This window comes from Hyphomicrobium sp. LHD-15 (assembly GCF_031157355.1).
GTDB lineage: Bacteria > Pseudomonadota > Alphaproteobacteria > Rhizobiales > Hyphomicrobiaceae > Hyphomicrobium_C.
Map to the genome: position 1 here is coordinate 112718 of NZ_JAVIFT010000002.1, position 226413 is coordinate 339130.

A 226413-nucleotide genomic window follows, 5' to 3' on the forward strand; every position below is an offset into this window, starting at 1 on the left:
GGGTTTCCGCGGGCGCCGCGCTGTTCATCCTCTATGCGATGTACCTCGTGTTCTTCGTAGCGCCGCCCGACTATCAGCAGGGCGAGACCGTCAAGATCATGTACATCCACGTGCCGTCGGCGTGGCTCGCGCTGATGAGCTATTCGCTGATCGCGCTGTCGAGCTTCGGACTTCTGGTTTTCCGCCATCCACTGGCCGACGTGTCAGCCAAAGCCGCCGCGCCGCTCGGCGCCGCGTTCACGCTTTGCGCGCTGATTACGGGATCGCTGTGGGGCAAGCCGATGTGGGGCACCTATTGGGTGTGGGACGCGCGTCTCACCTCGGTGCTGATCCTGTTTTTCCTCTATCTCGGGCTGATCGCGCTGCGTTCGTCGCTCGAGGACGAGGCGCTCGCCGGCAAGCTCACCGCCGTGCTCGCGCTGGTCGGCGTCGCGATCCTTCCCATCATCAAATTCTCGGTCGACTGGTGGAACACGCTGCACCAGCCTTCGACCGGCTTTACATCCTCGGTCGACCCGAGCATGCGCACGCCACTCCTGCTTTCCGCGATCGGCTTCACGCTGTTGTTCTTCGCGCTGCATCTCAAGGCGATGCAGAACGAGATTCTGAGACGGCGGGTCAAGTCGCTGCGCCTTGCCGAGGTCGAGCGCGGCGAGCGGACCTTCGCCGAGCGGGCGGGGGGCTAGCGCCATGGATCTCGGACCGCACGCGGCTTTCATCTGGGCGTCTTACGGGACGTTTGCTCTCATCATCGGCGCGATCATCGGCTGGACCCTGTTCGATGGCTGGCGGCAAACCAAGGCCTTGTCGGATGCCGACAGGCGCGGCCTCAAGCGGCGTTCCGCCAGCGCCGATACCAGAGACTGAGCAGCTATGACCCTTGATCCGAATGCCAGCGGTGCCGCAACCGCTTCTGCCAGCAAGCGACGGGGCTGGGTCGCGGTTCCGCTCGCTCTCTTTCTTCTCATGGTCGGACTTTTCGCGTTCGGGCTGACCGGCGATCCCACGAAATTGCCTTCCGCGCTGATCGGGCGGGCGGTGCCGCAGACGGATTTTCCCGCGCTCGAAGGGCTCATCTCGAACGGCCAGCCGGCACCCGGTTTCCATGCCGCCGATCTCGCCAAGGGCCGCGTTTCCGTCGTCAATTTCTGGGCGTCGTGGTGCGCACCGTGCATCGAGGAGCATCCGCTGCTCATCGCCCTCAAGGAACGTACGGGCGTCGATATCTACGGCGTCAACTACAAGGATCAGGCAGAAGCGGGCCGCCGCTTCCTCGGCCGCTACGGCAATCCGTTCACGGCGGTCGGAACCGACCAGGCCGGCCGCAACGCCATCGAGTGGGGCGTTTACGGAATGCCGGAAACCTTCGTGATCAACGGCGAAGGCAAGATCGCCTACAAGCACGTCGGCCCGATCTCGGAGGAGAGCCTCGAGCGGCAGCTTATGCCGGCGATCGAGAAGGCGCGGGGCGGAAGCAAGCCCTAGAGCTTGCCCCCTCTAGCTCGTCCGTTCAGAGCGGGAAGAACTCGCCGCGCGAATGGTTCAGAACGCTCAGCGTGCCCGAAGCGATTTCGAAATAGGCGCCGTGCAGCGACAGGCGGCCCTTGTCTTCCTCGTTCTTCACGAAGGGGAAGGTCCGAAGGTTCCTGATGGAGTTCTTGATGCCCTCCAGCTCGAGCATCTTCAGCTTCTCGGCCTGAGGCGCCATCTGGTGAGCCGACAGCACGCGCAGGCGCGCGTCGTCCAGCATCGACATCCAGCGCGAGATGAACATGGCCTCGGTCTGGATGGCAGCGCTCTGGTCGAGAGCCGCCTTGACGCCGCCGCAGCTGGAATGACCCATGATGATGATGTGCTTCACGCGCAGGTTCATGACGGCGAACTCGATCGCCGTCGACACGCCGTGATACTTGCCGCCCGTCTCATAGGGCGGAACGAGATTGGCGACGTTGCGGACCACGAACATCTCGCCCGGCATGGCGGTGAAGATCGTTTCTGGATCGACGCGGCTGTCGCAGCACGAGATGAGCATCACCTCCGGGCTCTGCCCGTAGGTGGCTAGCTCTTCATACTGATCGGCATTGGGAACGAAATGGCGATGCTTGAAGCGGCGGAAGCGATCGACGAGTTTTTCCGGGAAGCTTGACATGCGGTTTCGCCCAAAAAGGATGGTCTGAAAATCTGAAGCGGCCGACCACGAAGCAGGCCGCCAGCCCCGTGTTTTATCCTAAGCGCGATCCGGCGCGAGTATGCAATCGTCGCACCCTCACCTCACAAAAAAGACAGCAACCTCTGACCACCCGCAGTGGTTACATGGAAGCATTATAGATTTCTTCCAGTTGCGAGCAGGCAAACCAAAAGATATCGTCGCCGCACTAAGAAATCAGGGCCCAGTAGAATAACAATCGGCCCAAGATGGGGGGACGCCGGCCGGAACCCCGGTCTGGCGCATAATCTATATGGAAACCAAGGTTTCGACTTCGTCGTACGGACGCGACTTGCTCGCCTCCGTCGTGGTGTTTCTGGTGGCTTTGCCGTTGTGCATGGGCATTGCCATCGCATCCGGCCTGCCGCCTACGGCGGGCATCATCACCGGAATCATCGGCGGCATCGTCGTCGGTTTTCTGGCCGGCTCGCCTCTCCAGGTCAGCGGCCCCGCCGCCGGTCTTACCGTCTTGGTGCTTCAACTCGTACAGCAGCACGGACCCGAGATGCTGGGCGTGATCGTGCTGTTCGCCGGCCTCCTGCAGCTGGCCGCCGGCGTCTTCAAGCTTGGCCAATGGTTTCGCGCCGTCTCGCCGGCAGTGATCCACGGAATGCTGGTCGGCATCGGCGTGCTCATTCTCGCCTCCCAGTTCCACGTGATGCTCGACCAGAAGCCGATCGGAACCGGCATCGAGAACCTCGCCGGAATCCCCGGGGCGATCTGGAGCGCGATCAGCACTGGCGACAAGCATTTTACGGCGGGGCTGGTCGGAGTGCTGACGGTCGCGACCATCTTCGGCTGGGGAAGCTACGCGCCGAAATCCATCAAGATCATTCCCGCGCCCCTCGTCGGCGTCCTCGTCGGCATGATCGCCGCGGCCGTTCTGCATCTCGACATCAACTACGTGAACGTGCCGGACAACATCTGGTCCGTCACGATCTTCCCGACGCCGGAACGCCTCTTGCGGATCTTCGAGCCCGCCATCCTGATCGGCGCGATTTCGATCGCGTTCATCGCGAGTGCCGAAACGCTGCTCTGTGCGACGGCCGTCGACCAGATGCATAGCGGCCCGCGCACCAAATACGACAGGGAGCTTTCGGCCCAAGGCGTCGGCAACGCGATCTGCGGCGTGCTCGGCGTGCTGCCGATGACCGGCGTCATCGTGCGTTCGAGCGCCAACGTCGAAGCCGGCGCCGTCAGCCGCAACTCCGCGATCTTCCACGGCGTCTGGCTGCTCGTGTTTGCCAGCCTCTTGCCGTTCACCCTGCGCTACGTGCCGGTCTCGGCGCTGGCCGGCGTGCTGGTCTTCACCGGCTACAAGCTCGCCTATCCGAAGATCGTGCCCGCGCTTTTGAAGTTCGGCCAGGGCGAGGTGATCATCTTCGCCGTCACGGTGGCGACGATCGTGCTCACCGATCTCCTGAAGGGCGTCGTGCTCGGCCTCGTGCTGTCGCTGTTCAAGCTGCTTTATGCATTCTCGCACCTGGTGATCCGCAAGGTCGAGAACACGCAGGACAACCGCGTGGATCTGCATCTCACCGGCTCGGCAACCTTCATCCGGCTGCCGACGCTGGCTTCCACGCTCGAAGGGCTGAAGCCCAACGCGCATGTCCACGTGCATGTCGACGAGCTCGACTACATCGATCACGCCTGCATCGATCTTTTGACGAGCTGGGATCGGCAACACAAGGCCAGCGGAGGATCGCTCGAGATCGAGTGGGAGAACCTCACCCAGAAATACAAGAACCGCACGGCGGCGACCTTCCGCGCGGCTCACGAAGCCGCCCGCAACGGATCCTGACGAAACACGAAGCAGACGTAAAACGCGCGCCGGACCCATCCGGCGCGCGTTTTTTTGTTCCAAATTCGTTAGCTCAGCGCCCCGACAGGAAGGGCGCGGGCCGGGCGTATTTCAGGATCAGATATCCGACGAGCGCTGCCACGACCGAGCCCGAGAGCACGCCGATGCGGATGTCGGCCGCTTTCTCCGGCCCCGGGAAGGCGAGCATTCCGATAAACAGGCTCATGGTGAAGCCGATACCCGCCAGGACGGCGACGCCGAATACCTGCGTCCATGAACTCCCCTCGGGCCGCGACCCTGCGCCTAAAGCGATCGCAAGCCAGGTGAAGGAAAAGACACCGACGGTTTTGCCGACGAGCAAGCCCAGAGCGATGCCGAGCGGAATCGGGCTCATCAGCTTGTCGAGCGTCAGGCCTGCAAGCGAAACGCCGGCGTTGGCGAACGCGAACGCGGGCAGGACGCCGAAGTTGACCCAGGGATGCAGGCTCTCCTGAAGCTTCGACGCAAGCGACTCGGACTTCGACAGCCGCCCTTCGCCGGCGAGCGGCGTCAACGGAATGGCAAACGCCGTGACCACGCCCGCGAGCGTGGCGTGTACGCCCGACTTCAGCACGCAGAGCCATACGAAAATACCGACCAGCACATAGGCGGCGGTGCGCGTCACGCCACGGCTATTCAGAACGGCGAGCGCCAAAACACCGACGGCGGCGAGCGAGAGCGCCGTCAACGACAGGCCCGAGGTGTAGAAGATCGCGATGATCAGGATCGCGCCGAGGTCGTCGATGATAGCAAGCGCTAAAAGGAAGATCTTGAGCGAGGGCGGAATGCGGGAGCCGACCAGCGCCAGCACGCCGACGGCAAAGGCGATATCGGTCGCCGTCGGAATCGCCCAGCCGGCAAGGGCTGACGGGTCCTCGCGGTTGATGGCGTAATAAATGAGCGCCGGCACGATCATGCCGCCCAGCGCCCCGATCGCGGGCAACGCCGCCTGCTTCAGCGTCGAAAGCTCGCCTTCGATCAACTCGCGCTTGATCTCGAGACCAACGTGGAAAAAGAAGATGGCCATCAGGCCGTCGTTGATCCAGTGCAGGAGGTTCTTGTCGATCTCCAGCGCGCCGACGCGGATCGTCACCGGGGTATCGAGGAGCGCGCCGTAAAGTGTGGCCAACGCCGAATTGGCGAGCACGAGAGCCAGCACCGCCGCGAACAACAGCATGATGCCGCCGGACGCTTCGTGATGAACGAATTCCAGCGCGCCGCGCAGTTTTCTGACCATCTCGACCCCTTCGTCTTTCCGGTGCCTGCTTCTGTGGCGCATCCCGGATGGACGGTCAACTTAGCCCAGCGGCGAGATTTTCGACGTTCAACGGCGGCGCCCCGTGCCACGGTGAAAGGCCAGAGAGATCCAGCTCGTCCGAGCCGCGACTTCGTTCGATCACAGCCTTGACGCCTGCTGCCGCCGAAGCCGCGCAGGCCAGCGGACCAGAGGACGCCTTCAACGTCTCAGCGACGAACAAGGCCGTCAGGAGATCGCCGGTGCCATGGGGCACGTCGGTTTCGACCGGCACGGCGCAGACGCCGGCCTCATCGGGCGTAACAACGACGTTGCCCAGGCGGTTGCCCCGAAGCGGCACCGAGCTCGTCAGGACGACGGGCACGGGAAGCGCCCGCGCGGCAGAGGCCACATCGTCTAGCGTCTCGACGGTACGGCCCGATAGAAAGCCCAATTCGAACAGGTTCGGCTTGATGTGGGTGGCCTTGGGCATCAGACGATCGCGAACCGCTTCGGCGACGGCCTTCGGGACGTAAAGCCCTTCCAAGCGATCTCCCAGCACGGGGTCGCAGACGATCAGCGCGTCGGAGCGAAGCGTGCGCACGCGGTCGATCAGCGCTTCCGTCAGCCCCACGTGCTCGGGGCTTGGAAAGAAGCCTGTCAGCACGGCGCTCACCTGGCTCAGCCAGCCGTTTTTGTCCAAGGCATCGAACATGGCAGAGAAGGTGTCGACGGACACCGGTCCGCCGCCCGTGTGGCGATGGCCGAGATGGTTGGAGAGCAGGACGGTCGGGCAGGCGATCACCTCGTGCCCCATCCTTTCCAAGGCCGGCACCACCGCCCGCAGACCGACCGAGCCGCGCGCAACGAACGACGAAATTGCAATGATGGTTGCCATCTCTCTCCTCGCGCGCCCTCGCTGCAGCGGCATCCACTTCGGGTTGTTGTGATAGCCGGGATCGGCGCCTTAACCAGAGAAATCCTACCAACTGAACGTTAGTCGCGCTTGTCGGGTCGTTGCTTTGCATTACTGTTGCAATGCAGCATAATCAAAATTCATAAAGGCTCGCCCCATGGCTTTGATCCGACCCCGACGCAGCGTCCTCTATATGCCCGGCGCCAACGAGCGCGCGCTGGAGAAAGCCAGGTCGCTGCCTGCGGATTCGCTCATCCTGGACCTCGAGGATTCGGTCGCGCCCGACGCCAAGGCGGACGCGCGCCAGAAAGTGGTCGAGGCGGTCAGGGAAGGCGGCTACGGCCGGCGCGAGATCGTCATTCGCCCGAACGCGCTCGAAACGGCTTGGGGCACCGCCGACATCCTGGCCGCGGCCTCGGCAGCGCCGGACGCGATCCTGGTGCCCAAGGTCCAGCATCCGGGCGACATCATCAGCGCCGCCAAAATCCTGAAATCCGTCAACGCGCCGGAAAAGACCAAGCTCTGGGCGATGATGGAGACGCCGCACGCGATCCTTCACGCCGCCGACATCGCCGCGGTCGGCGCGGACCCTGAAAACCGGCTCGTCTGCCTCGTGATGGGCACCAACGACCTTCTGAAGGAGAGCCGGGCGCGCGCGCTCCACGACCGGTTCGCGGTGGTGCCGTGGCTCGCGCTCGCCGTCGTCGCGGCGCGCGGATACGGGCTCGACATCATCGACGGCGTCTACAACGATTTCCGGGACGAACCTGGGTTTCGCAACGAGTGCGAGCAGGGGCGCACGCTCGGCATGGACGGCAAGACGCTGATCCACCCGTCCCAGGTCGCACCCTGCAACGAGATTTTCTCGCCGTCCGACGAAGAGGTTGCGTGGTCGAAGACGATCATCCGGGCCTTCGACGAGCCGGAGAACGCCAACAAGGGCGTCATCACGGTAAACGGCAAGATGGTCGAGCGCCTTCACCTTGTACAAGCCAAGCGGACGGTGGCGATCGCCAACTCGGTGAAGGAGATCGAGGACTGGTTCTAGGGCAAGGCTTCGGCTTCCCGCCCGCAGCCCGGCGCGAAATGGCGCACTCGCGCTAAGCCGCCAAAAATGGCATAGGACGGCCCTGGGCTGAACTGGGAGACCGACGAGACCGATGACCAAGACCAATCCCGGCAATTTCTTCGAAGACTATCGCGTCGGACAAATCCTGAACCACGCCACGCCGCGCACACTGAACGAAGGCGACGTCGGGATCTATCAGAGCCTCTACGGCCCGCGCTTTGCGGTTCAATCATCGGATGAATTCGCCCGCGCGATCGGCTACCCGCGCTCTCCGGTCGATGACCTGCTGCTGTTCCACGTGGTGTTCGGCAAGACCGTGCCCGACATCTCGCTCAACGCCATTGCCAACCTCGGCTATGCAGACGGGCGCTTCCTGAAGCCCGCCTATCCCGGCGATACGCTCACCACCGTCTCGGAGGTCATCGGCCTCAAGGAGAATTCCAACCGCGAGACCGGCACCGTCTACGTCCGCTCGACGGGCCGCAATCAGCGCGGCGAGGTCGTGCTCGAATACATTCGCTGGGTCATGGTGCGGAAGCGCGACAAGAACGCGCCGGCGCCGGAAGCCGTCGTGCCGAAGCTGCCCGACCGCGTCGATCCCAAGGACATCGGTGGCGCAGTGCCGCCGCTCGACACCAAGGCCTACAACTTCGACCTCGCCGGTGCGCCCTATCGCTGGGGTGATTACGAGGTTGGCGAGCGGATCGACCACGTCGACGGCATGACACTGGAAGAAGCCGAGCACCAGATCGCGACCCGCCTCTACCAGAACACGGCCAAGGTTCATTTCAACCAACACACGGAATCGAAAGGCCGTTTCGGCAAGCGCATCGTCTATGGCGGCGTCACCATCTCGCTCGCCCGCGCGCTGTCGTTCAACGGCATGAACAACGCTTTCCATATCGCCGCGATCAACGGCGGGCGGCATGTGGCCCCCCTGTTCGCGGGCGACACCGTCTATTCTTGGTCGGAAGTTCTGGAAAAGGCAGAGCTTCCGGGCCGCACGGACGTCGGCGCGCTCAGGACACGGCTCATCGCCGTCAAGAACCAGGATGCGAGCAGCTTCCCGTTCAAGAAAGAAAGCGGCGAGTATGCCGATGGCGTGATCCTCGATCTCGACATCTGGGTGCTCCTGCCGCGCTGATCTGCTTCTGTGTCGCCCCCGACCTTCGTCGGGGGCGGTTTTCTTGCGAGGCCCTGCGCAAGAGTGCGGAAACTCCAGGTAACCGGTGCGCAGGCCAGAAAGACTGAGCCGAAGGCTCTTACCTGAGTCTGCAAATCATGATTGGAGTCCGCCGCTTGCGACGGCGACACGCACCATTTGGCGAATTGCCCCGTCTGTTGCAGCGCGCTAATAATCATTTCAGGCCATCATTTCGTCAGAGTTTCCAATCCTGGCGGATGAGATCGGCTCTCGAGCTGAACTTTCGCGTTTTGTGTCCGCAAGGGGCCGCCTCGGCCTTCATGCACCCGGCCCCCGCGAGGGCCGTTCCATTGTGCAGCTAGGAATTTCGTTGGCGCATTTTCTTCGAAGACCCGGTCTTCAGCCCGGCCTGCTCCGGAGATTGGCCGCGTCGGAAAATGCTCTCGGGGGAATGAGAAAGAATGGCTGACGCCAAAGCCAAGCGGGGAGGTGAAGCGGCTCGTCCGCTGTCGCCGCACCTGCAGATCTACAGCCCGTTGATCAACATGGTGATGTCGATCCTGCATCGCATCACCGGGGCCGCGCTTTACTTCGGCACGCTGATCGTGGCGTGGGTGCTGGTCGCCGCGGCCAGCGGGCCGGCTCATTTCGACTTCGCCACCCAAGTGCTCGCGAGCTGGCCGGGCCAGATCGTTCTGTTCGGATACACCTGGGCACTGCTGCACCATCTCGTCGGCGGCATCCGCCATTTCATCTGGGATACGGGCCGCGGGTTCGATCTCGCCACCATCGACCTCCTGTCGTGGGGTTCGGCGGCGGTTTCTGCGGCCGCGACCATCCTGATCTGGGGCTATGTGCTTCTCTGCACCGGGAGCGTCGCGCCATGAGCATGCGTACCCCCCTCAAGGACGTGCGTCGGCTCGGCTCTGCCAAGGAAGGCGCAGATCATTTCTGGACCCAGCGCACGACAGGCGCCGCCAATCTGGTGCTCTCGATTTTCGCGATCGCGCTCGCCGTCAACCTGATCGGCGCCGATCACGCCACGTTCAAGGCGACCATCGCCAATCCGCTGGTCGGGCTGCCGCTGCTGCTGTTCATCGTTTCGGCCGCGATCCATATGCGGCTCGGCATGCAAGTCATCATCGAAGACTACGTGCACGGCGAGGGCGCAAAAATCGTTCTCCTGATGCTCAATACGTTCTTCGCAATCGCCATCGCGGCGGCGAGCGCGTTCTCCATTCTCAAGCTCTCCCTCGGAGGCTAACGACACGATGGCTGCCAAGACCAACGGGAAAGATCCGGCCTCTTCGCTCGGCGCGCCTGCCATCAACGGTCGCGCCTATCCGACGCAAGATCACACCTACGACGTCATCGTCGTAGGCGCGGGCGGCGCCGGATTGCGGGCAACGCTCGGAGCCGCCGAAGCCGGTCTCAAGACCGCCTGCATCACCAAGGTATTTCCCACGCGTTCGCATACGGTCGCGGCGCAAGGTGGCGTCGCCGCCTCGCTCGGCAACATGGGCCCCGACAATTGGCGCTGGCACATGTACGACACCGTCAAGGGCTCCGACTGGCTCGGCGACCAGGACGCCATCGAATATCTCTGCCGGCATGCGCCGGACGCGGTGTACGAACTCGAGCACTACGGCGTACCGTTCTCGCGCACCGAAGACGGCAAGATCTACCAGCGTCCGTTCGGCGGCATGACCACCGAGTTCGGCGAAGGCCCACCGGCGCAGCGCACGTGCGCGGCCGCCGACCGCACGGGCCACGCGATGCTGCATACGCTCTACGGCCAGTCGCTCCGCCACTCGGCCGAGTTCTTCGTCGAATATTTCGCGCTCGACCTGCTGATGGACGAAGAGGGCGCTTGCCGCGGCGTGATCGCGCTCTCGATGGAAGACGGCAAGATCCACCGCTTCCGCGCCAAGCGCACGATCCTCGCGACCGGCGGCTATGGCCGCGCCTATTTCTCCTGCACGTCCGCACACACCTGCACCGGCGACGGCAATGCCATGGTGCTGCGCGCAGGTCTTCCGCTGCAGGACATGGAGTTCGTGCAGTTCCACCCGACCGGCATCTACGGCGCGGGCGTTCTGATCACCGAAGGCGCGCGCGGCGAGGGCGGTTATCTCACCAACAGCCAGGGCGAGCGCTTCATGGAGCGCTATGCGCCCCATGCCAAGGATCTCGCTTCACGTGACGTGGTCTCGCGCTCGATGACGATCGAGATTCGTGAAGGGCGCGGCGTCGGCTCCGAGAAGGATCACATCTTCCTTCACCTCGACCATCTCGATCCCAAGATCCTGGCCGAGCGCCTGCCCGGCATCACGGAAAGCGCAAAGGTGTTCGCAGGCGTGGATCTCACGCGCCAGCCGATCCCGGTGATTCCGACCGTGCACTACAACATGGGCGGCATCCCGACCAACTATCACGGCGAGGTGCTGACGCTTCGCGGCGGCAACCCGGACACGATCGTTCCGGGCCTGATGGCGATCGGCGAAGCGGCCTGCGTCTCGGTGCATGGCGCGAACCGTCTCGGTTCCAACTCGCTGATTGATCTCGTGGTGTTCGGACGCGCCGCAGCGTTGCGTTGTGCTGCTTCGATCGAAAAGGGCGCCTCGCAACCTGATTTCGTCAAGGGCGCCACCGAAGCCGCACTCGCTCGTCTCGATCGCTATCGTTACGCCAAGGGCAGCCAGCCGACGTCCGCGCTGCGCCTTCGCATGCAGAAGGTCATGCAGGCCAACTGCGCCGTGTTCCGCGACGGCCCGGTGCTCAAGGAGGGCGTGCAGAAGATCTTCGAAATCTGGAAGTCCACGCAGGACATCGGCGTGACCGACCGCTCGCTGATCTGGAACTCGGACCTCATCGAAACGCTCGAATACGATAACCTGATCGCGCAGGCTGCGGTGACGGTGGTCGGGGCCGAGAACCGCAAGGAAAGCCGCGGTGCACACGCACGCGAGGATTACCCGAACCGCGACGACGCGAACTGGATGCAGCATACGCTCGCGTTCGCCGACTACGCAAAGCAGTCCGTCAAGCTTGATTTCCGGCCGGTGCATACGCACACGCTGACAAACGAGATCAAGTACATCGAGCCCAAGGCGCGCGTTTACTGAGGCTCGCGCGAGCCGTTATTGCGGGCACACAAGACTTGCGGCACGCGTTTCTGCGCCTCACCCTCTCCCTACTTGGGGGAGAGGGAAAACGCCGCCCCGTTCTCGCCAGACTGGCGTGCTCAAAAGCCTTCGCGCACAGAAATTCAGCACTTGCCATAGGCCGGCCTCGCGTAAATGGTACGGCCTAACCGGCGGCGCATCGCCAAAACAGGGCACGCAGAGCATTGGCTAAACCTCCCGTCCAAACAGCGCCAGAAGACGTCGACTCGCGGATCGCGCCGGATCCGTTTGCCGCTGTCCTGCCCGCCATTGCCGCGCTCGGCACGATCGCCTCGATCGCCACCATCAATTGGGCCGCTCGGGAGCGGACGGCCGACAGGATGCGTCCCAAGCGCAAGGCGGTGACAGCGCTGCGCGAGCTCGAAACCTGCTGCCTTCACCTCACCGAGATCTTCCGCCGCTTTCAGCGCAATCCGAAGCTTTTCTCAGGCGAAGGCGCACAGGGAGCTTCGCCACTGAAGTTCGGCGTGCATGGGCCGCGCGTCTCTCCGGATTCGGCGAAGCTCTACCAGCAGGCGATCAACGACGTGGCGTCGATGCTGGTGCTCGCCTCGCAGAGCGCTTTCGAGGTGATGTGCGCCATCGAGGATGGGACGGTGGAGGCGCCCGAGACTATCTTCTTCGGCTTCGGCGAATGCCAGGATCTGCTCAACAAGCTGATCCAGAACCGGGCGACGCTGAAGGCTTCGGTCGATACCGGCACAGACGTGGCCGAGCGGCTCACCTCGCTCGTGCGCGAACTCAAGAAATACCGGACCGACTAGGGGTCGATGGGTGTCTGAATGCCGGCCTCCGCCGGTATGACGAAGCCCCGCGCAGCGATTGCCGAAATCAAGTGCGGGCGCTGCCGAGTTCGTCGAACAGGATCGAGAACGTCGAGCCCTTGCCGACCACGCTCGAAATCCGAAGCTCGCCGCGGTGGCGGATCACGATGTGCTTTACGATCGCAAGTCCCAAGCCGGTGCCGCCCTTATCGCGGCTGGCGGACGCGTTGGCGCGATAGAACCGCTCGGTCAGGCGCGGCAAATGCTCGGGCGCAATACCGGGACCATCGTCGGCAACCGCGACGAGCACACGCGGGGACGGCGGTGAGCCGTCGAGCACGCGCGAGACGGCGATCTCGACGCGCCCTCCTTCGCGACCATACTTGATGGCGTTGTGGACGAGGTTCTGCAGAACCTGCACGATCTCGTCGCGGTCGGCGCGAATACGCACCGGTCCGTCGCTTTTGGTGACGATGACTTTGACCTTCGACGCGGCCGCGAGCGGCTCGAGCGCCTGGGCCACGTAGGCCGCAACCTCGTTGAGATCGAGGATGCCCCGCGGCGGCAAGTGCACGCGCATTTCAACCCGGCTCAACGACAGGAGATCGTCGATGAGGCGCGTCATGCGATTGGCCTGGCTCGACATGATGCCGAGGAAACGCGCGCGCGCCTCGGGATCATCACGGGCCGGGCCCTGCAACGTTTCGACAAAGCCGCGGAGAGACGCCAGCGGCGTGCGCAGCTCATGGCTGGCGTTAGCGATGAAGTCTGCGCGCATCTGAGCGAGCTTGTCCTGCTCGCTCAAATCGCGGAACGAAATCAAAAGCAGCGGCAGGTTCCGCCGGCCTTCGCGCCCGCCGAGACGGGAAACGGTCGCGGAGATGCGCCGCTCGACGGGGACGCGCTCGAACAGATCGACGACGACGGGCTCGTTCGAGAGCGCACCCCTCTCGGCCGCTTCGTTCAGCTCCGGGTTGCGCGAGACGTGGCTCAACGGTTGGCCGGGACGGACCTTCGGGAAAAGCTCCTGGAACAGCGCGTTGAAATGCATGACATTCAAATTCTGGTCGAGTGCGACAACCGCATCGGGTATGGCATCGAGAAGCGGCCGCCAGCTCGCCGCAGCCTCCTTGTCGAGGTTGCCGGGACCGGTGAAGCGCCCTTGGGACTTCGACGACGTGAAATCATCATCGCTCTCGGAATCGGACGGCTCCTGCCCCATGATGACCATCGCCATCGCGACAAGCGCCACGGACGCAAGCGTCCAAGACAACCCGCCGAACACGGCCAGGGCCCAAAAGATCAGTGCCACCAGCACAAGAGGACGCGCGCGGCGACGCAGGCGGTGCAACACCGCGCGTGCCTCCGCGCCGACTTGGGTAAGCCCATATCTCACTGCTGACAAAGATCGGGCCAGCATCCGGGTATCCGTCATAGGATCCCATAATGCCTCGATCCGCGTCGTGCTCTCAACCCTCACGGCGCACCGCGCATGCTGGTTCGATCGGCATGGTTGTCAAAATGGGGGCTCCTCAGGGTCGGCGATCCTCAACTCGCCCGCCTGATAAACAACACTTGTGTGACAGTTCATCCGGGCCCCAAGACCCGAAACCACAACGCAAAGGCGAAACATGGCTAAAGGGAAAAACGGAAAGAGCGAAAAAGCCGCTCAGAAGGCCGGCCCCGGCACGGGGTTCGATCTCGACGACCCCACGTTTCCCGCCGAACTCGAGGAGCGTGCGCTGAAATCGGGCGGCTATCCCTACGACGACAAGCTGAAGCGCAAGGTCTACGAGGAGCAGCTGCAGGTGCTGCAACTCGAGCTCATCAAGTTGCAGGCTCATATCGAACAGGCCGGGGAGCGGCTGGTCGTCGTATTCGAAGGCCGGGATACCTCCGGTAAGGGCGGCTGCATCGCGCGAATTCTCGAGCGCATCAATCCACGCCACTCGCGTTCGGTGGCGCTTTCGAAGCCTACCGACGCCGAGCGCGGCCAGTGGTATTTTCAGCGTTACATCAGCCACTTGCCAACCAAGGGCGACATCGTTCTGTTCGACCGCTCGTGGTACAATCGGGCTGGTGTCGAGAGGGTGATGGGGTTCTGCAGCGAGGACGAGGTGGCGCGCTTTCTGCGCGACGCGCCGGAGTTCGAGGCGCTGCTCGTGCGCGACAACATCCGCTTCTTCAAGATCTACCTGACGGTGGGGCGTGAAATGCAGCTCAAGCGCTTCCATGAGCGTCGGCACGATCCCTTCAAACAGTGGAAGGTCACCGAGATCGACATCGCGGCCATCGGCAAATACGACGACTACTCGCGCGCAGAAGCAGACATGCTGCGATTCACGCATACCGCCGTCAGCCCGTGGACCGTGATCAACGCCAACGACCAGCGGCGCGCCCGGCTGGAAGCCATGCGGGTGATCCTCGGCGCCCTCGACTACGAGGGCAAGGATCGCGCGGCGATCGGCGAACCCGATCCCAAAATCACGCAGACAGGCGCGGATTACCTCGCCGCGCTCAACGGCAAGTCCTGAACATCCAGGGGTCCTGCGCCGGAGATCCGACGCAGGATCCACTCTGGATTCACGTGAAAACCTGCCGTCTTTACGGCAGTCGGCAGCCCGACGTCAGGAAGCCGTACAACCAAGCCGTCACCGCGCCAAAGCCGATGGCCGGCAAAGCAATCTGGCGGATCTGTTCGATGTCGTTGCCGTAGAATGGCTGCTGGCCGTTGAGGAGCGGAACGATGAGAAGCCCGCCCAGGATCGCCGGTCCGAACAGGCCCAGAATCGCGCCGCGCACCGTCATCGAGCCTTCCGGCACGCCGCCCAGGATGATTGCGAAAATCGCACCCCAAAGACCACCCCAGGCCGCGTCGACGGCAATCTGCGGCAGGCCGCTGTAAGCCGACGGCTCCATCGACCACGGAATGCGCGTCGTAAGTCCCGAATTGTTGAGCCAAAGAACGATCAGCTCGTGCACGGTGACGACGGCAATCGCGCCGGCAATGATACCAAGCACCAGAGTTTTGACCGAAGTTCCCTTCATGGTGTTGCTCCCCTTTCCCAATTTTGTGGGTTTTCCGCCCGTTTTTTAGTCAGTATTGATCGGAACGAGGGGGTTGCCAAGGATTTCGCGCGCTTCACTCCTCTATCCTTCTGCGAGCTGTTGTCTAGTTATTCAACTTTTGGTTGCATAACGGATAGCGGTATTGGAATGCCGTGGAGGGGGGATGCCGTATATCCGTGTCGAAAGACTGCCGGTGCAGGTGCTCGGGCTCGGGCTTCTCGGCTTCGACCATCTGCAAATCGTCTTCCGGAGCGATTTCGGGACCGGCAGCACGACCCGCCAGGACGACTGGTTCGTGATCGAGGGAATTCGCGAGCCGAGCGAGATGGGCACCCGACTGGCGGTGGAAGGCTGGCACGGTGGCACGACGCTGTCAGATGCCAACGGCGGCCTGATGGGGCAAGCCCTCACCGCCCGGATCGGCGCTGCGGAGAGCCGAGGCGACCGGGACATCGCGGACGGAGGCGAGGCGGTGATGCTTTGGGCGACGCTCGCTTCCTATGCAGCCGACATCGAGGCGCAGAAGTTTCCGTACATTGCCGCCGCACTTCCCGGATCGACGTTGCCCACGCTCAATTCGTCGTCGCTCGTGGCGTCGCTGTTGCATCACGCGGGCGTCGACATCGATGCGGCAATGCCCTCCGGCTTGCGCTTCTCGCCGGGCACCACAACACTGCTAGGCACGTCGCAGGACGACGATCTCCGCACGGGTAATGGCTTCGTCTCGCTTCTCGCAGGGGATGGCGACGACGTGCTTTCCGGCAGCGACAATCGCATTGAAAAGCTCTACGGCGGGCGCGGCAACGACACCTTTCGGTGGTCGGGTGGGGACAATATTCTACACGGCGGGCAGCCAGGACTCGCCTACGCCGACGACGGTATTGATACGGTCGACTACACCGGCGCGGGAGCGATCGCGATCGAAGCGCTGCCAGCCGGCGAGCCCCACGTACATGCTGACTTCATCGTCACCCATCGTTTCGGGCGGGATCGCCTGTTCTCGATCGAGGAAATCATCTGGGACGCAACCAGCGATCGCGTGGTTTTGGGTGAGGGCGTCGGCCTTGCGTCGCCGCCCCGCGTCAACTCCCGGAGCGGAGATGCGGCAGAGCGCGGCGGCGAGCAGGCGGGTGGCCTCGAGATTTTGTCCGATCCGGTTCTCGAGCAACACGACGCGGTGCAGGGTTATGAAAACGCGGAGGATGCATTCGCCCTCGACATGATCGACGCGGCGCTGCTTTCACTCGATCCGCTCGACGATCCGCTTTCGGCTTTCGACGGCGCGCTTCTGTTTACAGTTCCGGAGCTGCATACTGCCGGGTAGTGCGGGATTTCTTCTGCGATGAGACCAAGGCGTCATGCTTCAGAGACAGCTCCCCCGATGACGCGCCTGCGATGCGCGCTGTTTTTTCTTGTTGTGTGCCTGGGCCTGTCATCGACGGCAGCGGATGCGTCCGAGACCTGCGCGCCGGAAAGCGGAAACGCCTATGAAGTGGTTCGCGTGCTCGATAGCGAGACGCTGCTTCTCGACAGTGGACGCGAGGTTCGCCTGATCGGCGCGCTGGCACCCAAACCCGACACGCTGCTCACCGCGGCCGAGGACTGGCCGCCTGCGCGCGAAGCGGCTCAGGCGCTCGAAGCTCTCGTGCTCCATCGCACGGTTTCATTGCGCTACGACGGGCGGCGGCGCGACCGCTATGGACGCGAGCTTGCCCAGCTCTATGTCGCGGGTCCGAACGGGACGGAGTGGGTGCAGCGGGCGCTCGTCAGTGCCGGTCACGCACGCGCCTATGCGCTGGCGGGAAACACGTCGTGCCTCAAGGAGCTGGTTGCGGCCGAGGCAGACGCGCGAGTTGCGCGTCGTGGGATTTGGAGCCGGGAGAGCTTTCGCGTGCGCGAGGCCGCGGACCCGAAAGCGTTGTTGCAGCTCACCGGCCGGTTCGTTCTCGTCGAAGGACGCGTTACGAGCGTCGCACGCGTGCAGAAGACCACGTACCTCAATTTCGGGACCGACTGGCGCAGCGACTTCACGGCCAGCATTGCGAATACGATCGCCGATCGCGGCAAAGGCGGCGCGGTGCAGCTCAGCGCACTTGCCGGGCAGGAGATCCGCGTGCGCGGATGGATCGAACGGCGCAACGGTCCGATGATCGTGCTCACGTCCCTCGACGAGATCGAGGTGATCGGACCTCGTGCCGAGGTGCCCAGCGTTTCCAACTCCTCGTCGCAGCCGGATACGAAAACGCCCCGCTGAAGGTCAGCGGGGCGTTGAGATTTTTCGAGGGTTCGAACGCCCAATCGCTTAGGCGGCCTTCACCTCGGCGTCGGCGCCTTCGGCCAGGCGGCGGCCACGCGCGCTCTTCGAGAGCACGTCGGTGATGCGCTGAACGGCGCCACGCTCGTCGAGCTTTTCGACGGCCGCGATCTCGCGAGCCATACGATCGAGCGCGTCCTCGTAGAGCTGACGCTCGGAGTAGGACTGCTCGGGCTGAGCCTCGGAGCGATAAAGATCGCGCACGACCTCGGCGATGGAAATCAGATCACCGGAGTTGATCTTGGCGACGTACTCCTGCGCGCGGCGGCTCCACATGGTGCGCTTCACGCGGGCGCGGCCCTTCAGCGTCTCCATGGCCTTCTTGACGATGGCGTCATCGGCGAGCTTGCGCATGCCGACGCTCTCGAGCTTGCCGGTGGGAACGCGCAGCGTCAGCTTCTCCTTGTCGAAGGTGATGACGAAGAGCTCGAGCGACATGCCGGCGATTTCCTGCTCCTCGATGCCGACGATGCGGCCGACGCCGTGAGCGGGGTAAACGATGAACTCGTTGGTCTTGAAGCCGTGGCGCTGGCTAACCGACTTCTTCTGGGCCGCAAGGATCTGCTGAGCAGCGGCAGCCTTCTGGGCGATGTCCTTAGGCGAGACGGGGGGCTGAACCGGAGCGGTGAGCTTCTGGCCACCAGTCTTGGCGAGCGCGGCAGCGGCGCGGGCCGGCGTGACAGCAGCCTGAACCGGGCGAGCGGCGACAGCGGCCGGAGCGGCAGCCTTGGCAGCCACGACACCCTTGGCCGGAGCCGGTGCGGGAGCAGCCTGAGACGGAGCGACGGCTGCAGCCTTCAATGCGGGTTTCTTACCTGCGTTGGCTGCGACTGCCGCTTTCTTCATCTCGGGTCCTTTCACAATCGTTTTCGTTACAGGGGACTTGGTGACAGCAGTCTTGACAGCGGCCGGCTTCTTGGCATGAGTTGACGCAGCAGCGTTCGCGGACTTCTTCGCGCCAGCTTTGACGGTAGCGGACTTGGTCTGGGAGGGCCGAGCAGCGGTCTTGGACACAGAAGGCTTGGATGTCCGAGCCTTCGCGTGTGCTTTGTTCTTCTGAGCCATAGGCTTCGTCTCACTCTCTCGTAATCACAATCCTCGGCCCCGGGTGGGTCGAGGTATAACTCTCGCAGTGGGCCTTTCGGACTCGCTGGCCGGGGGCGTAGGCCAGTTTGTCGCGTAGTCACACACAATCCCGGCCCGCCGGCACGTCACCTTTGCCGCCGCTCCAGGACCTCCCCACAATGTCGGGTTGCCAAACCGATATAGCTACCCCGTCTCCTGTTTTCGGACCTTAAGTCACAGTAATCAGGAGCCTTTCGACGACATGTGCGCAACAATCCATCACGAAGAGCGTACGCTTCCGTGACAAGTGCTGCGTTGAGCCGTTTATGTTCCTGTTCGGTTCTGTTTTGTCCGAGGATATACTTGTAACACAAATTTCACGAAAATTGAAGCGCGATAAGGAATATAGGTGATCCCGGGCTTAAAGAACTTGCTTAAGTTTCCAAATTGGTGCAACGCACGCGTTTGCACGCCAACCTGAACTGACACAGTCTAAGGGTCAGTCGCCCGATCCAGGTTCGGAAGAAAAATATTTCTCAAACTTGTCTTTTTCATCCCGATACTGCTCGGCCTCAGACATCGGGGGCTTTTTCGAAGTAATATTGGGCCATTTGTCTGCGAAATCGCGATTGACCTCGAGCCACCGCTCCAGGCCGGGCTCGGTGTCAGGTTTGATGGCATCCACCGGGCATTCGGGCTCGCAGACGCCGCAATCGATGCACTCGTCGGGGTGGATCACCAACATATTCTCACCCTCGTAGAAGCAATCGACGGGGCAAACCTCAACGCAATCCGTGTATTTGCATTTGATGCACTTGTCGTTGACGACGTAGGTCATATCGGCGTTGCCTGGATTTTCGCGGTGAGGGTTGAGGGTTTGCCAAATGCGCGCCTGCATAGCAAGCCCCGCAACGTCACAGTACTTAAGCCGAGGGACTGCCCTCAGCTCCGCCCCTTGAGGTCGTCGATCCGGCGGCGGTCCCGCTTGGTCGGCCGCCCGGAACCTGGAATACGTCCGGCCCAGGCTGCCGGATCTGTGGGGCTACCCACCGTCTCGCCGCCAGGAGACGACGGCGCCGATCGCGGCGTCAGATCCTCATAGAGCCGCTGAGCCTCGCTGGCCGGCCCGCGACGCTCGCCCAGCTCCACCACCTTGAGCACCCGGACGGTACGGTTCAACCGGGAGGTGATGACGTCGCCGACCTTCAAGGCGTGGCTCGGCTTGTCGGCCTTCACGCTGTTGACCCTGATCTTGCCGTCCGTCACCGCGGTCGCGGCCAGGGTGCGGGATTTGGCGACGCGCGCGAACCATAGCCACTTGTCGAGCCGCTGAGACGACGCGGCCGACGCTTCGGACGCGGCCTCCTTCGTCATGTGGAGTTCTTTTCTCGGGCCTGCTTTGCCAACACGTCACGCAAGGCACCGAGAGACGCGAACGGAGAATCCGGATCGACCGCGCCCTTCTTGCCCGGCGGCGGACTTGCCGAGCGCATGGCGGGCGCCTGGCGCTCCTCGTGGCGTCGGCGGTGGTCGTCGCCTCCGCGCCGCTCATCGCGACGGCGTTCCCCGCCGCCGCCACCACCTTCGCGGTGACGTTGCTGCGGCCTCTGACGATTGCGGTCCTGCTCGCGCGGCGGACGATCGCCGCGACCCCGTTCGTGATCGCGATGGTGGCGCTGCTGAGGCTGTGCGTTTGCCGCTGCGGCCTCTGCGGGTGCCTCGGCAGTGGTCACGCTGCCATCGGCCGTAACGGATGCGGGCGCGGTGGGAGCGGATCCCTGGGCGCCGCCATGATGGGGTGCACCGCCGCGGCGACGCCGTCCCTGATTTCGATTGTCCTCGCGGCCTTGCCCATCGCGGCGGTTTTCGTCGCGTCGTGCGGGGCGGTGATCCTCGTGGCGATGACGACGCGGGCGCCAGATGTCGATCACGATAGTCTCGACGGTCGCAGCAGCGACGGCTTGGTCCGGCTCGGGCGTGGGCTCAGAGACCGCTTCAGCCGACGGTGTCGCTTCAGCGACGGGTGCGGGCTCAGCAGATGCGGCTGTCTCGGCCGTAGCAGCCGGTTCGATCGCTTCGCTGCTCTCCGGTGCCGCGGCCTCAGCCGCTGTCTCAGTGGCGGTGGCCGGTTCGTCGGACGGCGCGGTCGCGACCTTGGCCGGCTCTGCGGGCTTCGGAACGGTCTTGCGGTCGAGACGGAAGCCGAGCGCCTTCAGCACGTTCGACAGCTCGTCCGGCGAGCATCCGAGGATCGACATCATCTCCGGCGTGACAACGAATCCGCCGTCGCCCGTCGAGCCCTTCGGCGGAGTCGTCGCGTTATCAGGTGAAGCGCGGTAGGCGAGCAGCGGGCGGATCAGATCGGCAAGCCGCTCCAGGATATCGAGGCGCACGGCGCGCGGGCCGCAGACGTGAAAACCGTAGGCTCGATACAGCGCCTCCGGCGTCGTCTCCTGCACCGCGGCCGACGTCAGCCCAGCGCGCGGCAACTCCGGGAGGTTGTCGATGCTGGTTCCGTGGGCCGACGCATGCTTCAGCGCCCAAAGCGTCACCGCAAGCTCGGCTGGAGCCGGCTTCAGGAGCGCGGGGAAGTAGATGTTGAAGGCGCCGAAGCGGACGCCGTACTTGCGAAGCTGCGAGCGCGCTTCCTGATCGAGGTGCTTCATATCCTCGGCGATCAGCTCGCGCTTCAGCATGCCGAAGCTTTCGGTCAGGCGGAAAGCGATGCCACGCGCCAGACCGGTCAGATCCTCGGCCTTCGCAATATCGACCAGCGGCTTCAAGCGCTCGGCAATCAGCTCGTCGCGCCAGGCTTCGAGACGTGCCTGCACCTTTTCGCGATCGGGACCGGCGAGATGCTCGTCGGCGAGCAGGCTCACTTGCGGCTTGAGCGGATCTTCAGCCGGCTCGAGCGCCGCGATCTCCTCGTCGCGCCATAGCACGCGACCGTTGCGGCTGACCTTGAAGGCATCGGCCTTGGCCGCCGCGACACGGCGTGCGCGCATGCCAAGCTCACGCGAGAGTACCTGGGCGGCGGCGCTGCGCGCAGCCTTGCCGTGAATGCCCTCGGCTTGCGTCTCGGGCGAAAAGCGGAAGCCCTTGAGGCTGCCAACGTAATGGTTTTCCACGCGGATCGCGCCGTCCTCTCCAATCTCAGCCGTCAATTCCTCCTTGTCGCGGAGGCCCTTCATCAGTGCACTGGTGCGGCGATCCACGAAACGCTGCGTCAGACATTCGTGCAGCGCGTCGGAAAGGCTGTCCTCGATGGCGCGGGTGCGGCCCTGCCAATGGGCGGGATCCTTGAGCCAGTCCGCGCGGTTGGCGACGAAGGTCCAGGTGCGGATGTGCGCGATGCGGTTCGCGAGAGTATCGATGTCGCCGTCAGTACGATCGGCGAAGGCAACCTGCTTGGCGAACCAGTCCTCCGGCACACGGCCTTCGGGGCTCATCAAGTATCCGTAGAGGGTGCCGATCAGCTCGGCGTGGTTCTGCGAGGAGATCTTGCGATAGTCGGGAACCTGGCAGACTTCCCAGAGACGCTGAACCGCAGCCGGGCTCGAGGCAAACGCTGCAATCTCGCGATCATTTGCCAGCGACTCGAGTGCGAGAACGTCATCGGCCATGCGCGCACGCGCCAAGCGCTGCTCGTTCGGCAACTCGCGCAGGCTATCGCGCAGCCGATCGAGAGACGCGAAATCGAGGCGACGGTTGCGCCACTGAAGCACGCGCACGTTGTCGAAGTTGTGGGTTTCGAGACGCTCGATCAGATCGGCGTCGAACGGCTCGCAGTTTCCGGTGACACCGAAGGTGCCGTCGTTCATGTGGCGACCGGCGCGGCCGGCGATCTGACCGATCTCGCCCGCCGTCAGGTTGCGAAAGTTCTGGCCGTCGAACTTGCGATTGGCGGAAAACGCAACGTGATCGACGTCGAGATTGAGACCCATGCCAACGGCATCGGTGGCGACGAGAAAATCAACGTCGCCTGATTGATAGAGCGCGACCTGCGCGTTGCGCGTGCGCGGAGAGAGTGCGCCGAGCACGACGGCGGTGCCGCCGCGCTGGCGACGGATCAACTCGGCAATCGCATAGACCTCGTTGGCCGAGAATGCGACGACGGCCGAGCGGCCGGGCAGGCGCGTGATCTTCTTCTCGCCGGCATAGGTGAGGCGCGAGAGGCGGGGACGCGAAATGAAGTTTGCGCCGGGGATCAGATCCTGGATCGCCTCGCGCATGGTCTGGGCGCCGAGCAGCAATGTTTCCTTGCGGCCGCGTGCATGCAGCAGGCGATCGGTGAAGACATGACCGCGCTCGGGATCGCCCGCGAGCTGGATCTCATCGATGGCGAGAAAATCCACATCGACGTCGCGCGGCATGGCCTCGACGGTCGAGACCCAGAAGCGCGCGCGCTCGGGCCGGATTTTTTCCTCGCCGGTAATCAGCGCGACCTTGTCGGCGCCGATGCGGGCCGCGATCTTGTCATAGACCTCGCGTGCCAGAAGCCGCAGCGGCAAGCCGATCATACCGCTCTCGTGACCGAGCATGCGCTCGATCGCGAGATGCGTTTTACCGGTGTTGGTGGGGCCAAGAACCGCGGTTACATTTCGTATGCGCGTTTCCAGTTCGCTGGCCATACGCGAGATCTCCTTTGGAAGAGCCCCTTGGCATTGCATTGGAGGGGTTTGAGATCAAGCTTTTCGTTTCGGCGACCAAGCACCGCAGCCTTGCGAAAATTTCAGACCGGCCGGGAGACCTTCGCGCTTGCCCCTGGGCCAGTCTTGCCCAATCGAGGCGGCCAAAATTTGATCAGGGCTCCCGGCGATGTGCCGGAAGCCCTGATCGATCGTTCCTGACGGATAGTTTGGAGACGTTCTGAATCAGTCGGCGGAAGCGACCTGGCCGCGATCCGGAAGCTCGATGTTTACGCGCTCGAGGTTGATGCGGGCTTGGCCGGCCGCGGTCGGGACGGTGACCGACTGGGGCAGCATCAGCTTGGCCTGGGGCACGAGGCGGAACATGATTTCAATGTCGTTCGTGCTGGCAAGGTCGCGGGTTTCCGGGGTCGGGCGATAGCCGGCGATCGGCGTATATTTAACGCGGCAGACAACCGCGATTTCGCCGCGCATACCCTCGACGGGTTCCTTGCGCGCAAAGCGCAAGTCGATGTCGAACCTCTGCTTGCCGTCGAAAATCGAAACCTTGCGGCCGCAGGGGGTCGGCGCGTCGCTATGAGTCAACATAAGGATGGCGCTCAGGGGATCGAGGGCATCCTTCAGGTGGGCGCGCGTCAGCGGCACCGTATCGGCGGCATCGGCCATCACGGGCATCACCGTCAGGCGATCGACACCTTCCTTACCGAAGCCCATGGCGACCGAGCCGTTGCGAACCGTGCTTTCGTAATCAAAGCGGAAGTCGCCGGGCTGGGGGTTCTTGGCCTTTACCGTGCCTGACGAGTGCGTGACGCCACGCCAGCGGAAGACGCCGAGAAGGGCCGAAATCTGGACATCGGTATCGAGCGTGTAGGTCGTGCGCCCGACATTGGATTTGAAGCTGAATGTGCCGAGATCGAACCCGTTGAGGGTGATCTTGTAGCTGGCGTCGACCTTAAGAGGTGACACGCCGGCCGGCGTAGGGGCGGCGGTTGCCAATGGCGACACCCATGGCGACAGGGACGCAAAGGCGGCAAGAGCTGCCAAACCAAGACCCAAAACGCATGCACGCACACGACGAGACTGTACCTGGTACATGATCACACTCACCACCCGCGTCCCGCCCGAACTCGCGGCGAAATTGGGGTACTATGGGGTTACAACGACACTTCCTAGCGACAGATTGTGCTCCCTAAGCCTTAACAATTCGCTCAAGCTTGCGCCGGTCTGAGACGGGTTCTGCCCACATAATCCCCAGGCCTTCTCTTCCGTTCCCGTCGCATTTGCGGCCGAGTGTGGTTTGTTCTACCTCCTCCGGTCAGACCCTCCCTCAGACGGCCCCGCTTGACGCGCGGAAGGCGGCTCGCGTATAGAAGGCGCCAACTGTCCCGCCGATAGAGATCTGCGGGGCTATTTTCATTGATTTTCCCCGTGATTTCGGGTCCGCCAATGGGGCGGGCGGTCGAACGTGGGGCTCGAAGGACGCAAGGAATTCAAAATGACCAGGCGCTGTGAGTTGACGGGCAAGCTTCCGCTTTCGGGCAATAACAGAAGCCACGCCGAGAACGCGACGCGTCGCAAGTTCCGCCCGAACCTCGTGAACGTCTCGCTGATCAGCGAGACGCTGGGCCGCCAGTTCAAGCTGCGTATCACTGCGCATGCGCTGAAGACGGTCGAGCATCGCGGCGGCCTCGACGCTTTCCTCGCCAAGGCCAAGACCGACGAGCTTTCGGCCGAGTGCCAGAAGCTCAAGCGCGAGATCGCGAAGGCCAAGGCCGAGAAGGCTGCTACCGCGGCCGCTTAAGCTGATCCGCACCTCAGGGTGCGACGCTTTTCAGATTTCATGCGCCCGCCGGGAGACCGGCGCGGCGCATATTTCGTTTGAAGTCGCGGATATGTCCTCAAAACCGAGGGGGCGCTCCAATGCGTACGCTGGCGATCCTGCTCTCGACCCTGTTGGCCGCGGCGGCCGGATGCTGGATTCTGCTGCCGGGTCACCTCACGATCGACATCCCCGTCGCGAAGCATAAAGGCGGCGGCGACTTCTGGTGGGAAACGCACGAGACCACGCTCACCTATGCCGACGAAGCCGGCGCGAAGTTCGTGCGGCGGCAAGTCGGCACGGCGTATCCGGACACGCAGGGCTGGGCGACGGCAGACGAGGCCATGACCTATTTCTCAGATTGGCTCACGAAAGCCGGATGGGATGTATTCGGCCCAGCTCAAGATCTGCCGATCCTGCCTGAAAGCCGGCTGCTCCCGCGCGAGCAAGTCCGCTGCTTCCATCGTTCCGACGATCGCGGGCCGCGCGCCGACGCGGTGTGCGTCGCGATCTGGCCGATCGCGAGCGCCAGCGTGCGCGGGTTTCATGTGGTGCTGACGACGGCGCGGTCGTCGCTCATCCAGAAGCTGCTTGCCGATTGACCAACAGTGGCCGTCAGGCCGTTGCCAATAGGTCCTGGAGATCGAGCGCGCCCGTCGTCATGTTGAGCGCACCATCGGGCCTGCGCGGCCATTCCTGCTGCGGCCGATCCCAGTAAAGCTCGATGCCGTTGCCATCCGGATCATTGAGGTAGATCGCCTGGCTGACGCCATGATCGCTGGCGCCATCGAGATCGATACCCGCGGCCAGCACGCGTCGCAGCGCATCGGCCAACGCGGCGCGCGTCGGGTAAAGGATCGCGACGTGGTAGAGACCGGTCGAGCCACGGGGCGGCGGTTGTCCGCCCCGGCTCTCCCAGGTATTGAGGCCGATGTGATGGTGATAGCCGCCGGCCGAAACGAACGCGGCCTGCGATCCGTATCGCTGCGTCACCTCGAAGCCCAGAACGTCGCGATAGAAGCCGAGCGCGCGGTCGAGATCGGCGACTTTCAGATGGACGTGCCCGATGCGCGTATCGGGATCGATCGGCGTCGTGGTGGTCGTCATCAGTGTGCTCCTGCAAGGGCCGCCGACAAAAGGCTGTCTTTGTTGGCGACCAGAAACTGCTGCAGCGTTTCGGGCTTCTGTCCGGTGAGTTTTTCGACCGCGTCCGACACTCCTGCGAACAACCCGAGCCTGGTGGTCGTATCGAACGACACAAAGGCGAGCGCCAGGAACTCTGGAAGCCCGGCAGCGACCAGGCCCTTGGTCAGATCCGCATCGGAGAGCTGGACCAGCTCGATCGGCTTGCCAAGCCCCTCGCTCACGGTCGCTGCAATCTCGGCCGTCGTCAACGCGGCCGGGCCGGTGATGTCGTAGGTGGCGTTGGCATTCGACGCTGCGGCGAGCGCATAAGCCGCGGCGCGGGCGCAGTCTTCGCGCGAGACGTTGGCGATGCGGCCGTCCCCGGCCGAGGTGAACCACTTCCCGGTCGCCAGCACCGAAGGAAGCGAGAAGGCCAGGTTGTCGAAGTAAAGGGCGTTTCTCAGGATCGTCCAGCCGAGGCCGCTCGCGGCAAGGGCCTCTTCGGTGCCGGCGTGATCCGGCGCAAAAGGAACCGGAATCTCATCGGCCTTCGGGATCGACGTGTAGACGACGTGCCGAACACCAGCCGACTTTGCCGCCGCGATCGCAGCACGGTGCTGGGCGAGGCGGGCACCCGGGCGGTCCAGCGTGTCCGTCGAGATCAGCAGTAGCCGCTGGACCCCTTTGAACGCAGCTCCGAGCGAGGCCGGATCGTCGAAATCTCCCTGCCGCACGTCCACGCCTCGCGCGGTAAGATCCGCAAGCTTTGCGGGGGTTCGGGTCACGGCGACGATACGCGAAGGCGCGACGCGCACGGTGTCGAGCAAGTGGGCGAGCACGCGACGCCCGAGCTGGCCGGATGCTCCGGTGACAAGCAAAAGGCCGGCGTCCTGAGTTTCGTTTGACATGTTGTTCTCCTAAGAGAGGTTGTCTCTAAATGAGACCACGTCTAGGATAGAGCCTGCATCTCCGTAAAGACGGCAGTATTTTGGGAGATAGGCACGGCGAAGGAACCACCCATGGGCGACGACAACCAGAACCCCGCTTCAGAGGTCATGGCGCAGATCCGGGCTAACGACGGCGCGGGGCTGGCCAATTGCCCGGTGCGCGGCGTGCTCGATCGCATCGGCGACAAGTGGAGCACGCTGATCATCATGGTGCTCGGCGAACGGCCTTACCGGTTCGGTGAGCTGCGACGCGCCATTCCCGACATTTCGCAAAGGATGCTGACGCAGACGCTGCGCGATCTGCAACGCGACGGCATCCTCAGCCGTCATGTTTTCCCGACGAACCCGCCGAGCGTCGAATACCGCGTCACGCCGCTCGGCAGCTCGCTGATCGGCCCGCTCGCAGAGCTGATGACATGGGCGGAGACGCATTTCGCGGAGATCCGCGCGGCACGCGAGACATTCGATCGCGACGGAGTAGCGCCTGCGGACGCGGCCGAGGTGGCCAAGCCGGGAGCCGCGACGGCCTAGGTCATGACCTAGGCTGCTCTCGTCAGATCACGATCGTGGTTCTCAACTGACCAAGCTCCGTCGTCATGCGGGTGGTCACGGCCTCGCCCCTGTCGGCCAGGCTGGTCATTTCCTGCGCAACCACGCCGAAGCCGGCGCCGTGCTCCATTGCACGGGCGGCTTCGATCCGCGCGTTGAGGGCGAGGAGACGCAATGTCTTCAACGTGGTGCGAATGTCGTCGGCGGCGATGTCGACCTTGTTGAGCGCGATCGCGCCGCCCGCAAGGCGCTCGGCGAGGCGAGACAAGGCACCGGCCTCGAGAATGATGCCGTCGAGAAAGGCAGGGGCGTTGGTCTCGGGATCGATCGCAGACGAAGCGCCGCCGGTCTCGTGAACGTAGAGCACGCGGCCATCGCGGTGATGAATACGGTAGCTCACCTGCCAGTTTCCGCCGCGTGCCAGCGCTTCCCCGACCGCGGTATCAACCTTCGGCAGATCCTCCTTGAGGATCAACGACGCAAAGCCGGTGCGATCCCGGATGAAGGAGTCGCGATCGTAGCCGGTCAAACGCGAAAAGCCTTCCGACAGCCACAGCATCGCGTAGTCGTTACTGTTCTGACCGCGATACATGAACCCATCGATGCGCACACCGATGCTCTTCAGAAAGTCGTCGGCGGAAAATGCCCCTGCGTGTTCCGTCATCTCTCAGCCCGCTCCGAAATCGTCCGGGACCGCACTACGGTCCGGATTGAAAAGGGTTCTCTTATTTGAGCCGATTCGTGAACGGAAAGCGCGGGGCGGATTGCTCCCGAGCCATCATTTTCATGCCCGGGGTTTCATCAGCTGGACAGCTTTTGAGCAGGCGGGAACGTGAGAACCTGTTCGATGCAGCGATCAAAACCCACTGCGAGGCAGCGGCTCCGGGCCCGACAATTTGGGCATGGCGAGATGGGCCGCGCCATGCCCGTGCTTTACTGCTTCCGCGTCAGCGCGAAAGGAGCCTGACCACGAAGATCACAATGATGGCGCCGATGGTCGCGTTGATAATGTCGCCCAATATTCCGCCGCCGATATAGATGCCGATCCTTGGCAGCAGCCAACCCGCAACGACGGCACCGACGATACCGAGAACGATATCCCCGATCAGGCCGTAACCGCTGCCGCCTTTCATGATCTGGCCAGCCAGCCAGCCCGCGATGGCTCCGATAATGAGCCAAATGATGATGCCTTCCAAAGCCATATGTGTCCCCTCTGGTTTTTGCGGACGCAAGACAGGCGCTTTAGTCGCTCAATCATCTCTGCCTGCCTGAGCATTGAAGCGCGCAGTGCAGACCCAACGAACGTACTTGAGTTCGCAAACTCCCGAAACACCACTGCTGTGCGGTTGCACAATAGGAGAGCGGCGCGCTGTTTCGGCCGGTTGTAGAGGCGGCCCCGTCCTGGTGACGAGTTGTCTATTCCCATTGAAAAGGCGCATGAGCGGAACCGGAAAAGGGATTCCCCCATCGGGATTTTCCGTATTCGGACGACACACGCTCTGCACAAGGCTGATGGACGATTCTCGCCGCCATTCAAGCTCGAATGACGGGGCAACGCTCAATGATGATCACTCCGAGATACATCGCAAACATACACCGCACGCGACTGTTGATGTCGCTCTCCGCGGCGGCTCTCGCTGCGGGGTCCCTGGTTTTCATGGCGCCCGACGGCGCCGCGCAGGGGGCAGGAGGCCCACCCGCACCATCGGTGGTCGTCGAGACGGTGCAGTTCACCGACCTCAAAGGTGCGACGACTTTCTCCGGGCGGATCGAGGCAGTCGACAAGATCGAGCTTCGTACGCGCGTCTCGGGCCTGATCACCAAGCGCGACTTCCGCGAGGGCGGCGAGGTGACAAAGGGGCAGTTGCTGTTCGAGATCGATCGCCGGCCGTACGAGATCGCGCTGGCGCAGGCCGAAGCCAATCTCGCAAGCTCGCAGGCCGCATTGGAAGATGCGACGGACGCCTACAAGCGTACACAAGAGCTGGTGACCCGGCAGGTTTCGTCCGGCGCCTCGCTGAGCTCGGTCAAATCGCAGCTTGCACAAGCAAATGCCAAGGTCGCCTACGACCAGGCGCAAGTGCAGCAGGCCAAACTCAATCTCGAATACACGCAGATCCGGGCTGAGATCTCGGGGCGCATCGGACGCGCGGCTCATGCGGTTGGCGACTACGTGAATGAAGCGAGCACGCCGCTCGCCACGCTGATCTCGCAGGAAACCGTCTACGCGACCTTCTCGGTGCCCCGTCCCGATCTCGCCAATCTCGTGAAGGGCAAGGACGGCGCTTACCAGGCCGACGTGGAACTGCGCTTCGGAGACGGAGAACTCTATTCGCACGCCGGCAAGATCGCGTTCGTCGACGTCGAGGCGAACTCCGCCACCAACACCGTCATCGTGCGGGCGGAGGTTCCCAATCCCGATCGGGCGTTGCTGCCGCAAGAACTCATCGACGCCACGATCGTCGATTCCCACGCGACGAAGACGCTGGTGGTTTCTCAATCCGCACTGCTGCTCGATCAGCTCGGAAGCTATGTGCTGACCGTGGACGATAGCAACAAGGTCGCGATCCGCCGGTTCGAGACGGGCAGCTATCGCGGCTCGTTCGTCACCGTGAAATCCGGTCTTGCCGAAGGCGACCGCGTCATCATCAGCGGCCATCTCAAGGCACAGCCGGGCATGGTCGTCGATCCGCAGTCCGCTCCGATCGAAGTCAGCAACTCTTCGGGTAACCCCACGCCATGATCTTCAACGTCTTCATCGATCGGCCGCGGCTTGCGATGGTGATCTCGATCATCATCACGCTCGCAGGCCTCATGTCGGCGGTCGGCATTCCGGTCGCCCAGTATCCGAACATCGCCGCGCCGACCGTGCATGTCGGCGCGACGTATCCCGGCGCCGACGCGGCCACGATCAGCACGGCCATCGCGCAGCCGATCGAGAACGCCGTCAACGGCGTGCCGGGCATGCGCTACATGCAGTCGACGTCGACCAACGACGGCGGCTATTCGCTCACGATCACGTTCGATCAGGGCATCGATGCCGACACTGCCTCGATGAACGTGTCGAACCGCGTCAACATGGTGCTGGGACGGCTGCCGCAGGAGGTCCGCAACACCGGCCTCACGGTGGGAGCCGGTTCCTCCGATCTGCTTCAGATCATGTCGTTCTACTCCGACAATCCCGAGCACGATCAGCTGTTCCTCAGCACCTTCGTCACGCTCAACATCCTCGACGACTTGAAGCGCGTTCCCGGCGTCGGCGAGGCCGCCGTGATGGGCTCGCAGGACTATGCCATGAGGATCTGGCTCGATCCTCAAAAGCTGATCAACTATGGCCTCTCGGCCAATGACGTCGCCCAGGCGGTGCAGGCGCAGAACGTGCAGGCTCCGGCCGGTCGCATCGGCGCGGCGCCCATCGTGTCGGACGATCAGCGTCTCGAACTTGCGATTTCCTCCACGGGCCTTCTGTCGACGCCCGAGGAATTCGGCAACATCGTGTTGCGCAGCCACGAGAATGGTTCGACGACACGGCTCCGGGATGTCGCGCGGGTCGAGGTCAGGGCGTCCTCCTACAGCGCGAGCTCGCAGTTCGACGGAAAGCCTGCTGCTCCCGTTGCCATCAATCTCGCATCCGGCGCCAATGCGGTCAGTGTCGCGGACGCGGTTGCGCAGAAGCTCGAGGACTTGAAACCCCGCCTTCCCGAAGGCGTGAAATTCGCGTTCATCTACGATACGTCGGACTTCGTCTCGGCGATGATCGACCGGGCTATTGAAACGCTGTTCGAAGCGTTCGTACTCGTCGCGATCGTCGTCTACGTGTTTCTCGGTCGGCTCAGGCCGTCGCTGATTCCGCTGATCGCCGTTCCCGTTTCGATCATCGGCGCGTTCCTCATACTGGTGCCGCTCGGCTACTCGGCGAACACGATCTCGCTGCTCGCTCTCGTCCTTGCCATCGGCATCGTCGTCGACGACTCGATCATCGTGGTCGAGAACGTCGAGCGCGAGATGGAGGAGAACCCGGGCCTTTCCGCAGCAGATGCCACGCGCAAAGCCATGGGCCAGATCATCGGGCCGATCGTGGCCGTGACGCTGGTTCTGCTGTCCGTGTTCGTGCCCGTCGCGTTCCTGCCCGGCAGCACCGGCATCCTGTTCCAGCAGTTCGCCGCGACGATCTCGGCCGCGATGGTGTTCTCGGCCATCAACGCCTTGACACTGACACCGGCGCTCTGCGCGCTTCTGCTCAAGCCGCGCAGCGAGGACCACAAGCCCAACGCGGTCCAGGCATTCATCGAGAAATCGGTCGATCGCTATGCGGGCGTCATCGAAAAGATCGCAGGCCGGTCGGTCGCGGGTCTCGTTTCGGTGGCGATCCTCGGCTTGTTTGCCGGATACATCTTCTGGGACACGCCGAAGGGCTTCCTGCCGCAAGAAGACAAGGGCTACCTGCTCGTCGTTTCGACGCTTCCGCCGGCCGCTTCTCTCAACCGCACGGAAGCGGCGGTGGCGAAGGTCATCGAGATCGTGAAGAAGGATCCGGCCGTCGAAAGCACGCTGTCGATCAACGGTCTCGACTTTCTGACCGGCGGTTCGGCATCGAATTCCGGCATCATGTTCGTGCGGCTCAAGCCCTACGAGGAGCGCCGAGATCCATCGCTACAAGCCGACGATACGGCGATGCGGCTGTTCATGGCTCTGTCGACGCTTTCGGAGGGAACCTTCGTCGCGCTCAACCCGCCTTCGCTTCCGGGCGCAGGCTCGGTCGGCGGCTTCGAGTACATCCTCGAAGGCCTCGAAGGGAAAACCCCTGCAGATCTTGCCGCTGCTGCACGCGCACTCAGCGTTGCCGCTCTACAGAAGCCGGAGTTGACGCAGGTGTTCTCGGCCGCTGAAGCGCAGGTGCCGCAGATCAAGCTCGAGATCGATCGCGAACGGGCGCGTCTGCTCGGGCTCGAAGTCGGCGACATCTATAGCGAGCTGCAGTCGACGCTCGGCGGCCGCTACATCGCCGACTTCAGCAAGTTCGGCCGGACGTGGACCGTGCAGTTGCAGGCCGATGCACCGCACCGCTCGAACCTCGACGATCTCTCGCGTATCAGCGTAAAGAACCGCGAGGGCAAGATGGTGCCGCTGTCGTTGGTTGCGAAGGCGACATTGGGCGTCGGACCAAGTTCGCTCTCGCGCTACAACAACTATCCGTCGGTGACGGTGCGCGGATCGGCGGCTCCGAACATCGGTGACAGCCGCGCGCTCGAAGCGATGGAAGAGCTTTCGGCCGAAACGCTCCCGCCTGGCTTCAAGTTCGAGTGGACCGGGCAGGCGCTGGAGGAAAAACTGTCTGCCGCACAGACACCCTTGGTCATTACGCTCGCGCTTCTGTTCGCGTTCTTCCTGCTGGTCGGTCTTTACGAGAGCTGGTCGATGCCGCTGGTGGCGCTGCTGCCTGTCGTCGTCGCGGTGCTTGGTGCCATGCTCGGGCTGTTCGTTACGCAATCGAGCCTGCTGATCTATAGCGAGATCGGCATCATCGTGCTGATCGCGCTCGCGGCGAAGAACTCGATCCTGATGACGCAGTTCTTCATCGACCAGCGGCAAGCCGGGAAGTCCATCGTCGAGGCCGCAGTCGCAGGTGCGCGGCAGCGCATCCGCCCCGTCATGATGACGAGCGTCGCGTTCATCGCGGCGCTGGTGCCGCTCCTCGTTGCCAAGGGGCCGGGAGAGGCCAGCATGTATGCGGTGGCGCTGCCGGTGTTCGCGGGCATGCTGCTCGCGTCCATCGTCGGGGTGTTCTTCATTCCGGTGATGTACGTCGCGGTCCAGCGGGTGAGGGAGCGCTTCCGGCCAGCCGCCGGCAAGGCGGAGCAGCCGCCCGATGAGGCGCTGATCGCCGGCGAATGAAAAAAGGGGCGCCCAATCGAACGGGCGCCCTTGCTTTTCACGCTTTATAAATTGCATCAGCATTCGTCTTTATTTTATTGAATCTCCATGGAAATTAATTTCCCATAAACCGAATAAGATTGGAATTCCCCCATATGCAGGTGAATCGCGCGCGGCTGCGTGCGCGCCCTTGGGGAAGACAATGGAAAACAACAAATCGACGGCCTATGCGTTCATGATCATGCTCGCCGGCCTTGCCGTGATCGGCCACTACGGCCGCGCGTCCGCCGAGGTCGCCCCGCCGAGCGCGTACGAAAGCGTTATGCCGGGCCAAGCGCCGATGCAGCGCGCACCTGGATACGGCCCGCAATACGGCCTGATCCAGACCGCCGTCGTCGGCGTTGCGCAGATGGACGGCAACGGTGGTTTCGGTCGCCCAGCCGCAATGCCGGTGTTCCAGATCATCCAGCTGCAGCCCGCCACTGCGCCGGCCCAGGCAAGCTACGAAGCTCCGCACGGCGCCCCGCAGGCTCCCGTTGCATCTGCCGAGCCTTCCGTCCCGCAGGGCATGACCGTCACGCCTCCGGCCGCTCAGATGGCTGGCGCGCTGTGCGACATCAAAGGTATCCGCGTGCTGACCCAAAACGCTGAGTCCTGCGCGATGGCAGGCGGTCAGACCGCAGCGCAGTGACCTCTGCTTTCGCGCTCTGATTGTCTCTATTAGGATGATTTTCACTACTCCGCGGCACAACTCGTTGCGGAGCCAAGGGTGAGGGGTTGGTCGCGTCCCTAGGTTCCATCGTCATGGCCCGTGTCGTGGACGCGGTGCTTGTTCTGGAACGAGGGGATAGACCCGTGACATTTGTAAAGCTCACCATCCGATCGACGGCTGCAGCTCTCGCGCTGGCCGGCGCGGCTCTCGCTACTCCTGCCGCTGCCACCATTTCGACGCCGTTCGGCGGCGTCAGCGTCGGCGGCTTCGGAATCTCGACGCCCTTCGGCGGCGTCTCCACGCCGTTCTTCGGAATTGGCAACGGCGGCCCTGGCGCCGGCGGTTACTACACCGGCTTCGGCATTGGCGGCCCTGGCTACTTCGGGATTGACGGCGGCGCGCCCAAGTATTCCGACGTCAACCGCGCCGGCTTTGGGCTGCCTTGCGGCTTCATCGGTCCTTGCGCTCCCAGCCCGTTCGGATTCGGCCTCAACAGCGCGCAGAACGTCGGCATCTCGACACCGTTCGGTGGTGTCAACGTGGGCGGCTTCGGCTTCGGGGCTATGCCGGCCTGGGGACTCAGTGAGGAGCAGGCGCTGCGCATCTCGACGCCGTGGGGTGGCGCGTATGGCCCGGGCTTCGGTTTTAATGCCGGGCCGTTTAGCGGCAACTTCGGCGGCTGGGGTCTCAACAGCGCGCAGAACGTCGGCATCTCTACGCCGTTCGGCGGCTTCTACGGCCCCGGCTTCGGTTTTAATGCCGGGCCGTTCAGCGGCAACTTCGGCGGCTGGGGTCTCAACAGTGCGCAGAACGTCGGCCTGACGACAGGCCAGTGGGGACCGAGCTACGGCATCTCGACGCCGTTCGGCGGCATCAACGCCGGTGGCTTCGGTTTCGGCGGACAGCCGCAGATCATGCCGATCTACATGCCTTATCCGTACTGAGGATCGCTCTCGGCCAAAGGCCGAAAGCAAGTGCTCATAGGAGGGCCGTGCGCATCCGCGCGCGGCCTTTTTCGTTTCTCACGCTGCGTTATCCGAGGCGCAACTCATGCAGGCGCCAACGCCCACCGGAACGAGTCCGTATTGATACGTACAATTCGAGATTGTCAGCGTTAGGAGGATATTTACCAGTCCCCGGCACAAAGTGTTGCGGAGCCGAGGAAGAGTTCGTGGTCGCGTACCTGGGTTCGTTAAGTCATAGCTCGCGTCATCGACGCGGAGCGCTCTGGAACGAGGGATAGACCAGTGACATCCGTTAAGATCTACGTGCAGTCGGCAGCAGCAGCTCTCGCGCTCGCCGGCGCCGCTCTCATCACGCCCGCCTCTGCCACCATCCGCACGCCCGCTGGCACCATCTCGACGCCGCTCTTCGGCATCAGCGGCCAGCAGGACTTCAGCGTCCGGACGCCATGGGGTGGCGTTTCACTTCCCGGCTTCGGCATCTCGACCCCGTTCGGTGGCGTTTCGACCCCCTTCTTCGGTCTCGGTAACGGCGGCCCCGGCGCCGGCGGTTACTACACCGGCCTGGGCCTGGGCGATCAGCAGGCTCTTTCGATCAGCACGCCGTTCGGCGGCTTCTCGGGTCCTGGCTTCGGCTTCGGCGCATCCGTCAATTTCGGCCTCGGCGGCCCCGGCTTCCCGCCGGGCGTGGTTCCCTTCTTCGGCCTCAATGGCCATCAGAACCTCGGCATCTCCACCCCGTGGGGCGGTATCTCCGGTCCCGGCTTCGGCATCTCGACGCCGTGGGGCGGCTTCTCCGGTCCCGGTTTCGGTTTTAATGCCGGGCCGTTCAGCGGCAACTTCGGCGGCTGGGGTCTCAACGGCGCACAGAACGTCGGCATCTCGACGCCGTGGGGCGGCATCTCCGGTCCCGGCTTCGGAATTTCGTCCCCGTGGGGCGGCGTCTCGACTCCGTTCTTCGGCTTGAACGGACAGCCTGGTCAGCCGCAGATCATCCCCGTCATGGTTCCGGTTCCGGTTCCGATGCAGGGTGGCCCGGCCCAGGGCGGCGCTCAGCCGGTCCAGTGCATGATCAACGCCGTGCCGGCGCTGACCAAGAGCGTGGATGATTGCGAGAAGGCCGGCGGCGACGTTCCGGCGACCCGCACCTCCGCCGTCCAGGAAGCCAAGAAGTAAGATCTACGTGAGGTGCCGGTTCGAACGAGCCGGCACCTCTCTCTTCCGCCCCATCGCACCCAATCACATTCCCAAAGCATCTCTCCTCGTTCATGGCGCGCATGCCGCACGCCCTGAGCCCAGCCAGCGATTCCGACGTTCGATGCGCTCGATATCGAGCAAGCGCAGGCGCCGTAGGTTCCAGGAATAGGAAAATGAGCATGTCTGTCATTCGTTCTGTCGTCACAGCGCTTGGCGCCGCGTGCGTCATTGCGCTCGCCATGGCCCCTGCCGTGCTCGCCGCGCCCAAGAAAACGCATCTCCTGGCCATGGGCGGTTGCCCGCCCTGGAAAGTCATCGAAGGCGATCCGGAGGCAACCCGCCAAATGAAGGAATCCTGCCAGAACGACGTCAATGCGATCGTGGCAGGGTTCAAGAAGGCGCTCGCGCTGGACGACGCAAACATCATGACGCGTGTCGACGAACAGGCGACGGCTCAAGGCGTTCGGAAAGCGTTTGTGGAGCTGGATGAACGCGAGAAGAGCGGCGACCGCGTCATCATCTACATGAACTTCCACGGCGGAAACATCGACGCAAACTACAACGGCTACGACATCGAAGACGAAGTGCTTGCGATGTACACGGCGGTGGAGCCGAAAGACTTCCGGCAAGCTACCATCAACGGCGACTGGCTGACGATGAAAGCCGTGCGCGATCTCACCAACGAGATCGAAGCCGAAGAAATCGTGCTCATCTTCGAGGTTTGCGAAGTTGCGGCCGGTTACAAGAACTTCCGGTACAATTTCAGCCGGCGCAATCAGCGCGACTGGAAGGGCCGCGAAGCCGTCATCTTCACCTCGCGCGGCGATCAGGCTGCGACCTTCAACGAGGACGGCACGCTGGCGCTGTTCACCGAACTCTTTTCAAAAGGGCTTGAGACGGCAAAGAGCGGCAACTTGCGCGACATCTTCGAGCAGGCCGCAATCGACACGCATCGCTCGCGGCGCGCAACCTGCATGAAGGAAGAAAACCTCGAGAACCTGTTCGACAATCGCTGGGTCTACCTCGACGCCTGCACGCAGCTTCCCTCGGCGTTCGATCCCTATGGTCTGCTCGACGACATCCATGTGGGCGGCGACACCATCGCCTCGCGCTGGCACGACCTCAAGGATCGCAAGCCGCCGCAGAAAACTCCGGCGCGCGAAGAAGATCCGTTCGCTTGGGCAAAGGACTACATGGGCGGGCAGACGAGCGGAGCCGTCAACGCCGCTCCCCCGATGCAGATGCCGACCATGCAGCCCGCGGGCCCGTACTACCCCTACTGAGGTTCGGAAACGAACGAAACGAAAGGGGCCGCGCGCAACTGCTCGCGGCCCTCATGCTTTCCGCTCAATCTTTCAGCATTGGTGCAGCTTGCGGGTGCGCGCGGCACGATGCGCAGCTCAAGGGATGGGTTTCACGACGCAATCGTAGCGGGCCTGCAACAGGCGGCGTTCTGTTTTCGCGCTTCGCCGCCGCTTGCCAAGGTCTCGCCCGAATGTACTCGTGTGGTCGGAGTGGGGCCGGTCTTCGCGCGAACAACTGCCACGTATGTGGGAGTCTCCTTTTTGCGGGGTAGGGAGACTGCAAGTATCAATGTGCGGAGAGGCGCTTCCTCTTCCACACGCGCGTTTTCCGGCCCCATCTTCTTATCCGAGCCGATGTCTCTCAAACCGCACGGCTCGTGTGCTCGCATCCTGGAAACAAACCCACGCTGGAAAACAGCCGCGTATCGATCGTCGTTGCTTTATCTATGCCGGAGTAGGCGCCCACTTCGCTGCCGGGACACTTACTGCTCTGCGCGTTGTCGAGATCCATCGCGCGATCGGTCGTTCCATGTACCGATACGAGAGCCACCCTATAACGGGCATAGCTATCAGCATTGCGGCGACCGTTGCCAATCCCGGTACTGGGATCTCGGCCATGATGAGACCGTAAACAATCGGCCAGTGCCACAGATACGTAGAATAGCTTGCGTCGCCCATCGCTACGAGCGGCCGCGGCGCTTTCCACTTCGGCTCAAGCGAAATCATACCGGCGACGAGTATAGCGGCAGGGAAGCCCAGGTAGTAAGGGCGCAGCCCCGCCTTAGCCCATGTATCGCCCATCATCAGGTATGTACCGATGAGCAGCCCTGCAACGCCAATCGCAACGGTCGCGCCCGCCGGCACTTTCCATCCTCTATCGAAGTAGAGGTAAACGACAATCCCAAACAGGAAGTCGAGTACTACGGGGAACAGGATTATGCCGTAGTTGAAGCCTGTCAGTTGGGCCCACACGAGGATGATGCCGTATGTGAGCGCGAAACTGCCGAGTGCCAAGCGAAGAAACTTCGGTGGAGTGATCAAGATAAGGGCTGCGATGAGAGCATAGAACCAAACTTCAAACCGCAACGTCCATGCGACCGAGACAATCGGGTTGTCGCCGGACAGCGTTATGACTTCCCAAAGAGAGAACGGCTTTCCCCAGGAGATCGAGCCGGTGATGTAGAAGGCCAACGGTATCGATGCCGCGAGCACGATCCAGTACAGGGGGAATATTCTGGCCACACGGTTGAATCCGAAGTCTGCTGCACCGAGCAGTCTACCGTTGCGCCCGGATGCTGCGACAGCCGACTTTGAAATGACGTAGCCCGAGATCACGAAAAACAGATCTACTCCGGTAAATCCGGCCGCGAAGGCATACTGGCTTATTTCTGGAAGCCACATGCCCCATTGCGTCGTCGCGTGACACAGCACCACGAGCATGGCTGCTATGCCACGGAGCATCTGAATGTTTTTTGACATCGCTGGCCCCCTCAACAGGGGTAGGTGAGTCGGCCGCGATCACGCAAAACAATCCTTGGTCTGACTATTGTTCAGGATGTGGAAAAGCACATCTCTGAATTTAGACCTTCGAGAGCTCCGCGAGTTGCGCACGCGCTCAGCGGACGTCACGCATCGTCACGACCACGCTGCCGACCTTGCGTTCTGAATCGACGCGGGCATGGGCCTCCGAGATCCGGTCGAACGCAAAGCGGCTGTCGATGACGGGTTTGTAAGCGCCTGTCTCGCACAGTCTCTTTAGCTCGATGATATCCTCGGCCCGCTCCGGCGCAGGACCGCCGGCCACCTTTAATCCGCTCGTCATGGATTGGAACGGCGCCTTGAGCAGGTCGCCAAGCTCGCCGACCGCCAACAACAACCGGCCATTCTTGTTGAGTGCATTTCGGCAGCGCACGAAGGACACGTTCCCGACCGTGTCGAGAATGATGTCCCAACGCGTGCCACTTCTCGCAAAGTCCGCCGCCTTGTAGTCGATCACCGCATCCGCGCCGAGCGCGCGGGCGAGATTTGCATTGGCGGCCGAGCAAACGCCGGTGACATGCGCCCCGAAATGCCGGGCCAACTGCACGGCCGCCGAGCCGACCGCGCCGGACGCACCGTTGACCAGAACGCGTTCGCCCCGCTGCACCTTGCCGACGTCGCGCAGAAAATGAAGCGCCGTTGTGGCGCCGAACGAGATCGCGGCTGCCTCCTCGAACGTGACACCGACTGGTACCAACGCCATTACGCCGTCCTCGGGCATGGCCTTGAGTTCCGCATGGCATCCCATCCCCGCGCCGCTGAATGCGAACACCTGATCGCCCGGGCGATATCGCGTGACATTGGCGCCAACCGCCTCGACGACGCCTGAGAGCTCCGTGCCGAGGATCTGATTGCGCGGCCCGGTCAAGCCAAGGAACACGCGTGCCAACAGCGAGAACCCTGAGGGGAACCTCGCACCGCGCACGCGCGCATCGCCCGAAGAAACGGTGGTCGCGACGACACGGATGAGCACTTCGTCCGGTTTCGCGACGGGATCAGGAACGTCGAGAAGTTGCACCACATCCGGCCCGCCGTAGGCCTTGCAGACGGCTGCTTTCATGCTGCGTCCTCGCGATCATCCATCGTCGAGCGCCTGTCTGATCGAGCATCAGGGCGGCAGTTAGGCTGGTGGGAATTGGGAGCAGCGGCCAAGCACCCGCACGCCGATGTGTTGGTCTGGTTGTGGCCCTAAGCTGACCGACGACGAATTTCGCGCGCGCCGCCGCTATTGGTCGAACAGCAGACTTTGATCTCAACTTTCGCTCAGAACAAAATTTTCATGATGATACTGCGGCCCAAAGGGCCGATTGGCGCACCCGACAGGATTCGAACCTGTGACCTCTGCCTTCGGAGGGCAGCACTCTATCCAGCTGAGCTACGGGTGCAGTCCAAAATCCGGCGCCGCGGGGGCCGGGACGCACCTGATAGCGCATTCCGCGACCAGGGGCAAACGGCCTTCTCGGCCGTCCGTCATGAATTGACGGGGTACGGCCGCAAGCAGGGGCTGACCACGCTGCTTCATCCCCCTATATTGCCGGCCCATGAGCGAAAATTCCTCCAAATCCCCGCGCACCGCCCAGTGTTCCGTCCCTGACGGCGACCCGGTTCCGATCGTCAAGGGCAGCCACGTCTATCTCGTGGACGGCTCCGGCTACATTTTCCGGGCGTTTCACGCGCTTCCGCCCCTGACTCGCCCCTCGGACGGGCTGCCGGTTGGCGCCGTGCACGGCTTCGCAGCCATGCTCTGGAAGCTGCTGGTCGAGACCAAGGCGGCCGATGCACCGACGCACCTCGCGGTCATCTTCGATGCCTCGGAGAAGACCTTCCGCAACGAAATCTACAAGGACTACAAGGCTCATCGCCCGCCCGCGCCGGAGGAGCTGGTGCCGCAGTTCCCGCTGATCCGGGACGCCGTGCGCGCCTTCAACGTGGCCTGCATCGAGCAGCTCGGATTCGAGGCCGACGACCTGATCGCCACCTACGCGAAACAAGTGGTCGAAGCCGGCGGCGATGTGACCATCGTCTCGTCCGACAAGGATTTGATGCAGCTGGTACGTCCCGGTGTCGTCATGTGGGACGGCATGAAGAACAAGAAGATCGGCCGCGACGAGGTGTTCGAAAAGTTCGGCGTGGCACCGGAGAAAGTTGTCGATGTGCAGGCGCTCGCCGGCGATTCCACCGACAACGTGCCGGGCGTTCCGGGCATCGGCGTCAAGACTGCGGCGGAGCTGATCACCGAGTACGGCGATCTCGACTCGCTGCTCGCGGGGGCCGGTGCGATCAAGCAGCCGAAGCGGCGCGAAAAGCTGATCGAATTCGCCGAGCAGGCGCGCATCTCGCGCGAGCTGGTGCGGCTCAAGGACGATGTTCCGGTGACGGTACCCGTCGACCAGACCGGCGTGCAGGATCCGAAGGCCGACACGTTGCTCGGCTTCCTGCGGCACATGGAGTTTTCAACGCTGACCAAGCGGATCAGCGACAAGCTCGGCGTTGACGCGCCTTCGACCTCAGCCAGCCCGGCGAACTCAGCTGATACGGGTGGCGTGCGGACGCCGCCAAGCTTCGCCGGCTCCTCCTCACAAGGAGCGAGTGAAGGGACGAGAGACGCGCACGGTCCCGGCACACCGGCGGCGGGTGCCGCGATCCGTTCGGCCAAGATCGCCAAGGAACCTTTCGATCGCGCCGCTTATGAAACCGTCGTCACGCTCGACCGGCTCGCATGGTGGATCGCCGCCGCGCGCGAAGCTGGACGCTTCGCATTCGACACCGAGACCACGTCACTCGATTGCATGACATGCGATCTGGTCGGGTTCTCGCTCGCCGTTGCGCCGGGCAAGGCGTGCTATGTGCCCGTCGGCCATCGGGCCGCGGCGGGCGGCTTCGATTTCGGCGACGGCGATGGCGTCACGCAGGCCCCGCTCCGCGACTCCCTCGCGCTGATGAAGCCGCTGCTCGAAGATGCCGGCGTGCTCAAGATCGGGCAGAACATCAAGTTCGACTGCCGCGTGATGCGCCGCTACGGCATCGACGTTACGGCCATCGACGACACGCTGCTGATTTCCTACGTACTCGACGCCGGACGCGGCGGGCATGGCATGGACGATCTCGCGCAACGCCATCTCGGCCATACCTGCATCTCGTTCGACAAGGTGCTGGAGCTGGCGCCCGGCAAGAAGGGCGAGAAGAACTTCGCGCAGGTTCCGATCGAGAAGGCGGCCGAATACGCGGCGGAAGATGCCGACGTGACGCTGCGGCTTTGGCACAAGCTCAAGCCCCGGCTTGCGGCTGAGCGTCTTGCGACCGTGTATGAAACACTGGAGCGTCCGCTGGTCCCGGTGATCGCGGGCATGGAGCACGCGGGCATTCTGGTGGACCGCAGCGTGCTGTCGCGGCTCTCGTCCACGTTCGCGCAGTCACTCGCGCGGCTCGAGGAGGAAATCAACGGGCTCGTCGGGCACAAGTTCAATCTCGGCTCGCCCAAACAGCTCGGCGAACTCCTGTTCGACCGGCTGCAACTCCCGGGCGGCAAGCGAACAAAAAGCGGGCAGTGGGAAACGCGGGCCGGACTGCTCGACGACCTGGCTGCCAACGAAGATGTGCCGGAAGACGCGCGCGGGCTCATCAACAAGATGCTCGAATGGCGCCAGCTCTCGAAGCTGCGCTCGACCTATACAGACGCGCTGCCGGTGTTTATCCACGGCGAGACGGGGCGCATTCACACGAGCTACGCGATGGCCTCGACGACGACGGGCCGGCTCGCCTCGTCCGATCCGAACCTGCAGAACATTCCCGTCCGCACCAAGGAAGGGCGCGAGATCCGCACCGCGTTCATCGCGGACAAGGGCAACACGCTGGTCTCGGCGGATTACTCGCAGATCGAGCTGCGCGTGCTCGCGCACATCGCGGACATTCCGCAGTTGAAGCGCGCGTTCGCGGAGGGGCTCGACATTCACGCGATGACGGCGTCCGAGATGTTCGGCGTGCCGGTGAAGGACATGCCCGCAGAAGTGCGGCGGCGCGCGAAGGCAATCAACTTCGGCATCATCTATGGGATCTCGGCGTTCGGGCTCGCCAACCAGCTTGGCATCTCACGCGAGGAAGCCGGGCTCTACATCAAAACGTATTTCGAGCGCTTCCCCGGCATCCGCGATTACATGGACGCCACCAAGAAGCGCGTGCACGAAACCGGCTTCGTCGAGACGATCTTCGGGCGGCGCATTCACTATCCGGAAGTGAACACCAAGAACCCGTCGATGCGCGGCTTCCTCGAGCGCGCCGCGATCAACGCGCCGATCCAGGGCAGTGCGGCCGACGTGATCCGGCGCGCAATGGTGCGGATGGGACCAGCGCTCGCGGACGCCAAGCTCGAAACCGCGCGCATGCTGCTGCAGGTGCATGACGAACTGGTGTTCGAAGTTTCGGAGCGGGAAGCGGACAAGCTGATCCAGGTTGCGAAGCGCGTGATGGAAGGCGCCGCCGCACCGGCCGTGCATTTCAGCGTGCCGATCCAGGTGGACGCGAAAGCGGCGGCGAACTGGGAAGCCGCGCATTAATCGACGACTCAGCTATCATTTCCCCCTTGGAATGAGGCTGACTGCAATGCAGGAAATTCTTGGTTCACGATTCGCGTCGATCAATGGAATTTGGCTTCCAGCCAATCAGGCAATCGTTGAAACGCGGAGGAGCGTCGTATCTTTGCACTCAGTTACGAGTGATGAGAACTGGCCCACACGAAATCTAGGAACTGCTTTTCTTTATCAAACATCGGGAAGACGCTTCTGCGTCTTCACTCGACATCAGATACGAGACGTTCAAAGTCCCCATCACCTCTGCATTCATCTATCGTCGAATAGATCTCGATTGTTTGCAGCGTGTCGTTTCCTCAAATGCGGCGGTACGCGCGAAGAGGACGATCTTTGCGTCCTCGAAATGCCGCTTCTGCCTCCTGAATATGGGCATGACACACCGTTGTGGTTCCAAGATCAGGGCGCTTCTACACAGCGAGATGTGTGTGAGAAATTCTTCACAGTAGGCTACCCTTCCAAGCTGACGGAGCTTTCTGGAGAGTACAAGTGTGAAGGTGTTGCACTGTCTCAAGTCTTGGTATGGGCGGATTCCTTGAGGTTGGCTCCGGAGCAGTTGCCAATGTTGAGTATTTCTCCCGGGCTGGTGATGGTTCCGAGATGTGGTGGCGACTACGACGGCTTTAGCGGTGCGCCAGTATTTGGCCTGAGTGCCCGTGAACGGGTTATCCGGTTTCTGGGCATTGTAGTCAGAGGGGGGCGAGATAGGCTGTTCTTTATTCCAACGCCACACATAGACCACATCTGCGGGGCGGCCTTACAAGAAGTGGGCCTTGCCGCAGCATAAGCAGAATTGATCACTGTGATTTGCCATATCGGGCGGCAAGCCTATGGTGCATTCCTACTGCGTTGTCGCAGGCCCTTCGAGGATCTGGATCAGGCGGTCCTTGATGGTCTGCTGGCGGGTTTCGCTTTCGATCTTCTTCGACGTGAGATCGGTCACATAGAACACGTCGACGGCCTTCTCGCCGAAGGTCGTGATGTGGGCCGACGTGATGTCGAGATAGAGATCTGACAAAGCGTTCGTCAGTTCGTGCAAAAGGCCGGTGCGGTCGCGGCCCGTCACTTCGATCACCGTGTAGGCATCGGACAACGTGTTGTTGATGTAGACCTCCGGCGGCACCTTGAACGCCTCGACGCGCGCAGGCGTGGGGCGGCGCTTCTCCAGCAACTGGCGCACCCAGGTGTCGCCACGCAGCAAGCGCTCGATGGTTTCCTCGATGCGCTTTGCGCGGCGCAGCTCATCCTCGTCCTCGCCAAGCTCGCGAGCCAAGAGGAACGTGTCGAGCGCATAGCCGTCGCGCGTGGTCGTCACGTGTGCGCCGACGATGTTGGCGCCGTTTGCCGCGCAAGCGCCCGCGAGAAGAGACAGCAAACGCGGATGGTTCGGCGCGAACACCGTCAGCTCGGTGACGGCGCGGAAGGCATCCGTCTGTTGGCCGGCGGCAAACGTCTTGCCCTCCCGCTCGGCCTCGCGCAACAGGCGCGCATGATAAACGCGCCGGGTGGGCTCGGTACGAAGCCAATAGTCCGGATAGTGGCGGTTGATGAAGTGATCGACCTCCTCGGACGGCCAATCGTTCAACGCGGTGCGCAGCTCGGCCTGGGCTTCCGCAACCATCGTGCTGCGCGGGATCTGGGTATGGCCGCCCGAAAGCAACGGCTCGGTTTCGTAATAGAGATTGCGCAACAGCTGGCCTTTCCAGCCGTTCCAGACGCCAGGGCCAACGGCGCGGATATCCGCCACCGATAGCAAAAGAAGCAGCTTCAAGCGTTCCGGGCTCTGCACGATGTCGGCAAAATCGCGGACTGTTTTCGGATCGGAGATGTCGCGGCTCTGCGCGACGTTGCTCATCGTCAGGTGCTGCTCGATCAGCCACACCACCGTGTCTGTCTCGGCGGCAGTGAGCCCGAGGCGTGGACACAGCTTGCGCGCGATGCGGGCGCCGACGATCGAGTGATCCTCGACGCGTCCTTTGCCGATGTCGTGCAGGAAGCAGGCGACGAACAGAACGAGGCGGTTCTGGATGGTCTTGATCAGCTCGGTCGAAAGCGGAAGCTCGCCCGCCGCGCCGCCGCGCTCGATGTCGGTCAGCATGCCGACGGTGCGCAGCAGATGCTCGTCGACAGTGTAGTGATGATACATATTGAACTGCATCATCGCGACGACGCGGCCGAACTCCGGAATGAAGCGGCCGAGGACGCCCGCTTCGTTCATGCGCCTCAGCGTCGCTTCGGGGCTGGCATGGCCGGTCAACAGCTTCAGGAAGATGCGGTTGGCTTCGGGGTCGTTGCGTAGTTTGTCGTCGATCAGCGGATAGGAACGGCGCAGCTCGCGAATGGCGTTGGGGTGCAAGAACGTGCTGGTGTTCTCGGCCTGCGCGAAATAGCGGATGAGGTTCACCGGATCGCGCCGGAAGACCTCGGCATCGGCAATGTTCATGCGGCCGTTGTCGATGCGGAAATCGGTTTTTTCGCGCACCTGGCGGCGGAGCTTCCAGGTCAGAGGATTGCGGAGCGCATCGAAAACCGGCGTGCTCTTCAGCTGCTGCATCTCGAGGGCGGCGCAGAGAATGGTGGTGAGATCACCAACTTCCTTCGCGACCAGGAAGTAGTGCTTCATGAAGCGCTCGACAGCGCGCAGTCCGCTTTTGTCCTTGTAGCCGAGACGATCGGCCAGCATGGGCTGGATCTCGAAGCTCAGAAGCTCCTCGGCGCGGCCGGTGTAGAAATGCAGGTAGCAGCGCACCGTCCATAGGAAGTCTTCGCACTTGCGGAAGGTCGCAACCTCGCGTGCGGTGAAGATGCCCTTCTCGACACTCTCCCTGCCGACATCGTGGCCGAGCAGATACTTCGAAAGCCAATGCAGCGTATGGAGATCGCGCAGGCCGCCCTTGCCGTCCTTGATATTGGGCTCGACCTTGTAGCGGCTTTCGCCGGCGCGGCGATGGCGCTCCGAGCGTTCGGCGAGCTTGGCCTCGATGAAAGCGCGCTCCGATCCCTTGATCACGTCGGTGCGGAAGCGCCGCTCGAGCTCGCCGAACAGCTTCTCGTCGCCCTGGATCAGCCACATGTCGAGCAGCGACGTGCGGATCGTCGTGTCGGAGTTGGCGAGCTTGATGCACTGATCAACGGTGCGCGTCGCGTGGCCGACCTTGAAGCCGAGATCCCACAGCAGATAGAGCATGTATTCGGCAACGCTCTCGCCCCATGGCGTCTGCTTGTAAGGCAGCAGGAACAGAAGATCGATGTCGGAGCCCGGCGCCAGCAGCTCGCGGCCGTAGCCTCCCGTCGCGACGATGGCCATGCGCTCAGCGTCGGAGGGATTGGTGGCGCGATACACGTGCGCAGCGGTGTAATCGTAGATCAGCCGGACCAGCTCGTCCTGGAAGCGGGCGAGGCCCAGCGCGCAACGGCGTCCGTTGCCATCGGATTCGAGCTGAAGGCGCGCGGTGCCGCGGGCTGCTTTCACCAGCAGCTTGAGGCGATCGAGGATCGCGGGGCGTGCCTCGGCGGCGCTGCCGTGCGTATTGAAGAGCGCGGTCAGCGTGTGCCGCAGCTCCTGCGTATCGAAATAGGGGGCAGGCGGTAAACTGTGTGAACTCATTTCTGTGGCTCGTCTGCCCGTATTTGTTTGAGGCGGTATAGCGCATCGAGCGCTGCTTTCGGCGACAACTCGTCGGGATTGAGGGCGTCCAACGCCGCATTGAGCGCGGCGTTCCCAGCACGTTGCGGTTCGCTGGCGGGCCGCGCGGCGGCAAAGAGGGGTAGATCGTCCAAGGGGCCGCTCTGGCCTCGGCGGCGGTCGGACTTTTCAAGCAGAGCCAGAACCTCGCGGGCGCGCGCAATGACGGGCGCGGGCAGGCCGGCGAGCTTGGCGACCTGAATGCCGTAGGAGCGATCGGCTGCACCCGCCTTCACGCGATGCAGAAAGACGATGTCGTCCTGCCATTCCTTGACGTCCATCGTCACGTTGGCGACGGCGGCGAGGCGCCCGGCAAGGGCGGTCAGCTCATGATAGTGCGTCGCGAACAGCACGCGGGCGCGGGTCTGCTCATGAAGAAATTCAACCGCGGCCCACGCGATCGAGAGGCCGTCGAAGGTGGCGGTGCCGCGCCCGATCTCGTCGAGGATGATCAGCGAGCGCGCGGTGGCTTGATTGAGGATCGCGGCCGTCTCGACCATCTCGACCATGAACGTAGAGCGACCGCGCGCGAGATCGTCGGCGGCACCGACGCGGCTGAAGACGCGATCGACGATGCCGATGTGCGCCTCGGCCGCGGGAACAAACGATCCCATCTGGGCGAGGATCGCGATCAGCGCGTTCTGGCGCAGGAAGGTGGACTTGCCGGCCATGTTCGGCCCGGTGACGAGCCAGATGCGGGCATCGGGCACGTCATCGGTGCCCTGGCCGGCTTCGCCCTCCGAGCGGCCGAGGCAGCAATCGTTGGCGACGAACGGCCCGCCCCGCGCGTTCTTCAACGCCTGTTCGACGACGGGATGGCGACCGCCCTGGATTTCGAACGCAGGGCCGTCATCAATGCGCGGGCGAACGTAGCGCTCGTTGTGGGCGAGGTGCGCGAGCGCGGTCGTATGATCCAGCTCGGCGAGGGCCGCCGCGATATCGGTCAGGGTGCGCTCTTCGCTCGCGACGGCGGAGGCCAGCTCACTGAAGATCTCTTGCTCGATCGCGAGCGCGCGATCGGCCGCGGACGCGATACGGCCTTCGATGTCCGAAAGCTCAAGCGTCGTGAAACGAACGGCGTTGGCCATAGTCTGGCGGTGACGGAACGTGTCGGACAGCGGCAGCTCGGTCAGCGGCTTGGCGTTGGCCTGCGTCACCTCGATGAAATAGCCGAGGATGTTGTTGTGGCGAATCTTCAGCGTCTTGACGCCGGACAGCTCGATGTAACGCGCTTCCAGCTCCGCCATCACGCGGCGGCTGTCGTCGCGCAGCTTCTGGGCTTCGTCGAGACTCGCGCGGAACCCAGCGCGCACAAACCCGCCGTCGCGTTTGAGATGGGGTGGCTCATCGACGAGCGCGGCCGACAGCAGCGCCAGCAAGTCCGCGCCTTTTCCGTCGATCCGCTGCAACAGCCGCGCGATGTCGTCCGGGAAACCCACCGCGCGGGCTTTGGCGCCGAGGAGCGTTGCCGCCGCGTGTGCTGCCTCCAGACCCTGGGCAATGCCGACAAGATCGCGTGGACCGCCGCGCCCGAATGCGAGGCGCGAGACGGCGCGCGCGAGATCCGGTGCGCCCTTCAATGCGGCCCGCAGCATTTCGCGCAGGCGCTCATCCTCGACAAAAAAGGCAACCGCATCGAGACGGGCTTCGATGGCGCGCGCATCCGATAGCGGGGCTGCGAGGCGTGCGGCGAGTTCGCGGGCGCCCGCTCCCGTCACCGTGCAATCGATGGCATCGAGAAGGCTGCCGGCCTTCTCGCCCGACGTGGAGCGTACGAGCTCGAGGCTCGAGCGGCTCGCCGCATCGATGATGAGCGTGGCGCCGGCCCCCATGCGCCGCGGCGCACGCACGACTGGCTTCTTGCCGATCTGGGTCAGATCCACATAGCGCAGCAACGCGCCGATGGCGGCCAGCTCGGGGCGCGAAAAGCCGCCGAACGCGCCGAGATCGGCAACGCCGAGGCGGGCTTTCAGCTCCCGCTCTCCGGACAGGCTGTCGAAGGATGCCGCCGGGACCGGCGTCGCGGCCGCTCCCGCACGGCCAATCCACGCCTTCAAATCCGCTTCGGCCAGCAGCGCATCACCCGCTAAGACCTCACCCGGTGCCAGCCGAACCAGCTCGCCCGGAAGATCGCGGCCATTGGTCTCGCCGACCTCGAACTCGCCGGTCGAAATATCGAGAGAGGCGATCGCGACGGTGGCCTCGGTTCCGAGGAGCGGGCCTTCCGCAGGACCGGGCGCGCGGAACAGGGCGGTCAGATAGTTGCGTGAGCGGGCATCGAGAAGCGTCTCTTCGGTCAGCGTTCCCGGTGTGACGAGCCGCACGACGTCGCGACGGACGACGGACTTCGAGCCGCGCTTCTTGGCTTCCGCCGGATCTTCCAGCTGCTCGCAGACGGCTACGCGGAAGCCGCGACGGATCAGGCGCTGCAGATACTCGTCGGCGCGGTGGATCGGGACCCCGCACATCGGGATGTCCTGGCCGAGGTGCTTGCCGCGCTTGGTCAGGACGATGCCGAGGGCCTGGGATGCCACGACCGCGTCGTCGAAGAACAGCTCGTAGAAGTCGCCCATCCGGTACCAGAGGATGCTGTCCGGGTTGGCGGCCTTGATCTCCAAGAATTGCGCCATCGAGGGGGTGGCTTCACCCGGCGCGAACGCCTGGACCGAAGCCGGCTCCGCCTGCGCGGGCTGCAGCTCATCGGCCGCTGGCGCCGGAGCGCTGTCCGGAAGGTCGGCCGCAGCTTCCTCCCCGGAAATCACCTCTTCCCGCCGATGTCGCCTTTGCCCCGCCATTCCGACGTCGCCAATCCTAAAACGTCATTGTCCGGCCAAACGGATAGCCGGTTGACGACAGGATTGGAAACCCCACACGGGGCGGGCTCGGGAATTTAATGGGGAAGCGTGTCCGCCTGACCGGCGCTCGGGGCGGGACTTTCCCGCCCGAAGCGACGTTGGCCCGCCTAAAGTGCCTTAAACTTCAGCGGCGATGCGGCTTTTCAGCTCGTCCGGGGCACCGAAGTGGTCGAAATAGCGCGGGTCGATGTTCTCGACCGGCAGCACGATCAGAACGTCGGTCGTGCCGAACTGGCGATCGATGACCGCGCCGTCGCCGACGAAGGCGCCGAGGCGCAAATATCCCTTGATCAGCGGGGGCAGGGCCTTCAACGCCTGCTTGGTGTCGATCTTCTCGCGCGGGATGCGGTCCATCGGCACATAGAGCCGGTCGTGGGCGCGGCAGCGCCACTCGGGCGGGGCGAGGGCATGGTGATGCAGGAAGCTCAGCGCCATCGCATGGGCCTCGGGGTCGGTGCCCTCGAAGCTTGCACAGCCGATCATCACGTCGACCTTATGCTCGCGGATGTAGGTCCAGAGCCCGTGCCAGAGCAGCTCCACGGAGCGCTTGTTGCGGTAGGGCTGCAGCACGCACGAGCGGCCAAGCTCCATGAAGCGGTAGCGCGGCGAGCGCGCGGCGATCAGCGGCGCGATGTCGTATTCGCTTGCCGTGTAGAAGCCGAGCGAGCGTTGCGCGACCTCCTGGCGGAGCACGCGGTAGGTTCCGACCACATGCGGCTTGCGGCTGCGGGTCCAACCGTCGCTAAAGGCGGTGTCGGTGCTGCGATCTTCGACAAGGAGGTGATCGCAGATGGCATCGTAAGGGTCCTGATCGAGGCGGCGCATTCCTGCGATCCCGGTCGGCGTTGCCGACATTTCCTCGTAGAACACCTCGAAGCGCAGCCGCTGGGCGCGCAGAATATCCTTACGGCCCTGCGCAAGGCGAACGACCAGGTTTCCGATGCGGCCGTAAACCTTGATGGGCGTCTTGCGAACGAACGGCAGCGCCGACGAGCGCGCCTTTTCGTTGAGAGCCCTGAGCGCCAGAAGACCGCGGGGCGCGGCCGTGAGAAGTGGGTTGTCCTGCCAACGTCCGGCAATGCGCTTCGTAATCGTCCGCATTCTTGCCTGTCGTGCGGTGGTCATGGGAATTCCGTCCAAGAACAAAGAGCCGCCGGGGTTGCCGACGGAGGGCACTCAATCACGAATCGGAGACAATTTTGCGACGGTTTCGCCGGTCAACCGGGCGGAGTCGTGCCGGACGTAGCGGTACTTGGGGCCGCCGGCTCATCCAGCGATCTCGCCGCTTCGACCGTCATCAGCGGCACGCCGTGGCGGATCGGGAAGGCCAGATTGGCCTTGGCGCTGATCAGCTCGCGGGCCGCGCGATCGTAGGTGAGGGGCCCTTTGGTGACCGGGCAAACCAGCAGCTCGAGCAGCTTCGGATCAGGCTCTTCGCTCGTCGTCTGGCGGGGGGTGTCTTCGGTCATGGAGGCCTCTACTGGATCGTGCCGCCGGAGCCGCCGCGCATGGCCCGGTCCATCTCGGCCAACGCAACCAGCACCTCGGCGCGCGTCTTGAGATCGCGTGCTTCGAGCAGCGCCTGCTTTTCTTCCGGTCCATAGGGAGACATCACGCACAGCGCGTTGATCAGAAATTCGCTCGGTGCGCGCTCGACCACCGACCAATCGGTCTTGAGATTGTGATCGGAGAGATAGGTGCGGAGCGTTTCGAGCAGGCCTGCGCGATCGATCTGCTCCTCGCCGAGACCGCGGGTCAGATCTCCGGCAAAGCGATCGTAGCTCACGGTCGCGGCGCGGTAGGCTTTTCCGGTTTCGGCTTCGCCCACGATCTCGAACCGCGTCACGCCGGTGACCGCGATCGCGAGGCGTCCGTCGTCCAGCTCCTGGTAGCTCGTCACGCGGCCCGCTCCGCCGACGCGGCGCAGCTCGATGTTTTTGCCGGCCGGGCTTTCCTCCGACGACGATCCCGCCGGTTGCACCATGCCGAGCATGCGCGGGCCGCTCATCACGTCCTCGATCATTTCGAGATAGCGCGGCTCGAAAATGCTGAGTGGCAGCGTCGATCCGGGCAGCAAGATGGCTCCGCGCAACGGAAACAGCGGAAGGCGCGACGGCAAGTCCGCAGGGCGACGGTATTTGTCGGCAAATGCCACGAAAGGCTCCTCACCTTCGATGAAACCGATGATTCAAGCTTGGTTCAGCGGAACAGGATCGACGAAAGACGGCGGCGGCCATCCAACGTGCTCTCGTCTTTCGGGCCCCAGGCATCGAACAGCTGGACGAGCTGCTTGCGGGCGGCCTCCTCGTTCCAATTGCGATCGCGACGCACGAGTTCCAAAAGATGATCGAGCGCCTCCTCCTTCTTGCCACGCGCGGCGAGCGCGACGGCAAGATCGAACCGCGTCTGGTGGTCGGCCGGGTCGGCCGCAAGGCGCTGCTCGAGCTCGGCGCTGTTGTCGGACTTGTCCGCAAGCTTTGCCAGATCGAGCGCGGCCCGCGCGCTTTGCACCGGCGCACTCGACAGCTTGTCGGGTGGCACGAGGCCCAGCGTCTGCTCGGCCCGTTCCACATCGCCGCTCTTCAAGTAGCAGCGAGCGAGACCAGCGATGGCTTGAACGTTCTCCGGGTCGGCTTGCAGGATCGCGGCGAAGGCTTCGGCGGCTCCCTGCAGATCGCCGGCCTCGAGGGCGGCTTCCGCGGCCTCGATGACGGCGGCGAGATCGGCTTCCTCGTCGGCGCCGAGCAAACGCTCGATGAACTGGCGCACGGCACTTTCGGGCTGCGCACCCATGAAGCCGTCGAGCGGGCGGCCGTCACGGAAGGCATAGACAGTCGGCAACGACTGGATGCGAAGCTGACCGGCAATCGCCGGATGCTCGTCGGTGTTGATTTTGACGAGCCGGACCTTGCCGTTGTAGCTCTTCACCACCTTCTCGATGATCGGCGTGAGCTGCTTGCAGGGGCCGCACCAGGCCGCCCAGAAATCGACCAGCACGAGGGCCTGCCGGGACGCCTCGATGACGTCCTTGCTGAAGCTCGCGGACGTGCCATCCTTGATGATGTCGCCTGCCGCTGCGGCGTTTCCGGGCTTCAGTGCTCCCAAATCCATTCCTTCGCTCCTCGCAATCCCGTGTCAGCCGCTCGATTCGCCCGCTCGGCGCCGCCAGTCCAAATATGGTAAGCACCCTCGCAAGTTGCGAGCCTGCTTCGTCCCTGTTCGGAGCGAACTCAACCGCAATCGGGCCTTCGGCGCAATGCGGAACACCGCGAATGGGGCAAGTCCCCGCGTCCCATCTGCCCAAAATAGGCCCTCGGAGGCCAATCGACGGAAGACGCTTGCAAAGGCGCTGCGGTTGGGCAATAAGACCGGGCGCGTCGCTTCGCGGCGCGCATTACCCTATTTCCGGACGCGGGCGTAGCTCAGGGGTAGAGCATCACGTTGCCAACGTGAGGGTCGTGAGTTCGAATCTCATCGCCCGCTCCAATTCTTCAAAAATCTCAGAACTAAAAAGCCTGCCTGGCTTGAGGTCGGCGACGCAACCTGACGCGTCAGCCGACGGGGGCCGAGATCGGTCCGTCCGGCGTGCCCGGCTGGGGGATCGCCGGCGGCTTCGACGGCTGCGAGGTGGTTCCGCTCGGCAGCCCCATGCGGGTCAGCAGCTCCTCGCAGAGCTGACGCAGCGACTTTCCGGTCTCGCCCGGGTACTTCGCAAAGTATGAGCGATCGGGCGCATGGAAGCGCGCGGCCTCCTGCAGCGCCACGGCGCGCGGTACCACCTGGTTGAAACAACGGTTGTCCGGATTGGTCAGAAGCCAGTTGTGGTAGTCTTCCTCGGTCGGCGAATTCAGATCCTTCATGTTGATCAGAACGCCCATGTTCTCGGCGAAGCCCATCTCCGGATTGAGCGTCTTGAAGCGGCGAAACACTTCGAGCCCGCACACCGAGACATAGTCTGCTTTCGTCGGCGAGATGTGATAGTCGGCCTCGCGCAGCCAGCTTTCCGTCAGAACGGACAAGCCGGGCGGGCAATCGATGAAAATGATGTCGAACACCTTGCGCGCTTCGTTGAGCAACGCGCCGATCACCGCCCGCAGGCGGGCATGCAGGCTTTCCTTCGACACCTCGCGCTCGAACAGCGTGAGCTGCATATCGCTCGGGATCAGAAACACGCTTCTCGCGTCATCGACGTCCGAAACGTTGCGGACAATGAAACGAAGCCAATCGGCCGGCTGATCCTGCAGCACGCGCGCGACCAGAAAGTCGACCATCGTCAGCCCGTTCTGCTGCAGACGATGCAGATTGGGAATCGTCATCAGCATGCTTGAGACGGAAGCCTGGGAGTCGCTGTCGATCACCAGCACGTTCTTGCCGTGATAGGCCGACAAGGTTTCGGCCAATGCCAACACGAGCGTGGACTTGCCCACGCCACCCTTCGTGTTCATCACAGCGATCGTATTGCGCATGACGATGTGAGGCCTCCCCTGCCTCAAGTGGTCGTCGACATTCCCCTGACCCATGTGCGTCGGGAATGTGGCGGTCTCGCGAAGCTGCGCGGTTTTTCTCTGTCGCACCCCCGGGCAAGGCCAGCGCGACAGCACACGCTGTGATCCCAAACGCGGGGCGCAGCCGTCAAGCGGAGATCGCTGGTGCCAACGTGAATGACGCTGCTACCAGCCATATCCGGCATATGTGCCGGTGCGGACCCAGGCCGTGCCGCCGCGGCGGACCAGAACGCGAGCCCGTTCGCGCGCGACGACGGGCGGATAGTCCATCACAACGCGGCGAGCAGGCTTCACCGCAACGACGCGCTCGCGCACGCCGTAGACAGGTGGCGTGACGACGCGCACGCGCCGACCGGGCGCAACGAACACCTCGCGCGGAACCACCTTCACCTCGGCGGGAACCGGAACCTTGCAACGGCGCTCGCCGTACGGGCCATAGGTCGTTTCCCAGCGATATCCAGCGGGACGCACGACGATTTCCTGAAACACGGTGCGCGTGACCGGCGGTGTCATCTCGTAGCCGACGCGGCGCGGCTCGATCAGCACCCGTTCCGGCCGGACAACGACGGTGGGCTCGGTCTCGACAACCTCGCGATAGCCGGGGCGCACGACCACCTGCCGGTCGACCGTTTCATAAACATCCGGCAGCCGCACCTTGTCGTAGCATTCACCGCCACGACAGGCCCAAGCGGGCGCAGCCATGGATGTCATGGAAAGAACGGCGGCGAGGGCCGCGAGACGGCAGGTGGACATCGGGAAGGGCTCCAGGGCAGGTGCGCCTATTCTAGCGCTTGCCGGCTCGCTCCGGTTTTGGGAAGCCCGCGGTTGGTTAAGTTCAACATCCTCAAACCTCAGCAGTTTTAATCAGTTTGAAGCGATCGTTTCACAGCAGTCGATTTCCTGCCGACGCGCAAAGTGCTAAACCCTCGTCGTGATCCTGTACGTTCACCCCCTACGAGGTTCCCTGCCATGACCCCCGCCCTTGCCTCCCGCGCCATCCGGCCGCTTCATTTGCTGGCACTCGCCCTCGCAGCGCTGTCGCTCGGCGGCTGCGGCGTCAACAACATCCCCACCTACGAGCAGAGCGCGAAGGCCGCCTGGTCCGAGGTGTTGAACCAGTACAAGCGGCGCAGCGATCTCATTCCGAACCTCGTCGAAAGCGTGAAAGGTTTCGCCGAGCAGGAGCGCAAGGTGCTGACGGACGTCACCGAGGCGCGCGCCAAGGCGGTCAGCGTTCAGGTGCCGGCGGACATCCTGACCAATCCGGACGCGATGAAGCAATTCCAGGACGCTCAGAACACGCTCGGCGGTGCGCTGCGCCAGCTGCTCGCGGTCGTCGAGCGCTATCCGGATATCAAGTCCGGCCAGAACTTCCTGGCTTTGCAGAGCCAGATCGAAGGCACCGAGAACCGTATCTCGATCGCGCGGCGCGACTACATCCAGGCCGTGCGACAGTACAATACGGAGATCACGACGTTCCCGGGCCGCCTGTGGAAGTCGTTCCTCTATCCGTCGGCCGCCGTGATGGCGACGTTCGATATCCCGGCGGAAGAGCAGAAAGCACCTAAGGTCGATTTCGGCACGAGCAAGTGATCTTCAGGACTGACCGGCATTCGATTGCGCAAATCGCGGCGGCTTTCTCAGCGATCGCCGTCGCGATTTTTCTTGCGTGCGCGGCTGCCAACGCGGCACCGACATTCCCGCAGCTCACGGGGCAGATCGTCGACGACGCAGGGTTGCTCACACCCGAAGATCGCAGCGCCATCGAAAGCGAGCTCAAGTCGCTCGAGGAGAAGTCGACCGACCAGCTCGTCGTCGTGACGGTGCCCTCGCTCCAAGGCTACGAAATCGAGGAGTACGGCTATCAGCTCGGCCGTCACTGGGGCATCGGCCAGAAGGGCAAGGACAATGGCGTCCTGCTGATCGTCGCACCCAACGAGCGCAAGGTCCGCATCGAGGTGGGACGCGGGCTTGAGCCGCTCGTGACCGACCTGATGAGCAAGATCATCATCGAGAACGCGATCCTGCCAGAGTTCCGCAAAGGCAACTTCAGCGCGGGCATTCGTGCCGGCGTGCGCGACGTCAAGGATACGCTGCTCGGCGATGCCGAGGAGGTGAAGGCGCGGGCGCGCGGCCTCGATAAAGGCGACGGCCCCGACTGGATCGCGCTGCTTTTGATCGCGTTCTGGGTCGGGATTTTCATCTACATCATCTACGTGCAAACGCGATACGCCGCGCAGGCGCCGCAAACGCTCGGGCGCGACCAGCGCCGCCGGGCAAATCGCGGGCGCAACGGTGGGCTCGTGGTGTTTCCCCCGGGCGGCGGGTCCGACAGCTGGGGCGGTGGCGGTTGGTCCGGTGGCGGAGGCGGGGGCTGGTCCGGTGGCGGTGGCGATTTCGGCGGCGGCGGCGGATCGGGAAGCTGGTAATCTTGCGGAAGCACTCTAAGGACAACGCCATGGGACTGTTTTCAGACTCCGAAGAGCACCGCATCGCGGAAGCCATCACGCGCGCCGAACAAGCGACATCCGGCGAGATCGTCGCTGTGGTCGCGTCCGAGAGCAGCACGTATCTCTACGCGCCGTTCCTGTGGGCTTCGGTGGTCGCGCTTCTGGTGCCGTGGCCGCTGATCCTCTGGACCTGGTGGCCGGCGGCCTGGATCTATCTCGCGCAAGTCGCCGCGTTCGGCCTCGTGCTGGCAGCGACGCTGCCGCGGCCAGTCCGCTACTGGCTGGTGCCGCGGCGGATCAAGCGGCTGCGCGCGCACCGGCGGGCGATGGAGCAGTTCGTTTCGCAGAACCTGCATACGACCGAGGGGCGCACCGGCGTGCTGATTTTCATCTCCGTCGCCGAGCGGCACGCCGAGATCGTCGCGGACTCGGGGATCGAAGCGCGCGTTCCAAAGGGAACCTGGCAGGAGATCGTCGAACGGCTCACCACAGCGTTCGGCGCCAAGCAACACACCGAAGGCTTCATCGCAGCGATCGGCGAAGTCGGCGGGCATCTTGCCACGCATTTTCCGCCGGGATCGTGTGAAGCCAACGTGCTGCCCGATCACCTCATCGTGCTCGACGCAAGCTGACCCTGAAAACGCGATGGGCTGTTACGCGCCTAGCGTCAGCACGATCTTGCCGGCGGCTTCGCGACGGTCGAGCACGCCAATGGCTTCGCGGATTTCAGCCAGCGGATAGGTCGCCTGAATACGCGGGTCGAGTTTCCCGTCCGCAACCCAGCCCAGCACCTCGATCATGTTGGTGCGATGACGCTCCGGATTGCGGCGTACGGCTTCGCCCCAGAACACGCCGACAGCATCCGCGCCCTTGAGCAGCAGGAGATTGAGCGGAAGCTTCGGGATATCTCCCGCGGCAAAGCCGACGACCAGGAAGCGACCTTCCCAAGCGAGCGCCCGCACGGCCGGCTCGGCATACTTGCCGCCGACGCAATCGTAGACGACATCGACGCCGCGCCCGTCGGTCAGATCCTTCAGCGCTTGCTTCAGATCGACCGCGTCGTAGTTCACGACTTCGTCGGCGCCGAGCGATTTGCAGATCGCAAGCTTCTCGTCGGATGAACCGGCCGCGATGACGCGCGCGCCAAGAAGCTTCGCGACCTCGACGGCAGCCTGGCCTGCACCCCCGGTGGCCCCCAGGATGGCGACGGTCTCGCCCGGCTTCACGTGGCCGCGATCCTTCAAACCATGAATGGCGGTGCCGAAGGTGACGCTGACGGCCGAGGCCACCGCATCCGAGACGCCATCCGGGATCGGGATCAGGCCCTCGGCGGCAATCGCAATCTTTTCCCGGGCGCCGCCGTAGCCGACCGCAGCCGCGACACGATCGCCGACCTTAACCCCCGCGACGCCGGTGCCGAGGCTTTCCACCACGCCCGCAATTTCGCCCGACGGCGAAAACGGGAGCGCGGGCTTGGTTTGGTATTTGCCGCGTGTAATCAACGTGTCGAAGAAGTTGAGCGCAGCCGCCTGCACGCGCACGACAACTTCGCCCGGCCCGGCCACCGGATCCGCAATCTCCTCGACCACTACGGCCTCGGGACCGTCGAGGGTCTTGCAAAGGGCCGCCTTCATGTGTGACCTCCCGGTACGAAATTCCTGAGTTCTCCTAACCGGAGACTTGTTTCCATGCGAGCCCCTTCATGACCTCACCAGCCTGGCCCCCCAAATCCCGCGGCTATTTCGCAATCGGTGCCGAAAGATCGTCCAAGGCCTTGAATCTCGGGAACCTGATGCGATCGGCGCATGCCTTCGGCGCCAGCTTCACCTTTACCATCGGCGCTCAATACCAGGCCCTCGAAGCGCGCGCCGATACGTCCAAGGGGCATTGGCACCTGCCCCACTACAACTGGATCACCCCGGACGAGATGGTGCTGCCCAAAGGCTGCAAGCTCGTCGGGATTGAGCTTCTGGACGAAGCCGTTGCGTTGCCGAGCTTCCGTCATCCGCTACAAGCCGCCTATGTGCTCGGGCCGGAACGGGGATCGCTTTCGGACGCGTTGCTCGAACGTTGCGACTTCACCGTCAAGATCCCGACGAGCTTTTGCGTCAACGTCGCAATGGCGGGCGCAATCGTCATGTACGATCGCGTCAAAAGTCTCGCTCCGTTTGCGGAGCGGCCGATTTCGGAGGGCGGCCCGGCCAATACCTCAGGATCGGTTCGTGCGGATGGCCACCGTAAAGGCCGGACGGGCGGGTGACAGAGGGGCGCCCCGCCTCGTATAAGAAAGGCCAGATTCGCCGGAGTAGAGGGGCTCGCGATCTTCGCATGACATCATTCCGCATGATTCCATTCGTTCGATTTGGTGCTCGATCCGGCCCGCTTGCTCTCGCTGGTGTGCTGTTGCTCGGAAGCGCGCCTCTCGCCGCGCAAACGACAGAGCAGGCCGCACTCGAAACCGGCAAGTTCGGCAACTGGATCGTTCATCAGAATGCCGGCGAAGGCCCGAAGATCTGCTTCGCCGCAGCGCAGCCAACGATCAAGGAACCGGCGGGCGCCAATCGCGCCAAGGTGGTGTTCTATGTTTCCGCTTGGCCGAAAGAGGGCGTCAAGTCGGAGGTCTCGGTCAAGCTCGGCTACAAGGCCAAACCCGACACTCCGATCTCCGTAGCGGTCGGAGACGAGGCTTTCCAGCTGTTCGGGCAGGACGATCGCGCCTATGTCGCGGACGCCACCGAAGAGCTGAAGTTGATCGAAGCCATGAAGAAGGGCTCGAAGCTCGTGGTGCAGGCAACCTCGACGCGCGGCACCCAAACCACCGACACCTACTCTCTGAGCGGGCTCGGGCAAGCGCTCCAAGCTGTCGCGACCGCCTGCCCGTAAGGTTCTGGCTAGGCCCAGGCCCCTAGCTAGCGAACGCGGCCGGGGTTGCGGAGCTGAATGTAAATCGCGCCTTCGCCGCCGTGCGAGATCGCGGCCGTCGTGTAGCTGACGACGATGGTGCGCAGCTCAGGCTCGGCCAGCCAGACCGGAACATTCCGCCTTAAAATGCCGCGCTCCGGCGTGCTGTAGCCGACATCCTCGTCCTCTCGCGGGCGCCGCGGACCGCCCTTGCCGGTGATGACGAGAACCCAGCGCAAACCCTTGCCGAACGACGAATGCAGAAAGCGCCTCAGCGCCATGTGCGCCTCGTGCTGGCGCATGCCGTGAAGATCGATGCGGGCTTCGATCTCGACCTGGCCTTGGCGTAGGCGCCGCGCGGCCTTGCGGTCGAAGTCGGCGAGCGCGGGAGGCGCGACGGAGGGGATCGGCGGCGGCACAGCGGGATGGGCTGCTTTTTTGCTTCCGTGCCCGGCCGGCGCGTGGGTCTCGGATTTCTTTCCGGCGGATGCTTTTGCAGTGAACGGCGGCACCGCGTCCGGATCGAACTCCGCCGTATCGGCGACGTGCCGTTGCTTCTTGCCCTTGATCGGCTCGAGGGTCTCGGCCGTGTGCTCCCAAAGAGCCTCGTCCTCTTTCGAGAGATGGCGCCGGCGCGAAGGAGGCGTCGGCTTCTTCATGGCGCACTCTGCTCACGCGGCAGCAGCACGAAAAATCTGCCGGCATGCTTGGTCGTGCCCGCCAGCTGGCCGGCCTCGTCGCCGGATCCAAAATAGATGTCGCCCCGCTCGGGGCCGCGGATCGCCGAGCCGACATCTTGCGCGATCATCAACCGCGCGAAGCTCTCTCCCGTGGCCCAAGGTTCGAGCGTCGGCGCGCTCACGTAGATCGGCGTTCCGATGGCGTGATAGGCGGTGTCGACGGCGAGGCTGCGTCCGCTCGAGAGCGGGATTTCGAGCGCGCCAAGTGGGCCGTCGTCCTCGTTCTCGATCTCGCGGAAGAAAATGAAGGAGCGGTTCTCCTGCATGACGCGGCGGCCGCGCTCCGGATCGGCCGCGAGCCAGATCTTGAGCGCGTCGAGCGTCATGTCGTTGGCGGCAAACAGGCCGGCGTCGATCAGGTAACGGCCGATCGACGTGTAGGGATGTCCGTTCTTGCCGTCATAGGTAATGCGGATCGTTTCGCCATCCGGGAAGCGGATGCGGCCCGAGCCCTGGATGTGCATGAAGAACGTGTCGACCGGGTCAGCCAGCCAGAGCAGTTCCAGGCCCTGGCCTTCGAGTGCGCCGCCCTCGATTTCGGCGCGTGTCGCGTAGGGTTCAGTTCCCAGCGCGGTTTTGCGGGCGTGCGTCAAGCCATCGGCCAACGCACCGCGCTCGGCTTCGCCGACGAGGTTCACGAGGTCCGGAGGGCGCCGATAGACCGGAAAGCGGAACTCGGCGGTCGATGTGCGCGAACCCGCAAGCACCGGCTCGTAGTACCCGGTGAGAAGCCCTTCCGCGCCCTGGTGGACGACGCGATGCGGCGTGAAGGTGGCCTCGAAGAATTCCCTAGCGGCATTTGCCGTCGAAATCGCAGCTGCGCGTTCAGCGGCGGATTGCGCCGCCGCGACGAGAGCATTACTTGCTACCCTGGTTTTGCCGGACGCAGAGCTTGCGGCCAGCTCAATTGCCCGCGCCGAACGGATAAAGGCTCTGAAGGACGCGAGGTGATCGTTCTCGGCCCAGCCGGGGAGGTCCGAAAACGGCACGGGTTCGAAAGTCAGCTCAGGCTTTGCCAACTCAGATGATGGGGCTCCAAGCGGCATGGCACGCAGTTCGCTGTCACGTCGTTCCGGGGGATGGCGGGCTTAGTTCGGCGCCTGGGTGCCGACCAGCTTCCAGTTGAGATTCCGGCGGGCCTCCTTGGAGGAGATGTCGCGCGAGAACGTCCAGATGTCGGTGACGTCCTTGATACGGGTGTCGTCGCCGTCGACCACGTTGCCGGCCTTGTCGCGGGTCGCGCTGATCAGCTGGCTCACGAAGCGCACGGTAATGCTCGCGATACCCTTGGAGCTCACCTCGGCTTCCAGGATATCGGCCTTGTTGATGCCGACGAAGCTCTGGTCGATGACCTGGCCGCGCTGCTCGCGCTCGGCGATGGCCCGGCTGAAGCTATCCAGCACATCCGCGCTTAAGAGGTCGCGCAGCGTGCGGCGGTTGCCTTCGGCAAAGGCGGTCACGATCATTTCATAGGCCTGGCGGGCACCGCGCAGGAACTGGTCCGGATCAAAGCGGGTGTCGAGCTTCAGGATATCCATGAGCCGTGTCGCGAGAGCGGTGTCTTCTCCGGCGAACGATTTGATCTTGGCCTCGACCTCGGCAACCGACACGCCGGTTTCGGCGGGTTCGACATCGCGGTCGCGCCGGGGCAGCGCCACAACCTTGTCCGACGCCTGAGAGGGGGTCGCAGTGCGCTGGGCGCTTGCTTCGCGGCGGCGCTTCTCGATGCGCTCGTCGTCGTCGCCAGTCTTACGGCCGAGAACGCTCCTGAGCTTCAGGATCGCGATGATCGCGACGATGAGAGACAGAAGCGTCAGAAGATTGATTTCGCCATTCATTATCGGCAGCTTCCCGGCATGGCCCACTCGAACGGGGCGGATGCCCTGATGTAAGGTCGCGATTGAAATTCGTCCAGGCACAGCTTCTCTCTGCCGGGCTTGCCACGGCAGGAAGCGCGCTGATCATGTCCTTCAACTTAGGCCACAAAGTGGGAGAAGCCAATATTCTTGCGGGGCCGGCCGCACGAAGACCCCAACTTCGGGACATTGGGCGATTGCGACGGCGCCTTCACCATGATAGCCACCTTGCCGTCCTTCCAACCTCGCCCCGGACAGATCCGCCGACCGGCCGGCCGCCGAGGTCTCTCCCGCAACGACAATCGAGAGCTTTCCAAGATGGCAGACAAGAACAAGCCCAGCCCCGAAGACACGGACGGCGAGGCGCTGGGGGCGCAAAAGCCGATCGAAGCTCAGGTGGTCGCGCAGTTCATCAAGGATCTGTCGTTCGAGAACCCGAGCGTCGGCAAACTGCTCGAAGGCCCGAGCGATACGCCGAACATCAAGCTCGAGATCAATGTCGGCGCCAAGCGCCTGCAACCGGAGCTGTTCGAGAGCGCCATCGACTTCAAGGCCGTCGCATCCAGCAAGGACGGCACGATCTACGACCTCGAGATCGTCTATGCCGGGTTGTTCCGTTTGAAAAACATTCCAGAGCAGGCGCTTGAGCCGTTCCTGCTGATCAATTGCCCGACGCTGATCTTCCCGTTCCTGCGGCGCATCGTGGCCGACATCACGCGGGAAGGCGGGTTCCCGCCGCTGCTGCTCGACCCGATCGACTTCGCTCAGCTGTTCGTGCGCCGCAAGCAGGAGCTGGCGTCGGTTTCCGGCAAGCCGAACTAAGAATTCAATTTGTTCCCTCGGGTGCGAAGAAGCGCTTCCAAAGCGCCTTCGGCCCGAGCGTTTCGACAAAAGCGCGGTGAGCAGCGACCATATCCGCCGTCAGCCTCGGCTCCAGCGGAACTGGTCGCGGACCTCTCGTCGCGACGCTGCCGGCCCGCTGGTCGCGTCCGCCACGCGATCGCTCGGTTTGCAGGACGAGACTGGCCTGCCGCTCGCCCAACAGCTCCACATACACGTCCGCCAGCAGGATCGAGTCCATCAAGGCGCCGTGCTTGATGCGCTTCGAGTTATCGATGCCGTAGCGTTTGCAAAGGGCGTCGAGGCTGTTGGGGCCGGCTGGATGCTTGCGGCGCGCGAGCTGCAGCGTGTCGACGACCCGGCTCATGGCGATGGCCGGATGCTTCAGACGCTCGAGCTCCATGTTCAAGAAGCCGACGTCGAAGGTCGCGTTATGAATGACGAGCGTGTCGCCGGCGATGAACTTCAAGAAGTCGTCCGCCACGCTAGAAAACAGCGGCTTGTCGAGCAAAAATTGCGTCGAGAGACCATGCACGGCCTCGGCTTCAGCCGGAACGTTTCGCTCGGGATTGATGAAGCGGTGAAATTCGTTCCCGGTCGGGATTCGATTGACCAGCTCGACGCAGCCGATTTCGATCAACCGGTCGCCCTTGCGGGGATCGAGGCCGGTGGTTTCGGTATCGAGGACGATCTCGCGCAGCATCGAACAGCCTTCGGTTGGCGCCTGTCATTGCTATGAATGGGTGACGCTGGACAAGACGAACGCTTGGGAAACTTCCGTCGAAGGGAGGCTAAGCTTTTGCTCTAGGTGTGTCGCCAATGACGCGCATAGGCGTGGGCAGGCCGCTTCCCCAACTCGGCGAGGATAGCATCGACCTGGGCAATGGTGTCGGTGAACTCCCCCCCGGTATCCACAACGAAATCGGCCTTCGCCCGCTTTTCGGCATCGACCATCTGACGCGCCAGCAACGCGTCGAGGCGGGCTTCCGTCATACCGGGCCGCTCCAAAACGCGGGCGCGCTGTTGATCGGCGGGCGCCGACACCACGACGACCACATCGACCTGCGCATCAAGTCCGGCTTCGAGCAGAAGTGGAATTTCGAGCACGGCCGCACGATCTCCGCGCCGGCTTGCGCCTTCAAGGAACTGGATTTCGCCGTCGCGCACCATTGGGTGGACGATGCGCTCCAGCGTCCGGAACTTCGCGGCATCGGTGCCGAGCACCGCAGCGAGGCGAGGCCTGTCGACCTTTCCGTCTGCGGTGGTTCCGGGAAAGGCGGCCTCGATCAGGGGAACGGCTTCACCCGCATAGAGCCGATGCACCTCCTGATCGGCGTCGAAAACCGCAAGCCCGCGCGCGCGGAGTAAGTTCGCGATCGTCGATTTGCCCATGCCGATCGATCCGGTGAGGCCAATGATCAGCATTACGCGGCCTCGATGTCGGCGGCGATGCGATCGTAAAGTTCATCCGTTACCTCGGGGCGAACTCCGAACCATTTCTCAAAACCCGGCACGGCCTGATGCAACAACATGCCGAGACCATCGACCGTGCGCAAACCGTGGCGGCGTGCCTCGCGGATCAGCCCGGTTTCGAGCGGCACATAGACGATGTCGGACACGATGCTATCGGGGTGGAAGTCGGTGAAATCCATGTCGAGCGAGCCCGCACCCTTGAGTCCGACGGAGGTCGTGTTGACCAGAACGGCTGCTTCGGTCGAGGCGCGGGATCGCTGCTCCCACGGGAGAACCTTGACGCGGGGTCCGAAGTCGCGCGCGATCGCTTCGGCGCGCTCGGTCGAACGATTGAAAATGCGAACCTCGGCAACGCCGGCTTCCAGAAACCCATAAACGATGGCGCGCGCCGCACCGCCGGCGCCGAGAATCGAAACCGGCGCGTCGCGGCGGTCCCAGCCTTCGGCTTCGAGGGCGAGGTAGCTCATGTAGCCATAGGTATCTGTGTTGGCCGCGCAGAGCCGGCCGTTTTCGAGCCAAAGCGTATTGGCGGCGCCAACTGCGGTCGCGGACGGCGCACGTTCTACAGCGGCCCGGAACGCGGCTTCCTTATGCGGGATGGTGACGTTGCATCCGGCGAGGCCCTCGGCGCCCAGCGCCGCGAGAAACGCACTAATCTCGTCCGGCGGCACAGCGCGCTTCGTATAGGTGCCGGCAATTTTGTAGTGCTCAAGCCAATATCCATGGATTGCCGGCGAGCGCGAATGCTCGATTGGCCAGCCGATGACGCACGCATTCTTTGAGGGAGCCTGGTTCATGAGACAAGCACCTCGCGGCGGCGGAGTTCGGCGAGAAGCGGCAGAAGCGGCAGGCCCAGAATCGTGCTGTGGTCGCCTTCGACGGTTTCGAACAGCTGAATGGCCGGCCCCTCGATCTGGTAGGCGCCGACCGAGGTCAGCACCACCGGGCCCACCTGTTCGAGATAACGATCAAGCGCCGCATCGCTGAAGTTCCGCAGGGTCAGACGGGCGGTCTCGACGCCGCGCCAAACAACGGTTCCGCCTTGGGCCAGAGCCGTTGCCGAGTGCAATGCATGGGATTTACCGCGCAGCGCGCCGAGGCAGGCACGGGCTTCCGCCATATCCTTTGCCTTTTCGAACAGGCGGCCCTCGAACGACAGCACCTGGTCTGCGCCGATGACGAGGGCATCCGCCTGTTCGGCGCTGACGGACCTGGCCTTTTCCTCGGCCAGGACCAAGGCGATCGATTCATGTGAAACAGAAGGCTCGCCAGTGAGCAGGCGATCACGGATGGCCGCTTCGTCGACATCCGCCGCGTGGATTTCCACGGCAACGCCCGCTGCTTCGAGCAACGCGCGGCGCGTCTTGCTGCCGGAAGCGAGCACCAGTCTCGTCGCGTCAGACGCCATGACTTGACCCCGGGCCAGATCCCGTACCCGGCCCCGCTCCGGCCGCCGCTTCTTCCGGCTCCCCTTCGCCTTCGCCGGCTTTCGAATCGGCCATCAGACGAATGATCGTTGCGGCGGTTTCCTCGACCGACCGGCGCGTGACATCGATGACCGGCCAACCGTGCTTGGCGCAGAGCTTGCGCGTATAGGTGATCTCGGCCGCAATCCGGCTTCTGTCGACGTAATCCTCGAGGTCGCGGTCGCCGATCAGCAGGGCCCGGTTGCGGCGAATCTCCGCAATACGGTCCGGGCTTGCGATCAGGCAGACGACGAAAGCGGAATGATTGCTGGCGATCTCTTCCGGGAACGGCAGCGACGGCACGAGCGGCACATTGGCTGTCTTGTAGCCGCGCTGGGCGAGATAAATGCTGGTCGGCGTTTTGGACGTCCGCGAGATGCCGAGCAGAATGATGTCGGCCTCGTTCAGATCCGTAGGCAGACGGCCATCATCGTGCGCCATTGTGAAATTCAGCGCGTCGATGCGGCGGAAGTAGTCTGCGTCGAGAACATGCTGGCCGGCGACCGTCGGGGTCTGCGGCGCACCTAGATACGATTCGAACACCTGCATGATCGGCTGAAGCACCGCGAGGCACGGTACCTTAAGCTCTTTGCAGCGCTGTTCGAGCTCCGCGATCAGGGTCAGGTTGACGATCGTATAAAGCACGATGCCCGGCGCCTGCTCGATCTCCTGCAGCACACGCTTCAACTGCCGCGCATTCCGCACCAACGGGTGGACATGCTCGATCGGGCGGATCTGCGCATACTGCACCGCCGCCGCCTTAGCGATCGTGGTCAGTGTTTCGCCGGTCGAATCCGAGACGAGATGGAGATGGAAGTAGCTCGGCTGGCTGTTGGCCATCTGTGGATCAAGAGCCTTCTTGTTCGGGATGCGGGAGGTCGGTCCCGGAGGGGGTGTGCAAGACGGGCGAGTTATCCACCGGGATACCCCGATTACGCCCGATGTGAAGTGTTTTTCTCAAGCGGAAGCCGTCCCTGTTGATTGACGATCTCTCAACGGTCTCTTGCGGACAATCAACATGGTTTCCCCAGATCCAAGGCAAACCGAACGCGACACAAGTGGTTGACTCTCATGGCCTCGGCCGGGCCTAGTGGCGCGCGCTGCACAGGGACGCAAGCAGTAGCGTCGTGCGTTCTTCAGAGGGTAAAAGGCGCGGGAAAAGCGTGGGACAGGACCGACATCCCCGAAACTCACGGCCCTAATAACAATAATAACAACTAGAAGACTCTTAGTATTTATTGAAGGGAAGGTTATGGCCGAGAGTGCGGAGCGCAAACCGACAGCGACTGCCAAGCGGCGGTTTCTCGAACCGTTCAGGGGGGAGGCGCTCGACGTTCCCCCGATCTGGCTGATGCGCCAGGCTGGCCGCTATCTGCCGGAGTACCGCGCGACGCGGGCGGACGCGGGTGATTTTCTCACGCTTTGCTACACGCCGAAGCTCGCCGCCGAAGTAACCCTGCAGCCGATCCGGCGCTATGGGTTCGATGCTGCGATCCTGTTTTCGGATATCCTGGTCGTGCCGGATGCGCTGGGGCAAACGGTGCGGTTCGTCGAGGGAGAGGGACCGCGGCTCGATCCGATCCGGGCTGTCGGGGATCTCGGCCAGCTCGATCCGGCGAAGACGGCCACGAAATTCGGTCTCGTTTCGGAAACGGTTGCCCGGTTGCGGCAGGATCTGCCGGCGGAAACGGCGCTGATCGGTTTCTGCGGCGCGCCGTGGACGGTCGCGACCTACATGGTTCAGGGGCAAGGCTCGGCGGATCAGGCGGAAGCGCGGCTGTGGGCTTATCGCGATCCGGACGGCTTCGAGAAGCTGATCGACGTTCTGGTCGAGACGTCGATTGATTATCTCGATCAGCAGGTTAAGGCGGGGGCGGATTGCCTCCAGATTTTCGATACCTGGGCCGGATCGTTGCCGGACGACGAATTCGATCGCTGGGTGGTATCACCGACGCGGACCATCCGGGAGGCGATCCGGGATCTGCATCCGGATGTTCCGGTGATCGGGTTTCCGCGCGGGGCCGGTGCGGCCGCGGTCTGGTACGTGTCGGAGACGGGCGTCAACGGCATCGGCTGTGATACGGCGACCCCGCCGTTCGTCATGAGCGAGGCCTTCGACGACGAGGACGTGGTGGTTCAGGGCAATCTCGATCCGCTGTTGCTGGTTGCGGGCGGCAGCCACCTCGACGAGCGTGTGGATGAGATCCTCGATCTGATGCGCGGCAAAAGATTCATATTCAACCTGGGGCATGGAATCGTGCCACAAACGCCGCCGGAGAACGTGGCGCGGCTGGTCGAGCGGGTTCGCTCGAAGGGCTAAATTTAAAGCGGATCAAATGGTTGCTGTTTCTTGGCCTGATCAAAAGCGCGACCGTCGCGGATTTTCGCCGCTGAGCGAGGTGTTCGGCGCTGCGGGCAGGCTCGGGGTGGTCCGTGGTTGAGGTGCGCTCGGAAGCGTCGCCCGCCGTGCGGGCCGGGATCGCACTGGTCGTCACGGGCATTGCGTGCCTTGGCGCGATGGTGCTTTTCGGGGCTGCGGCCTATCCGTGGCTCAAGGCCGTCCATGTGATCGCGGTCATTTCGTGGATGGCCGGGATGCTCTACCTGCCGCGGCTTTTTATCTATCACTGCGACGCCCGGCCGGGCTCGGAGATGAGCGAAACGTTCAAGGTCATGGAACGGCGCCTGCTCAGGATCATCATCAATCCGGCGATGATCGTGACGTGGGTGATCGGGCTCTGGCTCGCCTGGCAGGGGGGGTATTTTACCGCTGGCTGGTTTCACGCCAAGTTGGCGCTGGTGCTGGGACTTTCCGGCGTGCACGGGTTCTTTTCGGCGTCGGTGCGGCGTTTTGGCGAGGATCGCAACACGATCTCCGCCCGGCATTGGCGGATGTGGAACGAAGCGCCGACCGTGCTGATGATCGGCATCGTCATTCTCGTGATCGTGAAACCGTTTTAGGGTTGCCGCGTTTGCGCAGAGACGCTTCCTCTCATCGAATTCGTTTGCTATAAGGGGATTAGATCGAATCGGCTCCTGGCCTCTCCGGCCAGTGAGTTGGCAATACAGCGCCTTGCGCTGTCGCCAAACGGTACGGCTTTCCCAGCCACATACCCCTCATATTCCCCACCCCAGGCCCGGCACATTTTCCCCTCCCACCCTATCTGCCGTGGCCGTCATGGAGCGGTTTCATGACCGAAATGAAGCTCGAGGACCTCAAGCTTAAGTCCCCCACCGAGCTATTGAGCTTTGCCGAAGAAGTCGGCGTCGAGAATGCCAGCACGATGCGCAAGCAGGAGCTGATGTTCGCGACGTTGAAGCAGCTTGCGGCCAAGGACATCGAAATTACCGGCGTCGGCGTCGTCGAAGTGCTGCAGGACGGCTTCGGCTTCCTGCGCTCGCCGGACGCGAACTATCTGCCGGGCCCGGACGATATCTATATCTCGCCCTCGCAGATCCGCCGTTTTGCTCTTCGGACCGGTGATACGGTCGAGGGACAGATCAGAAGCCCGAAGGAAGGTGAGCGTTACTTCGCTCTTCTCAAGGTCAACCGGATCAACTTCGAGGACCCCGAGAAGGTCAAGCACAAGATCCACTTCGACAACTTGACGCCACTCTATCCTACCTCGTGGCTCAAGATGGAAATCGAAGATCCAACCATCAGAGATCTTTCGGCGCGCGTGATCGATATCGTCGTGCCGCTCGGCAAAGGCCAGCGCGCCCTGATCGTCGCGCCGCCGCGCACCGGTAAGACGGTGCTGCTCCAGAACATCGCCCACTCGATCACGGCCAATCATCCCGAGTGCTATCTGATCGTGCTGCTCATCGACGAGCGTCCGGAAGAAGTCACGGACATGCAGCGGTCGGTGAAGGGTGAGGTCATCTCGTCCACCTTCGACGAGCCGGCTTCGCGTCACGTCCAGGTTTCCGAGATGGTCATCGAAAAGGCCAAGCGGCTGGTCGAGCACAAGCGCGACGTCGTTATCCTGCTCGACAGCATCACGCGCCTCGGCCGCGCCTATAACACCGTGGTTCCTTCTTCCGGCAAGGTGCTGACGGGCGGTGTCGACTCGAACGCACTGCAGCGTCCGAAGCGCTTCTTCGGTGCAGCCCGCAACATCGAAGAAGGTGGTTCGCTGACGATCATCGCGACCGCCCTGATCGATACCGGCAGCCGCATGGACGAAGTCATCTTCGAAGAGTTCAAGGGCACCGGTAACTCGGAAATCATTCTCGACCGCAAGGTCTCCGACAAGCGCGTGTTCCCGTCGATCGACGTTGCGCGCTCCGGTACCCGCAAGGAAGATCTCTTGGTGCCGAAGGATCAGCTCAAGAAGGTCTACGTGCTGCGGCGCATTCTCAACCCGATGGGTACGATGGATGCCATCGAGTTCCTCATCGACAAGCTGCGCTCGACCAAGACCAACGGCGAGTTCTTCCAGTCGATGAATACCTGACGCGTACTTTGCATTGTCGGCCTAAACAAAAACGCGCCGGATCCTTCGATCCGGCGCGTTTCTCGTTTGTGGCGTCCGTATAGAGCGCTTCGTGATCAGGCGATCAGTGCGTGGGAGGCTTCTCTCACCTTTTGCGTCGAAACGTTGGCGCTCTGGGCCGACGACGAGATGCGGCGCATGTTCTCCGAGATCTCGTGCACGCCCTGGGATGCGGTCTGCATATTGGACGAGATATCCTGGGTTACGGCGCCTTGTTCCTCGACCGCTGCGGCAATGCCTTGCGAGATGTCGTTGATGGTTTCGATGATGCCGGTGATGTCCTTGATGGCTGCCACCGCGTCGTAAGTTCCGCTTTGGACCGTCGCGATCTGGTTCGAGATCTCGGCGGTGGCTCTCGCGGTTTGATTGGCGAGCGCTTTGACCTCCTGGGCGACGACCGCGAAGCCCTTGCCGGCATCGCCGGCGCGCGCGGCTTCGATGGTGGCGTTGAGGGCCAGCAGGTTGGTCTGGGAAGCAATGGTGTTGATCAGCTCCACCACCTGGCCGATGCGATCGGTTGCGGTCGAGAGCCCGGTAACGACGTCGTTGGCGCGGGTGCTCTGCTTTACGGCGCGGTTGGAGATCTGTGAGGCTTCATTGACGCGCCGGCTGATTTCCTGAACCGACGCAACGAGCTCTTCAGCGGCGGAAGCGACTGCCTGGACGTTGGTGGCGGTCTGGAACGAGGAGTTTTCAGCCGATTGCGCGTCCTGGGACGTGCGCTGGATCGCGGTGGTGATTTCCGAAAGGTCAGAATCGATCTGGACGAGCGTTTTGTCCTTTTGCTGCCGGTCGTGGACCATCTTGGTGATGTCCGTGCAGAACTTGACAACCTTGTAGGGCTGGCCGGACGGGGAGAAAATCGGATTGTAGGTGGCCTGCAGCCAGACTTCCTTGCCACCTTTTCCGACGCGCTTGTATTCGGCGGCCTGGAACTCCCCGCGATTGAGAGCTGCCCAGAACTGTTGGTAGGCCGGGGAGTGGCGTTCGCTTTCCGTCACGAACATCCGGTGATGTTTGCCCTTGATCTCGTCGAAGGTGTAGCCGGTGGCGGCGAGAAAATTGGAGTTGGCGGTGATGACGGTGCCGTCGAGGTTGAATTGAATGACTGCCTGGCTCTTGTCGATTGCCGACAGCTGGCCTTCGTAGTCGGCGGTGCGCAGCTTTCTTGCGGTCACGTCGGTGCAGAATTTCACGACCTTGAATGGCTTGCCGTTCGAACCGATGATCGGGTTGTAGGTGGCTTGCAGCCAGACTTCCTTGCCGCCTTTGCCGATGCGCTTGTATTCGGCGGCCTGGAACTCCCCGCGATTGAGAGCTGCCCAAAACTGTTGGTAGGCCGCGCTATCGCGCTCGTTTTCCGTCACGAACATTCGGTGGTGCTGGCCCTTGATCTCGTCCAGCTTGTAGCCCGTTGCGGCCAGGAAGTTAGCGTTGGCCTTGAGAACTCTCCCGTCCATATCGAACTCGATGACAGCCTGAGACCGATCGATGGCGGAAAGTTGAGCATCGAGATCTGACGATTTTGCCGAAAACATGAGGGCTCCATTGCTTCTTATTGAGCACAGCTGGGCATTCCCTGGGCGCAGCGCGCTGGGGTGGGGAATTCATTGCGTTTGGGGAAATGACTTCACTCTATTGAACGGAGAAATATCATTCATATGATGAATGAATTATTACTCGGAGCGCTCTAGACGAAACTAGACGCGCCCATTTCCGGCATTTCTGATCTAAATCATCTATTTCGTCAGTACTCTGTTTCATCACGCAAACGAGTACTTCGGTATCGCAAGTAAAAGGGCCGCCAAACGGCGACCCTCTTGCAGCGAAGTCAATGGTTTGATTGTGCGGTCCGCGTCCGCTATTCGGCGGCGTCGTGGATGGCGCGGGCCTTGGCCGCCGCCGTCGGCGATTGGGCCGGCTTGCGACTCAGATCCTGCACACCCTGGCCAGGCTTGTAGCGCCACGGCAGGGTGACTTGCTCAAGGTAGCCTTTCGGGAACTGCGGGATCTCGTCGATCCCCATGTCGCCGGCTGTGATCGGACGCGGCGGCTCGGGATGGAACGTGCCGAGCATGCGGTCCCAGATATTGAAGAACAGGCCGAAGTTGCAGTCGCCTTCGGTGCCCCAGTTGACGTGGTGCAGGTGGTGGATCTGTCCGATCGCAAGGTGATTGCGCAGCGGTCCCAAGGCATAGGCCACATTCGAGTGCTGCACGATGAGCTGAATAGAAATCACGAAACCGAGCAGAAGAGCGACTTGCATCGGCATGCCGGCGATCGCCAATGGTCCGGTTGCCAGGATCATGTCGATGGCTTGGTGGAGGGGATGGCGTACGAGGCCGTTAAAGCCGTACAGCCGGTCGACGCCGTGATGGACCGCATGCAGGCGCCAAAGCATCGGAAAGCGGTGGCTCAGGTAGTGAAGGTACATCAGGCCGAAATCGGCGAGAACAACGGCCAAGGCCAACTGGCCAAGCACGGGCCAATCGCGGGGCCAGATGCCGGCATTAAGGCCGCCGGAGAACAGCCACCCGAGCAGCGGAATCGCGAGCACGCCGTTCGCGCTTTGAATTTCGTAGACCAGAACGTGGATGAGGTTGGTTTTGTCGTCGCCGTGCGGGTCATTCCATTCGGCGTACCAGGGCAACACGCGCTCGGCGAAGAACGCGGTGCTGAAAGCAACGATCAATAGCGCGACGATAGTGGCGGCGATCGCGATGTGCGACTGGAAGGTCGTTACGGCGTAATAAGCCGCGCCGTTCAATCCGATCAGCATGAAAGGTAGATAGCCGAAGCGGACCGCGTTGCGCAGAAGTCCCGACGTCATGAACACCTCGATCTTGAAACTTTCGATGTTTTCATACGCTTGGAGCACCTAGTGATGCTTGTGTGAAGTCTAGCTTTGGTAAACTCGGATTTCACAGCATTTTTTATTACTTCGTCGGTAAGGAAGCTTGATCTCACTCAACGACGCGGAAATTGGAGACAAGGCGCCGCAGCTCCGCTGCAACCGTGACGGGCAGGGCGCACTGAGGACCGAGGCAGGCGTATACCGCTGATTTTCCGTCGACTGTCGATTTTCCACGCACCGCCGGCGGACCTGCCTCGTCTACGCGTCCGTTAACTTGTATCTCCACGGCTCCCGGCACCGAAAGTCCGTGCAGCACACTTTGCAAATCAGTTTCATGTTCGTCCTTACCCCTTACTAGTACAAGGAGTTGCGGCGACAAGAGATCTATTGCCGCGGACAGAAGTCCGGTGTGCCCTGCGAGATTGCGGGCAATATCTCCCGAGAAAGCCCGCATAATTTCTTCAGCGCGTTGGGCGTAACGCGCGTCTCCGCTGAGGGTTCCCAGAACGCAGAGGTTGGACATCATCGTTGCGTTCGCCGACGGGGTGGCGTCGTCGTGCGCGGACTTCAAGCGCACGATCACGTCGCGGGTGTCGTCGGCCGCCGTGAAGTAACCGCCTGATGACGATCCCGCCCAGTAGTGTGCATCGAGCACGCTCTCCCAGGTGACGGCCTGGTTCAGGTACGCGATTTCACCGGTCGCCTGATAGAGACGGAGGGCTGCCCAGATCATGTTCGCGTAATCGGTGGCGGTGCCGGGTGAGTGACCGGTGCCATTACGTACCGAGTGAATGAGCCGACCGGAGACGGTCATCTTTTGCTCGACGAAGGTGAAGGCTCGACGTGCCATCGTCACCCAGGATGCATGATCGAACACGCTGCCTGCACGGGCGAGCGCTCCGATCATCAACCCGTTCCAATCGGCGAGCACCTTGTCGTCCCAGCCGGGGCGGACGCGTCTGGCGCGTGCTTTCAGCAGCTTGGCCCTGAGCCCTGCAAGGCGGGTTTCGTCCTCGGCAGGCGGGAGACCGTCCCACTTGAGCCGGTTCAGAATGGTGTGGCCTTCCCAGTTTCCGTCTGGGCTCACGTCGTAAGCCGCGTTGAAGAAGGCCGCGTCCTCCGCGCCGAGGACGGAGGCGATTTCACCCGCAGTCCAGACGTAGAACTTGCCTTCCTCGCCTTCGGAATCCGCATCGAGCGCAGAGGCAAAGCCCCCGCCATCCACGATCATCTCGCGGGCGAGCCAGTCGACGGTTTCGGCAACGCGGGCCTTGAGCAGCGGGCTTTGCGTTTCGCGGAACACTTCCGTCATGAGGTCGATCAACAGCGCGTTGTCGTAGAGCATCTTCTCGAAGTGGGGGACGAGCCAAAGCTCGTCGACCGAGTAGCGTGCGAATCCGCCGCCGAGGTGATCGTAGATGCCGCCTTGCGCGATCCGCTCGAGGGTTTTGATGACGGCCGTCTTGGCCGGCTCGTTGCGGTAGCGGATGGCGCCGCGCCACAGGAGCCAGAAGAAGCTCCATTGCGGAAACTTGGGTGCACCGGTGATCCCGCCGTGAATGGGATCGATCACCTGCGCCAAGCGCTGGGTGACCTCGTGCAGTATTTGATCCGTCACCGCCGGGCCGTCGCCGTCACCCGGTTTCGGCGTGATCGCGTCGACGAGGGCTTCGGCGTTGCCCGTCACCTTGTCAGGCTCGTTGCGATAGATGTCGGAGATCTTGAGCAGCACGTCGGCGAAGCCCGGGCGTCCGTACATCGGGTGCTTCGGAAAATAGGTGCCGCCCCAGAACGGGCGCGCATCGCTGTCGAGGAACATCGTCAACGGCCACCCGCCCTGCTGGCCGAGGCGGTGAAGGGCGCTCATATAGATGGCGTCGATATCGGGCCGCTCCTCGCGGTCGACCTTGATGTTCACGAAGTGATCGTTCATCACGCCTGCCGTCACCTCGTCCTCGAAGCTCTCGTGCGCCATCACGTGGCACCAGTGGCAGGCGGAATAGCCGACCGAGAGAAGGATCGGCTTGCCAGTACGCTTGGCTTCGGCCAGCGCTTCGGGTCCCCAGGCCCACCAGTGGACAGGGTTGTCGGCGTGTTGGAGAAGATAGGGGCTGCTCTCTTCGGCAAGGCGGTTGCGGGTCATGGCTCAGGTCCTCATGCTCGCGGTCTCGTTTCTTTGTCAGCTCCCGCTGCGCGAAGATGTTCCGATTCAACATTCGTGGTTCCGAGTCTAGTCATGGCCCATCCCCCAGAGCCAACCATTTTCGCGCTGGCGAGCGCGCCCGGACGGGCGGGCGTTGCGGTGGTGCGCGTCTCGGGCGAGGGCGCCAGCCGGGTGATCGACTACATGGCGGGGCCAAGGCCGGATCCGCGCCGGGCCGTCGGCCGGTTCATCCGTCACCCCGAGAGCGGGGAGAAGATCGACCGGGGCGTGGTGCTCTGGTTTCCGAAACCGGCGAGCTTCACCGGCGAGGATGTCGTCGAGCTTCACCTGCATGGCGGACGCGCGGTGGTGCAGGCGGTGCTTTCGGCGCTCACCCTGATGCCGGGGCTGCGCATGGCGGAGCCTGGCGAGTTCGCGCGGCGGGCGTTCGAAGCCGGCAAGATCGATCTCGCGGAAGTGGAGGGCCTCGCGGATCTTATCGATGCGGAGACGGAAGGGCAGCGGCGACAGGCGCTGGCGCAGGCGTCGGGTGTGCTGTCGGATCTCTATGACGGATGGCGCGCGAGCCTCGTCGAAGCGCTGGGCCTGATCGAAGCGGGCATCGATTTCGCCGATGAAGGCGATATCGGTCTCAAGACCTTCACCGATGCGCGATCGATCATCCAGGTGCTGGTGTGCGCGGTGACCCATCACCTCGAAGACGGTCATCGCGGCGAGATCCTGCGCGAGGGGTTTCGGGTAGCGCTCGTCGGTCCGCCGAACGCAGGCAAGTCGAGCCTGCTCAATGCGCTCGCGCGACGTGACGTTGCCATCGTCTCGGCCGAGGCCGGAACTACACGCGACGTGGTGGAAGCGCGGCTGGATCTCGGCGGGCTCCCTGTGATCGTGTCGGATACGGCTGGGTTCCGCGAGACGGAAGGCGCCATCGAACGCGAAGGTATGCGGCGCAGCCAGGCTACGGCGGAGGCGGCGGATCTGGTGCTGTGGCTTACCGATGCGACCGAGCCGCAGACGGTGCTGCCGGCCGAACTCGCGCCGCTCGCGGATCGGACGCTCCTGGTGATGAACAAGACCGATCTTCTGCCGGGCGGAGACGCACCGGTGCTTCCGGACGATATCGTTCCCTTGTCGGTGGAGACGGGGGCGGGGCTGGGTGACCTCATCAAGCGGCTTACGGTGATCGCTTCCGAGCGGATCGGTCACCACGGGGAACCCGCTCTCACGCAGGTCCGTCACCGGCGGCTGGTGGAAGCGTGCCGTGATGGTCTCGAGGCGTTTCTCTCGGGACCGACGGATGAGGTGGAGCTGCGCGCCGAGGATCTACGCGGGGCGGCGGATGCGCTCGGCCGCATCACCGGCCGGGTGGACGTGGAAGACGTGCTCGATCACATCTTCGGCCGCTTCTGCATCGGGAAGTAGCTTTCGGGTGTGCAGGACCGGCACGGGATGTTTCACGTGAATCCGTTTCGGGGTGGTCCGAGGCATCACGTGTTTCACGTGAATCGATTGAGCGGTTGCCGGGAGACCGGCCCGTAGACGATAGTTCGCCATGGATTTCGCTTGCAGTGCAGGTTGAACGTCATGGCTTCCGCGACAACGCCCGTTCTGTTTCCGACGCTCGGCGATGCGCGATGGGCCTACACAAATCTCGCGGCCGAGGCGAGGAGCGATCCGGAGGTTTCCGATCTCTCACCCAATCCGCTCAACGACCCCGACTTCTGCCGGAGGTGGGTGGAGGCCGATGCCCGGCGCAAAGGGGTCGATTTCACGTATGGGGGATACATGGAGCCCCGCGATCATCTTTGGCGTGGGCACTACCATCATCCTGATCTGATGCGTCACACGGCGGTGGATTACAATGTCCCGGCAGGCACCCCGGTGACGGCTCCGGCGAAGGGCAGGGTCCTCTGGGTCGTGCGCGATCCGTCGTTTGGCGGCTGGGGCGGGTGTGTCTTCATCGCGCTCGCCAACCCCTACCTGGGTGCAGACTACTACCTGATGGCGCATCTCGCGCACGCAGGCCTTCCGTCAGCCGGTGACATTCTTCCGCGCGGAAGCCAGCTGGGTTTCATCGGAGAGCCGCACGAGAATGGCGTCTGGTTTCCGCATCTGCATCTGCAGTGCTTCGACCAGACGATCTATGATCGATATGCGCCGACTCTCGACGACATGGACGGCTACGGGCCGAACCAAGAAGTGATCAATTCACATATGCCCGATCCGACCGCATTGGGTGCGGGGCTGCATCGGTAGTTTCCAATGCTTCGGTATGAAATGTTTCACGTGAATCCAGCTTCGGAGATGTCCGCGAGACGCGTTTGCTTCGTTCGTCGCGTACGCTCGAAGTGGCACACCCCGTTTCATGTGAATCCATTTCAGGTACGGGTTTTCGCATCGGCGACGTTCAGCCGGGCTTTCTGGCCCACGCGCCGAAAACCATCTCCCATATGCACGTCCGGTTCGTTTCGTGCCGCTCCGCGCTCAGCCTGGCGTCAAGTGTTTCGACGTCAATCTCTTCAGCCGTCGCGACATCGGCGGCACCAATGCGCCCAAGCATCGCGCGGACGATCGCTGCAATGGGATGCGACTGGTCCGGCGTCAGGATCGTCGCTTCAGCGCGTACGTGCTCGACCTCGAAGCCCGCACGCACCAATGCCGGAGCGAGGTGCAGGCCCATGTGAATATCGGCCCCCTCGCGCTCAACCGTATCCCATATCCAGCGACTGACGCGTTCGTGGAGCGGCATCTCCGGCGCGCAGATCGGCATCGAGGTGGAGTCGTGCTCTTGGAGTACGATGAGACCTCCAGGCTTCAAGACATCGGTAACGTGCATCAAGGCTGCGACAGCATCGGGTTGATACATGAGAACGCGCCGCCCGATTACGGCATCGAAAGCGCCAAGTTCGGTCGGAAGCGAGCTCAGGTCGGCTCGCTCGAAGCTGACGTTCGCCAAGCCGAGATTGGAAACGCGTGCGCGGCCGGCTTCAAGTGGTGCCTGCTCACGATCGATGCCGACTACCTGTCCTCTCATGCCGACAAGCTGCGCGGCGAGTATGCTCACGTCACCGCGCCCGCAGCCTATGTCCAATACGCGCATGCCTTCTTGGAGACCTGCGTCGAGCAATAGCCGACGGGTCTGGTCTTCAGCGCGATCCTTCATCAAGTCTTTCTTTTGAGTGTCTGTCCTACGGAGGGCGTCGGCATAAAATGTTTCACGTGAATCGAGTTTAAGAAGCTATTTGGCATCCGTTGTTTCACGTGAATCCGAAATGGAGGGACATCGGCGCTTTGAGCTAGCGTTATTGTTTGCTTCAATTGGCAATGGATTTTGGGTCTCTTTGTTTCACGTGAATCCTCCAGCCGCATCGATCGCGGCGCCGGGTCAACCGGCACGAGATGTTTCACGTGAATCAGCTGTGTCGCATCGGGATTCAAGCGCAATCACCCTGTTCGATGACGTGCCTGGATCCCGGCCTGCGCCGGGATGGCGTCTAATTGTGGGTGTTTAGGCGGCGTTAGCGCGCAACGAGGCTCGCGGCGATTTCGGCGTTCGACGCGAACGACGACAGCAGGGGTTCGGACATTTCCGGCGCGGGTTCCGGCGCGCGCGCGACCTGGTTCTTCGGCTGGCACCGGTCCTTTGCCATGGCGAGCAGATATTCGTTTCTCTGAGAAAGTGCCCTGCTTTCTTTGCCGGCGGCATCCTGGAAGTCGAGGCCGATCCAAGCGGGCCAGATCACGAAGCCCGCAACGCCCGCGACGACGTTCTGGCCGAGTTTCAAGCTCTGTTCCGTCGCCAGAGCGGAAATGCGCTCGTTATTGATTTTCGTTTCGGCAGAGATCTGGTTGCAATCAAGCCTGTGGTCGGACGCCTGGATCAGAGGCGAGATCTGAGGCGCACGACCAGCGCAGCCACCAAGGGCAATCAGCGCAACGCAACCTGCAGCGAACTTCAACATCGGGCCGACCCCCCGGCTTTTTCGACAAGGCCAGCTTAGGTGCCCTAAAAAGGCACCGAAAAGTTCGGGTGACAGGAAGCTGTGCGTATACGGCTGCTATCCACATGAAACACGCGCGGAGCGGGTCACTATCAATGCCATGCACGGCGGACGCTGGTTTGGCCTGCTTTGACCCGGGGGCGGGGCTCCTGTATCTCTCCGCGATCAAGTGAGCAGAGATGGACGGATGGTCGGCGAAATGACCTCGCGGACTTTCGATGTGATTGTCGTTGGTGGTGGACATGCGGGCGTGGAAGCGGCCGCAGCGGCGGCCCGCATGGGTGCGTCTGTCGCGCTCGTCACGCATCGCTTCGAGACCATCGGCGAAATGAGCTGCAATCCGGCGATCGGGGGGCTCGGGAAGGGCCATCTGGTGCGCGAGATCGATGCGCTGGATGGGCTCATGGGCCGGGTCGCCGATGCGGCGGGCATTCAGTTTCGGCTGCTCAATCGCTCCAAGGGGCCGGCCGTGCAGGGTCCGCGGGCCCAGGCTGACCGCGCGCTTTACCGGGCTGCTATGCAGCAAGCGATCCGGGAGACCCAAGGGCTTACGGTCATCGAAGGGGCGGTCGAGGATCTGATCGTCGACGGTGACGAGGTGGGCGGGATCATCACCCAGGCCGGTGAGCGATTTTCGGCCGGATCCGTGGTTTTGACGACTGGTACTTTTCTCAATGGTCTCATCCATTTAGGTGATTTTACTCAACCGGCAGGACGGGTCGGCGACGCGCCCGCGCTAAAGCTTTCCGAACGGCTTTATGGGCTCGGCCTCGCGATGGGTCGGCTCAAGACCGGAACGCCCGCGCGGCTTGCCAAGAGTTCGATCGATTGGGATTCGCTCGAACAACAGGCGGCGGACGCGGAGCCGGTGCCGTTCTCGTTCCTGACCGAGAAGATCACCAACCCGCAGGTGACGTGCGCAATCACGGCCACCAGCGAGGCGACGCACGCGATCATCCGCGCCAATCTCGCGCGCTCGCCGATGTATTCGGGGCAGATCGCCTCGCGCGGTCCGCGGTATTGCCCGTCGATCGAGGACAAGGTGGTGCGCTTTGCCGACAGGAGCGCGCATCAGGTGTTCCTGGAGCCCGAGGGGCTCGACGACGACACGGTTTATCCGAATGGTGTCTCGACCTCGCTTCCGGCTGATGTTCAAGAAGCTTTTCTCAAGACACTTCCGGGACTTGAGCGTGTTGTCTTAAAGCGGCCCGGCTATGCGATCGAGTACGATTACGTCGATCCGCGGGAGCTGCTGCCGACGCTCGAGACCAAGCGGCTGAAGCGGCTATTCCTCGCCGGCCAGATCAACGGCACCACGGGCTACGAGGAAGCGGGCGCGCAGGGGCTCGCGGCCGGGATCAATGCGGCGCTTAGGGCGTCCGGAGGGGCACGAACCTTCGTGCTGTCGCGGGCGGATGCCTATCTCGGCGTCATGATCGACGATCTGGTGTCGCGCGGGGTGACCGAACCCTATCGTATGTTCACGTCGCGGGCCGAGTTTCGGTTGCGTTTGCGGGCAGACAATGCGGATCAGCGTTTGACGCCTTTGGGCAGTGAAATCGGCTGTGTGAGCCCGGTTCGTTCACGGTCCTATCTAAATAAAAACAATGAGTTATCTCGTGTAGTTGAAGCTCTTTCTCAAAAAACGCTTACACCGTCAAAAGCGGAACGAAACGGAATCGAAATCAACAAGGATGGAAGGCGGCGAACGGCGTTCGAGCTTCTATCCTATCCGGACATGAACTTCGGCCGCTTGGCTGAGATCTGGCCTGAGCTTTCGGCGGTGGCCCCTGCGATCGCTGCGCAAATCGAAATTGACGCTCGCTACGATTCCTATGTCCGGCGGCAGGAGATCGACGTCGCAGCTTTGAAGAAAGACGAGGCGATCTCTATCCCCGCTTCGTTCGACTATGCAACTCTACCGAGCCTCAAAGCCGAGCTTCGCCATAAGCTCGCTCAGCAGCGTCCCTCGACGCTCGCTCAGGCTGGGAAGATCGAAGGCATGACGCCGGCGGCGCTCATGCTCGTGTTGGCGGCAATCAAAAAGCAAACGGGACGGAAACGCGCGTCATGACAACGACTTCGAGGGGGGCGGGGACTTCCGGGCCGGCCGGGGGTGTCGGCCGAATCGAGTCTGCTGAAGCGTTCCAAGAAGCCTTTGGCGTTTCACGTGAAACGCTGGACCGGCTCAGGACATACGAGGGGCTGGTCAAGAGCTGGCAGAAGGCTGTCAACCTGGTTTCGCCGACCACGCTGGACGAAATTTGGCACCGGCATTTCGCTGATTCTGCCCAGCTTTTCGATTTCGCCCCCCAGGGAGGAAAATCCTGGCTGGACCTCGGGTCCGGGGGCGGTTTTCCGGGGCTCGTGCTGGCCATCCTGCTCGCGGAGAAAAATCCGGACGCCCGCATGACGCTGGTCGAGTCGGATTCGCGCAAGGCGGCCTTTCTCGGCGAGGTGGCCCGAAAGACTGGGCTTGCTGTGGAGATTCGCGTCGAGCGGATCGAAAAGTACGCGACTCACGATAAGTCTCAGATAAAAGACGTAATCACTGCGCGTGCCCTTGCGCCGTTGTCCAAGCTTCTGGGGCTCGTTTTGCCGATTTTTTCTCCCCACACCGTGGCTCTTTTTCCGAAGGGCCGGGATGTCGAGGCGGAAATTGTCGAGGCATCGCAGAAGTTTGCGTTCGACTTTACGCAGTTTCCCAGCCTGACGGACGCTCAGGCGCGCATTGTGGCGATGCGAAATTTGGCTGTGAAGACGGAGGGCTAGCCCCGTGACAGGCCTAACTACGAAACTCAGAGCGTTGGCGATTGCCAACCAAAAGGGCGGAGTCGGCAAAACGACGACCGCAATCAATCTTGGAACCGCGCTGGCCGCAATCGGCGAGCGCGTTCTTGTTATCGATCTCGATCCCCAGGGAAATGCCTCGACCGGCCTCGGCGTGCCGCCGGAAGCCAGGTCGCGGACGTCTTATGACGCCGTTTTGGGGACGGTTAGCCTCATGGAGGCGGCCGTGCAGACCGCTATTCCGGGGCTGTTCGTGGTTCCGGCCAACTCGGACCTGGTCGGCCTCGAAGCCGATCTCTCGGCCGACGCGGGTAAGGCGTATAAGCTGCGCGACGCGGTTGCGGCGCTCGCGGCCCAAGCCAAGACCAAGCCGGCGGATCAGGCCTTCAAATACATCCTGATCGACTGCCCGCCGTCGCTCAATATCCTGACGCTCAACGCGCTTGCCGCGGCGGATGCCGTTCTGGTGCCGGTTCAGTGCGAATTCTTCGCGCTGGAAGGGATTTCGCAGCTCAAAGACACGATCGACCAGATCCGTGCGAGCCTCAATCCGAGCCTGGAAATCCAGGGGGTCGTGCTCACCATGCACGACGCGCGGACGACGCTTTCGCGGGAAGTCGCGGACGAAGTCCGGGCTTTCTTCGGTCCCAAGGTCTACGAGTCCGTTATTCCGCGAAATACGCGCGTCGCGGAGGCGCCGTCGCACGGCAAGCCGATCCTGCTTTACGACTACGACTGTGCCGGAAGCCAAGCTTACATCCGGCTCGCGACCGAGATCATCGAGCGCGAGCGTCAGACGAAAGCGGCGTAACGGCTTCAAAAAACTTGCAGAAACGGGTTAGGTCATGAACTCACCGTTACCGAAGAGCCGGCTGGGCCGGGGGTTGGCCTCTCTGATCGGAGAGTCGCCCCAGGCGCAGCCGCGTATGCCTGTCGAGGGTGAGCAGCGCACGCTGCCCTTGGCGCAGATTCGGAGCAGCCGGTTCAATCCGCGCAAGGATTTCCCGGAAGCGGATCTCGCGGAACTTGCGGAATCGATCCGCACCAAGGGTCTGGTTCAGCCTATCGTCGTGCGGCCGCATCCCGAAGATGCGCAGGCCTACGAAATCGTGGCTGGCGAGCGTCGCTGGCGGGCTTCGCAGAAGGCCGGACTCCACAATATTCCGGTGATTGTGCGTGATCTTTCGGACCGCGAAGTCCTCGAACTCGCGATTATCGAGAACGTCCAGCGCGCCGACCTCAACGCTATCGAAGAGGCAAACGGCTATCGTGAGCTGATCGAGCGGTTCGACTATAGCCAGGAGCAGGTTTCGGAGATCATCGGCAAAAGCCGCAGCCATGTCGCCAATACGCTGCGGCTCTTGCGGCTTCCGGATTCGGTTCAGATTTTCGTCCAGGAAGGCAAGCTCACGGCGGGGCATGCACGTGCGCTGGTCGGCCGCGAGGATGCAGAAGCGCTGGCGAAGCAGATCCTCGAACAGGACCTCAATGTCCGCGAGGCGGAAGCCCTCGTTCAGACGGGTGGGCCGATCGGCACGCCGGGTTCGACGGGCGCGCGCAAATTGCGCGACAAGGACGCGGACACCAAGGCTTTCGAGAAAGAGCTGGCGGATTCGCTGGGGCTCAAGGTCGAGGTCAAGCGCGGTTCGGGCGAAAGCGGAAACCTGGTCATCAAGTACGGCAACTTCGACCAGCTTGACTACATCCGGCTGCGTTTGATGGGCGCGAATGGCGGCTGACGCCTCGTTCCGCTTGTGTGGCCGTTAATCTCGGCGGATCTGCCTGCTGGACATAGCCTGTCCGCACGCTTAAGGGCATGGCCTTCTCCGCGCGGATGCGATGTTCTTCGCGTCCGGCTTCGGCTTGCGGAGGCGAAGCAATGCTCTGCCCCAAGGGGAGAGGCGACGAGGCCAACTTCTCAAAGGTTGCGACATGAGCAACGACGTTATTTCCAGGCTGGCGGCGACGATCCATGCCAGGCGGGCTTCCTCAGCCGACAAGTCCTATACGCGGCAGCTTCTGGAGGCTGGACCTGAGCGCTGCGCCAAGAAGCTCGGCGAGGAAGCGGTCGAGACGGTGATCGCCGGCGTTAGCCAAAGCGACGAAGCTCTTCGTGCGGAAGCGGCGGATTTGCTCTATCATTTGCTGGTGTTGCTTGAGGCGCGTGGGATCGCGATCGACGATGTGCTGGCCGTTCTCGACAGCCGTTCCGGACAATCCGGACTCGCCGAAAAAGCGGCCCGCGGTTCCTAAGATGGTTTTTGCGCTTCCCGGCTCGGACGTAGCCTAAGTTTCACGGAAGCGCTTTGAGGAGAAGCCGGTTGGGGCTTCCTGGTGATCCGCATATGAGTTCTGCGCGGGATACGGCGGCCATGGCGCGCGATAGTGCGCGGCTGAATCTGGTTGGGGACCAAGGCTCGGGCATACAGTTTTCGCTCTACCGCGTTTTCAGCCGCGAAGAGTGGGCGAGGCTTCGTGCCGATACGCCGATGACGCTTGAGGCGGAAGAGCTCGAGCAATTGTCAGGTCTGCTCGAGGAACTCAGCGTCGAAGAGGTCGAGACGATCTATCTTCCGCTGTCGCGCCTGCTCAATCTCTACGTAGCCGCGGCGCAGAAGCTTCATGCCGTCAGCTCGACGTTCCTTGGCCGGATGGACTGCAAAGTGCCGTTCATCATCGGTGTGGCGGGGTCAGTCGCAGTCGGTAAGAGTACGACAGCCCGCGTGTTGCGCGCGCTGCTCGCGCGGTGGCCGGATCATCCGCGTGTCGATCTGATTACGACAGACGGTTTCCTGCATCCCAACAAGGAACTCGAAGCGCGCGGGCTGATGAACCGCAAAGGCTTTCCGGAGAGCTTCGATACGGCGCGGCTTCTGAAGTTTCTTGCGGACGTAAAAAGCGGCAAAGAGCGGATCGAAGCGCCGGTCTATTCGCATTTCCACTACGACATTATTCCGGGGCAAACGACGCTCATCGAGCGGCCGGATATTCTGATTGTCGAAGGGCTCAATGTTCTGCAGCCCGCCAATCTCGAGCGCGGCACGGATGCGGGTCCGTTCGTTTCGGATTTCATCGATTTCTCGATTTTCATCGATGCCGACGAAGAGCTGATCGAGGACTGGTATCTCGAGCGCTTCATGCGGCTCAGGAGCACGGCGTTCCGCGATCCGGCGTCGTTCTTCCATCGCTACATCACGCTGACGCACGACAACGCCGTTGCGCGGGCGCTCGATCTGTGGCGCACGATCAATCTCAAAAACCTCCAAGAGAACATTCTCCCGACGCGGCCGCGTGCACGCCTGATCCTGCGCAAGGCGAAGGATCACAGCGTGAGTACGGTGGCACTGAGGAAACTTTGATTCGGGCACTTTTCCCTGCAACGACGACGTGTGTCGTGCCTAGGATTTAGGCGGTGCTTGGTTCCAGCCCGCGTTTCGTGGAAAAAATATCCACGTCCACCCGCGAGTTGAGCATTCCCGACCAAAATCGGGAAGTTTTCCCTCTAGACTTGCTGCGCCGCAGCAACGAAATAAGGGAAAGTTTCTCGCTTTCAAACTCATAGGGAGATCACATCATGAAGCGCATTTTGGCCGCCGCCGCCGTTTTGGCATTCTGCTCGGGTGCCGCATTCGCCGACGACAAGCCGACCGACGACGAGGCTGCCAAGATCAAGGCTGCTGTCGCCGCTTGGGGCTGCGAGGGCGGCTCGTACGAGAAGGAAACTGAGGGCTCGGGCGTTTTCGAGGCCGAGGACGTCAAGTGCAAGTCCGGTCAGTATGACTTCCGTCTCGACAAGGACTTCAAGGTGTTCGTGATCACCAAGGACTAATTTCGTCCTACCGAAAGAATTAAGGCGCCTCTTCTTCTCGAAGAGGCGCCTTTTTATTTGAAAGCAGTTCGAGAGATCGAAGGTCAGGCGACGAGCTTTTCGAGCTTGCCGAGAATTGCGCCGCCCATCTCGGAGGTGCCGACCTGGTTCATACCGGTCTGCATGATGTCGCCGGTGCGGTAGCCGTCGGAGAGCACGTCCGAGATCGCCTTGTCGATGAGATCGGCTTCTGCGCTCATGCCGAGCGAATAGCGGAGCGCCATGCCGAAGCTCGCGATCGTCGCGATCGGGTTTGCGAGGCCTTTGCCGGCAATGTCGGGTGCGGAGCCGTGGACAGGCTCATAGAGCGACAGGCGCTTGCCGGTCTTCTCATCGGCAGCGCCGAGCGACGCGGAGGGCAGCATGCCGAGCGAGCCCGTCGCCATCGCGGCCTCATCCGACAACACGTCGCCGAACAGATTGTCGGTGACGATCACGTCGAACTGCTTCGGGTTGCGGACGAGCTGCATGGCGCAGTTGTCGGCGAGAATGTGCTCGAGCTTTACGTCGGGCGCGTAAGCCTTGTGGGTGGCGGTCACGACCTCGTTCCAGAGAACGCCGGTCTTCATGACGTTGCGCTTCTCCGCCGAGTGCACCTTGTTGCCGCGCTTGCGGGCCAGATCGAAGGCGACCTTGGCGATGCGTTCGATTTCTCGCGTCGTGTAGATCTGGGTGTCGATCGCGCGCTTCTGGCCGTCCTCCAGGATGACGATCTCTTTCGGTTCGCCGAAATAGACGCCGCCGGTCAGCTCGCGCACGATCATGATGTCGAGGCCTTCGACCAGCTCGCGCTTCAACGAAGAGGCGTCTGCGAGGGCGGGATAGCAGATCGCGGGGCGAAGGTTGGCGAAGAGATCGAGATCCTTGCGCAGGCGAAGCAGGCCCGCTTCGGGGCGTACCGCGTAAGGAACCTTGTCCCACTTGGGTCCGCCGACGGCGCCAAATATGACGGCGTCCGCAGCCTTGGCTTTGGCGACGCAGTCGTCGGTGACGGCAACGCCATGCTTGTCATAGGCCGCGCCGCCGACCAGGTCGCTCTCGGTCTCGAACTTGTGCTTGCTGCTCTTCTTGTTGAAGAACGCGATGATGCGCTCGACCTCGGCCATGGTCTCTTGGCCGATGCCGTCGCCCGGGAGCAGGAGCAGCTTGTGCGTCGTCATGATGAAATGGGTCCGTCAAACGAGGATTGTTGGCGCGGTACTAGCGCGGCGGCGGGCCAGCGGCAAGCTTATGCTGTCGGCGAAGACGGCGGCGGCGGACCAGCCTTCCACGCATCTGCAGCCCGGCCTCCGCCGGGATGACGGCGTGTGGGCCAGCAAGCCGCACCGGCGTTAACCGATGAAGGGGATGTTCAGGAACAGCGTGAAGCCGTTGATCGTCATCAGGGCACCGAGGACGCCCATGATGGCGCTGCCGATAAGAAGCATCGAGCCCGTGGATATGAGTGCGACGCCGCCCAATACGATGGCGATCTGCAGCAGCGCCTCGCCATAGTCGAAATAGGGATCCTGGCGCATGGCGATATCGCGCTCGGCTTCAAGGGCTTTGCCGCGGGTGAACAGCTCGTCGAGGCCTTCGTTCGTCTTGGGATTCGAGGTCAGCTCGGTGTCGAGCTTCTTGTAATCCGCGATCTTGGCTTCGACCGCGGTCCGCGCTTCCGGCGTCAGGGTCTGGTTGCTCAGGACGGTGAGCTCGAGCTCATCGACCTCGAGGCGCAGGACGTGGCGGCGCATGTTCTTCGCCTGGAAAAACCCCCAGACGTTGGTCGCCTCGATGTTCTTGAGGGTCGCTTCCTTGGACGCGTTACCGCCGCCCATGGAGCAGATGGCGAGAATTACCGCGAGCACGCCGATATAGACGCCGATCCAACGATCACGGTCGCGCTGATTGTCGTCGCTGGCGTCGCGGCCCAGCTCATCCCATACCACTGTCGCGGCCCTCCGATCGTACAAGCTCCCGGTATTCTGCGACGACGCCACTTTCATCCAGGCGATAAACCTGTGGCGCTGCCGTTGCGAGCTCGCGATCGAGGATCTGCGTTTCGCTCAGTTGCTCAAGATACATGATGAGCGCGCGCAGAGAGTTGCCGTGCGCAGCGATAATGACGTTTTTGCCGGCCGCAACGTGCGGCCAGATGTTCTTGATGTAGTAAGGCTGCACGCGTGCTGCCGTGTCCTTCAGGCTTTCGCCGCCCGGAGGCGGAATCTCGTAGCTGCGCCGCCAGGTCAGAACCTGCTCCTCGCCCCAGCGTGCGCGCGCTTCTTCCTTGTTGAGGCCGGAAAGCTCGCCGTAGTCGCGCTCGTTCAAGGCTGCATCCTCGAACACGGCCGGGGTCTCGCCGCCGATCTCGCCGAGGATGATATCGAGCGTGTGCTGGGCGCGCTTCAGCTTGCTCGTGAATGCGATGTCGAAATGAAGCCCTTCACCCTTGAGAACGCGTCCGGCCCAGACAGCCTCGATCACGCCCTTGTCGGTCAGATCCGGATTTCGGATGCCGGTGAAAATGTTCTTCTTGTTCCATTCGCTTTCGCCATGGCGCACGAGCACAAGTCGGTTCGTCATGGACTCAATCCGTTTTGTTCGTTGCAGCGTCGACATTTCGTCTAAAGCCCCAGTACATCGCTCATGTTGAAGAGGCCAGGACCTTTGCCCTGTCCCCATAGCGCCGCCTTGACGGCGCCACGCGCGAAAATGCTCCTATCGGCTGCGCGATGCGTGATCTCGATCCGCTCGCCCTCGCCGGCAAATATCACCGTATGGTCTCCGACGACGGTCCCGCCGCGCAACGTCGCGAAGCCGATATCGCCCCGCCGACGCGGCCCGGTGTGGCCGTCTCTCGATCTGACACTGTTTGACTTGAGATCTATTCCTCGCCCTTCGGCTGCAGCCGCACCAAGCATCAATGCCGTGCCCGACGGAGCGTCCACCTTTTGGCGGTGATGCATCTCGACGATCTCGATGTCGAAATCGGCGTCGAGCGCTTCGGAAATGCGCCGTGTGATGGCGGTCAGCAGATTGACGCCGAGGCTCATGTTGCCCGCCTTGATGACCGTAGCGTGGCGGGCCGCAGCCTGAATTGCGGCTTCATCACTTTCACTGAAACCAGTGGTGCCGATGACGTGCACGATGCGCGCGTTGGCGGCGAGGCCGGCCATCTCGATCGTCGCGGCCGGGATCGTGAAGTCGATCACCGCATCACTTTTGACGACAAGCTCGAGGGGATCAGCGGAAACGGCAAGGCCCAACGGCGGAAGCCCGGCGAGGGTGCCGATGTCGGCGCCGATATGGGGCGATCCAAGCGGTTCGGTTCCGCCGCTCACGATGCACCCTGGGGTGGTGGCGACCACGCGGACGAGCTCGCGGCCCATGCGGCCCGCAACTCCCGTCACGGCGATTCTGATCTCGCTCATTCCAACCTCGAGGGTTCGATTGCGGGCCGATATAGCAACGCCCGGCGCCAAGAGGAAGTGCGGCGCGTGCTCCGGACGCGGTTTCTCAACCGCGGTAAGGGCTCATACACCAAAATTGCCGTGTCGCGCGAAGTCAGTTGGGCCTCGGATTTTGGTCAAGAACGCGTGTAGAAGACGTGGGATCGGGATTTATCGGCCCCGTATTCGGCATTGGGGGTGAGATGGCCGGGCGTCTGGCTCGCTTAACCGTTGCTCTCGTCGTACTTTCGTACGGCGCGGCGGAAGCTATCCAGCAGGTCAAAAGCCTCTACACCGCAATCGATCTCGACGCGTGCAAGGCCGTCGGGGGCAGCCGGGATGGCCAAGCCCGTCTTTGCAAGGGGCTGCCGGGCTATCCGGTCTATCTGTCGGAGGGACAATCCGGCACCTACCTCAGTGTCGGCCCGAACGCGGCCGGGCGGCAGGCCGCGCAGCAAACATTGAAAGCTTTCAACACGCTGTTCGACAAGTCCGGGCGCCGCTCGACGATCGAATGGCGGTTCGTCGTGCGCGATCAGCGACCGGTGCCCTACGCGACGATCGTGCGATATTTCACGCAGGCCGCGTCCGGGGCCGGCGAGGTGCTGGTGGTGACGCGGGTGACCGACCGCGAGGCCTGCCATGTGGCCTACATCGATGCGCTCGCCAATGCCGATGCGATCGTGCTGGCGCGGAAGGTCGCCGATACGATGGCGCGCTCGAAGGAGTGTCCGCAGGAGCCTTCGGTCGAGGGCGCTCAAGGGCGCAGCCCGATGTAGGCTCTAGGCACCACGCAATCGCGCGGCCGCTTCGGCGGGGACGACGATGGGAAATGCGTGGAAGGTCTTGCGGATCAGGAGAACGCGGATCACGAGGACCAGGCGAAAGCGATCTTCTCAAGCTTTTGATCGCCGATCGTCTCGAAGGCTTGTTTGACGGGACGGCCGCCGCGGCGCCAGTAGAAGTCCGTCGCGGTGGTGTTCTCGGCAAGCGCCCACACGATCAGGCCCTTGAGGCGCCGCTGGTCGAGACCATGGCGGCAGGCCTCGAACAAATGCTCGCCGAGACCGAGGCCTTGGTGCACGGGGGCGACGTAAAGTTCGTAGATCTCGCCCTGATAGGGGCCGCGCGTGCGCGAGAAGCCGAGTGTTGCGTAGCCGACGATGGCGCCGGCCTTTTCCAACACAATGAGGCTATCGCCGCTGCGGATGACGCTCATCCACCATTCGGGGCCGCGACGGCGGATCATGTTTTCGAGATGGAAGTGAGGAATGATGCCGCGATAAGCCTGCAGCCAGGATTGGCGAAACGTCTCGGCGACGGAGCTTGCGTCGGCGAGCTTTCCCTTTCGGATCTTGATATCGGAACGCGACCCTAACATTGCTTCACTATAGCGCGGATTTCGGAGCGCGAAAGGCTCAGCGATGGGCCTCGATGAAAAATATTACGTCGGTGTCGCGCTGCTTCGAACGGCTCCAAGTGCATTGGTTGCAATTGGGCTTCTTTCTGGTCGGCGGACGATAATTCTCTGACCGGGATCTGCCATAGCAAAACGCCCGTCGATCTCATCGACGGGCGTTCCGATTGTCGTGCGGACCTGCAACTCTCGGTGCGGATCAGCCGGTCTTCTTGATCTGGTCGAAGGTCTTGGTGGCGGCAGCGTTCAGGCTCTCGAACGTCTGCTGTGCAACCTTGGTCGACAACTCGAACAGCTCCTTCGACTGTGCGCCGGCAGCGGTGAACTGCTGCTGCACGAAAGCGGTCTGAAGGCGGAGCAGCTCGGGGAGCGTCTTGGCGCGTGCGATTGCCTGGGCGGCATCGAACACGGCTTCGGTGTTGCTCTCGGTGTTCTTGAGAACCTTGTCGCCAATCGACTTGGCGCCGGCGAAGGCAGTGACGGTTGCTTCCTCGAACGCCTTGGCGCCATCCTTGGCGACGGTGTTGAACTTGCCGTAGGTCTCGCGGGCCTTGCTGACGCTGTCTTCAGCGATGGCCTGAACCTGCTCGGGGATGCGGGCGTCCTTGGCGGCGGCGAAGAAATCCTGGGTCTGGCGGGCGAAGTCGTTCACGGGTTGGCTCCTGTGGGTGAGTTGGCTGGCTTTCAAGAAAGGGCGTGGCCGTGCAGGACCCGGAAATAAATGGATGCTGCCCGGTGCCGTCCGAACTTTCTGAATGGACCTTAGCATAGAAATATTGCAGTGCAACATGAAAGATTGTTGCTCCGCAGTATCGTCGTTTGAGCCAGATCAATAGGCTCATTGGCGACATAATCCGCGGTCGGATTTGGTTGCCGCAGCGTTAATCATTTCGCACTTGCGAAATCTCGAAGGCGCTTCATCGATTTAGGGTGCGAGACTGGGGAAGAGGTCGCGGTAGCCGAGCGCGCTGCGGTCGAACAAAATATCGCGAGGTTCGAGCTTTCGGGCCAGCGCCAGACCCTCCATCGACCGGCACCGCGACAAAGCGACATAGGCCTGGCCGTGCGCGAAGGTCCCACGGCCGAGGTCGATGTAGACGTTGTCGAGGGTGAGACCCTGGGCTTTGTGGATGGTGAGGGCCCAGGCCAGGCGCACCGGGAACTGCTTGAACGTGCCGGCGACGGTGCCGACGATCTTCTCCTGGTCCTTGTCGAAGGCGTAGCGGCGCTGCTCCCAGCTTGCGGGCTCGAGCTCGTGCTCGCGGGCGGCCACCTCGATGAAGACCTTTTTCTCCTCGAGCCGGGAGATGCGCGCGATGGTGCCGTTCACCCAGCGTTTGTCGGGATCGTTGCGGAGGAGAATGATCTTGGCGCCGGGCTTCAAGATCAGCGCGCTGTCGGTGGGTTGGGAACCCTGTGTGAAATCTCCCGTGATTCCAGCTTCATAGGTGTAAGAACGGCCGGGAAGCGCATCGAGATAAGCGGTGTTGATGCGCTGGGCGGCGGCGTTGGTCGGGGTCAGGATGACGAATTTTTCTCCCTCCGACAGGGTGCGGATCGGGCTTACCCGCTGGTTCAGCTCAGCTAGGTCGTCCTCGTCGGCTTCGCCGTCCCGGATGCGATTGAGCACGGAGATCAATGTTTCGTCGCTCTGGCGGAACACATGGGTCAGCTCGAGACGCGTGGTGCCTGCTCCCTCCATCAAGGCGGGGACGGAGAAGAAGAACGGACCGCCGAATTCGGATTCGAGATGGCCTGCGACTTCGGCCTCCTGCACGACGGGCGGGAGCTGATGCAAGTCGCCGAACAATACGAGGCGTACGCCTCCGAACGGCTCGCGCGGGCGGCCGCGGTTGATGCGCAGAGACTGGTCGATGGCCCACATCAGGTCGGAACGGACCATCGAGACCTCGTCGATGACGAGGAATTTGAGCTTCCGCATGACCTGGCCGTTGCGGCTACGGCGGATATCGTCGAGCCTCAGAAGCCGGGGCGGCAAGCCGAAAAACGAATGGATGGTCTGTCCGCCGACGTTGACCGCGGCCAAGCCGGTCGGTGCCACGACCACCATCTCGGAATCGACGGCGTTGCGAAGCGCGCGCAGAAGGGTGGATTTGCCGGTTCCCGCACGGCCGGTGACGAACAGATGCCCGTCGTCTTCGCGTACGTATGAAAGCGCGGTCCGGTATTCGTCGGTCGGCACGATGCCGTCGGGCCAGACGGTCGTATCGGTCGGATCGGAGACCAGGGCTGTCGTGGGGGGTGTCGGCAAGGGTGGATGGCCTTTCCGTCGGATTGGGATCACGACCTAAAGTGAAGCGGCCTCGCCTGTCAAAGCAGTGGCGGGCGGCGGCAAGACCGGTCGAGGGGCGATGCGGCGTCGCGCCGGGCTCGTCATGGACGAATTGGTCCTTGAAAGGAGGGGCCGGCGCGCGTAAGTCAACGCCGCCTAGGAAAAATCCTTTCGTGACCGAATTTTCAAGGTTCTTCCTAGCTTCTCAGCTGCACGTGGCAGGCGAGATTTTCAAAGGAACTAGAGACCATGGGCTACAAAGTCGCTGTCGTGGGTGCGACCGGAAACGTCGGGCGCGAGATGATGAACGTGCTCGTCGACCGCAAGTTTCCCGCCGACGAAGTGTTTGCGATCGCTTCACGCCGCTCGCTCGGCACCGAAGTTTCGTACGGCGACAAGACACTCAAATGCCAGGATCTCGAACAGTTCGATTTCTCCAAGGTCGATATCTGCCTGATGTCGGCCGGCTCCGCCGTGTCGAAAGCGTGGAGCCCCAAGATCGGCGCTCAAGGTTGCGTGGTGATCGATAACTCCTCGCACTGGCGTTACGATCAGGACGTGCCTTTGATCGTGCCGGAAGTGAACGCGGATGCCATCTCGGGCTTTGCGAAGAAGAACATCATCGCAAATCCCAACTGCTCGACCGCGCAGATGGTGGTCGTGCTGAAGCCGCTGCACGACGCGGCGAAGATCAAGCGCGTCATCGTTTCGACCTACCAATCCGTGTCAGGCGCCGGCAAGGACGCCATGGACGAGCTGTGGGCGCAGACCAAGGCCAAGTATGTTCCGGGCCAAGAGGTCGAGCCCGCGAAGTTTCCGAAGCAGATCGCGTTCAACTGCATTCCTCACATCGACGTCTTCATGGAAGACGGCTACACGAAAGAGGAATGGAAGATGCTGGCCGAGACCAAGAAGATCCTCGACCCGAAGATCAAGCTTACGGCCACGTGCGTGCGCGTGCCGGTGTTCGTCGGCCATTCGGAGTCGCTCAACATCGAGTTCGAGCGTCCGATTACCGTCGAAGAAGCGCGCGAGATCCTGCGCGATGCGCCGGGCGTGAGTGTCGTCGACAAGCGGGAGCCCGGCGGCTATGTCACGCCGGTAGAAGCTGCGGGCGAGTATGAGACTTATGTTTCGCGTGTCCGCGAGGATTCGACTGTCGAGAACGGCCTCGCGCTGTGGATCGTGTCCGACAATCTTCTGAAGGGTGCAGCGCTCAACGCGGTGCAGATCGCGGAGACGTTGATCAGCCGAAATCTCCTGAAGGCCGCTGCGTAACGCTCGCGGTTGCGATCAAACGAAAAGGGACGCGCTCGGATACCGGCGCGTCCCTTTTTGTTTTCGTGGTTTCGTGTCCGAAGGGCTCGTTATTCGGAATCAGCTTCTTTGTTGAGGCTGTGGCGCTGCAAGAGGCCGACCTGCGAGATGGCGAAGGCCATGGTGATCGGCATGATCGCGAACACCTTGAAGCTCACCCAGGCGTCCGTCGAGAGCAGGCGCCAGGCAAACTCGTTCAGGATGGCGAGAAACACGAAGAAGCAGGCCCAACGGAACGTCAGCTTCTTCCAGCCTTCCTCGGTCAACGCAAAGACGTCGCCGAAGAGATACTTGAGCAGCGAATGTCCAAACAGCAGCCCGCCGAACAGGATGCTCGCGAAGATGCTGTTCACGATGGTCGGCTTCAGCTTGATGAACAGCTCGTCCTGCAGATAGAGCGTCAGGCCGCCGAAGATCAGGACGACGGCGCCGGACACCAACGGCATTATCGCGACGTGGCGGAACAGGATGCGCGAGGCGACGAGCGAAATCGCGGTGGCGACGATGAAGCAGCCCGTTCCCCAGAAAATCCCGGCGCGGGCGTTGACCAGAAAAAAGACGACCAGCGGGCCCAGCTCGACGAGAAACTTCAAGAGCTGCTGAGAGCCGCTTTCCTGAGTCGGGCCGCTTTTGGTTTCCGTCTGGCTCATATTTTTCTTCTTCCGGTTGGGGGCTCGAGCTCAGGCGTATCCAGATCCCGATCTGCGCTGGCGGTGACTCCGCGTCGTTGACGCTATTTTATCGGCTGTAAGCCCATTCGCACATTACAGATGATGCTTGCTCATCCATTTGGTCAGCAGCCAAGCGTAAAGGCCGCTTATCGGCAAGACGATGAACAGCTTGAAGGCGATCCAGATATCGACGCCGTTCATGGCGTGCCCCAGGATCGTATAGGTGTGGTCATCCTTGAACGAGAGCCGGACGACTTCGTTCAGTACGGCTGTGAAGAGAAAGAACCAGGCGAAGCTGCGCGTGAACTGGTCCCAGCCTTCCTTCGTGTAGTGGAACGTCTTCTCGAAGACGTACTGGAAGAAGTTTCTGTTGGTCCATAGGCCGACGAACAGGAACAGCGCGAACAGCGCGTTGAAGATCGTGACCTTGATCTGCACCCACATCGGGTCGTGGGTGATCAGCGTCAGCGCGCCGAAGACGATGGTGACGGTCGAGGCGATCAGCGGAAAAACCGGTGGCCGGCGGAACATGTAGATCATCGCGACGATCGCGAGCAGCGTGGTGAGGATCAAAGCCCACGTGCCGGCATTGATGCCGTAGAGCGCGTTGACGATGAACATCGTCACCAGCGGGCCGAATTCGCTCAGGATGTTGACGGTCTGCTCGGCGTTGAACGGGTAAAGGCGGTGACGGCTCATAGGGCTTCGTGACCTTCGATTGTGGTGGTGAAACAGCCCGATGCGCACTTGGCGCACGAGCTCCACACCTTCGTCGTTAAATTTCGGCGATAGCGCGTGCATAGTCCTTGGCAGAGAAAGATTGCAGATCGTCGACGCTTTCGCCGACGCCGATGGCATGGACCGGCAAACCATGGCGCGCCGCGATGGCGACCAGGATGCCGCCGCGGGCGGTGCCGTCGAGCTTGGTCATGACGAGGCCGGTGACGCCGGCGCGCTCCCGAAATACCTCGACTTGCTGCATAGCGTTCTGGCCGGTGGTGGCGTCGAGCACGAGAAGCACGTCGTGGGGCGCGGTCGCATCGACCTTGCGCATGACGCGCACGACTTTCTCGAGCTCGGCCATCAGGCCTTCCTTGTTCTGAAGACGTCCGGCGGTATCGACGAGCAGGACGTCGTAGCCGCCTTCCTGGGCCTGCTTGATAGCGTCGAAGGCGAGGCCGGAGGCGTCCGATCCGACATCGCGCGCCAGTACCGGCACGCCGGTGCGTTCGCCCCAGACTTTGAGCTGGTCGATGGCGGCGGCGCGGAAGGTGTCGCCGGCTGCCAGCATGACGCGGCGACCTTCACGCGAGAGCTTCGCGGAGAGCTTGCCGATCGTCGTGGTTTTGCCGCTGCCGTTGACGCCGAGGACGAGCACGACATGGGGCTTGCGCGTTTCGTCGATCACGAGGGGCTTGGCAACCGGCTCGAGCACGCGCGCGACTTCCTCGGCCAGGATCTCGCGGACCTCATTGGCAGCGATGGTTTTTTCGAAGCGGCCTTTAGCGATGGCGGCGGTGATGCGCTCGGAGGTTTCGATGCCGAGGTCGGCTGCGAGCAGCACTTCCTCCAGCTCGTCGAGCGTGTCCTGGTCGAGCTTCCGCTTGGTGACGAGGCCGGTGATGCTTTCGGTGAGGCGCGTGGATGTTTTCGAGAGCCCGGACTTCAGGCGTTCGAACCAGCCTTTGCGTGCCGGTTCGGCGGGCGCGGGTGCGGCAGCGTCCGGTGCAGGTGGTTCGGGTTCGGCGGTCGGCTGGGACTCGACGGTCTCTTCCGGTGTTGCCGGCGAGGCGGTTGCTTCAGCCGGGATCGGCTCGACAGGTTCAGCTGGCGTGACGGGGGCGATCTCTTCGGATGCTGGTGCCGTTGAGGTGGGGTCTTCCAAGGGCGCAGGCTCGGACGTGCCCAGCCAACGGCTCAGAAAGCCCTTCTTTTTGGGTTCGGTTCCGGTCACGCGGCCACCATCCCATTCAACCGGCGGCCATCGTTGTGGCCGAGGGTTGCCCATTGGAACGTGCCGATCGGCGCCTTGCGATCGACGCGAACCTCAGCGTACTGCGGGGTGCGTCCCGTATCTTCGCGTTCCATCAGAAGCTCGATCCGCTCGCCCTGCTGGCGATCGAGGAAGCGCTCATAAACGCGGCTGCCTGCTTCGCGCAAACGAGCGGCTCTTTCCTTGATGGCGGCGTGTGCCACCTGCGGCATGCGCGCGGCCGGCGTTCCCTTGCGCGGCGAGAACGGAAAGACGTGGAGGTAGGTCAAGCCGCAGCGCTCGACGATATCCAGCGTGTTTTCGAACATCTCGTCGGTCTCGGTCGGGAAGCCGGCGATGAGATCGGCGCCGAATACGACCTCGGGCCGCAACTTGCGCACGGTCTCGCAAAAGCGGATGGCGTCGTCGCGCAGGTGGCGGCGCTTCATGCGCTTCAGGATCATATCGTCGCCGGCCTGCAGCGAGAGATGGAGATGCGGCATCAGGCGGGGCTCGGTGGCGATGGCCTCAAGAAGATGCGCGTCGGCTTCGACCTGGTCGATCGAGGAAAGCCGCAGGCGGCGCAGCTCCGGAACGTGTGTCAGCACCTGTTTCACGAGACGGCCGAGGGAAGCGGTGCCCGGCAGGTCGGTGCCATAGGACGTGATGTCGACGCCGGTCAGCACGATCTCGGGGTAGCCGGCTTCGATCAACTTCCTAACCTGAGCGACGACTTCGCCGGCCGGTACCGAGCGCGAAGGTCCGCGGCCGAGCGGAATGGTGCAGAAGGTGCAGCGATGATCGCAGCCGTTCTGAATCTGGACGAAGGCGTGGGCGCGCGTGCCGAAACTGTCGATCATGTGCAGCGCCGTTTCCTTGACGCTCATGATGTCGTCGACTGCAACGCGGGCGAGGCTTTCGGTCGAGAGAGCGTGGAAGGTTGCGGGCTCGAGCTTCTCGGCGTTGCCGATCACATGATCCACGCCCTCGATCTCTGCGAAGCGCTCGGGTTCGAGTTGGGCGGCGCAGCCGGTCACGATGAGGCGCGCCGAGGGGCGCTCACGGCGCAGCTTGCGAATGGTCTGCTTGGCCTGGCTCACGGCCTCGCCTGTCACGGCGCACGTGTTCACGATCACGCAATCGCCGAGTCCGGCGGCGACGGCATGGCTTCGCATCACCTCGGACTCGTAGGCGTTGAGGCGGCAGCCGAGCGTTACGATCAGGGGTTCGGACGACATCACGTTATGGGAATTCGGCAAAAGAGTTCACCGGGCTGATTAGGGCAAACGGCCCGGTGGGACAAGGCAGGGTTGCTCCTTAGAGCATGCTCGCGATGGCTTGAATTGGGTCATTCGATGCAAACGCGCTCTATGTGTTTGTGGGGGCAGATTAATTCACGCGCGAAATCAACACGTTCCGGCGCATTCATGACTTGGCCGCGGCTGCAAGCTCGGTTTCCAGAGTGCCCTCGTGCTCCATTTCCACCGGGCCGGTCATGAGAATGCGGTTGCTCGCCGTCCATTCTATGGCAAGCGGGCCGCCAGGCAGAGTTACAGTTACCTTACGATCGGTGAGCCTCTTGCGCATGGCCGAGACGGCGGTCGCACAGGCGGCGGTGCCGCACGCCCGCGTCAGGCCGGCGCCGCGTTCCCAGGTACGAATCTTGATGGACGTGCGCGAGGTTACGTCCGCGATGGTGACGTTGACGCGCTCCGGAAACAACGGATGGTTCTCGATCAGCGGGCCGAAACGGCCGAGGTCGTAGCTTTCGACAGGCTTGTCGACCCAGAATACCACGTGGGGATTGCCGACGTTCACCACCGACGGGGAATGCAGCACGGGATTGTCGATCGGGCCGATCTGCAGCTCGATGGCGCGGGTGTCGTGGAACGGTTCCGACAGCGGGATCTCGGCCCAGCCGAAATGCGGCTCGCCCATGTCAACGGTGATGGCGGACATATCCTGCACCGCGACCGGCAGAATTCCGGCGCGGGTTTCGAAGCGCAGGTCGCTCTTGCCGGTGTGCTCGCGTTCGAGCCAGCCGATGCAGCGCGTTCCGTTGCCGCAGGCGGCCGATTCCGATCCGTCGGTGTTGAAGATCAGAACGAAAGCTTCAGTGCCAGGCGTGCGCGGCGGGTGCAGCACCATCATCTGATCGAATGCGGTCTTTGGGTTTTCGGCTACCGCCTTGATTTCATCCGTCTTTAGGCTTCGCTCTCCGCCACGGAGATCGAGCACGACGATCTCGTTGCCGAGGCCGTTCATCTTTACATAGCGGTGGGAGGCGGGTGCGGTCATGGGGCGACTATATGGGCGAAGCAGCGCGAAAAGACAATTGAGCGAGCCGATCTACCGAGGGGCCGAAAAAGGGTGTGGCCCCCTCGGAAATCGGTTTCGAGGACCTACATGGGGTTCGAAGGATCGGAACCCAGGAAATGAGGTTTTCATGAGCTATCGACTGTCCGTCTCCGCACCACTTCTGTTCTTAATGAGCGCCGCGCCAGCCTTAGCGGTGCAGACGAATGCTCCCGAACTGTCGAAGACTGCGATCAAGCTCACGACGGTGGCCAAAGGGCTCGAAAATCCGTGGGCGCTCGAATTCCTGCCGGACGGCCGCATGCTCGTCACAGAGAAACCGGGCCGGCTCCGGGTGGTCGAGAAAGACGGCAAAGTCGGCAAACCGATCGTGGGTGTGCCGGATGTCGTCGACAGGGGCCAAGGCGGTCTGCTCGACGTGGCGCTGGCCAACGACTTCGCGACCAGCGGGCAAATCTATCTTTCCTATTCGGAGCCGCGCGACGGCGGCAAGAATGGCACCAGCGTAGCCAGTGCCAAGCTCGTTCTCGATGGCGAGGGCGGAGCGCTTCAGGATCTCAAGGTCATTTTCCGCCAGCAGCCGGCCTACAACGGAAGCCTGCATTTCGGGTCGCGCATCGTCGTCCTGCCGGACGGAAACCTATTCGTGACGGTGGGTGAGCGGAGCGACGCCGGCATCAGAGGTGAGGCCCAGAATCCGAAGAACACCCTCGGCAAGATCATCTACATCAAAGCCGACGGCACGCCGGCCGCTTCGAAGCCGGCGCAAGACGGCTGGGATCCCGTGATCTGGTCGATCGGTCACCGGAATGTGCAGGGCGCTGCGCTGGACACCGCGACGAACAAACTCTGGACGCTGGAGCACGGGCCGCAAGGCGGCGACGAGCTCAATCAGCCGGAAACCGGCAAGAACTACGGCTGGCCGGTCATTACGTACGGCATCGAGTACTCGGGTGGCGCTGTCGGTGAGGGCATCACGGAGAAGCCGGGGCTAGAGCAGCCCGTGTACTACTGGAAGCCGTCGATCGCGACCTCGTCGCTGCTGATCTACACCGGCGATCTCTTTCCGGAGTGGAAGGGCAACTTTCTGGTCGGCAGCCTCAAGTACATGCAGGTCCAGCGGCTCGTCTTGAAGGACGGTGCCGTGGTTGGACACGAAGTGCTGGCCGAAGACATCGGAGATCGCGTGCGCGACGTGAAGCAAGGTCCGGACGGCGCCGTCTATCTCGTCACCGACGATGCGAACGGGCGCATCGTCAAGATGGAGCCGAAGTAGCCGGGCTGATTGCAGCCGTTATCGGCTGTTGTTGGGGCCGCGTCCGGTGGTATCGGGGGCGGTCTCCTTGGCCTTTTCCTTGTCGACGCCGCGGACCTGGACCTGCTCGGTACGATCGATCTGGCAGTCCTGGTTGCGGTCGAGCAGCTTGAACGCGACATTCGGTTTGCCGGTCAACTCATCCAGGGTTACGCGCCCATCGCCGTTGGCGTCGTAGTACGAGAGGTTGGCGACCTCGAACAGGCGATCGCCCTTGACCAGCGCTTTCCATTCTTCTGCGTCGAGGGCGCCGTCGCCGTTAGCATCGGCCTCGCGGAACGAGGTGGAGATGTACTGGGTCCACTCATCGCAGGTCACGGTTCCGTTCTTGTCGAGGTCCCAGGTCTGCGCCGCGCTGATGAAGGTGCGGTCGAAATCGTTGGATTTGGCGAAGGGGTTCACACCCGCCGTCGAGCAGCCACCGACGGCAAACGCCGATGTCAAAGCCCAGCCGGACACCACCATGCGGGTGCGCTTGCGAAACATTAATGTCCTCCCCTGTTCCCCCGGCCCCTGTTCCCTGGGCTCAGAACCGTGCGGAATTATGGTTCCCGGGGGTCGTCTCTTGCAATTGTATCCGCGCCTGATGCCCACATTTTTGGGCGTTTTCCCTGTGATGCCCCCAGGACAAGGCGTCGCGCCGGCCTTTGTGAGCCGTTCAGCGGGGGGAGACGTTGACACCGGCCGGCTGATCGGTGATGGTGCGCGCAAATTCCGATGGCCCTGATTATCAGAGCCGCCGCCCTGTACAAGGCTTCTTAACGGTAGCCGGGAGACAGGGGGGTCCACATCCGACAGCGCGTTGCGCCCTCGGGTGCGTTTCGCGTTACGCAAAAGGGTTTCGATGTTTCAATCGCTCTCCGATCGTCTGGGCCAGGTTTTCGAGAAGCTCACCAAGCGTGGTGCGCTCTCGGAAAGCGACGTGTCCGAGGCCATGCGGGAGGTGCGCCGGTCACTGATCGAGGCCGACGTCGCGCTCGATGTGGTTCGCGACTTCATCGATCGCGTCAAGGCGAAGGCGATCGGCCAAGAGGTGCTGCGGTCGGTCACGCCCGGCCAGATGGTCGTCAAGATCGTCAACGACGAACTGGTCCGCACGCTCGGCTCCGAAGCCGAGCCGATCAATCTTCATGCGAGCCCGCCGGTCGCGATCCTGATGGCCGGTCTGCAAGGCTCCGGTAAAACGACGACGACAGCCAAGATCGCCTGGCGTCTCAAGACGCGCGACAAGAAGAAAGTGCTGATGGCGTCGCTCGACACGCGCCGTCCCGCCGCGCAGGAGCAGCTTCGCGTGCTCGGTGAGCAGACCGAAGTTGCGACGCTGCCGATCATCGCCGGGCAGACGCCGGTGCAGATCGCCAAGCGTGCCATCGAGGCCGCGCGGCTCGGCGGATACGACGTCGTGATGCTCGATACGGCTGGCCGCATCACGCTCGACGAAGAGCTGATGGCGGAGGTCGCCGAGGTCAAGGCCGTGACGCAGCCGCACGAGATCCTGCTCGTGCTCGACAGCCTCACCGGCCAGGACGCCGTCAACACGGCAAAGGCGTTCGACGGCCGGCTCGGCATCACGGGAACGGTGCTGACGCGTGCCGACGGCGATGGCCGCGGCGGTGCCGCGCTCTCGATGCGCGCCGTCACCGGCAAGCCGATCAAGCTTCTCGGTACCGGCGAGAAATGGGACGCGCTCGAGGATTTCGATCCGCAGCGCGTCGCGGGCCGCATCCTCGGCATGGGCGACATCGTCGGCCTCGTCGAGAAGGCCGCGCAGACGATCGACGTCGAGAAGGCGAAGTCGATCGCCCAGAAGATGAAGAAGGGCGAGTTCGACCTCGAGGATCTCGGCGAGCAGCTCGCGCAAATGGAGAAGATCGGGGGCATGGGCGGCGTGCTCGGCATGCTGCCGGGCGTCGGCAAGATCAAGCAGCAGCTCAATGCCGCGAACCTCGACGACCGCATCGTCAAGCGGCAGCGTGCGATCATCTCGTCGATGACGCCCAAGGAGCGGCGCGTACCGAAAATTCTCGATGCCAAGCGCAAGCGGCGCATCGCCGCCGGTTCCGGCACCAAGGTCGAGGACATCAACAAGCTCATCAAGATGCATCGCCAGATGGCCGACATGATGCGCGCCATGGGCAAGAACCGCGGCATGATGTCGAAGATGTTCGGCATGGGCGGCGGTGGCGGACCGAGCGAAGCCGAGATGGCGCAGATGCAGAGCGAGCTTGCAAAGCTCGATCCCAAGGCGCTCGAACAGCTTCCTTCCGATTTGAAGGACGTACTTCCGAAAGGTTTGCCGGGGCTCGGTGGCGGCGGAGTTCCGCGCTTGCCGGGTCTTGGTGGTGGCGGTCTGCCCGGTCTTCCCGGACTGGGCGGAGGGCTCCCGAAGTTTCCCGGACTTCCGGGGAAGAAAAAATAGCGAACCCGGCGGCGAAGCTCATCGCGGGTTCTCAAGGCCCGAGGCGAAACGATCCGTCGAACTCTCACATCAACGCAGACAACAAAGACTCAAGAAGAAAGGACTTTCACTATGGCAGCCAAGATCCGTCTTTCGCGCGGTGGCGCAAAGAAGCGGCCCTACTACTACGTTGTCGTCGCGCACAGCGCTTCGCCGCGTGACGGCCGCTACATCGAGCAGATCGGAACCTTCGATCCGATGCTCAAGAAGGACAACCCCGAGCGCGTGAAGCTCAACCTCGACCGTTGCAAGCACTGGATCTCGGTTGGCGCACAGCCGACGGATCGCGTCGCTCGCCTGCTCGACGGCGCCGGCGTTCTGAAGCGCGAGGTCCGCAACAATCCTCAGAAGTCGCAGCCGAAGAAGAAGGCTCAGGAGCGCGCGGCCGCCAAGGCCAAGGCCGCCGAGGAAGCCGCCGCTGCTGCCGCTGGCGGCGACGCATAAGCGCCTGTTCGCGGTTCAGCGCTGTTTGTTCATCGCAATGGGTACCCAGCCGCTTCGGTTGGGTGCCCATTGCCTTTTTGAAGGGCGTTTTTGTTCCAAAGTGGCGGCAAAAGACTCGGAGCGCTGCAAATTTGCATCACGATTCCGGCTGGATGCGACAGTTGGCTGCTTGCGATCTCGAACACCCCTGCGAATTGTCATATCTTCGAGAACAAGCCGTCCCGTTGTTGGGGGGTGACGGCTGAATGCGGCGTAGGCTCTTGGGGGCAGGGGCAGCCATTTGGCCGGCCAGATCCGGTCACTGGGTGTCTCTGCGGGACATTCGGGGGACGACGGCAATGACATTGAGATCCAATCTCAGTGAATCCGAGGCGGCGCTCTGGGACCGCCGCAACGAGGTGCTGGTTCAAGGCACCACGCTCATGAACGAAAAGCCTGACATGGAAGACTGGACCGACCAGGAACGGCGGCTCTGGCTTTATGCGATTGCCATCGGCAACAGGCTCGAGCGGCTGCAATAGCCGATCCGATTGCCGGGTCGGATCTTTGGGGCCGAGACGTTGCGCGCGAGCCTTGCAGGACGCTTCGTGGCTGTCCTCGGCGGCTCGGTCGGCCCCAGCCCGTTTTAATCATGCGATGAGGCGAAATCGCGCAGCGCTGCAATCTATGGTAGCGTTTTCAATCCCACGTCGGGTGCGGCGGATTCTTGTCGGGTCTTGGCGGGGATGACATGGCCTGGGCCCGTAGTAACGGTGACGGGCTCGACAGCACGCGGCGGTGCCCATGCTCGATGACGGCGTTTATGGGTTGAGCTTCGAGAGCCGGTCGTCCGAGGACGGCGGCGATTTTCGCGGCGAAGGACTGGCGGTGCTGCGCGGAGGCGTGATCCTCGGATCCGACCCGCACGGGGGTGTTTTCCGGGGTCGTTATGCGTATGATGCCGCGCGCGACGACATCATGGTCGAGGTGCGGCTCGTCATTCCTCCAAACGGCGTTCTATTGACGGGGCTCGAAGCCGGGCCGGATGGCGCGTTGGTGGATGTGTCGGGCCGCTTCCGGAAACCGAAGCCGGTGTCGTCGGCGGTCGTCGATGTTGCGGGAGCTCCGATAACGGTCGAGCTTCGTTATGTCGGGGCCTTCAAGAGCTAGCTGATAAAACGGTTTCAGTGATGACGCAGGATGGCGGCTCCCACGGGGGCGGGTCGGAGCAGCGTGTGCTGCTCGGTCATATTCTTGGTGCGCACGGCATTCGCGGCGCGGTGCTGGTGCGGAGCTATACGGCTGAGCCGGAGGCGATCGCCGACTATGGGCCGCTCGAGGACGAGCCGGGACGTGCCAGCTATGTGTTGAGCGTCGAGGGGGTGACCGCGAAAGGGCTCATCTGCCGGATCGAAGGGGTCGGCGACCGCACGCAGGCGGAAAAACTCAAGGGCGTGGCGCTGCATGTGGCGCGTGACCGGCTGCCGCCGCCGGAAGAGGGCGAATATTACCATGCGGATCTGATCGGCCTGTCGGCGGTGACAGAAGAGGGGGCGGCGCTGGGTGCGGTGATCTCGGTTCTGAACTACGGGGCGGGCGACATTCTGGAGGTGCGCGCCGAGGGCGCGAAACGCACCGCGCTTTATCCGATGACTGGCGACGTCGTGCTGCGCGTGGACATCGCGGGCGGTGTCATCGTGCTCGCGCCGCCAGAAGAAGTTGAGGCGGGGGATACGCCAGGCGGCGACGAGGCTGCGGACGACGCGTAAGTCTGTGTGCTGGATGCGGGACGTTAAAGCGGTTCGGATTTGAAGAGGCGCGGGAGATCGCCGGTGAGGCCTGCGGCTTCGGAGACGAGACGGCTCTTCAGCGCCGGCAGGCGATCCACCAATCCGAGGCCGAAATCGCGCGCGGCGCGGACTAACAGCGCATCGTTCGAAAAGAGTTTGTTGAGGCCGTCGAATGCGGCGGCCGAAACCGCAGAGTCGAAACGCCGCCAGCGCTCATAGCGGCCAAGTCCTTCCAGGCTGCCCGGATCGAGGCCAAGCCGCAGGGTGTCGACCACGATCTCGCTCAGCGCCGCGACATCGCGGAAGGCGAGGTTCACGCCCTGGCCCGCGATCGGGTGGACACCATGGGCGGCGTCGCCGATCAGCGCGAAGCGTGGGGCGACATAGGCACGCGCCAGATGCATTTCGAGCGGCCACGACTGGCGCGGACCGGCAAGCTCGACGCGGCCGAGTCGGCCGGCAACGCGGGTTTCGACCTCGGCGAGGAAGCCTGCGTCGTCGAGGGCGAGGATGCGTTTAGCTTCGATCTCGTCCTCGGTCCAGGTCAGGCAGGCACGATTGCCGGGAAGCGGCAAAATCGCAAACGGGCCGTTGGGCAGGAAATGCTGGATGGCGCGGCCGTCATGGGCGCGCTCGTGGGCAATCAGAACGACAATGGCGGTCTGTCCGTAGCGCCAGCCGACGGTCTTGATGCCGGCGCTTTCGCGCGACGCGGAGCGGCGACCTTCGGCGCCGACGAGAAGCGAAGCTTCGATCTCGGAGCCGTCGCGCAGCGTAATGGCCACGGCGCTTCCGGTGTCGGCAAAGCGGGCGATCTCGGCGGGAACGATGAAGCTGATGCCGGGGCTTGTCGCGACCGAGCGATAGAGCGCCTGCTCCAGTTCTGCGGCGGGCACGATGTAGCTCGCGGGCTCGTCGGTCGTTTCGTTGCCGGCGTCTGGGGTAAGGCGATTGTCGTATTTGAGCAGCACCGGGCGGATGCCGGCTTCGAGGCTCGAGTCCGTGATCTCGATCTCGGTCACGGCCTGCGACAGCGGCGCGACCTCGTCCCAAACGCCCAGCGTTTCGAGCATGCGGCGGGCGCCCGCCGACAGTGCGAACGCCCGCGATTCCGGGGCGGGCGAGGCTGAGCGCTGGGTGCGGTCGATCAAGGCGATGCGAAGGTCGCTGCCAAGGGCCGTGTGCAGGGCCCGGGCGAAGGCGAGCCCTGCGAAGCTCGCGCCCGCGATCACAATGTCAAAGCGTCGCGTTGAGTGTGTGTCAGGCATGGAGCACCGATAGTTACGGGGGCACCGATGGAAGTCTTGTCAGGGCAAATTATGCCGTTGCCAACTTAAGATGGGTCGCTTGACCGCCGTTGCGGCCGGGCCCATCGTTTCGGTCCCGTCGATAGCATCTTTTGAGAGAGACCTCCATGTCCGCTGGCCCTGAGCAAACCTGTCGCGCGCTGGCGGGGCTGCTCGACGTTCTCGATCTCGAACCGCTCGAACTCAATCTGTTCAGGGGCACGACCCCGCAGGTGGGCTGGCAGCGCGTGTACGGCGGGCAGGTGCTCGGCCAGGCGCTGGTTGCGGCCGGGCGGACAGTCGACGAGCCGAGGGCCGTGCATTCGCTGCATGGCGATTTCCTGCTCGCGGGCGATCCGGCCCATCCCATCCTCTACGAGGTCGAGCGCACGCGCGACGGCGGCAGTTTCACCACACGGCGGGTGAAGGCGATCCAGCGTGGCCAAGCGATCTTCACCATGAGCGTCTCGTTCCACAAGCACGAGGAAGGCTTCGAGCACGCACTCGAAATGCCCGAGGTGCCGCCGCCCGAGGAATTACCGTCGGCGGGCGAATTGATGGTGCGGCTGATCGATACGCTGCCCAAGAACATGCAGAGCTACTGGAAGCGCGAAAACCCCATCGAGCTTAGGCCGGTGGATGTGTCGCGCTATCTCGGCCGCGAGCCGCATCCGCCGCGCCAGAACATCTGGCTCAGGGCCAACGGGCCGCTGCCGGACGATTTCCGGCTGCATCAATGCGTGCTCGCTTACGCCTCCGATTTCACGCTACTCGATACGGCGCTGATCGCGCACGGCAAGCTGTTGTTCGACGCGGACATTCAGCTCGCGAGTCTCGATCACGCAATCTGGTTTCACCGGCCGTTCCGGGCGGACGAATGGCTGTTGTATTCGCAGGATAGTCCCAACGCTTCCGGCGCGCGCGGGTTCTGCCGCGGCTCGTTTTTCACGCGGGATGGAGAGCTCGTGGCCTCGACCGCACAAGAGGGGCTGATCCGCAAACGTGAAACCGCGTTTCTGATCAAATAGCGGGCAATGGCCATTTTCTGCCTAATTGCTAGGCATTCACTAAGTGCAATTGCGTAGGGTCGATGCATAGCTAAAATTCAATAAAAACAAAGGCTAAGCCAATAGCTGAGTTGGCACGTCTTTTGACTATCCCCTTCTGGATTGTTGCTGGTTTTTCGCCAGTGGCAACTCGGAGGTCTCTCGCGCCGATGTTCAAAGCGAGACCAAAACAAGGGGGTGCTGCTCATGAAACTCATCACTGCCATCATCAAGCCTTTCAAGCTCGAGGAGGTGCGGTCGAATCTGACCGACATCGGTCTCCAGGGCATGACCGTTACCGAAGTCAAAGGTTACGGCCGCCAGAAGGGTCACACCGAGGTCTATCGCGGCGCCGAATACGCCGTGAGCTTCCTGCCCAAAATCAAAATCGAAGTCGTTGTTTCCGGGGCCCTTGTCGACAAGGCCGTCGAAGCAATCGTGAAGGCTGCGAAAACCGGCCAGATCGGTGACGGAAAGATTTTCGTCTCCTCGATCGAGCACACCCTGCGTATCCGCACGGGTGAGGCCAACGACGCGGCGCTTTGAGATGCGGCTTAATGGTCATCACCAAGGAGTTTTGGAAATGAATCTTGGACTATTCTCGCGGGTGGCGAGCGCGCTTGGCGGCGCTGCGGCGCTCTCGCTCCTACCCATCGCGACGGCGTTTGCCCAGGAGGTGGCTCCGGCTGCCGAGGCTGCGCCGACGCTCGACTCGGGCGACACCGCCTGGTTGCTGGTTTCGACGGTCATCGTGCTTATGATGAGCATCCCGGGCCTCGCGCTCTTCTACGGCGGCATGGTTCGCAAGAAGAACGTGCTGAACACCACTGCAATGGTGTTCGTCTCGGTCGCCGTTCTCTCGGTGGTCTGGATGCTCGTCGGCTACTCGCTGGCGTTTACCGATGGCGGCGATCTGCAGCCCTACATCGGCGGCCTGGAGAAAGCGCTGCTGGCCGGCGTAACCAAGGACGCGCTCTCGGGAACAATCCCGGAAACGCTCTTCGTCGTCTTCCAGATGACCTTCTTCGCAATCACCCCGGCGCTCATCGTGGGCTCGGTCGTCGAGCGCATGAAGTTCTCCAGCCTGATCGTCTTTCTCGTCCTGTGGAGTTTGATCGTGTACGCACCGGTCTGCCACTGGGTGTGGGGCGGCGGCTTCCTGTCCAAGGACGGCGTGCTCGACTTCGCCGGCGGCACCGTGGTGCACATCAACGCCGGTGTCGCGGGTCTCGTGGCTGCGATCGTTCTCGGCAAGCGCAAAGGCTATGGGACCGAGAACCTCGCTCCGCACAACCTCGTGCTGACGCTGATCGGTGCCTCGCTGCTCTGGGTGGGCTGGTTCGGCTTCAACGCTGGCTCGGCCGCAGCAGCTAACGCCTCGGCTGCCAACGCTGCCCTCGTTACGCAGGTCTGCACTGCGGCTGCCGTCATCGGCTGGCTCGTGGTCGAGTGGATCGTGCATCGCAAGCCGACCGTGCTCGGTGCCACGTCCGGCGCGATCGCCGGTCTCGTCGCCATCACGCCGGCCGCCGGCTTCGTCGATGCGACGGGTGCTCTCATCATCGGCCTGGTTGCCGGTGTGGTCTGCTACATCTTCGCAACGGGCGTGAAGCGCGCGTTGGGTTACGACGACAGCCTCGACGTGTGGGGTGTCCACGGCGTCGGCGGCATCGTCGGTGCGATCCTCACGGGCGTGTTCGCTCGCGAGGCGATCGGTGGCACGGCCGGTGCGATCGAGGGCAACGTGGCCCAGGTGTGGACCCAGATCTACGGCGTGCTCGCCACCGTTGCCTGGTGCGCGATCGCGACGTTCGTCATCCTCATGGTGATCAAGGTCGTGATGGGCCTGCGCGTGACGGAAGCCGAGGAGCTCGAAGGCCTCGACATCAACCAGCACGGCGAGGTCGTGCAGTAAGACCATTCGGCTGGCGGCAGAAGCCGCCAGCCGTTTCCCGGACGGTTGCAGCCGCGTCTCCGAAGCGTGTTCGCTTTGGAGACGCGGCTTTTTTGCTTAATGGATGAGCATAAGGCGATTCTTGCCTAGAAATTGTGCGTGGTGAGTAGGCAGATATGGCTAATTTGCGACCACTCGTTTCCAAACAGTGAATAGTATCAAGCCCCTACGTGGAACCCCTTATTCTGGCACAGGTCTTGACTCTCCTTCCGTCGATTGTTGCCCGCAGTGTCGCTGGCGACAAGTCGGAGACCTGTCTCGCGCCTGCGAACCGAGCGGGGGACTAAACTCAAGGGGTGCTCTCCATGAAACTGATCACTGCCATCATCAAACCCTTCAAGCTGGAGGAGGTCCGGTCGAACCTGACCGATATCGGCCTTCAGGGCATGACCGTTACCGAAGTCAAAGGTTACGGTCGCCAGAAGGGGCATACCGAGGTCTACCGCGGCGCTGAATACGCGGTGAGCTTCCTGCCTAAAATCAAGCTCGAGGTCGTCGTTGCTGGAGCCCTGGTCGACAAGGCTGTCGAGGCGATCGTGAAGGCTGCGAAAACCGGCCAGATCGGTGACGGAAAAATCTTTGTGTCCTCGATCGAACACACCCTGCGCATCCGCACGGGTGAGTCCGACGATGCGGCGCTCTGAGGTTCCGGATCGCTTACAGGTTGTTTGACAGGGGAGTTAAGAAATGAAGCCTAGCCTACTTACCCGCGCATCCGGGGCCCTCGCGGCCACCGCTGCGCTCTCTATGATGTTTGCCCTTCCGGCGCTCGCGCAAGGCGCTGCGCCTACTCCGGACAAAGCCGATACCGGCTTCATGTTTCTCGCGACGATCATCGTTCTTCTGATGACGATCCCGGGTCTCGCGCTGTTCTACGGCGGTCTGGTTCGCACCAAGAACATGCTTTCGCTGCTCATGCAGGTGCTGGCGATCGTCTGCGTCGTCGCGCTGATCTGGGTCACTTACGGCTACAGCATGGCGTTCACCAACGGCGGCGCTCTCAACGACTACGTCGGCGGCTTCTCGAAGCTGTTCCTTGCTGGCGTCACGCCGGCTTCGCTCGCCGCCACGTTCTCCAACGGCGTCTACATCCCGGAACTCTCGTTCATCGCCTTCCAGATGACGTTCGCCTGCATCACGCCGGCGCTCATCGTCGGTGCGGTCGCCGAGCGCATGAAGTTCTCGGCTGTCCTGCTGTTCGTGGTTCTCTGGGTGACGTTCGTCTACTTCCCGATGGCCCACATGGTCTGGTACTGGGGCGGTCCCGACGTCATGGCGGAAGCTGCCAAGGCAGGCGGCGCTGCGCTCGACGCAGCTTCGGCTGACGCAGGCCTCCTGTTCAAGTGGGGTGCTCTCGACTTCGCAGGCGGTACGGTCGTCCACATCAACGCCGGCGTCGCCGGCCTGGTTGGCGCCCTCATCGTCGGCAAGCGCGTCGGTTACGGCCGCGAGCACATGGCTCCGCACTCGCTCACGCTGACGATGGTCGGCGCTGCGCTGCTGTGGTTCGGCTGGTTCGGCTTCAACTGCGGCTCGAACCTCGAGATCAGCGTCACCGCCGTCATCGCCATGATCAACACCTTCGTGGCTACGGCCGCGGCAGGCGTTGCGTGGATGGTTGCGGAGTGGCTGATCAAGGGCAAGCCCTCGCTGCTCGGCCTTGCTTCGGGCGTCGTCGCCGGCCTCGTTGCCGTCACGCCGGCCGCTGGCTTCGCAGGCACCATGGGTTCGATCGCGCTCGGCCTCGTCGCCGGCGTGATCTGCTTCATCGCCTGCACCGGCATCAAGAATGCCTTCGGCTACGATGACAGCCTCGACGTCTTCGGCGTTCACGCCGTGGGCGGCATCGTCGGCGCCATCGGCACTGGCATCCTCGTCAACCCGGACTTCGGTGGATCGGGCACGGCCGACTACACGTCGAAGCCGGGCGAGCTGGTTGCCGGTTCGTACGACATGATCACCCAGGTGATCATCCAGGCGAAGGCCGTCGGCTTCACGATCCTCTGGACGGGCATCATCTCCGCGATCCTGTTCCTGCTCGTCAAACTTCTCATCGGTCTTCGTCCGACCCAGGAGCAGGAGCGCGAGGGTCTCGATATCTCGGATCACGGCGAGCGCGCTTACAACCTGTAAGCCTTGCGAAAACAAAACCCGGCGCATGTCGCGCCGGGTCCTTCTCAGGCGGCCCCGGTATCGATCGATACCGGGGCCGTTTTCATTCGGCCAACGGTCGCAAAAGACGCCTGCCAACAAGTAGCTCAAAATATGGGCGGCATCAGAAATCTGCTCGAATGTTGAGCGCGTCCGTTTGAGCCGCTGCCGAGGGCTGGGGCATCCCCCTTGAGAACGCGTTGAGGTTTCAATTGGTTGCGGCGTTCGCGCCGATTGGCACGAGTTTTGATACCTGCTTCGCCGGTATCGAACCTCCGGGGGTGAAATACCGGGGCGCGGGGCAGGGCGCTTTTCATTTCCTTCATAGACGAGGCCGTCCGGCAGGCGTGGGCCCTGCTCACGAGGCGAGACGGCCACCCGGGGCACGTACGTACGACGGAAACACTCCAACTACGGGCACGGTGCTCACGTGCCGCTTAACGGGTCAACACGAGGGAGTTTGGGACGATGACAACAAGACTGATCAAGCGCGTGGGAGGCTCGCTCGGAGCCGCCGCGCTGCTGACTTTGGGGACAGCCGGGGCGGCATGGGCGCAGGCGGCGCCGACCGTCGACAAGGGCGACGCGGCGTTCATGTTTCTCGCGACGATCGTCGTGCTTTTGATGACGGTGCCGGGTCTCGCGCTGTTCTACGGCGGTCTCGTGCGTTCCAAGAACATGCTCTCGATCCTGATGCAGGTGTTCGCCATCACCTGCATGGTGTCGATCATCTGGGTCACCTACGGCTACAGCCTGGCGTTCACCAACGGTGGCGCTCTCAACGACTACGTCGGCGGCTTCTCAAAGATGTTCCTCGCTGGCGTCACGCCGTCGTCGCTTGCCGCCACGTTCTCCAATGGCGTCTACATTCCCGAGCTCGCCTTCGTTGCGTTCCAGATGACTTTCGCCTGCATCACGCCGGCGCTCATCGTCGGCTCGCTGGCCGAGCGTATGAAGTTTTCCGCAGTCATGCTGTTCGTCGCGCTGTGGGTGACGTTCGTCTATTTCCCGATGGCCCACATGGTCTGGTACTGGGGCGGCCCCGACGTTTTCGCGGAAGCAGCCAAGGCGGGTGAGCCGAAGCTCTCCGAGACGCTTGCCGATGCCGGCCTCCTCTTCAAGTGGGGCGCGCTCGACTTTGCCGGCGGAACGGTCGTGCACATAAACGCCGGTATCGCAGGCCTCGTCGGCGCTCTCATCGTCGGCAGGCGCGTCGGTTTCGGCCGCGAGCAGATGGCTCCTCACTCGCTGACGCTGACGATGGTCGGCGCGGCGCTGCTGTGGTTCGGCTGGTTTGGCTTCAACTGCGGTTCGAACCTCGAGGTCAGCGCTACGGCCTTCGTTGCGATGATCAACACGTTCGTCGCCACGGCTGCCGCCGGTCTTTCGTGGATCGCCGTCGAGTGGCTGGTCAAGGGCCGTCCGTCGCTGCTCGGTCTTGCCTCGGGCGTCGTCGCCGGCCTCGTGGCCGTCACGCCGGCCGCAGGCTTTGCCGGTCCGATGGGTGCCATCGTTCTCGGTCTCGTTGCGGGCGCGCTCTGCTTCATCGCCTGCACCGGCATCAAGAACCTGTTCCGCTATGACGACAGCCTCGACGTGTTCGGCGTGCACGGCATCGGCGGCATCATCGGTGCGATTGCCACGGGCATCCTCGTCAATCCGGATTTCGGTGGGTCGGGTCTTGCCGACTACACGTCGAAGCCGGGCGAGCTGGTTGCCGGTTCGTACGACATGGTCACCCAGGTGATGATCCAGGCGAAGGCCGTCGGCTTCACCATTCTCTGGACCGGCATCCTGTCGGCCATCCTGTTCAAGATCGTCGACATCCTGGTCGGTCTGCGTCCGGCATCGGACAACGAGCGCCAGGGTCTCGACCTCGTCGATCACGGTGAGCGCGCCTACAACCACTAAGGCTCGCAATCGGGGCCTGCCCTCTTCGGGCGGGTCCCGGATACCGAAAACCTCCCGAGCACGCGTCTCCCCTAGACGTGCTCCAAACTCGACCCGGGGCTTCGTGCTCCGGGTTTTTTTTGGCTATAACGATCCCGGCACTGCGGTCAGACGACCACGAGGCGCGTCCTCGTGCCGATGCGGGCGATGACCTTCAACAGGTCGCGGCGGGCCAGCGCCACGCAGCCTTCTGTCGGTCGCAAGCCCTTCTCCGCCACGTGCATGAAAATGGCGCTGCCGGCTGCGCGGCGGCGGGGTCTGCGATTGTAGCCGACGACGACAACAACGTCGTAAAGGCCATCGCGGCGCCAGAGATGCTCCGCACTCGCCGGATAAGGGTGGGTGACGCGGCGGTTGTAGTTGCGATCTTCTGTTGCGTCGCACCATCCGTCATTTGCCTGGGTGGCCAATACGGAGAGGCCGGTCGCAGGGCGGTGCAGGCGGTCGCGCCGGTAAAATGCGCTTTCGATCCGGAATATGCCTCGCGGCGTTGCGCCGTCTCCCTCGCGCTTCGCGGAGCGTATGCCGCTGCGGCCCAGGGCGCAGCGCAAGGTAAGATTGCCGCAGGTAAGCAGGCCCGTGGTGCTGCGGGGGCTCAAGCTTCTCACGATGATTTTACGGGCGGTGATGACGAGACCCCTTTTCCACCGGTTTGCCGGTTCGATAACCCTCCAGGCCACGGCACCCTACCTCAGGGCATTGGCAAATGCTAAGAGGGTGCCTCACGCCACAAGCCAAGATCGGAGTTCTCCATCATGAGTGCTGCACGCAAGATCCTTCTTGTCGATGACGACGAGGATCTCCGCGGGTCGCTCCAAGACCAGCTGGCCCTCCATGACGAGTTCGACGTATCGGTGGCGGGGACGGCGGGTAAGGGAATCGAAGCCGCCAAGGTGGGTCACCACGATCTCGTCGTGTTCGACGTCGGATTGCCGGACATGGATGGGCGCGAAGCAGTGCGGCTTCTGCGCAAGGGCGGCTTCAAAAGCCCGATCATCATGCTGACCGCCAACGACAGCGATGCGGATCAGATTCTCGGGCTCGATGCCGGAGCCAACGACTACGTGACGAAGCCGTTCAAGTTCGCGGTGCTGTTGGCGCGTATCCGTGCGCAGCTTCGCCAGCACGAGCAGAGCGAAGATGCGGTTTTCCAGATCGGGCCGTACACGTTCAAGCCGGCCTCCAAGCTTCTGCTCGACGAGAAGGGCGGCAAGATCCGCCTCACCGAAAAAGAAACCGCCATTCTCAAGTACCTCTATCGCACCGGCGACAAGGTGGTTTCACGCGAGACGCTGCTGCACGAAGTGTGGGGCTACAATGCCGGCGTGACGACGCATACGCTCGAGACGCACATCTATCGTCTTCGCCAGAAGATCGAGAAGGATCCCTCTAACGCGGAGATCCTCGTCACCGAAACCGGCGGCTACAAACTGACCGCATAAACAAGTTATTCCCGCCTCATCAACAGGCGCGCGAGCGGCCCTGGACCCGATAGGCCGAATCGCCCGAGCCTTGGTCTCGCGCCGAACACAAGCAGCCAAGTCGTTTCGCGACATTGCTGGCGCTTTCGGTTCGGGCGCTCGGCATTGCGTGCGGCATGCCGATTTCATGTTTGCGGGGTTTTCATCATGGCTATCGATGCGCTGGTTCTTCCTCTTCTCAACGTACCGCTGTTTCAGGGGCTGAAGCCGCTGCAGATCTCCGAGATCGCGCGCAGGGCGGATCGGATCGTCTACAAGCCGGGCGATGTGATCGTGACCGCGCATGCGGATCCGGATGCGGCGGTGCTCGTCGTATCGGGCGAAGCCGTGCGCACCGAGGGACCCGGCCTCACCGAGGGTGTCGAAGCCGTGCCGCCGGGCGCGCTCATTTCGGAAATGACGATGCTGATCGAGACCGAGTGCAGCTCGACGGTGGTCGCGCGCACGGCGGTCCGGGCGCTGCGCATCACGCGTGCGGAAATGCTCGCGCACATGACTGCCGATCCGACGCTCGCCGACCATTTCATCGAGAAGATTTCAGGGCGGTTGTCGAGCTTCGTCGCGGGATTGCAGCAGATCGACCAGTCGCTTGCGCAGGTCGGTGGCGCGCCGCCGGCGGCGGTGATTGCGGAGGGCGCGAAGACGACTGTCGCGAGCGCTCCGGTTCTTCACTGAGACGCGATAAAGAGATAAGCCCGAGGCTTGCGCCCCGGGCTTTATTGTTTGTGCCTGAATTTGAGTTCGGCGCTTTCCTAGCTATGATCAGCGGACGCGGCGCGGGTTCATGTAGAGGTCGGCTTCCTGACGGTCGAGCTGCGGCTTGACCTTGCCTCCCATTACACCCTTGTACAGCCGCTTCATGTGACGGCGGCAATCGCCGTTGAAGACCATCATCGAACCGAACAGCTTCATCACCGTCATCAGCCGCTTGTCGGCGCCTTGGCGGATCTGGCCCTTCCATTTGCCGCCGATCGAAAACACCTTGCCGTCGAGATAGCCGACGACCTCGCCCTGCTGATTGATCAGCGAGTAGTCGCCGCCGAGATTGATGAAGGCGCGCTTCAGCCGGTAAAACTCGGGATTGCCCTTGCTGTCGATGATGAAGAACGAGAAGTGCTCGGGCATGAACGGCCATTTGTTGGCCGAGCGTTCGAGATAGATGATGTAGTTGTCGTCGTCGGTGTTGATCGAATAGGTCATCACCGGAAGCCCGCGCGCGCCGAGGGTCTGCTGCAGCGAGCGGCCGATCATCAGATCCATGGTCGCGCGCCAGCCAAGGTTCGGCGTGAACAGCTTGAAGACGAGCCGCTTGTCCATGCCCTGGGCTTTCTTCCAGAGCTCTTCGCGGTAGCCGAAGAGGCCCGTGCGCTCACCGTTCTCGATGATCTCGCCGAAGATATCCATGTCGGACGTGAACTGGCGCGACTTGGCGCGGTTGCGGGTGCGCTTGTAGATGCCGAACTCAGTGAAGTTCAGATCGGTGATCCAGATGTCGACGAGGAATCGGTCCCAGCCGTCGGAGGCGCGCTTCGGCGCCTTCTTGCCGCTGGTCTTCTTCGTCTTGGCTTCGGCGGCCGCTTGCTTGATGGCCTCGGCGCGTGCGTCGCGGGCCGCATCGGCGGCCGCGGCGTCCGCATGGGCGTCGGCCACCTTGAGGGCTGCTGCTGTCATGCCGGTCTCCCTGCTTTCTGACTGGTCCGTGAATCCGCGGCGGACAGGTAAGTTCCGCGGCAAGTACGGCCTCTACGAATCACTGCATAGGCAAGACGCTAGCACCGCCGCTTGCGACGCGAGCTGCGGGGGGCTGCAAAAGCTGTGGGTAGCCAGGGAGAGATTTGCGCGTCGGCGGAACTAGCGCGCGCCAAAAATGGCCGATCCGACGCGCACATAGGTGGCGCCGAAGTTGGCGGCGGTCTCGAAGTCACCGCTCATGCCCATGCTGAGTTCGGAAAGGCCCAGGTCGCGTGCCAGCTTGGCGAGAAAGGCGAAGTGCACGGCCGGTTCCTCGTCGACGGGCGGAATGCACATAAGGCCCGCGATCTCGAGGCCGAGGTCGTCCCGGCAATGGGCGAGGAAGGCGGCGGCTTCCTTCGGCATCACGCCGGCCTTTTGCGACTCCTCGCCAGTGTTGACCTCGATGAAGAGCTTCAAGCGCTTGCCCTGGCGGGTCTGCTCGTCGGCGATGGCCTTGGCGATTTTCGGGCGGTCGACGGTGTGGATCGCATCGAACAGCTCGACGGCTTCGCGCGTCTTGTTCGATTGCAGGGGGCCGATGAGATGCAGCTCGACGCCGGGATAGCGGGCGCGCAGCTCCGGCCATTTGGTTTTGGCCTCCTGGACGCGGTTCTCGCCGAACTGGCGGTGGCCAGCTTCCAGCACCGGCAGGATCGCGTCGGCCCCGAACGTTTTCGACACGGCGATCAGGTGGATGGCGGACGGGTCATGGCCGGCCTCGCGCGCGGCGTCGGCGAGGCGAGCTTTGACGTCGGCAAGGGCCGTGGGTGCGGAGTGTGTAGGCGCGTGGTCGGACATGGCTTGGAATGTTGATTATATGCACTAAAAATCTGCAAATTAGTGCATGATTTGTGGATGTGCACTATAGCAGGGCTTGCTGATCTCTACGTGCACTGTTTTCTGTTTATTTAGTGCATTTCTGTCTCGACATGCCTCTAGTGAGTGCATATGGTGATGATGTGCACTAAAAACAGAATAATTAGGGTGAAAATGGCATTCAATCCCAGCATCCCCTATAACAATCTTCCCGACTTGCCGCCAGCTCAGGATATTGAATCAAAAGCCGTTTTGAGGAAATGCATCGATGCGACCCGGAAACTCGAAGGGCTACGGCAAGCGGCGCGGCTGATCCCGAACCAGGCCGTCCTGATCAATTCGATCCCGCTGCGAGAGGCGCAGGACAGCTCGGAAATCGAAAACATCGTCACGACGAACGACCGTCTTTATCGGTTCGCCAACACCGATGGGGAACACGCCGATCCGGCGACGCGGGAGATCCTTCGCTATCGGACGGCCCTGCGGAACGGGTTCGACAACCTCAAGGCACGGCCGCTGACCGTGCAGACGGCGATTGCGCTGTGCCGGACGATCAAGGACTACGATCTCGATGTGCGGGCGTTGCCCGGTACCACCATTACCAATCGCTCTAGCGGACAGGTCGTCTACACGCCGCCCGAAGGCGCCGATGTCATCCGCGCCAAGCTTTCAAACTGGGAGCAGTATCTGCATTCGGATGACGGGGTTGATCCAATCATCCGCATGGCGGTCGGCCATTATCAGTTCGAAGCCATCCATCCGTTTCCGGATGGAAATGGCCGCACCGGCCGCGCCCTCAACATTCTGTATCTGATCGACCAGAAGCTGCTCGACCTGCCTATTCTCTATCTAAGTCAGTATATTAACGGGAACAGGGAGAGCTATTACAAGCTGTTAAGCCGGGTGACGAGTGAACAGGCCTGGGAGCCCTGGATTTTGTTCATGCTCGATGCCGTCGAGCAGACGGCGCAGTGGACGACGGACAAGATCGAGGCCCTCAAGGCGCTGATGGACGACACGGTTCACTACGTGAAGGCAGCGCAATCCAAGATCTACAGTCGCGAGCTTGTTGAACTGATCTTTACGCAGCCGTACTGCAGGGTGGCCGATCTGGTTGGCGCCAATATCGCGAGCCGCAACATAGCAGCCAAATACTTGAAGGAGCTGGCGGCGGCGGGGGTGCTGGAACAGCGAAAGGAGGGGCGTGAAGTTCTCTACCTCAACACGCGGTTCCTGGATCTGCTCAAGAGCAACCAGAATGATTTCAGGCCATATCCAAACGGCAGCGTCAAAGCGCCAACGAAAGCCGAGGCATAGTTGCGATATGCCGGGATATGTCGACAAACTGCGCTTTCGGCGACATATGAGGGTAAAGATTGTCGACGGCTTCGACACGTTACGCCGGATGTGTCGCAAATTTGAGAAGCGCACGACATATCTGGCTCCCTTGACCGTACCCTCCCCTTGGGGCTCATTACCCCGCAAATTCCATTCCGAGACTTAAGAGCCCCATGGCCACCGAACGCTACAACGCGCCCGCACGAGAGAAGCACTGGCAGAAGACTTGGGAGGACGGTGAGATCTTCCGGGCCTCCGACGACCTGTCGAAGCCGAAGAGCTACGTGCTCGAGATGTTTCCGTATCCCTCCGGGCGCATCCACATGGGGCATGTGCGCAACTACGCGATGGGCGATGTGGTGGCGCGCTTCAAGCGGGCCAAGGGGTTCAACGTTCTGCATCCGATGGGGTGGGATGCATTCGGCATGCCGGCCGAAAACGCCGCCATCGAGCGCAAGACGCATCCGGCGACGTGGACTTACGCCAACATCGAGGCGATGAAGACCCAGCTCAAATCCATGGGTCTCTCGCTCGATTGGAGCCGCGAGATCGCGACCTGCAGCCCGGACTACTACCAGCACCAGCAGAAGCTGTTTCTTGATCTTTACAAGAAGGGTCTCGCCTACCGGAAGTCCTCGAAGGTCAACTGGGACCCGGTCGATCACACCGTGCTCGCCAACGAGCAGGTGATCGACGGGCGCGGCTGGCGCTCTGGCGCTCTGGTCGAGCAGCGTGAGCTGACGCAGTGGTTCTTCAAGATCACGCAATATTCGGACGAGCTGCTCGAAGCGCTCGGCACGCTCGACAAGTGGCCGGAGAAGGTGCGCCTGATGCAGGCGAACTGGATCGGCCGGTCCGAAGGCATGCTGGTGCGCTGGGCGCTGGACAAGGCGACGGCGCCGGCCGGGCATGACGAACTCGAGATCTACACGACGCGGCCGGATACGTTGTTCGGCGCGTCGTTCATGGCGATCGCGCCGGATCATCCGCTGGCGAGGGCGGCTGCCGAGAAGAACACCGAGCTGGCCGCGTTCTCCGATGAATGCCGTCGCATGGGCACGTCCGTCGCCGATCTCGAAACGGCCGAGAAGCGCGGCTTCGATACCGGCATCCGCGCCGTGCATCCGTTCGACAAGGATTGGACGATCCCGGTCTATGTCGCGAACTTCGTTCTGATGGACTACGGCACGGGTGCGATTTTCGGGTGCCCGGCCGGCGACCAGCGCGACCTCGATTTCGCGCGCAAGTACGAGCTGCCCGTCATCCCGGTGATCCTGCCGCCGGGGGCGAATGCCGATGGCTTTACGATCGGCGATACGGCCGTCGATGGCGACGGCACGATGATCAATTCCCGCTTCCTGGACGGGCTGTCGACGGACGCCGCATTCGAGGAGGCGGCCAAACGGCTCGAGGCCGCGAAGCTCGGCAAGCAGCCCGTCGGCACCCGCAAGGTGAACTACCGGTTGCGCGACTGGGGCATCTCGCGCCAGCGCTACTGGGGCTGCCCGATTCCGGTCATTCATTGCGACGACTGCGGAATCGTGCCGGTGCCGGCCAAGGATCTGCCGGTCCGGTTGCCGGACGACGCGACCTTCGACAAGCCGGGTAACCCGCTCGACCGGCATCCGACGTGGAAGCACGTCAACTGTCCGAAGTGCGCCAAGCCCGCGCGGCGCGAAACCGACACGATGGACACCTTCGTCGACAGCTCGTGGTATTTCGTGCGCTTCACGGCCCCCCACGCCGACCAGCCGGTGGATGTGGACGCCGCGAACTACTGGCTGCCGGTCGATCAATACATCGGCGGCATCGAGCACGCGATTCTGCACCTGCTCTATTCACGCTTCTTCTATCGCGCGATCTCCGATTCCGGACACGGGACCAAGAACTTGCGCGAGCCGTTCGCGGCGCTGTTCACGCAGGGCATGGTGACGCACGAGACCTACAAGTCCGAGGCGGGCACCTGGCTGCTTCCGACCGAGATCCGGTTCGAGGGCGAAGGCGACGGGCGGCGGGCGGTCGAGCTCGCTACCGGCCAGCCGGCGGTGATCGGCTCGATCGAGAAGATGTCGAAGTCCAAGAAGAACTTGGTCGATCCGGATGACATCATCGAAGGCTGGGGCGCCGATTGCGCGCGCTGGTTCATGCTGTCCGACAGCCCACCCGAGCGTGACGTGGTGTGGACGGAAGCCGGCATCCAGGGTGCCGGGCGCTTCATCCAACGCGCCTGGCGTGTGATCGACGATCTGGCCGACAAGGCGGCACCGCGCGGGACCAAGCAGCCGGCCGAGCTTTCCTCGGAAGCCGTGGACGTTCGGCGGGCGGCCCACAAGGCGACCCACGCGGTGGCGCAGAGCATCGAGGCGCTCCGGTTCAATGTCGCCGTGGCGCAGATTTACGAGTTTACCAATGTCTTGTCGGCGGCCCTCGCCAAATTCGGGGCGACCGGCAAGACCAGCGAAGACTTCGCGTGGGTGTTCCGCGAGGCCGGCGAACTATTCGTGCAGATAATCGGCCCTATGATGCCTCACCTGGGCGAGGAATGCTGGGCGCGGCTTGGATACAACACTTTGTTGGCCAATCAGCCTTGGCCGGCGGTCGAGGCGGCGTTGCTCGTTGACGATAAGATCACCATTGCCGTACAGGTGAATGGCAAGCGCCGCGACGAGCTTTTGATCGCCCGCGACGCTGCGGAAGACGAGGTCAAGGCGGCCGCCCTGAAACTCGAGCCCGTCGTACGGGCCCTCGAGGGGCGGCAACCCACGAAAATCATCGTCGTGCCGCAAAGAATTGTGAATGTCGTGGCCTAGCGCGCAATTGCGCTCTGGGTTCTTGAAGAGACCGATGATCGTGTTTCGGAGTTACGGGGTCCGAAACATTCGGGGGTCGAGAGCAGGCGGGATCATGCGTTCGAGCGTCGAGACTGGGAGCGCTTTGAACCGGGGGGCTTGCCGTCGTAAAGACGGTTGGCGTTCCGTGTCTCGGCTGTTGCTGGCTGCCGTAATCGTGGCTCCGCTGGTCGCAGGTTGCGGCAATGGCGGTTTCCGCCCGCTGTACGGTTCGACCGGGCTCGGTGGCGCGGCTGCCGATCAGAAGCTCGCGAAGGTTGCCGTCGGCACCATCCCTGGCCGCGTCGGTCAGCAGATCCGCAACGAACTCATCTTCCAGGCGACGGGCGGCGGCGGCGAAGTCCAGCAGCCGGAAATGCGTCTCGAAGTTGCCATCCGTGAAAGCGTGACCTCTACACTGGTCGCGTTGGACGGCGATTCCAGCGGCCAGGTGTTCAGCGTCGAAGCGAAATTCCAGCTCGTCCGGCTGTCGGACAAGTCTGTGGTGCTCTCCGGAATTAGCTACGGCCGAGCCAGCTTCGAACGCAACAAGTCGATCTTCTCGAACGTTCGCGCGCGTGAAGATGCCGAGGATCGCGCTGCCAAGACCGTGGGCGACGATCTCAAGGCGCGCCTCTCGGCGTACCTCGGCGGGCAGGCGTAAGCGCTATTTCCCACGCCGCATTCGGCGGGTACGTTTCTTCGCAAGCTCGGGATGCCGTTTTTCCGCTAAGTTCGCTGCGGTTTTCTGACTTGCGGCGCTCCGCGCCCGATCACGCGCTGCGGTCCTTGTAATCGTGGAAGCCCTTCAAGGCGGCTCAGATGGTTGCCATCAAAGCGCATCAAGCACAGAGCTTTCTCGCCTCTCCGGATCCCAAGATCCGCGCAGTTCTCTTTTTCGGCTCGGACTTGGGACTCGTCAGCGAGCGTGCGCAGGCGCTGGCCAAGGCCGCCGCGTTGCGCTTCGACCCCACCGGCGAACTGATCCGCCTCGACGACACGGACCTCGATAACGATCCCGACCGGCTTGCGGTCGAACTCGGCACGGTACCGATGTTCGGCGGCCCCAAGATCATCCGGACGGTGGCGAGCCGGCGCGTCAACACGGCGGCCCTGAAGTCGATCGTCGAAGGGGGCGCGCTTGAAGGCGTGCTGGTGGTGGAAGCCGGAAACCTGAAGCCGGACGACAGCCTGCGAGCGCTGTTCGAAAAGTCTCCGTTGGCGGCTGCCATTGCCTGCTATGCGGACGCAGCGCAGGACCTCGACGCGCTGGTGCGAGACATGGTTCGGGACGCAGGCGCCAAGATTTCGGCGGACGCGCGCCAGGCGCTGGTAGACCGGCTGGGCGCCGACCGGGCGCTTTCACGCGGTGAGATCGAGAAGCTTTTGCTCTATGTCGGAGCTGGCGCCGAGATCGGCGTCGAGGATGTCGAGGCGGTGGTCGGCGACGTTTCGGAGCTGGCGCTGGAGCGCATCACGTTCGCGACGGCGGCCGGGCAGGTCCAGAAGGCCGTGACGGAGTGCGGGCGGGCGGTTTCGTCCGGCGAAAGCGCTCAATCCGTCATCGCGGCCATCCAGCGGCATTTCCAGCGCCTGCATCGCGTCAGAGCGTCGATCGACCGGGGCGCAACCCTGGACGACGCCTTGCGGCAGATGCGCCCGCCTTTGCATTTCAAGCAAAAGGACGCGTTTTCGGCTCAGTGCCGGATGTGGACCACAGCCCGCTTGTCGGACGCCTTGGCGCGGATTGCCACGGCGGCCAAGGCGGCGCGGCTCGCAGGCTCGCTCGAGGAGGCCTTTTCGGAGCGCCTCGTCATGGGGCTCGCGATGATGGTGCGGGACGGCGGGGCTGCTGGCGGACGGGGTCGCTAGGTTCTTGATAAGACCGACGGTTCACGCTTCAGCCTTTTCCAGCGCTGCCGATTCACGCCGCGCCCGATAGGGGACGCGACGATCGGAGCGCGGGGCTGAAGCGATCATGGCCACTTTAGTGAGACCGATGATTCACGCTTCGGACTGGTAGGGTCCGAAGCGATCATGGTGGTCTTTTAGTGAGACCAATGATTCACGCTTCGGGCGGATAGGGCCCGAAGCGATCATGGTCTGGACTTTTGGATGAGTGCCGGTCTCGTGCGGAGCGCGTTGCGCGGCCGGTTGCGACGACTATAGTGCGCGCATTCTCGAGGTGTTCCGCTTTGAGCGGGATCTGCGGAACACCTCTAGTTCTTTGTCTTTTCGTGCTTCTTGTCGAAAAACCGGTTCCCACTTTTCCGGAAGCATTCTGACACACGGGGGAGAGTTAACATGCCAGGCACGCAATTCGATGTGGTCGCGATCGGCAATGCGATCGTCGATATCATCGGCCGCTGCGACGATGCCTTCCTCGAGCGTCACGGCGCGCCCAAGGGGCACATGCGGCTCGTGGATACCGCCACCATCGGCTCGATCTACGGGTCGATGGGGCCTGCCATCGAGATTTCGGGCGGATCCGCGGCGAATACCGCCGCCGGGATCGCATCGCTCGGCGGCCGGGGCGCCTTCATCGGTAAAGTGGCCGAGGACGAGTTCGGACGCATTTTCCGCCACGACATCCGCGCAGCGGGCGTCGCGTTCAATACCCCTGCGGTGGCGGACAGCAGCCAAGGAACCTCGCGCTCGCTGATCCTGGTGACGCCTGACGGCCAGCGGACGATGAACACGTTCCTCGGCATCAGCACCGACCTCGATCAGGGCGAGGTCGACCCAGCCGTCATTCAGGCGGCAAACATTGTTTATCTCGAGGGCTACCTGTTCGACCGCGACGAGGCGAAGGCGGCGTTCCGCCAGGCGGTCGATATCGCCAACAAGGCCGGTCGGCAGGTGGCGCTGACGCTTTCCGACTCCTTCTGCGTGAACCGGCACCGGGACGAGTTCCTGGCGCTGATCCGGTCTGGTATCGGCATTCTGTTTGCCAACGAGGGCGAGATTCTTTCGCTCTATGAGACGACCAGCTTCGACGAGGCAGTGAAGCGCGTGGGCCAGGATACGCGGCTCGCGGTGTTGACCCGGAGCGAGAAGGGCTCGGTGATCGTGTCCGAGGGGGAGAGCATCACGGTTGCAGCGGATCCGGTGCGGAAGGTCATCGATACGACGGGCGCGGGCGATCTCTATGCGGCGGGCTTCCTGTTCGGGGTGGCGCGCGGCTACGACCTTTCGGTGGCTGGGCAACTCGGCAGCTTCGCGGCTGCGGAAATCATCGGACAGATGGGCGCCAGGCCGGAAGTGAAGCTCTCGCATCTGGCGCGTATGCGCGGGCTCATCGGGTGAAATTCGAAAAAGCCGAAGCTCAAACTTCGGTTTTGAGCACTACCTGTTTCGTTCTATTGATATGCAAGTTATGGAATCATTTTCGCAACAATTGTAAGCGGAACGCTGCTTATCATTGGAACGGCTTGATTATTCTTCTTGGCAAATCGGGCGGATGATCCGCAAGATTCCATCCATCGAATCGTAGATGGATGGATCGCCCGCATGCCTTCCGACTATGCCCGCCGCGGCCGACCCAGAGGGAGCGGCCTCGACGACCGAGGTCAGCTTCGCCGGATCGTCGAGCTGCTCGAGGCCGACCCCAATCTCAAACCGACGACCGCGATCAAGGCGATCGGTGTTTCCGATCCGTCGACCATCCGCCGTCTCAGGGACAAACTCAAATCTCCGGAGCATATGGTCGGGCCTAGTCCGGGCGCCGACCGGGGCTCCGCGTTCCAGCCCTCGCCGCTCCTGGTCGAGGCTCTCTCTTCGGCTCCGGCTTCAAAGCCTTCAGCCCGCCGGCAGGATCTGCCGTCGGCTGGTTTCGGCGAGGTTGCCTTGGCCGAGGTTCCTTCGCGTGTTGCGTCCGATGCTCAGTTTTCCTGGTTTGCACGGTGGTGCGCACTTGGCCTTTCCGCGATGTCGACGACTGTCGAAGCGCAGATGGCCCTCATGGACGAGCTACTCCGGGTTCCTCAGGTTGAGTCTGCGTTGCGTCATCAGCTCAAGTGCAACGAAGTGGCGAAAGCGTTCTGTCCCAAGCGTTCGGATATCCGAAACACTCTTCACTGATCATTGCCTAGAACCAACACGAACTTCAGGCCGCACCCCAAGCGGCCTTTTTTCATGCCTAAAGGCCTACGAGCACGTGGCCCGCGAGATCAGGCTTCTGCCCAATCGGCGAGCCGGCCGAGGAAGGCGACGCAGCGTTCGATTTCGGTGATGGCGATCCACTCGTCGGCGGTGTGGGCTTGGGCGATATCGCCGGGGCCGCAGACGACGGCGGGGACGCCGGCGCCCTGGAACAGGCCCGCTTCAGTGGCGTAGGAAACGGCGCCGGTTTCGTTCTGCCCCGCGAGCTTCAGCGCCAGCGAGACAACCTCGGATGTTTTGTCGGCGCCGAAGGGCGGGACGCGATTTCCCTGCCGGATCACGATGTCGGCTTCGGGCGCCAAGCGGCGCATCTCCGGCAGGCACTCGCTTTCGGCGAAGGCGGCGAGGCGCTTTTCGATGGCATCGACATCGAGCCCTGGCATGGCGCGCACTTCGAAGCCGAAGTTCACAATTGCAGGCACGATGTTGGCTGCAATGCCGCCCTCGATCTCCGTCACCTGCAGCGTCGGATAGGGTGGCGTAAAACGCGGATCAGGCGGCAGGCGTGACAGCTCGGCTTCGATAGCGCCAAGCTCGCCGATGAGGCGCGCGGCAACCGAGATCGCATTGACGCCAAGATGCGCCATGCTCGAATGGGCGGCGCGGCCGGTGATCTCGACATGCCAGCGCACCGGGCCCTTGTGAGCATCGACGACGGTCATCGATGTCGGTTCGCCGACGATGACCGCGCGCGGTTTCGCAAGGCGGTCGCCGAGTTCTGCGATCATCGGGCGGACGCCCGTGCATCCGGTTTCCTCGTCGTACGAGAAGACGATGTGGACGGGGACTTTGAGGGTGCGGCGCTTGAATTCCGGAACCGTCGCCAGAACGCAGGCGAGGTAGCCTTTCATGTCGGCGGTGCCGCGTCCGTAAAGCCGGCCGTTCTCCTCGCGCACCGTGAAGGGATCGCTGGTCCAGGCTGCGGGATCGGAGGGCACGACATCGGTGTGCCCTGACAGGCCGATGCCGGGCACGTCTTCAGGTCCGATGGTTGCGAACAGTGAGGCCTTCAGGCCGTCCTCGGTCGGGACCAGTTGCGAGGTGATGCCGTGACCGGCGAGGTAAGCCTCGACGAAGCTGATGAGCTCGCGGTTGGATTTGTGGCTCGTGGTATCGAACGAGACGAGCTGGCGCAAAAGGTCGATCGCGGATGTGGTGGCTTGGGCTTTCGGCATAGCGGGTGTTTGCGCTTTCAGTTCACGCTGCGCGTCGCGTAGGGGCTATCGAGCGAGAAGGCGGGAATGGCGACGTCGAACAGTCTCCCGCTCTCGTCGGTCATCTGGTAGCTGCCGACCATGATGCCCGACGGGGTCGAGAGCGGGCAGCCGGAGGAGTAGGTGAACGACTGGCCGGGCGGAATGACCGGTGTCTGGCCGACGACGCCGGGGCCGCGGACCTCATCGGTTTTTCCGCGGGCGTCGGTGATGCGCCAAACCCGGGTTTTGAGCTGGATCGTGTGTTCGCTCTCGTTGGCGATCTCGATCGTGTAGATCCAGAAGAAATAGCCTTCGTCGGGGGTCGACTGATCGTCCGAATATTCCGGCGTCACCCGTATCCGAATGCTATCCGTCACCTGCTCGTATGGTACTTCGTCAGTCACAAGACGACCTGTGTTCCGTTTCGGCTCTGCCATACCACGGCCGGGCGCGCCGTCTCAATAATATGACACCTGCGCCGGCTCGCGTCTTCGGTGCAGGTGTCTTCTCTTGCAACCCGATTGCTCAGGCTTTGGCTGCCGCGACGGCGATTTCGAGGTCGGCCGCAAGGTCGTCGGCGTTCTCGAGCCCGACAGAAAGACGCAACATGCCGTCGGTAATGCCGAGCTCGGCGCGTGCCTCCGGTCCGATGCGATAGTGGGTGGTCGTCGCGGGGTGGGTGATGATGCTCTTCGCGTCACCTAAGTTGTTGGAGATCTTTATGATCTTGAGCGCGTTCTGAAGGCGGAACGCAGCTTCCTTGCCGCCCTCGACCTCGAACGCGATCATCTGGCCGCCGCCGGTCATCTGCTTCTTTACGATCGCGGCCTGGGGGTGGTCGGCGCGTCCGCAGTAGATCACGCGGGAGACGCCGGGCAATCCCGCGAGATGGTCGGCGAGCCTGGCCGCCGTCGCGCTCTGCGCGTTGACGCGGAGCGGAAGCGTTTCGAGACCCTTGAGCATGACCCACGCGTTGAACGGCGAGAGTGACGGGCCGGTCTGGCGGATGAAGTCCTGCAGGTGGTCGGTCAGGAACTTGTTCGAGCACAGCACCGCGCCGCCGAGGCAGCGACCCTGGCCATCGATATGCTTGGTGGCGGAGTAGACGACAACATCGGCGCCGTGCTTCAGCGGACGCTGCAGCATCGGGGTTGCGAACACGTTGTCGACGACGGTGGTGATGCCGTGTTTCTTGCCGATGTCGGTGACGGCCTTGATGTCGACGAGGTCGAGGGTCGGATTGGCGGGCGTCTCGAAAAAGAATGCCTTGGTGTTGGGTTTGACCGCGGCCTTCCAGGCTTCGATATCGCGGCCGTCAATCAGCGTCATCGCGATGCCGAAGCGCGGGCACAGCGTCTCGACGATGTAGCGGCAGGAGCCGAACATGGCGCGGGCGGCAACGATGTGATCGCCGGCCTTCAGGAACGACAAGAGGCCGGCGGTGACGGCGGCCATACCGGTTGCGGTGGCGCGGGCGACCTCGGCGCCTTCGAGCAGGCGAATACGCTCCTCGAACATCGCGACGGTGGGGTTTGCAAAGCGCGAATACTGGAAGCCTGGGTCTTCGTTCTTGAAGCGGGCCTCGGCCTGCTCGGCGGAATGATAGACAAAGCCCTGGGTCAGAAAGAGGGCTTCGGAGGTCTCGCCGAATTGCGAGCGCAGCACGCCGCCGTGGACGAGCTGCGTTTCTGGGCTCCAGCTCTCGGGATCGGCGGAGATGGTCGTCTTCTGTTTAGCCGTCTTCTCTTTAGACATTGGGGAGTCCTTCGCGCGTCGCGAGCCCGGGTCAGCTCGCCGAAAACAAGAAACCCGGCCGTCTGCCCCGCTGCCATGAGCCAGGGCGGACCAGTTGCCGGGTCGCGCGCATGGGCCCTTTTTAGCGAGTTATTTAACGTGGCTGCAAGCCGGCCGGCCAAATCACCACGATCGCGAACCCCATTGAAGCCTGCGATAAGACCGGGATTAGACCCTCCGGGCTCTTGGCGTCAAGGGGCGCTTCGTCTAGAGCGTGCGTGACGCACGCTCTATGTTTCGGCTTTAGACCGATGATTCACGCGCCGGATTGATGGGATCCGGCGCGATCATGGTCTAGAGCGTGCGTTGGACAGGAGTTAACGCGATGCCGCAAGACCAGCAAAACGCAGGGTTGGAACCGGATTCGCCGCTCGGCGTGGGGATGCCCGAGGGCATCTTTCCGGTGCAGGCGATCCGTGCGCTGGTTTCGGCGGGCGGGCTCAAGGCCTCCGAAGCGTTCGGGCCAGGGCAAATTCAGCCGGCGAGCGTCGATCTTCGGTTGGGGCCGCGCGCCTATCGGGTGCGGGCGAGCTTTCTGCCGGGGCCAGGCGGGACGGTTGCCGAGCGGCTTGCTGATCTCAAGCTGCACGAGTTCGACATCGCGGGCGGCGCTGTGCTTGAAACCGGCTGCGTCTACGTGGTGCCGCTGCTTGAAAGCCTGGCGCTGCCGGATGCCATCGCGGCGTCGGCCAATCCCAAAAGCTCGACCGGACGGCTCGACGTGTTCACACGCGTGATCGCGGATGGCGTTTCGGCGTTCGATCTCATTCCGGCGGGATACAAAGGCCCGCTCTACGCCGAGATCTGTCCGCAAACATTCCCGATCGTCGTGCGCAAGGGCTCGAAGCTCTCGCAGTTGCGCTTCCGGCATGGCGATCCGCGCGAGACGGACGACGGATTGGTGCGGTTGCAGGCGGCGGAGACGCTGGTTTCTGGCGCCACGGCGGACATCCGCGACGGCATCGCGCTTTCGGTCGATCTCGCAGGGGATGCCTCGGGGCTGGTCGGTTATCGCGCGAAGAAGCACACGGGCGTGGTCGACGTCGATGCGCCGGGCGCGTGCGCCGTTGCGGATTACTGGGAGCCGGTGCGGGCCGACAGCAAGCGGCGGCTCATTCTCGATCCCGACCAGTTCTACATTCTGGCCTCTAAGGAGGCCGTACACATCCCGCCGACGCACGCGGCTGAGATGATGCCGTTCAATCCGCTGGTCGGCGAATTCCGCGTGCACTACGCGGGGTTCATGGATCCCGGCTTCGGGCATTCGGCGGCGGGCGGCAGCGGCTCGCGCGTGGTGCTCGAAGTGCGTTCGCACACTGTGCCGTTCATTCTAGAGGACGGGCAGATTGTCGGGCGGCTCGTCTACGAGCGCATGATGGAAGTACCTGAGGTGCTTTACGGGCGCGAGCTCGGCAGCAATTACCAGGCCCAGGGGCTGAAGCTCTCGAAGCATTTCAAGTAAGGCTTCATCTCAGCGCGTCGGGTTGTTTCTAGCCGCCGCGTTTTGCGGCGTCAGGGCATTCGAGTGGCTTGGCGGCTTTCAGGATCGTCGAGACCACGCCCGGAAACTTCGCCTCGATCTCGTCCAGGCGCAGTACGTTCACGACCTCGGTGCCGCGGCGCTCGGAGTGCACGAGCCCCGCTTCCCGCAAAATCTGAAAATGATGGGACTGCGTCGACTTCGGCAGATGCGCGGGGGCGGCCGTCGAGCAGTTCAGCGGGCAATCTCCGGTCGCCAGGCGTCGCACGATCTCGAGGCGCACGGGGTCGGCGAGCGCGTAGAGGATGCTCTCCAGACGCAGCGTCTCGGACGGGGGATGTAAGAATGGTCTCTGCACGCCAAGGAATATGGCGCGCACTCCTTAAAATTCAATAGTTCAATAGTCTTGAACTTCGGAATCTCCGTTCTTATCTGCCCGTCAGCCGGGGCCAAGGTGGTGGTCGGCGCTACCGGGGTTGCTGACTATGCAGATGAAAAATACGGAGAAATCCCAATGGCACGTCCCCTTGAAGGCAAGATTGCGCTGGTTACGGGTGGCAGCCGCGGCATTGGCCGGGCGATCGCGGAACGTTTGGCCGCTGACGGCGCGCTGGTCGCGGTCCACTACGGAAAGAACAAGTCTTCGGCCGAAGAGGTCGTTTCGGCGATCACCACAGCGGGTGGCAATGCGTTCGCCGTCGGGGCAGACCTCGCCGCCAAGGATGGCGTGAGGACGCTTTACGCCGCCTTCGACAAGGAGCTTCAGGCCCGTACTGGCGCGACCAAGTTCGACATCCTCGTCAACAACGCCGGCATCGCGCCGTTCGTCAGCTTCGCCGAGACGACGGAGGAGGTGATCGACGAGATCTATGCGGTGAACGTGAGGGCGCCATTTTTTGCTTCGCAGGAGGCCGCCAAACGTCTCCGCGATGACGGTCGCATCGTGTTCATTTCGAGTGGTGTCGTCCGCACGCCGCTTCCGGACGTGGCCGCTTACTCCGCGCTCAAGGCGCCGATCGACAATCTCGTCAAGACGCTGGGTGTCGTGCTCGGGCCGCGTGCAATTACGGTCAATGCGGTAGCACCTGGCGTCATCGAAACAGACATGGCGTCGTTCGTGCGTGATCCCAATGCTGCCGAAGGCATCAAGGCCAAACAGGCGTTGAAGCGGATCGGCCAGGCCAAGGACATCGCGGACGTTGTGGGATTCCTTGCCAGTTCCGACTCGCGCTGGGTGACGGGTCAGGTGGTCGAGGCTTCGGGCGGATCGGCGCTGACGTTCTAGTTTTAGCGTCCCGGTTTCCTTTCCGGGGTGACGGAATGAAAGCGGCTTGCCATCGCCCCCCTGTCACAGGCGAGCTGCCAAATAGACCAATGAGAAACGCCTCGGACTGGTGAGGTCCGAGGCGATCATGGTCTCTCCCTGCAATCCGTCACCCCGGCTTTTTTAAATAGTCGGTGAGGAAGCGTTCGTAGATCGCAGTCAGCTTTTCGAGGTCGGCGAGTGAGACATGCTCGTCGATAGCGTGGATGGTCTTGTTGACGAGGCCGAACTCCACCACCGGGCAGAGATCCTTGATGAAACGCGCGTCCGACGTGCCGCCGCCGGTGGTGAGCGCGGGCGTGCGGCCGGTTTCCGCTTCGATCGCTGCCGTGAGTGTTTCGACGAGCGCGCTTGATCCCGTGAGAGATGGACTGGTCAGGAAGACATCGCCGGTCCCGGCAAATTCGAGATCGTAACGCGCGCCGATGGTGGCGGCCGCGGCGGCGCACTGCTCGCGCACCCAGGCTTCGATGGTCGGGCGGCGCCAGGTGTCGTTGTAGCGAATGTTGAACGTGGCGCGGGCTTCGGCCGGAATGACATTGGCCGCGCGGTTCGGCACCGACAGCACGGTCACTTGCAAATTCGAGGCTTCGAAGTGCTCGGTACCGCGGTCGATCTCGGTCGAGGAGAGGCGATCAAGGATGCGCGCGAGCTTCGGCACCGGATTGTCGGCTTTCTGCGGATAGGCGGCGTGGCCCTGCTTGCCGTGGACGACGATCTCGGCGGTCAGCGAACCGCGACGGCCGATCTTGATCTCGTCGCCGAGTGCGTTCGGGTTCGAGGGCTCGCCGACAATGCAGGCGCTGACCTTCTCCCCGCGAGCGCGCAGCCAATCGAGCACCTTCATGGTGCCGTTGATGGAAGGGCCTTCTTCGTCGCCGGTGATCAGGAACGAGATCGATCCGTTCAGCTTGCCGTCGGCGCTTGCGAGATTGCGGAGCGCGGCTGAAGCGAAGCAGGCAACACCGCCCTTCATGTCGACGGCGCCGCGGCCATAGAGAATGCCGTCGCGGATCTCGCCGCCGAACGGCGGAAAGCTCCAGGCTTCGAGATTGCCGGGCGGGACGACATCGGTATGGCCCGCGAAACAGATGTGCGGCTCGCCGACGCCGATGCGTGCGTAAAGGTTTTCGACGTCGGGCGTGCCCGGCTCGCTGAATGTCATGCGGTAGCACGTGAAACCGGCCGGTCCGAGCACGCTTTCGAGCAGCGTCAGCGCGCCGCCTTCGTCGGGTGTCACGCTCTCGCAGCGGATCAGCGCCTGGGTCAGCGCGACGGGGTTTTTCGGATCGAGGGTCATGGGGTCGCTTTCGGTCCAAGAGCATCGCTCGCGGGGCGCGTCGGCATGCGCTCCTGGATCAGCTCGATCTTCTGCCAGATCTTCTGGCTCAAGTGTGCGGTCAGCCGCTCGATGTCGCCCACGGCATCGACGATCGCGAGGTCGTGGATCTTGTCGGCGTAGAGGGCAGCGACCTTGCTCGCGAGCGACAACAGCTCCGAACTGTAGCCGAGGTAGCGCAACAGCTCGTGGGGCGTCATGCGCCGGTCGGGCGACGAGGTCGTGCGCGGCGCCCCGAAGGCCGAAGGGTCCTTGGTGAGCTGGTGCATGTCGATGACGTGAATGATCGAGCGCAGCTCATGCAGGCCTTTCATGGCGCGGTCGCGCCGCCAGCGGCCTTCGAACGTCGACAGATAGAGAGCGCCGCCGCCCAGCACGATCAGAAGGCTCGTGGCCGAGTCGATGCCCTGCATTATGTTGGTCAGCTCGGTCGAGGTCTCGAGATCGTGTGCGAGCCAGACCAGCCAAGCGAGAAACGCCACGCCGCTGAAGAGGATCAGCGCGATGATCGAGCGCAAGGTGTAGTTGGGTTTGGTCAAGGCGTCGGCGCGTGCCGAGGTCAGGCGCGCGACCTCGGTCAGCTGGTGGCCGACTTTCTCAAGGCCCGAATTCGGAAAGCGTTCGTGGATACGGCGCACGAGCGTTTCCAACGTGGCGATGATCTTATCGGGATCGAGGCTGTGGAACATGGCGGGGACGGTGCTACGCGTTTGTGGCCGGTTCGGGTCGACCGGAAACCAGACGTGAGGCGCCAACGCCGAGATCGACGATCGCCCACACCAGCAGTCCGTAACCAACGATGTAGCATAGAAGCGTGGGGAGGCCTTGCCCATTCGAGACCAGATCCCCGGTCCGGATGATGGCCGGCGGAACGACGAGGTACGGTAGCGCCAGCCAGGGCGGTCGGCCGCGGTCCCGCAGGCGCTTGCGCGCCAACAGAAGCGCGCCGGCGATGAAAGTCACGCCGGCGACGTAGAACAGGGCGAGCTCAAGCGAGGTGGCGCCCTGAGTGCGCAACATGCCACTCGCGCCGATCAGCAACGGCACGACGACGGCCAGGAGGCAGGCCACTCCGATCCAGAACTGGCGCCGATCGATCGGCGCCGTCATGTGGAGCAGAGGCCCTGCGCTCGGCATGGATCAATCCCGGAGCAACTCGTTGATCGAGGTCTTGGAGCGGGTTTTCTCGTCGACGCGCTTGACGATCACTGCGCAGTAAAGGTTCGGGCCCGGCTCGCCGTTCGGAAGCGGCTTTCCAGGCATCGAGCCCGAAACGACGACGGAATAGGGCGGCACCTTGCCGAAGTGCTTTTCGCCGGTGGCGCGGTCGATGATGGTCGTCGAGGCGCCGAGGTAGACGCCCATCGACAGCACCGAGCCTTCGCCTACGAGCACGCCTTCAGCCACTTCGGCGCGGGCGCCGATGAAGCAGTTGTCCTCGATGATGACGGGGCCGGCCTGCAACGGCTCCAGCACGCCGCCGATGCCGGCGCCGCCCGAGATGTGGCAGTTCTTGCCGATCTGCGCGCAACTGCCGACGGTGGCCCAGGTGTCGACCATGGTGCCGCTCTCGACGCGGGCGCCGAGGTTCACGAACGACGGCAGCAGAACGACGCCGGGGGCGATGTAGGCCGAGCGGCGCACGACGGCACCCGGCAGCACGCGGAAGCCGCCCTTCTTGAAATCGTCTTCGGTCCAGCCCTCGAACTTGGGCGGCACCTTGTCCCAATAGAATGAGCCTGCCGGGCCGCCGGCGATCAGGCCCATATCGGACAGCCGGAACGACAGCAGAACGGCCTTCTTGAGCCACTGGTTGACGACCCACTCGCCGCCCTGCTTCTCGGCAACGCGGGCTTCGCCCTTGTCGAGGAGGTTGAGCGCGGTTTCGACGGCGTCGCGAACCGAACCCTTGGTTGCGGCGGTCACGCTGTCGCGGGTTTCCCAGGCGGCTTCGATCGTCTTCTGCAGGTCGCTCATGCTCGTTCTTGCCCCATTTCTTGGCGTCTCGCGGGCGTTCATGGGCGCTTCACCGGGGGTCTGTCAATGCCGGAGCAGCCTCCGCATTTTTCCCTACCGGCGGCCATCGCGGCAAACTCGGTGTTAACGCAAATGCGCTAATTTTAAAGAACGGCGGCGCCCGAACGATGTGGCAGGCGCTCCGTGCACGTGCGTTGTGTGTAATGCGTATGCGGGAGGTTCGGCGTGCTTGGAACCCAGGAACTCGGCGCTAAAGGCGCGGGTAACGTTGTGACGGCTGGTCCGTGGTTGGCGCGCGACAGCTATGTAGCCGAAACGGCGGTGTTGCTGGACAGGCTGTCCGCGAAGATCGAGCGGCTCGAGCGCCGGGAAGAGGCGCTGCATGCCAAGGTCGCGGATCTGATCGAGCATACCCAGCAGAGCGGCCGGTTGCAGGCTCTCGCGGAAAGCCTCAGAAATTCAAGAGATTACAAGCTGGATGAAACGGTCCGGTTGATAAAGGAGCTGCGCGGCCGGATCGACGCCATCGAAGGCCCGCGCTCGGACTATGCAGTTCTTACGCATCGCTCGTTCGTCGCGATCGACCGGAAATTCGCCGAACTTGCGGCCCAGCAAGCGAAGCCGTTCCGGATCGCGGGATGGCAGCGGTTCGCAGGCTGCGTTGCGGTTGCGTGCGCCGTCGGCGTGCTCGCCACCATGACGTTGCGCTTCATTTGAGACCAGAGCGTTGGCTGTCCCTGGGGCCGCCGACGCGACAATCGAGAGTTTAGATATGCCGGTTGACGGAGTTACGGTCGTGCGCGCCGCGCCGGAAGCGACGGATCAAGACTATCAAGTCTTCATCGAGGATCTGGTGCGCGACGCGCGGTTCGACGCACCGGTCAACACCGACCTGTCTCCGGAAAGCGTCATGCTGCGCGCGGTGCTGGTGCAGGAGAAATTGGGCCAGCAGCCGCTCAATGTCGCCAACTCGCGGCCGTCGGTTCTTCGCCGTCTCGAAGACCAAGACTAGAGCGCGACCGGATAGCCCATCATTGGGTCGTCGAAGGCGCACCTGCGTCGGGGCCAGACGCGCCGAGCGCCTCCTTGATGAGGCTTTTTGCAGCCTCCGAATCCCATTCCGCCGGGCCCGGCAGTCGGCCGATCTCGCGGCCTTCGGCGTCGATCAAGATCGTCGTCGGCATGCCGACAGCCTTCAAGGCCGAGCCGCTGCGGGTGGTCGGGTCAGCGTAGAGCTTGAGGGCCTTCACCCCGATATCGTTCAGGAATTTCCTGGCGGCTTCGGCTCCGGTGCGGTCTACGGCCAAGGCTACGACCTCGAACTTGTCGGAGCCCAGCTCGGCCTGCAGGCGGTCCAAGGACGGCATTTCGTGGCGGCAGGGCGCGCACCAGGTCGCCCAAAGGTTAAGAAGGATGGTCTTGCCGTGGAAGTCCTTAAGGGTTCGGGCGGTGCCGGTTTCATCGGTGAAGTTCACCTCGCCCAAGGGTTCGGGGGTCTTCTTGAAGACGAAGGCTGGCAGGCCCGGGGCCTGGCGCCTGGAGGCAGCTTCGGCATTTTCCGCCGGCGCAGCCCCGGTTTGGGTCATGCCGTTGTTGTCAGGCTGGCCTAGCGTGCCGTATACCGCCGCAAAGCCGACAACGGCCGCGAGGGCGGCCAGGGCAGTGACGGCCGCGTAGCTTTTCCGAGGTGCGCCGGGCGGGTTGCCGTCGTTCATGACCATTTCTTCCGATCCTCAGGGTCTTGCGGAGGGCCCGTTCCGTGACAGAGAAAAACGCCAACAAGATGTGGGGCGGCCGCTTTGCCGCTTCGCCCGCCGAGATCATGGAGGAGATAAATGTCTCCATCTCCTTCGACAAGGCTTTGGCGCCTCAAGATATCCGTGGCTCGAAAGCGCATGCGGCCATGCTCGGCGAGACCGGCATCATCACCAAGAGCGATGCGCGCGAGATCCTGCGCGGGCTAGACCAGGTGGCGGCCGAGATCGAGGGCGGCGATTTCGAGTTCTCGCGCGCGCTCGAAGACGTTCACATGAACGTCGAGAGCCGCCTCAAGGAGCTCATCGGTGTCCCGGCGGGGCGGCTGCATACGGCACGCTCGCGCAACGACCAGGTGGCGACGGATTTCCGGCTGTTCGTACGGGACGCGACCGACGGCATCATCGCGGCGATCGGCGGACTGCAGGCGGTACTCGTCGAAAAGGCGGAAGCCCACGCAGCGACCGTGATGCCGGGCTTCACTCATCTTCAGCCGGCGCAGCCGGTAACGTTCGGCCATCATCTCCTGGCCTATGTCGAGATGCTGGGCCGCGACCGGGGCCGCTTCATCGACGCGCGCCGCCGGCTCAACGAATGCCCGCTCGGCTCGGCGGCGCTGGCCGGAACCTCGTTCCCGATCGACCGCAACAAGACAGCGGAAGTGCTCGGCTTCGACAGGCCGATGGCCAATTCGCTCGACGGCGTGGCGGACCGCGATTTCGCGCTCGAAGTGCTGGCGGCGGCTTCGATCACGGCCGTGCATCTCTCGCGTTTTGCCGAGGAGATCGTGATCTGGATGACGCCCCAGTTCGGCTTCATCACGCTGTCCGACCGCTTCACCACCGGCTCCTCGATCATGCCGCAGAAGCGCAACCCGGATGCGGCGGAGCTGGTGCGGGCCAAGGTCGGGCGGATAGCCGGGTCATTCCAGGGCCTCCTGATGGTCATGAAGGGGCTGCCGCTCGCCTATTCCAAGGACATGCAGGAGGACAAGGAGGCGACGTTCGATGCGCTCGCCTCGCTGCGCCTCGCGCTTGCCGCCATGACGGGGATGGTCGGGGACCTGGAGCCGGTCAAGGAAGCCATGCGGGCGGCCGCCGGACGGGGCTATTCCACGGCTACCGACCTTGCCGACTGGCTGGTGCGGGAGCTCAAGATGCCGTTCCGGGACGCCCACCACGTCACGGGATCGATCGTCAAGGCGGCCGAGGACCGGGGCTTGGAGCTCGAAAAAGTGCCGCTGGAGGTCATGCAGGCTATCGAGCCGCGCATCTCGAACGGCGTTTATTCTGTCCTTTCGGTGGAGAATTCCGTAAAGTCTCGCAAGAGCTATGGGGGAACTTCGCCACAGAACGTCGCGAAAATGGCGCGGGCATGGGCTCGGCGCTTGGAAAAGGATGGCGGGGGGCGCTAAAATCCGCCCGCATATGCCACTAATCCTTTCGCGGTGCGGCGCAGTCGTCGCACGCGGGACCGAATGGGCGGGATCGAGATGATGAGTTGGGTTCGCGCTTTTCTGGCTGTTTCCGCCTTGGCGTTCGCGCTGAGCGGATGCGGTTTGCGCGGCGGTCTCGAAACGCCTCCTGAGGCGAAAGCCGATGCCACGGCCGAGGCGCAGTCCGGCCAGGGCAAGCCCGAGGGCGCCGCTCCCAAGCCGCACAAGAGTTCGGTTCTCGACGGACTGATCCGTTAGTCCGCTCCGATAGCGGGGGCATTCTCGCCGGGATGACCTGTTCCCTCTTCCGCTGAAGCCTTCTCTACCGTTATAGCTCCGGTCGAAATTTCCATTTCGGGCGCCTGAAGCGTATTCAGGAGCTGAACTCTCCGGACGCAACGGCTCCCATGCACCACTTCAGCTACAAAGGCGGCGTGCTTCACGCCGAGGACGTCAGCCTCGCCCGGCTCGCCTCCGAGGTCGGCACGCCGTTCTATTGCTATTCGACCGCAACCCTCGAACGGCACTATCGTGTGCTCGATCAGGCTTTCGCGGGGCAGGATGCCGTCATCTGCTTTGCGGTGAAGGCCAATTCCAACCAGGCCGTGCTGGCGACGCTCGCGCGGCTGGGTGCGGGCATGGACGTGGTGTCGGAGGGTGAACTGCGCCGCGCGCGGGCGGCAGGCGTTGCGGCCGACAAGATCATTTTCGCTGGCGTCGGCAAGTCGCGCGAGGAGATGGCTTACGCGCTCCGCGAGGGCATTTTCAGCTTCAATGTCGAGAGCGAGCCCGAGCTGGCGGCGCTTTCCGAAGTGGCGGCGGGGCTCGGCGTGCGGGCGCGGGTCGCAGTGCGCGTCAATCCGGACGTGGATGCCAAGACGCACGCCAAGATCTCGACGGGTAAGTCCGAGAACAAGTTCGGCGTTCCCTATCTCAAGGCGGTTGAGCTCTACGGAGAGGCGCGCCGCCTGCCTGCCCTCGATATCCAGGGCATCCATATGCACATCGGCAGCCAGATCACGGATCTGAAGCCGTTCCGCGACGCGTTCCGGTTGTTGCGCGATCTCGCCCTCGAACTCAGGCGCGAGGGCCACGCGATCCATCATCTCGATATCGGGGGCGGTCTCGGCGTGCCGTATCGCGGCTCCAACGAGATGCCGCCGCACCCGGACGAGTACGCCGCGCTGGTCAAGGCGAGCTTGGGCGATCTCGACGCGAAGATCTACCTGGAGCCGGGCCGCATGATCTCAGGCAATGCCGGGATCCTCGTTACCCGCGCGCTCTACGTGAAAGAGGGGGCGGGCAAGCGCTTCACGATCGTCGACGGGGCGATGAACGATCTCATCCGGCCTACCCTTTACGAGGCCTATCACGAGGTGTGGCCGGTGGAGGAAGCGCGCGGCGCGGAGCCAACGGTTTTGCAGGATATCGTGGGACCGGTCTGTGAGACCGGCGATTATCTCGCCTTGGAGCGCAAGCTGCCGCCGTTCGAGCCGGGCGATCTCATGGCGGTGATGACGGCCGGCGCCTATGGCGCGGTGATGTCGTCGACTTACAACACGCGCTTGCTGGTGCCGGAAGTTCTCGTCAACGGAGACACTTACGCCGTTGTGCGGCCGCGGCCGAGCTACGACGAGCTGATCGGCCTCGACAAGTTGCCGCCGTGGCTCGAACCCCAGGGTTGAGCTTTCGGCTGTTCCCGCGGTTTGCCTCACGCCGCTCTGCTGCATTGGAAGACCAGGAGAGCCGTTGAACGTTAGCGCTTTTTAATGAAGCGCTTCCGGGCCTCGTGCTAGGTTTTGGGCCATGGAGATGGACCAAGGTTCCCGGGCAGCAGACGGCTTGTTCGAGCGCAAGATCTGGCGCGCGCGATTGGCTGCCGTTTTCGAGCAGATCTGGCTCAAGCTTTGGCTCGTGCTGGCGGTCGTCGCCGCGTTTCTGATCGTCTCCTATGCCGGTATCTGGCCGCATCTGCCGACCGCGCTTCACATTGTGCTGCTTGCAGGATTTGGCGTCGCGTTGCTGGCCGCGCTGGGTACTCTCGCGCGTATCACGTGGCCTTCGCGCGAAGACGCCATCCGGCGCATCGAGCGGGCGTCGGGCGTGCCGCACCGCCCCGCAACATCTTATGAAGACACGCTAAGTGCACCGTCGTCCGATCCGGCGACGCTGGCCATCTGGCAGGCGCATCGCTCGCGCATGGCAGCCTTGCTCGCGAAATTGCGCCCTGGAAAGCCGCAGCCGAGAACCGATCGCTTCGATCCGTTGGCGCTGCGCGCGGCACTGCTTCTCGGCATCGTCGGTGTCACGGCGTTGCTCGGCAATACGGCGGCCGAACGGGTGCGCGCGGCGTTCGCGATCGGCGTCGGGTCGGCACTCTCGAATGCGCGGCTCGATGCCTGGCTGACACCGCCGACTTACACGGGACGGCCGCCGGTCATGCTGGCAGATGGGGCCGGCGGCGCAAAGGCGCCTGCGTCCGGCGACGCAAACGCAGCCAGTCGCGAAGTTCCGGCCAAGAGCGTTCTGATCGTGCGTGTCGGCGGAATGGGATCGGCATCGCTCGCGATCGAGGTCACGCCGACGCTGGCGCCGGGAGAAAAGGTCGAGATCGAGCGGATCGACGCCAAAACCGAAGAGACCACCGGCGATCTCAAGGAAGTGCGCTACGAGATGAAGCGCTCGGCAACGGTGCGCGCGTTGGCGGGGCGCAGCGAGCTTGCGAGCTGGCAGATCTCGGTGACACCCGATGCGCTGCCCAAGATCTCGCTTTCGCGGCCGCCGGAGCTGACGCCGCGCGGCTCACTCAAGCTCACCTACAAGGCGGAGGATGACTACGGCGTCTCGTCTGCCGGGGTGAAGCTCAAAAAGCTGCAGGACCCGCCGGCCGATTCGAAGCGGGCCTGGGCGCAGCCGGAAAAGCCCAGCGGACCGCGTCCGCCGCTTTCGCGTCCGCCGAAGCTCGAGCTACGCCTGCCGAAAGCCAATGCCACGTCGCAGGAGGCGCACACCTATTTCGAGATGGCTTCGCATCCGTGGGCAGGGCGCAAGGTGATCATGACGCTCGAAGCGCGTGACGTCGCCGGACAGATCGGCCGCAGCCCCGGGTTCGAGATGATCCTGCCGGAGCGGAATTTCACGAAGCCGCTCGCCCGCGCCGTCGTCGAGCAGCGCAAGAAGCTGCTGGAGGATCCGCGCTACCGCGCTGTGGTGGCAAAGGCGCTCGATGCGCTGACGATGGAACCCGAGGGCTTCATCGACGATCCGAAAATCTATCTCGGTTTGCGCACGACCTATCATCGCCTCAACAACGACCGCACGCGCGCCGGTTTCAACAGCGTCGTCGATCAGATGTGGCAGATCGCGCTCCGCATAGAAGACGGCAACCTTTCGGATGCGGAACGCGCGCTCAAGGATGCGCAGGACAAGCTCGCTAAGGCGCTGGAGAACGGCGCTTCCGAGGAAGAGATCAAGCAGCTGATGCAGGAGCTGCGGCAGGCGCTCAACGAGTTCATGAAGCAGCTTGCGCAGCAGAACCAAGACGGGCAGCCGCAGGAGGGCCAGAACCAGGATCAGGAGACGCTGGCCCAGCAGGATCTCGAGCAGATGATGCGCAATCTCGAGGAGATGGCGAAGAACGGCTCGCGCGAGCAGGCGCAGCAGATGCTCTCCGAAATGCAGGATCTCATGGAACGTCTTCAGTCGGGCCGGCAGGACAAGGCCCAGGCTCAGAAGAACCAAGAGATGATGAAAATGATGGAAGAGCTGGGCGACATGGTCGGCGACCAGCAGAAGCTCATGGACGATACGTTCGGCGAGCGCCGCGAGGATGGCGCCCAGGACAGTGGACGAGGCAAGCAAAAGCCGCCGCCCGGCATGAAGGGCATGGGAGGCGATGGGCAGGAGGGCGATGTCGGCGCGCCTCCAGGTCAATCGGATCAGGCGCAGCGTGGACGCGGACAACGCGGACAGCAGAAAGGCGGCCAGGGTCAGCAGGGCCAGCAAGGTCAGGGCGATCAGCTCGGACAAGGCAACAACGAGCAGGGCGGGCTCGACAGCCTTACCGAGCGGCAGCGCCAGCTACGCGACCGTCTCGGGCAATTGCAGAAGGACATGCGCGGCAAGGGCGCGCCATCGAGCCAGCAGCTCAAGGACGCGGAAAGCGCGATGGAGTCTGCCCAAGACGCGCTCGAGCGCGGCGATCTCGAGGAGGCGACCGAGCAGCAGTCGCGTGCGCTCGACCAGATGCGCCAGGGCGCACAGTCGATGGCGCAGGAAATGATGCGGAACATGCCGCAGCGCTATGGGCAATCCGGCGACACGCCGCGCGATCCGCTGGGACGGCCGCAGCGCTCGCAGGGGCCGGATCTCGGAACCTCGGTCAAGGTTCCGGACCAGATCGATATTCAGCGGGCGCGTGAAATTCTGGACGAATTGCGCCGCAGGCAGGGTGAAGCAACCCGCGCGCCTGTCGAGCTCGATTATCTCGAACGTCTGCTCAGGCGGTTCTGATCGGCTGGATCAGATGCTTGGGTTTGATCGAGTGGATCTGTCCTGATTTCCGCGCCGCGAAGTGCGTGAATGGCCGGGGTCGAAACACCTCGATCGCATCGGTAAGCGAGCGCTATGGCGCGGCTGCTGCGGGGGCGGTGCGGATGCCGATGCCGCCGACGACCTGATGGCTCACGAGATCCGTAGTGAGGCGGCCGCCGGGCGGCTCTTCTCCGGACAGCCAATCCTTGAACTGAAGCCAGAGATCGTAGAACAGGATGCTGCCGTCGCGTTCCGAAAGCGGCATTTCGTATGGCGCGAAGGTGAACTTGTATTCGAAGAAGTACGAGACGCGCGCGGTGCGGAACTCGATGCCGAAGAGCGCTTGTCCGACGAGGCCGGCGACCTGGTACTCATAGGTGCGCTTGTCGTTTTTCGCCATCTGCACTTCGGAGTGGGGTAGCGAGACGCCGGCTCCGAGCCCGATGTAGGGCTGCACGCGCAGGCCCAGGCTCGGCAAGCGCAGGAGGCCATTCAGCGTCAACATGTTGTGGCCGTGGCTGGCTTCGAGCTTCTTGAAGATGCTGCGAAGGGCGGCGCGCTCCGGTGCCGGGGCGCCGTTGATGGTGCCGGTGAACTCGACCTCATCGTCCAGCTTCGAGAGTGTCTTCGAATGCGTGAAGTCGAGCATCGTGCCGGTGCGGCCGTCGCCGAGCCAGCGCACGATGCGGGCGCCGTAGTAGATCGGATTGACGAAGGGCTTTCCTTCCCAGTCGATGTTCTTGGCGGTGAAATCATGCACGCCGGATTTCTTGACGTGGACATCGCTCGCGTAGGTGAACGGGACGCCGGAGTAGCCGGCGAACATCGTCTCGCCGCCGACGGGCGCATAGGCCGGGCTTGGCGTGGAGGTTGCCGCCGCGCGGTCTGAGCCGGTGCCCTCGGTCGTCTGCTCGATGATCATCGGGGCGGCGACAACTGCGAGCGCAACCATGGCGAACAGGCTCGACAGAGTTTCGAAATGGCGGACGCGGTTGGCTGGCCGGGCGTGACGCTGGCGACCCAACGCCCAAGTGCCTGTTGCTGCTCGCATCCAATTCCCCCTGGTGGCCTCGGCCCCTACATCCTCCGGTTCAAGTACCGGATACCGGCTGTCCGCTCAATACCTAGGGGGCTTACAAATGCGGGGCTTGATCAGAGATAGCGGAGAGCGAGACAACCGGTCACGGGCGGGGCTGGCCCAGGTGTTCCAACATCTTGTAGACCGCGTCGATTTGGGGGGCATCGCGGGTCAGGTAGTCGTGGCCGGTGTAGCCCCACCAGTCCCAGCATCCCTGCGGATTGACGGGTGAGGATGCGGCTTGCGGGAACAGCACGACGAAAGCGTTGCTGTCGGCCCAGTTGGCGTAGCCGGAGTCGCGGATGAACTGCTCGCCGGTGTTCTCGCGGTTCTGGGCACAGCCGTGGAAAGCGATGTGCACGCGGCAGGTGGTGGAGGCGGCACACGATTTCGGGATGTAGGCGACGCCGCGGTTTTCCATGCCGTGGTTGGATTTTCCGGCAAGGAACGGACGCTGATCGAATTCGATGAAGGTGCCCGATGGTGTGGCGACACGGGGGGCAAGATCGCCGTAGACGTGTTTCAGCACGTTGCCGGCCTGGTCGTAGTCGCAATCGACCACGTAAGGATTGCCCGTGCTTTCGCAGGCGAGGCCCAGATCGGCGGTTACGAACGCGTGTCCTGCGGGCAGGTTGGAGACGTAGGTCAGCTGGTTCTCGGGGATCCCGAGGCGCTTATAGAACTCGTAGGCCGCCGCGACGATGGCGGGCACCACTGTGCGGTCGTTGGAGCCGGAGAACAGATAGACGCGATCGTCGAGCAGGTTTTCGATCGGATCGATGCGTCCGGACGCGGCGAGCTTCCTGGTTTTTTCGGCGAGTGCTTCGACATCGGGCACGCCCCAGATCGCGAGCGCGTTCAGCATGCAGCCGTTGATGGCCTTCGACAGGTTCAGGAAGGCCGCGCCGGGGCCAAGCATCATGTCCGAGAAAGCACTTTCGGCGCATCCGTAGGGCCCGCCTGCGATGATGGCCGCGCCGACAACTGTCTTGGAATGGGCGATCTGAAATTGACCGGCCATATAAGCGCCCGACGAAATTCCCGACACGGAGGTCTCGGTCGTGTTGGCGGCGAGGGACGGCAGCGGAGCGGCAGCCTCGTCGGCACGAGCGGCATTGCCAGCGACTACGATGGCGAGGAAACCGAAGACGCCGTATTTCGCGGCCGTGCGTATATCCAATGTGCTCACCATGGGGCCAAGCTTGCAGTGTGTGAGTGCGGGGCGGCGCTGTTCGACGCAGATGCTTTGAACCCTAAGTCCGAAGCGATCATAGTCTAGGCACGACAGGTGACAGTAGCGTGCGAAACCGCACACCGCCATCGTCTCGGTGCGGGCATAGTTCCCAGCTTATCCGCGGCTATTTCGTTCAGCGCAGGCGGACGGTCACGCGGTCGACGTTTCCTTTCGCGTCGATCACCGTGAGCTTGGCGAAACCGCGCCCTTCGGGCTGCCACTCGATATCGCGGCGGAAGGGATCGGACGTCACGGGAGTGCCGTCGATCAGCCAGGTCAGCGGAAGCGCGCCGCCCTCGGCCTTGATGATCAGCGGTTCGGCTTCGCGCTCCTCGACATCCAGCTCGGAGCGATCCGGCGGGAATGAGATCAGCACAGGCGGCTCGAGGAACGGGCCGGTGGCGATGGTGTTGTCGCCGGGCTCGCGGAAGCGCTTCAGCGGCGGTGGCAACGTCGCGCCGGTTGCCTTGATCACGCCCGACGGAGCCGAACGGAACGGCGCGGTGCGCTCCGAGATGCGTGCGAAGGTGTCGAACAGGATCGGCGCGGCCGAGAGGCGTCCCATCAAGCCCGGCGTCGAAGCGGCGTCGGGACGGCCGACCCAGACCGCAACGACGTGGCGGCCGTCGTAGCCGACGGCCCAGGCGTCGCGATAGCCGTAGGACGTTCCGGTTTTATAGGCGATGGCGCCGCCTTTGACGTTCGGCGGGGGTGGCGCATCCTTCAGAATGTCCGTCACGTACCAGGAGGCGACCGGCGACAGCAGGCGCTTGCGATCTGCGGCCGTGCTCTTCTGCTGGGCCTTGTCGTCACGATGCCAGGAAAGCGCGACAGGCTCGCCGCCGCGGGCGAGGCCGCTGTAGAGGGCGGCAAGATCCTTCAGCGTCATGCCGAGGCCGCCAAGGGCAATGGCGAGTGAGGGCTGGGTGTCGCGCGGGAGAGCGGGCGTGATGCCGGCGCGGCGGAAGCGGCCCATCAGGCGGCCGGGTCCAACGGCGGCGAGCACTTTTACGGCGGGGACGTTGAGCGAGTTGCCGAGCGCTTCGCGGATGGTCACGGTGCCGTAGAAGTCTTCGTCGAAGTTCTCGGGCTTGTAGGTCCCGAAACGGGTCGGGCGATCCTCGATCAGCGTTTCGGGATGCGCGAGACCGTTTTCAAAAGCCAAGCCATAGATGAAGGGCTTCAGCGTGGAGCCTGGCGAGCGGATCGCATCCGTCATGTCGATCGCGCCCTGGCGATCCTTGTCGAGATAGTCTGCCGATCCGACATGGGCCAGCACGTCGCCTGTCGCGTGATCGACGACCAGCACGGCGGCGGAGAGCTTGGGGCCGAGAAGCTTGGTCTGCTCGGTTGCGAGCTTCTCGACGGCGGCTTGCATGTTGCGGTCGAGCGTCAAGCGGTGAATGAGCTTGGTGGGGCTGGCGGCGACTTCGGATTCCGAGAGATGCGGGGCGAGCTTCAGGAATTCGAGGCGGCGCGTCGGAATGCGCTCGCCCTTGGCGCGCTCGGCCTCGGCCTTCGGCAGTACGCCTTCTTCCACGGCGCGATCAAGCACGCGGTCGCGGGCACGGCGGGCGCGCTCGCTGTAGCGATCGGGGCGGCGGGATTCCGGCGATTGCGGGAGCGCGACGAGAAGGGCGGCCTCGCCAGCTGAAAGGTGACGCGGCTCCTTGCCGAAATAAGCGAGAGATGCGGCGCGAACGCCCTCGATGTTGCCGCCGAACGGCGCGAGCCGCAGATAGAGCCGCAGGATCTCGTCTTTCGACAGGCGCTCTTCGAGCTGTAGCGCGCGTGCAATCTGGCGCAGCTTGCCGGCGCCGGTACGTTCATGCTTGCCTTCGAGCAGGCGGGCAACCTGCATGGTCAGCGTCGAGCCGCCGGATTTGATCTGGCCGTGGCGCACCAGAAGATAGCCGGCGCGCAGAAAGGCGAGCATGTCGATGCCGCCGTGGGTGTAATAGCGCTTGTCCTCGAACGCCATCAGGATGGCGAGGTAGCGGGGGTCGACGTCCGCCACGTCGACGGGCAGGCGCCAGCGGCCATCTTTCGTGGTGAAGGCACGCAGCAGGCGGTTCTCGCGATCGAGCACGGTGACGGAGGTCGCGTTGGCGGCTTCGAGCGGCAGCGGGCCGATCTGACGCTTTACGACTTCGATGGTCGCGCTCGCGGCGACGGCCAAGGAGGCCGCCGCCGCGAGAGAGAAGACGGCGAGCCGCAGAGGGCGTGGGAGTGGCTTTGTCCATCGCGATGCGCGATTGGGGATCGTGGACAAGTCCGCCTCCGCGGCGCGCCGTTTGGATGGGAACGGAAAGCGCATATCCGTTCCCTAGTTCTTCTTGGCCGTGACGACGAGGGTACCGGCGCCCGAGCGCGCATAGCGCTCCGGACGGTACATGTCCTCGATGGTCGCGGCCGGGTGGATGAACGAGCCGGGCGTTACGGCGCGGACGATGTAGGCGACGGTTGCCTGCGAGGCCGGAGCCTTGGTGGTGTCGGGACCGCTGCCGTTGCCGTCGTCGTCGCTGCCGCCCTCGTCGTCACCGCCGTCTCCGTCGCCGCCGTTGCTGGACGAGGAGGAAGACGAGGTGCCCCAGAGGTTGAACGCCGCTACGAAACGATCATCGCGGAATTCCGTGTGATCGGGGCGCAGCGTGGTCTTCAGCCAGTCGAGCGTTTTGATGTCGCCGCTGTCTACGAGGCGCGGGTTTTCGATCTCGAGGCCAGCCGGCAGGCGATCGACAAGCAGTACGCGTCCGGCGGCTTCGTCGCTCGTGATCTTGAGCACGGTGACGAGGCGATCGTTCTGCGCGAGTTCGCTCTTGCCGCCGTTGGCACTAGCAAGATCGACCTCCTTGCCATCGAGCGTGTAGTACTTGCGCTCGATGTTGAAGCCCTTCGAGATGGCGGGCTCCGTCGTCAGGCTGGCGCCGATGACGGTGACGACTGCGTCGGTTGCGGTGTCTCCGTCGTTGGTAATGACGAGGTCTTCCTCAAGATCCCCCGGCGCGATCGTGCGGAGCAGCGTGCCGGTGATCGGCGAACCGTCAAGGGTGAGCTTGGTGGACTTGGTCTGCTCGCCGAGGGCGTGGGCTGCGAGCAGCATCCATGCCTGCTCCTGTGTGGATGTGTAGTTGCGTGCTCCGTAAGCCTTGGCGATCACGTTGACGAGGCGCGGTGTCTCCGACTTCACGATGCCGGTCTCGGACGCGAGCGTCACGAGGGCGGCGCCGTCGCGGATGTCGGAGCCGTAGTCGGAGCGAGCGAGCTTCAGCTTGTCCTGTTCGGAGAAGCTATCGAGGGCGGCCTTGAAGGCCGTCTCGGCGCGTTCCTTGTCACCGACCATGGCGAGGGCAGCACCAAGCTGCGCCTTGCCGAGGGGCGTCGTAAACTTGTCGAGCTTGGTGTCGACGTAGTAGCGCAGCTCGCCGACCGGCGCGCGGCTGTTGCGAGCCAGTACGTAGAGGGCGTAAGCGCGGGCTTCGCCGCCTTCCGAGAAGTCTTCGCCGTTGAGTGCGAAGTTCTGCAGGCGGTCGAGAGCCTGGTTGAAGGGAAGCTGGCGCACATCGTAGCCGGCTTCGCGAGCGCGGGTCAGGAAGTCGGTGACGTAGCTCGTAAGCCAGAGGTCGCCGTTGCCGGGGCCCCAGCTTCCGAACGCGCCGGAGCTGTCCTGCATGTCGAAGACGCGGGCGACGGCGCCCTGAACGCGCTCCTTCAGTGCCTTGTCGGTGCCGATGCCGATGTTGGCGGCAACGGCGTTGGCGTAGAGCAAGGGAAGGGCCCGTGACACCGTCTGCTCGGCGCAGCCGTAGGGGTAGCGATCGAGCTGGGTCAGCAAGCCGGGCACGTCCATGGTTGCGGCCGGGCCGACCGAGACGTTGACCTTGGTGCGGCTCTTGATCAGGCCGGCCAGCAGATCCTTCGACAGCGTGAGCTTGCCGCCGGGCGCGAGTGAGCTGACGGTGGTGCGGCGGATGTCGCCTGCGGGCGGCTTGATGTCGAGCGTAAGGCGACGCGAGATCGCGATGCCGTTCGGACCCGAAACGCGCACGTCGTAGAGGCGCTGGCCGACTTCGGCTGGCTTGAACGTCACCTGCTGCGATTTACGCTCGCCGCTCTTGAGAGCGACGGTCTCTTCGGCAAGGGCGGTCTCGCCTTCGGTCTGGTCGACGATCTTGGCGTTATAAGAGCCCGCCGGGCCGTCAACGTTGTGCAGTGAGAGATCGACGATGGCTTCGTCACCGAGCGTCAGGAAGCGCGGCGCGGATGCCGTAAGGGCAACTTCGTCGCGGACAATGACGTCGCTCGTGCCGTGGCCGAGCTTGGTCTTGGTCCAGGCGACAGCCATCACGCGTACGGTGCCGTTGAAGCTCGGAAGCGCGAAGGTGACGTTGGCGGTGCCGTCCGGTCCCACGGTTACGATGCCGGAGTAGTAGGAGACAGTCTCCTCGACGGGCGGGGTGCCCTGGAGGCCGGAACCTTCCATGCCGTCACCGCCGGAGCGCAGCTTGCCGCGCTCGGCGCGCATGCCGTCGATCAGGCGGCCGTAGAAGTCACGCAGCTCGAGGGCGAGCTTGCGCTGCGCATAGAAGTGCAGCTCAGGCGCAGGCACCTGATAGCGGGTGAGGTTCAGGATGCCGACGTCAACGGCCGCGACCGTGACGCGCGCTTCCTCACCGGCTTCGAGGCCTTCGATCTTGACCGGGATCGTGAGCTCGGACGCGCCCTTGACCTTGGCTTCGGTGGGAACCGCGACCTTGAGCGTACGCTTGGCCTGGTCGACGCCGATCCAGCGGACGCCGATGGCGCGGCTCGGCATGCGCTTCGCGACTTCGTCCATCGGGCGATAGAGGAGGGCCGTGGCGTAGGCGCCCGGACCCCAATTGTCGCCGACGGTCAATTCCACGTCGCCGCCACCCTTGGAGATTTCGACTTCCTTGGCGGAGAGCAAGCCGTTGCCGAGCACGGCGACAAGTGCCTTGCCGCCCTGCTTGGAGGCGATGCGGAGCTTCGCCGTCTCGCCGGGCTGGTAGGTTTCCTTGTCGAGCGCGACGTCGAGCATCTCGGGGCTGTCGGCGGTCTCACCGGCGTTATACCAGCCGGCATTGAAGACGACGCTCGACAGCGTACCGGCTGTCGCCGAAGAGCTTACCTCAAGGCGATAGCGTCCATAGTCGACGTCGGCAGAGATGGTTGCGGGCGTCGTGCCGTTGGCGTCGAGCTTGCCGCTTGCGATCTTGCGGGTGATGGTCTGGCTCTCGTAGCCCCAGGAGCCGTCGCGGCGATACCACTGCCACGAGGTGTCGAGGCGGACGAGCTGCCAGTCGAGGTTGGCGGCGACGGGCTTGTTGTCGCCGTCGAGCAGAACGACCTCGAAGTTGGCTTTCTCACCTTCGCCGAGGGCGCTGGTCGAGAACAGCGGCTTGATGCCGATGCGAGGATCGCCAAGGTTTACCGGCAGCGTGATCGAGCGCTCGATCGAGCGACCGCCGCTTTCGCGCAGGCGGACGATGACGTTGGCCTCAAGCGGGCGCGCGGTCTTGGTGACGGCCGGCAGCTTGACGCTGAGCGCCGCGTTGCCCTGCTGGTCGGTCTCGGAGATTTCCTCCAAAGGCTGGCGGACCGGGCTCACGGTTTCGTCAGCCTCGCCGAAGCGATAGCCCGCGAAGCCTTCGAGATCCTTGGTGGATGCCTTGACGACGATGTCGCCTTCGACATCGAGGCCAGCGGCCGGGGGGCCGTATAGGTAGCGGCCGGCGACGTCGATGGTCTTGGTTTCCTCGGGCGCGAGCTTGCCGGCGCCGTCCTTCAGCGTGAGATCCAGGCGCTCGGGAACGTAATCCTCGACGAGGAACGAGACCTGGGTAATGGCATCGGCGTTGGGATCGGCGTGCAGACGCGCGCGCCAGGTACCGGTCATCGCGCCGCCGCCAAGCGTCAGGCGCAGCGAGCGGGCGCCGATCTGCTGATCGGTCAGCGTGTAGCGGCCGTGCTCGACGCCGTCGGGACGGACGACGATCAAGGTGGTTGGGAGCGAAGCCGCGGCGCCGTTGTTGTCGCGAACGATGGCGGTGACGTTCACCTCCTCGCCCGGGCGATAGACGCCGCGTTCGGTGTAGAGGTAGCCATCGAGGGGGCCGGGAGCGTCGCGCCCCTTCACGCCGCGATCAGATAGATCGAATGCGTTCGAGGTGAGATCGAGGAAGGCGTATTCGCCGGCACCGTTTTCAGCGACGAGAATGGCAGGCGCATCGCCGCCTTCGCCCTTGGACTGGCCGGACGCGAAGCGGACGTAGCCATTGGCGTCGGTGGTGGCGGTGGCGAGAACCTCGTTGTTGCGGGCAACCAGGCGCACGCTGGCTTTCGAGACCGGATCGGCGCTGGCGAGCGAACGGACGAACGCATGGATGCCGTCGTCGCCGGACACCGCCGTAAGGCCGAGGTCGGAGACGATGAACCACTGGGTGGCCTGCTCGCGCCAGCTGTCCTGGGTGAGATCTGCCGGGCGCGCGACCATCGCGTAGGCGCCGGGTTTCAGCTCGCCGATGGCTTCGCTGACCGGGAAAGCCGCAGTGACCTCAGAGTTGAGCTTGGTCGGGACGTCCAGCTCGCCCTTGTAGACGAGACTGCCGGTGCTGCTCTTGATGGTCTCGAGCTCGTAGCCCTGTAGCTGGCGATCGAGATTGCCGTTGGAGAGAGCGTTGGCGAGGTTGCGATCACCGATGCGGTAGACTTCGACCTGAACCATGCCGGTGTTGATCGCGACGAGCGGGATGCCCTGCTGGCCGCGGCTCGGCAGGACATAGCTCTTGCCGGTGAAGTGCACGCTCGGTTTGCGGTCCGGAACGTAGACGGCGAGCGTCACCTGCTTCGGAAGCGGCTCGTTGACGTCGGACGGCAGGCCAGAGCGGATCTGGATCTCGTAGCGCTGGCCGTGCTCGACGCCGTCGATGCAGAGCTGGCTGCCTTCGGCGGCGACCGATTGGGGATCGCGCCCGTTGACAGAGACGAACTTGGCGAAGTCGGTCTGCGCGCGCGACAGGTTCTCAGAGAACTGGATGCAGACGCGAGGCGTGGCGGCGTCGCTGTCGGTCGAATAGTCGGTCATGCGGAAGCCGTGCTCGGCGCGCAGCTTTTCGTAAGCTTCGCGGACGTTGGCGGCTTCGACCAGAGACAGGCTCGATTTCAGAGATTCGATTGCGGGGCGCCAGTAGGAGCGGCGCTGCATCGCGTCGCCGAGAACCGCGAGGGCGCGGGCCTTGACGGCTTTGTCGGTTGCCAGCGTATAGGCGCGGTAGGCGGCACCCGAGGCATTGACGGGAAGATCGTATGACTCCGAACCCTTGTCGTCGGGCTTGATGGCGAGCAGCGCCTTGGCAAGGCCGATCCAGTTTTCCGGGTTCTTGTCGTCGCTGGCGACGGCGATCGCGAACGTGCGCGAGGCTGCGCGCGGGTCGGGGCCGAGCAGGCGCTCGGCAGCGAGTTTCAGATCGCCGGGTTTGCGTCCGTCGGGCTTCCAGGTGTCTTTGATGTACGTTTCGTAGCGCTCGGCATCCTTGGCCACGCCCTTGTGGGCGAACGGCCGTTCCTGGGCGCTCGCGGTCGCGAGACCTGCCAGAACCAACACACACATCAGCATGCTTTGAAAAAAGCGCATCGCACTGTCACCTTCGGATCACTTACCTACCGCGCCCCTTAGCGGATGACCGGAAACGATCGCTGTTTCCTAAGGAACAGCCGTCCGGGGGACGCTCGTGACGAACCTGGCCAAAGCCAAAATTTCGTAAGCTGACAATAGCATTGGCTCGTGGCGCAGCGTCAGACCATCAGACGCGAATGATCAAACGTTGGCGGCAAGAGTGAATTTACCGGCAAGTTCCGCTCAATGCGGAACATTGACCCCGTCGGATCCCCAAAACGAAGAAGCCGGCTTCCGCGAGGGAGGCCGGCTTTCTTGAAATGCCTGGTTTCGGGTGGCGCGGGATCAGTGCCGCAGCAACGCCGGCAGGGGAGCGGCTTCGGCACCGGCAAGCAGCGACGGGTCGAACAGGCTCGGCTGGCGAGGGCCGCTCCATTTGCGCTCGGAGGTCAAGCTGCCGGACGGACCGGCGGCGCGCCAGATCTGCGCGAACGAGCGTATGGCACGGGTCGCGGTCGCGGGGCAGGCCTCGGAATAGAGCTCATAGGAGTCGCGGCGCAGGGGATCGCGGCGCATGCAGTCGCCGATCCAAACGGTGGTCGCGTCGAGGACGAGCTGCTCGTGGGCGTCGAGAAGGCGAATGTCGGTTACGAAACGGCAGTCGGTCGTCGCTGGCATTGCGGTGGACGAGCGGCGAACGAGGAGCGCTTCGACCTTGATGCCGGCGGCGGACAGCTCGGGTGCGAGCTTGTCGAGCGCACTGGCGGCGGGGCTTTCGGCAGAGAGAGCCAGCAAGCGATAGGTGATGTCCGTGGCGGGGGCGCCAAGGGCGCGCTGCGCTTCGATGTGACGAGCAATGAATGCTCTCAGCCGTTCTTCCTTGTCTTCCTTGGTTACGACATTCATGCGAGCTTTTGGACTGAAGCGCATTCGTTTTGTCCTTATTTGGGATCGAACGGAGTTCGAAGGTCCCGTCGTGTTGTCGTGCAGCTCATTTGGCGCCAAGACGGTTAATCAAGTGTTTCGTGACGGCGCGCGTAAGGCGCTAGAATTTTTCCCACTCACGCTTTGGCGATCACAGGACGCAAGCGTCCGGCGATCGTCGCCGCGTCAGACGTTGAGGGATCGGTTGAGATATCTGACGCAACCGATTCAATCGGCTCGGATTCGTCATTGTGTCTCTCTTGGTGTGTTGACCAAGGGGTACCGATCGAACGGAGTTCATTGGTCGCAGCCTCGGACGAAAGCGTAAGCTCGGAAAAATTTTTGGGCTCGGGTGCGATCTCGTTCAGAGCCTGGCCCAGGCGGCCGATCAGACCGCCGCTTTCGCCCGCAGTCTCGAGCGGAAGCGTCACGGTGGCGGTCTCGCGCTTCAGAATGACGTCGACGTGCGTACGCGGTGCAGCCGGTTCGGCGCCGCGCGGCGTCTGCTCGGATTTGGGCGGCAGCACGTCCGCCTGGCGGCTCGGCGCGGTGTTGGAATTGGCCGGCTCCTGGATGCTCTCGTCGTCGTCGAACGCGCCGGCTGCGTTCAATTCAGCTTCCGCGCTCATGGCGTAGGGACCGAACACTTCGGAAGGGATGTGCGAGGCGGGCCTGCGGGACGGCGCGCGCGGCTGCGGGCGTTGTTCACTCCGGGTCGGCTCGGGCCGGGTGAACGCCGGCTCGGGGCGCGGCCGGATGGTCTGGAACGGGCTCGTTTCGCGTACGAGCGGTTCGAAGGCCGGTTCGGCGAATGTCGGACCGGCGAACGGCGCCATCGCCGGGCGGAAGGTCGGCTCGGCCGGGCGCAGGAGATCGCGCTCGATGCGCCGGCGGTTTGCTTCCGCCTCCGCGCGCCGCGCGGCCCCCATGACGGCGCCGAGAATGAACTCGGACCAGGCGCCGTCGCGGAACTTATAGATGCGGAAGGCCTCAGAACCCGCAAACTTCGAGCCTTGCCTGGCGAGCTTCCTACGGACGACGCCGGGGAAGGGCGTCCAAGTGCGGCGGAAGATCTTGTCCTTCTCGAAGCTGGTGAACAGGTTGGCGAGAAGCTGGGCCTCCGTGCGCAGCTCCTCGCGCTCGGTCAAGCCGGCGTGGGGCGGTGCGTCGAGCGGGACGGCCACGTAATAGGCGCCGTGGACATCGAACACGACGTGGCGGAACAACTCGAAGTTCTCGCGGATCTCGGGATCGCGATGGATGTCGTTGAAACGGGAGAGGATTTCGATCACGGGGCCGCGTTCGGCTTCGCGCATCTTGGGCACCAGCCCGTGCAGGCGGTGGGGGCTGCGGCCGATCGAGACCAGGAAGAGGCAAATGTCGACGAAGATGGCGACGGCGAGAGGCACATAATCTCGTTTCGAGAGCCCGCCTTCCTCGGTGGCGATGGCGGAGGGACCGGCCTCGACCGACTGCATCGCCTTCTTCTGCAGCTCGCGCAGCTCGTCGGCCGAGGGCGGAAGCTTGAATGCGAGAAGCCCATAGAAGGTCGTGGTGAGGCGGCGGAACGCCTCGATGGTGGCTTCCGATCCTTCGACGGCGGCGATCGTCGGCTTTTCGAGAACCGGCAGCTCGGCGATGGCGCGACCCGCCCCGCGGAGGGCCTGGCTCAGCTCGGCGTCCGGGCAGACGAAGCCGCCGTTCTTGGGGTCGCCAAAGGTCGTGCGGTTGGCGCGGTCCTCCAGATCCTGGCGCATCTGCTTCAACTGGGGATCAGTGCGCAGCGCGTTGAAGCTCGACACCGTCATGTCGAGCTTGCGGCTCAACGCCTTCATGAACTCGTTGCGGGTGCCGGACTTGGGATCGACGATCGAGGCATCCTTGCTCGCGATCTTTGCGAGGTCGCCGTCGAGGGCCGCCATGTCGGCTTTGACGGCGGCGACGCGGCCGGCAACGAACTCGGAAGCGAAGCCGAAGCGGGCGGCGTCCTCGTCGCGCATGCGGCGGCGGGGGCCGTCGCCGGGTTTGCTGTTGGGGCAGGAGGTTCCCTTGGTACGCTCGGTCTCGGCCTTGTTGTGCGAGACGGCAGCGAGCTGGAGGAGGGTGGCGTTGAGCTGCTCGAGGCGCGTGGAGGCGCCGTTGAGCGAGCTTTGCACCGCTGTGACGGCCGATTCCGCCGAGCGTGAGCTTTCGGCGCGGCTTTCGAGCACCTTCCAGTAGAAGCCAAAGCCGAAACCGACCGAGATGATGCTGAGGAAGAGGTAGCCCGCGATGTAGGCGAGGCGCGTCAGGGTGCCGACGGGCGTGAACATCTGGTCGAGCAGCCAGACGATCATGGTCATCAGCATGGCGACCGAGAAGCCGATGATCAGCTTATGGATCAGCGGCAGGTCGCCCATGTTGGCTTCGATCAGCTCGAGCATGCCGACGTAGGTTGCGACCCACGAGAGCGTGCCAAGTCCGATGATCAGGACGAGCTTCTTGAGATCGCGTCCGGGTAATGGATCGGCTTCGCCATTGGCGGCGTCCGGGAGAAGCCCGAGCTTAAATGAGCGCGCGAAGAATTCGCGCGCGCGCCCCGTTTCCGGCGCGTACTCCATGGGTGTCGACCTATTCCAGAGGCTTGCGGGGAGTTTGCTGAGACCTGTTCTTCACGCTTCGGACGGATGTCGTCCGAGGCGGGAGCGGTCTCTAGAGCCCTCTTTGCAAGCGCAATACGCGATAGTGCCGATCAACCCCCGGCCTGTCGTGATCCAGGATCTTCAGTAAGGGTAGTTTTTGTCGCGAGTGCGGCTGAGACGTGTTGCAGCGTGGGCAACAGGCAGCGGGCAACGGGCAGGAAGTGGCAATCGGACCTGCCGGATTTGGCGTGTCTGGACACCGGCCTTCGCCGGTGTGACGAACAAGAGGATGCGATCGGCTGCCCAATACCAACGTCATCCCGACGAAGGTCGGGATCCAGACATGTTCGTAAGGGGCGCGGCAGTGAAGTGGAGCTGCCCTGCTGCTTTGTCCGGGGTTGCGTGTCGCTTGCCGGCTCAGGCGCCGTTGCGTTCGCCGAACACGTAGCCGGAGCCGCGAACGGTGCGGATCGGATCGCGTTCCTTGCCACGGATGAGCGCCTTGCGCAGGCGGCCGACGTGCACATCTACCGTGCGTTCGTCGACGTAGGCATCGCGACCCCAGACGCCGTCGAGAAGCTGGGAGCGCGACAGGACCCGGCCCGGGCTTTCCATCAGGAATTCCAGAAGGCGGAATTCGGTCGGGCCGAGATGCACCTCGCGCAGGCCGCGGGTGACCTTGTGGGCCGGTCGGTCGAGTTCGATGTCGGCAAAGCGGAGGACGTCGGCGAGGCGGTCCGGTGAAGACCGGCGCAGGATCGCCTTGACGCGTGCCATCAGCTCGGGAAGCGAGAACGGCTTCACGACATAGTCGTCCGCGCCGGTCGAGAGACCGCGAATGCGGTCTCCCTCTTCGCCGCGGGCGGTCAGCATGACGATCGGAATGGACTTGGTTTCCATCCGGGCGCGCATGCGCCGGCAGATCTCGATGCCGGATACGCCGGGAAGCATCCAATCGAGCACCAAAAGGTCGGGCTTCTCCTCGGCGACGAGGATCTCGGCTTCTTCGCCATTCTCAGCGTGGGCGACACGGAATCCCTCCGCCTCGAGATTGTATCGCAACATCTCGGCGAGGGGCGCTTCGTCCTCAATCAGAAGAATTTTAGCCGTCATCTTTTCATGCTCATTTCAAAAAACGCGCGCACTCAGCTTTTCGAGAACAGAGTGGAGCTGGTGTCGTCGCCCTTCGGGCGATCGTCAGTGATGTTGACGCCACGCACCAGGAAGTGAACCGTCTCGGCGATGTTGGTGGTGTGATCGCCGACGCGCTCGATGTTCTTGGCGCCGAACAGGAGGTGCGTGGACAGGCCGATGTTGCGCGGGTCTTCCATCATGTAGGTCAGAAGCTCGCGGAACAGCGAATTGTACATGGAGTCGATGTTCTCATCGTCGCGCCAGACGGCGAGCGCGCGATCGGCGTCGCGGGCGGCGTAGGCGTCGAGAACCTGCTTAAGCTGGGCCAACGCCAGTTCGCCCATGTGGCGCATGCCGGTCATTAAGGGCTTCGGGTGCGATTCATGAGCGATCGCGAGTGCGCGCTTGGCGATGTTCTTGGCGAGATCGCCGATGCGCTCGAGGTCGCCGGTGATGCGCAGCGCCGCCATCACGTGACGAAGGTCGTTGGCGAGCGGCTGGCGGCGGGCGATCATCGAGATCACCTGCTCTTCGATTTCGCGCTCGAGCTGGTCGATCTGCTTGTCGTTGCGAACAACCTGTTCGGCGAGCTTCGGGTCGCGGCGTTCGAGGGCGTCGAAAGCGTGGCCGAGGATGTGCTCGGCAAGGCCGCCCATCTGCGCGATCTTCTTGTCGAGGAGGGCAAGCTCTTCCTCGTAGGATTTTACGATATGCTCGTTCATAGGGTCTCCTTTGGGCCTTGCGGCCGGGGCAGCGGTAGACGCAGTCACAGGCACTTCCCGACGCGGGGAAAGCCACGGCATGAAGCCGGTCAGTAGCGACTTTCGCGCGGTGGTCATTGTGTGCGTTCCTAGCGTGTGTGACGCATCAGCCGAAGCGGCCGGTGATGTAATCCTGGGTGCGCTGATCGTTCGGGTTGGTGAAGATGTCGTTGGTCGCGCCTTCTTCCACAAGGACACCGAGGTGGAAGAACGCGGTCCGCTGGGATACGCGCGCGGCCTGCTGCATCGAGTGAGTGACGATGATGATGCAGAAGTTCTGCTTCAGCTCGTCGATCAGTTCTTCGACCTTCGCCGTTGCGATCGGATCCAAAGCCGAGCAGGGCTCGTCCATCAGGATGACTTCCGGGCTCACGGCGACGGCGCGGGCAATGCAAAGGCGCTGCTGCTGACCGCCGGAGAGGCCGGTGCCGGGATCGTTCAAGCGATCCTTCACTTCCTTCCAGAGCGCGGCTCTCTGAAGGCTGGTCTCGACGATGTGATCGAGTTCGGCCTTCGAGCCCGCAAGGCCGTGAATGCGCGGGCCGTAAGCGACGTTCTCGTAGATGGACTTCGGGAACGGGTTCGGCTTCTGGAACACCATGCCGACGCGCGCGCGGAGCTGCACGACGTCGAGGGACGGATCGTAGATGTCCTCGTCCTCGATGGTGATCTTGCCGGTGACGCGGCAGATCGGGATGGTGTCATTCATGCGGTTGATGCAGCGCAGGAACGTGGACTTTCCGCAGCCGGACGGGCCGATGAACGCCATGACGCCGCGATCGGGAATGTTGACGGTCACGTCGAACAGCGCGCGCTTCTCGCCGTAATAGACGCTGACATCCTTGGCGGCGACCTTGTGGGGGTTCAATGCGCCCCCGAGCTTGGTCGCGCCCTGTTGCAACTCGTTGGTTTGTACGTTCAGCATTTCAGGCTCCAACTTTGAAAGGGGTGCTACCAGCGACGCTCGTAACGGCGACGCAGAATGACGGCGGTGACGTTCATGCACACGAGGAAGGCCAGCAGGATCAGCGTGGCGCCGGCCGTGCGCTCGACGAAGCCGCGTTCGGCGGCCGTGGCCCACATGTAGATCTGAACCGGAAGCGCGGTTGCCGAGTCGAGCGGGGTGGTCGGGAAGTCGACGACGAAGGCGACCATGCCGATCATCAAGAGAGGCGCGGTTTCACCCAAGGCCTTGGCTAGGCCGATGATGGTGCCGGTGAGGATGCCGGGAACCGCCAACGGCAGGACGTGGTGGGTGATCGACTGCATCTTCGAGGCGCCGACGCCGAGGGCCGCTTCGCGGATCGACGGAGGAACAGCGGCAACGGCCGCGCGCGTCGCGATGATGATCGTGGGCAGCGTCATGAGCGCCAGCACCAAGCCGCCGACAAGAGCGGCCGAGCGCGGGATGCCCATGAAGTTGATGAAGATCGCGAGGCCAAGGAGACCGAACACGATCGACGGGACGGCCGCGAGGTTGTTGATGTTGACCTCGATGGTGTCCGTCAGCAGGTTCTTCGGTGCGAACTCTTCGAGATAGACGGCCGCGGCGACGCCGAGCGGGACGGCAATCAGAAGAACGATCGCCATCATGTAGAGCGAGCCGACGAGCGCGACGCCGACGCCAGCGGATTCAGGCTTGCTCGATGCGCCATACGTGAAGAGACCGGTGTTGAAGTGCTTGCCGAGAAGGCCGGCTTCGGCGGCCTTGTCGAGCCAGCCGAGCTGCTTGTCCGAGAGCTGCCGGCGATTTTCGGGAACGGAGCGGTCGAAGTGGCCCTTCATCAGGGTATCGACGTTGCCGTGCGCGAGAAGGCTCAGCTGAACCGACTTGCCGATGACTGTGGGATCGGCTTCGACGGTCTTGCGGATCTGGACGTCGGCATTCTGCGACAGCAGCTGAGAGGCGGCGCGCGCGTCAGCCTTGTTGGCAGGATCGACGCCAAGCGCCTGGAACAACGCGCGGTTGGCAAGCTTGGTATAATCCGCCATCCGGATATCGGTTTCCGACGGAGGTGTCGTCGATCCGAAGGCGCTCGGGTCCAGATGGACGTCGAGCGTGAACGCCGACTGAAGGAACGCGGAGTAGCCACGCACCATGATCGTCGAGAAGAGCGCCACGAGAAACGTCAAGCCGAACAGGATCGCGGCAACGCCATAAGCGCGGAAGCGTCGTTCAGCGGCGTAACGGCGTGCAATACGCGCCTTCATGGCTTGCTTCGAGCGGGGAGAGTCCAGGGCTTCAGTTGCCATAGGGGCTGTGTCCACAGTCATTATTCGTACTGCTCCCTATACTTGCGCACGATGTAGAGCGCGTAAATGTTGAGTGCGAGCGTGAAGACGAAGAGCGTGAGGCCGAGCGCGAAGGCGACGAGCGTCTGAGGCGAGTTGAACTCGAGGTCGCCGGTCAGCTGGCTCACGATTTTCACGGTGATGGTGGTCACCGGCTCGAACGGGTTGAGCGTCAGGTTGGGTGCGATGCCCGCCGCGAGAACGACGATCATCGTTTCGCCGATGGCACGTGAAGCGGCGAGAAGGATCGCGCCGACGATGCCCGGCAGCGCGGCTGGAAGAATAACGCGCTTGATGGTTTCGGATTGCGTCGCGCCGAGCCCGTAAGAGCCCTCCCGCAACGATTGCGGCACCGCGTTGATGATGTCGTCGGAGAGCGACGACACGAACGGGATCAGCATTACGCCCATGATCAGGCCAGCGGTCAGCACGCTCGTTGCCGAGATCGAGAGGCCGACGTGGGCGCCGAGATCGCGGAGCAGCGGACCGAAGGTGATCAGCGCGAAGAAGCCGTAGACGATGGTCGGGATGCCGGCCAGAATTTCGAGAAGCGGCTTGGCCGTCATGCGGACGCCTCTCGAAGCGTACTCCGACATGTAGACGGCGCTGAAAAGGCCAACGGGGACCGCAACCAGGAGCGCGACGATCGAGATGTAGAGCGTGCCCCAGAGTAGAGGAAGCAAGCCGAACTCGCCGCCTCCGCCGCTGCCGGAGCCGGCGGACGAGAAGCGCGGATCCCAGACGGTGCCAAACAGGAAGTTCTGGATCGGCACGATCGAGAAGAAGTGGATGCTCTCGAACAGCATCGAAAGCACGATGCCGAGCGTGGTCAGGATCGCAACCATCGAGCAGCCAAGCAGGCCGGCGAGGGCGACCGTTTCGACGGCGTTGCGAGAGCGCAGCTTGGGGCTCACCTGGAAAAGAGCGAAGGCGAGGCCAAGCGCGGCCAGGCCGATCGATGACAGGGTGAGCAGGAGCTGGCTCGAATTCTTGAGGGTCAGCTGATAGCGGGCGGCGTCGACTGCGAAAGGCTCGGGGGTGACGGCAAGCGGAGCGCCCTTGCTCATCAGCAGCGCCTTGACGTCGGTCGCCGGGTCGGCGGTTTTGTCGAGGTCCTCAGGAGACAGCTTCGAGAGGCCGTTCTCGATCATGCGCACCGTCGACATGGTCAGCGCGCGAGCCTGTTCGGGACCGTTCTGAATATTTTCCGGGAGTTTTGCGGTGACCAAGGAAGAAACCGCGATCGGGGACAGCACGTTCCAGACGATGATCAGGAACACCGCAGGGAGCGTCGTCCACAGAAGGACGTAAGCGCCGTAGTAGCCGGGCCGGGAATGAAGGGCGGAGGTCTTTCCGCCAACGGATGCGCGTGCGCGCCAGTTGCCCAAAAACCACCCGACGATGCCGAGGGCGATCACGATTAAAAACAAGAGAGACGTCGACACGGGGTTTTTTCCTCGCTCGCAACGGCGGTTTGGTCGGTTCCTTCGGCTCTTTCGGCGGTTCACCGGGATCCGAAAGATAACGAAGAGGGAGAGCGGCAAAACGTGGCCGGCTCCCCCTCCTCAACTCCTGTAGCGTCAGCAACTCAGAGCATCAAAGGCGAGGCTGGCGCCTTACTTTGCTGCGGTCGCCAGCGTCTTGCCGGACTTCACGAGCTCCTGGACTTCCTTGCGCTCTGCGTCGGGGAGCGGCACGAGGCCGTATTCGACGAGCGGGCCGTCAGCCGAGAGAACCTTGTCGCTGGTGAAGAATTCCACGTACTCCTTGAGGCCGGGAACCACGCCGAGATGAGCCTTCTTCACATAGAAGAAGAGCGGACGGGAAACCGGATACTTGCCGGAGGCAACGGTCTCGAGCGAGGGCTCGACGCCGCTGATGCTGGCAACCTTCAGCTTGTCCTTGTTGTTCTCGTAGAACGAGAGACCGAACACGCCGACGCCCTGCTTGTTGCTCTCGATGCGAGCCAGCGTCTCGGTGTAGTCGCCGTCGATGTCAACTGCAGCGCCGTCCTTGCGGACCTTGACGGCAGCCTTGTCGGCGTTCTTCTTCTTCTCGGCGTCGTCCTTACCTTCGGCCTTGGCGAGGAGCAGCTTGTCAGCGCCCGTTGCCTTGGCACCGGCGTGCAGGATCTTCTCCTCGAAGACTTCGCGCGTGCCGTGCTTCTCGCCCGGGATGAAGGCGACGATCGGCCACTCGGGGAGAGCCGGGTTCACTTCCTTCCAGGTCTTCGCCGTGTTGGCGACGAGTGCGCCGTCCTTCGGCACTTCAGCGGCGAGAGCCAGGTAGAGATCCTTGGGCTCGATCTTCCATTCGCCGGCGCCAGCGTCAACGGCGAACACGATGCCGTCGTAGCCGAACTTCACTTCGACTATGTCGTTCACGCCGTTCTTGGCGCAATCGGCAATTTCGGTGTCCTTGATCTTGCGCGAGGAGTTGGCGACGTCGATCTTGTCCTCGCCCACGCCGGCGCAGAACTGCTTGATGCCAGCGCCCGAACCGCCCGACTCGATGATCGGGGTCTTGAGGTTGCCGAAGGCCTTGCCGAACTGCTCGGCAACGATGTTGGCGTAAGGCAGAACCGTCGAGGATCCTGCAACCTTGACCTGGTCGCGTGCCAAAGCCGCACAGGCAAACGCGCCCATACCGACGGCGGTAGCCGCGGTGATGGCGATGAACTTGCTGTTCACGCTAATCTCCATTGTCTCGTGGACGATGCAACGAGCGTGGCCCTCTGCCTGCGCTCTGCTCCCGGGCCTAGTGGCCGGGCGACTTCGTTCTAATGGCCGGACGCTGTGGATTTATGACAGCATATCCATATGAAATACAATGCCAAAAAGTGCTTCATTCATTTCGAGCAGAAGCGTGGCCCCGGAGAATTTGTCGCTGCGGCGCATCTGCAACCGTGTCAGTGCCCACAGGGCGGGAAAAGACGCATACGGACACGGAACTAAAGTCTAGGCTGGCAAAGGACCGCATGCGACGAGGCGGGCAAGGCGTTGACAGTGCCCGATCCGGGTTTCATGAGAAGGGGATATCGCTTTTTTACCTTCTTTTGTTCGACCACGAGGCTCGCACTCCATGGTTCAACTTACGCTTCCCAAAAATTCCAAGATCAAGACGGGTAAAACGTGGAATGCGCCCGATGCCGAAGGGAAGTGGCGGGAGTTCCGGATTTATCGCTGGAGCCCGGACGACGAGGAAAACCCTCGCATCGACAGCTATTGGATCAACGAGGAGCAGTGCGGGCCGATGGTGCTCGACGCGCTCATCAAGATCAAAAACGAGATCGATCCGACCCTGACCTTCCGCCGCTCGTGCCGCGAGGGCATCTGTGGGTCGTGCGCCATGAACATCGACGGAACCAACGATCTGGCCTGTCTCAAGGGGCTGGACGAGGTCAAGGGCGCGGTCAAAGTGTACCCGCTGCCGCATATGAAGGTGGTCAAGGACCTGGTTCCGGATTTGACGAACTTCTATGCGCAGCACCGCTCGATCGAACCCTGGCTCAAAACCGATACGGCGGCGCCGCCCAAGGAGTGGAAGCAGTCCCGAGACGATCGCGAGAAGCTCGACGGGCTCTACGAATGCATTCTTTGCGCGTGCTGCTCGACGTCGTGCCCCAGCTATTGGTGGAATTCAGACCGCTATCTCGGGCCGGCCGCGTTGCTGCAGGCCTATCGCTGGGTCATCGACAGCCGCGATGAAGCAACCGGCGAACGGCTCGACAACCTCGAGGATCCGTTCCGGCTCTATCGCTGCCATACGATCATGAACTGCGCCAAGGCTTGCCCCAAGGGCCTGAGCCCGGCCAAGGCGATCGCCGAGCTCAAGAAGCTCATGGTGCAGCGGCGCGTTTAAGATTCAGGTCAGGCCGGATCGGTTTAGCGTCCTCGTCGCCTCGCTGGAGGACGGGGCCTAGACACGTCTGCTAGTGGAGACCGATGATTCACGCTTCGGACTGATGGGGTCCGAAGCGATCATGGTCATTTTAGCGAGACCTATGATTCACGCTTCGGACTAATAGGGTCCGAAGCGATCATGGTCTAGGATCGACGCCCTCCGTTCGGTTGCTCTCCAACAGAAAGGGATCCGCGTGCTGGACCATATCGGTTTGCCCGTTTCGGACTTTGCGAAGTCGAAGGCCTTCTACACCACGGTGCTGGCGTCACTCGGCCTGCAACTGCTCAAGGAGGTCGACCTTTCGGACGAGGGCGGTCCTGCCGGCTACGCCGGTTTCGGTGCGCAGCGGCCTCAGTTCTGGATTGGGACGGGGAAGCCGTTCACGGGACGGCTGCATGTGGCGTTTGCCGCCAAGGACCGGGCCCAGGTGCGGGCGTTCTACGAGGCGGCGCTTGCTTCGGGCGCGAAAGACAACGGGGCGCCGGGCTTGAGGCCGCATTATCACGCCAATTATTACGGGGCTTTCGTTATCGATCCCGACGGCCACAATATCGAAGCCGTCAGCCATGTGCCCGAGTCCGATTGAATTTCGGAGCCGAGAAAGCGCGTTTCCCGCGTATTGCGCCGATCACGGTGTATTCGTGATTCGGATTTCGTTTTCGAAGGCGTTTCGTTTCGGGTTCTAGAAACAACAAGACCGATGGCGCGTCTCGCTGCCACCGGTCTTCAGTTTGGAAAATGTGCCCCGAGAGGCACCCGCCAGCACCCGCCCTGTTGCCCAGACAGAGGCGGGGGTCGGCGGTCCCGCCTTAGGCGGCCTTCCGCTTCTTTGCAGCAGGCTTTGCAGCCTTGCGAGCGGCCGGCTTCTTGACAGCCTTGCGTGCAGCAGGCTTTGCAGCCTTGCGAGCAGCCGGCTTCTTTGCAGCGGGCTTACGAGCAGTGGTCTTCTTAACAGCAGCTTTAGCCATAGTAGTCTCTCCCTCTAGAGTTCGAATCATTTCGAACAAAAAAATCATGAGCAAATTCGATGATTTTGTTGACACGTAAAGTGGATTCAGCCTGCAGATTTCTCCGCAATCGACCAAAAGTGTTGCGTGAATTCAACAAAAACGTCGATATTCTAAGTCGCTAAGTCGTCGCTCTCGACTCCGTGTGAGCTGCGAGGTGCAGAAAACGGAATCGAAAACGAGTTCTCGCAGTCTCGAAAATGACTCTTGATGTTTAAAAATTTGAGTCGCGCGCGTTTTTCTACGCAGCTTTGACGACGCGACGCTGCAGATCGAGCACCGCCATCATGAAGCCCATGCGGTCTTCGACAGCCTCTGCGAGGAGCGAGAAGTAGTTCGGCTCCTGAGGTACGATCTCGCCGATCACCTCGCCCATTTCGAACCGCAGATCGGCTTCATGCTTACGGGCGATGGCCTGCATCTTTGCATTGGATGCGAGGCAGCTCATGTAAATCAGGTGGACACCACGGTTGCGGGCGGCGCGGATTACCCGGCCCATCAGTTCGGTGCCGAGGCCCTTCTCTTGGAACGCCACCTCCACCGAAAGCGCGGCCTCGGCCTCCCGGCCCCAGGTCTCGCCCAGCTTCTTCAGTTCGGATGCGGCGCGGACCTCGCCATCCTCGATGTAGGCGAAGATGGTCGATCCGGCGTCCGTCATGTGAGCGGCGTAGTCCTCGATGAAGCTATCCGAGACGCCGTGCGCGAAGCGCATCGTGCGGCTGGTCTTGTCGAGGCGCAGAAGATGGTCGCGGAACTTCGCCTGTTCCTGCGGCCAGAGCTTGCGGACAATCCCGTTCGAACGCGCATGATCACTCATTGCGTCAATCCCTCCAGACTGAATCGCGGCCGGGATGATCCTCGATCGTGCGCTAAACAAGGCAGCGCCCACATCCGGCGGCGATTCGGCGCGGCAAGCGATTTCGCCGCGCGATTAAGCCATATAGGTTTTGTTGTGCGATGCACAATGCGCCAAATAAGTGGCGAAAGACGCGATGTTTCGTCGTTTTCCCGCGACTGTGGGCATTTGGCTTCGCTGCACCGCAAAAACCGCTTGGCTGCGTTGCGTGTCTCGCAGATCCCAGGCGGGTGCCGCGAAGATGCGCGCGTTTTGTGGGGCGGGGCGTTGTCTTGGCCGCGGGCTACTTTCGTCGCGCTGCTCCGCGCCTGCGATCGGCTGCTTGCTATCAAGCGACCTCTCGCTGCTTGTCCGGACGCGCCCGGTTTCGGATAAGTGCATTCGGCAGGGCAAATCGGGGCACCCATGGCAGGACGACTTCTCGAGCAGTACGAGCGGCGGGTTGCGCTCGGGGAGATCGAGCCGGACGGGGCGCAGCGGGAGGCGGTGCTCCGGCTCGATGCGTTGGCTTCGGCGCTCGAGGACTGGCAGGCCAACGGACGGGGCGGGTTTTTCTCCTCGTTGTTCCGGCCGCGCTCCGCGCCACCGCGGGGGCTCTATCTTCACGGCGCGGTCGGGCGCGGCAAAACCATGCTCATGGACCTGTTCTTCGAGGCGGTGACCTTCACGCCGAAGCGCCGGCTGCACTTTCATGAGTTCATGAGCGAGGTGCACGACCGCATCCAGCGCGGTCGGGCGACGACGGACGGCGATCCGATCCCGTTCGTTGCAGCCGAGATCGCGGCGGAGGCCGGACTATTGTGCTTCGACGAACTGACCATCACCGACATCGCCGATGCGATGATCCTCGCGCGCTTGTTCAAGGCGCTGTTCGCGCGCGGACTGGTGGTGGTGGCAACTTCCAACGCGCCTCCCGACCGGCTCTATTGGAACGGGCTCAACCGACAACTGTTCGTGCCGTTCATCGCGCTGCTCGAAGATACCGTGGAGGTGTTCGAGCTCAAGAGCGCAAAGGATTTCCGCCTCGATAAGCTGGCGGGGCGGAAGCTCTATTTCTCGCCCTTGGATGCTCAGGCCAAAGCCGGCGTGGAGGAGCATTGGGTCCGGTTGACGGGAAATCATCCCGGCGCGCCGACTTCGGTCGATGTCAAAGGGCGGCACGTTCAGGTGCCAATGGCCTCGATGGGGGTCGCCAGGTTCGGGTTCGCGGATCTTTGCGAAAAGCCGCTCGGTGCTCTCGACTATCTCCACATCGCCCACTCTTTCCATACCCTCGTCGTCGAGGGTATCCCGATGCTGACTCCGGCGCGCCGCAACGAAGCGAGGCGGCTCATCCACCTGATCGATACGCTCTACGACAACCGCAACTGCCTCATCGTTTCCGCGGAGGCCGAGCCGGATCGGCTTTACCCCGAGGGGGACGGCGCGCAGCTTTTCGAGCGGACGGCGTCGCGCCTCATGGAAATGCGAAGTGAAGCCTACCTTGCGCGCAGTGTCCGACCGGGGGCTGGGGGCTAGTCACCGATGTGCTTCGGCTTCCGATGAGGCTTATGAATCAGGCGTTGGGCCGGCCGGTTCGGAAGTGCTTTTGGTCCAAAATTTATGCATGGTGTCGGGCGGGTGATGAAGCGCTACGCTGCTTTCGTCTAAAGAACCTGTTTGAGGTGCGGACGGGCTTGAGCGCCCCCTCTTTTCGTCCTACGAAGACCGAAGTTTCACATAAGCCGGATGTGGGCCGGTCCAAGATTTCATCGGGACGCACACCCACTTCATCAACCTAGGGCCCCAGGGAAGGGCTCAAGCCTCCAGGGAGAATGGAAGAAATGGCGCGGACCAAGATCGCGTTGATCGGCGGTGGAATGATCGGTGGAACACTCGCTCACCTGATCGGTCTCAAGGAGCTGGGCGATGTCGTGATTTTCGACATTGCGGAGGGGCTGCCGCAGGGTAAGGCCCTGGATATCGCGCAGTCCGGTGCCGTGGAAGGTTTCGATTGCAACCTCAAGGGCACCAACGCCTACGCCGACATCGAAGGCGCGAGCGTCTGCATCGTCACCGCGGGCGTGCCGCGCAAGCCGGGCATGAGCCGCGACGATCTGATCGGAATCAACCTCAAGGTCATGGAGCAGGTCGGCGCCGGTATCCGTAAGTATGCGCCGAACGCGTTCGTGATCTGCATCACCAACCCGCTCGACGCCATGGTGTGGGCGCTGCAGAAGTCTTCCGGACTTCCGCGCAACATGGTGGTCGGCATGGCCGGCGTGCTCGATACGGCGCGCTTCCGCCACTTCCTTTCGGAAGAGTTCCACGTTTCGGTCGAGGATGTCTCGGCGTTCGTGCTGGGCGGGCATGGCGACGACATGGTGCCGCTGGTCCGCTACTCCAGCGTCGGCGGTATTCCCTTGCCGGACCTCGTGAAAATGGGATGGATCCGGCAGGAGCGGCTGGATCAGATCGTCGATCGCACGCGCAAGGGCGGCGGCGAGATCGTGGCTCTGCTCAAGACCGGATCGGCTTACTACGCACCTGCGGCTTCCGCGATCGCGATGGCCGAAAGCTTCCTCAAGGACAAGAAGCGCGTGCTGCCTTGCGCCGCGTACCTGAACGGGGAATACGGTGTTAAAGGGCTTTATATTGGTGTGCCGTCGATCATCGGCGCGGGCGGAACGGAGCGGGTGGTCGAGATCGACCTCAACTCTGCCGAACGCTCGATGCTCATGAAGTCGATCGAATCCGTGAAGGGTCTGGTCGATGCGTGCATCAAGATCAACCCGCAGCTCGGGGCCTGATACGCGCCGGTGCGGGATCCGGATGGGACCTAGAGGTGGCGGGGTGAGGAAACCCCGCTTCCGGTTCCCCTCGGTTTTTTGCTTGCCAGCTTATAGCCCTGCTCCAGGGTTCTTGAATTCTCAATGCCCTGAGTTTTTCGATCGATCGTGCTTCTCGCCGGACTGTTTCCATCCGGTTGTCCCTGCGGAGCATGCGGCCGTCATGACGCCGGAATAAGCCTTCCGGCACGCATCAAGAGGACCTACGCGCAGCCATGAATATTCACGAGCATCAGGCCAAGGAGCTTCTCCGTCAGTATGGGGTGCCGACTTCGGGTGGCGGCGCTGCTTTCACGCCAGAGGAGGCCGAGAAGATTGCAGCCGGCATCCAGACAGAGGTCCGGGTCGTCAAGGCGCAGATCCATGCGGGTGGTCGCGGCAAGGGCCATTTCAAAGAGAAGGAAGCGGGCGAGAAGGGCGGCGTTCGGTTCGCCAAGACGCCGGCGGAAGCGCGTGACCTCGCCGCGCAGATGCTGGGCAAAACTCTCGTCACCATTCAGACCGGCCCGGCCGGTCGCATCGTTCGGCGCATCTATATCTCGGACGCCGCAAACATCGGTCGTGAGCTTTATCTTTCGGCCCTCGTCGATCGCGCCAGCTCGCGCGTGGCGTTCATCGCCTCGACCGAAGGCGGCATGGACATCGAGAAGGTGGCCCATGACACGCCGGAGAAGATCCTGACGCTCACGGTGGATCCTGCGAGCGGCCTGCAGCCGTTCCACAGCCGCAAGATCGCATTCGCGCTGGGCCTCAAGGGCGACCAGATCAAGCAGTGCGCGAAGATGATCGAAGGGCTCTACAAGCTGGTTCTCGAAAAGGATCTGAGCCTACTTGAGATCAACCCGCTGGTGGTGACCAAGGAAGGCGATCTCACGGCGCTCGACGCCAAGATGAGCTTCGACAGCAACGCGCTGTTCCGTCATCCCGATATCGTTGCGCTGCGCGACGAGACGGAAGAAGACCCGATGGAGATCGAGGCGGCGAAGCACGAGCTTTCGTATGTGAAGCTCGACGGCTCGATCGGCTGCATGGTGAACGGCGCCGGTCTTGCCATGGCGACGATGGACATCATCAAGCTCTATGGCGCGGAGCCCGCCAACTTCCTCGACGTGGGCGGTGGTGCTTCCAAGGAGAAGGTGAAGTCCGCGTTCCAGATCATCCTGTCCGATCCTTCGGTGAAGGGCATCCTGGTCAACATCTTCGGTGGCATCATGCGTTGCGACATCATCGCGGAAGGCATCGTGGCGGCTGCGCGCGAGATGGCAATCAATGTGCCGCTGGTCGTCCGGCTCGAAGGCACCAACGTGGAGCTCGGCAAGGAGATCCTCGCCAAGAGCGGGCTCAAGATCGTGCCGGCAGATGATCTTGCCGATGCGGCCGCGAAAATCACCTCTGCTATCAAAACCGCAGCCTAGGGAGCGGCGCCTTTCGGCGACGCATCCCCGAACTTCTCCGACAAGAGAGACGACAATTTAGAGAGACGACATGGCCATTCTCGTCGACAAGTCCACGATCACCATCTGCCAGGGCCTCACCGGCGCTCAAGGCACGTTCCACACCAAGCAGGCGCGTAGCTACGGCTCCAAGGTCGGCGGCGGCGTCACGCCCGGCAAGGGCGGGTCGAAGCATCCGGATCCCGAACTGGCGGATCTGCCGCTGTTCAACACGGTGCACGAAGCCAAGGTCAAGACCGGCGCTACAGCCACCGCGATCTACGTTCCGCCACCGTTCGCGGCCGACGCCATTCTCGAGGCGATCGATGCGGAGATGCCGCTGATCGTCTGCATCACCGAGGGCATTCCGGTGCTCGACATGGTCAAGGTGAAGCGGGCTCTCTCTGGGTCGAAGTCGCGCCTGATCGGACCCAACTGCCCCGGCGTTCTGACGCCGAATGCCTGCAAGATCGGCATCATGCCGGGCAGCATCTTTCGTAAAGGGACGGTCGGCATCGTCTCGCGGTCCGGCACGCTCACCTATGAAGCGGTGAAGCAGACGACGGACGCGGGGCTCGGCCAGTCGACGGCGGTCGGTATCGGCGGCGATCCGGTGAAGGGGACCGAGCACATCGACGTGCTGGATCTGTTCCTTTCCGATCCCGACACCCACTCCATCATCATGATCGGTGAAATCGGCGGATCGGCTGAAGAAGAAGCAGCCGAATATCTGATCAGGGAAGCCAAGAAGGGCCGCAAAAAGCCGATGGCCGGATTCATCGCCGGTGTAACGGCACCTCCCGGACGGCGGATGGGACACGCGGGTGCGATTATCTCCGGCGGACAGGGGCGCGCCGAAGACAAAGTGGAAGCTATGCGTCGCGCTGGGATCGCCATCGCCGACAGCCCGGCTTCGCTCGGCACCACTTTGACCAAAGTTCTAAAAGGATAAAGGCGACTACACTATATAGAGTGTCACGGACAGCGCCGAGAATCGCCTGATTTCGGGGGCGAGATGGTCACCTCATCTCCGGCGCATGCCGGAAGAAATGGCGGGGATTCGCATGTCACGGCAACCACTCAACGACAAGTTCAATCGGACGTCGTTTCTCAATGGCGTCAACGCTCCTTACATCGAGGAGCTGCAAAGCCAGTATGAGAAGAATCCGGGCTCGGTCTCGGACGAGTGGCGTCTCTTCTTCGAGAGCGTCGGTGACGAGCAGACCCGGAACCTGGAAACAGCTCGCGACGGTGGCGGCGGAAGCCGCGAACCGTCGTGGGGCTATCCGCTCTCGCAACTCCACGACGCGCCGAGCGAACTCGTCTCGGCGCTGACCGGCGACTACGGCGAGGTGGAGCGCGGGCTTCGCGACAAGCTGCAGGCCAAGGCGTTCGGCCAGGGCTACGAGATCTCGCCCGCGGCTTCGTTCCGCGCCATCCAGGATAGCGTGCGCGCGATCATGATGATCCGCGCCTATCGCGTGATGGGGCATCTCGCGGCGGATCTCGATCCCTTGGGGCTTGCGGAGCGCAAGGTTCACAAGGAACTCAAGCCCGAGACGTATGGCTTTACGGACGCCGATCTCGACCGGCCGATCTTCATCGATCGCTACCTGGGGCTCGATACCGCTTCGATCCGTCAGGTGATGCGCATCCTGCGGCGCACCTACTGCCGCAAGATCGGCTACCAGTTCATGCACATCACGTCGCCGGCGCAGAAATCGTGGATCCAGCACCGGATCGAAGGCGACGAGAAGGACATCCGTTTCACGGAGATGGGCAAGAAGGCCATTCTCCGCAAGCTGATCGAAGCCGAGCTGTTCGAACGTTTCGCCGACATCAAGTACACCGGTACCAAGCGCTTCGGCCTCGATGGCGGCGAAGCCATGATCCCGGCGCTCGAGCAGATCATCAAACGCGGCGGGCAGCTCGGCGTCAAAGAGATCGTGATCGGCATGGCGCACCGCGGGCGTCTCAACGTGCTGTCGAACGTGATGGCGAAGCCGTTCCGCGCGATCTTCAACGAGTTCAAGGGCGGCTCGTGGAAGCCGGACGACGTCGAGGGCTCGGGCGACGTCAAATACCATCTCGGCGCGTCTTCCGATCGCCAGTTCGACGGCAACAACGTGCATCTGTCGTTGACCGCCAACCCGTCGCATCTCGAAATCGTCGATCCGGTCGTGCTCGGCAAGGTGCGTGCGAAGCAGGATCAATTGCATAGTGATCCGGGCGATCGCACGGGCGTGCTGCCGCTGCTGCTCCATGGCGATGCGGCGTTCGCCGGCCAGGGTGTGGTCGCCGAATGCTTTGGGCTTTCGGGCCTCAAGGGGCATCGCACCGGCGGATCGATCCACTTCATCATTAACAATCAGATCGGCTTCACCACCAATCCGCGTCATTCGCGTTCGTCGCCCTATTGCTCGGACGTTGCGCGCATGATCGAGGCGCCGATCTTCCATGTGAACGGCGATGATCCGGAAGCGGTGGTGCATGTCGCCAAGATCGCGACCGAGTTCCGGCAGAAGTTCCAGAAGCCGGTCGTCATCGACATGTTCTGCTATCGCCGGTTCGGCCACAACGAAACGGATGAACCCGCGTTCACCCAGCCGTTGATGTACGACCGGATCCGCAAGCATCCGAGCGTCGTGCAACTCTACAGCAACGATCTCGTCGAGGAAGGCGTGGTAACGGCCGAAGAGGCCGACGGCATGAAGAACGAGTTCCGCTCGTTCCTCGAAACCGAACTCGCAGCTGCCGACGCGTTCAAGCCGAACAAGGCCGACTGGCTCGACGGCCGCTGGAGCGGTGTCGGTCTTGCCGACGGCGACGAGCGGCGCGGGAATACCGGCGTGTCGCTAGAAACCCTGCGCGAAGTCGGCAAGCGCATCACCACGATGCCGTCAGACTTTCACGCCCACAAGACGATCGCCAAGCTGCTCGAACGGCGCCGCGAGATGGTGTCGAAGGGCGAGGGGATCGATTGGGCGATGGCCGAGCACCTCGCATACGGAACGCTGGTCAGCGAAGGGTTTCCGGTGCGTCTCTCGGGCCAGGACTGCGAGCGCGGAACCTTCTCGCAGCGCCACTCGGTGCTGATCGACCAGGAGACCGAGCGTCGGTATACGCCGCTCAGGCACATCTCGCCGACGCAGGCGCGGTTCGAGGTCATCAACTCGATGCTTTCGGAAGAGGCTGTTCTCGGCTTCGAGTACGGATATTCGCTGGCAGAGCCCAATGCGCTCGTCGCGTGGGAAGCTCAGTTCGGCGATTTCGCGAACGGCGCGCAGGTGGTGTTCGACCAGTTCATTTCATCGGGCGAGCGCAAGTGGCTGCGCATGTCGGGGCTCGTCTGCCTGCTTCCGCACGGCTACGAGGGGCAGGGGCCGGAGCATTCCTCGGCGCGCCTCGAGCGGTTCCTGCAGCTTTGCGCGGAGGACAATTGGCAGGTCGCGAACTGCACGACGCCGGCCAATTACTTCCACATTCTGCGGCGCCAGCTTCATCGCTCGTTCCGCAAGCCGCTCATTCTCATGACGCCGAAGTCGCTGCTCCGGCACAAGCGGGTGGTTTCGCGGCTCGACGAGCTTGGCCCTGGAACGACGTTCCATCGGGTTCTCTGGGACGATACGTTCCGGAAGTCCGAGGCCGAGATCAAGCGGGTCGTCCTGTGCTCGGGCAAGGTCTACTATGATCTTGCGGATGCGCGCGATGCTGAAGAATTGTACGACACCTACATCATGCGCCTTGAACAGCTTTATCCGTTCCCGGCGCGCGCGCTGATCACGGAATTGGGGCGGTTCCCGAACGCCGAGATCGTCTGGTGTCAGGAAGAGCCTAAGAACATGGGCGGCTGGACCTTTGTCGAGCCGAATATCAATTGGGTTCTCGATCGTGTTAATCCTGCCGGGCGGCGCGTGCGCTATGCCGGCCGCGCGGCCTCCGCCTCGACGGCGACGGGCTTGATGAGCAAGCATATCCACGAGCAGAAGGCGCTCGTGGCCGATGCCTTGAAGGGTTGAAAAATCCTACGGGGACCACGCGAGAAATTGAAAGAGCGGAAAGCCGGGCGCCTCGGCGCCCGGTCCAGCAAGGGGCTAGACCATTATGACGATTGAGATCCGTGTGCCGACACTCGGTGAATCGGTCTCCGAGGCGACGGTCGGGAAATGGCTGAAACGGCAGGGCGAGGCGGTCAAGGCGGACGAGCCGCTGGTCGAACTCGAAACCGACAAAGTGACGGTCGAGGTTCCTGCGCCGGCGGCCGGGCTCCTTTCTGAAATTCTCGTGGCGGAAGGCTCGACGGTTGCGATCGGCGCGGTGCTCGGCGCGCTTGCCGAAGGTGGTGGTGCCGCGCAATCGGCGCCGAAAGCCGCACCCGCCGCTACTCAGCCGAAAAGCGAAGCGCCGGCCGCGGCCGCTTCTTCGCGTGCGCCGCCAAGCCCCGCAGCCCGCAAACATCTCGAGGAAGCGGGTCTCAATCCGGGGGATTTGGCCGGATCCGGCCGGCGCGGCCAGGTGCTCAAGGAAGATGTCGTAGCGGCGGTCGCGAAGGCCGCCCAGCAGGCGAAGCCGCAACCCGAAGCCAGGCGTGAAGAGCCGGCTCCGGCGCCTCCCGCACGTGTTCCCGCAACGCAGAGCGCGCGCGAAATTTCCGCACCGGACGTGCGCGCGCCCACGGCAATCAACGAAGGTGCGCGCGAAGAGCGCGTGCGTATGACGCGACTGCGCCAGACTATCGCGTTGCGGCTCAAGGATGCCCAGAACACGGCGGCGATGCTGACGACGTTCAACGACGTCGACATGTCGGCCGTCATCGCGATGCGCGCGCAATACAAGGATCTGTTCGAGAAGCGCCATGGCGTGAAGCTCGGCTTCATGGGCTTCTTCGTGAAGGCCTGCATTCAGGCGCTGCGTGAGATTCCGGCGGTCAACGCCGAGATCGACGGCGAAGATATCGTCTTCAAGAATTACTATCACATCGGCGTTGCCGTCGGCACTGACCGCGGACTTGTGGTTCCGGTGCTGCGCGAAGCCGATCGCATGTCGATCGCGGAGATCGAGGCCAAGATCAGCGAGTTCGGAAAGCGCGCTCGCGAGGGCAAGCTTTCGATCGCCGAGATGCAGGGCGGCACGTTCACGATCTCGAACGGTGGCGTCTATGGCTCGATGCTTTCGACGCCAATCCTCAACGCGCCGCAGGCCGGCATTCTCGGCATGCATCGCATCGAGGAGCGGCCGGTGGTCAAGAACGGCGCGATCGTCGCGCGCCCGATGATGTATCTGGCGCTCTCCTACGACCACCGCCTCGTGGACGGCAAGGAGGCCGTGACGTTCCTCGTGCGCGTGAAGGAATGCCTGGAAGATCCGCAGCGGTTTATCCTGGAGCTCTAGGCTCTCTCTTCCGCATGAGCGCCGGGTGTTACCCACTCGTCCAAGACCCAAGCAAAGGCTTTCGTGATGGCTGAACCGTACGATCTCATCGTGATTGGCAGCGGGCCGGGTGGCTATGTGTGCGCGATCCGCGCCGCCCAGCTCGGCCTCAAGACGGCCATTGTCGAAAAGCGCGCAACGCACGGCGGCACCTGCCTCAACGTCGGCTGCATTCCTTCCAAGGCTCTCTTGCATGCGTCGGAGCTTTACGAGGAAGCCGGGCACGGGTTTGGCCGGATGGGCATCAAGGTTTCGCCCGAACTCGATCTCAAGCGGATGCTCGCGTTCAAGGACGAGGGCGTGAAGGGCAACGTCGACGGCGTCGCGTTCCTGCTCAAGAAGAACAAGATCGATGCGTTTCACGGGACGGGACGCATCCTGAAGGCGGGCGCCGTGGAGGTGACCTCGTCGGATGGGCAGCGCCAGACGATCGAGGCGCGCTCGATCGTTATCGCGACCGGATCGGACGTGGCGCGCCTGCCCGGCATCGAGATCGATGAAACGGAGATCGTGTCCTCGACGGGTGCGCTGTCGCTCGCCAAAGTGCCGGAGCGGTTGCTCGTCGTCGGCGCGGGCGTGATCGGGCTCGAGCTCGGCTCGGTGTGGCGGCGCCTCGGATCGAGCGTGACGGTGGTCGAATATCTCGACCGGATCCTGCCGGGCATGGACGGCGATGTCGCGAAGTCGCTCGAACGCATCTTCTCGAAGCAGGGTATCTCGTTCCGTCTCGGAACCAAGGTGGTTGCGGTGGGACGGACGGAGAGCGGGCTCGAGGTCACGCTCGAGCCGTCGCACGGTGGCGTGCAGGATCGCATCGAGACGGATGTCGTGCTGGTTTCAATCGGCCGCGTGCCCTACACGGAGGGGCTTGGCCTCGACGATGTCGGTGTGGTGCGGGATCAACGCAAACGCATCGTCGTCAACGGACAGTTTCAGACCAACGTCACCGGTATCTACGCTATCGGCGACGTGATCGCGGGGCCGATGCTTGCGCACAAGGCCGAGGACGAAGGTATTGCGGTCGCCGAAATTCTTGCGGGCCAAGCCGGGCACGTCAATCACGACGTCATTCCGAACGTGATCTACACGACGCCGGAAGTTGCTTCCGTTGGCAAGACGGAAGAGGAGCTGAAGGCCGCAGGCATCGCCTACACCGTCGGCAAGTTCCCGTTCCTCGCCAACGGCCGCGCCAAGGTCAACAAGACGACCGATGGCTTCGTCAAAGTGCTGGCAGACGCCGAGACCGATCGCATTCTCGGCGTTCACATCATCGGCGCCAACGCGAGCGAGCTGATCGCGGAAGCGGCTGTGATCATGGAATTCAGCGGCTCGGCCGAGGATCTGGCGCGCACCTGCCATGCGCATCCGACGCTCTCGGAAGCCGTGAAGGAAGCCGCGCTCGCCGTTGCGAAGCGCGCGATCCATATGTGATCGAGCGCTGCTCTCTCTCGGTAAATCAATCTCTGTAGATCAATCGGCAGGTATCACGAGCGCGGATGGGCGCGGTCATAGACCGCGAGGATGCGTTCGCGATCGACCTCGGTGTAAACCTGCGTCGTCGAGAGCGAGGCGTGTCCGAGCAGCTCCTGGATCTGGCGCAGGTCGGCTCCCGCCGCGAGCAGATGCGTCGCGAACGAGTGGCGCAAGGCGTGTGGCGTCGCTGTTTCCGGAAGCGTCAGCGCATCGCGCATGCGGGCGATGGCGAGCTGGATCAGGCGCGGTGACAGAGGTCCGCCTTTCGCGCCGAGGAACAAGGCGCCGTCTGGCTCCAGTGGGTAAGGGCAGAGCGCGATATAGTGCGCAACAGCGCGTTGGGTCACGGGCAGGATCGGAACGAGGCGTTCCTTGCCGCCTTTGCCAACGATGCGGATGACGTCGCGCCCGGGGAGAGGCGCGTCGCGGCGCGTGAGGCCGAGCGCTTCGGAAATGCGCAGGCCCGCGCCATAAAGCAGCAGCAGCACGGCGATATCGCGCGCGTTGATCCAATCGTCGCCGATGCTCTCGCCTTCGACGAGGGCGGCGGCTTTCTCGACAGTCAGTGGTTTCGGCAACGTGTGCGGAATGCGCGGCATCGCGACTTGCGCCAGCGCGCGGTTGGCGACGAGGCCGGTGTTCTCGAGCCATCGATAGAATGTTCGAAGTGCGGAGACGGTGCGCGAGAGCGAACGGCTGGCTGCGCCATCACGGCGGCGGGCGGATAGGAAACGGCGCACTGTCTTTATATCAATGCGCGCGAGATCTCCGAGACAGGGTGGATGTCCGAGATCGCGCTTCAAAAAGCCAATAAACTGGCGCAAATCGCGCTCATACGAGGCGAGCGTTGCGGGTGAGCATCCGCGCTCGTGCTCAAGGAATGTGAGCCAGCCGGAGGTCGCGCGGAGAAGATCGTCTGCCAGGGGCAGCTCTCCATCCGTCACCAGAACATCGTCGATCTTTGCGCGAGTCATGCGACGAGCATTCCCTGCAATGCTTGATGCATCGTAAATGATTTGCGGTGCGGCGTGGGAGCTAGACGGCCGAGCCGGAGCAGCTATTTCCGGGCTATTTCGCGCGCTAATAATGCGCAGCTCAAGATTGCGGCGGATTTCGGAACTGCATCCTGCGCCGGATGTCGAGAGCTTCGCGATGTGCGAATCAGTCGATCGGTTGATTCGCGCGATTGCACGATAAAGCCCGTAGATGCTATGCAACTGCGAGGTCTGCAGCACTCTTCGCACGCTTGAAACGCGTCCAAGTGCGCAATTTCGACCTCCGTTGCGCGTGCAAGCGTGACCGAAACTCCAATCTAAGGCAAAAAATCGCAGTCTTTTTAAATCCATAGCCGCGGAAACTAATTCTTATTGTATGTTTTCGCGGTCATTGATTCCATTTCTGGGGAAACTCTCATGGCTAAAGCCGCCACCAAAACCGCCGTCAAAACCAAAGCTGCTCCGAAGCCCGCCGCCAAGGCTGCCAGCAAAACTGCCAGCAAGGCTGCAGTGAGCACCGTCACGCTGCGCCACATCGGTGTCGCGCTGTCGGAAACGCACGATCTTCCGAAGAAGCAGGCTAACGCCGTTCTCGAAGACTTCGTTGCGCTCGTCACGAAGCATCTCAAGAAGGGCGACCGTATCCGCATCGGCGGCCTCGGCATCCTTCAGGTCCGCAAGCGTCCGGCCCGCCTCGGCCGCAACCCGGCAACGGGCGAGCAGATCAAGATCAAGGCCAGCAAGAAGGTTGCCTTCCGCGCTGCCAAGGATCTCAAGGAGCAGATCTAACGCTTTGCGTTAGCGGACAAGGACGGGGGCCGGATTTCGGCCTCCCGCCTTACGCTAAGGTGCGGCTTGAAGGTTGCTCGGGAAATTGCGGCCGGTCTCTGACGGCCGCTTTTTTTCGTTTTAGAGCGTCGTTGCGCCCGGTTTGGTGCGTTTTCCGATCTGAAATCAGATCGTCTGGCCGGTCTTCTTCCAGTCGGACACGAACGTCGCGAGACCCGAGTCGGTCAGCGGATGCTTGACCAACGCCTTCAAAATCGCGGGCGGGATGGTCGCTACGTCGGCTCCGATCAGGGCGGCTTCCTTTACATGGTTCACCGTGCGGATCGACGCCGCGAGGATGTCGGTCTCCAAATCCTGATAGTTGTCGTAGATGGCGCGGATCTCGCGGATCAGATCCATGCCGTTCAAGCCGATGTCGTCGAGCCGGCCGATGAACGGAGAGACGAAGGTGGCACCGGCCTTCGCGGCCAGAAGCGCCTGGTTTGCCGAGAAGCACAGCGTCACGTTGACCATCGTTCCGTCCGAGGTCAGTGCTTTGCAGGCCTTGAGGCCGTCGAGCGTCAGCGGAACCTTGATGGTCACGTTTTTCGCGATTTTGCGCAGGATTTCCGCTTCCCGCATCATGCCGTCGTAGTCGGTTGCGGCCACTTCGGCCGAGACGGGGCCTGGCACCACGGCGCAGATCTCGGCGATTGTCTGCTTGAAGTCGCGGCCGGATTTTGCAATCAGCGACGGGTTCGTGGTCACGCCATCGAGGAGTCCGGTTGCGGCTAGCTCCTTGATCTCACTCACATCGGCGGTATCGACGAAAAACTTCATTCTCGGTCCTTTGCGCTGCCCCCGCATGGGGCCATCCCTAATATCGTGGAGATCGGGTCTCGTTGATCGTACTTATTGTCGAAGAAGCGTCACACTCGGGATCGAGATCCGGGTGGATTTCCGGACGTACGATCGCCGTCAGCTCGCCCTATCTCTCCGCCTAAGCTCGCCTCTTCTGTTCTTGCTCGTGCTTCCCATCGGAAAACCGCTTTAACACGTTTCCGGAGGCACTTGCCTGTTTGGTAGCTTCTAATCCGGTCGCGGGACACTTGGATAGCCTTCTTGGGATTAATGAAAAGGGTGAAGGCGCGGCACGGGCTCTGGCTCCGGTGCTGATGCCGGGGGCGCCGCTCGACCAAACCTACGACTACCTGGTGCCGGAGGGGCTGGCGATCGAACCGGGGGCCTTCGTTCTGGTCCCGTTCGGCCCGCAGACGCGCATCGGCGTGGTCTGGGATGCTCCGCTCGGCGGCTCCGACCGCCCGCTCGACCCCAAGAAAATGAAGGCTCTGACCGAGCGCCTCGACGTGCCGGCACTGCCGCTGTCGTCGCTGCGGTTCGCGGAATGGATTTCGAACTATACGCTCGCGCCACTCGGCATGGTGGTGCGCATGATGATGAGCGCCCAGGCCGCGTTCGAGCCCGTGAAGCCGCGGTTCGGTGTCCGGCATGTGCCGGATGCGGCCGATCCGCCGCGCATGACCCCGGCCCGCAAGCGCGCGCTGGATCTTGCGCGTGACGGCTTGATCCGCGCCAAATCGGCGCTCGCGACCGAGGCGGCTTGCAGCACGGGCGTGGTGGACGGGCTGGTCGCGTCCGGAAACCTCGTCGAGGTTGTGATCCCGGAGCGGCGTTATCCGGTGCCGAACGCGGATCACCGGGTGACGGATTTCACGCGAGAGCAGGCCGAGGCTGTCCACGCGCTTGTTTCTGCCGTCGATGGCGGCGGGTTTTCCGTCTCGCTGCTCGACGGTGTGACCGGATCGGGCAAAACGGAGGTCTACTACGAGGCCGTTGCCGAAACGCTCCGCAAAGGGCAGCAAGCGCTGATCATGCTGCCGGAAATCGCGCTCACCGGACAATTCATGAACCGGTTCGTGGCGCGGTTCGGCTGTCTGCCGGCGGAATGGCATTCGGCGCTGTCGCCTGCAGAGCGCGGGCGCGTGTGGCGGGCGGCGGCAACGGGTGAAGCGCGTGTGGTTGTGGGCGCGCGCTCGGGGCTGTTCCTGCCGTACAGCGATCTCGGTCTGATCATCGTTGACGAAGAGCACGACGCGGGCTTCAAGCAGGACGACCGCGTCCATTATCAAGCCCGCGACATGAGCGTCGTGCGCGGAAGCCTCGGTAAGTTTCCGGTGGTGCTGGCGTCCGCGACGCCTTCGATCGAGAGCCACGTCAATGCGCGGACAGGGCGCTATCGCCATATCATTCTACCTGGACGCTTCACCGGCGCGGAGCTGCCCGAGGTCAAGCCGATCGACATGCGCACGCATCCACCCGAGAAGGGGCAATGGCTGTCGCCGGTGCTGGTGGACGCGGTGGCTGCAACCCTTGCGGATCGGCAGCAGTCGCTGCTGTTTCTCAATCGCAGGGGCTATGCGCCGCTGACGTTGTGCCGGAGCTGCGGTCATCGGTTCGAATGTCCGCAATGCACGGCGTGGCTTGTCGAGCATCGCTTCCGGCGCCGCCTCAACTGCCATCACTGCGGGTTCTCGTTGCCGATCCCGGAAACGTGCCCGAAGTGCGGGGAAGAGGGCTCGCTGGTTGCCTGCGGCCCCGGTGTCGAGCGCGTTGCGGAGGAGGTGCGCGAGCGCTTTCCGGAGGCGCGGGTGGCGCTTCTCTCCTCGGACCTCATTCCGGGGCTCGAGGAAATGCGCCGGATCATCGGCTCGATCGAGAGCGGCGAGGTCGACATCATCATCGGCACGCAGATCGTTGCCAAGGGACACAACTTTCCGCTGCTTGCGACAGTGGGGATCGTCGATGGCGATCTCGGGCTCTCGATGGGTGCCGATCCGCGTGCAGGCGAGCGCACGTTTCAGCTCTTGCATCAGGTGACGGGGCGCGCTGGGCGTGCGCTCACCAAAGGGCGCGGCTTTATTCAAACGCACATGCCGGAGCATCCGGTGATGGAAGCAATCATCTCGGGCGATCGCGAGATGTTTCTCGATCGCGAGATCGATATGCGCCGGCGCGGCGTGCTGCCGCCGTTCGGACGGCTCGCCGCGCTTGTCATCTCGGCACGCGACAAGGATCTCGCGGAGACCTTTGCGCGGGAGGTGGCGCGGCGTGCGCCGCGTGTCGATCAGATCGAGGTGCTGGGGCCGGCGGAAGCGCCGATCTCGATCGTGCGTGGGCGGCATCGCTGGCGGCTTCTGGTGAAGGCGCCCCGCGACAAGAATATTCAGGGCTTTCTCCGGGCTTGGGGCGAAGCGCTTCCCAAGATCGGGGGAGATCTGCGCCTCACCGTCGACATCGACCCCTACAACTTCCTCTAGATCGTTGATTGCTTTTCTTTGGATCGCAATCCCGCTCTAGGTTTTTGATGAGGGCGATGATTCACGCTTCGGACTTTTCCTGCGCTGCCGATTCACGCCGCGTCCGATAGGGGACGCGACGATCGGAGCGCGTGAGTAGCGAATAATAGCGCGTGGCCTGCAGTCGCCTGCAAGCCACGCGCGAAGGTGTCGGTCAATGCTCTAGCGGTTGTGGGCGATGATCGAGCCGACGGCGAGGATGCCGAGGCCGATGGCTAGGCCTTTCGCGATGTCTCTGCCGTCGTTGTGACGGTGGCGCTTGTAGGCGTAACGATCACGCGGGCCGTAGCCTTGATAATAGCGCGGGCCATCGTAACGACGCGGGCTGTCGTAGTTGCGCGAATAGCCGCGATCATAACCGTTGTTCCAGCGTTCGTGGGCGCTGGCAGCGGTGGCGAGCGGGCCGAGGTTCGCGGCGAGAAGGCCGGCGATCACAGCAGCGGAGGTGGTGAATTTCTTGAACGACATGGCTCAATCCCCTTCAATCCGATCCTGGTGCCGGGCTGACCCTGGCACGTTGATGGAATTGATAGCGGGGGCGCGCTGAACTCACCTTGAACGAGCCGTGCAGCTTCCGTTCACATTCATTTAAATCTCATAAAAGCCGCGCCGGTCAGCCTTTTTCGGCTGCCGGCGCGTCTTGATCGTCTTGGGTTTGGCCCCTTTGCTCCGCTATCTGAGATACGGGCAAAGCTTGCGCGTTCCGTTCGTGCTCAGGAACGTGCCTGTTCTGCGATCGAACGAGCGATAACGCGCTTCGCAACGCGCAACGCCGTCATTCGCCTGCGAATAGACGACCACATCGTCATCGTCGTCGTCGAAGTAGTCGTCGTAATAGTAGGAGTTATAGAAGTACGGCGCGCCGTAACCGTAGAAGCGCGGCCGGAAATGGTGGTGATGGCCGTGGCCATGACCTCCTTGCCAATGACCCGGGGGGCGGCCGCCGGGCCAATGGCCCGGTCCGCGACCAGGGCCACCCCGGAAGGCCATGCGCGGTCCACCGGGACCTCCGTGGCCGAATCTCGGGCCTCCTCCTCCTCCGCTAAACTTCGGGCCGCCGCCGCCGCCACCGACGCGCATCCCGCCTCCGCCTCCGGGCCCGTTGCGGCCGATGTTGATGATCGGTGCCGCGGTATCCGCCTTCGATATCGCGCGCGCGGCATCTGGAATGGCCGGTGCGGCGGCCGCCGCTCCAACTCCGAACGGCAAAGCCGCCAGAGCCGCGACAGCCAACAATCGTCTTGCTCTCATACCTAATTGCTCCGTTTTTGGACTTTTCTTCCCGGGCGCGCCGCGTAGAGGCTTTTCATGCCCTTGTTAGCCATGTGGGGTCGCAACCGACGGAATCCCACTGACGGTGAACGAGGTTTCGACTTTTTTCGGAGTGTGCGGCGAAAAGGGCGGACCGGGCGCGTAAAAGCCGCATTGCAAGCGCGTCAGGCAGGTTGATGCGCCGTGACGCACATGATACAGAACCGCGGGCTTCGGACGGGGTATGGCGCAACTCAGCAGTGCGTTTTTTCTCGTCTGCAACGCCCCCTTCATAAAAAGGGCTGTGGCTTCGGCCGCGGGGCTCCTCCAACCCCTTGAGCGCGCGAGATTTCTTGACGTGGCGACAGAAGAACCAATCGTAGCCGGTGTGGCGGGACGTTACGCGGCAGCTCTGTTCGACCTCGCAGTCGAGCAGAACAATGTGGCCGAGGTCGAACAGGATCTCGCAAAATTTCAGCAGCTTTATGATTTGAGCCCCGATCTCGTTCGGCTCGTCAAAAGCCCGGTCATCGCGGGTGAGGATCAAGCCCGCGCGCTCGGCTCGGTGCTGGATAAGGCCGGCGTCGGCGGCCTTACCCGCAATTTCTTCAATCTCGTTGCCCGCAATCGGCGCCTGTTCGCAGCGCCCGACATGGCGCGCGCTTTTCGTGCGCTCGCCGCCAAGTCGCGCGGCGAGGTGACGGCGGAAATCGTGAGTGCATACCCGCTCACCGATGCGCAGGCCGAAGCGCTCAAGGCATCGCTCAAGGACACCGTCGGCAAGGACGTGACGCTCGCAACGAAGGTCGATCCGTCGCTGATCGGCGGTCTCGTCGTGAAGCTCGGCAGCCGCATGGTCGATTCGTCGCTCAAGACGAAGCTCGCCAATCTCAGTCTTTCGCTCAAGGGAGGCCACTGACGCCGGGCCTCAGCCTGACGCCGAGAAGCCTCTCGTGAATGCAGAATGCCAAGGGCGCGCCGGAAGGCTCGCCCAAACGATCAAAACATATAGAGAAAACGCCCCAAGAGACGAGGTCAAGTGATGGACATCCGGGCTGCAGAGATCACCTCGATCCTGAAAGATCAGATCAAGAATTTCGGTAAGGAAGCCGAGGTTTCCGAGATCGGACAAGTGCTGTCGGTCGGCGACGGTATCGCGCGCGTTTACGGTCTCGACAACGTCCAGGCGGGCGAGATGGTCGAGTTCCCGGGCGGCATTCGCGGCATGGCGCTGAACCTCGAAGCCGACAACGTCGGCGTCGTTATCTTCGGCGACGATCGCACCATCAAGGAAGGCGACACCGTCAAGCGGACCGGCGCCATCGTGGAAGTTCCGGTTGGCAAGGGCCTGCTTGGCCGCGTGGTCGACGGTCTCGGCAACCCGATCGACGGCAAGGGCCCGATCAAGTCCGACACCAAGAAGCGCGTCGACGTCAAGGCGCCCGGTATTCTGCCCCGCAAGTCGGTGCACGAGCCGATGGCAACGGGTCTCAAGGCCGTTGACGCCCTGATCCCGGTCGGCCGCGGCCAGCGCGAGCTGATCATCGGCGACCGCCAGACCGGCAAGACCGCCATCATTCTCGACACCTTCCTCAACCAGAAGCCGGTCAACGCCGGCACCGACGAGAGCGCCAAGCTCTACTGCGTGTATGTCGCCGTCGGCCAGAAGCGCTCCACCGTCGCTCAGTTCGTCAAGGTTCTCGAAGAGCGCGGCGCCCTCGAATACTCCATCGTCATCGCCGCCACGGCGTCCGATCCGGCTCCGATGCAGTACCTCGCTCCGTTCACGGGCTGCACGATGGGCGAATACTTCCGCGATAACGGCATGCACGCCGTGATCGCTTATGACGACCTCTCCAAGCAGGCCGTCGCTTATCGCCAGATGTCGCTTCTGCTTCGCCGTCCGCCGGGCCGCGAAGCTTATCCGGGCGACGTGTTCTATCTTCACTCTCGTCTGCTCGAGCGCGCCGCGAAGCTCGGCGACGCCGCCGGCAAGGGTTCGCTCACCGCGCTCCCGGTCATCGAGACGCAGGCCAACGACGTTTCGGCCTACATTCCGACCAACGTGATCTCGATCACCGACGGCCAGATCTTCCTTGAAACCGACCTCTTCTTCTCGGGCATCCGTCCGGCCGTGAACGTCGGCCTGTCGGTGTCGCGCGTCGGCTCGTCGGCACAGACCAAGGCGATGAAGCAGGTTGCCGGCAAGATCAAAGGCGAGCTCGCGCAGTACCGCGAAATGGCGGCGTTCGCGCAGTTCGGCTCGGATCTCGACGCGGCCACGCAGAAGCTACTCGCACGCGGCGCACGCCTCACCGAGCTTCTGAAGCAGCCGCAGTTCTCGCCGCTCAAGATGGAAGAGCAGGTTGCGGTGATCTTCGCGGGTACGCGCGGCTATCTCGACCCGCTGCCGGTTTCGGCCGTCGGCAAGTTCGAGCAGAACCTGCTCGCCGCTCTTCGCGACGAGAAGACCATTCTTGCTGCCGTTTCGGCGGAGAAGGCGCTCTCGGCCGAGTCCGAGAAGAAGCTTGTCGATCTGCTCGACAGCTTCTCCAAGACCTTCGTCGCCTAGCACTAAGCGTCATCCCGGACGTGCGTCAGCACGATCCGGGACCCAGGCTTGTCCTGGGAGACTGTTGCCCCTGGGTCCCGGCTGTTCGCGGCGTCGCCGCTTCGCCGGGATGACAGGGAGGGGAGCCGGATAAAGCAAGGAAGCTGAGGCGCCATGCCGAGCTTAAAAGATCTCAGAAACCGCATCGCCTCCGTCAAGGCGACGCGTAAGATCACCAAGGCCATGCAGATGGTGGCCGCGGCCAAGCTGCGCCGCGCGCAGGAGGCTGCAACGGCTGCCCGTCCCTATGCCGAGCGCATGGACGGCGTGCTTGCCGCTCTCAACCAGCGCGCCAGCCGCGAAGGCGCTTCGCCGCTCTTGGTCGGTACGGGCCGCGATCAGACGCACCTGCTCATCGTTCTGACGGCCGAGCGCGGTCTTTGCGGCGGTTTCAACTCAAACATCGCGAAGCTCGCGCGTGCGGATGCTCAAAAGCTTCTGGCCGCCGGCAAGACGGTGAAGATCCTGACGGTGGGCCGCAAAGGCGCGGACAACCTGCGCCGCGATCTCGGCCGCAACATCATCGAGCGCCTGGATCTGCGCGGTGTGCGCCAGATCGGGTTCTCGAACGCGGAAGACGTCGCGAACAAGGTGCTCGCGATGTTCGAGGCGGGCGAGTTCGACGTCGCGACGCTCTATTTCTCCGAGTTCAAGAGCGTGATCGCGCAGAAGCCGACCGCGCTTCAGCTGATCCCGGCGAAGCTGCCGGAAACGACGGATGCCGCGCCGGCAGGCACGGGACAGTCGGTCGTCGATTACGAACCCGACGAGGATGCGATCCTCGGCTACCTGCTGACGCGCAACGTGTCGACGCAGATCTTCCGCGGGCTTCTCGAGAACGCGGCCTCCGAACAGGGCGCGCGCATGAGTGCCATGGACAGCGCGACGCGCAACGCAGGCGAAATGATCAACAAGCTGACGGTGAAGTACAACCGCCAGCGTCAGGCGAACATCACGAAGGAACTCATCGAGATCATCTCGGGTGCGGAAGCCCTCTAAATCAGGGTTTCGGCGCCGGTTTGGCGTGAGGAGTAGAGATCATGGCCTACAAGACGACAGCAACGACGAAAGGCGGCCGCGACGGCCGCTCGAGCCTCGCTGACGGCAAGCTCGCTCTTGCCATGTCGCTGCCGAAGGAGCTTGGCGGGTCGGGCGAAGGCCACAACCCGGAACAGCTGTTCGCGCTCGGCTATTCGGCCTGCTTCGGTCAGGCGATCCTGGTGCTTGCGAAGAAGCACGGGCTCGACGGCCAGGCTGCCAAGGTGACGGCCGACGTGACGCTCAACACCACGGACGGCTTCTCGCTGGCCGTCGATCTCAAGGTTTCGCTTCCCGGTGCCGATCCGGCCGCGCTTCAGGCGCTGGTCGAGGAAGCCCATACGATTTGCCCGTATTCAAAGGCGACGCGCGGCAACATTCCCGTGACGCTCGCGATCGCCTAAGCATTCTGACTGGAGAGGAAAATGGCTAGCAAGGTTGGTAAGGTTCGCCAGGTTATGGGCGCTGTCGTCGACGTGCAGTTCGACGACCATCTGCCGGAAATTCTGAACGCGCTCGAGACCCAGAACCAGGGCAACCGCCTCGTTCTCGAAGTCGCACAGCATCTCGGCGAGAACACCGTGCGCACGATCGCCATGGATAGCTCCGAGGGTCTCGTTCGTGGCCAGGCCGTAACCGATACGGGCGCTCCGATCTCGGTGCCGGTCGGCGAAGAGACGCTGGGCCGCATCATCAACGTCATCGGCGAGCCGGTGGACGAAGCAGGCCCGGTTGCCACAAAGGCGCGTCGCGGCATCCATCAGCCCGCGCCTTCGTTTGCCGACCAGGCGACGGAAGCGCAGATCCTGGTGACGGGCATCAAGGTCGTCGACCTGCTCGCACCCTACGCCAAGGGCGGCAAGATCGGTCTGTTCGGTGGCGCCGGCGTCGGCAAGACCGTTCTCATCATGGAGCTCATCAACAACATCGCGAAGGCCCACGGCGGCTACTCGGTGTTCGCCGGTGTCGGCGAGCGTACGCGCGAGGGCAACGATCTCTATCACGAGATGATCGAATCGAACGTCAACATCGATCCGAAGAAGAACAACGGTTCGACCAAGGGCTCCAAGTGCGCCCTGGTGTACGGCCAGATGAACGAGCCGCCGGGCGCTCGCATGCGCGTTGCTCTCTCGGGCCTCACGGTTGCCGAAGACTTCCGCGACAAGGGCCAGGACGTGCTGTTCTTCGTCGACAACATCTTCCGCTTCACGCAGGCAGGCTCGGAAGTGTCGGCACTGCTCGGACGTATTCCTTCGGCGGTGGGCTATCAGCCGACGCTCGCGACCGACATGGGTGCTCTCCAGGAGCGCATCACCACCACGCAGAAGGGCTCGATCACTTCGGTGCAGGCGATCTACGTGCCGGCCGACGACTTGACCGACCCCGCACCTGCCGCTTCGTTCGCTCACTTGGACGCAACGACGGTGCTTTCGCGTACGATCGCTGAAAAGGGCATCTACCCGGCCGTCGATCCGCTCGACTCGACGTCGCGCATGCTCGACCCGCGCATCGTCGGCGAAGAGCATTACGCCGTCGCACGCCGCGTGCAGTCGATCCTGCAGCGCTACAAGGCGCTCCAGGACATCATCGCAATTCTCGGCATGGACGAGCTTTCGGAAGAGGACAAGCTGGCAGTCGCGCGCGCCCGCAAGATCGAGCGCTTCATGTCTCAGCCGTTCACGGTCGCCGAAGTGTTCACCGGCTCGCCCGGCAAGCTGGTTTCGCTCGCCGATACGATCAAGGGCTTCAAGGGCCTCTGCGACGGCGATTACGACCATCTGCCGGAGCCGGCGTTCTACATGGTCGGTTCGATCGACGAAGCGATCGCCAAGGCCGAGAAGCTGGCTGAAGCGGCCTAAACTTTCTAAAATGACCGCTCGTTCGTGGAACGGGCGGTCATGTATTTGCGTCTGTATAGAAGCATTGACGACGTCCGTTGTTGGGCAACGGAGCGAGGGGATCAGATGGCTGGTAGCGACGCAACTCAGTTTGGATCGTGCTGTGACGAGCTTAAGGATGCGATGAGCGGCGAGGAGTTCGAGCCGCTGATCACCGTGGGCGACGACGGCGTGCTCTACATGTCGGTCGGGCTGGTTGAGCTCGAAGATGACGAGCCCGGCATGGTCGATCACCCGGTTTTCTTCTGCCCGTTCTGCGGCAAGGGCGTGCAGACGCCGGAAGATGTCCGGGCTAAGACCGGCGACGACGAGGACGGCGACGCGTAAGGCTGCAAAGCCTGCGACCCGTTTAGGGTTCGCGCACGCTCATACTGCTTAGGATTGAGGAAGACAGGTCAATGGCTCAGACGTTCACATTCGAGCTGGTCAGCCCCGAGAAGGTGCTTCTTTCGGGCGAAGCCGAGCAGGTTCAGCTGCCGGGCGCCGAAGGCGACATGACCATTCTTCCCGGCCATTCGCCGCTGATCTCTACGCTGCGTCCGGGCGTGATCGACGTGGTGTTCGCGGGATCAAAGTCGCGCGTGTTCGTGCGGCAGGCCTTTGCGCAGGTCGAACCCGACAGGCTGACCGTGCTTGCCGAGAAGGCCTACGATGTCGCCGAGCTCAATGCTTCGGCGATCTCGGCCGAGCTGACGGCTGCGGAAACCGAACTTTCGCAGGCCAAGACCGATGAGCAGCGACTTGTCGCCAACCAGGCGATCGCAGCGCTTTCGGGTCTCAAGGCTTGATCCGCTAGCCCCAATCATTTTCAGAAATGAAAAAGCGCCCGGTTCACGGGCGCTTTTTTGTTGTTCGATTATGTGCCCACGTTGGGGAAGTTTACTTCTGCTCGGCGAGATCGAGCTTGCGGCTCATGCGGCGAAGGAGCTGGCCAACGTTGGCGATCAGATTGTGCTCGATCGCGAAATAGATGCGCTCGCCCTTGAACTTCTTCTTGATGGGGTCCCACGGAAACAGCAGCACGACGTCGAACTCGATCGGCTGTCCGGTGGACGGCAGGCCAAGGAGATCGCCGTTGTGGACTCCGTTGAAGTGGGCTTCCTCTACAACGCCCTGAGGACCGACGAAGACATTGGTTACGGAGAAGCAGTTCTCCGGGAAGCCGGTCAGAAAGCCTTCGTAGAACTTCGCCGCTCCCTCGTGTCCGTGCCACACTTTGCCGTTGTTCAGCATCGTGTAGACGCAGTCTTCGGTGAGGGTCGCGAGAAGCCCCGGGATATCGCCGCGATGCTCGGCTGCGATGTGGTCAAGCCAGAGCTCTTTGATGCGATCGTACTCTTCCTGATCGAACTTTTGGCCGGACTGATAGTCCGCGCCATCGCTGAACGGTGGGAGAGTTCTGGTCAGGGTGCGTGTCGACATGTGAGCGGGCTCGCCGGAGTGAACGTTGGGATGGGTGGGATAGGGAGGTGCAGGAGAGAAATGCCGCGACGAAGCGGTTGGTTCACTCCCATGACATTGAAAACCATCAGGCTTTCAACCTCATGTAGACACCCAACCTCGCGGTCGACTTGATCGTGATCAGATCAGACCGCGGTGCTTCTCGGTCTCTTTCTTTTCAGCTTTGTGAGAGATAGGCAAATCTCTCGACGACGGTTTGGTAAATGGGGCGCTTGAACGAGACGATGAGATCGGGCAGTTCCGACATGTCGCGCCAACGCCAGCGATCGAACTCGGCCTTGCCGCTGCGCGGGCGAATGTTGATCTCGCTATCGTCGCCCCAGAACCGCATGGCAAACCAGCGCTGCCGCTGGCCGCGATACTTGCCTTTGAGCGCAACGCCAAGCAGTTGGTCCGGCAGATCGTAAGTCAGCCACTGCGGAATCTCGGCGATGATCTCGGCGCTCGTGACTCCCGTTTCCTCGCGCAATTCGCGGATGGCGGCCTCGACCGGATCCTCGCCCTTGTCGATCCCACCTTGCGGCATCTGCCAGATGTGGGCGGATTGATCGCCCGTCCATTTGGCCAAGCGGCGTCCTGTCCAGACGCGGCCCTCCTTGTTCAGGAGCATGATTCCGACGCACGGCCTGTAAGGCAGGTTTTGGGAGGTGGAGATCTCTGTCAGCTCTGTGTGCTTCATGGTGAACCGTAGGATTCGTGCGACCGGCAACGCGAGCAAGAGCGTGGTGGCGTCGACTTTGGGTTGTCTGACGCGGGCTCTACGATTTCGAGCTGCGATTCGCCGTTCGAGTCAAACGACATCTTACGGAAAAAGTTAGCGGGTTTTTGTCAGCCCGTCTGTTTCGTGTGGAATATCCGGCGTTAGTGGCTGCGCGTTTCAGCGCGGGGCGGCGGAGGCCAGGATCGGTCCGAAAATGCGCAACACCTCGAGATAGACGTCGCGCTTGAACGGTACGATGGAGGCAGGCAGTTGCTCCGGGGGTGACCAACGCCAGGCCACGAATTCGGGGTGCGGGCCTTCCGGCGAGTTGAGATCGATGTCGGAATCGGCACCTACGAAACGCACGGCGAACCATTTCTGCTTCTGGCCGCGATAGCGGCCGCCCCAGGCTACGCCGATCAGGTGGGGGGGCAGATCGTAGGTCAGCCAATCCGGCGTTTCTGCAATAATTTCAACGTCTTTTTCTTTGATCGAGGTTTCCTCGCGCAATTCACGCAGGGCAGCCTGGCGGGGATCCTCGTTCTTGTCGATGCCCCCTTGGGGCATTTGCCACCACGTGCCTGCTCCCTCGGCGTCGCCTGGCATGTCGGCGCGCTGGCCGACCCAGACGTGGCCAGCCTGGTTCAGCACCATGATGCCGACGCAGGGGCGGTAGCCCAGGCCAGCGGAGTCGGGGGCGGCAGTGCTCATGGGGCGGCAAACTCGTGTTTTTGCGGATGGTTCGGCTTCAAAAGGATATGGGCGCTACTTGGCGCCCATATCTCGTGGTGTCGGTCATTTTGTCGCAGTCCTGTCCGGATGGTCCGGAAGGGCCGGGTTCGGAAACCCGTCAGTTCGGAACTGCGCTCTTTTCTGCCGGGTTTGCCGGGTTGGCCGGGGGCTGAGCCGGCTTGGCAACGGTTTCTCCAGTTGCCGTGCCGCGCAGGAAGCTCAGCGCGTACTGGAGCTGCGTGTCCTTCTCGGGCTCCTTGGGCACGTAGGCGGACGAACCGGATTCTTCCTTCGGCTCTTCCTTCGGTGTCTCGGTGCCCTCGGGAACGGCTGCCTTTTCCTTTTCAGCCTTTTCCTTCTCAGCCTTTTCTTTTTCTGCCTGCTCGGCCTTCAGAGCATCCTCGCCCTTGAGATGGCCGCGGAGGCTTGCTTCGCCGCGCGGCTTCTCGGCAGAGGCTTTGCTCTTCAGCTCTTCGGGAAGCTCCTGCTCGATCACAATGTCCGGATCGATGCCCTTGGCCTGGATCGACCGGTTCGACGGCGTGTAGTAGCGCGCCGTCGTTAGGCGGATCGCGCCGTTGGCGCCGAGCGGGATGATCGTCTGGACCGAGCCCTTGCCGAACGAGCGTGTGCCGATGATGGTCGCGCGCTTGTGGTCCTTGAGTGCGCCGGCGACGATTTCGGAAGCCGAAGCGGAGCCGCCGTTGATCAGCACGACGATGGGCTTGCCGTCGGCGGTGTCACCGGGGCGGGCCTGGGCGCGCTGCGTTTCCTCGTTGTTGCGGCCCTTGGTCAGCACGATGGCGCCACGCTCGAGGAAGTCGTCAGAGACAGCGATGGCCTGGTCGAGAAGACCGCCGGGGTTGTTGCGCAGATCGATGACGAAGCCGCGCAGCTTGGGGCCGATTTCCTTCTTCAAGGCATCCATCGACTTCACGAGGTTGGCGTGCGTCTGCTCGTTGAAGGTGGTCACCTTGATGTAAGCGATGTCGTTCTCGGCACGGGCCTTGACCGCGTTGATGCGGATGAAGTCGCGAACGATCTTCACATCGAACGGCTCTTCCTTGCCCTTGCGAACGACGGTGAGCGTGATCGGCGTGTTGACCGGACCGCGCATCTTCTCGACGGCCTGTTCAAGCGTGAGGCCGGAGATCTGATCGTTGTCGAGGTGGGTGATGAGGTCGTTTGCCTGGATGCCGGCCTTGGACGCGGGCGTGTCGTCGATCGGCGAGACGACCTTGATGACGCCATTCTCCATCGTGACCTCGATGCCGAGACCGCCGAACTCGCCGCGGGTCTGGACCTGCATGTCGCGATAGTTCTTCGGGCTCATGTACGAGGAGTGAGGATCGAGCGCCGCGAGCATGCCGTTGATCGCGGATTCGATCAGGACGGTGTCGTCAGGCTTCTCGACGTAATCCGATCTAACCCGCTCGAACACGTCGCCGAACAGATCGAGCTGCCGATAAAGCTCGGAGTTGGGGGAATTGGCGGAATAGGTTTGCGAGACGTTGAACACCGTCGTGGCGCCGGCGAGACCCGTCATCGTCAAAAACGTCCAGAACACGAGGTCGGTCTTGCGCATTATTCCTGTACCTTCTGGTTCGAGGCGACCCACCAAGGGGCCGAGTCTATCGGTTGCCCGTCCTTGCGGAATTCAATGTAGAGCACCGGCGCGCTGGTTTGCGGGGCGGATTGAGCCATCCCCGTGCGTTCGGTAGCCAACTGTGCTGTGCGAGGCGCGCCACTCATGGTCCCGATCGGCTCCGCGGCCAATACGAACTGTCCTGGCCCAACGTCCATCTGCGACAGCCCAGCCACGAGAACATGATACCCGCCGCCGGCGTTTATGATCAAGAGTTGCCCGTAACTTCTGAATTCTCCAGCGTAGACAACCCATCCGTCGCAGGGTGAGGTGACGCGGGCGCTGAAGCGGGTTTCGATTACGAGGCCCTTCGACGTCCCTCCATATTTGGTTTTTTCGCCGTATGCCAAGGCCCTGCGACCACGGGCTGGCATCGGAAGCTTGCCTTTTGCCAGCTGGAACGGGATGGCCGGCGTGATCCGGTCCGGCTTGCCGGGCATCAGGGAGGTCGCGGCCGGAGCCAGCTCGACGATGGAAGGAGGCGTTGTCCGGGCGTTCGGAGGGGTAAGCAAAGCCACCTCCTCCGTCCTCTGCGGGGTGACGATCGGGGCCGCATCGACGGCTGTGTCGCGCGCCAGAGTGCGGGCGGCGGGGATGGGCGGTTCGTCCGCTGAGGGCGGCGACGCTTCGGCCGGCGGCAGCATGGCCACGGTTTCCTGACCGCCGTTCGGCTGGGGCTGCGGTTCGGGTGCGGCCGGAGTAGGAGGCGTCGCGACCTGCTGGCTCAGCTTGGCGATCAGCTCGCTCAAGTCGGTTACGCTTTTCGAGATCTCGGCGGTGGCTTGCCGGACCTGCCGCAGCTCGGTCTGACGCTCGGTGAGCGACTGCTTCTTGGTTTCGAGCAGGCTCGCGAGGCGAGTCTGCGTGGTGTTCAGCCGATCCCGCTCGGCGCGCAGGTTGTCGCCTTCCCGGCGAATGCTGGTCATGATCGCCACCAGCTCATTGAGCTTGGTGGTGAGCTGGGCGGCCTCCTGCTTGAGGCCAGGAAAAGCAACGCCGAGCAGCATGGCGCTACGCACCATTTCGAGGGCGTCCTCGCGACGGGTGATGATGACGGGCGGCGGGTTGCGGCCCATGCGCTGGAGCGCGGCCAGGATGCCCGACATCTTGCCGTGCTCCTTGGCGAGCGATGCGCGGATTTCCTTTTCCTGCTTCTCGAAACCGGTGAGGCGGTTTTCGATGGCGGTCATCTGCTCTTCGCTTTTTTGCACGAGCGCGGCCGTTTCGACGAGGCGCGCGTTGATCTCGCGGCTGTCGACGCCGAGGGTGGTGAGATCTTTCTGGATTTCGCGGTCGCGGGCTTCCTTGGCTTCGAGCTCGTTACGCTGAAGCTCCAGCTTCTTGGCGGCGTCGTCGGCGTTTTTGGGGGTCGTGGCACCGGGCGATTGGGCCAGAGCAACAGGCAGCGCAGGTCCGGATGCCGTTGCGGCAAGCGTCAACGCCGCCGCCAGGAGGCGCGCGCGCTGTTGGTTCCGAGAGGTCGTTGTTCTGGTTCGGCTCACACCCTAGCCCATCTGGCCCGACTGTTGTGACCACTGCCGGACGCCGCACCACCGACCCGGGTCTGCACACATCCCAATTTATCCTTCGTTCGACAGAGCCTCGGCTCCACGATCCCTTCTGCGTTCCGGCATCTCCGAGAGGAGTGGGAGGCCCGATCCCCGACGCGTCCGTCCGTCTTTAGCAAATCGCTCTTTAGACTACGTTCGCGTCGGCTCCAAACGCTCTCCAAACGCTTCGGCGCGTTCATCCCCGCTTCCGCCGATGTCGCGATATTCGTTCACCGTGTACCACGCCTTCTGAAGTGGTTAGAATTAGGGCACGGTGGTTACTAAAGAGCGTCGGGACTGGTATTTGGGCCGGCCAAGTCTTACGATAATGTAACAAGACTCCCCCGGTTTCGAGGCACGCGGCTTATGCAATCTTTGATGTATTATCTGTCGACCGCGGCGGTGTTTGCGGTCCTTGCCGTGCTCCTGATGGGACTTTGGGTGATGACACGCGGCGAGAGCCCCAATCTCAGCCAGAAGCTCATGCGGTGGCGCGTGGGCCTGCAGTTTGCGGCCGTCGTGATGATCGTCGCCTATGTCCTCGTTCGCCAGCACATGTGAGCGGGGACGGCCAAGCCGGGTTCTCCATCGAGACGCTGGTCTCAATCACGACTTTTTTGCACGGTCCCGCCATGACCAGTTTCCACTTTTCCGGAAGCACTCTAGTGTGGCGCCGGGCGAGGGATTTACTGCGCAATGGTCAAACTCAATAAGATCTATACGAAAACCGGCGATGCCGGCACGACGGGGCTGGGCACCGGCGAGCGCGTGCGCAAAGACGCGCTGCGTATCGCAGCTTACGGAACGGTGGACGAAACGAACGCCACCATCGGCGTGGTGCGCATTCACCTGGCCGGGCATCAGGGCCTCGACGCCAAGCTCGGCCGCATACAGAACGATCTCTTCGATCTCGGAGCTGATCTCTGTGTTCCCGACCGCGGCAAGAAGCCCGACTGGGAGGTGCTGCGCGTCTCGGACGATCAGGTGACGCGCCTCGAAGCCGAGATCGACGAAATGAATTCCGAGCTCAAGCCGCTGAAATCTTTCGTTCTTCCGGGCGGATCGCCGGCATCTGCGGCGCTTCACGTGGCGCGCACGGTGAGCAGAAGGGCGGAACGGGAGATGGTGGCGCTCGCGGCGCTTCCAGACGAGCCGGTCAGCGCAGCAGCGCTCAAGTATATCAATAGATTATCTGACTTTCTGTTCGTCGCCGGGCGCTACGTCAATGATCGTGGCCGCAGCGATGTTCTTTGGGTTCCGGGGCAGAACCGCTGATTTCTTCCATTTTACTCTGTCGGATCGAAGCGAAGGACTGAACGATGTTTGTTCCGCTGCATGATGAGAACAGCCTGAAGTCGATCCGGTTCCAGTATGTTACGTTAACTCTGATCCTGATCAACATCGTCGTCTATCTGTTCGAGGTGTCTCGCCTCGAGGATGTGGCGATTGCAGGATTTGCCATCATTCCGAGAGAGTTGTTCGACACCAGCCTGCTGCCGATCCCGACCGAGACGGTGGGCCCCGCGGTTCCCGAGCGGCTGACACTCCTGACCTACATGTTCTTCCACGGCGACCTCCTTCATCTTGCCGGTAACATGCTGTTTCTCTGGGTGTTCGGCGACAATGTCGAAGACGCCATGGGGCATCTCAAGTTCCTGCTTTTCTACCTTGCCTGCGGCGTTGCCGGTGGGCTGATGCATGCGTGGATCGAACCTTCCTCGGAAAGCCCGCTGATCGGCGCCAGCGGCGCGGTGGCAGGTGTCATCGCGGCCTATCTCATGTTGCACCCAAGGGTGCGCGTCTGGGTGCTGGCGCTCAAGGCGATCCCGCTCCGGATCTCGGCGGCCTTCGCGCTGGGGCTATGGATCCTCATCCAGATCGCCATGGTGCTGCTGCCGCAGGTCGGCCCCGTGGCTTGGTGGGCCCATATCGGCGGATTGATCGCGGGGGCGGTCCTGGTGGTGATCCTGCGTCGCCCGGGGGTACCCCTGTTCGACAAGGGGCTCGGCTACGTACGCTGAGAGGTGTTCAACGGGGCCGACAGGGCGTTAGAACTCTCTCTGTTGGCCGCATTGACTTGCATTGAGACGGCTCGTAACTTTGCCTCTCGCACTTGCGAAGGGCTCGGAAAATCGCAGGTCACTCGGTGTGAGCCATGGGTTGGGCTCTGGTGACATCAAAGGGAGACGGGCGGCCTCGTTCGACGGCAGCATCATCCTTCTGCGGACAGAAATCGGTAACTAAAAAAACCAGGAAAGCAATGATCAAAACAAGGCAGTGCGCCGGGGAGCGCCGCGCATCATGAAGATACTCGTCGCGGTGAAGCGAGTTGTCGATTACGCAGTCAAGATCCGCGTTAAAGCGGATGGATCAGGGATCGAGCTGGCCAACGTAAAAATGTCGATGAACCCGTTCGACGAGATTGCCGTCGAAGAAGCGGTTCGCATCAAGGAAAAAGACCCGTCGACCGAAGTCGTCGTGGTTTCGATCGGAACGACGAAATCCCAAGAGACGTTGCGCACGGCGCTCGCGATCGGCGCGGATCGCGCGATCCTCATCGAAACGGCGGACGATACGCCGGTCGAGCCGCTCGCCGTCGCCAAGCTCCTGAAGGCCGTCGCAGAGCAAGAGAAGCCGGATCTCGTCGTTCTCGGCAAGCAGGCCATCGACGACGACAGCAATCAGACGGGTCAGATGCTGGCCGCGCTGCTCGGTTGGCCGCAGGGAACGTTCGCTTCCAAGGTTGTTGCGGAAGCCGGTGCCGTGCAGGTGACGCGCGAAGTCGACGGCGGTCTCGAGACCGTGAAGCTCAATCTTCCTGCGATCGTGACGACGGATCTCCGTTTGAACGAACCGCGCTATCCTTCGCTGCCGAACATCATGAAAGCGAAGAAGAAGCCGCTCGACGTCAAGAAGCCCGCTGACTTCGGCGTCGAAACCGCTCCGCGTCTCAAGGTGCTCAAGACAAGCGAGCCGCCGGTACGCAAGGGTGGTGTGAAAGTGGCTGACGTGGCGGAGCTCGTGCGCCGTCTCAAGACCGAGGCGGGGGTTATCTAATGGCTATTCTCGTTGTTGCCGATCATTCAAATTCGGCGCTGGGCGGGGCAACCGCCAAGGCAGTCACGGCCGCGACCGCGATCGGCGGAGACGTACACGTTCTGATCGCGGGACATTCCGCGCAGGCCGCCGCAGAAGCCGCTGCCAAGATCGAAGGCGTTGCGAAGGTTCTGGTCGCGGACGCGCCGCACCTTGCCAACGGTCTTGCCGAGGAAGTTGCGGCGACGGTCGTGTCGCTGGCTGGCGGCTATGACGTGATCATCGCGGCGGCGACGGCTTCCGGGAAGAACGTTCTTCCGCGTGTCGCTGCGCTGCTCGACGTGATGCAGATCTCGGACATCATCAAGGTCGTTTCGCCCGATACGTTCGAGCGCCCGATCTATGCAGGCAATGCGATCCAGACCGTGCAGTCGACCGAAGCCAAGAAGGTCATCACGGTGCGCACCGCGGCGTTCGCTGCGGCTGGCGAGGGCGGATCGGCTGCGATCGAAAGCGTTTCCGCGGCTCCGTCAGTTGGCATCTCCTCGTTCGTCGGCGCGGAGCTTACGAAGTCGGATCGTCCGGAACTCACGGCGGCCAAGATTGTCATCTCCGGCGGTCGCGGCATGGGCAACGGTGAGAACTTCAAGAAGTACATCGAGCCGGTTGCCGAGCGTCTGGGCGCGGCGATGGGTGCGTCGCGTGCGGCGGTCGATGCGGGCTTTGTTCCGAACGATCTCCAGGTCGGCCAGACCGGCAAGGTGGTGGCGCCGGAGCTTTATGTGGCCGTCGGTATCTCGGGCGCGATCCAGCATCTCGCCGGCATGAAGGATTCCAAGGTCATCGTCGCCATCAACAAGGATGCCGAAGCCCCGATCTTCCAGGTTGCCGACTACGGTCTCGTCGCTGATCTCTTCCAGGCTTTGCCCGAACTCGAAGCCGAGCTCGGCAAGGCCGGCCTGTGATGGCGGTACGCTGATGGCGACTGGCACCGAGACAAAAAGGACATTCAACATGGATGTTGCAGTCAAAGCCGAAGGTAAAGCCAAGCCGGACGCAAGACCGGTCCCGGTGATCAAGCAGGTCGGCGTGATCGGAGCTGGCCAGATGGGCAGCGGCATCACCCATGTGATCGCGCTCGGGAAGTACGAGGTGCTGCTCTCGGACATACGCAAGGAGGCGGTCGACAACGCGATTGCCACCATCGAGAAGAACATGGGGCGGCAGGTTGCGAAGGGCGTCGTCAAGGAAGCCGACATGAAGGCGGCGCTCGGCCGCATCAAGTTCGCGCCCGACCTCGACGCGCTCGGCACTTGCGACATGGTCATCGAAGCGGCGACCGAAGACGAAAGCGTCAAACGGCGGATCTTCCAGGAGCTCTGTCCCAAGCTCAAGCCTTCGGCGCTGATCGCAACGAATACCTCCTCGCTTTCCATCACCCGGCTTGCGTCCACGACGGACCGGCCGGAGCATTTTATCGGCATGCACTTCATGAATCCGGTGCCGCTGATGGAGCTCGTCGAGCTCATTCGCGGCATCGCGACCGAGGACGAAGTGTTCGGTGTCGCGCGGGTGTTCGTCGAGAGCCTCGGCAAGACGACTGCCGTCTCCGAGGATTTCCCGGCCTTCATCGTCAACCGCATCCTGCTGCCGATGATCAACGAGGCCGTCTATACGCTCTATGAGGGCGTCGGCACGGTGGAGGGGATCGACAAGGCGATGCGGCTTGGCGCGCATCATCCGATGGGGCCGCTCGAGCTTGCGGATTTCATCGGTCTCGATACCTGCCTTGCCGTCATGCAGGTGCTTTACGAGGGGCTGTCGGATTCCAAATACCGGCCGTGCCCGCTGCTGGTGAAGTATGTCGAGGCAGGTTGGCTTGGCCGCAAGACCAACCGCGGTTTCTACGACTATCGAGGCGAGAAGCCGGTTCCGACGCGCTGATCCGATCGACGGATCGCCGAGATGACGCAAACGGAAAAAGTAGCCGTCATAACCGGTGCCGGAAGCGGCATCGGACGGGCCGTCGCGATCGCGCTGTTCGATGCGGGCTTCGACGTTGTGCTCGCGGGGCGGCGGCAATCGGCGCTTGAAGAGACGGCGGACGGCTGCACAACCTGCCCCGGCCGCATTCTCGCGGTCCCGACCGACGTTGCGGATGAAGCCCAGGTGGCGCATCTGTTCGAGACCACCGAAAAGACGTTCGGGCGCGTCGATGTTCTGTTCAACAACGCGGGCCTTTCGGCGCCGGCCGTTACCATCGACGAGCTTCCGGTCGAAAAGTGGAAGGCGGTGGTCGACGTCAATCTGACGGGCGCGTTTCTGTGCGCGCAGGCGGCGTTCCGGCTGATGCGGCGGCAGACGCCGATGGGCGGGCGGATCATCAACAACGGATCGATCTCAGCTGCCGTGCCACGGCCTTTCTCGGCGCCTTATACGGCAACGAAACACGCCATCACGGGGCTCACGAAATCTCTGTCGCTCGATGGGCGCGCCTTCGATATTGCCTGCTCGCAGATCGACATCGGAAATGCCGAAACGGAGATGACCGAGCCGATGGCGCGGGGCGTCTATCAGGCCGACGGCAGCATCAGACCGGAGCCGCGGATGGATGTGGCGCACGTCGCCGATGCCGTCGTGTACATGGCCACGCTGCCGCTTAATGCCAACGTTCAATTCATGACGCTGATGGCCACAAAGATGCCCTTTATCGGAAGAGGATGATGGTCGGGGCGGTGCGTATCGGCGAACCGGTTGCGCACGCGTGGCGGTTCAAATAGTTTTCCAGTCGTTTGTAATCTATATCGCTCGTGCCGGCTTGGGGTTTGGGCTCGATGCTGTCGGATGTTTGCAGGGGGTGGCGAGGGCCAGTCGTTTGCGCGGCGTTTGCGGCGCTCGGCGGCTGCGCGTCGATGCAGGACATGGCCGGCGTTCCACGTGCCGGTTATTTGTCCAACGGCACTTATGTGGTCAGTGCCGAAGAGGAAAAGCTGCCCTGCCGGCAGATCAAGGACCGGCTCGATCTTCTGAGCGGCCAGATCAAAGCCTTGCCGGCGCGTGCCGCCCTCGAGGAGAGCAGTGAGCCTTCGACGGTTGGGTCCGCTCTCGGGCGCATGTTCGGTGGCCCTGGCGACGGGCTCAAGGCTACGGCGGATTTTCAACGCGCGACCGCCGAAAGCGAAGCCCTGAACGAGCTTCTCGTGAAGAAGCAGTGCACGTGACGCTTTCGCGTTTTCTTTCTTATCCAGAAAAAAAACGGGCGATCCTGCCGGATCGGCCCGCTTTTCTAGTCACACCAAATCTTGGTTCGGCGCCAGTGTGAGAGAGGTCTAGTCGAGTTCGCGCTTGATGATGCGGCCGCCGCGGATGTCGATGTCGTATACGCGGCCGTTGGCGTGGCGGGCGTTGTCGACCTCGAACTTCCGATCGTCGCGATCGTATTCGATCTTGCCCCAGGATGCGTATCCGGCTGCCTTCAGAACGGCGCCGACGTTCGCGCGCTCGGCCGACGTGGCGGGGCGATCATCGGCTGCGGCGAGGCCTGCAAACGATACGGCTGCGACGGCGGACAGGCCGAGGGCGAAAAGGGCTTTCTGCATTGATCGATCTCTCTTCTGTTTTGTGAAATGAAATGGAGCCGTGAGGCGTGGATCGGGCGATCGGGTCGCCCACGGCGTTTTCGACGAGGGCCACTTTGACCTGTGGGCGCTGACAGGCCCCTGATGGGCGATGTCAGGCAATTGTCAGCCGCGCGGCGGCGTTTTCGAACGGCTGCCGTCGAAGGTCAGGGTCGCGGTGAGGCCAGGGTTTGCATTGGTTAGAGCAAGCGTTCCGCCCCAGGATTCGACGACGTCCGTCACGATGGCGAGGCCAAGCCCGGCGCCTGAGCCGCGCTCGTCGAGGCGTCCGCCGCGGCGCAGGGCTTCGGCAAGGCGGGCCTCGGGGATGCCTGGGCCGTCGTCCGATATGGACAGCGAAACAGATGCGCCGCTCTGTGCGGCGGTGATGGTGATGGCGTGACGCGCGTGGCGAGCCGCATTCTCGATGAGGTTGCCGAGCGCTTCCGAAAGATCGTCAGGGTCGATGGGGGCGGCGAAATCGGCCGGCACTTCGACGATCCAATCCAGCCGTTCGCCGTCCGGCGTTCGCTGCACCACCCGGACCACCTGCTCGACGGCAGACAAGATGTTCGCCTTCGCATCGCGCAGCGGGGAGGAAAGGCGTACGCGGGCCAGCTCACGTTCCACGGTTCGCTGCATGGTGCGCGTCACCGTCGAGAGATTGAGGGCGAGCGTGGTGTGGCCTTCCTTGGCAAGCTTCTCGATCTCTGATTGCAGCACTTGCAACGGCGTTCTGATGCCGTGAGCGAGATCGCCGGCGCGGGTTTTGGCGCGCGCCAGCTCTGCGTCTCGGGCTGCGATGAGATCGTCGATCTCCTGCGCCAGGGGGCGGACCTCGTCCGGAAAGCTCGATCCGAGTGTGCTGCTCTTGCCGGATCTGATGGCAGCCAAGCGCGTGCGAATGGTGGAGAGGGGCTTCAGCCCGATGGTGACCTGGACCCAGGCGGCTGCGGTGAGCAACACTCCGATGAGGGCAAGGAGCGGCGTCAGATCGAACGCGAATTCGCGCACCGCGTTGGCGATCTCGGCGGTGTTCCAAGCCACTGCGATGCGGGCAGTTCCGCCGCCGATGCGCGCGGGGAGCTCGACGCGCCGCTGCAGCAGGTAAAGCTCGGTGTTGGCGGGGCCGGGTATGCGATGGTGATGGATCTGATCGTCGACGGTGCTCTCGGCTGGAAGAGCCAGATCGGCATCCCACAGCGAGCGCGAGCGAAGCACGGTCCCCTTCTGCTCGTGGATGATCTGCCAGTAGAGGCCCGACAACGGCACTTCGAAGCGCGGATCCGCGGGCTGGGCGGAGAGCGCGATCGTGTCGTTGCCGGAGGGCTCGAGATGCGCGGTGAGCTGGTTCAGGTAGACGCTCAACTCCGCATCGATGCGCCGCTCGACGTGCCGTTCGAACAGCAGGGTCAAGCCGTAGGCGGCGATGGCAAGGGCGACGATCGTGGAGACAATGCCCGCGAGCAGAAGCCGAAGGCGGAGGGAGCCGAGTGTCATTCGGAACCTTCTGCCACCGTGTAGCCGAAGCCGCGGCGCGTCTGGATCACGTCGGCGCCGAGCTTCTTGCGCAGACGCGTGACGACGGCCTCGAGCGCATTGGCGTCGCGGGCGTCGTCGTCGCCGTAAAGATGCTCGATCAATTCGCCGGGCGATACGACGCGGCCTTTGTGATGAAGCAGATAGGCAACGAGACGATACTCGAGCGGAGAAATAGCGACGTTGGCTCCATTGACCATGACGCGCATCTGGCGCGTGTCGATCGAGATGGGGCCGGCTTCGATGACTGGAGAGCCGTGACCGGCGGAGCGGCGGATCAGCGCGCGGACGCGTGCCATCAACTCCTCGATTTGGAATGGCTTGGCGAGATAATCGTCGGCGCCGGCGTCAATGCCTTCGACACGTTCGGGCCAGGCTCCACGGGCCGTGAGGATCAAAACCGGCATCTGGCGCCCGGCGGAGCGCCACCGCTTCAGAACCGCGAGGCCGTCCATTTTCGGCAGGCCGAGATCGAGGATCACGAGATCGAAATCCTCGGTGTCACCCGCGAACCAGGCGTCCTCGCCGTCCACCGCGGTGCTGGTCTGATAGCCGGATGCCGTAAGCGCGGCCGTAATGGCGGCCGCGATAGCAGGCTCATCCTCGACGACGAGAATGCGCATCAGTCGTCGTCCTCTATGCTCAGGATCTCGCCGGTTGCGGCATCGACGTCGACCTCCATGAGCTTGCCCGACGTGTCGATGACGTCGAACTCATAGACGATGCGGCCGTCATCCTCCACGTCGATCTCGACCGCGAGGATGTTGCCGGGCAGCTTCGGCTTCACCTTCTCGGTGATCTCGGCCAGGGACTTTATGCGCCCTTCCTGCAGGGCTTTGCGGGCGAAGGCCTGATCGCGTGCGTCGTCGTCGGCAAAAGAGGCCGTTGCGGCCAACAAGCCCGCGAGCGCGGCGAAGGTCACGGCCAGATATGTCGAGGGTCGCTTCATCATCTTCGAATGGGTGCACTTTTTTCGCTGACAATCCGCTGACGGGTGCCATCAGCGAGCGATCAGGGGGCTTGGGGCAAGAAAGGCTCATCCCGGGCGAACTCGCGTCCGGTCATCTACAACATATCCGGAGATGATCCCATGAAGAAGATCTTGGCTGCCTCAGTCCTTTCGTTTGCGTTCGTTGCCCCGGCTTTTGCAGGCGACGATTATGTCGGCCGGCTCAATGTGCCGCGCGACCAGTGGCTCTCGGTTCCCGACGTGATCCAGAAGATCGAGGCGCAGGGTTACAAGGTTCACGAGATCGAGGCCGACGATGGGGCCTACGAATTCGAAGGCACCACGGCAGCGGGCGTGCGCGTGGAAGCGCATGTTCACCCGGCGACCGGCGAATTGCTCAAGGGCTACGACGACTGATCGTGCAGCTGATAACGCATCAAACTCTCCGGCGGTCGTTTGCCGCCGGAGTTTCACTTTCTTGCCTCTCTTCACTCTGCTTCAAAGATTATTCAGGCGCGGCGCTTGCGTGTGGCGGCGGCCTTCTTTGCGGAGGCGGAGCGCGCTGAAGCTGGGCGTGACGCCGATGCCCGGCCGCCGATCTTGCCGCCCTTGTGTGCTGCAGGATTTCCGGTTGAACGGCCGCGGCCGGATCCGCCTGGTGCCTTGCCGCCTCCGTCATCCTTGTTGACGGTCGCCCAAGCGCGACGTTCGGCTTCCTTCGTTCCGACACCTCGCTTCTCGTAGCCTTCGGCGATGTGATCTGCCTTGCGTTCCTGCTTGGCGGTGTATTTGCTTTTCTCTCCTCGCGGCATTGTACTCTCCTCGTGCGTTCTCCTTGTCGTTTTCAACTCCATTATCTTTTGTGAACGAATGCTTCCGAATTGCCGGACCGTTCGACTTTTGGTCAACATCGTGCCGGCCGATCGGTTCCTTTTCGCGGAACATCGTCACGATGGATCGACACTCGATGCTTTGGTCTAGAATGGCTCATTTAATGTTGCTCTCGGCGCGCTAGACAGCCAAACCTAGCGCCGCGGTTTCCATCGTCTGCGATTGTATTTTTTTCATTTCCTGAAACGAGGCCAAAAGGAATGACCGAGAGATTTCGCGTGCTCGTCGCCGATCCTATCCACGATGACGGGCGCAAGCTGCTCGAGAGCAACGGCGCTCTCGCGGTCGATGTCAAAACCGGGCTCGATGAAGCGGGCCTGATCGCGTGCATCGGCGTTTACGACGGCCTCATCGTGCGTTCGAAGACGCGGGTCACGGCGCCCGTCATCGCGGCGGCGCGTTCGCTCAAAGCGATCGGGCGCGCCGGAATTGGTGTCGACAACATCGATGTTCCGGCCGCGACTGAGCGCGGGATCGTGGTGTTCAATACGCCGGATGCCAACGCGACGACGACGGCCGAACTGACGATCGCGCATCTGCTCTCGCTCAGCCGCCATCTGCCGCAGGCAGACCGCTCGGTGCGCAGCGGCGCGTGGCAGCCGACCCGGTATGTGGGCTCCGAGCTTGCCGGAAAAACTGTCGGCATCATCGGCTTTGGAACCATCGGCCGTCTGGTGGCCGTGCGCTGCGCGGGGCTGAAGATGCACGTGTGGGCGCATGATCCGTTCGTGTCGCCCGAGATCATGGCGCAATCTGCGGCGGAGCCGCAGGAGCTCGATGCGCTCATTGCGGGTTCCGACTATGTCACGCTGCATTGCCCGCTCATCGACAAAACGCGCAATCTGATCGACGCGGCCCGCATCGCGAAGATGAAGCCGGGCGCGCGCCTCATCAATTGCGCGCGTGGCGGTCTCATCGACGAGGACGCGTTGGTCGCCGCGCTCACGAGTGGGCACCTGGCCGGTGCGGCGCTCGATGTGTATGTCAAGGAACCGCCGAAGGACTCGCCGCTGCTTGGTCTCGACAACGTCGTTTTGACGCCGCATCTTGGAGCCTCCACCGAAGAAGCACAGCAGGCCGTGAGTGTGCAAATCGCCGAGGATCTCGTCCACTTTCTCACCACCGGTGCGGCGGAGGCGGCCGTCAATCTGCCGCGTATTTCGAGCGAGCAGTTGAACCGTACGCGGCCTTACCAGGAGCTGGCCCTCGCGCTCGGGCGGCTGGTCGGATCATTGACTGATGGCCCGATCAGCGAATTGGTGGTGCGGCTGTTCGGAAGCGTGGCGGAGCTCGATGCGCGCCCGATCACGGCGGAGGCGCTCGTGGGGCTTTTGAACAAGCGGCTCGCGGGGCCGGTCAACCGGGTCAACGCGGCCCATCTCGCGCGGGCGCAAGGCATCGAGGTTCGAGAGTCTCGCTCGGAGCACGCACGCGACTACGTTTCGTTGATCGAGGTGAGCGCGGTTACGAAGACATCGACGACGACGGTTGCGGGTACGCTGCTTGGCGGGCGGTTGCCGCGGCTCGTGCGCATCGATTCCTATGATGTCGAAGCGGTGCCGAAAGGGCATTTCCTGTTCACTCGCCATTCGGATCAGCCGGGTGTCGTGGGGGCGCTCGGTGGTATTCTCGCGCGCGAGCGTATCAACATCTCGCGCATGCACGTCGGCATCGACGCGAACGGCGGGGCGGATCAGGCAATTGCCTTGATCAGCATCGCCGCTCCTTTGTCGGAGACGGCGCTTTCAGAGATTCAGGCGCTGCCGCCGATCCAGCAGGTGGTATCGTTCGAACTTTGATTTCGCCAAGCGCTCCATTCACGAAGACGGAAACGACATGACAACGCCTGCCAAGCCCGCCCGCCGTCCGATCAATCCGCGCTTTTCGTCGGGGCCGTGCGCGAAGAGGCCGGGATGGAGCCCGGATGCGCTCGGTGATGCGTTTCTCGGTCGCTCTCACCGTGCGAAGGAGGGCAAGGCGCGCCTCAAGCTCGCGATCAGCAAGACGCGCGCGTTGCTCGGCTTGCCAGAAGGCTTTCATGTCGGGATCCTGCCGGGGTCGGATACCGGCGCGTTCGAGGCTGCGATGTGGTCGCTGCTCGGCGAGCGCGGGATTGACGTGCTGGCCTGGGAGAGCTTCGGCAAGGGGTGGGTCACGGATATCGTGAAGCATCTCAAGATCGCCGACGTGCGCGTGCTCGAAGCCGACTATGGGGCGTTGCCAAATCTCGCGGCAGTCGATTTCTCGCGCGACGTGGTGTTCACCTGGAACGGCACCACTTCGGGCGTGCGGGTGCCGGATGGACGCTGGATTCCCGACGACCGCGAGGGGCTAACGCTGGTCGACGCGACGAGCGCGATCTTCGCGCAGCCGATCGATTGGTCGAAGGCGGACGTCGTCACCTACTCGTGGCAGAAGGTGCTGGGCGGCGAAGGGGCGCATGGGATGCTCATTCTCAGTCCGCGCGCCGTTGCCAGGCTCGAACGCTATACGCCGGCGTGGCCGCTGCCGAAGCTGTTCCGCCTCACCAAGAAGGGGAAGCTCGACGCGGCGATCTTCGAGGGCGAGACGATCAACACGCCTTCGATGCTGTGCGTCGAGGATTATCTCGATGCGCTGACGTGGGCGGAAGGCGTGGGCGGGCTTTCGGGCCTGATGGCGCGGGCGAACGCGAATGCGCGCGTGCTGTTCGATTGGATCGACCGCACCCCCTGGATCTGCAACCTGGCGCTCGTGCCCGAGACGCGCTCTAACACGTCTGTCTGTCTCAAGGTCGTCGATGCCGATGTTCTGGCACTTCCGGAGGCTGGACAGGCCGCTTTCGTGAAGGGGATCGCGCAGCGCCTCGAGGCTGAAGGCGCGGCGTTCGATATCGGCTCCTATCGCGATGCGCCGGCGGGGCTTCGAATCTGGACCGGCGCGACAGTCGAAGCCAGCGATCTCGAAGCGCTGACGCCGTGGCTCGATTGGGCGTTCGCCGAGGCCAAGGCGGCACTCAGGATTTAGGCCCGCCTCAGAACGTCACTTCCATGCTGAGCTTCAAGGTCGTGGAAGGCGTGTTGCTGTTGAGGCCGAACAGGGCGCCGACGCCGAGGCTGACCTCGGTGCTTTCGTCCTCTTCGCCGCTTCCACGAGAGATGCCGAACGAGGGCTCGAAGTTCCAGTAGACGACCGGCCCTAAGCGATGTTGGTCGAAATCGCCGAACAGAGCCGCCTCCTCGCTTTTGCCACCGCGACCGCAGACACGATCGATGGTGCCGTAAGCTTCAAGCGCAAGGTCTATGTGCTCCGACCAGCGATATTTGAGCTGGTTGGCGTAGGCAAAATCGATTTTCTCGTCTTTCTGTCCGGCGTCATTGCGCTCGCCGCCGAAGAACTGGACTAGGGTCGGGTTGAGGCTCAGCAGCCATGGGCCGCTCGCCCATTCGAAGATCGGGCCGGCAACGAGCGTGCGTGCGCCACCGCTTTCGGCGGGGATTTCATACTCGACGACAACGCCAAGCCCCACGCCGTCGCCTTTGCGCGGCACGGCGATCCAGATCACCTCGGCGGCGTATTCGTCCAGTTTCAGATCGTCGTAGCCTTGGGCGCTATGCGGTGTTGTTGGATCCTCACGGCGCTCCTTCTCGTATTCGATGCCGATCCGGGTCTTGAGGTTGGGGGTGATGCCGAACTCAAGCTCCAGCGCGTTGCGGGCTTTGGCGATGGAGTTGTCGTCGGCTTCGAGGTCGCCGCCGTTGCTGATGGTTTTGCGGCGAGGGTTTCCAAACGAGTAGGCGTTCTGGCTTTGGAACTCGATCTCACCGGGTTCAGATTCAAGGGTTTTGACCTCGAATTGCCCGATCGCGGGTCCAGCGATGGCGTGGCCGCCGCTCAGGACCGTCAGGCCGCCGAATAGGCCCATGGCACACGCGGCGATTCCGCCTTGTCGTGGTGCTCCCCTCAGCATCATCCCCTCCAGGACTTTTTCCCAATTAAGCGGGATATCCTGGCAATACCAAGAGAATTCTGACAACGCGCTGACAGCGCAGTGCAAACGCCGAAAAATGCGGTGCTTGGCTTATGTTCGGCGAGTCAGCGGAGGGCGAGGATGTAGGCCGCTGTCGCCGCCAGCGAAGCTGCCGTGCGGACGTGGTTCCACCAGGTCCATTCGGTCAGGTAGCGTTTCCAGATGACGGCGCTTTCGGGCCGGTCCGCGTCGCAGGCCGCGAGTGCGTCGTTCAACGGCACGTTGCGCCGGATGGTCAGTAGGAAGGTGCCGACGACGTACAGGGCGCCGCCTGCAAGCCACCAGATCGCGCGCGGGTCGTCGACTTTGAAGATCGCCATCAACGCAAGAAACGCCGACGTTGCCGCCGTGCCGACGAAAACCGCGATGAACGGCGATTGCACGACGACGACGTTGATGGACTGCATCGCGGCGATGCCTTCCGGTATGGGCCGACGGGCCAGCGCCGACATGATGAAGGTCGAGAACGCGAAGAACGTGCCCGCGATCAGCGCGGCGCCGAGGGTGGAAATCCAGGTCAGGACCGCGAGCAGGCCTTCCATCGTCCGGTCTCCCATCGGGGCGCTTGGGATGCGTGATGGCTTACTATACGCCGATGCCGTGACGGCGTCTTCGCCTCACGATTTCCTTTCCTTGTCGAGCAACGCGCGCTTGCGTTCGACGCCCCAGCGATAGCCGGAGAGTGACCCGTCCGTGCGTACGACACGGTGGCAGGGAATGGCAATGGCGATGGTATTCGCTGCGCACGCCGATGCCACGGCGCGAACCGCGCTTGGCTTCCCGATGCGCTCAGCGAGCTCGGAGTAGCTCACAGTCGTGCCAGGCGGGATCTGCTGCAGCGCTTGCCACACGCGATGCTGGAACGCTGTGCCCTGTACGTCGAGCGGGAGGTTCAATCCCTTGCCCGGGGCCTCCACGAAGCTCACGACCTTGGCGACGATTTCCGCGAAAGATTTGTCGCCTCCGACGAGTTTGGCGTTGGGAAACTGATCCCTGAGGTCGCGTTCCAGATCTGTCGGGTCGTTGCCGAGCAGGATCGCGGCGACGCCCCTTTCGCTCGCGGCGACGAGGATGGCGCCAAGCGAGCATTCGCCGATCGCGAAACGCAACTCGGCGTTGTTGCCGCCTTTGCGGAAATCGGAAGGGATCATTCCCAGAACCTCGTCGGAGCAGGCGTAGAAGCGGCCGCTCGAATTGAACCCGGACTCGTGAATGGCTTCGGTCACCGAGCCGCTTTGCTTGAGATTGTGGCGGACGCGCGCGTGACGGTGGGCGACGGCGTAGGCCTTGGGCGTCACGCCCGTACTCGCCTTGAAGACGCGATGAAAATGAAAGGGGCTCAAGCCGCTCGCTCCGGCGAGATCGGCAAGTGTGGGAAGCTCGTCGGCCTGCTCGATCAAGCGGCAGGCCGCGGCGACGATCGCGGCGTGGGTCTCGTCGAGCGATGCCGCGTTCGGCTTGCAGCGCTTGCAGGGACGAAAGCCTGCGGTCTCGGCTTCCTCGCACGTTGTATGGAAGCGGACATTCTCGCGGTTGGCGAGGCGCGCCGAACAGGAGGGGCGGCAGTAGACGCCGGTGCTGGCGACCGAATAGTAGAAGATGCCGTCCTGCGTCTTGTCGCGCGCGACAACGGCCTTCCAGAGCTGCTGGTCGCTGTCAGCAGCTGTTGGACGCAGGCGTTTTTCGCGGGTTTCTGTCATCGATCTGGTCCTCGTCGCTCGATTCCCCGGACGATAGAGCGGCTGCTACTTGACGGCACTCCGATCCTTGCTCTGAAATCGAGACGCGAGCGTACCTATATCTGGCGCTTGTGCCAGGCTATACGCAAGAGGCTGATATGACTTCTATTTCCGTGCGCAAAGAAACGTCGCTCAAAGGCGGGCGGTATGTCGCGAAGGTGGACGGCGCCGAGGGCGAAGCGGAGCTCGTGTTCTCCATACGGTCGCCCGTTTTGATCAGCGCCGATCATACCGGTGCGCCGGACAGCCTGCGCGGGACGGGTGCTGCGGGGGCGCTGGTCGAATACATGGTCAACGATGCGCGCAGCAACGGTTTCAAGATCATCCCGCTGTGCCCTTATGTGCTGGCTCAGTACAAGCGGCATCCGGAGTGGGAGGACGTCATGACGCCCGGGCCATGAGCGGGGGCGTTGCGGGCCATCTGCTTTCTCAGTTTCCAAGCCGGGATACGTAGTCGCCGGTCGAGGCGGCGACGGCAAGGCTGGTTTCTCCGGCGCCGCGTGTGCGCCCGTCCATGCGCCAAAGCAGGGAGCCATCCTCGATGCTGAGTGCGAACACAGTGCCCATGCACCCTGCAAGTACGATCTCGTCGGAGATGGCGACGCTGACGGGTTGTCCCTCACAGGCGGAAGCGCCCGTCAGCGTGGCGAGCGCCTGGGTCCATAGCTTCCGACCCGTTGCGGCTTCGAGCAGATAAACTTGTCCGGCATGTCCTACGGCGACGCTGGCGCCGGCGCGCGCCCGCGCAAACGGAATTTCGATGTCACTGACGGTGGTCATGGCCATGGGGCGCATCCTCCAATGCAACGAAAATCAGAACGATGCCGAACGATGCGGCGAAGCGGAACGCGGCCTCTTGCCCATTCCAGGTCTGTGATTGCCACATCTGGAACCATTCGCCGCCGATGACGAGAAAGCCGAAGAAATAGAACCCGAAACCTGCTGCGAGACCGGCAATCGCCAGGCCTTTGGCGGCATTGAACTCGGCAGGTGCCGCGAGACGGCGCGCGAAAAGGCGCCATGCGCCGGCCACGCAGAGCAGGCCCACTCCGATTTCAGAGGCAATGAGCAGCGCATAGGCGACGTGATGGATGGAGTCGCTCGTGATCGCTCGCCACAGGAGGGCGTTGTTGGGAAAGGTCGTGTCCATCGACAGGACGTGGCGGACGAACTCGAAGTTCGTTCCGTAGTCGAGGATGTTGTCGATGCCGACCAGCAGTCCGAAAAGACCGAGGAAGAGCGTCAGGGCGGCTTTCGATATGCGAACGATCATGCTCGGGCCATGAGTTAGACGCGCGCCGGTTGGTCAGAATGACTGCACCAACGTACTCCGTGCGCCGATGCCCGACAACGGAGGGCTCGCCCGTATCAACGGCCGTTGGCTTTTGCTTCCGCGAGCTTCTGCTCCAGCAGGGGAACGAGCATCTCGATCGCCTGGTGCCGGAAACCTGCATAGATCCCGTTCTCGCGATCGCGGTTGGAAAAGATCGACGACGTTCCTTCGATCACCGCGCCGAGGACATAGAGGCTGTCGCGCAAGCCGCGTGCGCTCGGTGCATCGGGCTCGACGCCGAGCGACTTCATGCACACGTCCACGGCGCCATCGTAAAGCTGGGTAAGTCCGGCCGCCACGTGCGGATTGTGCGTCGCCATGGCCCACAGCTCGAGAAAAAGGGGCGCGGTTTCGGGCGAGACCGCGTCGTCCACCAGCCAGGTCACCAAGGCGCGGATCGGACCATCCTCGTGGGCCTCTATCGAGGCCACAAGCTCGTCGAAACGGGCACGGTAACGCTCCAGGATGGCGTCGAGCATCGCCTCCACGAGCTTGTCGCGCGTGGCGTAGTGATGGGTGACGTTGCCGTAGAATACGCCGGCGCTATCTGCAACCGATTGCAGTGTGAAGCCGGAGAAGCCCTTCTCCGCGAGCACGGCGATCGCCGCGTCGAGAATCTTGGTGCGGGTAGCCGCCCCCATGCGGTTGGGCTTGCCCGGCGGTTGCGATGTTGGAGCCATGGCGGATGTATTCCTGAAGTCGCCGCACGGGGCAAGCGTACCCGCTCACCTCGGGGCGGGAAGTCGTGGGCTCCGTAAATGAACGCTTATCACTGTCCTATCCCGGTCCTGCCGATGCTCGGATAAAAGTTTGGTACCGGAACCAAACTTACGTTGACTGCTAAAAATACCAATCCTAGGTATTTATAGCTGTAAATGCGTGATTCGGCCGATTCCCGGGCTTTTGCCCGGCCTGTGCGGGGGCGTGGCCGGCTGCTTCCGGGTGTATCGGAGGACAAACTCCAGATTTTGAGAACCGACCGATCTGCGAACAGAGGTGTTTGCGGAAACGGGAGAAGTTTGTCTGCGGTGCGCGCGACGCGCAGCCGAGAGCGATGCCGGGGGGCACATGATTGGGCGGAGTCTGAAGGCTATTTGGGGTGCGTTGTTCGCAATTGCTGCGATGGCTCAATTGAGCGCTTCGGCCCAGGCGGCTACGTCCACGGCGTGCAACTCGGTGAACACTTACTGGGGTAGCGGTGTAACAGCCACAGGCAGCACCGATAACAAATCCTATTCCAACTTTACCGTCGGAGAACGGCTTTCCTACACCATCACCGCTACGGATGGCGGGATGAATCAGTTCGACATAAATGGCGCTGTCAGCCCAGTGCTGAGTGGGTATCAGCTCAACGGCACTGGCACGACAACGGTTTCGGGCACCGGATCTGTTTACGTAAAAAACCTCGCAAACGGGACAATGACGGTTCGTGTCCAATGTCTCGCTGCTGCCTCGAACAACGCCAATTTGTCCGGATTTTCCATCAGTCGGGGCACGTTGAGCCCATCGTTCTCGTCGGGAACCATAAGCTACACGGCGTCCGTCGCGTACTCCGTCTCGTCGATGACCGTCACGCCGACGCTGTGGGATTCGAACGCAACGGTGACCGTAAACGGTAACACGGTGAACTCCGGGGCTGCTTCTGGCTCGCTTTCGCTCAACGAAGGCGCCAACACGATCACCACCGTTGTGACTGCCGAGAATGGCACAACAACAAAAACCTATACTTTGACGGTCACCCGTGCGCCGGCGCCCAACCCAAATCTTTCGGCGCTTAGTTTAAGCCAGGGAACGCTGTCTCCTACCTTCTCCGGCAGCACGACCAGCTATTCGGCGTCGGTGGCAAATGCTGTGGACTCCTTGAGGGTGACGCCCACACTCGCAGACAGCAACGCGACAGTGACGGTCAACGGTCATGCCGTGACATCAGGCGCGCAGTCATCAGACATCGCCCTCGCCGTCGGAAACAATACCATCACAGTTCTGGTCACGGCCTACGACGGCACGACGACGAAAAGCTACGAAATATCCGTTCGACGACTCTCGAATGATGCCAGCCTGTCCTCACTCGTTGCAAGCGAGGGCACGCTGTCACCGGCATTTTCCGGTGGCACCACCAGCTATACCCTGTCCGTCGCCAACCCCGTAACGTCCGTCACGTTCACTCCGACCGTCAACGAATCGCATGCGACGGTGACGGTGAATGGAAATACCGTCACGTCAGGACAGGCCTCCGGGTCGATTTCGCTTAGTGTCGGGTCAAACAGTGTTTCCATCGTCGTGACGGCCGAGGATGCCAGCACCACGACCTACACTGTGAGCGCGAACCGCGCGCCGCCGCTGATCGCGGGTACGCTGAACGAGACCGTCCTGCAGAACTCTTCGAGCAACACGTTCACGCCGACCATCACCGGCGGCACCGCGACCTCACTCGCCATCGACAGCGGGCCAAGCCACGGTACGGCCAGCGTCTCGGGAATGACGCTCACCTACACACCGGGCGTCGGCTACACAGGCTCGGACAGCTTCACGTATACCGCGAGCAACGACGACGGATCCTCCCAGCCCGGTACCGTCACGATCACCGTCGAAGCCGTGCCGACGCTCTTCACGCCCGCGAGCGGTGCGCTGCCTCAGGCGATGGCCGGCGAGGCCTATACGGGCGGTATCACAACCACCGCCAACCCCGACAATACGCCGATCTTTTCGGTCTCGGCAGGTGCATTGCCACCCGGCATGATCCTCAACGTTTCGACCGGCGAGCTGTCGGGGCCGTTGGCGGCGAACAGCGAAGGCAACTACAGCTTCACGATCTCGGTCGAGGATTCGCTCGGCTTCGAGGGATCGGCTGCGTACACGCTGGAGGTCATCGAGCGCGCCATCACGGTGTCCGACAAGACAGAAAGCGTGCCGGCCGGCGAGGCCCCGCCCTCCGTATACCTGAATAACGGCGCGACTGGCGGCCCATTCGACGATTCCGAGCTGGTCTCAGTCGAGCCGGCGGATGCCGGCACCGCCAAGATCATTCGCGGCGAGCTGGCGCAAACTGTCGTGACGGGTCCGTTTGGTTTCTATCTCAAGTTCACGCCCAATCACGGGTTCAAGGGACAGGCCAAGGTCGGCTTCAAGCTGATCAGCGCGCTCGGCACCTCGAATATGGGTGTCGTGACCTACAACGTGGCGTTCGACCCTGAAGGCACGGCCGCCGATATCGATCGGCGTGTTCACGGCTTCGTCCAGGCACGGCAGAACCTGATCGCCTCCAACGTCAAGACGCCGGGGCTCATCGAGCGCCGCCGTATGGCAAAAGCAACCGAAGCGGGTGAGACGCGCGTTTCACCAAACGGCGACGGCGTGACCCTTGGTGTCTCGACGAGTCTCGCCGAGATGCGCGCGGCGAAGAACGGCGGTAAAGGCGGCGGTGCCGTGCAGCCGTTCAACGTCTGGGTGGACGGCACGCTGATGGCACATCGCCGTGATGAGAGCGACGACAACTGGGGCAGCTTCGGCTTAGTGTCTGTTGGTGCCGACTACCTCTTGTCTCCCCGCGCGCTGGTCGGCGTTTCGCTGCATGTCGATCGGATGACCGATCCGACGGATCAGGAAGCCGAACTGGTCGGAACGGGTTGGCTGGCTGGCCCCTATGCCTCGTTCGAGATCGGCGAAGGCGTGTTCTTCGATACCAACCTGCTTTACGGCGGATCTTCGAACGACATCGACACGTTGTTCTTCGATGGGTCGTTCGATACCAGCCGCTGGATGTGGACGGCCAAGATCGCGGGGCAATGGAACCTCGACGACGTTACGATCACGCCGCGGCTCAAGGCCGTCTATCTCAGCGAGGAAGTCGACGACTACACGGTCGGCAACGACAACGGCGATAAACTGATCTTGCCCGGATTCACGACGGAGCAGTTCCGGATCAGTGTCGGCGCCGACCTGGAGAAGCAGGTTCTGCTCGAGAGCGGCCTCGTGCTCAAGCCGAGCCTTGGCTTCACGGCCGGTGCTGCCTCTCTCGACAACGAGGGCCTCTTCGGCGCGCTGACGACGGGACTTGCTCTCTCGGACAACATGAGCTGGGAGATCGACGCGAAGCTTCTGTTCAATCTCGAAACCGAAGGACAGGTTGGGGTCGGCGGCAAGCTTGGCGGCAATTTACGCTTCTGACAGGCCTCATGATTTGGTTCGAGGGTCGACTAGTGGATCGGTGTATTTTCAAGTGAAGCGTTTGGTTTCAAAGTCATACTCTTCTCCGTGAATATGTTGCGGAGGATATGGCCCTGGCAGAGATGCCGGGGCCTTTTTCGTCGTTGCGTCCACCAATGGGGCATTGCCGCGAGGGGCGCGCGCCCATCTTTATGTTTCCCTTATGCGGGAGACGGATTTTCCCAATCGAGATTTGATACGTGCCTCCCCATTCTGCTCATCACACAACAGGAGCAGAACCATGCTTGATCTTTTCTACCTTGCGCTCGGCCTTGGCGGTTTCGGCCTGATGGCCGGATATGCCGCGGCGTGCAACCGGCTGTGAGGCGTCCATGAGCGATCCCGTCATCGGTCTCGCCGTCGCCATCGGGCTCGGCGTCTATCTTGTCTACACGCTGGTTCGTCCGGAGAAATTCTAGCGAGAAGCGAACTGCCGCTCGCGCGTCATCTGCTTTTGTTCTGACGCCGCGACAGCGGTCCGAAGGCCTTGGAGGGGCCGTTCAATGAATTTGATGGGTTGGTTGGAGATCGCGCTGGTGCTCGGCGCGGTTCTCGTCGTTGCGTGGCCGCTCGGCGCCTACATGGCGCGCGTGTTCGCGGGCGAGCACACGGTGCTTGGGGCTGTTTTTTCGCCGGTTGAGCGGCGGGTCTATGCGGCGGCGGGCGTGAAGGCCGATGCCGAGCAGAGCTGGATTTCCTATACGCTTTCGATGCTGGCGTTCAACGCGGTGGGCTTTCTCGTTCTTTATGGCCTGTTGCGTCTTCAGGGCGCTCTGCCGCTCAATCCGCAAGGCTTCGCGGGCGTTGCGCCCGATCTTGCCTTCAATACCGCCGTCAGCTTCGTCACCAATACGAACTGGCAGTCCTACGGCGGGGAAACGACGATGAGCCATCTTGTGCAGATGGCGGGCCTTACCGTGCAGAATTTCGTCTCGGCTGCGACGGGCATTGCGCTCGCCGTCGCCGTGTCGCGCGCGTTTGCGCGAAGCGGTGCCAAGTCGCTCGGCAATTTCTGGGTCGATCTCACGCGGGCGACGCTTTACGTGCTGTTGCCAATCTCGGTCGTCGTCGCGATCGCCTATGCGGCATCGGGCGTGCCGCAGACGCTGTTGGCTAGTGTCGATGCCACGACGCTCGAAGGCGCGAAGCAGACGATCGCGCTCGGGCCGGTGGCGAGCCAGGAGGCGATCAAGCAACTCGGCACCAACGGTGGCGGCTTCTTCAACGTCAACGCCGCGCATCCGTTCGAGAACCCCAACGCGTGGTCCAACATCCTCTCGATCTGGAGCATGCTGCTTATTCCGACGGCGCTGACGTTCACGTTCGGTCACATGGTTTCGGACCGGCGCCAGGGCTACGCGCTGCTGGCTGCCATGTGGGTGCTGCTGATAGCGGGCACAGCCATCGTCTATGCGTCGGAAACGGCGGGTAATCCGCTGCTCGTGGCCGCCGGTGTCGATGGTTCGGCCGGTAATCTCGAAGGCAAGGAAGTTCGCTTCGGGCAAGCTCTTTCGGCACTCTACATCGTTGCGACGACGGGCCTCTCGTGCGGCGCCGTTAACGCGATGCATGGTTCGCTAACGCCGCTCGGCGGGCTCGTTCCGCTGTTCATGATGCAGCTCGGCGAGATTTTGCCGGGCGGTGTCGGCTCGGGCCTTTATGGCATGCTGGTGATGGCGCTACTGTCGGTGTTCGTCGCGGGGCTCATGGTCGGCCGCACGCCGGAGTATCTCGGCAAGAAGGTCGAGGCGCGCGAAATGAAGCTCGCGGTGCTGGCACTACTGATCCTCCCGTTCGCGATCCTGGGGTTCACGGCGGTATCGGCGATGTTGCCGGTCGCGCTCGCGAGCCTCGCGAACGGCGGCCCGCGCGGACTGACCGAGATCCTTTACGCCTATTCGTCGGCGGCGGGTAACAACGGGTCTGCCTTCGCAGGGCTCAGCGCAAATACGCCCTGGTACAACACCACGCTCGGGTTTGCGATGCTGCTCGGCCGCTTCGCCTACGTCGTTCCCGTAATGGCTATCGCCGGCTCGCTCGCCGCCAAGACAAAAGCGCCGGCGTCGGCGGGCACGTTCCCGACGCACGGCGGCTTGTTCGTCGGGCTTCTGATCGGCGTGATCCTGATCCTCGGTGGATTGCAATATTTCCCGGCGCTCGCGCTCGGCCCCATCGTCGAGCACTTCCTGATGCTGTCGGGTAAGACCTTCTAAGGAGACTAAAATGACCAAGCACTCTACGCTCGCGCTGCTGGACAGGTCGATTATCCGGCAAGCGGCATACGACGCGGTGTTGAAGCTCGCGCCGCAGAAACTCATCCGCAATCCCGTCATGTTCGTCACTGGCGTGGTCGCGGCTCTCGTGACGGCGATCTTCGTTCGCGACCTCGCGTTCGGCGCCGACGACCTCGCCTTCACCGGCCAGATCGCGGTGTGGCTATGGTTCACGGTGCTGTTCGCCAACTTCGCGGAAGCAGTGGCGGAGGGGCGGGGCAAGGCGCAGGCGGATGCGTTGCGCCGTACGCGCAGCGACACCACGGCCAAGCTTCTGCTGCATGCGGACGACTCGAAAGACGATCCGTGGGAGCCGAGGTCGGCGCACGATCTCGCGGAAGGTGACGTGGTGCTGGTCGAGGCCGGCGATACGATCCCGGCCGACGGTGAGGTGACCGAGGGCATCGCGTCGGTGAACGAATCCGCCATCACCGGCGAGTCGGCGCCCGTCATTCGCGAGTCGGGCGGCGATCGATCGGCGGTGACCGGCGGCACCGTCGTGCTGTCGGATTGGATCAAAGTGCGCGTGACGGCGGCTCCCGGCTCGTCGTTCCTCGACCGGATGATTGCGCTCGTCGAAGGTGCGGAGCGGCAGAAAACGCCGAACGAGCTCGCGCTTTCCATCCTGCTATCGGGCCTGACGCTCATTCTCCTGATTGCGGTCGTGACGCTCTGGGGGCTGGCCGGATATTCGGGCACAGTGCTGTCGGTGACGGTTCTGGTCGCGCTGCTCGTGACGCTCATTCCGACGACCATCGGCGGTCTGCTCTCGGCGATCGGTATCGCAGGCATGGACCGGCTCGTGCGTTTCAACGTGGTGGCGACATCGGGACGTGCGGTCGAGGCAGCGGGCGACGTCGACACGCTGCTGCTCGACAAGACCGGCACCATCACCTACGGCAACCGTCTCGCGACTGCGTTCGTGCCTGTGCCTGGCGCGACGGAACGTGACGTGGCGGAAGCGGCGCTGCTTGCCTCTCTCTCGGACGAGACGCCGGAAGGCCGCTCGATCGTGGCGTTGGCCCGTGGAGAGTTCGGTCTTTTCGCGCCTGCGGCCGGCACAGCGGCGGCGACCTCCATTCCGTTCTCCGCGCAGACGCGCATATCCGGTATCGATATAAACGGCCGCAGTATCCGCAAGGGTGCGGTCGATGCGGTCCTCGCTTTTGCGGGTGAGACGCTGGAGCGCGCTGCGCCAATTTTCCGGGAAACCGTGCAGTCCATCGCCCGGTCGGGTGGCACACCGCTGGCGGTGGCGGACGGTTCGCGCCTGATCGGCGTCATCCATCTCAAGGACGTGGTGAAGCCCGATATCAAGGCGCGTTTTGCTTCGCTGCGGAAGATGGGCATCAAGACGGTGATGGTGACCGGCGACAATCCGGTGACTGCGGCGGCAATCGCGTCGGAAGCTGGCGTTGACGATTACATCGCCGAAGCAACCCCGCAGGATAAACTCGCCTACATCAAAGGCGAGCAGATGCGAGGTCGCCTTATCGCGATGTGCGGCGACGGCACCAACGATGCGCCCGCGCTCGCGCAGGCCGATGTCGGCGTGGCGATGCAGACCGGTACCCAGGCGGCACGCGAAGCCGGCAACATGGTGGATCTCGACAGCGATCCCACGAAGCTCATCGAGATCACCGAGATCGGCAAGCAACTTCTGATGACGCGCGGCTCGCTGACGACGTTTTCGATCGCCAACGACGTCGCCAAATACTTCGCGATCATTCCGGCGCTGTTCGTTGCCACGTACCCCGAGCTCGGAGCCTTGAACATCATGGGGCTCGCGACACCCGAGAGCGCCATTCTCTCGGCGGTCATCTTCAATGCGTTGATCATCATCGCGTTGATCCCGCTTGCACTCAAAGGCATCGCCTATCGTCCGATGGGTGCGGGTGAGCTTCTGCGTAGAAATCTGCTGGTCTATGGCCTCGGCGGTCTCGTCGTGCCGTTCATCGGCATCAAGGTTGTCGACCTCGCCGTCTCCGGCCTCGGTCTCGCCTAAGGAGTGCCAATCATGACCTCTTATTTTCGTCCCGCGTTCGTTCTCGTCGCGATTTTTACAGTGCTCACGGGGCTTGCCTATCCGCTCGCCATGACGGGGCTTGCGAACATCGCGTTTCCGACCTCAGCTGGCGGTAGCCTGATCGTTCGCGACGGAACGGTAGCCGGCTCGCGTCTGATCGGGCAGGTCTTCGCCTCCGAGCGCTATTTTCATGGTCGCCCGTCGGCCGCGGGGCAGGCCGGTTACGATGCGGCAGCTTCGTCGGGGTCTAATCTTGGACCGTTGTCCAAGAAGCTGCTCGACCGAGTTGCCGCCGATGTTGCCAGCCTGCGAGAGCCGGGCGGAGGTCCGGTTCCGGCGGATGCCGTTACGACGTCCGCCAGCGGGCTCGATCCGCATATCAGCCCGGCTTATGCCGAGCTTCAGGTGGAGCGCGTGGCCAAGGCCCGGGGCGTCAGCCCGGATCGCGTCCGCGCCATCGTGGCGCAGAACCTCGACAAGCCGGACTTCGGGCTGATCGGCGAGGAGCGCATTAACGTTGTGCTGCTCAATCTGGCTCTTGACGCCGCCTTCGCCCCAGCCTCCGGATAGGACATGGCCGATACGACACACACCGGGGAGAAGCGCCGCCCGTCGCCGAAGGCGCTTCTTGAGCTTGCCGCGAAGGAGCAGCGCGGCAAGCTCAAGGTGTTTCTCGGCATGGCGCCGGGCGTTGGCAAAACCTATGCGATGCTCGCGGGCGCGCGCGCGCTCAAGGCTGAGGGGATGGATGTCGTCGTCGGCGTGGTGGAAACCCACGGCCGGTCGGAGACGGCCGCGTTGCTGGACGGGCTCGAGGTGCTGCCCCGGCGAACCGTTCCCTATCGCAACCGCACCCTGATGGAATTCGACGTCGATGCCGCCATCGCGCGGCGGCCCGAGCTGCTTCTCGTCGATGAATTCGCGCACTCGAACGCGCCGGACCTTGTGCATCCCAAGCGCTACCAGGACGTCGATGGCGTTCTGCAGGCCGGCATCAACGTCTGGACGACGCTCAACATCCAGCACCTCGAAAGCTTGACTGATGTCGTCCAGCGGATCGCAGGCATTACGGTGCGCGAGACGGTGCCCGACAGAGTGCTCGAGCGGGCCGATGAAATCGTCATGGTCGATCTGCCGCCGGAGGAGCTGATCCAGCGTCTCAAGGACGGCAAGGTCTACTTGCCCGAGAATGCACGCCGGGCGATCGACAAGTTCTTCCAGCCGAGCAACCTGACGGCGCTGCGCGAGCTCGCGCTCCGGCGAACCGCTGATCGCGTCGACGAGCAGATGCTGTCGGAATTGCGCCGGCAGGGGATCGAAGGTCCATGGCCGACAGCCGAGAGGTTGCTCGTCTGCGTTGGCGGGGACGAGCGGAGCGAAGTTGTGGTGCGGGCGGCGGCGCGCATGGCTTCCGCGCTCAAGTCCGAATGGATCGCCGTTCACCTCGTGCAGAGCGACCGGGAAAGTACGGATCGAGGGGCGGTGCGGCGTATGGAGAAAGCCATGCGTCTCGCGGACCGGCTCGGGGCGACGACGGTCCGTCTCAGCGGCAAGGATCTCGCGGCTGAAGTGCTCGCCTACGCCAAGCGCAACAACATAACGCAGATCGTCGTCGGGCGGTCGCGACCGAGTTTCCTCAATAGCTTGTTTGGCCGTTCGCTATCGTCCGCGCTGATGTCTGCGGCCGCGGGTTTGTCGGTAACGGTGGTTGCTTCGGACGATGTGCGCCCGAGGTCGCTGTGGCCTCAGTTACCGGATGCACGGGCGGCTTGGACCGGCGGGATCGCGGCCCTGATCGCGGTGGGGCTTGGCGTTGCGGCGGGTCAGCTCTTGGAGCAGGTTACGCAGCTCCCCAACCTTTCGATGGTGTTTCTGTTCGCGGTGCTGCTGTGCGCGTTGCGGTTCGGAATTTTCTCGGCTGTGGTGGCGGCGGCGCTCTCGTTTGTTGCCTACAACTTTTTCTTCATCGAGCCGCGGACCACGCTCACGATCGCGTCTCCACACGAGCTTTTTGCGCTGCTCATTTTTCTCGTCGTGGCGATTACGACGGGTGGCCTGGCCGGGCGGCTCAGAGAGCAGGCCACCGCCACGCGCGAGCGCGCCGAGGCAACCCAGGCGCTGTACGACTTTTCGAGAAAGCTGTCGGGGGCTCCGAAAATCGACGATGTGGTCTGGCTGCTGGCGGCGCAATCGGCGGCGGTGGTGAAAGGAAAGTCGGTCATTCTTCTGGAGCGCTCGGGCGAACTCGTGCTCGAAGGTGGCTGGCCGCCCGAGGACACGCTCTCGACGGCCGATTGGGCTGCGGCCCGATGGGCGTACGAAAAGCGTGAGCCAGCGGGCCATTTCACCGGCACGTTGCCGTCAGCGCTCTATCATTTCCGCCCGTTGATTTCGTCCGGGGGCGCCGTTGGCGTCCTGGGTATTGCTTCTGAGGACGAGGAGGACGTGTTGCCTTCCGCCACCGTCAGCGCGCTGCAATCCTTCGCCGATCAGGCTGCCACCGCGATCGAGCGTACGTACCTCGTGGAACAGGCGGCCAATGCGGCAACGGCTGCCGAGAGCGAGCGCCTGCGCGGCGCGCTTCTATCCTCGATCTCGCACGATCTCAGAACGCCGCTTGCCTCTATCCTCGGCTCGGCGACGAGCTTGCGCCAGCTCGGCGAGCGGATGCCGAGCCAGGATCGGGCGGACCTTCTCGCGACGATCGAGGAGGAGGCTAGCCGGCTGTCGGCGTTCGTATCAAACCTCCTCGACATGACGCGGCTCGAGGCTGGCGCGCTCGATATCCGGCGCGACTGGGTTGATGTGGGGGATGCCGTGCGGGGCGCCGTTGCGCGGGCGGCCAAGAGCTTTCCGAAACGGCAAACGCAGACGTCTATCGACGCGGATCTTCCGTTGGTGCGTGGCGATGCGGCGCTCTTGGAGCAGGTTCTGTTCAATCTGCTTGATAACGCCGACAAGTATAGTCCGCCGAACTCTGTGACGCGGATCGCGGCTCTGACCCTTGCCGGTGAGGGTGGGGTTCGAATTACAGTTGCGGATGACGGCATCGGAATTCCCGCAGAGGCGCTTTCAAAAATCTTCGACAAGTTCTATCGGGTGGCGGGCGGAGACGGCCGGGCACCCGGTACCGGGCTCGGTCTTTCAATTTCGGCGGCTCTCGTCGCGGCGATGGGTGGGACGATCACGGCGCGGAGCCCGGCTGCAAACGGCAAGGGCAGCGAGCTCGAGATCGTGCTGCCAGCAGGGCAAAGCGAAGCCGGCTCTTCAAGTGCTTCGAAGGAGGACGCATGAGCAGCGAACGCGTTCTCATCATCGACGACGAACCGCAGATCGTCCGCTTCCTGAGGCCGAGCCTTACGGCGGCCGGCTATGAGGTGGTGGTGGCTGTGACCGGCGGCGAAGCGCTGAAGGCCGCTGCAACCCAATCGCCCGATGTGATCGTGCTCGATCTTGGCCTGCCGGACATGGACGGAAAGGACGTGATCCGGGAACTTCGGAGCTGGAGCAAAATTCCGATCGTCGTGCTTTCGGCGCGGGATCGGGAGGCGGAGAAAATCGCGGCGCTGGATCTCGGCGCCGACGACTACATAAACAAGCCGTTCGGCATTGGCGAGCTGACGGCGCGCCTGCGGACAGCGCTCCGGCATGCGGCGCAGAAGTCGGGCGAGCAGACACGGCTCAAGGCCGGCGCACTCGATGTGGATGTTCTCGGCCATGCGGTGACGCTCGCGGGAAAGCCGGTCAAGCTCACGCCGAAGGAGTTCGAGCTGCTCGCGGTTCTGGTTCGCAACAGCGGGCGGGTTCTCACCCACCGGCAGATTCTCACGGCGGTCTGGGGGCCGGCCCATACCGAGGACCTGCAGTATCTGCGCGTGTTCATCGGCCAGCTTCGCCAGAAGCTCAAGCCATCTGCGCAGGCGCCCGACTATATTCTCACCGAGCCCGGCATCGGCTATCGGTTCAATGCCGAGATCGGGTAAGCTGTCGTTTTGTGGCCACCGCAGTCAGGACACTTTCAATGGACGAGACGGCAATCGATCGGGCTGCAATGGGCCGGCTGGCCAAGGCACTCGCTTTCATTTGTGGCCCCGCGCATCCGACGACAATTGCCCTCCAGGCCGCGTCTGACAGCGGCTCCGAGCGAGATATCAAGGCAGCGCGATTGCTGTTT

At 62.9% G+C, this 226413-nt stretch carries 207 protein-coding genes, 2 tRNA genes and 1 riboswitch (2 of these 210 only partly in view); of the genes, 110 read left to right on the forward strand and 99 right to left on the reverse strand.

What is annotated here, in order from left to right; all coding sequences use genetic code 11:
• The 3 genes in view from RCO24_RS07250 to RCO24_RS07260 are tightly spaced (at most 6 nt apart) and all read left to right on the forward strand, a layout consistent with a single transcriptional unit that may run on beyond the window.
• Nucleotides 1-686 carry the 3' portion of a heme ABC transporter permease gene (locus RCO24_RS07250; protein WP_308962383.1) on the forward strand. 70 nt of this gene lie to the left of the window's left edge, so only the last 686 of its 756 coding nucleotides appear in the window; its start codon lies off the left edge, out of view; its stop codon occupies nucleotides 684-686.
• 4 nt (nucleotides 687-690) lie between these two features.
• The gene (ccmD, locus tag RCO24_RS07255) at nucleotides 691-867 is read left to right on the forward strand and encodes a heme exporter protein CcmD (protein WP_308961086.1); all 177 of its coding nucleotides are present in this window, start codon (nucleotides 691-693) and stop codon (nucleotides 865-867) included.
• A 6-nt stretch (nucleotides 868-873) separates the two neighbouring features.
• Nucleotides 874-1485, forward strand: coding sequence for a DsbE family thiol:disulfide interchange protein (locus RCO24_RS07260; RefSeq protein ID WP_308961089.1), 612 nt, complete (start codon nucleotides 874-876; stop codon nucleotides 1483-1485).
• Between the two features lie 25 nt (nucleotides 1486-1510).
• On the opposite strand, the gene RCO24_RS07265 is transcribed toward RCO24_RS07260, so the two are convergent.
• Nucleotides 1511-2149, reverse strand: coding sequence for a carbonic anhydrase (locus tag RCO24_RS07265; protein WP_308961091.1), 639 nt, complete (start codon nucleotides 2147-2149; stop codon nucleotides 1511-1513).
• 310 nt (nucleotides 2150-2459) lie between these two features.
• On the opposite strand from RCO24_RS07265, the gene RCO24_RS07270 reads away from it, so the two are divergent.
• Nucleotides 2460-4007: a SulP family inorganic anion transporter gene (locus tag RCO24_RS07270; RefSeq protein WP_308961092.1), complete on the forward strand. Its 1548-nt coding sequence runs from the start codon at nucleotides 2460-2462 to the stop codon at nucleotides 4005-4007.
• A 73-nt stretch (nucleotides 4008-4080) separates the two neighbouring features.
• On the opposite strand, the gene nhaA is transcribed toward RCO24_RS07270, so the two are convergent.
• Nucleotides 4081-5283 carry a Na+/H+ antiporter NhaA gene (nhaA, locus tag RCO24_RS07275; protein ID WP_308961093.1) on the reverse strand — a complete coding sequence of 401 codons (1203 nt, stop codon included), beginning with the start codon at nucleotides 5281-5283 and terminating at the stop codon, nucleotides 4081-4083.
• A gap of 55 nt (nucleotides 5284-5338) precedes the next feature.
• Nucleotides 5339-6178, reverse strand: coding sequence for a pyridoxal kinase (locus RCO24_RS07280; protein ID WP_308961095.1), 840 nt, complete (start codon nucleotides 6176-6178; stop codon nucleotides 5339-5341).
• Between the two features lie 175 nt (nucleotides 6179-6353).
• Between RCO24_RS07280 and RCO24_RS07285 the strand changes: the two genes are divergently transcribed.
• From RCO24_RS07285 to RCO24_RS07310, 6 genes are all read left to right on the forward strand, one after another.
• Nucleotides 6354-7244: a CoA ester lyase gene (locus tag RCO24_RS07285; RefSeq protein ID WP_308961097.1), complete on the forward strand. Its 891-nt coding sequence runs from the start codon at nucleotides 6354-6356 to the stop codon at nucleotides 7242-7244.
• A gap of 112 nt (nucleotides 7245-7356) precedes the next feature.
• Nucleotides 7357-8409 carry a MaoC family dehydratase gene (locus tag RCO24_RS07290; protein ID WP_308961099.1) on the forward strand — a complete coding sequence of 351 codons (1053 nt, stop codon included), beginning with the start codon at nucleotides 7357-7359 and terminating at the stop codon, nucleotides 8407-8409.
• Between the two features lie 461 nt (nucleotides 8410-8870).
• Nucleotides 8871-9296 carry a succinate dehydrogenase, cytochrome b556 subunit gene (sdhC, locus tag RCO24_RS07295; protein WP_308961101.1) on the forward strand — a complete coding sequence of 142 codons (426 nt, stop codon included), beginning with the start codon at nucleotides 8871-8873 and terminating at the stop codon, nucleotides 9294-9296.
• Nucleotides 9293-9673: a succinate dehydrogenase, hydrophobic membrane anchor protein gene (sdhD, locus tag RCO24_RS07300; protein WP_308961103.1), complete on the forward strand. Its 381-nt coding sequence runs from the start codon at nucleotides 9293-9295 to the stop codon at nucleotides 9671-9673. Before sdhC ends, sdhD begins: the two co-directional genes overlap by 4 nt.
• A gap of 7 nt (nucleotides 9674-9680) precedes the next feature.
• A complete protein-coding gene (sdhA, locus tag RCO24_RS07305; RefSeq protein ID WP_308961105.1) occupies nucleotides 9681-11534 on the forward strand; it encodes a succinate dehydrogenase flavoprotein subunit in 1854 nt (617 codons plus the stop codon).
• Between the two features lie 224 nt (nucleotides 11535-11758).
• Nucleotides 11759-12358 carry a hypothetical protein gene (locus tag RCO24_RS07310; protein WP_308961106.1) on the forward strand — a complete coding sequence of 200 codons (600 nt, stop codon included), beginning with the start codon at nucleotides 11759-11761 and terminating at the stop codon, nucleotides 12356-12358.
• Between the two features lie 67 nt (nucleotides 12359-12425).
• Here RCO24_RS07310 and RCO24_RS07315 read toward each other — a convergent pair whose 3' ends face one another.
• Entirely contained in the window at nucleotides 12426-13712 is a 1287-nt protein-coding gene (locus tag RCO24_RS07315; RefSeq protein ID WP_308961108.1) for an ATP-binding protein, read from the reverse strand.
• A gap of 277 nt (nucleotides 13713-13989) precedes the next feature.
• Here RCO24_RS07315 and ppk2 point away from each other — a divergent pair, with 277 nt between their 5' ends.
• Nucleotides 13990-14892: a polyphosphate kinase 2 gene (ppk2, locus tag RCO24_RS07320; RefSeq protein WP_308961110.1), complete on the forward strand. Its 903-nt coding sequence runs from the start codon at nucleotides 13990-13992 to the stop codon at nucleotides 14890-14892.
• A gap of 70 nt (nucleotides 14893-14962) precedes the next feature.
• On the opposite strand, the gene RCO24_RS07325 is transcribed toward ppk2, so the two are convergent.
• The gene (locus RCO24_RS07325; protein ID WP_308961111.1) at nucleotides 14963-15406 is read right to left on the reverse strand and encodes a hypothetical protein; all 444 of its coding nucleotides are present in this window, start codon (nucleotides 15404-15406) and stop codon (nucleotides 14963-14965) included.
• A gap of 184 nt (nucleotides 15407-15590) precedes the next feature.
• On the opposite strand from RCO24_RS07325, the gene RCO24_RS07330 reads away from it, so the two are divergent.
• Both RCO24_RS07330 and RCO24_RS07335 read left to right on the forward strand, forming a co-directional pair.
• On the forward strand, nucleotides 15591-16751 hold the full coding sequence (locus RCO24_RS07330) for a hypothetical protein (protein WP_308961113.1): 1161 nt from the start codon (nucleotides 15591-15593) through the stop codon (nucleotides 16749-16751).
• A 57-nt stretch (nucleotides 16752-16808) separates the two neighbouring features.
• Nucleotides 16809-17681 (forward strand): thermonuclease family protein, encoded by an 873-nt coding sequence (locus RCO24_RS07335; protein ID WP_308961115.1) that lies wholly within the window; start codon nucleotides 16809-16811, stop codon nucleotides 17679-17681.
• A gap of 48 nt (nucleotides 17682-17729) precedes the next feature.
• On the opposite strand, the gene RCO24_RS07340 is transcribed toward RCO24_RS07335, so the two are convergent.
• The 5 genes from RCO24_RS07340 to RCO24_RS07360 form a co-directional block, all read right to left on the reverse strand.
• Nucleotides 17730-18587 (reverse strand): CarD family transcriptional regulator, encoded by an 858-nt coding sequence (locus RCO24_RS07340; RefSeq protein ID WP_308961117.1) that lies wholly within the window; start codon nucleotides 18585-18587, stop codon nucleotides 17730-17732.
• A 718-nt stretch (nucleotides 18588-19305) separates the two neighbouring features.
• Entirely contained in the window at nucleotides 19306-19644 is a 339-nt protein-coding gene (gene fdxA / locus RCO24_RS07345) for a ferredoxin FdxA (protein ID WP_308962385.1), read from the reverse strand.
• A 104-nt stretch (nucleotides 19645-19748) separates the two neighbouring features.
• Nucleotides 19749-20180, reverse strand: a complete 432-nt coding sequence (locus RCO24_RS07350; RefSeq protein WP_308961119.1) for an RNA-binding S4 domain-containing protein — start codon at nucleotides 20178-20180, stop codon at nucleotides 19749-19751.
• Nucleotides 20177-23437, reverse strand: a complete 3261-nt coding sequence (locus tag RCO24_RS07355; protein WP_308961120.1) for a helicase-related protein — start codon at nucleotides 23435-23437, stop codon at nucleotides 20177-20179. Before RCO24_RS07355 ends, RCO24_RS07350 begins: the two co-directional genes overlap by 4 nt.
• A gap of 243 nt (nucleotides 23438-23680) precedes the next feature.
• Complete coding sequence (locus RCO24_RS07360; protein ID WP_308961122.1) at nucleotides 23681-24550, reverse strand: DUF3108 domain-containing protein; 870 nt, start codon at nucleotides 24548-24550, stop codon at nucleotides 23681-23683.
• 400 nt (nucleotides 24551-24950) lie between these two features.
• Here RCO24_RS07360 and rpmB point away from each other — a divergent pair, with 400 nt between their 5' ends.
• A complete protein-coding gene (rpmB, locus tag RCO24_RS07365; RefSeq protein ID WP_308961123.1) occupies nucleotides 24951-25256 on the forward strand; it encodes a 50S ribosomal protein L28 in 306 nt (101 codons plus the stop codon).
• 119 nt (nucleotides 25257-25375) lie between these two features.
• Nucleotides 25376-25876 carry a hypothetical protein gene (locus tag RCO24_RS07370; RefSeq protein WP_308961125.1) on the forward strand — a complete coding sequence of 167 codons (501 nt, stop codon included), beginning with the start codon at nucleotides 25376-25378 and terminating at the stop codon, nucleotides 25874-25876.
• 13 nt (nucleotides 25877-25889) lie between these two features.
• Here the strand turns inward: RCO24_RS07370 and RCO24_RS07375 are convergent, their stop codons facing one another.
• The gene (locus RCO24_RS07375) at nucleotides 25890-26381 is read right to left on the reverse strand and encodes a VOC family protein (protein ID WP_308961127.1); all 492 of its coding nucleotides are present in this window, start codon (nucleotides 26379-26381) and stop codon (nucleotides 25890-25892) included.
• On the reverse strand, nucleotides 26381-27307 hold the full coding sequence (locus tag RCO24_RS07380; RefSeq protein ID WP_308961129.1) for an SDR family oxidoreductase: 927 nt from the start codon (nucleotides 27305-27307) through the stop codon (nucleotides 26381-26383). The genes RCO24_RS07375 and RCO24_RS07380 overlap by 1 nt, the downstream gene beginning before the upstream one ends.
• Before the next feature lie 111 nt (nucleotides 27308-27418).
• Between RCO24_RS07380 and RCO24_RS07385 the strand changes: the two genes are divergently transcribed.
• The gene (locus RCO24_RS07385; RefSeq protein WP_374990935.1) at nucleotides 27419-27877 is read left to right on the forward strand and encodes a winged helix-turn-helix transcriptional regulator; all 459 of its coding nucleotides are present in this window, start codon (nucleotides 27419-27421) and stop codon (nucleotides 27875-27877) included.
• A 22-nt stretch (nucleotides 27878-27899) separates the two neighbouring features.
• Here RCO24_RS07385 and RCO24_RS07390 read toward each other — a convergent pair whose 3' ends face one another.
• Together RCO24_RS07390 and RCO24_RS07395 are read right to left on the reverse strand one after the other, a co-directional pair.
• Entirely contained in the window at nucleotides 27900-28559 is a 660-nt protein-coding gene (locus RCO24_RS07390) for a PAS domain-containing protein (protein ID WP_308961131.1), read from the reverse strand.
• 283 nt (nucleotides 28560-28842) lie between these two features.
• A complete protein-coding gene (locus RCO24_RS07395) occupies nucleotides 28843-29097 on the reverse strand; it encodes a GlsB/YeaQ/YmgE family stress response membrane protein (protein WP_308962389.1) in 255 nt (84 codons plus the stop codon).
• 410 nt (nucleotides 29098-29507) lie between these two features.
• Between RCO24_RS07395 and RCO24_RS07400 the strand changes: the two genes are divergently transcribed.
• The 6 genes from RCO24_RS07400 (at nucleotide 29508) to RCO24_RS07425 (ending at nucleotide 37923) form a co-directional block, all read left to right on the forward strand.
• Nucleotides 29508-30638: an efflux RND transporter periplasmic adaptor subunit gene (locus RCO24_RS07400; RefSeq protein ID WP_308961133.1), complete on the forward strand. Its 1131-nt coding sequence runs from the start codon at nucleotides 29508-29510 to the stop codon at nucleotides 30636-30638.
• Nucleotides 30635-33790 carry an efflux RND transporter permease subunit gene (locus tag RCO24_RS07405; RefSeq protein ID WP_308961135.1) on the forward strand — a complete coding sequence of 1052 codons (3156 nt, stop codon included), beginning with the start codon at nucleotides 30635-30637 and terminating at the stop codon, nucleotides 33788-33790. Before RCO24_RS07400 ends, RCO24_RS07405 begins: the two co-directional genes overlap by 4 nt.
• A 181-nt stretch (nucleotides 33791-33971) precedes the next feature.
• Complete coding sequence (locus RCO24_RS07410; protein WP_308961137.1) at nucleotides 33972-34460, forward strand: hypothetical protein; 489 nt, start codon at nucleotides 33972-33974, stop codon at nucleotides 34458-34460.
• A 164-nt stretch (nucleotides 34461-34624) separates the two neighbouring features.
• Nucleotides 34625-35425 (forward strand): hypothetical protein, encoded by an 801-nt coding sequence (locus RCO24_RS07415; RefSeq protein ID WP_308961139.1) that lies wholly within the window; start codon nucleotides 34625-34627, stop codon nucleotides 35423-35425.
• A gap of 303 nt (nucleotides 35426-35728) precedes the next feature.
• Nucleotides 35729-36619: a hypothetical protein gene (locus RCO24_RS07420; RefSeq protein ID WP_308961141.1), complete on the forward strand. Its 891-nt coding sequence runs from the start codon at nucleotides 35729-35731 to the stop codon at nucleotides 36617-36619.
• Between the two features lie 200 nt (nucleotides 36620-36819).
• Nucleotides 36820-37923 carry a hypothetical protein gene (locus RCO24_RS07425; protein ID WP_308961144.1) on the forward strand — a complete coding sequence of 368 codons (1104 nt, stop codon included), beginning with the start codon at nucleotides 36820-36822 and terminating at the stop codon, nucleotides 37921-37923.
• Nucleotides 37924-38388: 465 nt separating this feature from the next.
• Here RCO24_RS07425 and RCO24_RS07430 read toward each other — a convergent pair whose 3' ends face one another.
• From RCO24_RS07430 to RCO24_RS07440, 3 genes are all read right to left on the reverse strand, one after another.
• Nucleotides 38389-39423, reverse strand: a complete 1035-nt coding sequence (locus RCO24_RS07430; protein WP_308961145.1) for an acyltransferase — start codon at nucleotides 39421-39423, stop codon at nucleotides 38389-38391.
• 136 nt (nucleotides 39424-39559) lie between these two features.
• The gene (locus RCO24_RS07435; protein WP_308961147.1) at nucleotides 39560-40543 is read right to left on the reverse strand and encodes an NAD(P)-dependent alcohol dehydrogenase; all 984 of its coding nucleotides are present in this window, start codon (nucleotides 40541-40543) and stop codon (nucleotides 39560-39562) included.
• A gap of 248 nt (nucleotides 40544-40791) precedes the next feature.
• Nucleotides 40792-40868 (reverse strand) — tRNA-Arg (locus tag RCO24_RS07440).
• Between the two features lie 156 nt (nucleotides 40869-41024).
• Between RCO24_RS07440 and polA the strand changes: the two genes are divergently transcribed.
• Nucleotides 41025-44036: a DNA polymerase I gene (polA, locus tag RCO24_RS07445; RefSeq protein ID WP_308961149.1), complete on the forward strand. Its 3012-nt coding sequence runs from the start codon at nucleotides 41025-41027 to the stop codon at nucleotides 44034-44036.
• Nucleotides 44037-44907: 871 nt separating this feature from the next.
• On the opposite strand, the gene RCO24_RS07450 is transcribed toward polA, so the two are convergent.
• From RCO24_RS07450 to trxA, 6 genes are all read right to left on the reverse strand, one after another.
• Complete coding sequence (locus RCO24_RS07450; protein WP_308961152.1) at nucleotides 44908-47673, reverse strand: [protein-PII] uridylyltransferase; 2766 nt, start codon at nucleotides 47671-47673, stop codon at nucleotides 44908-44910.
• Nucleotides 47670-50381, reverse strand: coding sequence for a DNA mismatch repair protein MutS (gene mutS / locus RCO24_RS07455; protein ID WP_374990948.1), 2712 nt, complete (start codon nucleotides 50379-50381; stop codon nucleotides 47670-47672). The genes RCO24_RS07450 and mutS overlap by 4 nt, the downstream gene beginning before the upstream one ends.
• 342 nt (nucleotides 50382-50723) lie before the next feature.
• Nucleotides 50724-51707 (reverse strand): GNAT family N-acyltransferase, encoded by a 984-nt coding sequence (locus tag RCO24_RS07460; RefSeq protein WP_308961156.1) that lies wholly within the window; start codon nucleotides 51705-51707, stop codon nucleotides 50724-50726.
• A 116-nt stretch (nucleotides 51708-51823) separates the two neighbouring features.
• Nucleotides 51824-52075: a Trm112 family protein gene (locus tag RCO24_RS07465; protein ID WP_308961158.1), complete on the reverse strand. Its 252-nt coding sequence runs from the start codon at nucleotides 52073-52075 to the stop codon at nucleotides 51824-51826.
• A gap of 8 nt (nucleotides 52076-52083) precedes the next feature.
• Nucleotides 52084-52761: an LON peptidase substrate-binding domain-containing protein gene (locus RCO24_RS07470; protein ID WP_308961160.1), complete on the reverse strand. Its 678-nt coding sequence runs from the start codon at nucleotides 52759-52761 to the stop codon at nucleotides 52084-52086.
• Between the two features lie 44 nt (nucleotides 52762-52805).
• A complete protein-coding gene (gene trxA / locus RCO24_RS07475; RefSeq protein WP_308961162.1) occupies nucleotides 52806-53717 on the reverse strand; it encodes a thioredoxin in 912 nt (303 codons plus the stop codon).
• 300 nt (nucleotides 53718-54017) lie between these two features.
• Here trxA and RCO24_RS07480 point away from each other — a divergent pair.
• Nucleotides 54018-54092: transfer RNA gene (locus RCO24_RS07480), tRNA-Gly, on the forward strand.
• A gap of 65 nt (nucleotides 54093-54157) precedes the next feature.
• On the opposite strand, the gene RCO24_RS07485 is transcribed toward RCO24_RS07480, so the two are convergent.
• Together RCO24_RS07485 and RCO24_RS07490 are read right to left on the reverse strand one after the other, a co-directional pair.
• Nucleotides 54158-55072: a ParA family protein gene (locus RCO24_RS07485; RefSeq protein ID WP_308961163.1), complete on the reverse strand. Its 915-nt coding sequence runs from the start codon at nucleotides 55070-55072 to the stop codon at nucleotides 54158-54160.
• Between the two features lie 204 nt (nucleotides 55073-55276).
• Entirely contained in the window at nucleotides 55277-55864 is a 588-nt protein-coding gene (locus tag RCO24_RS07490) for a hypothetical protein (protein WP_308961164.1), read from the reverse strand.
• A 216-nt stretch (nucleotides 55865-56080) separates the two neighbouring features.
• On the opposite strand from RCO24_RS07490, the gene RCO24_RS07495 reads away from it, so the two are divergent.
• The 3 genes from RCO24_RS07495 to RCO24_RS07505 are packed head-to-tail and all read left to right on the forward strand — an operon-like array spanning nucleotide 56081 to nucleotide 58193.
• Nucleotides 56081-56704 carry a LemA family protein gene (locus tag RCO24_RS07495; RefSeq protein ID WP_308961166.1) on the forward strand — a complete coding sequence of 208 codons (624 nt, stop codon included), beginning with the start codon at nucleotides 56081-56083 and terminating at the stop codon, nucleotides 56702-56704.
• The gene (locus RCO24_RS07500; RefSeq protein ID WP_308961168.1) at nucleotides 56701-57540 is read left to right on the forward strand and encodes a TPM domain-containing protein; all 840 of its coding nucleotides are present in this window, start codon (nucleotides 56701-56703) and stop codon (nucleotides 57538-57540) included. The genes RCO24_RS07495 and RCO24_RS07500 overlap by 4 nt, the downstream gene beginning before the upstream one ends.
• Nucleotides 57541-57569: 29 nt before the next feature.
• Complete coding sequence (locus tag RCO24_RS07505) at nucleotides 57570-58193, forward strand: TPM domain-containing protein (RefSeq protein WP_308961170.1); 624 nt, start codon at nucleotides 57570-57572, stop codon at nucleotides 58191-58193.
• Between the two features lie 21 nt (nucleotides 58194-58214).
• Here the strand turns inward: RCO24_RS07505 and RCO24_RS07510 are convergent, their stop codons facing one another.
• Nucleotides 58215-59195 (reverse strand): NADPH:quinone oxidoreductase family protein, encoded by a 981-nt coding sequence (locus RCO24_RS07510; RefSeq protein WP_308961172.1) that lies wholly within the window; start codon nucleotides 59193-59195, stop codon nucleotides 58215-58217.
• A 68-nt stretch (nucleotides 59196-59263) separates the two neighbouring features.
• Here RCO24_RS07510 and RCO24_RS07515 point away from each other — a divergent pair, with 68 nt between their 5' ends.
• Together RCO24_RS07515 and RCO24_RS07520 are read left to right on the forward strand one after the other, a co-directional pair.
• Entirely contained in the window at nucleotides 59264-59821 is a 558-nt protein-coding gene (locus RCO24_RS07515) for an RNA methyltransferase (protein ID WP_308961174.1), read from the forward strand.
• Nucleotides 59822-59904: 83 nt separating this feature from the next.
• Nucleotides 59905-60444, forward strand: a complete 540-nt coding sequence (locus tag RCO24_RS07520) for an invasion associated locus B family protein (RefSeq protein ID WP_308961175.1) — start codon at nucleotides 59905-59907, stop codon at nucleotides 60442-60444.
• Between the two features lie 26 nt (nucleotides 60445-60470).
• Here RCO24_RS07520 and RCO24_RS07525 read toward each other — a convergent pair whose 3' ends face one another.
• Genes RCO24_RS07525 through RCO24_RS07535 form a run of 3 tightly spaced genes read right to left on the reverse strand, consistent with a single transcriptional unit; the run spans nucleotide 60471 to nucleotide 63040 of the window.
• Nucleotides 60471-61121 (reverse strand): Smr/MutS family protein, encoded by a 651-nt coding sequence (locus tag RCO24_RS07525; RefSeq protein WP_308961176.1) that lies wholly within the window; start codon nucleotides 61119-61121, stop codon nucleotides 60471-60473.
• Nucleotides 61118-62248: an MltA domain-containing protein gene (locus RCO24_RS07530; protein ID WP_308961178.1), complete on the reverse strand. Its 1131-nt coding sequence runs from the start codon at nucleotides 62246-62248 to the stop codon at nucleotides 61118-61120. The genes RCO24_RS07525 and RCO24_RS07530 overlap by 4 nt, the downstream gene beginning before the upstream one ends.
• 42 nt (nucleotides 62249-62290) lie before the next feature.
• Nucleotides 62291-63040: a Tim44/TimA family putative adaptor protein gene (locus RCO24_RS07535; RefSeq protein ID WP_308961179.1), complete on the reverse strand. Its 750-nt coding sequence runs from the start codon at nucleotides 63038-63040 to the stop codon at nucleotides 62291-62293.
• Between the two features lie 336 nt (nucleotides 63041-63376).
• Between RCO24_RS07535 and secB the strand changes: the two genes are divergently transcribed.
• The gene (gene secB, locus RCO24_RS07540; protein WP_308961181.1) at nucleotides 63377-63880 is read left to right on the forward strand and encodes a protein-export chaperone SecB; all 504 of its coding nucleotides are present in this window, start codon (nucleotides 63377-63379) and stop codon (nucleotides 63878-63880) included.
• Between the two features lie 4 nt (nucleotides 63881-63884).
• Here secB and dnaQ read toward each other — a convergent pair whose 3' ends face one another.
• From dnaQ to RCO24_RS07565, 5 genes are all read right to left on the reverse strand, one after another.
• On the reverse strand, nucleotides 63885-64598 hold the full coding sequence (gene dnaQ / locus RCO24_RS07545; RefSeq protein ID WP_308962390.1) for a DNA polymerase III subunit epsilon: 714 nt from the start codon (nucleotides 64596-64598) through the stop codon (nucleotides 63885-63887).
• 104 nt (nucleotides 64599-64702) lie between these two features.
• Nucleotides 64703-65323, reverse strand: a complete 621-nt coding sequence (coaE, locus tag RCO24_RS07550; RefSeq protein WP_308961183.1) for a dephospho-CoA kinase — start codon at nucleotides 65321-65323, stop codon at nucleotides 64703-64705.
• Nucleotides 65323-66168 (reverse strand): shikimate dehydrogenase, encoded by an 846-nt coding sequence (locus RCO24_RS07555; RefSeq protein WP_308961184.1) that lies wholly within the window; start codon nucleotides 66166-66168, stop codon nucleotides 65323-65325. Before RCO24_RS07555 ends, coaE begins: the two co-directional genes overlap by 1 nt.
• On the reverse strand, nucleotides 66165-66779 hold the full coding sequence (locus RCO24_RS07560; RefSeq protein WP_308961186.1) for a Maf family protein: 615 nt from the start codon (nucleotides 66777-66779) through the stop codon (nucleotides 66165-66167). The genes RCO24_RS07555 and RCO24_RS07560 overlap by 4 nt, the downstream gene beginning before the upstream one ends.
• A complete protein-coding gene (locus tag RCO24_RS07565; protein WP_308961188.1) occupies nucleotides 66769-67677 on the reverse strand; it encodes a pyruvate, water dikinase regulatory protein in 909 nt (302 codons plus the stop codon). The genes RCO24_RS07560 and RCO24_RS07565 overlap by 11 nt, the downstream gene beginning before the upstream one ends.
• Nucleotides 67678-68089: 412 nt before the next feature.
• On the opposite strand from RCO24_RS07565, the gene hemE reads away from it, so the two are divergent.
• The 3 genes from hemE (at nucleotide 68090) to rho (ending at nucleotide 71294) form a co-directional block, all read left to right on the forward strand.
• Entirely contained in the window at nucleotides 68090-69157 is a 1068-nt protein-coding gene (hemE, locus tag RCO24_RS07570; RefSeq protein WP_308961190.1) for a uroporphyrinogen decarboxylase, read from the forward strand.
• A gap of 197 nt (nucleotides 69158-69354) precedes the next feature.
• On the forward strand, nucleotides 69355-69798 hold the full coding sequence (hemJ, locus tag RCO24_RS07575; RefSeq protein WP_308962392.1) for a protoporphyrinogen oxidase HemJ: 444 nt from the start codon (nucleotides 69355-69357) through the stop codon (nucleotides 69796-69798).
• Nucleotides 69799-70028: 230 nt separating this feature from the next.
• Nucleotides 70029-71294 carry a transcription termination factor Rho gene (gene rho, locus RCO24_RS07580; protein ID WP_308961191.1) on the forward strand — a complete coding sequence of 422 codons (1266 nt, stop codon included), beginning with the start codon at nucleotides 70029-70031 and terminating at the stop codon, nucleotides 71292-71294.
• Between the two features lie 95 nt (nucleotides 71295-71389).
• On the opposite strand, the gene RCO24_RS07585 is transcribed toward rho, so the two are convergent.
• The 3 genes from RCO24_RS07585 to RCO24_RS07595 form a co-directional block, all read right to left on the reverse strand.
• Entirely contained in the window at nucleotides 71390-72871 is a 1482-nt protein-coding gene (locus RCO24_RS07585) for a PAS domain-containing methyl-accepting chemotaxis protein (protein WP_308961193.1), read from the reverse strand.
• 323 nt (nucleotides 72872-73194) lie between these two features.
• The gene (locus RCO24_RS07590) at nucleotides 73195-74211 is read right to left on the reverse strand and encodes a sterol desaturase family protein (RefSeq protein ID WP_308961195.1); all 1017 of its coding nucleotides are present in this window, start codon (nucleotides 74209-74211) and stop codon (nucleotides 73195-73197) included.
• A gap of 85 nt (nucleotides 74212-74296) precedes the next feature.
• Nucleotides 74297-76330: a thioredoxin domain-containing protein gene (locus RCO24_RS07595; RefSeq protein WP_308961197.1), complete on the reverse strand. Its 2034-nt coding sequence runs from the start codon at nucleotides 76328-76330 to the stop codon at nucleotides 74297-74299.
• Nucleotides 76331-76423: 93 nt separating this feature from the next.
• Here RCO24_RS07595 and mnmE point away from each other — a divergent pair, with 93 nt between their 5' ends.
• Complete coding sequence (mnmE, locus tag RCO24_RS07600) at nucleotides 76424-77770, forward strand: tRNA uridine-5-carboxymethylaminomethyl(34) synthesis GTPase MnmE (protein ID WP_308961198.1); 1347 nt, start codon at nucleotides 76424-76426, stop codon at nucleotides 77768-77770.
• Nucleotides 77771-77932: 162 nt separating this feature from the next.
• On the forward strand, nucleotides 77933-78604 hold the full coding sequence (locus RCO24_RS07605) for a peptidoglycan DD-metalloendopeptidase family protein (RefSeq protein WP_308961199.1): 672 nt from the start codon (nucleotides 77933-77935) through the stop codon (nucleotides 78602-78604).
• 151 nt (nucleotides 78605-78755) lie between these two features.
• Here RCO24_RS07605 and RCO24_RS07610 read toward each other — a convergent pair whose 3' ends face one another.
• Both RCO24_RS07610 and RCO24_RS07615 read right to left on the reverse strand, forming a co-directional pair.
• Complete coding sequence (locus RCO24_RS07610) at nucleotides 78756-79511, reverse strand: methyltransferase domain-containing protein (RefSeq protein ID WP_308961200.1); 756 nt, start codon at nucleotides 79509-79511, stop codon at nucleotides 78756-78758.
• 355 nt (nucleotides 79512-79866) lie between these two features.
• On the reverse strand, nucleotides 79867-80310 hold the full coding sequence (locus RCO24_RS07615) for a hypothetical protein (RefSeq protein ID WP_308961202.1): 444 nt from the start codon (nucleotides 80308-80310) through the stop codon (nucleotides 79867-79869).
• Nucleotides 80311-80548: 238 nt separating this feature from the next.
• Here RCO24_RS07615 and mnmG point away from each other — a divergent pair, with 238 nt between their 5' ends.
• The 7 genes from mnmG to RCO24_RS07650 all read left to right on the forward strand — a co-directional run bounded on the left by mnmG (nucleotide 80549) and on the right by RCO24_RS07650 (nucleotide 86968).
• Nucleotides 80549-82423, forward strand: a complete 1875-nt coding sequence (mnmG, locus tag RCO24_RS07620; RefSeq protein ID WP_308961203.1) for a tRNA uridine-5-carboxymethylaminomethyl(34) synthesis enzyme MnmG — start codon at nucleotides 80549-80551, stop codon at nucleotides 82421-82423.
• Nucleotides 82420-83121, forward strand: a complete 702-nt coding sequence (gene rsmG, locus RCO24_RS07625) for a 16S rRNA (guanine(527)-N(7))-methyltransferase RsmG (protein ID WP_308961205.1) — start codon at nucleotides 82420-82422, stop codon at nucleotides 83119-83121. Before mnmG ends, rsmG begins: the two co-directional genes overlap by 4 nt.
• Nucleotides 83122-83125: 4 nt before the next feature.
• Nucleotides 83126-83950: a ParA family protein gene (locus RCO24_RS07630; RefSeq protein ID WP_308961207.1), complete on the forward strand. Its 825-nt coding sequence runs from the start codon at nucleotides 83126-83128 to the stop codon at nucleotides 83948-83950.
• Between the two features lie 34 nt (nucleotides 83951-83984).
• The gene (locus RCO24_RS07635; RefSeq protein ID WP_308961208.1) at nucleotides 83985-84878 is read left to right on the forward strand and encodes a ParB/RepB/Spo0J family partition protein; all 894 of its coding nucleotides are present in this window, start codon (nucleotides 83985-83987) and stop codon (nucleotides 84876-84878) included.
• Nucleotides 84879-85071: 193 nt separating this feature from the next.
• Nucleotides 85072-85392, forward strand: a complete 321-nt coding sequence (locus RCO24_RS07640) for a phosphoribosyl-ATP diphosphatase (RefSeq protein ID WP_308961210.1) — start codon at nucleotides 85072-85074, stop codon at nucleotides 85390-85392.
• Nucleotides 85393-85511: 119 nt separating this feature from the next.
• The gene (coaA, locus tag RCO24_RS07645; RefSeq protein ID WP_308961212.1) at nucleotides 85512-86498 is read left to right on the forward strand and encodes a type I pantothenate kinase; all 987 of its coding nucleotides are present in this window, start codon (nucleotides 85512-85514) and stop codon (nucleotides 86496-86498) included.
• A gap of 215 nt (nucleotides 86499-86713) precedes the next feature.
• On the forward strand, nucleotides 86714-86968 hold the full coding sequence (locus tag RCO24_RS07650; RefSeq protein ID WP_308961214.1) for a hypothetical protein: 255 nt from the start codon (nucleotides 86714-86716) through the stop codon (nucleotides 86966-86968).
• Between the two features lie 83 nt (nucleotides 86969-87051).
• Here RCO24_RS07650 and leuB read toward each other — a convergent pair whose 3' ends face one another.
• The 4 genes from leuB to dapB all read right to left on the reverse strand — a co-directional run bounded on the left by leuB (nucleotide 87052) and on the right by dapB (nucleotide 90417).
• A complete protein-coding gene (gene leuB / locus RCO24_RS07655; RefSeq protein ID WP_308961216.1) occupies nucleotides 87052-88167 on the reverse strand; it encodes a 3-isopropylmalate dehydrogenase in 1116 nt (371 codons plus the stop codon).
• Nucleotides 88168-88338: 171 nt separating this feature from the next.
• Nucleotides 88339-88935, reverse strand: coding sequence for a DUF4337 domain-containing protein (locus tag RCO24_RS07660; protein WP_308961218.1), 597 nt, complete (start codon nucleotides 88933-88935; stop codon nucleotides 88339-88341).
• Nucleotides 88922-89569: a 2,3-bisphosphoglycerate-dependent phosphoglycerate mutase gene (locus RCO24_RS07665; protein WP_308961220.1), complete on the reverse strand. Its 648-nt coding sequence runs from the start codon at nucleotides 89567-89569 to the stop codon at nucleotides 88922-88924. Before RCO24_RS07665 ends, RCO24_RS07660 begins: the two co-directional genes overlap by 14 nt.
• A 41-nt stretch (nucleotides 89570-89610) precedes the next feature.
• Nucleotides 89611-90417, reverse strand: a complete 807-nt coding sequence (gene dapB / locus RCO24_RS07670; protein WP_308961222.1) for a 4-hydroxy-tetrahydrodipicolinate reductase — start codon at nucleotides 90415-90417, stop codon at nucleotides 89611-89613.
• 221 nt (nucleotides 90418-90638) lie between these two features.
• Between dapB and RCO24_RS07675 the strand changes: the two genes are divergently transcribed.
• Nucleotides 90639-91214 carry a hypothetical protein gene (locus RCO24_RS07675; RefSeq protein WP_308961224.1) on the forward strand — a complete coding sequence of 192 codons (576 nt, stop codon included), beginning with the start codon at nucleotides 90639-90641 and terminating at the stop codon, nucleotides 91212-91214.
• Nucleotides 91215-91303: 89 nt separating this feature from the next.
• Here the strand turns inward: RCO24_RS07675 and RCO24_RS07680 are convergent, their stop codons facing one another.
• From RCO24_RS07680 to RCO24_RS07690, 3 genes are all read right to left on the reverse strand, one after another.
• On the reverse strand, nucleotides 91304-91816 hold the full coding sequence (locus RCO24_RS07680) for a GNAT family N-acetyltransferase (RefSeq protein ID WP_308961226.1): 513 nt from the start codon (nucleotides 91814-91816) through the stop codon (nucleotides 91304-91306).
• Between the two features lie 235 nt (nucleotides 91817-92051).
• On the reverse strand, nucleotides 92052-92504 hold the full coding sequence (locus tag RCO24_RS07685) for a phasin family protein (RefSeq protein ID WP_308961228.1): 453 nt from the start codon (nucleotides 92502-92504) through the stop codon (nucleotides 92052-92054).
• 273 nt (nucleotides 92505-92777) lie between these two features.
• Nucleotides 92778-94124 (reverse strand): AAA family ATPase, encoded by a 1347-nt coding sequence (locus RCO24_RS07690; protein ID WP_308961230.1) that lies wholly within the window; start codon nucleotides 94122-94124, stop codon nucleotides 92778-92780.
• Between the two features lie 270 nt (nucleotides 94125-94394).
• Between RCO24_RS07690 and RCO24_RS07695 the strand changes: the two genes are divergently transcribed.
• Complete coding sequence (locus tag RCO24_RS07695) at nucleotides 94395-95423, forward strand: aspartate-semialdehyde dehydrogenase (protein WP_308961232.1); 1029 nt, start codon at nucleotides 94395-94397, stop codon at nucleotides 95421-95423.
• A gap of 89 nt (nucleotides 95424-95512) precedes the next feature.
• Here RCO24_RS07695 and RCO24_RS07700 read toward each other — a convergent pair whose 3' ends face one another.
• From RCO24_RS07700 to dapF, 5 genes are all read right to left on the reverse strand, one after another.
• Entirely contained in the window at nucleotides 95513-96112 is a 600-nt protein-coding gene (locus tag RCO24_RS07700; RefSeq protein ID WP_308961233.1) for a septation protein A, read from the reverse strand.
• Between the two features lie 114 nt (nucleotides 96113-96226).
• A complete protein-coding gene (locus tag RCO24_RS07705) occupies nucleotides 96227-96832 on the reverse strand; it encodes a septation protein IspZ (RefSeq protein ID WP_308961234.1) in 606 nt (201 codons plus the stop codon).
• Nucleotides 96833-96908: 76 nt separating this feature from the next.
• Nucleotides 96909-98087 carry a signal recognition particle-docking protein FtsY gene (gene ftsY, locus RCO24_RS07710; RefSeq protein WP_308961236.1) on the reverse strand — a complete coding sequence of 393 codons (1179 nt, stop codon included), beginning with the start codon at nucleotides 98085-98087 and terminating at the stop codon, nucleotides 96909-96911.
• Nucleotides 98084-99343: a tRNA (N(6)-L-threonylcarbamoyladenosine(37)-C(2))-methylthiotransferase MtaB gene (gene mtaB / locus RCO24_RS07715; protein ID WP_308961237.1), complete on the reverse strand. Its 1260-nt coding sequence runs from the start codon at nucleotides 99341-99343 to the stop codon at nucleotides 98084-98086. Before mtaB ends, ftsY begins: the two co-directional genes overlap by 4 nt.
• 187 nt (nucleotides 99344-99530) lie before the next feature.
• Nucleotides 99531-100403, reverse strand: coding sequence for a diaminopimelate epimerase (gene dapF / locus RCO24_RS07720; RefSeq protein WP_308961239.1), 873 nt, complete (start codon nucleotides 100401-100403; stop codon nucleotides 99531-99533).
• Between the two features lie 148 nt (nucleotides 100404-100551).
• Between dapF and RCO24_RS07725 the strand changes: the two genes are divergently transcribed.
• Complete coding sequence (locus RCO24_RS07725; RefSeq protein ID WP_308961240.1) at nucleotides 100552-101697, forward strand: PQQ-dependent sugar dehydrogenase; 1146 nt, start codon at nucleotides 100552-100554, stop codon at nucleotides 101695-101697.
• Nucleotides 101698-101715: 18 nt separating this feature from the next.
• On the opposite strand, the gene RCO24_RS07730 is transcribed toward RCO24_RS07725, so the two are convergent.
• Complete coding sequence (locus RCO24_RS07730) at nucleotides 101716-102222, reverse strand: EF-hand domain-containing protein (protein WP_308961242.1); 507 nt, start codon at nucleotides 102220-102222, stop codon at nucleotides 101716-101718.
• A gap of 358 nt (nucleotides 102223-102580) precedes the next feature.
• Here RCO24_RS07730 and ffh point away from each other — a divergent pair, with 358 nt between their 5' ends.
• From ffh to rimM, 5 genes are all read left to right on the forward strand, one after another.
• Nucleotides 102581-104155 carry a signal recognition particle protein gene (gene ffh / locus RCO24_RS07735; protein WP_308961244.1) on the forward strand — a complete coding sequence of 525 codons (1575 nt, stop codon included), beginning with the start codon at nucleotides 102581-102583 and terminating at the stop codon, nucleotides 104153-104155.
• 111 nt (nucleotides 104156-104266) lie between these two features.
• On the forward strand, nucleotides 104267-104638 hold the full coding sequence (rpsP, locus tag RCO24_RS07740; protein ID WP_308961246.1) for a 30S ribosomal protein S16: 372 nt from the start codon (nucleotides 104267-104269) through the stop codon (nucleotides 104636-104638).
• Nucleotides 104639-104976: 338 nt separating this feature from the next.
• A complete protein-coding gene (locus RCO24_RS07745; RefSeq protein WP_308961248.1) occupies nucleotides 104977-105159 on the forward strand; it encodes a hypothetical protein in 183 nt (60 codons plus the stop codon).
• A gap of 262 nt (nucleotides 105160-105421) precedes the next feature.
• A complete protein-coding gene (locus tag RCO24_RS07750; RefSeq protein WP_308961250.1) occupies nucleotides 105422-105787 on the forward strand; it encodes a hypothetical protein in 366 nt (121 codons plus the stop codon).
• A 65-nt stretch (nucleotides 105788-105852) separates the two neighbouring features.
• Nucleotides 105853-106386 carry a ribosome maturation factor RimM gene (rimM, locus tag RCO24_RS07755; RefSeq protein WP_308961251.1) on the forward strand — a complete coding sequence of 178 codons (534 nt, stop codon included), beginning with the start codon at nucleotides 105853-105855 and terminating at the stop codon, nucleotides 106384-106386.
• Nucleotides 106387-106409: 23 nt separating this feature from the next.
• Here rimM and RCO24_RS07760 read toward each other — a convergent pair whose 3' ends face one another.
• A complete protein-coding gene (locus RCO24_RS07760) occupies nucleotides 106410-107675 on the reverse strand; it encodes an FAD-dependent monooxygenase (protein WP_308961253.1) in 1266 nt (421 codons plus the stop codon).
• Between the two features lie 146 nt (nucleotides 107676-107821).
• Between RCO24_RS07760 and tesB the strand changes: the two genes are divergently transcribed.
• The 6 genes from tesB (at nucleotide 107822) to RCO24_RS07790 (ending at nucleotide 114755) form a co-directional block, all read left to right on the forward strand.
• Nucleotides 107822-108721, forward strand: coding sequence for an acyl-CoA thioesterase II (tesB, locus tag RCO24_RS07765; RefSeq protein WP_308961254.1), 900 nt, complete (start codon nucleotides 107822-107824; stop codon nucleotides 108719-108721).
• A gap of 225 nt (nucleotides 108722-108946) precedes the next feature.
• Nucleotides 108947-109285, forward strand: coding sequence for a P-II family nitrogen regulator (locus RCO24_RS07770; protein ID WP_308961256.1), 339 nt, complete (start codon nucleotides 108947-108949; stop codon nucleotides 109283-109285).
• Between the two features lie 37 nt (nucleotides 109286-109322).
• Nucleotides 109323-110654, forward strand: a complete 1332-nt coding sequence (locus tag RCO24_RS07775) for an ammonium transporter (RefSeq protein ID WP_308961257.1) — start codon at nucleotides 109323-109325, stop codon at nucleotides 110652-110654.
• A gap of 344 nt (nucleotides 110655-110998) precedes the next feature.
• Entirely contained in the window at nucleotides 110999-111337 is a 339-nt protein-coding gene (locus RCO24_RS07780) for a P-II family nitrogen regulator (RefSeq protein WP_308961258.1), read from the forward strand.
• A gap of 43 nt (nucleotides 111338-111380) precedes the next feature.
• Nucleotides 111381-112826, forward strand: a complete 1446-nt coding sequence (locus RCO24_RS07785; RefSeq protein ID WP_308961260.1) for an ammonium transporter — start codon at nucleotides 111381-111383, stop codon at nucleotides 112824-112826.
• Between the two features lie 486 nt (nucleotides 112827-113312).
• Nucleotides 113313-114755 carry an ammonium transporter gene (locus tag RCO24_RS07790; RefSeq protein ID WP_308961262.1) on the forward strand — a complete coding sequence of 481 codons (1443 nt, stop codon included), beginning with the start codon at nucleotides 113313-113315 and terminating at the stop codon, nucleotides 114753-114755.
• 146 nt (nucleotides 114756-114901) lie between these two features.
• Here RCO24_RS07790 and RCO24_RS07795 read toward each other — a convergent pair whose 3' ends face one another.
• Nucleotides 114902-115474, reverse strand: coding sequence for a L,D-transpeptidase family protein (locus RCO24_RS07795; RefSeq protein WP_308961264.1), 573 nt, complete (start codon nucleotides 115472-115474; stop codon nucleotides 114902-114904).
• Nucleotides 115475-115549: 75 nt separating this feature from the next.
• Here RCO24_RS07795 and RCO24_RS07800 point away from each other — a divergent pair, with 75 nt between their 5' ends.
• The gene (locus RCO24_RS07800; protein ID WP_308961265.1) at nucleotides 115550-116236 is read left to right on the forward strand and encodes a response regulator transcription factor; all 687 of its coding nucleotides are present in this window, start codon (nucleotides 115550-115552) and stop codon (nucleotides 116234-116236) included.
• A 186-nt stretch (nucleotides 116237-116422) separates the two neighbouring features.
• Nucleotides 116423-116950: a cyclic nucleotide-binding domain-containing protein gene (locus RCO24_RS07805; protein WP_308961266.1), complete on the forward strand. Its 528-nt coding sequence runs from the start codon at nucleotides 116423-116425 to the stop codon at nucleotides 116948-116950.
• 87 nt (nucleotides 116951-117037) lie between these two features.
• On the opposite strand, the gene RCO24_RS07810 is transcribed toward RCO24_RS07805, so the two are convergent.
• Both RCO24_RS07810 and RCO24_RS07815 read right to left on the reverse strand, forming a co-directional pair.
• Complete coding sequence (locus RCO24_RS07810; RefSeq protein WP_308961268.1) at nucleotides 117038-117946, reverse strand: hypothetical protein; 909 nt, start codon at nucleotides 117944-117946, stop codon at nucleotides 117038-117040.
• Nucleotides 117947-118126: 180 nt separating this feature from the next.
• Nucleotides 118127-118807, reverse strand: coding sequence for a YggS family pyridoxal phosphate-dependent enzyme (locus tag RCO24_RS07815; RefSeq protein ID WP_308961269.1), 681 nt, complete (start codon nucleotides 118805-118807; stop codon nucleotides 118127-118129).
• Nucleotides 118808-118957: 150 nt separating this feature from the next.
• On the opposite strand from RCO24_RS07815, the gene fic reads away from it, so the two are divergent.
• From fic to RCO24_RS07845, 6 genes are all read left to right on the forward strand, one after another.
• Complete coding sequence (gene fic, locus RCO24_RS07820) at nucleotides 118958-120142, forward strand: protein adenylyltransferase Fic (RefSeq protein ID WP_308961271.1); 1185 nt, start codon at nucleotides 118958-118960, stop codon at nucleotides 120140-120142.
• A 194-nt stretch (nucleotides 120143-120336) separates the two neighbouring features.
• Nucleotides 120337-122973: a leucine--tRNA ligase gene (gene leuS, locus RCO24_RS07825; protein ID WP_308961273.1), complete on the forward strand. Its 2637-nt coding sequence runs from the start codon at nucleotides 120337-120339 to the stop codon at nucleotides 122971-122973.
• 166 nt (nucleotides 122974-123139) lie between these two features.
• Entirely contained in the window at nucleotides 123140-123655 is a 516-nt protein-coding gene (locus RCO24_RS07830; protein WP_308961275.1) for an LPS assembly lipoprotein LptE, read from the forward strand.
• Between the two features lie 158 nt (nucleotides 123656-123813).
• The gene (holA, locus tag RCO24_RS07835; RefSeq protein WP_308961277.1) at nucleotides 123814-124863 is read left to right on the forward strand and encodes a DNA polymerase III subunit delta; all 1050 of its coding nucleotides are present in this window, start codon (nucleotides 123814-123816) and stop codon (nucleotides 124861-124863) included.
• Between the two features lie 432 nt (nucleotides 124864-125295).
• Nucleotides 125296-126297 (forward strand): adenosine kinase, encoded by a 1002-nt coding sequence (locus tag RCO24_RS07840; RefSeq protein WP_308961278.1) that lies wholly within the window; start codon nucleotides 125296-125298, stop codon nucleotides 126295-126297.
• Between the two features lie 204 nt (nucleotides 126298-126501).
• Nucleotides 126502-127071, forward strand: coding sequence for a hypothetical protein (locus RCO24_RS07845; RefSeq protein WP_308961279.1), 570 nt, complete (start codon nucleotides 126502-126504; stop codon nucleotides 127069-127071).
• A gap of 89 nt (nucleotides 127072-127160) precedes the next feature.
• Here the strand turns inward: RCO24_RS07845 and argE are convergent, their stop codons facing one another.
• From argE to RCO24_RS07860, 3 genes are all read right to left on the reverse strand, one after another.
• Nucleotides 127161-128327 carry an acetylornithine deacetylase gene (argE, locus tag RCO24_RS07850; protein ID WP_308961280.1) on the reverse strand — a complete coding sequence of 389 codons (1167 nt, stop codon included), beginning with the start codon at nucleotides 128325-128327 and terminating at the stop codon, nucleotides 127161-127163.
• Between the two features lie 17 nt (nucleotides 128328-128344).
• On the reverse strand, nucleotides 128345-128752 hold the full coding sequence (gene apaG, locus RCO24_RS07855; protein WP_308961281.1) for a Co2+/Mg2+ efflux protein ApaG: 408 nt from the start codon (nucleotides 128750-128752) through the stop codon (nucleotides 128345-128347).
• Between the two features lie 121 nt (nucleotides 128753-128873).
• On the reverse strand, nucleotides 128874-130103 hold the full coding sequence (locus RCO24_RS07860) for an O-succinylhomoserine sulfhydrylase (protein ID WP_308961282.1): 1230 nt from the start codon (nucleotides 130101-130103) through the stop codon (nucleotides 128874-128876).
• Nucleotides 130104-130203: 100 nt separating this feature from the next.
• Nucleotides 130204-130282: riboswitch (SAM riboswitch) on the reverse strand.
• Between the two features lie 242 nt (nucleotides 130283-130524).
• Between RCO24_RS07860 and RCO24_RS07865 the strand changes: the two genes are divergently transcribed.
• Entirely contained in the window at nucleotides 130525-131604 is a 1080-nt protein-coding gene (locus RCO24_RS07865; RefSeq protein ID WP_308962394.1) for a 2'-deoxycytidine 5'-triphosphate deaminase, read from the forward strand.
• Between the two features lie 28 nt (nucleotides 131605-131632).
• Here RCO24_RS07865 and RCO24_RS07870 read toward each other — a convergent pair whose 3' ends face one another.
• Nucleotides 131633-132001, reverse strand: a complete 369-nt coding sequence (locus tag RCO24_RS07870; protein ID WP_308961283.1) for a metalloregulator ArsR/SmtB family transcription factor — start codon at nucleotides 131999-132001, stop codon at nucleotides 131633-131635.
• Nucleotides 132002-132136: 135 nt separating this feature from the next.
• On the opposite strand from RCO24_RS07870, the gene RCO24_RS07875 reads away from it, so the two are divergent.
• Nucleotides 132137-132907 (forward strand): SDR family oxidoreductase, encoded by a 771-nt coding sequence (locus RCO24_RS07875; RefSeq protein ID WP_308961284.1) that lies wholly within the window; start codon nucleotides 132137-132139, stop codon nucleotides 132905-132907.
• Nucleotides 132908-133055: 148 nt separating this feature from the next.
• Here the strand turns inward: RCO24_RS07875 and dapE are convergent, their stop codons facing one another.
• Genes dapE through dapD form a run of 4 tightly spaced genes read right to left on the reverse strand, consistent with a single transcriptional unit; the run spans nucleotide 133056 to nucleotide 136304 of the window.
• A complete protein-coding gene (gene dapE / locus RCO24_RS07880) occupies nucleotides 133056-134246 on the reverse strand; it encodes a succinyl-diaminopimelate desuccinylase (protein ID WP_308961285.1) in 1191 nt (396 codons plus the stop codon).
• Nucleotides 134243-134974, reverse strand: coding sequence for a hypothetical protein (locus tag RCO24_RS07885; RefSeq protein WP_308961286.1), 732 nt, complete (start codon nucleotides 134972-134974; stop codon nucleotides 134243-134245). Before RCO24_RS07885 ends, dapE begins: the two co-directional genes overlap by 4 nt.
• A gap of 13 nt (nucleotides 134975-134987) precedes the next feature.
• Nucleotides 134988-135422: a DUF805 domain-containing protein gene (locus tag RCO24_RS07890; RefSeq protein ID WP_308961287.1), complete on the reverse strand. Its 435-nt coding sequence runs from the start codon at nucleotides 135420-135422 to the stop codon at nucleotides 134988-134990.
• A gap of 3 nt (nucleotides 135423-135425) precedes the next feature.
• Nucleotides 135426-136304: a 2,3,4,5-tetrahydropyridine-2,6-dicarboxylate N-succinyltransferase gene (gene dapD / locus RCO24_RS07895; protein WP_308961288.1), complete on the reverse strand. Its 879-nt coding sequence runs from the start codon at nucleotides 136302-136304 to the stop codon at nucleotides 135426-135428.
• A 183-nt stretch (nucleotides 136305-136487) separates the two neighbouring features.
• On the opposite strand from dapD, the gene RCO24_RS07900 reads away from it, so the two are divergent.
• Nucleotides 136488-136979 (forward strand): hypothetical protein, encoded by a 492-nt coding sequence (locus RCO24_RS07900; RefSeq protein ID WP_308961289.1) that lies wholly within the window; start codon nucleotides 136488-136490, stop codon nucleotides 136977-136979.
• 55 nt (nucleotides 136980-137034) lie between these two features.
• A complete protein-coding gene (locus RCO24_RS07905; RefSeq protein WP_308961290.1) occupies nucleotides 137035-137274 on the forward strand; it encodes a hypothetical protein in 240 nt (79 codons plus the stop codon).
• A gap of 19 nt (nucleotides 137275-137293) precedes the next feature.
• Here RCO24_RS07905 and RCO24_RS07910 read toward each other — a convergent pair whose 3' ends face one another.
• On the reverse strand, nucleotides 137294-137977 hold the full coding sequence (locus RCO24_RS07910; protein ID WP_308961291.1) for a TlpA disulfide reductase family protein: 684 nt from the start codon (nucleotides 137975-137977) through the stop codon (nucleotides 137294-137296).
• 68 nt (nucleotides 137978-138045) lie between these two features.
• Between RCO24_RS07910 and argH the strand changes: the two genes are divergently transcribed.
• From argH to RCO24_RS07930, 4 genes are all read left to right on the forward strand, one after another.
• Nucleotides 138046-139431, forward strand: a complete 1386-nt coding sequence (argH, locus tag RCO24_RS07915) for an argininosuccinate lyase (protein WP_308962396.1) — start codon at nucleotides 138046-138048, stop codon at nucleotides 139429-139431.
• A gap of 81 nt (nucleotides 139432-139512) precedes the next feature.
• On the forward strand, nucleotides 139513-139710 hold the full coding sequence (locus RCO24_RS07920; protein WP_308961292.1) for a lipoprotein: 198 nt from the start codon (nucleotides 139513-139515) through the stop codon (nucleotides 139708-139710).
• Nucleotides 139711-139859: 149 nt separating this feature from the next.
• Entirely contained in the window at nucleotides 139860-141137 is a 1278-nt protein-coding gene (gene lysA / locus RCO24_RS07925; RefSeq protein ID WP_308961293.1) for a diaminopimelate decarboxylase, read from the forward strand.
• Between the two features lie 127 nt (nucleotides 141138-141264).
• Complete coding sequence (locus RCO24_RS07930; protein WP_308961294.1) at nucleotides 141265-143964, forward strand: TIGR02302 family protein; 2700 nt, start codon at nucleotides 141265-141267, stop codon at nucleotides 143962-143964.
• A gap of 112 nt (nucleotides 143965-144076) precedes the next feature.
• On the opposite strand, the gene RCO24_RS07935 is transcribed toward RCO24_RS07930, so the two are convergent.
• The 12 genes from RCO24_RS07935 to RCO24_RS07990 form a co-directional block, all read right to left on the reverse strand.
• On the reverse strand, nucleotides 144077-145036 hold the full coding sequence (locus RCO24_RS07935; RefSeq protein WP_308961295.1) for a hypothetical protein: 960 nt from the start codon (nucleotides 145034-145036) through the stop codon (nucleotides 144077-144079).
• Between the two features lie 130 nt (nucleotides 145037-145166).
• Nucleotides 145167-146252, reverse strand: coding sequence for a poly(3-hydroxybutyrate) depolymerase (locus RCO24_RS07940; RefSeq protein ID WP_374990949.1), 1086 nt, complete (start codon nucleotides 146250-146252; stop codon nucleotides 145167-145169).
• Nucleotides 146253-146430: 178 nt separating this feature from the next.
• Nucleotides 146431-148614 (reverse strand): penicillin-binding protein 1C, encoded by a 2184-nt coding sequence (gene pbpC, locus RCO24_RS07945; RefSeq protein WP_374990936.1) that lies wholly within the window; start codon nucleotides 148612-148614, stop codon nucleotides 146431-146433.
• 9 nt (nucleotides 148615-148623) lie between these two features.
• Nucleotides 148624-153951, reverse strand: a complete 5328-nt coding sequence (locus RCO24_RS07950) for an alpha-2-macroglobulin (RefSeq protein WP_308961299.1) — start codon at nucleotides 153949-153951, stop codon at nucleotides 148624-148626.
• 327 nt (nucleotides 153952-154278) lie between these two features.
• On the reverse strand, nucleotides 154279-154863 hold the full coding sequence (locus RCO24_RS07955; protein WP_308961300.1) for a hypothetical protein: 585 nt from the start codon (nucleotides 154861-154863) through the stop codon (nucleotides 154279-154281).
• Nucleotides 154864-154994: 131 nt separating this feature from the next.
• Entirely contained in the window at nucleotides 154995-157457 is a 2463-nt protein-coding gene (locus RCO24_RS07960) for a hypothetical protein (protein ID WP_308961301.1), read from the reverse strand.
• A gap of 438 nt (nucleotides 157458-157895) precedes the next feature.
• Nucleotides 157896-158591, reverse strand: a complete 696-nt coding sequence (phoB, locus tag RCO24_RS07965; RefSeq protein ID WP_308961302.1) for a phosphate regulon transcriptional regulator PhoB — start codon at nucleotides 158589-158591, stop codon at nucleotides 157896-157898.
• Between the two features lie 32 nt (nucleotides 158592-158623).
• A complete protein-coding gene (gene phoU / locus RCO24_RS07970; RefSeq protein WP_308961303.1) occupies nucleotides 158624-159334 on the reverse strand; it encodes a phosphate signaling complex protein PhoU in 711 nt (236 codons plus the stop codon).
• A 145-nt stretch (nucleotides 159335-159479) separates the two neighbouring features.
• A complete protein-coding gene (pstB, locus tag RCO24_RS07975; protein ID WP_374990937.1) occupies nucleotides 159480-160298 on the reverse strand; it encodes a phosphate ABC transporter ATP-binding protein PstB in 819 nt (272 codons plus the stop codon).
• Nucleotides 160299-160324: 26 nt separating this feature from the next.
• On the reverse strand, nucleotides 160325-161626 hold the full coding sequence (pstA, locus tag RCO24_RS07980; protein ID WP_308961304.1) for a phosphate ABC transporter permease PstA: 1302 nt from the start codon (nucleotides 161624-161626) through the stop codon (nucleotides 160325-160327).
• A gap of 20 nt (nucleotides 161627-161646) precedes the next feature.
• Entirely contained in the window at nucleotides 161647-163110 is a 1464-nt protein-coding gene (gene pstC, locus RCO24_RS07985; RefSeq protein WP_308961305.1) for a phosphate ABC transporter permease subunit PstC, read from the reverse strand.
• 171 nt (nucleotides 163111-163281) lie between these two features.
• Entirely contained in the window at nucleotides 163282-164367 is a 1086-nt protein-coding gene (locus RCO24_RS07990; protein WP_374990938.1) for a substrate-binding domain-containing protein, read from the reverse strand.
• 379 nt (nucleotides 164368-164746) lie between these two features.
• Between RCO24_RS07990 and RCO24_RS07995 the strand changes: the two genes are divergently transcribed.
• Together RCO24_RS07995 and RCO24_RS08000 are read left to right on the forward strand one after the other, a co-directional pair.
• Nucleotides 164747-165526, forward strand: a complete 780-nt coding sequence (locus RCO24_RS07995; protein ID WP_308961306.1) for a succinate dehydrogenase iron-sulfur subunit — start codon at nucleotides 164747-164749, stop codon at nucleotides 165524-165526.
• A gap of 235 nt (nucleotides 165527-165761) precedes the next feature.
• Nucleotides 165762-166154: a VOC family protein gene (locus tag RCO24_RS08000; RefSeq protein WP_308961307.1), complete on the forward strand. Its 393-nt coding sequence runs from the start codon at nucleotides 165762-165764 to the stop codon at nucleotides 166152-166154.
• A gap of 223 nt (nucleotides 166155-166377) precedes the next feature.
• On the opposite strand, the gene RCO24_RS08005 is transcribed toward RCO24_RS08000, so the two are convergent.
• Complete coding sequence (locus RCO24_RS08005; RefSeq protein ID WP_308961308.1) at nucleotides 166378-166536, reverse strand: hypothetical protein; 159 nt, start codon at nucleotides 166534-166536, stop codon at nucleotides 166378-166380.
• Between the two features lie 280 nt (nucleotides 166537-166816).
• Nucleotides 166817-167392 (reverse strand): GNAT family N-acetyltransferase, encoded by a 576-nt coding sequence (locus RCO24_RS08010; protein ID WP_308961309.1) that lies wholly within the window; start codon nucleotides 167390-167392, stop codon nucleotides 166817-166819.
• Between the two features lie 444 nt (nucleotides 167393-167836).
• Between RCO24_RS08010 and zapE the strand changes: the two genes are divergently transcribed.
• The 7 genes from zapE to lpdA all read left to right on the forward strand — a co-directional run bounded on the left by zapE (nucleotide 167837) and on the right by lpdA (nucleotide 178553).
• The gene (gene zapE / locus RCO24_RS08015; protein WP_308961310.1) at nucleotides 167837-168949 is read left to right on the forward strand and encodes a cell division protein ZapE; all 1113 of its coding nucleotides are present in this window, start codon (nucleotides 167837-167839) and stop codon (nucleotides 168947-168949) included.
• Nucleotides 168950-169254: 305 nt separating this feature from the next.
• Nucleotides 169255-170220: a malate dehydrogenase gene (gene mdh, locus RCO24_RS08020; protein WP_308961311.1), complete on the forward strand. Its 966-nt coding sequence runs from the start codon at nucleotides 169255-169257 to the stop codon at nucleotides 170218-170220.
• Nucleotides 170221-170474: 254 nt separating this feature from the next.
• Nucleotides 170475-171674, forward strand: a complete 1200-nt coding sequence (sucC, locus tag RCO24_RS08025; protein WP_308961312.1) for an ADP-forming succinate--CoA ligase subunit beta — start codon at nucleotides 170475-170477, stop codon at nucleotides 171672-171674.
• A gap of 70 nt (nucleotides 171675-171744) precedes the next feature.
• On the forward strand, nucleotides 171745-172644 hold the full coding sequence (sucD, locus tag RCO24_RS08030; RefSeq protein ID WP_308961313.1) for a succinate--CoA ligase subunit alpha: 900 nt from the start codon (nucleotides 171745-171747) through the stop codon (nucleotides 172642-172644).
• 112 nt (nucleotides 172645-172756) lie between these two features.
• Nucleotides 172757-175711, forward strand: coding sequence for a 2-oxoglutarate dehydrogenase E1 component (locus tag RCO24_RS08035; RefSeq protein WP_308961314.1), 2955 nt, complete (start codon nucleotides 172757-172759; stop codon nucleotides 175709-175711).
• A gap of 85 nt (nucleotides 175712-175796) precedes the next feature.
• Nucleotides 175797-177083 carry a 2-oxoglutarate dehydrogenase complex dihydrolipoyllysine-residue succinyltransferase gene (gene odhB / locus RCO24_RS08040; protein WP_308961315.1) on the forward strand — a complete coding sequence of 429 codons (1287 nt, stop codon included), beginning with the start codon at nucleotides 175797-175799 and terminating at the stop codon, nucleotides 177081-177083.
• Nucleotides 177084-177149: 66 nt separating this feature from the next.
• Nucleotides 177150-178553, forward strand: coding sequence for a dihydrolipoyl dehydrogenase (gene lpdA, locus RCO24_RS08045; RefSeq protein WP_308961316.1), 1404 nt, complete (start codon nucleotides 177150-177152; stop codon nucleotides 178551-178553).
• 53 nt (nucleotides 178554-178606) lie between these two features.
• Here the strand turns inward: lpdA and RCO24_RS08050 are convergent, their stop codons facing one another.
• The gene (locus RCO24_RS08050; RefSeq protein ID WP_308961317.1) at nucleotides 178607-179569 is read right to left on the reverse strand and encodes a tyrosine recombinase XerC; all 963 of its coding nucleotides are present in this window, start codon (nucleotides 179567-179569) and stop codon (nucleotides 178607-178609) included.
• 438 nt (nucleotides 179570-180007) lie between these two features.
• Between RCO24_RS08050 and RCO24_RS08055 the strand changes: the two genes are divergently transcribed.
• Nucleotides 180008-180379, forward strand: coding sequence for an HU family DNA-binding protein (locus RCO24_RS08055; RefSeq protein WP_308961319.1), 372 nt, complete (start codon nucleotides 180008-180010; stop codon nucleotides 180377-180379).
• A gap of 165 nt (nucleotides 180380-180544) precedes the next feature.
• On the opposite strand, the gene fsa is transcribed toward RCO24_RS08055, so the two are convergent.
• On the reverse strand, nucleotides 180545-181198 hold the full coding sequence (gene fsa, locus RCO24_RS08060; RefSeq protein WP_308961320.1) for a fructose-6-phosphate aldolase: 654 nt from the start codon (nucleotides 181196-181198) through the stop codon (nucleotides 180545-180547).
• A gap of 269 nt (nucleotides 181199-181467) precedes the next feature.
• Here fsa and RCO24_RS08065 point away from each other — a divergent pair, with 269 nt between their 5' ends.
• Nucleotides 181468-183696 carry a primosomal protein N' gene (locus RCO24_RS08065; protein ID WP_308961321.1) on the forward strand — a complete coding sequence of 743 codons (2229 nt, stop codon included), beginning with the start codon at nucleotides 181468-181470 and terminating at the stop codon, nucleotides 183694-183696.
• A gap of 201 nt (nucleotides 183697-183897) precedes the next feature.
• Here the strand turns inward: RCO24_RS08065 and RCO24_RS08070 are convergent, their stop codons facing one another.
• On the reverse strand, nucleotides 183898-184203 hold the full coding sequence (locus RCO24_RS08070; protein WP_308961322.1) for a hypothetical protein: 306 nt from the start codon (nucleotides 184201-184203) through the stop codon (nucleotides 183898-183900).
• Nucleotides 184204-184407: 204 nt separating this feature from the next.
• Nucleotides 184408-184986: a BA14K family protein gene (locus RCO24_RS08075; RefSeq protein WP_308961323.1), complete on the reverse strand. Its 579-nt coding sequence runs from the start codon at nucleotides 184984-184986 to the stop codon at nucleotides 184408-184410.
• A 358-nt stretch (nucleotides 184987-185344) separates the two neighbouring features.
• Between RCO24_RS08075 and RCO24_RS08080 the strand changes: the two genes are divergently transcribed.
• The 7 genes from RCO24_RS08080 to RCO24_RS08110 all read left to right on the forward strand — a co-directional run bounded on the left by RCO24_RS08080 (nucleotide 185345) and on the right by RCO24_RS08110 (nucleotide 191321).
• Nucleotides 185345-185905: a F0F1 ATP synthase subunit delta gene (locus RCO24_RS08080; protein WP_308961325.1), complete on the forward strand. Its 561-nt coding sequence runs from the start codon at nucleotides 185345-185347 to the stop codon at nucleotides 185903-185905.
• 123 nt (nucleotides 185906-186028) lie between these two features.
• On the forward strand, nucleotides 186029-187558 hold the full coding sequence (gene atpA / locus RCO24_RS08085; RefSeq protein WP_308961326.1) for a F0F1 ATP synthase subunit alpha: 1530 nt from the start codon (nucleotides 186029-186031) through the stop codon (nucleotides 187556-187558).
• A gap of 153 nt (nucleotides 187559-187711) precedes the next feature.
• Nucleotides 187712-188596, forward strand: coding sequence for a F0F1 ATP synthase subunit gamma (locus RCO24_RS08090; protein WP_308961327.1), 885 nt, complete (start codon nucleotides 187712-187714; stop codon nucleotides 188594-188596).
• Between the two features lie 41 nt (nucleotides 188597-188637).
• A complete protein-coding gene (locus RCO24_RS08095; RefSeq protein ID WP_308961328.1) occupies nucleotides 188638-189039 on the forward strand; it encodes an organic hydroperoxide resistance protein in 402 nt (133 codons plus the stop codon).
• A 21-nt stretch (nucleotides 189040-189060) separates the two neighbouring features.
• The gene (atpD, locus tag RCO24_RS08100; protein WP_308961329.1) at nucleotides 189061-190494 is read left to right on the forward strand and encodes a F0F1 ATP synthase subunit beta; all 1434 of its coding nucleotides are present in this window, start codon (nucleotides 189061-189063) and stop codon (nucleotides 190492-190494) included.
• A gap of 105 nt (nucleotides 190495-190599) precedes the next feature.
• The gene (locus RCO24_RS08105) at nucleotides 190600-190860 is read left to right on the forward strand and encodes a hypothetical protein (protein WP_308961330.1); all 261 of its coding nucleotides are present in this window, start codon (nucleotides 190600-190602) and stop codon (nucleotides 190858-190860) included.
• 71 nt (nucleotides 190861-190931) lie between these two features.
• Nucleotides 190932-191321: a F0F1 ATP synthase subunit epsilon gene (locus RCO24_RS08110; RefSeq protein ID WP_308961331.1), complete on the forward strand. Its 390-nt coding sequence runs from the start codon at nucleotides 190932-190934 to the stop codon at nucleotides 191319-191321.
• 91 nt (nucleotides 191322-191412) lie between these two features.
• Here the strand turns inward: RCO24_RS08110 and RCO24_RS08115 are convergent, their stop codons facing one another.
• The 5 genes from RCO24_RS08115 to RCO24_RS08135 form a co-directional block, all read right to left on the reverse strand.
• Nucleotides 191413-191955 (reverse strand): ester cyclase, encoded by a 543-nt coding sequence (locus RCO24_RS08115; protein WP_308961332.1) that lies wholly within the window; start codon nucleotides 191953-191955, stop codon nucleotides 191413-191415.
• 196 nt (nucleotides 191956-192151) lie between these two features.
• A complete protein-coding gene (locus RCO24_RS08120) occupies nucleotides 192152-192673 on the reverse strand; it encodes an RNA pyrophosphohydrolase (RefSeq protein WP_308961333.1) in 522 nt (173 codons plus the stop codon).
• Nucleotides 192674-192871: 198 nt separating this feature from the next.
• Nucleotides 192872-193405, reverse strand: a complete 534-nt coding sequence (locus tag RCO24_RS08125; protein WP_308961334.1) for an RNA pyrophosphohydrolase — start codon at nucleotides 193403-193405, stop codon at nucleotides 192872-192874.
• A 139-nt stretch (nucleotides 193406-193544) separates the two neighbouring features.
• Nucleotides 193545-195011, reverse strand: a complete 1467-nt coding sequence (locus tag RCO24_RS08130) for a S41 family peptidase (protein ID WP_308961335.1) — start codon at nucleotides 195009-195011, stop codon at nucleotides 193545-193547.
• The gene (locus RCO24_RS08135) at nucleotides 195011-196510 is read right to left on the reverse strand and encodes a peptidoglycan DD-metalloendopeptidase family protein (RefSeq protein WP_308961336.1); all 1500 of its coding nucleotides are present in this window, start codon (nucleotides 196508-196510) and stop codon (nucleotides 195011-195013) included. Before RCO24_RS08135 ends, RCO24_RS08130 begins: the two co-directional genes overlap by 1 nt.
• Nucleotides 196511-196987: 477 nt before the next feature.
• On the opposite strand from RCO24_RS08135, the gene RCO24_RS08140 reads away from it, so the two are divergent.
• From RCO24_RS08140 to RCO24_RS08175, 8 genes are all read left to right on the forward strand, one after another.
• Nucleotides 196988-197182 (forward strand): twin transmembrane helix small protein, encoded by a 195-nt coding sequence (locus tag RCO24_RS08140; protein ID WP_308961337.1) that lies wholly within the window; start codon nucleotides 196988-196990, stop codon nucleotides 197180-197182.
• A gap of 135 nt (nucleotides 197183-197317) precedes the next feature.
• The gene (locus RCO24_RS08145) at nucleotides 197318-197896 is read left to right on the forward strand and encodes a cob(I)yrinic acid a,c-diamide adenosyltransferase (protein ID WP_308961338.1); all 579 of its coding nucleotides are present in this window, start codon (nucleotides 197318-197320) and stop codon (nucleotides 197894-197896) included.
• A 44-nt stretch (nucleotides 197897-197940) separates the two neighbouring features.
• Nucleotides 197941-198642, forward strand: coding sequence for a rhomboid family intramembrane serine protease (locus tag RCO24_RS08150; RefSeq protein ID WP_308961339.1), 702 nt, complete (start codon nucleotides 197941-197943; stop codon nucleotides 198640-198642).
• A 280-nt stretch (nucleotides 198643-198922) separates the two neighbouring features.
• Nucleotides 198923-199678: an electron transfer flavoprotein subunit beta/FixA family protein gene (locus RCO24_RS08155; RefSeq protein ID WP_308961340.1), complete on the forward strand. Its 756-nt coding sequence runs from the start codon at nucleotides 198923-198925 to the stop codon at nucleotides 199676-199678.
• Nucleotides 199678-200622 carry an FAD-binding protein gene (locus RCO24_RS08160; RefSeq protein WP_308961341.1) on the forward strand — a complete coding sequence of 315 codons (945 nt, stop codon included), beginning with the start codon at nucleotides 199678-199680 and terminating at the stop codon, nucleotides 200620-200622. The genes RCO24_RS08155 and RCO24_RS08160 overlap by 1 nt, the downstream gene beginning before the upstream one ends.
• 49 nt (nucleotides 200623-200671) lie before the next feature.
• Nucleotides 200672-201601 carry a 3-hydroxybutyryl-CoA dehydrogenase gene (locus RCO24_RS08165; RefSeq protein ID WP_308961343.1) on the forward strand — a complete coding sequence of 310 codons (930 nt, stop codon included), beginning with the start codon at nucleotides 200672-200674 and terminating at the stop codon, nucleotides 201599-201601.
• A gap of 21 nt (nucleotides 201602-201622) precedes the next feature.
• Nucleotides 201623-202381 (forward strand): SDR family oxidoreductase, encoded by a 759-nt coding sequence (locus tag RCO24_RS08170; RefSeq protein WP_308961344.1) that lies wholly within the window; start codon nucleotides 201623-201625, stop codon nucleotides 202379-202381.
• 197 nt (nucleotides 202382-202578) lie between these two features.
• Complete coding sequence (locus RCO24_RS08175) at nucleotides 202579-202878, forward strand: hypothetical protein (protein ID WP_308961345.1); 300 nt, start codon at nucleotides 202579-202581, stop codon at nucleotides 202876-202878.
• Between the two features lie 108 nt (nucleotides 202879-202986).
• On the opposite strand, the gene RCO24_RS08180 is transcribed toward RCO24_RS08175, so the two are convergent.
• From RCO24_RS08180 to RCO24_RS08195, 4 genes are all read right to left on the reverse strand, one after another.
• Nucleotides 202987-203256: a PepSY domain-containing protein gene (locus RCO24_RS08180; RefSeq protein WP_308961346.1), complete on the reverse strand. Its 270-nt coding sequence runs from the start codon at nucleotides 203254-203256 to the stop codon at nucleotides 202987-202989.
• 144 nt (nucleotides 203257-203400) lie between these two features.
• Nucleotides 203401-204774, reverse strand: coding sequence for a HAMP domain-containing sensor histidine kinase (locus tag RCO24_RS08185; protein WP_308961347.1), 1374 nt, complete (start codon nucleotides 204772-204774; stop codon nucleotides 203401-203403).
• Nucleotides 204771-205436, reverse strand: a complete 666-nt coding sequence (locus RCO24_RS08190) for a response regulator transcription factor (RefSeq protein ID WP_308961348.1) — start codon at nucleotides 205434-205436, stop codon at nucleotides 204771-204773. The genes RCO24_RS08185 and RCO24_RS08190 overlap by 4 nt, the downstream gene beginning before the upstream one ends.
• Nucleotides 205436-205765, reverse strand: coding sequence for a PepSY domain-containing protein (locus RCO24_RS08195; protein WP_308961349.1), 330 nt, complete (start codon nucleotides 205763-205765; stop codon nucleotides 205436-205438). Before RCO24_RS08195 ends, RCO24_RS08190 begins: the two co-directional genes overlap by 1 nt.
• 138 nt (nucleotides 205766-205903) lie before the next feature.
• Here RCO24_RS08195 and RCO24_RS08200 point away from each other — a divergent pair, with 138 nt between their 5' ends.
• A complete protein-coding gene (locus RCO24_RS08200; protein ID WP_308961350.1) occupies nucleotides 205904-206179 on the forward strand; it encodes a PepSY domain-containing protein in 276 nt (91 codons plus the stop codon).
• Nucleotides 206180-206271: 92 nt separating this feature from the next.
• On the opposite strand, the gene RCO24_RS08205 is transcribed toward RCO24_RS08200, so the two are convergent.
• Complete coding sequence (locus tag RCO24_RS08205; RefSeq protein WP_308961351.1) at nucleotides 206272-206574, reverse strand: plasmid stabilization protein; 303 nt, start codon at nucleotides 206572-206574, stop codon at nucleotides 206272-206274.
• 279 nt (nucleotides 206575-206853) lie between these two features.
• Here RCO24_RS08205 and serA point away from each other — a divergent pair, with 279 nt between their 5' ends.
• Together serA and RCO24_RS08215 are read left to right on the forward strand one after the other, a co-directional pair.
• Complete coding sequence (gene serA, locus RCO24_RS08210) at nucleotides 206854-208452, forward strand: phosphoglycerate dehydrogenase (RefSeq protein ID WP_308961352.1); 1599 nt, start codon at nucleotides 206854-206856, stop codon at nucleotides 208450-208452.
• A gap of 37 nt (nucleotides 208453-208489) precedes the next feature.
• A complete protein-coding gene (locus RCO24_RS08215) occupies nucleotides 208490-209659 on the forward strand; it encodes a phosphoserine transaminase (protein WP_308961353.1) in 1170 nt (389 codons plus the stop codon).
• A 7-nt stretch (nucleotides 209660-209666) separates the two neighbouring features.
• Here RCO24_RS08215 and RCO24_RS08220 read toward each other — a convergent pair whose 3' ends face one another.
• The 3 genes from RCO24_RS08220 to ada form a co-directional block, all read right to left on the reverse strand.
• Nucleotides 209667-210557, reverse strand: coding sequence for a hypothetical protein (locus RCO24_RS08220; RefSeq protein ID WP_308961354.1), 891 nt, complete (start codon nucleotides 210555-210557; stop codon nucleotides 209667-209669).
• 170 nt (nucleotides 210558-210727) lie between these two features.
• Complete coding sequence (locus RCO24_RS08225; protein ID WP_308961355.1) at nucleotides 210728-211204, reverse strand: anthrone oxygenase family protein; 477 nt, start codon at nucleotides 211202-211204, stop codon at nucleotides 210728-210730.
• 75 nt (nucleotides 211205-211279) lie between these two features.
• The gene (ada, locus tag RCO24_RS08230) at nucleotides 211280-212362 is read right to left on the reverse strand and encodes a bifunctional DNA-binding transcriptional regulator/O6-methylguanine-DNA methyltransferase Ada (protein ID WP_308961356.1); all 1083 of its coding nucleotides are present in this window, start codon (nucleotides 212360-212362) and stop codon (nucleotides 211280-211282) included.
• A 137-nt stretch (nucleotides 212363-212499) separates the two neighbouring features.
• On the opposite strand from ada, the gene RCO24_RS08235 reads away from it, so the two are divergent.
• Nucleotides 212500-212802 (forward strand): GNAT family N-acetyltransferase, encoded by a 303-nt coding sequence (locus RCO24_RS08235; RefSeq protein WP_308961357.1) that lies wholly within the window; start codon nucleotides 212500-212502, stop codon nucleotides 212800-212802.
• A gap of 28 nt (nucleotides 212803-212830) precedes the next feature.
• Here the strand turns inward: RCO24_RS08235 and RCO24_RS08240 are convergent, their stop codons facing one another.
• The 3 genes from RCO24_RS08240 to RCO24_RS08250 all read right to left on the reverse strand — a co-directional run bounded on the left by RCO24_RS08240 (nucleotide 212831) and on the right by RCO24_RS08250 (nucleotide 214414).
• Nucleotides 212831-213187: a PQQ-binding-like beta-propeller repeat protein gene (locus RCO24_RS08240; RefSeq protein WP_308961358.1), complete on the reverse strand. Its 357-nt coding sequence runs from the start codon at nucleotides 213185-213187 to the stop codon at nucleotides 212831-212833.
• On the reverse strand, nucleotides 213165-213674 hold the full coding sequence (locus RCO24_RS08245; RefSeq protein ID WP_308961359.1) for a DUF2165 domain-containing protein: 510 nt from the start codon (nucleotides 213672-213674) through the stop codon (nucleotides 213165-213167). The genes RCO24_RS08240 and RCO24_RS08245 overlap by 23 nt, the downstream gene beginning before the upstream one ends.
• A gap of 95 nt (nucleotides 213675-213769) precedes the next feature.
• Complete coding sequence (locus RCO24_RS08250) at nucleotides 213770-214414, reverse strand: TetR/AcrR family transcriptional regulator (RefSeq protein ID WP_308961360.1); 645 nt, start codon at nucleotides 214412-214414, stop codon at nucleotides 213770-213772.
• A gap of 613 nt (nucleotides 214415-215027) precedes the next feature.
• On the opposite strand from RCO24_RS08250, the gene RCO24_RS08255 reads away from it, so the two are divergent.
• The 8 genes from RCO24_RS08255 to RCO24_RS08290 form a co-directional block, all read left to right on the forward strand.
• Nucleotides 215028-217901: a cadherin-like beta sandwich domain-containing protein gene (locus RCO24_RS08255; protein ID WP_308961361.1), complete on the forward strand. Its 2874-nt coding sequence runs from the start codon at nucleotides 215028-215030 to the stop codon at nucleotides 217899-217901.
• A 338-nt stretch (nucleotides 217902-218239) separates the two neighbouring features.
• A complete protein-coding gene (gene kdpF, locus RCO24_RS08260) occupies nucleotides 218240-218359 on the forward strand; it encodes a K(+)-transporting ATPase subunit F (protein ID WP_308961363.1) in 120 nt (39 codons plus the stop codon).
• A gap of 84 nt (nucleotides 218360-218443) precedes the next feature.
• Nucleotides 218444-220153: a potassium-transporting ATPase subunit KdpA gene (gene kdpA, locus RCO24_RS08265; protein ID WP_308961364.1), complete on the forward strand. Its 1710-nt coding sequence runs from the start codon at nucleotides 218444-218446 to the stop codon at nucleotides 220151-220153.
• Nucleotides 220154-220163: 10 nt separating this feature from the next.
• On the forward strand, nucleotides 220164-222218 hold the full coding sequence (kdpB, locus tag RCO24_RS08270) for a potassium-transporting ATPase subunit KdpB (RefSeq protein ID WP_308961365.1): 2055 nt from the start codon (nucleotides 220164-220166) through the stop codon (nucleotides 222216-222218).
• Nucleotides 222219-222230: 12 nt separating this feature from the next.
• Nucleotides 222231-222809, forward strand: coding sequence for a potassium-transporting ATPase subunit KdpC (gene kdpC / locus RCO24_RS08275; RefSeq protein ID WP_308961366.1), 579 nt, complete (start codon nucleotides 222231-222233; stop codon nucleotides 222807-222809).
• Nucleotides 222810-222812: 3 nt separating this feature from the next.
• The gene (locus RCO24_RS08280) at nucleotides 222813-225533 is read left to right on the forward strand and encodes a sensor histidine kinase KdpD (protein ID WP_308961367.1); all 2721 of its coding nucleotides are present in this window, start codon (nucleotides 222813-222815) and stop codon (nucleotides 225531-225533) included.
• Nucleotides 225530-226222, forward strand: coding sequence for a response regulator (locus RCO24_RS08285; protein ID WP_308961368.1), 693 nt, complete (start codon nucleotides 225530-225532; stop codon nucleotides 226220-226222). Before RCO24_RS08280 ends, RCO24_RS08285 begins: the two co-directional genes overlap by 4 nt.
• Nucleotides 226223-226260: 38 nt before the next feature.
• On the forward strand, nucleotides 226261-226413 hold the 5' portion of the coding sequence (locus tag RCO24_RS08290; RefSeq protein WP_308961370.1) for a hypothetical protein. 57 nt of this gene lie beyond the right edge of the window; the window shows 153 of its 210 coding nt (coding positions 1-153); the start codon lies at nucleotides 226261-226263; its stop codon lies off the right edge, out of view.

What these genes read in the sequence shown, in the direction of transcription:
- ccmD (WP_308961086.1), top strand. Translation starts at nt 691, where the DNA reads ATGGATCTCGGACCGCACGCGGCTTTCATCTGGGCGTCTTACGGGACG.
- RCO24_RS07260 (WP_308961089.1), top strand. Translation starts at nt 874, where the DNA reads ATGACCCTTGATCCGAATGCCAGCGGTGCCGCAACCGCTTCTGCCAGC.
- RCO24_RS07265 (WP_308961091.1), bottom strand. Translation starts at nt 2,149, where the DNA reads ATGTCAAGCTTCCCGGAAAAACTCGTCGATCGCTTCCGCCGCTTCAAG.
- RCO24_RS07270 (WP_308961092.1), top strand. Translation starts at nt 2,460, where the DNA reads ATGGAAACCAAGGTTTCGACTTCGTCGTACGGACGCGACTTGCTCGCC.
- nhaA (WP_308961093.1), bottom strand. Translation starts at nt 5,283, where the DNA reads ATGGTCAGAAAACTGCGCGGCGCGCTGGAATTCGTTCATCACGAAGCG.
- RCO24_RS07280 (WP_308961095.1), bottom strand. Translation starts at nt 6,178, where the DNA reads ATGGCAACCATCATTGCAATTTCGTCGTTCGTTGCGCGCGGCTCGGTC.
- RCO24_RS07285 (WP_308961097.1), top strand. Translation starts at nt 6,354, where the DNA reads ATGGCTTTGATCCGACCCCGACGCAGCGTCCTCTATATGCCCGGCGCC.
- RCO24_RS07290 (WP_308961099.1), top strand. Translation starts at nt 7,357, where the DNA reads ATGACCAAGACCAATCCCGGCAATTTCTTCGAAGACTATCGCGTCGGA.
- sdhC (WP_308961101.1), top strand. Translation starts at nt 8,871, where the DNA reads ATGGCTGACGCCAAAGCCAAGCGGGGAGGTGAAGCGGCTCGTCCGCTG.
- sdhD (WP_308961103.1), top strand. Translation starts at nt 9,293, where the DNA reads ATGAGCATGCGTACCCCCCTCAAGGACGTGCGTCGGCTCGGCTCTGCC.
- sdhA (WP_308961105.1), top strand. Translation starts at nt 9,681, where the DNA reads ATGGCTGCCAAGACCAACGGGAAAGATCCGGCCTCTTCGCTCGGCGCG.
- ppk2 (WP_308961110.1), top strand. Translation starts at nt 13,990, where the DNA reads ATGGCTAAAGGGAAAAACGGAAAGAGCGAAAAAGCCGCTCAGAAGGCC.
- RCO24_RS07325 (WP_308961111.1), bottom strand. Translation starts at nt 15,406, where the DNA reads ATGAAGGGAACTTCGGTCAAAACTCTGGTGCTTGGTATCATTGCCGGC.
- RCO24_RS07330 (WP_308961113.1), top strand. Translation starts at nt 15,591, where the DNA reads ATGCCGTATATCCGTGTCGAAAGACTGCCGGTGCAGGTGCTCGGGCTC.
- RCO24_RS07335 (WP_308961115.1), top strand. Translation starts at nt 16,809, where the DNA reads ATGACGCGCCTGCGATGCGCGCTGTTTTTTCTTGTTGTGTGCCTGGGC.
- RCO24_RS07340 (WP_308961117.1), bottom strand. Translation starts at nt 18,587, where the DNA reads ATGAAGAAAGCGGCAGTCGCAGCCAACGCAGGTAAGAAACCCGCATTG.
- fdxA (WP_308962385.1), bottom strand. Translation starts at nt 19,644, where the DNA reads ATGACCTACGTCGTCAACGACAAGTGCATCAAATGCAAATACACGGAT.
- RCO24_RS07350 (WP_308961119.1), bottom strand. Translation starts at nt 20,180, where the DNA reads ATGACGAAGGAGGCCGCGTCCGAAGCGTCGGCCGCGTCGTCTCAGCGG.
- RCO24_RS07355 (WP_308961120.1), bottom strand. Translation starts at nt 23,437, where the DNA reads ATGGCCAGCGAACTGGAAACGCGCATACGAAATGTAACCGCGGTTCTT.
- RCO24_RS07360 (WP_308961122.1), bottom strand. Translation starts at nt 24,550, where the DNA reads ATGTACCAGGTACAGTCTCGTCGTGTGCGTGCATGCGTTTTGGGTCTT.
- rpmB (WP_308961123.1), top strand. Translation starts at nt 24,951, where the DNA reads ATGACCAGGCGCTGTGAGTTGACGGGCAAGCTTCCGCTTTCGGGCAAT.
- RCO24_RS07370 (WP_308961125.1), top strand. Translation starts at nt 25,376, where the DNA reads ATGCGTACGCTGGCGATCCTGCTCTCGACCCTGTTGGCCGCGGCGGCC.
- RCO24_RS07375 (WP_308961127.1), bottom strand. Translation starts at nt 26,381, where the DNA reads ATGACGACCACCACGACGCCGATCGATCCCGATACGCGCATCGGGCAC.
- RCO24_RS07380 (WP_308961129.1), bottom strand. Translation starts at nt 27,307, where the DNA reads ATGTCAAACGAAACTCAGGACGCCGGCCTTTTGCTTGTCACCGGAGCA.
- RCO24_RS07385 (WP_374990935.1), top strand. Translation starts at nt 27,419, where the DNA reads ATGGGCGACGACAACCAGAACCCCGCTTCAGAGGTCATGGCGCAGATC.
- RCO24_RS07390 (WP_308961131.1), bottom strand. Translation starts at nt 28,559, where the DNA reads ATGACGGAACACGCAGGGGCATTTTCCGCCGACGACTTTCTGAAGAGC.
- RCO24_RS07395 (WP_308962389.1), bottom strand. Translation starts at nt 29,097, where the DNA reads ATGGCTTTGGAAGGCATCATCATTTGGCTCATTATCGGAGCCATCGCG.
- RCO24_RS07400 (WP_308961133.1), top strand. Translation starts at nt 29,508, where the DNA reads ATGTCGCTCTCCGCGGCGGCTCTCGCTGCGGGGTCCCTGGTTTTCATG.
- RCO24_RS07405 (WP_308961135.1), top strand. Translation starts at nt 30,635, where the DNA reads ATGATCTTCAACGTCTTCATCGATCGGCCGCGGCTTGCGATGGTGATC.
- RCO24_RS07410 (WP_308961137.1), top strand. Translation starts at nt 33,972, where the DNA reads ATGGAAAACAACAAATCGACGGCCTATGCGTTCATGATCATGCTCGCC.
- RCO24_RS07425 (WP_308961144.1), top strand. Translation starts at nt 36,820, where the DNA reads ATGTCTGTCATTCGTTCTGTCGTCACAGCGCTTGGCGCCGCGTGCGTC.
- RCO24_RS07430 (WP_308961145.1), bottom strand. Translation starts at nt 39,423, where the DNA reads ATGTCAAAAAACATTCAGATGCTCCGTGGCATAGCAGCCATGCTCGTG.
- RCO24_RS07435 (WP_308961147.1), bottom strand. Translation starts at nt 40,543, where the DNA reads ATGAAAGCAGCCGTCTGCAAGGCCTACGGCGGGCCGGATGTGGTGCAA.
- polA (WP_308961149.1), top strand. Translation starts at nt 41,025, where the DNA reads ATGAGCGAAAATTCCTCCAAATCCCCGCGCACCGCCCAGTGTTCCGTC.
- RCO24_RS07450 (WP_308961152.1), bottom strand. Translation starts at nt 47,673, where the DNA reads ATGAGTTCACACAGTTTACCGCCTGCCCCCTATTTCGATACGCAGGAG.
- mutS (WP_374990948.1), bottom strand. Translation starts at nt 50,381, where the DNA reads ATGGCGCAATTCTTGGAGATCAAGGCCGCCAACCCGGACAGCATCCTC.
- RCO24_RS07460 (WP_308961156.1), bottom strand. Translation starts at nt 51,707, where the DNA reads ATGCGGACGATTACGAAGCGCATTGCCGGACGTTGGCAGGACAACCCA.
- RCO24_RS07465 (WP_308961158.1), bottom strand. Translation starts at nt 52,075, where the DNA reads ATGACCGAAGACACCCCCCGCCAGACGACGAGCGAAGAGCCTGATCCG.
- trxA (WP_308961162.1), bottom strand. Translation starts at nt 53,717, where the DNA reads ATGGATTTGGGAGCACTGAAGCCCGGAAACGCCGCAGCGGCAGGCGAC.
- RCO24_RS07485 (WP_308961163.1), bottom strand. Translation starts at nt 55,072, where the DNA reads ATGCGCAATACGATCGCTGTGATGAACACGAAGGGTGGCGTGGGCAAG.
- RCO24_RS07490 (WP_308961164.1), bottom strand. Translation starts at nt 55,864, where the DNA reads ATGTCCACCTGCCGTCTCGCGGCCCTCGCCGCCGTTCTTTCCATGACA.
- RCO24_RS07495 (WP_308961166.1), top strand. Translation starts at nt 56,081, where the DNA reads ATGACCCCCGCCCTTGCCTCCCGCGCCATCCGGCCGCTTCATTTGCTG.
- RCO24_RS07505 (WP_308961170.1), top strand. Translation starts at nt 57,570, where the DNA reads ATGGGACTGTTTTCAGACTCCGAAGAGCACCGCATCGCGGAAGCCATC.
- RCO24_RS07510 (WP_308961172.1), bottom strand. Translation starts at nt 59,195, where the DNA reads ATGAAGGCGGCCCTTTGCAAGACCCTCGACGGTCCCGAGGCCGTAGTG.
- RCO24_RS07515 (WP_308961174.1), top strand. Translation starts at nt 59,264, where the DNA reads ATGACCTCACCAGCCTGGCCCCCCAAATCCCGCGGCTATTTCGCAATC.
- RCO24_RS07520 (WP_308961175.1), top strand. Translation starts at nt 59,905, where the DNA reads ATGATTCCATTCGTTCGATTTGGTGCTCGATCCGGCCCGCTTGCTCTC.
- RCO24_RS07525 (WP_308961176.1), bottom strand. Translation starts at nt 61,121, where the DNA reads ATGAAGAAGCCGACGCCTCCTTCGCGCCGGCGCCATCTCTCGAAAGAG.
- RCO24_RS07530 (WP_308961178.1), bottom strand. Translation starts at nt 62,248, where the DNA reads ATGCCGCTTGGAGCCCCATCATCTGAGTTGGCAAAGCCTGAGCTGACT.
- RCO24_RS07535 (WP_308961179.1), bottom strand. Translation starts at nt 63,040, where the DNA reads ATGAATGGCGAAATCAATCTTCTGACGCTTCTGTCTCTCATCGTCGCG.
- secB (WP_308961181.1), top strand. Translation starts at nt 63,377, where the DNA reads ATGGCAGACAAGAACAAGCCCAGCCCCGAAGACACGGACGGCGAGGCG.
- coaE (WP_308961183.1), bottom strand. Translation starts at nt 65,323, where the DNA reads ATGCTGATCATTGGCCTCACCGGATCGATCGGCATGGGCAAATCGACG.
- RCO24_RS07555 (WP_308961184.1), bottom strand. Translation starts at nt 66,168, where the DNA reads ATGAACCAGGCTCCCTCAAAGAATGCGTGCGTCATCGGCTGGCCAATC.
- RCO24_RS07560 (WP_308961186.1), bottom strand. Translation starts at nt 66,779, where the DNA reads ATGGCGTCTGACGCGACGAGACTGGTGCTCGCTTCCGGCAGCAAGACG.
- RCO24_RS07565 (WP_308961188.1), bottom strand. Translation starts at nt 67,677, where the DNA reads ATGGCCAACAGCCAGCCGAGCTACTTCCATCTCCATCTCGTCTCGGAT.
- hemE (WP_308961190.1), top strand. Translation starts at nt 68,090, where the DNA reads ATGGCCGAGAGTGCGGAGCGCAAACCGACAGCGACTGCCAAGCGGCGG.
- hemJ (WP_308962392.1), top strand. Translation starts at nt 69,355, where the DNA reads ATGGTGCTTTTCGGGGCTGCGGCCTATCCGTGGCTCAAGGCCGTCCAT.
- rho (WP_308961191.1), top strand. Translation starts at nt 70,029, where the DNA reads ATGACCGAAATGAAGCTCGAGGACCTCAAGCTTAAGTCCCCCACCGAG.
- RCO24_RS07585 (WP_308961193.1), bottom strand. Translation starts at nt 72,871, where the DNA reads ATGTTTTCGGCAAAATCGTCAGATCTCGATGCTCAACTTTCCGCCATC.
- RCO24_RS07595 (WP_308961197.1), bottom strand. Translation starts at nt 76,330, where the DNA reads ATGACCCGCAACCGCCTTGCCGAAGAGAGCAGCCCCTATCTTCTCCAA.
- mnmE (WP_308961198.1), top strand. Translation starts at nt 76,424, where the DNA reads ATGGCCCATCCCCCAGAGCCAACCATTTTCGCGCTGGCGAGCGCGCCC.
- RCO24_RS07605 (WP_308961199.1), top strand. Translation starts at nt 77,933, where the DNA reads ATGGCTTCCGCGACAACGCCCGTTCTGTTTCCGACGCTCGGCGATGCG.
- RCO24_RS07610 (WP_308961200.1), bottom strand. Translation starts at nt 79,511, where the DNA reads ATGAAGGATCGCGCTGAAGACCAGACCCGTCGGCTATTGCTCGACGCA.
- RCO24_RS07615 (WP_308961202.1), bottom strand. Translation starts at nt 80,310, where the DNA reads ATGTTGAAGTTCGCTGCAGGTTGCGTTGCGCTGATTGCCCTTGGTGGC.
- mnmG (WP_308961203.1), top strand. Translation starts at nt 80,549, where the DNA reads ATGACCTCGCGGACTTTCGATGTGATTGTCGTTGGTGGTGGACATGCG.
- rsmG (WP_308961205.1), top strand. Translation starts at nt 82,420, where the DNA reads ATGACAACGACTTCGAGGGGGGCGGGGACTTCCGGGCCGGCCGGGGGT.
- RCO24_RS07635 (WP_308961208.1), top strand. Translation starts at nt 83,985, where the DNA reads ATGAACTCACCGTTACCGAAGAGCCGGCTGGGCCGGGGGTTGGCCTCT.
- RCO24_RS07640 (WP_308961210.1), top strand. Translation starts at nt 85,072, where the DNA reads ATGAGCAACGACGTTATTTCCAGGCTGGCGGCGACGATCCATGCCAGG.
- coaA (WP_308961212.1), top strand. Translation starts at nt 85,512, where the DNA reads ATGGCGCGCGATAGTGCGCGGCTGAATCTGGTTGGGGACCAAGGCTCG.
- RCO24_RS07650 (WP_308961214.1), top strand. Translation starts at nt 86,714, where the DNA reads ATGAAGCGCATTTTGGCCGCCGCCGCCGTTTTGGCATTCTGCTCGGGT.
- leuB (WP_308961216.1), bottom strand. Translation starts at nt 88,167, where the DNA reads ATGACGACGCACAAGCTGCTCCTGCTCCCGGGCGACGGCATCGGCCAA.
- RCO24_RS07665 (WP_308961220.1), bottom strand. Translation starts at nt 89,569, where the DNA reads ATGACGAACCGACTTGTGCTCGTGCGCCATGGCGAAAGCGAATGGAAC.
- dapB (WP_308961222.1), bottom strand. Translation starts at nt 90,417, where the DNA reads ATGAGCGAGATCAGAATCGCCGTGACGGGAGTTGCGGGCCGCATGGGC.
- RCO24_RS07675 (WP_308961224.1), top strand. Translation starts at nt 90,639, where the DNA reads ATGGCCGGGCGTCTGGCTCGCTTAACCGTTGCTCTCGTCGTACTTTCG.
- RCO24_RS07680 (WP_308961226.1), bottom strand. Translation starts at nt 91,816, where the DNA reads ATGTTAGGGTCGCGTTCCGATATCAAGATCCGAAAGGGAAAGCTCGCC.
- RCO24_RS07695 (WP_308961232.1), top strand. Translation starts at nt 94,395, where the DNA reads ATGGGCTACAAAGTCGCTGTCGTGGGTGCGACCGGAAACGTCGGGCGC.
- RCO24_RS07700 (WP_308961233.1), bottom strand. Translation starts at nt 96,112, where the DNA reads ATGAGCCAGACGGAAACCAAAAGCGGCCCGACTCAGGAAAGCGGCTCT.
- RCO24_RS07705 (WP_308961234.1), bottom strand. Translation starts at nt 96,832, where the DNA reads ATGAGCCGTCACCGCCTTTACCCGTTCAACGCCGAGCAGACCGTCAAC.
- mtaB (WP_308961237.1), bottom strand. Translation starts at nt 99,343, where the DNA reads ATGTCGTCCGAACCCCTGATCGTAACGCTCGGCTGCCGCCTCAACGCC.
- dapF (WP_308961239.1), bottom strand. Translation starts at nt 100,403, where the DNA reads ATGACCGCACCCGCCTCCCACCGCTATGTAAAGATGAACGGCCTCGGC.
- RCO24_RS07725 (WP_308961240.1), top strand. Translation starts at nt 100,552, where the DNA reads ATGAGCTATCGACTGTCCGTCTCCGCACCACTTCTGTTCTTAATGAGC.
- RCO24_RS07730 (WP_308961242.1), bottom strand. Translation starts at nt 102,222, where the DNA reads ATGTTTCGCAAGCGCACCCGCATGGTGGTGTCCGGCTGGGCTTTGACA.
- ffh (WP_308961244.1), top strand. Translation starts at nt 102,581, where the DNA reads ATGTTTCAATCGCTCTCCGATCGTCTGGGCCAGGTTTTCGAGAAGCTC.
- rpsP (WP_308961246.1), top strand. Translation starts at nt 104,267, where the DNA reads ATGGCAGCCAAGATCCGTCTTTCGCGCGGTGGCGCAAAGAAGCGGCCC.
- RCO24_RS07745 (WP_308961248.1), top strand. Translation starts at nt 104,977, where the DNA reads ATGACATTGAGATCCAATCTCAGTGAATCCGAGGCGGCGCTCTGGGAC.
- RCO24_RS07750 (WP_308961250.1), top strand. Translation starts at nt 105,422, where the DNA reads ATGCTCGATGACGGCGTTTATGGGTTGAGCTTCGAGAGCCGGTCGTCC.
- RCO24_RS07760 (WP_308961253.1), bottom strand. Translation starts at nt 107,675, where the DNA reads ATGCCTGACACACACTCAACGCGACGCTTTGACATTGTGATCGCGGGC.
- tesB (WP_308961254.1), top strand. Translation starts at nt 107,822, where the DNA reads ATGTCCGCTGGCCCTGAGCAAACCTGTCGCGCGCTGGCGGGGCTGCTC.
- RCO24_RS07770 (WP_308961256.1), top strand. Translation starts at nt 108,947, where the DNA reads ATGAAACTCATCACTGCCATCATCAAGCCTTTCAAGCTCGAGGAGGTG.
- RCO24_RS07775 (WP_308961257.1), top strand. Translation starts at nt 109,323, where the DNA reads ATGAATCTTGGACTATTCTCGCGGGTGGCGAGCGCGCTTGGCGGCGCT.
- RCO24_RS07780 (WP_308961258.1), top strand. Translation starts at nt 110,999, where the DNA reads ATGAAACTGATCACTGCCATCATCAAACCCTTCAAGCTGGAGGAGGTC.
- RCO24_RS07785 (WP_308961260.1), top strand. Translation starts at nt 111,381, where the DNA reads ATGAAGCCTAGCCTACTTACCCGCGCATCCGGGGCCCTCGCGGCCACC.
- RCO24_RS07790 (WP_308961262.1), top strand. Translation starts at nt 113,313, where the DNA reads ATGACAACAAGACTGATCAAGCGCGTGGGAGGCTCGCTCGGAGCCGCC.
- RCO24_RS07800 (WP_308961265.1), top strand. Translation starts at nt 115,550, where the DNA reads ATGAGTGCTGCACGCAAGATCCTTCTTGTCGATGACGACGAGGATCTC.
- RCO24_RS07805 (WP_308961266.1), top strand. Translation starts at nt 116,423, where the DNA reads ATGGCTATCGATGCGCTGGTTCTTCCTCTTCTCAACGTACCGCTGTTT.
- RCO24_RS07810 (WP_308961268.1), bottom strand. Translation starts at nt 117,946, where the DNA reads ATGACAGCAGCAGCCCTCAAGGTGGCCGACGCCCATGCGGACGCCGCG.
- RCO24_RS07815 (WP_308961269.1), bottom strand. Translation starts at nt 118,807, where the DNA reads ATGTCCGACCACGCGCCTACACACTCCGCACCCACGGCCCTTGCCGAC.
- fic (WP_308961271.1), top strand. Translation starts at nt 118,958, where the DNA reads ATGGTGATGATGTGCACTAAAAACAGAATAATTAGGGTGAAAATGGCA.
- leuS (WP_308961273.1), top strand. Translation starts at nt 120,337, where the DNA reads ATGGCCACCGAACGCTACAACGCGCCCGCACGAGAGAAGCACTGGCAG.
- holA (WP_308961277.1), top strand. Translation starts at nt 123,814, where the DNA reads ATGGTTGCCATCAAAGCGCATCAAGCACAGAGCTTTCTCGCCTCTCCG.
- RCO24_RS07840 (WP_308961278.1), top strand. Translation starts at nt 125,296, where the DNA reads ATGCCAGGCACGCAATTCGATGTGGTCGCGATCGGCAATGCGATCGTC.
- RCO24_RS07845 (WP_308961279.1), top strand. Translation starts at nt 126,502, where the DNA reads ATGCCTTCCGACTATGCCCGCCGCGGCCGACCCAGAGGGAGCGGCCTC.
- argE (WP_308961280.1), bottom strand. Translation starts at nt 128,327, where the DNA reads ATGCCGAAAGCCCAAGCCACCACATCCGCGATCGACCTTTTGCGCCAG.
- RCO24_RS07860 (WP_308961282.1), bottom strand. Translation starts at nt 130,103, where the DNA reads ATGTCTAAAGAGAAGACGGCTAAACAGAAGACGACCATCTCCGCCGAT.
- RCO24_RS07865 (WP_308962394.1), top strand. Translation starts at nt 130,525, where the DNA reads ATGCCCGAGGGCATCTTTCCGGTGCAGGCGATCCGTGCGCTGGTTTCG.
- RCO24_RS07875 (WP_308961284.1), top strand. Translation starts at nt 132,137, where the DNA reads ATGGCACGTCCCCTTGAAGGCAAGATTGCGCTGGTTACGGGTGGCAGC.
- dapE (WP_308961285.1), bottom strand. Translation starts at nt 134,246, where the DNA reads ATGACCCTCGATCCGAAAAACCCCGTCGCGCTGACCCAGGCGCTGATC.
- RCO24_RS07885 (WP_308961286.1), bottom strand. Translation starts at nt 134,974, where the DNA reads ATGTTCCACAGCCTCGATCCCGATAAGATCATCGCCACGTTGGAAACG.
- RCO24_RS07890 (WP_308961287.1), bottom strand. Translation starts at nt 135,422, where the DNA reads ATGCCGAGCGCAGGGCCTCTGCTCCACATGACGGCGCCGATCGATCGG.
- dapD (WP_308961288.1), bottom strand. Translation starts at nt 136,304, where the DNA reads ATGAACGCCCGCGAGACGCCAAGAAATGGGGCAAGAACGAGCATGAGC.
- RCO24_RS07905 (WP_308961290.1), top strand. Translation starts at nt 137,035, where the DNA reads ATGCCGGTTGACGGAGTTACGGTCGTGCGCGCCGCGCCGGAAGCGACG.
- RCO24_RS07910 (WP_308961291.1), bottom strand. Translation starts at nt 137,977, where the DNA reads ATGAACGACGGCAACCCGCCCGGCGCACCTCGGAAAAGCTACGCGGCC.
- argH (WP_308962396.1), top strand. Translation starts at nt 138,046, where the DNA reads ATGTGGGGCGGCCGCTTTGCCGCTTCGCCCGCCGAGATCATGGAGGAG.
- RCO24_RS07920 (WP_308961292.1), top strand. Translation starts at nt 139,513, where the DNA reads ATGAGTTGGGTTCGCGCTTTTCTGGCTGTTTCCGCCTTGGCGTTCGCG.
- lysA (WP_308961293.1), top strand. Translation starts at nt 139,860, where the DNA reads ATGCACCACTTCAGCTACAAAGGCGGCGTGCTTCACGCCGAGGACGTC.
- RCO24_RS07930 (WP_308961294.1), top strand. Translation starts at nt 141,265, where the DNA reads ATGGACCAAGGTTCCCGGGCAGCAGACGGCTTGTTCGAGCGCAAGATC.
- RCO24_RS07935 (WP_308961295.1), bottom strand. Translation starts at nt 145,036, where the DNA reads ATGCGAGCAGCAACAGGCACTTGGGCGTTGGGTCGCCAGCGTCACGCC.
- pbpC (WP_374990936.1), bottom strand. Translation starts at nt 148,614, where the DNA reads ATGCGCTTTCCGTTCCCATCCAAACGGCGCGCCGCGGAGGCGGACTTG.
- RCO24_RS07950 (WP_308961299.1), bottom strand. Translation starts at nt 153,951, where the DNA reads ATGCGCTTTTTTCAAAGCATGCTGATGTGTGTGTTGGTTCTGGCAGGT.
- RCO24_RS07955 (WP_308961300.1), bottom strand. Translation starts at nt 154,863, where the DNA reads ATGCGCTTCAGTCCAAAAGCTCGCATGAATGTCGTAACCAAGGAAGAC.
- RCO24_RS07960 (WP_308961301.1), bottom strand. Translation starts at nt 157,457, where the DNA reads ATGGAGTACGCGCCGGAAACGGGGCGCGCGCGCGAATTCTTCGCGCGC.
- phoB (WP_308961302.1), bottom strand. Translation starts at nt 158,591, where the DNA reads ATGACGGCTAAAATTCTTCTGATTGAGGACGAAGCGCCCCTCGCCGAG.
- phoU (WP_308961303.1), bottom strand. Translation starts at nt 159,334, where the DNA reads ATGAACGAGCATATCGTAAAATCCTACGAGGAAGAGCTTGCCCTCCTC.
- pstB (WP_374990937.1), bottom strand. Translation starts at nt 160,298, where the DNA reads ATGCTGAACGTACAAACCAACGAGTTGCAACAGGGCGCGACCAAGCTC.
- pstA (WP_308961304.1), bottom strand. Translation starts at nt 161,626, where the DNA reads ATGGCAACTGAAGCCCTGGACTCTCCCCGCTCGAAGCAAGCCATGAAG.
- RCO24_RS07990 (WP_374990938.1), bottom strand. Translation starts at nt 164,367, where the DNA reads ATGGAGATTAGCGTGAACAGCAAGTTCATCGCCATCACCGCGGCTACC.
- RCO24_RS07995 (WP_308961306.1), top strand. Translation starts at nt 164,747, where the DNA reads ATGGTTCAACTTACGCTTCCCAAAAATTCCAAGATCAAGACGGGTAAA.
- RCO24_RS08005 (WP_308961308.1), bottom strand. Translation starts at nt 166,536, where the DNA reads ATGGCTAAAGCTGCTGTTAAGAAGACCACTGCTCGTAAGCCCGCTGCA.
- RCO24_RS08010 (WP_308961309.1), bottom strand. Translation starts at nt 167,392, where the DNA reads ATGAGTGATCATGCGCGTTCGAACGGGATTGTCCGCAAGCTCTGGCCG.
- zapE (WP_308961310.1), top strand. Translation starts at nt 167,837, where the DNA reads ATGGCAGGACGACTTCTCGAGCAGTACGAGCGGCGGGTTGCGCTCGGG.
- mdh (WP_308961311.1), top strand. Translation starts at nt 169,255, where the DNA reads ATGGCGCGGACCAAGATCGCGTTGATCGGCGGTGGAATGATCGGTGGA.
- sucC (WP_308961312.1), top strand. Translation starts at nt 170,475, where the DNA reads ATGAATATTCACGAGCATCAGGCCAAGGAGCTTCTCCGTCAGTATGGG.
- sucD (WP_308961313.1), top strand. Translation starts at nt 171,745, where the DNA reads ATGGCCATTCTCGTCGACAAGTCCACGATCACCATCTGCCAGGGCCTC.
- RCO24_RS08035 (WP_308961314.1), top strand. Translation starts at nt 172,757, where the DNA reads ATGTCACGGCAACCACTCAACGACAAGTTCAATCGGACGTCGTTTCTC.
- odhB (WP_308961315.1), top strand. Translation starts at nt 175,797, where the DNA reads ATGACGATTGAGATCCGTGTGCCGACACTCGGTGAATCGGTCTCCGAG.
- lpdA (WP_308961316.1), top strand. Translation starts at nt 177,150, where the DNA reads ATGGCTGAACCGTACGATCTCATCGTGATTGGCAGCGGGCCGGGTGGC.
- RCO24_RS08050 (WP_308961317.1), bottom strand. Translation starts at nt 179,569, where the DNA reads ATGACTCGCGCAAAGATCGACGATGTTCTGGTGACGGATGGAGAGCTG.
- RCO24_RS08055 (WP_308961319.1), top strand. Translation starts at nt 180,008, where the DNA reads ATGGCTAAAGCCGCCACCAAAACCGCCGTCAAAACCAAAGCTGCTCCG.
- fsa (WP_308961320.1), bottom strand. Translation starts at nt 181,198, where the DNA reads ATGAAGTTTTTCGTCGATACCGCCGATGTGAGTGAGATCAAGGAGCTA.
- RCO24_RS08070 (WP_308961322.1), bottom strand. Translation starts at nt 184,203, where the DNA reads ATGTCGTTCAAGAAATTCACCACCTCCGCTGCTGTGATCGCCGGCCTT.
- RCO24_RS08075 (WP_308961323.1), bottom strand. Translation starts at nt 184,986, where the DNA reads ATGAGAGCAAGACGATTGTTGGCTGTCGCGGCTCTGGCGGCTTTGCCG.
- atpA (WP_308961326.1), top strand. Translation starts at nt 186,029, where the DNA reads ATGGACATCCGGGCTGCAGAGATCACCTCGATCCTGAAAGATCAGATC.
- RCO24_RS08090 (WP_308961327.1), top strand. Translation starts at nt 187,712, where the DNA reads ATGCCGAGCTTAAAAGATCTCAGAAACCGCATCGCCTCCGTCAAGGCG.
- RCO24_RS08095 (WP_308961328.1), top strand. Translation starts at nt 188,638, where the DNA reads ATGGCCTACAAGACGACAGCAACGACGAAAGGCGGCCGCGACGGCCGC.
- atpD (WP_308961329.1), top strand. Translation starts at nt 189,061, where the DNA reads ATGGCTAGCAAGGTTGGTAAGGTTCGCCAGGTTATGGGCGCTGTCGTC.
- RCO24_RS08105 (WP_308961330.1), top strand. Translation starts at nt 190,600, where the DNA reads ATGGCTGGTAGCGACGCAACTCAGTTTGGATCGTGCTGTGACGAGCTT.
- RCO24_RS08110 (WP_308961331.1), top strand. Translation starts at nt 190,932, where the DNA reads ATGGCTCAGACGTTCACATTCGAGCTGGTCAGCCCCGAGAAGGTGCTT.
- RCO24_RS08115 (WP_308961332.1), bottom strand. Translation starts at nt 191,955, where the DNA reads ATGTCGACACGCACCCTGACCAGAACTCTCCCACCGTTCAGCGATGGC.
- RCO24_RS08120 (WP_308961333.1), bottom strand. Translation starts at nt 192,673, where the DNA reads ATGAAGCACACAGAGCTGACAGAGATCTCCACCTCCCAAAACCTGCCT.
- RCO24_RS08125 (WP_308961334.1), bottom strand. Translation starts at nt 193,405, where the DNA reads ATGAGCACTGCCGCCCCCGACTCCGCTGGCCTGGGCTACCGCCCCTGC.
- RCO24_RS08130 (WP_308961335.1), bottom strand. Translation starts at nt 195,011, where the DNA reads ATGCGCAAGACCGACCTCGTGTTCTGGACGTTTTTGACGATGACGGGT.
- RCO24_RS08140 (WP_308961337.1), top strand. Translation starts at nt 196,988, where the DNA reads ATGCAATCTTTGATGTATTATCTGTCGACCGCGGCGGTGTTTGCGGTC.
- RCO24_RS08145 (WP_308961338.1), top strand. Translation starts at nt 197,318, where the DNA reads ATGGTCAAACTCAATAAGATCTATACGAAAACCGGCGATGCCGGCACG.
- RCO24_RS08150 (WP_308961339.1), top strand. Translation starts at nt 197,941, where the DNA reads ATGTTTGTTCCGCTGCATGATGAGAACAGCCTGAAGTCGATCCGGTTC.
- RCO24_RS08155 (WP_308961340.1), top strand. Translation starts at nt 198,923, where the DNA reads ATGAAGATACTCGTCGCGGTGAAGCGAGTTGTCGATTACGCAGTCAAG.
- RCO24_RS08160 (WP_308961341.1), top strand. Translation starts at nt 199,678, where the DNA reads ATGGCTATTCTCGTTGTTGCCGATCATTCAAATTCGGCGCTGGGCGGG.
- RCO24_RS08165 (WP_308961343.1), top strand. Translation starts at nt 200,672, where the DNA reads ATGGATGTTGCAGTCAAAGCCGAAGGTAAAGCCAAGCCGGACGCAAGA.
- RCO24_RS08170 (WP_308961344.1), top strand. Translation starts at nt 201,623, where the DNA reads ATGACGCAAACGGAAAAAGTAGCCGTCATAACCGGTGCCGGAAGCGGC.
- RCO24_RS08175 (WP_308961345.1), top strand. Translation starts at nt 202,579, where the DNA reads ATGGCCGGCGTTCCACGTGCCGGTTATTTGTCCAACGGCACTTATGTG.
- RCO24_RS08180 (WP_308961346.1), bottom strand. Translation starts at nt 203,256, where the DNA reads ATGCAGAAAGCCCTTTTCGCCCTCGGCCTGTCCGCCGTCGCAGCCGTA.
- RCO24_RS08185 (WP_308961347.1), bottom strand. Translation starts at nt 204,774, where the DNA reads ATGACACTCGGCTCCCTCCGCCTTCGGCTTCTGCTCGCGGGCATTGTC.
- RCO24_RS08190 (WP_308961348.1), bottom strand. Translation starts at nt 205,436, where the DNA reads ATGCGCATTCTCGTCGTCGAGGATGAGCCTGCTATCGCGGCCGCCATT.
- RCO24_RS08195 (WP_308961349.1), bottom strand. Translation starts at nt 205,765, where the DNA reads ATGATGAAGCGACCCTCGACATATCTGGCCGTGACCTTCGCCGCGCTC.
- RCO24_RS08200 (WP_308961350.1), top strand. Translation starts at nt 205,904, where the DNA reads ATGAAGAAGATCTTGGCTGCCTCAGTCCTTTCGTTTGCGTTCGTTGCC.
- RCO24_RS08205 (WP_308961351.1), bottom strand. Translation starts at nt 206,574, where the DNA reads ATGCCGCGAGGAGAGAAAAGCAAATACACCGCCAAGCAGGAACGCAAG.
- serA (WP_308961352.1), top strand. Translation starts at nt 206,854, where the DNA reads ATGACCGAGAGATTTCGCGTGCTCGTCGCCGATCCTATCCACGATGAC.
- RCO24_RS08215 (WP_308961353.1), top strand. Translation starts at nt 208,490, where the DNA reads ATGACAACGCCTGCCAAGCCCGCCCGCCGTCCGATCAATCCGCGCTTT.
- RCO24_RS08220 (WP_308961354.1), bottom strand. Translation starts at nt 210,557, where the DNA reads ATGGGCCTATTCGGCGGCCTGACGGTCCTGAGCGGCGGCCACGCCATC.
- RCO24_RS08225 (WP_308961355.1), bottom strand. Translation starts at nt 211,204, where the DNA reads ATGGAAGGCCTGCTCGCGGTCCTGACCTGGATTTCCACCCTCGGCGCC.
- ada (WP_308961356.1), bottom strand. Translation starts at nt 212,362, where the DNA reads ATGACAGAAACCCGCGAAAAACGCCTGCGTCCAACAGCTGCTGACAGC.
- RCO24_RS08235 (WP_308961357.1), top strand. Translation starts at nt 212,500, where the DNA reads ATGACTTCTATTTCCGTGCGCAAAGAAACGTCGCTCAAAGGCGGGCGG.
- RCO24_RS08240 (WP_308961358.1), bottom strand. Translation starts at nt 213,187, where the DNA reads ATGGCCATGACCACCGTCAGTGACATCGAAATTCCGTTTGCGCGGGCG.
- RCO24_RS08245 (WP_308961359.1), bottom strand. Translation starts at nt 213,674, where the DNA reads ATGATCGTTCGCATATCGAAAGCCGCCCTGACGCTCTTCCTCGGTCTT.
- RCO24_RS08250 (WP_308961360.1), bottom strand. Translation starts at nt 214,414, where the DNA reads ATGGCTCCAACATCGCAACCGCCGGGCAAGCCCAACCGCATGGGGGCG.
- RCO24_RS08255 (WP_308961361.1), top strand. Translation starts at nt 215,028, where the DNA reads ATGAATCAGTTCGACATAAATGGCGCTGTCAGCCCAGTGCTGAGTGGG.
- kdpF (WP_308961363.1), top strand. Translation starts at nt 218,240, where the DNA reads ATGCCGCGGCGTGCAACCGGCTGTGAGGCGTCCATGAGCGATCCCGTC.
- kdpA (WP_308961364.1), top strand. Translation starts at nt 218,444, where the DNA reads ATGAATTTGATGGGTTGGTTGGAGATCGCGCTGGTGCTCGGCGCGGTT.
- kdpB (WP_308961365.1), top strand. Translation starts at nt 220,164, where the DNA reads ATGACCAAGCACTCTACGCTCGCGCTGCTGGACAGGTCGATTATCCGG.
- kdpC (WP_308961366.1), top strand. Translation starts at nt 222,231, where the DNA reads ATGACCTCTTATTTTCGTCCCGCGTTCGTTCTCGTCGCGATTTTTACA.
- RCO24_RS08280 (WP_308961367.1), top strand. Translation starts at nt 222,813, where the DNA reads ATGGCCGATACGACACACACCGGGGAGAAGCGCCGCCCGTCGCCGAAG.
- RCO24_RS08285 (WP_308961368.1), top strand. Translation starts at nt 225,530, where the DNA reads ATGAGCAGCGAACGCGTTCTCATCATCGACGACGAACCGCAGATCGTC.